At 67.2% G+C, this 226,560-nt stretch carries 205 protein-coding genes and 2 pseudogenes (2 of these 207 cut by a window edge); 116 read left to right on the forward strand and 91 right to left on the reverse strand.

Annotated elements, in window-relative coordinates:
• A protein-coding gene (locus ACFULV_RS06075; protein WP_378634743.1) for a TetR/AcrR family transcriptional regulator crosses the window boundary here: on the reverse strand, positions 1-28 show its start. It extends 590 nt beyond the left edge of the window; the window shows 28 of its 618 coding nt (coding positions 1-28); it begins with the start codon at positions 26-28; the stop codon falls past the left edge of the window.
• 83 nt (positions 29-111) lie between these two features.
• On the opposite strand from ACFULV_RS06075, the gene ACFULV_RS06080 reads away from it, so the two are divergent.
• Genes ACFULV_RS06080 through ACFULV_RS06090 form a run of 3 tightly spaced genes read left to right on the forward strand, consistent with a single transcriptional unit; the run spans position 112 to position 2,162 of the window.
• Entirely contained in the window at positions 112-891 is a 780-nt protein-coding gene (locus ACFULV_RS06080; protein ID WP_378634746.1) for a hypothetical protein, read from the forward strand.
• 30 nt (positions 892-921) lie between these two features.
• Complete coding sequence (locus ACFULV_RS06085) at positions 922-1,092, forward strand: DUF2613 domain-containing protein (protein WP_082844323.1); 171 nt, start codon at positions 922-924, stop codon at positions 1,090-1,092.
• On the forward strand, positions 1,089-2,162 hold the full coding sequence (locus ACFULV_RS06090) for a DUF3068 domain-containing protein (protein WP_378653613.1): 1,074 nt from the start codon (positions 1,089-1,091) through the stop codon (positions 2,160-2,162). Before ACFULV_RS06085 ends, ACFULV_RS06090 begins: the two co-directional genes overlap by 4 nt.
• 97 nt (positions 2,163-2,259) lie before the next feature.
• Here the strand turns inward: ACFULV_RS06090 and ACFULV_RS06095 are convergent, their stop codons facing one another.
• Positions 2,260-3,402 carry an RNA polymerase sigma factor gene (locus ACFULV_RS06095; protein ID WP_378653616.1) on the reverse strand — a complete coding sequence of 381 codons (1,143 nt, stop codon included), beginning with the start codon at positions 3,400-3,402 and terminating at the stop codon, positions 2,260-2,262.
• The gene (locus tag ACFULV_RS06100; protein WP_378634754.1) at positions 3,399-3,806 is read right to left on the reverse strand and encodes a YciI family protein; all 408 of its coding nucleotides are present in this window, start codon (positions 3,804-3,806) and stop codon (positions 3,399-3,401) included. Before ACFULV_RS06100 ends, ACFULV_RS06095 begins: the two co-directional genes overlap by 4 nt.
• A 188-nt stretch (positions 3,807-3,994) precedes the next feature.
• On the opposite strand from ACFULV_RS06100, the gene lon reads away from it, so the two are divergent.
• A complete protein-coding gene (gene lon, locus ACFULV_RS06105) occupies positions 3,995-6,481 on the forward strand; it encodes an endopeptidase La (RefSeq protein WP_378653619.1) in 2,487 nt (828 codons plus the stop codon).
• Positions 6,482-6,715: 234 nt separating this feature from the next.
• On the opposite strand, the pseudogene ACFULV_RS06110 reads toward lon, so the two are convergent.
• Positions 6,716-7,123: pseudogene (locus ACFULV_RS06110) on the reverse strand (PaaI family thioesterase); the annotation flags it as partial.
• 41 nt (positions 7,124-7,164) lie between these two features.
• Positions 7,165-7,728: a TetR/AcrR family transcriptional regulator gene (locus ACFULV_RS06115; protein ID WP_378653621.1), complete on the reverse strand. Its 564-nt coding sequence runs from the start codon at positions 7,726-7,728 to the stop codon at positions 7,165-7,167.
• A 72-nt stretch (positions 7,729-7,800) separates the two neighbouring features.
• Between ACFULV_RS06115 and ACFULV_RS06120 the strand changes: the two genes are divergently transcribed.
• Genes ACFULV_RS06120 through ACFULV_RS06130 form a run of 3 tightly spaced genes read left to right on the forward strand, consistent with a single transcriptional unit; the run spans position 7,801 to position 11,408 of the window.
• The gene (locus tag ACFULV_RS06120; RefSeq protein ID WP_378653624.1) at positions 7,801-8,868 is read left to right on the forward strand and encodes a DNA polymerase IV; all 1,068 of its coding nucleotides are present in this window, start codon (positions 7,801-7,803) and stop codon (positions 8,866-8,868) included.
• Positions 8,869-8,912: 44 nt separating this feature from the next.
• Positions 8,913-9,908, forward strand: coding sequence for an acryloyl-CoA reductase (locus ACFULV_RS06125; RefSeq protein WP_378653627.1), 996 nt, complete (start codon positions 8,913-8,915; stop codon positions 9,906-9,908).
• Between the two features lie 57 nt (positions 9,909-9,965).
• Positions 9,966-11,408 carry an amidase gene (locus ACFULV_RS06130; protein WP_378653630.1) on the forward strand — a complete coding sequence of 481 codons (1,443 nt, stop codon included), beginning with the start codon at positions 9,966-9,968 and terminating at the stop codon, positions 11,406-11,408.
• Between the two features lie 75 nt (positions 11,409-11,483).
• Here ACFULV_RS06130 and ACFULV_RS06135 read toward each other — a convergent pair.
• The 7 genes and pseudogenes from ACFULV_RS06135 to ACFULV_RS06165 all read right to left on the reverse strand — a co-directional run.
• Positions 11,484-12,932: pseudogene (locus tag ACFULV_RS06135) on the reverse strand (chlorohydrolase family protein); the annotation flags it as partial.
• A gap of 1 nt (position 12,933) precedes the next feature.
• Positions 12,934-14,187 carry an amidohydrolase family protein gene (locus ACFULV_RS06140; protein ID WP_378653633.1) on the reverse strand — a complete coding sequence of 418 codons (1,254 nt, stop codon included), beginning with the start codon at positions 14,185-14,187 and terminating at the stop codon, positions 12,934-12,936.
• Between the two features lie 4 nt (positions 14,188-14,191).
• Complete coding sequence (locus ACFULV_RS06145) at positions 14,192-15,721, reverse strand: ABC transporter substrate-binding protein (RefSeq protein WP_378653636.1); 1,530 nt, start codon at positions 15,719-15,721, stop codon at positions 14,192-14,194.
• Positions 15,722-15,728: 7 nt separating this feature from the next.
• Complete coding sequence (locus ACFULV_RS06150; protein ID WP_378653639.1) at positions 15,729-16,721, reverse strand: ABC transporter ATP-binding protein; 993 nt, start codon at positions 16,719-16,721, stop codon at positions 15,729-15,731.
• On the reverse strand, positions 16,718-17,716 hold the full coding sequence (locus ACFULV_RS06155; protein WP_378653642.1) for an ABC transporter ATP-binding protein: 999 nt from the start codon (positions 17,714-17,716) through the stop codon (positions 16,718-16,720). The genes ACFULV_RS06150 and ACFULV_RS06155 overlap by 4 nt, the downstream gene beginning before the upstream one ends.
• Positions 17,713-18,585, reverse strand: coding sequence for an ABC transporter permease (locus ACFULV_RS06160; protein ID WP_378653644.1), 873 nt, complete (start codon positions 18,583-18,585; stop codon positions 17,713-17,715). The genes ACFULV_RS06155 and ACFULV_RS06160 overlap by 4 nt, the downstream gene beginning before the upstream one ends.
• A complete protein-coding gene (locus ACFULV_RS06165) occupies positions 18,582-19,502 on the reverse strand; it encodes an ABC transporter permease (RefSeq protein ID WP_378653647.1) in 921 nt (306 codons plus the stop codon). Before ACFULV_RS06165 ends, ACFULV_RS06160 begins: the two co-directional genes overlap by 4 nt.
• A gap of 287 nt (positions 19,503-19,789) precedes the next feature.
• Between ACFULV_RS06165 and ACFULV_RS06170 the strand changes: the two genes are divergently transcribed.
• Positions 19,790-20,503, forward strand: a complete 714-nt coding sequence (locus ACFULV_RS06170; protein WP_378653650.1) for a GntR family transcriptional regulator — start codon at positions 19,790-19,792, stop codon at positions 20,501-20,503.
• Between the two features lie 65 nt (positions 20,504-20,568).
• Here the strand turns inward: ACFULV_RS06170 and ACFULV_RS06175 are convergent, their stop codons facing one another.
• A complete protein-coding gene (locus ACFULV_RS06175; RefSeq protein WP_378653652.1) occupies positions 20,569-22,452 on the reverse strand; it encodes an ABC transporter ATP-binding protein in 1,884 nt (627 codons plus the stop codon).
• Positions 22,453-22,610: 158 nt separating this feature from the next.
• Here ACFULV_RS06175 and ACFULV_RS06180 point away from each other — a divergent pair, with 158 nt between their 5' ends.
• Both ACFULV_RS06180 and ACFULV_RS06185 read left to right on the forward strand, forming a co-directional pair.
• Positions 22,611-25,424, forward strand: a complete 2,814-nt coding sequence (locus tag ACFULV_RS06180; RefSeq protein ID WP_378653655.1) for an FAD-binding and (Fe-S)-binding domain-containing protein — start codon at positions 22,611-22,613, stop codon at positions 25,422-25,424.
• A gap of 27 nt (positions 25,425-25,451) precedes the next feature.
• Complete coding sequence (locus ACFULV_RS06185; protein ID WP_378653658.1) at positions 25,452-26,399, forward strand: DNA-3-methyladenine glycosylase family protein; 948 nt, start codon at positions 25,452-25,454, stop codon at positions 26,397-26,399.
• Here ACFULV_RS06185 and ACFULV_RS06190 read toward each other — a convergent pair.
• The gene (locus ACFULV_RS06190; protein WP_101465132.1) at positions 26,396-26,602 is read right to left on the reverse strand and encodes a hypothetical protein; all 207 of its coding nucleotides are present in this window, start codon (positions 26,600-26,602) and stop codon (positions 26,396-26,398) included. The two genes, ACFULV_RS06185 and ACFULV_RS06190, sit on opposite strands and share 4 nt — an antisense overlap.
• 53 nt (positions 26,603-26,655) lie before the next feature.
• On the opposite strand from ACFULV_RS06190, the gene ACFULV_RS06195 reads away from it, so the two are divergent.
• Genes ACFULV_RS06195 through ACFULV_RS06205 form a run of 3 tightly spaced genes read left to right on the forward strand, consistent with a single transcriptional unit; the run spans position 26,656 to position 28,099 of the window.
• The gene (locus ACFULV_RS06195; protein WP_378653661.1) at positions 26,656-27,696 is read left to right on the forward strand and encodes a helix-turn-helix domain-containing protein; all 1,041 of its coding nucleotides are present in this window, start codon (positions 26,656-26,658) and stop codon (positions 27,694-27,696) included.
• Entirely contained in the window at positions 27,693-27,893 is a 201-nt protein-coding gene (locus ACFULV_RS06200) for a DUF397 domain-containing protein (protein WP_378634799.1), read from the forward strand. The genes ACFULV_RS06195 and ACFULV_RS06200 overlap by 4 nt, the downstream gene beginning before the upstream one ends.
• On the forward strand, positions 27,890-28,099 hold the full coding sequence (locus tag ACFULV_RS06205; protein ID WP_378634801.1) for a DUF397 domain-containing protein: 210 nt from the start codon (positions 27,890-27,892) through the stop codon (positions 28,097-28,099). Before ACFULV_RS06200 ends, ACFULV_RS06205 begins: the two co-directional genes overlap by 4 nt.
• 322 nt (positions 28,100-28,421) lie before the next feature.
• On the opposite strand, the gene ACFULV_RS06210 is transcribed toward ACFULV_RS06205, so the two are convergent.
• From ACFULV_RS06210 to ACFULV_RS06220, 3 genes are read right to left on the reverse strand one after another with little or no spacing between them, the layout of a single operon-like run.
• The gene (locus ACFULV_RS06210; protein ID WP_378653664.1) at positions 28,422-29,168 is read right to left on the reverse strand and encodes a succinate dehydrogenase/fumarate reductase iron-sulfur subunit; all 747 of its coding nucleotides are present in this window, start codon (positions 29,166-29,168) and stop codon (positions 28,422-28,424) included.
• Positions 29,169-29,170: 2 nt separating this feature from the next.
• Positions 29,171-31,093, reverse strand: a complete 1,923-nt coding sequence (locus ACFULV_RS06215) for a fumarate reductase/succinate dehydrogenase flavoprotein subunit (RefSeq protein WP_378653667.1) — start codon at positions 31,091-31,093, stop codon at positions 29,171-29,173.
• A 30-nt stretch (positions 31,094-31,123) separates the two neighbouring features.
• Positions 31,124-31,963 (reverse strand): hypothetical protein, encoded by an 840-nt coding sequence (locus ACFULV_RS06220; protein WP_378634809.1) that lies wholly within the window; start codon positions 31,961-31,963, stop codon positions 31,124-31,126.
• A gap of 247 nt (positions 31,964-32,210) precedes the next feature.
• Between ACFULV_RS06220 and ACFULV_RS06225 the strand changes: the two genes are divergently transcribed.
• Positions 32,211-33,389, forward strand: coding sequence for an acetyl-CoA acetyltransferase (locus ACFULV_RS06225; protein ID WP_378653670.1), 1,179 nt, complete (start codon positions 32,211-32,213; stop codon positions 33,387-33,389).
• 89 nt (positions 33,390-33,478) lie between these two features.
• Here ACFULV_RS06225 and ACFULV_RS06230 read toward each other — a convergent pair whose 3' ends face one another.
• The 3 genes from ACFULV_RS06230 to ACFULV_RS06240 form a co-directional block, all read right to left on the reverse strand.
• A complete protein-coding gene (locus tag ACFULV_RS06230) occupies positions 33,479-33,769 on the reverse strand; it encodes a hypothetical protein (protein ID WP_378653672.1) in 291 nt (96 codons plus the stop codon).
• Between the two features lie 191 nt (positions 33,770-33,960).
• Positions 33,961-34,911: an alpha/beta fold hydrolase gene (locus ACFULV_RS06235; RefSeq protein ID WP_378653674.1), complete on the reverse strand. Its 951-nt coding sequence runs from the start codon at positions 34,909-34,911 to the stop codon at positions 33,961-33,963.
• A 263-nt stretch (positions 34,912-35,174) separates the two neighbouring features.
• On the reverse strand, positions 35,175-36,356 hold the full coding sequence (locus ACFULV_RS06240) for an AAA family ATPase (RefSeq protein WP_378634816.1): 1,182 nt from the start codon (positions 36,354-36,356) through the stop codon (positions 35,175-35,177).
• 108 nt (positions 36,357-36,464) lie between these two features.
• On the opposite strand from ACFULV_RS06240, the gene ACFULV_RS06245 reads away from it, so the two are divergent.
• The 4 genes from ACFULV_RS06245 to ACFULV_RS06260 all read left to right on the forward strand — a co-directional run bounded on the left by ACFULV_RS06245 (position 36,465) and on the right by ACFULV_RS06260 (position 39,059).
• Positions 36,465-36,737, forward strand: coding sequence for a hypothetical protein (locus ACFULV_RS06245; RefSeq protein WP_378634819.1), 273 nt, complete (start codon positions 36,465-36,467; stop codon positions 36,735-36,737).
• A gap of 329 nt (positions 36,738-37,066) precedes the next feature.
• Complete coding sequence (locus ACFULV_RS06250; RefSeq protein WP_378654004.1) at positions 37,067-37,636, forward strand: C40 family peptidase; 570 nt, start codon at positions 37,067-37,069, stop codon at positions 37,634-37,636.
• Positions 37,637-37,639: 3 nt separating this feature from the next.
• Positions 37,640-38,026, forward strand: coding sequence for an RNA-binding S4 domain-containing protein (locus ACFULV_RS06255; protein WP_378634821.1), 387 nt, complete (start codon positions 37,640-37,642; stop codon positions 38,024-38,026).
• Between the two features lie 91 nt (positions 38,027-38,117).
• Positions 38,118-39,059: an MBL fold metallo-hydrolase gene (locus ACFULV_RS06260; RefSeq protein WP_378653677.1), complete on the forward strand. Its 942-nt coding sequence runs from the start codon at positions 38,118-38,120 to the stop codon at positions 39,057-39,059.
• Positions 39,060-39,074: 15 nt separating this feature from the next.
• Here ACFULV_RS06260 and ACFULV_RS06265 read toward each other — a convergent pair whose 3' ends face one another.
• Entirely contained in the window at positions 39,075-40,001 is a 927-nt protein-coding gene (locus ACFULV_RS06265; RefSeq protein WP_378653680.1) for an NAD-dependent epimerase/dehydratase family protein, read from the reverse strand.
• A 162-nt stretch (positions 40,002-40,163) separates the two neighbouring features.
• Between ACFULV_RS06265 and ACFULV_RS06270 the strand changes: the two genes are divergently transcribed.
• Positions 40,164-42,536, forward strand: a complete 2,373-nt coding sequence (locus tag ACFULV_RS06270; RefSeq protein ID WP_378634829.1) for a lysylphosphatidylglycerol synthase domain-containing protein — start codon at positions 40,164-40,166, stop codon at positions 42,534-42,536.
• A gap of 81 nt (positions 42,537-42,617) precedes the next feature.
• On the opposite strand, the gene ACFULV_RS06275 is transcribed toward ACFULV_RS06270, so the two are convergent.
• Complete coding sequence (locus ACFULV_RS06275) at positions 42,618-43,166, reverse strand: hypothetical protein (protein ID WP_378653683.1); 549 nt, start codon at positions 43,164-43,166, stop codon at positions 42,618-42,620.
• A 240-nt stretch (positions 43,167-43,406) separates the two neighbouring features.
• Here ACFULV_RS06275 and ACFULV_RS06280 point away from each other — a divergent pair, with 240 nt between their 5' ends.
• Positions 43,407-44,180, forward strand: a complete 774-nt coding sequence (locus tag ACFULV_RS06280; RefSeq protein ID WP_358185311.1) for a GntR family transcriptional regulator — start codon at positions 43,407-43,409, stop codon at positions 44,178-44,180.
• Positions 44,181-44,190: 10 nt separating this feature from the next.
• Here the strand turns inward: ACFULV_RS06280 and ACFULV_RS06285 are convergent, their stop codons facing one another.
• From ACFULV_RS06285 to ACFULV_RS06305, 5 genes are all read right to left on the reverse strand, one after another.
• On the reverse strand, positions 44,191-45,627 hold the full coding sequence (locus tag ACFULV_RS06285) for a threonine/serine exporter ThrE family protein (protein ID WP_378653686.1): 1,437 nt from the start codon (positions 45,625-45,627) through the stop codon (positions 44,191-44,193).
• Positions 45,628-45,881: 254 nt separating this feature from the next.
• Positions 45,882-47,000, reverse strand: a complete 1,119-nt coding sequence (locus ACFULV_RS06290) for a nitronate monooxygenase family protein (protein WP_301904126.1) — start codon at positions 46,998-47,000, stop codon at positions 45,882-45,884.
• Positions 47,001-47,044: 44 nt separating this feature from the next.
• Entirely contained in the window at positions 47,045-48,397 is a 1,353-nt protein-coding gene (locus ACFULV_RS06295) for a wax ester/triacylglycerol synthase family O-acyltransferase (protein ID WP_378653689.1), read from the reverse strand.
• A 216-nt stretch (positions 48,398-48,613) separates the two neighbouring features.
• Positions 48,614-49,474, reverse strand: a complete 861-nt coding sequence (locus ACFULV_RS06300) for a hypothetical protein (RefSeq protein WP_378653692.1) — start codon at positions 49,472-49,474, stop codon at positions 48,614-48,616.
• 67 nt (positions 49,475-49,541) lie between these two features.
• Positions 49,542-49,991: a MarR family transcriptional regulator gene (locus ACFULV_RS06305; protein WP_364402674.1), complete on the reverse strand. Its 450-nt coding sequence runs from the start codon at positions 49,989-49,991 to the stop codon at positions 49,542-49,544.
• Between the two features lie 106 nt (positions 49,992-50,097).
• Here ACFULV_RS06305 and ACFULV_RS06310 point away from each other — a divergent pair, with 106 nt between their 5' ends.
• Positions 50,098-51,276, forward strand: coding sequence for an MFS transporter (locus tag ACFULV_RS06310; protein WP_378653695.1), 1,179 nt, complete (start codon positions 50,098-50,100; stop codon positions 51,274-51,276).
• 63 nt (positions 51,277-51,339) lie between these two features.
• Here ACFULV_RS06310 and ACFULV_RS06315 read toward each other — a convergent pair whose 3' ends face one another.
• Together ACFULV_RS06315 and ACFULV_RS06320 are read right to left on the reverse strand one after the other, a co-directional pair.
• The gene (locus ACFULV_RS06315) at positions 51,340-53,037 is read right to left on the reverse strand and encodes a cutinase family protein (RefSeq protein ID WP_378653698.1); all 1,698 of its coding nucleotides are present in this window, start codon (positions 53,035-53,037) and stop codon (positions 51,340-51,342) included.
• Between the two features lie 88 nt (positions 53,038-53,125).
• On the reverse strand, positions 53,126-54,106 hold the full coding sequence (locus ACFULV_RS06320) for a LysR family transcriptional regulator (RefSeq protein WP_378653700.1): 981 nt from the start codon (positions 54,104-54,106) through the stop codon (positions 53,126-53,128).
• Between the two features lie 112 nt (positions 54,107-54,218).
• Between ACFULV_RS06320 and ACFULV_RS06325 the strand changes: the two genes are divergently transcribed.
• Positions 54,219-55,100 carry an NAD(P)H-binding protein gene (locus ACFULV_RS06325; protein WP_378653703.1) on the forward strand — a complete coding sequence of 294 codons (882 nt, stop codon included), beginning with the start codon at positions 54,219-54,221 and terminating at the stop codon, positions 55,098-55,100.
• Between the two features lie 44 nt (positions 55,101-55,144).
• Positions 55,145-55,510 carry a darcynin family protein gene (locus ACFULV_RS06330; protein ID WP_378653706.1) on the forward strand — a complete coding sequence of 122 codons (366 nt, stop codon included), beginning with the start codon at positions 55,145-55,147 and terminating at the stop codon, positions 55,508-55,510.
• A gap of 81 nt (positions 55,511-55,591) precedes the next feature.
• On the opposite strand, the gene ACFULV_RS06335 is transcribed toward ACFULV_RS06330, so the two are convergent.
• Complete coding sequence (locus ACFULV_RS06335; RefSeq protein ID WP_378653708.1) at positions 55,592-56,731, reverse strand: cation:proton antiporter; 1,140 nt, start codon at positions 56,729-56,731, stop codon at positions 55,592-55,594.
• The gene (locus ACFULV_RS06340) at positions 56,728-57,105 is read right to left on the reverse strand and encodes a hypothetical protein (protein WP_378635257.1); all 378 of its coding nucleotides are present in this window, start codon (positions 57,103-57,105) and stop codon (positions 56,728-56,730) included. The genes ACFULV_RS06335 and ACFULV_RS06340 overlap by 4 nt, the downstream gene beginning before the upstream one ends.
• Positions 57,106-57,414: 309 nt before the next feature.
• On the opposite strand from ACFULV_RS06340, the gene ACFULV_RS06345 reads away from it, so the two are divergent.
• Entirely contained in the window at positions 57,415-57,864 is a 450-nt protein-coding gene (locus ACFULV_RS06345; protein ID WP_378653711.1) for an SgcJ/EcaC family oxidoreductase, read from the forward strand.
• A 23-nt stretch (positions 57,865-57,887) separates the two neighbouring features.
• Here ACFULV_RS06345 and ACFULV_RS06350 read toward each other — a convergent pair whose 3' ends face one another.
• The 5 genes from ACFULV_RS06350 to rpsF form a co-directional block, all read right to left on the reverse strand.
• On the reverse strand, positions 57,888-60,899 hold the full coding sequence (locus ACFULV_RS06350; RefSeq protein ID WP_378654006.1) for a replicative DNA helicase: 3,012 nt from the start codon (positions 60,897-60,899) through the stop codon (positions 57,888-57,890).
• A 667-nt stretch (positions 60,900-61,566) separates the two neighbouring features.
• Positions 61,567-62,019 (reverse strand): 50S ribosomal protein L9, encoded by a 453-nt coding sequence (gene rplI / locus ACFULV_RS06355; RefSeq protein WP_378634861.1) that lies wholly within the window; start codon positions 62,017-62,019, stop codon positions 61,567-61,569.
• A 17-nt stretch (positions 62,020-62,036) separates the two neighbouring features.
• Entirely contained in the window at positions 62,037-62,288 is a 252-nt protein-coding gene (gene rpsR / locus ACFULV_RS06360) for a 30S ribosomal protein S18 (RefSeq protein ID WP_056823934.1), read from the reverse strand.
• A 32-nt stretch (positions 62,289-62,320) separates the two neighbouring features.
• On the reverse strand, positions 62,321-62,896 hold the full coding sequence (locus tag ACFULV_RS06365; protein WP_056823931.1) for a single-stranded DNA-binding protein: 576 nt from the start codon (positions 62,894-62,896) through the stop codon (positions 62,321-62,323).
• A 94-nt stretch (positions 62,897-62,990) separates the two neighbouring features.
• Complete coding sequence (gene rpsF / locus ACFULV_RS06370) at positions 62,991-63,278, reverse strand: 30S ribosomal protein S6 (RefSeq protein WP_056823926.1); 288 nt, start codon at positions 63,276-63,278, stop codon at positions 62,991-62,993.
• A 170-nt stretch (positions 63,279-63,448) separates the two neighbouring features.
• Between rpsF and ACFULV_RS06375 the strand changes: the two genes are divergently transcribed.
• Positions 63,449-64,825, forward strand: a complete 1,377-nt coding sequence (locus ACFULV_RS06375) for a hypothetical protein (RefSeq protein WP_378653714.1) — start codon at positions 63,449-63,451, stop codon at positions 64,823-64,825.
• Between the two features lie 60 nt (positions 64,826-64,885).
• Here ACFULV_RS06375 and ACFULV_RS06380 read toward each other — a convergent pair whose 3' ends face one another.
• Complete coding sequence (locus ACFULV_RS06380) at positions 64,886-65,995, reverse strand: DUF475 domain-containing protein (RefSeq protein ID WP_378653717.1); 1,110 nt, start codon at positions 65,993-65,995, stop codon at positions 64,886-64,888.
• Between the two features lie 69 nt (positions 65,996-66,064).
• Positions 66,065-66,640, reverse strand: a complete 576-nt coding sequence (locus tag ACFULV_RS06385; protein ID WP_062990541.1) for a TerD family protein — start codon at positions 66,638-66,640, stop codon at positions 66,065-66,067.
• Positions 66,641-66,927: 287 nt separating this feature from the next.
• On the opposite strand from ACFULV_RS06385, the gene ACFULV_RS06390 reads away from it, so the two are divergent.
• From ACFULV_RS06390 to ACFULV_RS06405, 4 genes are read left to right on the forward strand one after another with little or no spacing between them, the layout of a single operon-like run.
• The gene (locus ACFULV_RS06390; RefSeq protein ID WP_378653720.1) at positions 66,928-68,046 is read left to right on the forward strand and encodes a hypothetical protein; all 1,119 of its coding nucleotides are present in this window, start codon (positions 66,928-66,930) and stop codon (positions 68,044-68,046) included.
• 33 nt (positions 68,047-68,079) lie between these two features.
• Positions 68,080-69,291 carry an HpcH/HpaI aldolase/citrate lyase family protein gene (locus tag ACFULV_RS06395; protein ID WP_378653723.1) on the forward strand — a complete coding sequence of 404 codons (1,212 nt, stop codon included), beginning with the start codon at positions 68,080-68,082 and terminating at the stop codon, positions 69,289-69,291.
• On the forward strand, positions 69,288-71,996 hold the full coding sequence (locus tag ACFULV_RS06400; protein WP_378653726.1) for a phosphoribosyltransferase: 2,709 nt from the start codon (positions 69,288-69,290) through the stop codon (positions 71,994-71,996). Before ACFULV_RS06395 ends, ACFULV_RS06400 begins: the two co-directional genes overlap by 4 nt.
• 38 nt (positions 71,997-72,034) lie before the next feature.
• Positions 72,035-72,829, forward strand: a complete 795-nt coding sequence (locus ACFULV_RS06405) for an HAD family hydrolase (protein WP_378654009.1) — start codon at positions 72,035-72,037, stop codon at positions 72,827-72,829.
• A 46-nt stretch (positions 72,830-72,875) separates the two neighbouring features.
• Here the strand turns inward: ACFULV_RS06405 and ACFULV_RS06410 are convergent, their stop codons facing one another.
• The 3 genes from ACFULV_RS06410 to ACFULV_RS06420 are packed head-to-tail and all read right to left on the reverse strand — an operon-like array spanning position 72,876 to position 74,979.
• A complete protein-coding gene (locus ACFULV_RS06410; protein ID WP_062990545.1) occupies positions 72,876-73,640 on the reverse strand; it encodes an AIM24 family protein in 765 nt (254 codons plus the stop codon).
• A 4-nt stretch (positions 73,641-73,644) separates the two neighbouring features.
• Positions 73,645-74,346 carry an AIM24 family protein gene (locus ACFULV_RS06415; protein WP_378634877.1) on the reverse strand — a complete coding sequence of 234 codons (702 nt, stop codon included), beginning with the start codon at positions 74,344-74,346 and terminating at the stop codon, positions 73,645-73,647.
• A gap of 9 nt (positions 74,347-74,355) precedes the next feature.
• On the reverse strand, positions 74,356-74,979 hold the full coding sequence (locus ACFULV_RS06420; protein ID WP_358066918.1) for an AIM24 family protein: 624 nt from the start codon (positions 74,977-74,979) through the stop codon (positions 74,356-74,358).
• 184 nt (positions 74,980-75,163) lie between these two features.
• Between ACFULV_RS06420 and ACFULV_RS06425 the strand changes: the two genes are divergently transcribed.
• The 4 genes from ACFULV_RS06425 to ACFULV_RS06440 all read left to right on the forward strand — a co-directional run bounded on the left by ACFULV_RS06425 (position 75,164) and on the right by ACFULV_RS06440 (position 81,827).
• Positions 75,164-76,519 (forward strand): TerD family protein, encoded by a 1,356-nt coding sequence (locus ACFULV_RS06425; RefSeq protein WP_378653730.1) that lies wholly within the window; start codon positions 75,164-75,166, stop codon positions 76,517-76,519.
• Positions 76,520-76,546: 27 nt separating this feature from the next.
• On the forward strand, positions 76,547-78,100 hold the full coding sequence (locus ACFULV_RS06430) for a TerD family protein (protein ID WP_378653733.1): 1,554 nt from the start codon (positions 76,547-76,549) through the stop codon (positions 78,098-78,100).
• Between the two features lie 1,223 nt (positions 78,101-79,323).
• Entirely contained in the window at positions 79,324-81,183 is a 1,860-nt protein-coding gene (locus ACFULV_RS06435) for a polymorphic toxin type 15 domain-containing protein (protein ID WP_378653736.1), read from the forward strand.
• Positions 81,180-81,827 carry a GAD-like domain-containing protein gene (locus tag ACFULV_RS06440; RefSeq protein ID WP_378653739.1) on the forward strand — a complete coding sequence of 216 codons (648 nt, stop codon included), beginning with the start codon at positions 81,180-81,182 and terminating at the stop codon, positions 81,825-81,827. Before ACFULV_RS06435 ends, ACFULV_RS06440 begins: the two co-directional genes overlap by 4 nt.
• 14 nt (positions 81,828-81,841) lie before the next feature.
• On the opposite strand, the gene ACFULV_RS06445 is transcribed toward ACFULV_RS06440, so the two are convergent.
• Positions 81,842-82,582, reverse strand: a complete 741-nt coding sequence (locus ACFULV_RS06445; protein WP_378653742.1) for a multiprotein-bridging factor 1 family protein — start codon at positions 82,580-82,582, stop codon at positions 81,842-81,844.
• Positions 82,583-83,024: 442 nt separating this feature from the next.
• Here ACFULV_RS06445 and ACFULV_RS06450 point away from each other — a divergent pair, with 442 nt between their 5' ends.
• Entirely contained in the window at positions 83,025-83,162 is a 138-nt protein-coding gene (locus ACFULV_RS06450; RefSeq protein ID WP_378653744.1) for a hypothetical protein, read from the forward strand.
• A 49-nt stretch (positions 83,163-83,211) separates the two neighbouring features.
• Here ACFULV_RS06450 and ACFULV_RS06455 read toward each other — a convergent pair whose 3' ends face one another.
• The 3 genes from ACFULV_RS06455 to ACFULV_RS06465 all read right to left on the reverse strand — a co-directional run bounded on the left by ACFULV_RS06455 (position 83,212) and on the right by ACFULV_RS06465 (position 88,509).
• On the reverse strand, positions 83,212-84,951 hold the full coding sequence (locus tag ACFULV_RS06455) for a glycosyltransferase family 87 protein (protein ID WP_378653747.1): 1,740 nt from the start codon (positions 84,949-84,951) through the stop codon (positions 83,212-83,214).
• A gap of 21 nt (positions 84,952-84,972) precedes the next feature.
• Positions 84,973-87,177: a transglycosylase domain-containing protein gene (locus ACFULV_RS06460; protein ID WP_378654012.1), complete on the reverse strand. Its 2,205-nt coding sequence runs from the start codon at positions 87,175-87,177 to the stop codon at positions 84,973-84,975.
• Between the two features lie 915 nt (positions 87,178-88,092).
• On the reverse strand, positions 88,093-88,509 hold the full coding sequence (locus ACFULV_RS06465) for a DUF5318 domain-containing protein (RefSeq protein WP_170112103.1): 417 nt from the start codon (positions 88,507-88,509) through the stop codon (positions 88,093-88,095).
• 123 nt (positions 88,510-88,632) lie between these two features.
• Between ACFULV_RS06465 and ACFULV_RS06470 the strand changes: the two genes are divergently transcribed.
• The 4 genes from ACFULV_RS06470 (at position 88,633) to ACFULV_RS06485 (ending at position 92,315) form a co-directional block, all read left to right on the forward strand.
• A complete protein-coding gene (locus tag ACFULV_RS06470; RefSeq protein ID WP_378653750.1) occupies positions 88,633-89,703 on the forward strand; it encodes a DUF1707 domain-containing protein in 1,071 nt (356 codons plus the stop codon).
• Between the two features lie 7 nt (positions 89,704-89,710).
• The gene (locus ACFULV_RS06475; RefSeq protein WP_378653752.1) at positions 89,711-90,508 is read left to right on the forward strand and encodes a DUF1707 domain-containing protein; all 798 of its coding nucleotides are present in this window, start codon (positions 89,711-89,713) and stop codon (positions 90,506-90,508) included.
• Between the two features lie 147 nt (positions 90,509-90,655).
• A complete protein-coding gene (locus ACFULV_RS06480) occupies positions 90,656-91,213 on the forward strand; it encodes a PadR family transcriptional regulator (RefSeq protein ID WP_056823890.1) in 558 nt (185 codons plus the stop codon).
• Positions 91,206-92,315, forward strand: a complete 1,110-nt coding sequence (locus tag ACFULV_RS06485) for an inositol-3-phosphate synthase (RefSeq protein ID WP_358066934.1) — start codon at positions 91,206-91,208, stop codon at positions 92,313-92,315. The genes ACFULV_RS06480 and ACFULV_RS06485 overlap by 8 nt, the downstream gene beginning before the upstream one ends.
• Positions 92,316-92,374: 59 nt before the next feature.
• Here ACFULV_RS06485 and ACFULV_RS06490 read toward each other — a convergent pair whose 3' ends face one another.
• From ACFULV_RS06490 to ACFULV_RS06515, 6 genes are all read right to left on the reverse strand, one after another.
• Complete coding sequence (locus ACFULV_RS06490) at positions 92,375-92,806, reverse strand: GyrI-like domain-containing protein (RefSeq protein ID WP_378634896.1); 432 nt, start codon at positions 92,804-92,806, stop codon at positions 92,375-92,377.
• The gene (locus tag ACFULV_RS06495) at positions 92,806-93,261 is read right to left on the reverse strand and encodes a GyrI-like domain-containing protein (protein WP_358066940.1); all 456 of its coding nucleotides are present in this window, start codon (positions 93,259-93,261) and stop codon (positions 92,806-92,808) included. Before ACFULV_RS06495 ends, ACFULV_RS06490 begins: the two co-directional genes overlap by 1 nt.
• 177 nt (positions 93,262-93,438) lie before the next feature.
• Positions 93,439-95,712 carry a transglycosylase domain-containing protein gene (locus tag ACFULV_RS06500; protein WP_378653755.1) on the reverse strand — a complete coding sequence of 758 codons (2,274 nt, stop codon included), beginning with the start codon at positions 95,710-95,712 and terminating at the stop codon, positions 93,439-93,441.
• A 97-nt stretch (positions 95,713-95,809) separates the two neighbouring features.
• Positions 95,810-96,697, reverse strand: coding sequence for a carbohydrate ABC transporter permease (locus tag ACFULV_RS06505; RefSeq protein WP_378634901.1), 888 nt, complete (start codon positions 96,695-96,697; stop codon positions 95,810-95,812).
• An 11-nt stretch (positions 96,698-96,708) separates the two neighbouring features.
• Positions 96,709-97,686 carry a carbohydrate ABC transporter permease gene (locus tag ACFULV_RS06510; protein WP_378634904.1) on the reverse strand — a complete coding sequence of 326 codons (978 nt, stop codon included), beginning with the start codon at positions 97,684-97,686 and terminating at the stop codon, positions 96,709-96,711.
• 45 nt (positions 97,687-97,731) lie between these two features.
• Positions 97,732-99,009 carry an ABC transporter substrate-binding protein gene (locus ACFULV_RS06515; RefSeq protein ID WP_056823877.1) on the reverse strand — a complete coding sequence of 426 codons (1,278 nt, stop codon included), beginning with the start codon at positions 99,007-99,009 and terminating at the stop codon, positions 97,732-97,734.
• 271 nt (positions 99,010-99,280) lie between these two features.
• On the opposite strand from ACFULV_RS06515, the gene ACFULV_RS06520 reads away from it, so the two are divergent.
• A complete protein-coding gene (locus ACFULV_RS06520; protein ID WP_378654015.1) occupies positions 99,281-100,081 on the forward strand; it encodes a DUF2786 domain-containing protein in 801 nt (266 codons plus the stop codon).
• A gap of 84 nt (positions 100,082-100,165) precedes the next feature.
• Positions 100,166-100,696 carry a TIGR04338 family metallohydrolase gene (locus ACFULV_RS06525; protein WP_378653758.1) on the forward strand — a complete coding sequence of 177 codons (531 nt, stop codon included), beginning with the start codon at positions 100,166-100,168 and terminating at the stop codon, positions 100,694-100,696.
• An 11-nt stretch (positions 100,697-100,707) separates the two neighbouring features.
• Here ACFULV_RS06525 and ACFULV_RS06530 read toward each other — a convergent pair whose 3' ends face one another.
• Both ACFULV_RS06530 and ACFULV_RS06535 read right to left on the reverse strand, forming a co-directional pair.
• Positions 100,708-101,673: an o-succinylbenzoate synthase gene (locus ACFULV_RS06530; protein WP_378653761.1), complete on the reverse strand. Its 966-nt coding sequence runs from the start codon at positions 101,671-101,673 to the stop codon at positions 100,708-100,710.
• Between the two features lie 73 nt (positions 101,674-101,746).
• On the reverse strand, positions 101,747-102,916 hold the full coding sequence (locus ACFULV_RS06535) for a thiolase family protein (protein WP_378634910.1): 1,170 nt from the start codon (positions 102,914-102,916) through the stop codon (positions 101,747-101,749).
• An 83-nt stretch (positions 102,917-102,999) separates the two neighbouring features.
• Between ACFULV_RS06535 and ACFULV_RS06540 the strand changes: the two genes are divergently transcribed.
• Positions 103,000-103,530: a winged helix-turn-helix transcriptional regulator gene (locus ACFULV_RS06540; RefSeq protein ID WP_378653764.1), complete on the forward strand. Its 531-nt coding sequence runs from the start codon at positions 103,000-103,002 to the stop codon at positions 103,528-103,530.
• Here ACFULV_RS06540 and ACFULV_RS06545 read toward each other — a convergent pair.
• Complete coding sequence (locus ACFULV_RS06545) at positions 103,527-104,174, reverse strand: NADPH-dependent F420 reductase (RefSeq protein WP_378653766.1); 648 nt, start codon at positions 104,172-104,174, stop codon at positions 103,527-103,529. The two genes, ACFULV_RS06540 and ACFULV_RS06545, sit on opposite strands and share 4 nt — an antisense overlap.
• A gap of 146 nt (positions 104,175-104,320) precedes the next feature.
• The gene (locus ACFULV_RS06550) at positions 104,321-105,400 is read right to left on the reverse strand and encodes an ABC transporter ATP-binding protein (protein ID WP_378653769.1); all 1,080 of its coding nucleotides are present in this window, start codon (positions 105,398-105,400) and stop codon (positions 104,321-104,323) included.
• Positions 105,401-105,536: 136 nt separating this feature from the next.
• Between ACFULV_RS06550 and ACFULV_RS06555 the strand changes: the two genes are divergently transcribed.
• The 5 genes from ACFULV_RS06555 to ACFULV_RS06575 all read left to right on the forward strand — a co-directional run bounded on the left by ACFULV_RS06555 (position 105,537) and on the right by ACFULV_RS06575 (position 110,586).
• On the forward strand, positions 105,537-106,331 hold the full coding sequence (locus ACFULV_RS06555; protein WP_378653771.1) for an LLM class F420-dependent oxidoreductase: 795 nt from the start codon (positions 105,537-105,539) through the stop codon (positions 106,329-106,331).
• Positions 106,332-106,468: 137 nt separating this feature from the next.
• Complete coding sequence (locus tag ACFULV_RS06560) at positions 106,469-108,250, forward strand: ABC transporter substrate-binding protein/permease (RefSeq protein WP_378653774.1); 1,782 nt, start codon at positions 106,469-106,471, stop codon at positions 108,248-108,250.
• Complete coding sequence (locus tag ACFULV_RS06565) at positions 108,247-108,972, forward strand: amino acid ABC transporter ATP-binding protein (RefSeq protein ID WP_378653777.1); 726 nt, start codon at positions 108,247-108,249, stop codon at positions 108,970-108,972. Before ACFULV_RS06560 ends, ACFULV_RS06565 begins: the two co-directional genes overlap by 4 nt.
• 112 nt (positions 108,973-109,084) lie before the next feature.
• Complete coding sequence (locus ACFULV_RS06570) at positions 109,085-109,381, forward strand: hypothetical protein (RefSeq protein WP_067454945.1); 297 nt, start codon at positions 109,085-109,087, stop codon at positions 109,379-109,381.
• Between the two features lie 137 nt (positions 109,382-109,518).
• A complete protein-coding gene (locus tag ACFULV_RS06575; protein ID WP_378634929.1) occupies positions 109,519-110,586 on the forward strand; it encodes an alpha/beta hydrolase in 1,068 nt (355 codons plus the stop codon).
• Between the two features lie 4 nt (positions 110,587-110,590).
• Here the strand turns inward: ACFULV_RS06575 and ACFULV_RS06580 are convergent, their stop codons facing one another.
• The 4 genes from ACFULV_RS06580 to ACFULV_RS06595 are packed head-to-tail and all read right to left on the reverse strand — an operon-like array spanning position 110,591 to position 115,786.
• Positions 110,591-111,877: a CHAT domain-containing protein gene (locus ACFULV_RS06580; protein WP_378653780.1), complete on the reverse strand. Its 1,287-nt coding sequence runs from the start codon at positions 111,875-111,877 to the stop codon at positions 110,591-110,593.
• The gene (locus tag ACFULV_RS06585) at positions 111,874-113,388 is read right to left on the reverse strand and encodes a tetratricopeptide repeat protein (protein ID WP_378653782.1); all 1,515 of its coding nucleotides are present in this window, start codon (positions 113,386-113,388) and stop codon (positions 111,874-111,876) included. The genes ACFULV_RS06580 and ACFULV_RS06585 overlap by 4 nt, the downstream gene beginning before the upstream one ends.
• Positions 113,388-114,476, reverse strand: coding sequence for a hypothetical protein (locus ACFULV_RS06590; protein WP_378653785.1), 1,089 nt, complete (start codon positions 114,474-114,476; stop codon positions 113,388-113,390). The genes ACFULV_RS06585 and ACFULV_RS06590 overlap by 1 nt, the downstream gene beginning before the upstream one ends.
• A complete protein-coding gene (locus ACFULV_RS06595; protein WP_378654017.1) occupies positions 114,476-115,786 on the reverse strand; it encodes a hypothetical protein in 1,311 nt (436 codons plus the stop codon). The genes ACFULV_RS06590 and ACFULV_RS06595 overlap by 1 nt, the downstream gene beginning before the upstream one ends.
• A gap of 158 nt (positions 115,787-115,944) precedes the next feature.
• Here ACFULV_RS06595 and ACFULV_RS06600 point away from each other — a divergent pair, with 158 nt between their 5' ends.
• The 3 genes from ACFULV_RS06600 (at position 115,945) to ACFULV_RS06610 (ending at position 119,580) form a co-directional block, all read left to right on the forward strand.
• The gene (locus ACFULV_RS06600) at positions 115,945-116,460 is read left to right on the forward strand and encodes a lipoprotein LpqH (protein WP_378634938.1); all 516 of its coding nucleotides are present in this window, start codon (positions 115,945-115,947) and stop codon (positions 116,458-116,460) included.
• A gap of 102 nt (positions 116,461-116,562) precedes the next feature.
• Positions 116,563-117,363 carry a hypothetical protein gene (locus ACFULV_RS06605; protein ID WP_378634940.1) on the forward strand — a complete coding sequence of 267 codons (801 nt, stop codon included), beginning with the start codon at positions 116,563-116,565 and terminating at the stop codon, positions 117,361-117,363.
• Between the two features lie 156 nt (positions 117,364-117,519).
• Positions 117,520-119,580, forward strand: a complete 2,061-nt coding sequence (locus ACFULV_RS06610) for a PhoX family protein (RefSeq protein ID WP_378634943.1) — start codon at positions 117,520-117,522, stop codon at positions 119,578-119,580.
• A 67-nt stretch (positions 119,581-119,647) separates the two neighbouring features.
• On the opposite strand, the gene ACFULV_RS06615 is transcribed toward ACFULV_RS06610, so the two are convergent.
• Complete coding sequence (locus ACFULV_RS06615; protein WP_378653787.1) at positions 119,648-120,382, reverse strand: glycoside hydrolase family 25 protein; 735 nt, start codon at positions 120,380-120,382, stop codon at positions 119,648-119,650.
• Positions 120,383-120,513: 131 nt separating this feature from the next.
• Between ACFULV_RS06615 and ACFULV_RS06620 the strand changes: the two genes are divergently transcribed.
• Complete coding sequence (locus ACFULV_RS06620; RefSeq protein ID WP_378634947.1) at positions 120,514-121,200, forward strand: pentapeptide repeat-containing protein; 687 nt, start codon at positions 120,514-120,516, stop codon at positions 121,198-121,200.
• On the opposite strand, the gene ACFULV_RS06625 is transcribed toward ACFULV_RS06620, so the two are convergent.
• Both ACFULV_RS06625 and ACFULV_RS06630 read right to left on the reverse strand, forming a co-directional pair.
• Positions 121,197-122,537, reverse strand: a complete 1,341-nt coding sequence (locus tag ACFULV_RS06625) for an amylo-alpha-1,6-glucosidase (RefSeq protein WP_378634949.1) — start codon at positions 122,535-122,537, stop codon at positions 121,197-121,199. The two genes, ACFULV_RS06620 and ACFULV_RS06625, sit on opposite strands and share 4 nt — an antisense overlap.
• Positions 122,538-122,591: 54 nt before the next feature.
• The gene (locus ACFULV_RS06630) at positions 122,592-123,134 is read right to left on the reverse strand and encodes a DUF6069 family protein (protein ID WP_378653790.1); all 543 of its coding nucleotides are present in this window, start codon (positions 123,132-123,134) and stop codon (positions 122,592-122,594) included.
• Between the two features lie 85 nt (positions 123,135-123,219).
• Here ACFULV_RS06630 and ACFULV_RS06635 point away from each other — a divergent pair, with 85 nt between their 5' ends.
• Positions 123,220-123,909: an SDR family oxidoreductase gene (locus ACFULV_RS06635; protein WP_378634955.1), complete on the forward strand. Its 690-nt coding sequence runs from the start codon at positions 123,220-123,222 to the stop codon at positions 123,907-123,909.
• 194 nt (positions 123,910-124,103) lie between these two features.
• Positions 124,104-124,892 carry a polysaccharide deacetylase family protein gene (locus tag ACFULV_RS06640; RefSeq protein WP_378635271.1) on the forward strand — a complete coding sequence of 263 codons (789 nt, stop codon included), beginning with the start codon at positions 124,104-124,106 and terminating at the stop codon, positions 124,890-124,892.
• Positions 124,893-125,008: 116 nt separating this feature from the next.
• On the opposite strand, the gene leuS is transcribed toward ACFULV_RS06640, so the two are convergent.
• A complete protein-coding gene (leuS, locus tag ACFULV_RS06645) occupies positions 125,009-127,849 on the reverse strand; it encodes a leucine--tRNA ligase (RefSeq protein WP_378653793.1) in 2,841 nt (946 codons plus the stop codon).
• A 192-nt stretch (positions 127,850-128,041) separates the two neighbouring features.
• Between leuS and ACFULV_RS06650 the strand changes: the two genes are divergently transcribed.
• Together ACFULV_RS06650 and ACFULV_RS06655 are read left to right on the forward strand one after the other, a co-directional pair.
• Positions 128,042-128,449 carry an SdpI family protein gene (locus ACFULV_RS06650; protein ID WP_378634960.1) on the forward strand — a complete coding sequence of 136 codons (408 nt, stop codon included), beginning with the start codon at positions 128,042-128,044 and terminating at the stop codon, positions 128,447-128,449.
• Between the two features lie 96 nt (positions 128,450-128,545).
• Positions 128,546-128,845: a hypothetical protein gene (locus tag ACFULV_RS06655; protein WP_378653796.1), complete on the forward strand. Its 300-nt coding sequence runs from the start codon at positions 128,546-128,548 to the stop codon at positions 128,843-128,845.
• A gap of 203 nt (positions 128,846-129,048) precedes the next feature.
• Here ACFULV_RS06655 and ACFULV_RS06660 read toward each other — a convergent pair whose 3' ends face one another.
• Positions 129,049-129,351 (reverse strand): hypothetical protein, encoded by a 303-nt coding sequence (locus ACFULV_RS06660; protein ID WP_378653799.1) that lies wholly within the window; start codon positions 129,349-129,351, stop codon positions 129,049-129,051.
• 66 nt (positions 129,352-129,417) lie between these two features.
• Here ACFULV_RS06660 and ACFULV_RS06665 point away from each other — a divergent pair, with 66 nt between their 5' ends.
• The 4 genes from ACFULV_RS06665 to ACFULV_RS06680 all read left to right on the forward strand — a co-directional run bounded on the left by ACFULV_RS06665 (position 129,418) and on the right by ACFULV_RS06680 (position 130,888).
• The gene (locus tag ACFULV_RS06665; RefSeq protein ID WP_378634965.1) at positions 129,418-129,678 is read left to right on the forward strand and encodes a hypothetical protein; all 261 of its coding nucleotides are present in this window, start codon (positions 129,418-129,420) and stop codon (positions 129,676-129,678) included.
• Between the two features lie 94 nt (positions 129,679-129,772).
• Positions 129,773-130,135: a hypothetical protein gene (locus ACFULV_RS06670; RefSeq protein ID WP_378653802.1), complete on the forward strand. Its 363-nt coding sequence runs from the start codon at positions 129,773-129,775 to the stop codon at positions 130,133-130,135.
• Positions 130,136-130,155: 20 nt separating this feature from the next.
• Positions 130,156-130,425, forward strand: coding sequence for a hypothetical protein (locus ACFULV_RS06675; protein ID WP_378634967.1), 270 nt, complete (start codon positions 130,156-130,158; stop codon positions 130,423-130,425).
• A gap of 112 nt (positions 130,426-130,537) precedes the next feature.
• A complete protein-coding gene (locus ACFULV_RS06680) occupies positions 130,538-130,888 on the forward strand; it encodes a hypothetical protein (RefSeq protein ID WP_378653804.1) in 351 nt (116 codons plus the stop codon).
• Between the two features lie 90 nt (positions 130,889-130,978).
• On the opposite strand, the gene ACFULV_RS06685 is transcribed toward ACFULV_RS06680, so the two are convergent.
• The 4 genes from ACFULV_RS06685 to ACFULV_RS06700 are packed head-to-tail and all read right to left on the reverse strand — an operon-like array spanning position 130,979 to position 135,388.
• Positions 130,979-132,007: an aminotransferase class I/II-fold pyridoxal phosphate-dependent enzyme gene (locus ACFULV_RS06685; RefSeq protein WP_378653807.1), complete on the reverse strand. Its 1,029-nt coding sequence runs from the start codon at positions 132,005-132,007 to the stop codon at positions 130,979-130,981.
• Positions 132,004-133,017 (reverse strand): 3-oxoacyl-ACP synthase III family protein, encoded by a 1,014-nt coding sequence (locus ACFULV_RS06690; protein ID WP_378654019.1) that lies wholly within the window; start codon positions 133,015-133,017, stop codon positions 132,004-132,006. Before ACFULV_RS06690 ends, ACFULV_RS06685 begins: the two co-directional genes overlap by 4 nt.
• 2 nt (positions 133,018-133,019) lie before the next feature.
• Positions 133,020-133,679, reverse strand: a complete 660-nt coding sequence (locus ACFULV_RS06695; protein ID WP_378634976.1) for an SRPBCC family protein — start codon at positions 133,677-133,679, stop codon at positions 133,020-133,022.
• A complete protein-coding gene (locus tag ACFULV_RS06700; protein ID WP_378653810.1) occupies positions 133,676-135,388 on the reverse strand; it encodes a thiamine pyrophosphate-binding protein in 1,713 nt (570 codons plus the stop codon). Before ACFULV_RS06700 ends, ACFULV_RS06695 begins: the two co-directional genes overlap by 4 nt.
• 140 nt (positions 135,389-135,528) lie before the next feature.
• On the opposite strand from ACFULV_RS06700, the gene ACFULV_RS06705 reads away from it, so the two are divergent.
• The 3 genes from ACFULV_RS06705 (at position 135,529) to ACFULV_RS06715 (ending at position 137,989) form a co-directional block, all read left to right on the forward strand.
• Positions 135,529-136,056 carry an EXLDI protein gene (locus tag ACFULV_RS06705; RefSeq protein WP_378653812.1) on the forward strand — a complete coding sequence of 176 codons (528 nt, stop codon included), beginning with the start codon at positions 135,529-135,531 and terminating at the stop codon, positions 136,054-136,056.
• Between the two features lie 119 nt (positions 136,057-136,175).
• Positions 136,176-137,210, forward strand: a complete 1,035-nt coding sequence (locus ACFULV_RS06710) for an ATP-binding cassette domain-containing protein (RefSeq protein ID WP_378654021.1) — start codon at positions 136,176-136,178, stop codon at positions 137,208-137,210.
• Positions 137,207-137,989, forward strand: a complete 783-nt coding sequence (locus tag ACFULV_RS06715; protein ID WP_378634984.1) for an ABC transporter permease — start codon at positions 137,207-137,209, stop codon at positions 137,987-137,989. The genes ACFULV_RS06710 and ACFULV_RS06715 overlap by 4 nt, the downstream gene beginning before the upstream one ends.
• A gap of 52 nt (positions 137,990-138,041) precedes the next feature.
• Here the strand turns inward: ACFULV_RS06715 and ACFULV_RS06720 are convergent, their stop codons facing one another.
• From ACFULV_RS06720 to ACFULV_RS06730, 3 genes are all read right to left on the reverse strand, one after another.
• Complete coding sequence (locus tag ACFULV_RS06720) at positions 138,042-138,740, reverse strand: anti-sigma factor family protein (protein ID WP_378634987.1); 699 nt, start codon at positions 138,738-138,740, stop codon at positions 138,042-138,044.
• Positions 138,737-139,246, reverse strand: coding sequence for a sigma-70 family RNA polymerase sigma factor (locus tag ACFULV_RS06725; RefSeq protein WP_067455024.1), 510 nt, complete (start codon positions 139,244-139,246; stop codon positions 138,737-138,739). Before ACFULV_RS06725 ends, ACFULV_RS06720 begins: the two co-directional genes overlap by 4 nt.
• A 67-nt stretch (positions 139,247-139,313) precedes the next feature.
• On the reverse strand, positions 139,314-139,952 hold the full coding sequence (locus ACFULV_RS06730) for a YqgE/AlgH family protein (RefSeq protein ID WP_378634989.1): 639 nt from the start codon (positions 139,950-139,952) through the stop codon (positions 139,314-139,316).
• A gap of 105 nt (positions 139,953-140,057) precedes the next feature.
• On the opposite strand from ACFULV_RS06730, the gene ACFULV_RS06735 reads away from it, so the two are divergent.
• Positions 140,058-140,816 carry a lysophospholipid acyltransferase family protein gene (locus ACFULV_RS06735; RefSeq protein WP_378634992.1) on the forward strand — a complete coding sequence of 253 codons (759 nt, stop codon included), beginning with the start codon at positions 140,058-140,060 and terminating at the stop codon, positions 140,814-140,816.
• Here the strand turns inward: ACFULV_RS06735 and ACFULV_RS06740 are convergent.
• Complete coding sequence (locus ACFULV_RS06740; RefSeq protein ID WP_378653814.1) at positions 140,810-141,121, reverse strand: GNAT family N-acetyltransferase; 312 nt, start codon at positions 141,119-141,121, stop codon at positions 140,810-140,812. The genes ACFULV_RS06735 and ACFULV_RS06740 overlap by 7 nt on opposite strands.
• Positions 141,122-141,279: 158 nt before the next feature.
• On the opposite strand from ACFULV_RS06740, the gene ACFULV_RS06745 reads away from it, so the two are divergent.
• Positions 141,280-142,416, forward strand: a complete 1,137-nt coding sequence (locus ACFULV_RS06745) for a glycerate kinase (protein WP_378653817.1) — start codon at positions 141,280-141,282, stop codon at positions 142,414-142,416.
• Between the two features lie 3 nt (positions 142,417-142,419).
• Here ACFULV_RS06745 and ACFULV_RS06750 read toward each other — a convergent pair whose 3' ends face one another.
• Positions 142,420-142,764 (reverse strand): winged helix-turn-helix transcriptional regulator, encoded by a 345-nt coding sequence (locus ACFULV_RS06750; protein WP_378635278.1) that lies wholly within the window; start codon positions 142,762-142,764, stop codon positions 142,420-142,422.
• 176 nt (positions 142,765-142,940) lie between these two features.
• Here ACFULV_RS06750 and ACFULV_RS06755 point away from each other — a divergent pair, with 176 nt between their 5' ends.
• The 3 genes from ACFULV_RS06755 (at position 142,941) to ACFULV_RS06765 (ending at position 145,234) form a co-directional block, all read left to right on the forward strand.
• Positions 142,941-143,822: an NAD(P)-dependent oxidoreductase gene (locus ACFULV_RS06755; protein ID WP_378653820.1), complete on the forward strand. Its 882-nt coding sequence runs from the start codon at positions 142,941-142,943 to the stop codon at positions 143,820-143,822.
• The gene (locus ACFULV_RS06760) at positions 143,822-144,664 is read left to right on the forward strand and encodes an NAD(P)-dependent oxidoreductase (RefSeq protein WP_378653823.1); all 843 of its coding nucleotides are present in this window, start codon (positions 143,822-143,824) and stop codon (positions 144,662-144,664) included. The genes ACFULV_RS06755 and ACFULV_RS06760 overlap by 1 nt, the downstream gene beginning before the upstream one ends.
• Before the next feature lie 123 nt (positions 144,665-144,787).
• A complete protein-coding gene (locus tag ACFULV_RS06765; RefSeq protein WP_378653826.1) occupies positions 144,788-145,234 on the forward strand; it encodes a nitroreductase/quinone reductase family protein in 447 nt (148 codons plus the stop codon).
• Here ACFULV_RS06765 and aroQ read toward each other — a convergent pair.
• Positions 145,231-145,680, reverse strand: coding sequence for a type II 3-dehydroquinate dehydratase (gene aroQ, locus ACFULV_RS06770; RefSeq protein WP_378635007.1), 450 nt, complete (start codon positions 145,678-145,680; stop codon positions 145,231-145,233). The two genes, ACFULV_RS06765 and aroQ, sit on opposite strands and share 4 nt — an antisense overlap.
• 15 nt (positions 145,681-145,695) lie before the next feature.
• On the reverse strand, positions 145,696-146,256 hold the full coding sequence (locus ACFULV_RS06775; protein ID WP_378635010.1) for a hypothetical protein: 561 nt from the start codon (positions 146,254-146,256) through the stop codon (positions 145,696-145,698).
• A gap of 396 nt (positions 146,257-146,652) precedes the next feature.
• Here ACFULV_RS06775 and ACFULV_RS06780 point away from each other — a divergent pair, with 396 nt between their 5' ends.
• Both ACFULV_RS06780 and ACFULV_RS06785 read left to right on the forward strand, forming a co-directional pair.
• The gene (locus ACFULV_RS06780) at positions 146,653-148,332 is read left to right on the forward strand and encodes an NTF2-like N-terminal transpeptidase domain-containing protein (RefSeq protein ID WP_378653829.1); all 1,680 of its coding nucleotides are present in this window, start codon (positions 146,653-146,655) and stop codon (positions 148,330-148,332) included.
• Positions 148,333-148,404: 72 nt separating this feature from the next.
• Positions 148,405-148,761 (forward strand): DUF3054 domain-containing protein, encoded by a 357-nt coding sequence (locus ACFULV_RS06785; protein WP_378635016.1) that lies wholly within the window; start codon positions 148,405-148,407, stop codon positions 148,759-148,761.
• Between the two features lie 43 nt (positions 148,762-148,804).
• On the opposite strand, the gene ACFULV_RS06790 is transcribed toward ACFULV_RS06785, so the two are convergent.
• Both ACFULV_RS06790 and ACFULV_RS06795 read right to left on the reverse strand, forming a co-directional pair.
• Positions 148,805-149,938 (reverse strand): YbhN family protein, encoded by a 1,134-nt coding sequence (locus ACFULV_RS06790; protein ID WP_378635018.1) that lies wholly within the window; start codon positions 149,936-149,938, stop codon positions 148,805-148,807.
• 4 nt (positions 149,939-149,942) lie between these two features.
• Positions 149,943-151,463, reverse strand: coding sequence for an adenylate/guanylate cyclase domain-containing protein (locus ACFULV_RS06795; RefSeq protein WP_378635281.1), 1,521 nt, complete (start codon positions 151,461-151,463; stop codon positions 149,943-149,945).
• A gap of 521 nt (positions 151,464-151,984) precedes the next feature.
• On the opposite strand from ACFULV_RS06795, the gene ACFULV_RS06800 reads away from it, so the two are divergent.
• The 5 genes from ACFULV_RS06800 to ACFULV_RS06820 all read left to right on the forward strand — a co-directional run bounded on the left by ACFULV_RS06800 (position 151,985) and on the right by ACFULV_RS06820 (position 158,072).
• Positions 151,985-153,226 (forward strand): AI-2E family transporter, encoded by a 1,242-nt coding sequence (locus ACFULV_RS06800; RefSeq protein ID WP_378653830.1) that lies wholly within the window; start codon positions 151,985-151,987, stop codon positions 153,224-153,226.
• A complete protein-coding gene (macS, locus tag ACFULV_RS06805; protein WP_378653832.1) occupies positions 153,207-154,385 on the forward strand; it encodes a MacS family sensor histidine kinase in 1,179 nt (392 codons plus the stop codon). Before ACFULV_RS06800 ends, macS begins: the two co-directional genes overlap by 20 nt.
• 16 nt (positions 154,386-154,401) lie before the next feature.
• A complete protein-coding gene (locus tag ACFULV_RS06810) occupies positions 154,402-155,052 on the forward strand; it encodes a response regulator (protein ID WP_378653834.1) in 651 nt (216 codons plus the stop codon).
• Between the two features lie 62 nt (positions 155,053-155,114).
• Positions 155,115-155,786: a DUF1707 domain-containing protein gene (locus ACFULV_RS06815; RefSeq protein ID WP_378653837.1), complete on the forward strand. Its 672-nt coding sequence runs from the start codon at positions 155,115-155,117 to the stop codon at positions 155,784-155,786.
• 570 nt (positions 155,787-156,356) lie between these two features.
• Positions 156,357-158,072, forward strand: coding sequence for a DUF2339 domain-containing protein (locus tag ACFULV_RS06820; protein WP_378653839.1), 1,716 nt, complete (start codon positions 156,357-156,359; stop codon positions 158,070-158,072).
• Between the two features lie 58 nt (positions 158,073-158,130).
• Here ACFULV_RS06820 and ACFULV_RS06825 read toward each other — a convergent pair whose 3' ends face one another.
• The 3 genes from ACFULV_RS06825 to trmB are packed head-to-tail and all read right to left on the reverse strand — an operon-like array spanning position 158,131 to position 163,826.
• Positions 158,131-162,309 carry an MMPL family transporter gene (locus ACFULV_RS06825; protein ID WP_378653842.1) on the reverse strand — a complete coding sequence of 1,393 codons (4,179 nt, stop codon included), beginning with the start codon at positions 162,307-162,309 and terminating at the stop codon, positions 158,131-158,133.
• Positions 162,310-163,026, reverse strand: a complete 717-nt coding sequence (locus ACFULV_RS06830; protein WP_082844190.1) for an NYN domain-containing protein — start codon at positions 163,024-163,026, stop codon at positions 162,310-162,312.
• The gene (trmB, locus tag ACFULV_RS06835) at positions 163,023-163,826 is read right to left on the reverse strand and encodes a tRNA (guanosine(46)-N7)-methyltransferase TrmB (RefSeq protein WP_378635039.1); all 804 of its coding nucleotides are present in this window, start codon (positions 163,824-163,826) and stop codon (positions 163,023-163,025) included. The genes ACFULV_RS06830 and trmB overlap by 4 nt, the downstream gene beginning before the upstream one ends.
• A gap of 133 nt (positions 163,827-163,959) precedes the next feature.
• Here trmB and ACFULV_RS06840 point away from each other — a divergent pair, with 133 nt between their 5' ends.
• The 4 genes from ACFULV_RS06840 (at position 163,960) to ACFULV_RS06855 (ending at position 169,023) form a co-directional block, all read left to right on the forward strand.
• Positions 163,960-165,069 (forward strand): hypothetical protein, encoded by a 1,110-nt coding sequence (locus ACFULV_RS06840; protein ID WP_378635041.1) that lies wholly within the window; start codon positions 163,960-163,962, stop codon positions 165,067-165,069.
• The gene (locus ACFULV_RS06845) at positions 165,056-166,531 is read left to right on the forward strand and encodes a hypothetical protein (RefSeq protein ID WP_378653845.1); all 1,476 of its coding nucleotides are present in this window, start codon (positions 165,056-165,058) and stop codon (positions 166,529-166,531) included. Before ACFULV_RS06840 ends, ACFULV_RS06845 begins: the two co-directional genes overlap by 14 nt.
• A 249-nt stretch (positions 166,532-166,780) precedes the next feature.
• A complete protein-coding gene (locus ACFULV_RS06850; protein ID WP_378635046.1) occupies positions 166,781-168,610 on the forward strand; it encodes a phosphoenolpyruvate carboxykinase (GTP) in 1,830 nt (609 codons plus the stop codon).
• A 233-nt stretch (positions 168,611-168,843) separates the two neighbouring features.
• The gene (locus tag ACFULV_RS06855; RefSeq protein ID WP_378635048.1) at positions 168,844-169,023 is read left to right on the forward strand and encodes a hypothetical protein; all 180 of its coding nucleotides are present in this window, start codon (positions 168,844-168,846) and stop codon (positions 169,021-169,023) included.
• Positions 169,024-169,082: 59 nt separating this feature from the next.
• Here the strand turns inward: ACFULV_RS06855 and ACFULV_RS06860 are convergent, their stop codons facing one another.
• On the reverse strand, positions 169,083-170,531 hold the full coding sequence (locus ACFULV_RS06860) for an aldehyde dehydrogenase (RefSeq protein WP_378653847.1): 1,449 nt from the start codon (positions 170,529-170,531) through the stop codon (positions 169,083-169,085).
• Positions 170,532-170,742: 211 nt separating this feature from the next.
• Here ACFULV_RS06860 and ACFULV_RS06865 point away from each other — a divergent pair, with 211 nt between their 5' ends.
• A complete protein-coding gene (locus ACFULV_RS06865) occupies positions 170,743-171,039 on the forward strand; it encodes a hypothetical protein (protein ID WP_056823697.1) in 297 nt (98 codons plus the stop codon).
• Here ACFULV_RS06865 and ACFULV_RS06870 read toward each other — a convergent pair whose 3' ends face one another.
• Positions 171,040-171,840, reverse strand: coding sequence for a methyltransferase domain-containing protein (locus ACFULV_RS06870; protein ID WP_378653849.1), 801 nt, complete (start codon positions 171,838-171,840; stop codon positions 171,040-171,042). It abuts the gene before it with no gap.
• A 329-nt stretch (positions 171,841-172,169) separates the two neighbouring features.
• Between ACFULV_RS06870 and ACFULV_RS06875 the strand changes: the two genes are divergently transcribed.
• Positions 172,170-173,336: a glycosyltransferase family 4 protein gene (locus ACFULV_RS06875; RefSeq protein WP_378653852.1), complete on the forward strand. Its 1,167-nt coding sequence runs from the start codon at positions 172,170-172,172 to the stop codon at positions 173,334-173,336.
• On the opposite strand, the gene ACFULV_RS06880 is transcribed toward ACFULV_RS06875, so the two are convergent.
• Complete coding sequence (locus tag ACFULV_RS06880) at positions 173,333-175,177, reverse strand: hypothetical protein (RefSeq protein WP_378653855.1); 1,845 nt, start codon at positions 175,175-175,177, stop codon at positions 173,333-173,335. The two genes, ACFULV_RS06875 and ACFULV_RS06880, sit on opposite strands and share 4 nt — an antisense overlap.
• Positions 175,178-175,386: 209 nt before the next feature.
• Here ACFULV_RS06880 and ACFULV_RS06885 point away from each other — a divergent pair, with 209 nt between their 5' ends.
• Positions 175,387-176,583: a polysaccharide biosynthesis protein gene (locus ACFULV_RS06885; protein ID WP_378654024.1), complete on the forward strand. Its 1,197-nt coding sequence runs from the start codon at positions 175,387-175,389 to the stop codon at positions 176,581-176,583.
• Positions 176,584-176,667: 84 nt separating this feature from the next.
• On the opposite strand, the gene ACFULV_RS06890 is transcribed toward ACFULV_RS06885, so the two are convergent.
• Positions 176,668-177,858: a DUF3068 domain-containing protein gene (locus ACFULV_RS06890; protein WP_378635063.1), complete on the reverse strand. Its 1,191-nt coding sequence runs from the start codon at positions 177,856-177,858 to the stop codon at positions 176,668-176,670.
• A gap of 146 nt (positions 177,859-178,004) precedes the next feature.
• Here ACFULV_RS06890 and ACFULV_RS06895 point away from each other — a divergent pair, with 146 nt between their 5' ends.
• Positions 178,005-179,198, forward strand: coding sequence for an acyltransferase family protein (locus ACFULV_RS06895; RefSeq protein WP_378635066.1), 1,194 nt, complete (start codon positions 178,005-178,007; stop codon positions 179,196-179,198).
• 7 nt (positions 179,199-179,205) lie between these two features.
• On the opposite strand, the gene ACFULV_RS06900 is transcribed toward ACFULV_RS06895, so the two are convergent.
• The 4 genes from ACFULV_RS06900 to ACFULV_RS06915 all read right to left on the reverse strand — a co-directional run bounded on the left by ACFULV_RS06900 (position 179,206) and on the right by ACFULV_RS06915 (position 185,474).
• Positions 179,206-183,534: an alpha-(1->3)-arabinofuranosyltransferase family protein gene (locus tag ACFULV_RS06900; RefSeq protein ID WP_378654027.1), complete on the reverse strand. Its 4,329-nt coding sequence runs from the start codon at positions 183,532-183,534 to the stop codon at positions 179,206-179,208.
• Positions 183,515-183,685, reverse strand: a complete 171-nt coding sequence (locus tag ACFULV_RS06905; RefSeq protein WP_022566695.1) for a DUF2613 domain-containing protein — start codon at positions 183,683-183,685, stop codon at positions 183,515-183,517. Before ACFULV_RS06905 ends, ACFULV_RS06900 begins: the two co-directional genes overlap by 20 nt.
• Positions 183,686-183,752: 67 nt before the next feature.
• Positions 183,753-184,907 (reverse strand): isochorismate synthase MenF, encoded by a 1,155-nt coding sequence (locus tag ACFULV_RS06910; RefSeq protein WP_378653857.1) that lies wholly within the window; start codon positions 184,905-184,907, stop codon positions 183,753-183,755.
• Between the two features lie 99 nt (positions 184,908-185,006).
• The gene (locus ACFULV_RS06915) at positions 185,007-185,474 is read right to left on the reverse strand and encodes a universal stress protein (RefSeq protein ID WP_378635072.1); all 468 of its coding nucleotides are present in this window, start codon (positions 185,472-185,474) and stop codon (positions 185,007-185,009) included.
• Between the two features lie 115 nt (positions 185,475-185,589).
• Here ACFULV_RS06915 and ACFULV_RS06920 point away from each other — a divergent pair, with 115 nt between their 5' ends.
• From ACFULV_RS06920 to ACFULV_RS06930, 3 genes are all read left to right on the forward strand, one after another.
• Positions 185,590-186,768, forward strand: coding sequence for a glycoside hydrolase family 3 N-terminal domain-containing protein (locus tag ACFULV_RS06920; protein ID WP_378653860.1), 1,179 nt, complete (start codon positions 185,590-185,592; stop codon positions 186,766-186,768).
• 86 nt (positions 186,769-186,854) lie between these two features.
• On the forward strand, positions 186,855-187,454 hold the full coding sequence (locus tag ACFULV_RS06925; protein WP_378635078.1) for a TetR/AcrR family transcriptional regulator: 600 nt from the start codon (positions 186,855-186,857) through the stop codon (positions 187,452-187,454).
• A gap of 66 nt (positions 187,455-187,520) precedes the next feature.
• Complete coding sequence (locus ACFULV_RS06930; RefSeq protein ID WP_378653863.1) at positions 187,521-188,687, forward strand: DUF5685 family protein; 1,167 nt, start codon at positions 187,521-187,523, stop codon at positions 188,685-188,687.
• Positions 188,688-188,747: 60 nt separating this feature from the next.
• Here the strand turns inward: ACFULV_RS06930 and ACFULV_RS06935 are convergent, their stop codons facing one another.
• A complete protein-coding gene (locus tag ACFULV_RS06935) occupies positions 188,748-190,607 on the reverse strand; it encodes a VanW family protein (protein ID WP_378635084.1) in 1,860 nt (619 codons plus the stop codon).
• 302 nt (positions 190,608-190,909) lie between these two features.
• Here ACFULV_RS06935 and gnd point away from each other — a divergent pair, with 302 nt between their 5' ends.
• The 4 genes from gnd (at position 190,910) to ACFULV_RS06955 (ending at position 194,356) form a co-directional block, all read left to right on the forward strand.
• The gene (gene gnd, locus ACFULV_RS06940) at positions 190,910-191,941 is read left to right on the forward strand and encodes a phosphogluconate dehydrogenase (NAD(+)-dependent, decarboxylating) (protein ID WP_378653866.1); all 1,032 of its coding nucleotides are present in this window, start codon (positions 190,910-190,912) and stop codon (positions 191,939-191,941) included.
• 260 nt (positions 191,942-192,201) lie between these two features.
• Positions 192,202-192,903 (forward strand): hypothetical protein, encoded by a 702-nt coding sequence (locus ACFULV_RS06945; RefSeq protein ID WP_378635090.1) that lies wholly within the window; start codon positions 192,202-192,204, stop codon positions 192,901-192,903.
• Positions 192,904-192,998: 95 nt separating this feature from the next.
• Positions 192,999-193,988: an alpha/beta hydrolase gene (locus ACFULV_RS06950; protein WP_378653869.1), complete on the forward strand. Its 990-nt coding sequence runs from the start codon at positions 192,999-193,001 to the stop codon at positions 193,986-193,988.
• A 152-nt stretch (positions 193,989-194,140) separates the two neighbouring features.
• On the forward strand, positions 194,141-194,356 hold the full coding sequence (locus tag ACFULV_RS06955; protein WP_378653872.1) for a hypothetical protein: 216 nt from the start codon (positions 194,141-194,143) through the stop codon (positions 194,354-194,356).
• Positions 194,357-194,432: 76 nt separating this feature from the next.
• Here ACFULV_RS06955 and ACFULV_RS06960 read toward each other — a convergent pair whose 3' ends face one another.
• On the reverse strand, positions 194,433-195,779 hold the full coding sequence (locus tag ACFULV_RS06960; protein WP_378653874.1) for an acetyl-CoA C-acetyltransferase: 1,347 nt from the start codon (positions 195,777-195,779) through the stop codon (positions 194,433-194,435).
• Positions 195,780-195,984: 205 nt separating this feature from the next.
• Between ACFULV_RS06960 and ACFULV_RS06965 the strand changes: the two genes are divergently transcribed.
• The 4 genes from ACFULV_RS06965 (at position 195,985) to ACFULV_RS06980 (ending at position 201,155) form a co-directional block, all read left to right on the forward strand.
• On the forward strand, positions 195,985-197,340 hold the full coding sequence (locus ACFULV_RS06965) for a 3-oxoacyl-ACP reductase (protein ID WP_378653876.1): 1,356 nt from the start codon (positions 195,985-195,987) through the stop codon (positions 197,338-197,340).
• Positions 197,340-198,209, forward strand: a complete 870-nt coding sequence (locus tag ACFULV_RS06970; RefSeq protein ID WP_378653879.1) for a MaoC family dehydratase — start codon at positions 197,340-197,342, stop codon at positions 198,207-198,209. The genes ACFULV_RS06965 and ACFULV_RS06970 overlap by 1 nt, the downstream gene beginning before the upstream one ends.
• Positions 198,210-198,703: 494 nt before the next feature.
• Positions 198,704-199,231 (forward strand): hypothetical protein, encoded by a 528-nt coding sequence (locus ACFULV_RS06975; protein ID WP_378653881.1) that lies wholly within the window; start codon positions 198,704-198,706, stop codon positions 199,229-199,231.
• 532 nt (positions 199,232-199,763) lie between these two features.
• Complete coding sequence (locus ACFULV_RS06980) at positions 199,764-201,155, forward strand: acyltransferase family protein (RefSeq protein WP_378653883.1); 1,392 nt, start codon at positions 199,764-199,766, stop codon at positions 201,153-201,155.
• Between the two features lie 56 nt (positions 201,156-201,211).
• On the opposite strand, the gene ACFULV_RS06985 is transcribed toward ACFULV_RS06980, so the two are convergent.
• Positions 201,212-201,601 (reverse strand): helix-turn-helix domain-containing protein, encoded by a 390-nt coding sequence (locus ACFULV_RS06985; protein WP_378653885.1) that lies wholly within the window; start codon positions 201,599-201,601, stop codon positions 201,212-201,214.
• Between the two features lie 381 nt (positions 201,602-201,982).
• Between ACFULV_RS06985 and ACFULV_RS06990 the strand changes: the two genes are divergently transcribed.
• From ACFULV_RS06990 to ACFULV_RS07105, 24 genes are all read left to right on the forward strand, one after another.
• Positions 201,983-202,675, forward strand: coding sequence for a hypothetical protein (locus tag ACFULV_RS06990; protein WP_378635115.1), 693 nt, complete (start codon positions 201,983-201,985; stop codon positions 202,673-202,675).
• A 753-nt stretch (positions 202,676-203,428) separates the two neighbouring features.
• The gene (locus ACFULV_RS06995) at positions 203,429-203,998 is read left to right on the forward strand and encodes an ImmA/IrrE family metallo-endopeptidase (RefSeq protein WP_378635117.1); all 570 of its coding nucleotides are present in this window, start codon (positions 203,429-203,431) and stop codon (positions 203,996-203,998) included.
• A gap of 213 nt (positions 203,999-204,211) precedes the next feature.
• Entirely contained in the window at positions 204,212-204,979 is a 768-nt protein-coding gene (locus ACFULV_RS07000; RefSeq protein WP_378635118.1) for an alpha/beta fold hydrolase, read from the forward strand.
• A gap of 32 nt (positions 204,980-205,011) precedes the next feature.
• On the forward strand, positions 205,012-205,242 hold the full coding sequence (locus ACFULV_RS07005) for a hypothetical protein (protein WP_378653888.1): 231 nt from the start codon (positions 205,012-205,014) through the stop codon (positions 205,240-205,242).
• 19 nt (positions 205,243-205,261) lie between these two features.
• Entirely contained in the window at positions 205,262-205,516 is a 255-nt protein-coding gene (locus ACFULV_RS07010) for a hypothetical protein (protein ID WP_063005185.1), read from the forward strand.
• A 229-nt stretch (positions 205,517-205,745) separates the two neighbouring features.
• Positions 205,746-206,522: an N-acetylmuramoyl-L-alanine amidase gene (locus ACFULV_RS07015; RefSeq protein ID WP_378653892.1), complete on the forward strand. Its 777-nt coding sequence runs from the start codon at positions 205,746-205,748 to the stop codon at positions 206,520-206,522.
• Positions 206,523-206,689: 167 nt separating this feature from the next.
• Positions 206,690-207,301: a hypothetical protein gene (locus tag ACFULV_RS07020; RefSeq protein ID WP_378653894.1), complete on the forward strand. Its 612-nt coding sequence runs from the start codon at positions 206,690-206,692 to the stop codon at positions 207,299-207,301.
• Entirely contained in the window at positions 207,298-210,021 is a 2,724-nt protein-coding gene (locus ACFULV_RS07025) for a DUF3990 domain-containing protein (RefSeq protein WP_378653897.1), read from the forward strand. The genes ACFULV_RS07020 and ACFULV_RS07025 overlap by 4 nt, the downstream gene beginning before the upstream one ends.
• Positions 210,022-210,647: 626 nt before the next feature.
• Positions 210,648-211,085 (forward strand): hypothetical protein, encoded by a 438-nt coding sequence (locus ACFULV_RS07030; RefSeq protein WP_378653900.1) that lies wholly within the window; start codon positions 210,648-210,650, stop codon positions 211,083-211,085.
• A 71-nt stretch (positions 211,086-211,156) separates the two neighbouring features.
• Positions 211,157-211,744 (forward strand): hypothetical protein, encoded by a 588-nt coding sequence (locus ACFULV_RS07035; RefSeq protein WP_194829414.1) that lies wholly within the window; start codon positions 211,157-211,159, stop codon positions 211,742-211,744.
• Positions 211,745-211,854: 110 nt separating this feature from the next.
• Entirely contained in the window at positions 211,855-212,145 is a 291-nt protein-coding gene (locus ACFULV_RS07040; RefSeq protein ID WP_378653904.1) for a hypothetical protein, read from the forward strand.
• A gap of 74 nt (positions 212,146-212,219) precedes the next feature.
• On the forward strand, positions 212,220-212,522 hold the full coding sequence (locus tag ACFULV_RS07045) for a DUF5361 domain-containing protein (protein WP_378653907.1): 303 nt from the start codon (positions 212,220-212,222) through the stop codon (positions 212,520-212,522).
• A gap of 95 nt (positions 212,523-212,617) precedes the next feature.
• Entirely contained in the window at positions 212,618-214,777 is a 2,160-nt protein-coding gene (locus ACFULV_RS07050) for a hypothetical protein (RefSeq protein WP_378653909.1), read from the forward strand.
• Positions 214,774-215,670 (forward strand): phage tail protein, encoded by an 897-nt coding sequence (locus ACFULV_RS07055; RefSeq protein ID WP_378653912.1) that lies wholly within the window; start codon positions 214,774-214,776, stop codon positions 215,668-215,670. The genes ACFULV_RS07050 and ACFULV_RS07055 overlap by 4 nt, the downstream gene beginning before the upstream one ends.
• Positions 215,671-216,324: 654 nt before the next feature.
• Positions 216,325-218,601 (forward strand): hypothetical protein, encoded by a 2,277-nt coding sequence (locus ACFULV_RS07060; protein ID WP_378653915.1) that lies wholly within the window; start codon positions 216,325-216,327, stop codon positions 218,599-218,601.
• A 1-nt stretch (position 218,602) separates the two neighbouring features.
• Positions 218,603-219,262, forward strand: a complete 660-nt coding sequence (locus ACFULV_RS07065) for a hypothetical protein (protein ID WP_378653918.1) — start codon at positions 218,603-218,605, stop codon at positions 219,260-219,262.
• 61 nt (positions 219,263-219,323) lie between these two features.
• Positions 219,324-219,740 (forward strand): hypothetical protein, encoded by a 417-nt coding sequence (locus ACFULV_RS07070; protein ID WP_378653921.1) that lies wholly within the window; start codon positions 219,324-219,326, stop codon positions 219,738-219,740.
• A 143-nt stretch (positions 219,741-219,883) separates the two neighbouring features.
• Positions 219,884-221,437, forward strand: a complete 1,554-nt coding sequence (locus ACFULV_RS07075) for a phage tail protein (protein WP_378653923.1) — start codon at positions 219,884-219,886, stop codon at positions 221,435-221,437.
• Between the two features lie 28 nt (positions 221,438-221,465).
• Positions 221,466-222,521, forward strand: a complete 1,056-nt coding sequence (locus ACFULV_RS07080) for a hypothetical protein (RefSeq protein WP_378653926.1) — start codon at positions 221,466-221,468, stop codon at positions 222,519-222,521.
• A gap of 6 nt (positions 222,522-222,527) precedes the next feature.
• Complete coding sequence (locus tag ACFULV_RS07085) at positions 222,528-223,601, forward strand: hypothetical protein (protein WP_378653929.1); 1,074 nt, start codon at positions 222,528-222,530, stop codon at positions 223,599-223,601.
• Complete coding sequence (locus ACFULV_RS07090) at positions 223,598-224,638, forward strand: hypothetical protein (RefSeq protein WP_378653932.1); 1,041 nt, start codon at positions 223,598-223,600, stop codon at positions 224,636-224,638. Before ACFULV_RS07085 ends, ACFULV_RS07090 begins: the two co-directional genes overlap by 4 nt.
• Positions 224,639-224,679: 41 nt before the next feature.
• Positions 224,680-225,963, forward strand: a complete 1,284-nt coding sequence (locus tag ACFULV_RS07095; protein ID WP_378653934.1) for a hypothetical protein — start codon at positions 224,680-224,682, stop codon at positions 225,961-225,963.
• On the forward strand, positions 225,963-226,217 hold the full coding sequence (locus ACFULV_RS07100; protein ID WP_378653937.1) for a hypothetical protein: 255 nt from the start codon (positions 225,963-225,965) through the stop codon (positions 226,215-226,217). Before ACFULV_RS07095 ends, ACFULV_RS07100 begins: the two co-directional genes overlap by 1 nt.
• Before the next feature lie 44 nt (positions 226,218-226,261).
• Positions 226,262-226,560, forward strand: partial view of a hypothetical protein gene (locus tag ACFULV_RS07105; RefSeq protein WP_378653940.1) — the 5' portion only. Its footprint extends 94 nt past the window's final position; the window shows 299 of its 393 coding nt (coding positions 1-299); the start codon lies at positions 226,262-226,264; its stop codon lies beyond the right edge, outside the window.

Genomic DNA, 226,560 nt, shown 5'->3' on the forward strand with positions numbered 1-226,560 from the left:
CCCCATACCGCCTGTCCGCTGTAGTCACCTCTCCAAAGTATCTGAAACCCGGGATAACACTGACCTTTCCGGGTCGCTTCATCTATCCACCGAACAAAGGACGGCCGACCAGTGCTGAGCACCCGAGCATCGCGGACCGCATTGTCCGCCCTCGTACTAGCGGCGGGTGCGGCACTCGTGGCACCCACGCCCACGATGGCTGCCCCGCAGTCCGCCGCGACGCAGCCGAGCGTCCCCGCCATCGCCGAGAACGTCCCCTCCGAGACGCTCGCCGCGCTGGCTCCGACGATCGTAGGCGCGATCTCCGCCCCCGGCCCCATCGCCGACGGCGGACAGGCCGCGATCCTGGCCCAGGCGCGCGTGCTGCTGGCCACCCCCGGCATCCCGGCGCAGGTCAAGGCCACCCTCGAAAAGGTCATCACCTTCCTCGACGGCAGTGGCGGCGGCGGTCCCGAATTGCCGCCTTCGGACGGTCCGCGCATCGCGCAGTTCCTCTACCCGACCATCGGCAAGGGCTGCATCGGCCCGACGTCGGATTCCGTCGGCACCGCGCTGGCGGTCCCCGGCCCGGCGACACTGCCGCCGCCCGGACCGGCCGCGGGCCAGACCGGCTTCGTCTTCACCGCGCTCGGCACGAAGACCGCCACGGTCGTGCAGAATCCGCCGATGACGGTGCAGTGGGTCAACCTCGACAACCGTCGCACCGGTACCCAGCCGCTCACCACCGAGGCGGGCATCAACGCCGACGGCCCGGCCACTCTCACCGCTATCGCCGACACCGGTCCCGGCCGGGTCGCGGCAGTGATCACCGGCTCGCTCACCACGGCCACCGCCGATGGTGACCGCACCTGCTCGTTCGCCCCGACACTCGGTTTCTTCTCCGTCGGCTGAGTCTCGCACCACGCAATTGGAGTTCGATCTATGAAGTTTGTCGTCCCCGGCCTGGTCAGCGGCCTGGCCGGCGCGGTCATCGGGGTGATTGCCGTACTCGGCATCACCGCGGGCGCGCAACAGAATTCGATCCCCGCGCCCGAGGAGTCCGGTGACCCGGGCTCGTCGTTGCTCGGCAACGTGCAGTACGGCTCGCGATGAGCAACGTACGCAGGCTCATCGCCTGCATCCTCGTCGGTCTCGGCGCGCTGCTGCTCGCGGCCGCGGTCATGATTCCCACCTACACGGTCGGCAAGGTCGCCAAGACCCCGCTCGACCTGCGCATCACCACGGTCGCCAAGAGCGTGCCCGGCGAGGAAAGCCTCGTGCTGGACGCGAAGTCGCTCACCGCGACCGAGGGCGCTGCCAAGGTGAACACCAATGTGCCGCTCGTTTCCCAGCGCTTCCTGACGGTCGAGGAGCCCTCCGACGCCGACGAGATGACCGTCCAGGCCGGCCAGACCCTGCGTCGCGACGACCAGGATCCCAAGGACGGCCTGCTCACCGCCTCGGTCGACCGCGTCACCATCGACCGCGTCACCGGCGCGCCGATCGACGCCTCGCCCAACGGTTCGATCGCCGTGGCTCAAGACCCCAAGTCGGGCGCCGCGATCCCCACCGAGTCGCAGCGGCGCGGCCTGCAGTACCGCTTCCCGATCGGCACCGAGAAGAAGTCGTACCCGTACTTCGACCTCAACGCCCGCGCCACCTACGACATCGATTTCATCGAGGAGTCGGAGATCAACGGCGTGCCGGTCTACCACTTCCGGCAGACCATCCCGGTGACGAACATGTGGGACGTCGTCAAGCACCCGTCCCACCAGCTCGCCCTGCCCGCCGCCAAGTGGGGCCTCGAGGGCACCGAGCCGGTCACCATGACGCGCTTCTACACCAACACCCGCGACGTATGGGTGGAGCCGAGGACCGGCGCGGTTCTCAAGGGTGGCGAGAACCTCCACATGTACTACGGCCGTAGCGCCGGGCAGGTGGACGTCAACATCCTGAAGTCGCACCTCGTCTTCGACGAAGAGACCATCGAAGCCCAGATGGCCGTCACCCAGGAGAGCCTCGACAAGCTCGACCTGTACGGCAAGACCCTGCCGATCATCCTGGGCATCCTCGCCGCCATCTTCCTCATCGGTGGCGCGGTCCTCGGATTCCTGAGCTCGGGCTCCACCTCGGGCCGTCCGTTCGATCCCCCGACCGAGCGGATTCGTTCCTCGAACCTGTAAGCCACCTGTCCACAACTCGGCCTCCCCCGGTCCTCAACCCGGGGGAGGCCGAGCTGTTTTGCGGGCCGGTTTCCTCGGTGCCGCGCGGCAATCGGATTCAGGGTCGCGGTAACTGCCGAACCCGGGCCGCCTCGCGAGTGAGATGGTCGCGCTCGAGAACTGTGGTGGCCGCGCGGGCCGCCGCGGCGTACAGGGTCGCGGCCTCTTCGAGTTCGCCCGCCCGTTCGAGGAGGTAGGCCCGGGATGCGCTGTGGCGCGGTAGTTCCGGGTCGAGATCGGCGAGAGCGGCCAGGCCGGCTCGGGGGCCGTCGGCCTCGCCGACCGCGACCGCGCGATTCAGGCGCACCACCGGGCTGTCGGTGAGAAGCAGTAGTTCGTCGTACCACTCCACGATCTGTATCCAGTCCGTTTCGGCGGTGCTCGGCGCGTCCGCGTGCAGGGCCGCGATCGCGGCTTGGGCCTGGTATTCGCCGAGGCGGTCACGGGCCAGCGCGGCTTGCAGGATCGTCACGCCCTCGGCGATAAGGTGTGTGTCCCACCGGGATCGGTCCTGTTCGGCGAGCGGAATCAAGCGCCCGCCCTCGGTGCGCGACGCCCGGCGGGCGTGGTGCAGCAGCATCAGCGCGAGCAGCCCCGAGACCTCGGGTTCGCCGGTCGAGGCGGCGAGCTGACGGGTGAGGCGGATGGCTTCGGCGGCCAGGTCGATGTCGCCGCTGTAGCCCTCGTTGAAGACGAGGTAGAGCACCCGCAGCACCGTTGCCGGATCGCTGGGACGGTCGAGCGGTAAGCCCGTGATCCGCTTCTTGGCCCGGCTGATCCGTTGCGCCATAGTCGATTCCGGAACCAGGTAGGCCGTCGCGATCTGCCGGGTCGTCAGGCCGCCGACCGCACGCAAGGTCAGCGCGACGGCCGAGCCCGGCGACAACGCGGGATGCGCGCACAGGAAATACAGCCACAGCGTGTCGTCCGTGGCGGGCACCGGGCCGGCTTCCGGCTCGGCGTCGACCGCGAATTCCCGCCCACGCCTGGATGTTTCGGCGCGCGTCGCGTCGATGAATTTTCGCCAGGCGACGGCGACGAGCCAGCCTTTCGCATCGCGCGGTGGATCGTCGGGCCAGGTTTCCAGCGCCCGGATCAGCGCTTCCTGTACCGCGTCCTCGGCCGCGGCGAACTCGGCCCCGCGGCGGACGAGGATCCCGATCACCGCGGGGACGAGTTCGCGCACCAGCGCTTCGTTCATTCGGTCACCGTGGGCAATTCCGCGTAGAACGGCCGCAGTTCGAGCCACTCCTGCACCGGCTTCCCGCCCGCCCCCGGTGCCGCGGACAGCTCCCCTGCCAGTTCGAGCGCCCGGTCGTAGGTGTCGACGTCGATGATCATCCAGCCGGCGATCAGGTCCTTGGTCTCCGCGAACGGCCCGTCGGTGACCGGCGGGCGCCCCTCGCCGTCGGAGCGGACGAACGTGCCCTGCGTGGTCAGCGCCTGACTGTCGACGTACTCGCCGGTCGATTGCAGCCGTGTCGCGAAATCCTGCATGTACCGCACGTGCGCGGTCACCTCCTCGGGCGTCCACTGATCCATCGGCACGTCGTTGACGGACGCGGGAGCGCCACGGTAGTGCTTGAGCAGCAGGTACTTGGCCATGATGTTCTCCTCGGTTCGTGTGCTGTGTGGGTTGTACCCCTGGGACGGAGCCACCCACGCGTTCTCGACATCGGCCGCACAAGAATCTCGGCCGATTATTTTCGCCGTGAGTGAACGGCGCCACCTGCAGGAACAAACCGCCGGGGGTCCATGTTGAGTCAGCAAAGCTCAACTTTGGAAGGGTCGACATGACTTCAGCTCAGAACCTGCCGGTGCTGTTCCTGACCGATCCGATCGTGCTGCCGGGCATGGTCGTGCCCATCGAATTGGACGAATCCGCGCAGGCCGCCATCGACGCCGCCCAGGCGGCCAAAACCGGTTCGGTGCTGGTCGCGCCGCGCCTCGACGAGGGCTACGCGTCCTACGGCGTCGTCGCCACCATCGAACAGGTCGGCCGGATGCGCGGCGGCGCGCCCGCCGCCGTGTTGAAGGCCGAGCGCCGCGCTCGGATCGGGCACGGCGTCACCGGGCCGGGCGCCGCGCTGTGGGTGGAGGCCGAACTCGTCGAGGCGGTCGAGCCCGACGAGCGGACCACCGAGCTCGCCGCCGAGTACAAGAAGCTGGTCGTCGCCGTGCTGCAGCGGCGTGAGGCCTGGCAGATCATCGACATCGTCAACCAGCTCGACGACGTAGAGGCCATCGCCGACACCGCGGGCTACGCGCCGTACCTGTCCGATGACCAGAAGCGCGAACTGCTCGAGACCCCCGATGTCGCGGTGCGGCTGACCAAGCAGATCGACTGGATCAAGGACCACATCGCCGAGGTGGAGGTCACCGACAAGATCTCCGAGGACGTCCGCGACGGCATGGAGAAGAGTCAGCGCGAGTTCCTGCTGCGTCAGCAGCTCAACGCCATCCGCAAGGAACTCGGCGAGGACGAACCCGACGGCGCCGACGACTACCGCACCCGCGTGGAGAACGCGGACCTGCCCGAGAACGTGCGCGCCGAGGCGCTGCGCGAGGTCGGCCGGCTGGAGCGCGCCAGCGACCAGAGCCCGGAATCGGGCTGGATCCGTACCTGGCTCGACACCGTGCTCGATCTGCCGTGGACGGTGAAAACCGAGGACAGCACCGATGTCTCGGCCGCTCGTGCGGTGCTCGACGCCGATCACCACGGCCTCGACGAGGTGAAGGACCGGATGGTCGAGTACCTGGCGGTGCGAACGCGGCGGGCCGCGCGCGGTCTCGAGGTCGTGGGTGGACGCGGGTCCGGCGCGGTGCTCGTGCTGGTGGGTCCCCCCGGTGTCGGCAAGACCTCGCTGGGTGAATCGGTCGCAAAGGCTCTGGGCCGCAAGTTCGTTCGTGTCGCCCTCGGCGGCGTGCGCGACGAGGCCGAGATCCGTGGCCACCGTCGCACCTACGTCGGCGCGCTGCCGGGCCGGATCGTGCGTGCGGTGAAGGAGGCGGGTTCGATGAATCCCGTTGTCCTGCTGGACGAGATCGACAAGGTCGGCTCCGACTTCCGTGGTGATCCGGCGGCGGCCCTGCTCGAGGTCCTCGACCCCGCGCAGAACCACACCTTCCGCGACCACTACCTGGATCTGGACCTGGACCTGTCGAATGTCCTGTTCATCGCGACCGCCAACGTCATGGACACCATTCCCGGCCCCCTGCTGGACCGTATGGAGCTCATCACCGTCGACGGCTACACCGAGGCCGACAAGGTGGCGATCGCGCGCGACTTCCTGGTTCCCCGCCAGCTCGAGCGCAACGCGCTGACCGCGGAAGAGGTGTCGATCACCGACGCGGCCCTGCGCGAGATCGCGGCGAACTACACCCGGGAGGCGGGTGTGCGTCAAATGGAGCGCCTGGTGGCAAAAGCCCTGCGCAAGGCGGCGACTCGTCTGGTGACGGGCGACGCCGCGAGCGTCGGCGACGCTACCGTGGACGCCCCGCTCGTCGACAAGGGCGCGCTGGGCGAGGGCGCGGTGCTCGGGTACGACCCCGGACTCGGCTACGACAACGTCATCGACATCGCCGCCGGTCCGCAGCCGGTCGGTCAGGTGACGAGCCTGGTGGTCGACCTCGACAACCTCACCGACTACCTCGGGCGTCCCCGCTTCACCCCGGACTCGATGGAGCGCACCTCCGTCCCGGGCGTGGCGACGGGCCTCGCGGTGACCGGTGCGGGCGGCGATGTCCTCTACATCGAGGCCAACGGCGCCGAGGGCGAGCGTTCTCTCACCCTCACCGGCCAGCTCGGTGACGTGATGAAGGAATCCGCTCAGATCGCGCTCACCTACGTCCGCTCGCACCTGGAGGAGATCGGTATCGAGCCGAAGGTCCTCGACCGCAACATCCACATCCACTTCCCCGCGGGTGCGGTCCCCAAGGACGGCCCTTCGGCAGGCGTCACCATGGTCACCGCCCTGGTGTCGCTGGCCCTCGGTCGCCCGGTCCGCGGCGATGTCGGGATGACCGGCGAGGTCACCCTCAACGGCAGCGTCCTGCCGATCGGCGGCGTGAAGCAGAAGCTGCTCGCCGCTCAGCGAGCCGGCCTGAAGACCGTCTTCATCCCGGCCCGCAACGAACCGGACCTGGACGAAGTCCCGGCGGAAGTGCTGGCCGCCCTGAACGTCCGCCCCGTCGCCGACGTGGCAGACATCCTGGCCTACGCGATCGAGCCGATCGCCGAACCCGCCGCCGACGGCAAGACCTTCGCCGTCAGCGCCTGATCCCCGCCGTCAACGGGCCGTGCACAGCTGTGTACGGCCCGTTGCCGCGTCCGGCTAGCGGCTGACGGTCGGCGGCAGCATCGGGCCTGCGACGGTGACCACGGCGAGTTGGTCGGTGTCGTAGTTGTCCTGGTCGTCGAGGTCGTCGTCGAGGTCGTCGTCGAGGTCGTCGTCGTCGAAACCGTCCGCGTCTTCCTCGGTGGCGGGGGCGAGGTCCTTCTCGACGCGGCGGGTGGTGCCCTGGGCGACCGCGCAGAGGACAGGTTCCTCGCCCTCGGTCTCGGCGTACACGTCGCAGTGGGTGACGGCCTGGCGGCGGGTGGCGCCGAGGACGGTGGCGTGCACGCGCAGGCGCTCGCCCTGGGCGGGGCGCAGGTAGGTGATGGTGAAGCCGCCGGTGAGGACGTTGGGGCCCAGGACGGTGCCCGCGGCGAAGGTGAGGGCGTTGTCGGCGGCGTAGGCGAGTACCCCGCCGTGCACGAAGCCGAACTGCTGGCCGTGTTCGGGCTGGATGTCGATGATGAGAGTGGCTGCGCCATCACCGAATTCGGTGAGCTCGGTGCCGACCAGACGGGCGAACGGCTGCGCGGCTAGTACCTGGCGCGCCAGGTCGAGGTCGAGGGTGGAAGCTTCGGTCGGCATCGGGTGTTCCGTTCTTCGAGTTGCGTGGCCCTGCATGGTGACTATTCGGTGCCGTCGGCCCGCAGTGTCGCCCACGCGGCGGCGGCGAGCTCGGGGGCGACATCGGTTGGCGCGGTACGGATATTGCCACCAAGCCATTGGCGGGAGTATTCCTGTGCCGCACCGAGCCACAGCGCGTAGACGAGATCGAGTTCCAGGTCACGCACCGCGCCGTATCCCGCGTGCGTGCGCCACCACCGCCGGACGGCCGTGAGGAACTCCACATTGCGCTCGCTCTCCCGGACACCGGGCGGCCGCGAACCCATGAGAACCGTTGCGCGATATTGATATTCGTGCACCCACCGCAGGTGCGCACGCACCCCGGATTCGACGCCGGCGCGCGCGTCGGGACTGTCGGCGACGGCATTCCAGAAGTGTTGCTGGTAGTCGGTGAGCGCGGCCACCCAGACCTGTCGATAGAGGTCGGACTTGTCCGGAAAGTGGTGGTACAGCGCGCCGACGCTGGCATCGGCGGCGGCGCGGATATCGCTCAGGGTGGCATCGAGGACACCGTGTTCGGCGAACTGCCGCTCCGCGGCCAGCAGCAACCGATCTCGCATCTCCATATACAGAATTTAGTTCGGTCCGGCTGGCGTGGCAAGACTCGATGTGTCGGTGCGATGCGGTAAGACGGACCTGTGCCCCGGTGGCTCCTGCATGTGGATCTCGACCAGTTCCAGGCGGCGGTGGAATTCCGGCGTCGCCCTGAGCTGCGCGGCCGGCCGGTGATCGTCGGCGGCGAGGGTGATCCCGCGCAGCCACGCAAGGTTGTGACCTGCGCTTCTTATCCCGCGAGGGCCTACGGTGTGCGTGCGGGGATGGCGTTGAGAATGGCGCAGCGCAAGTGTCCGGAGGGTGTTTTCCTGCCGGTCGACATGGCCGCCTACGAGGTGGCCTCCGAAGAGATCATGGTGACGCTGGGCCGGGTGGCCGGCGCGGTCGAGGTCTGGGGGATGGACGAGGCGTTCGTCGCCACCGACGGCGATCCGTGGCAGCTGGCCGCCGAAATCCGTACCGCCATCATCGAACTCGGCCTCACGTGCGCGGTCGGCATCGGCGACAACAAGCTCACCGCGAAGCTCGCCACCGGTTTCGCCAAGTCCACCGGCAAGACCTCCGCCGAACCCGAGCACGACCCCGGCGCCGCCACCGGCATCTTCGAGCTCACCGCCGCCAACTGGACCGAACTCATGGGCCACCGCCCCACCGACGCGCTCTGGGGCGTCGGTGCCCGCATCGCCCACCGCCTGGCCGACCTCGACATCACCACGGTCGCCGATCTCATGTCCGCCGACCGCGCGCGCCTGGCCGCCGAGTTCGGCCCGAGCACCGGCCCCTACCTGTGGGTCCTCGGCCACGGCAAGGGTGACACCGAACTCTCCACCACCCCGCGAATCCCCGTGGGCCGCAGCAGATCCGAGACCTTCCCGCACGACCTCACCGACCCAGGGGAAATCCGCCGCGAGGTCGCCCGCATCGCCACCGAGGTCGCCGAGGAGATGCGCGAACACCACCGCGTCAGCACCCGGGTCTCGGTCACCGTCCGCACGAAAACCTTCTATACCCGCAGCAAACAGCAAAAACTCCCCACCCCCACCGACGACATCACCACCATCACCGACACCGCCCTGGCGATCATCGACCGCTTCGACCTGGACCGCCCGATCCGCCTCCTCGGCGTCCGCCTGGAACTCCTCCCACCCTGACGCGGGTCCTCCCCCGCGGGCTCGCGAACTCGTATGCTCGGGCAATGGAGTTCTCTGCGATGGTGGCCCGTGAGTCCGATGGTGGGATCGTTCTCGCCCGTGAAACGGTGGGAGATGACTTCCTCGGTAGCGGCGAGGTGACGATCAAGGTTCATTACTCGAGCGCGAACTACAAAGATCTGCTGGCGATCACGCCGCGCGGTGGGGTGGTGCGCAATTATCCGATCGTGCCGGGCATCGACCTCACCGGTGAGGTGATCGCCTCGGAGACCGATGACTTCGCCCCCGGCGACCAGGTCATCGCCCATGGCTACGACCTGGGTGTTTCCCGCAACGGCGGCTTCGCCGAGTACACCAGGGTGCCTGCCGAATGGGTGGTGAAGCTCGACGGCCTCGACACCCGCGACGCCGCCACCATCGGGACCGCGGGTTTCACCGCCGCCATGAGCGTGCAGGCCCTGCTCGACCACGGCCTGACCCCCGACGACGGCGCCGTCCTGGTCACCGGTGCGACCGGCGGTGTCGGCACCGTAGCCATCGACATTCTGTCCGGCCTCGGCTTCGAGGTGATCGCTTCCACCGGCAAGACCGACGCGAACGACCTGCTCGCCGAGCTCGGCGCCAACGAGGTGATCGGCCGGCTTCCGCTCGACCCCGACGCCAAGCCGCGCCCGCTCAACAAGGCCAACTGGGCGTCGGCGGTCGACAGCGTCGGCGGCGCCTCGCTGGCGCACGTCCTCAGCGCGATCGGTTACGGCGGGGCGGTGGCGGCCAGCGGCCTCACCGGCGGCGCCGAGCTTCCCACCACCGTGCTCCCGTTCATCCTGCGCGGCGTCAGCCTGCTCGGCATCGACTCGGTGCAGCTTCCGATCGAGAAGCGCCGCGCCCTGTGGACCGCACTGGGCAAGCAGCTTCGCCCTCAGCATCTGTCGACGATCGAGTCCTTCACGCCGATCACCGAGGTCGGCACGGTCCTGCAGTCGATCAAGGACGGCACCCACTCCGGGCGCACCGTGATCGGCGTGGCCAACGAGTTCTGAGCCCTCCAGAAGTTCGCCACACGACGACGTTACGGAGACTGTAATACTGTAACGAGCATGATGCTCCGCCCGAACGGCACCACGATCACCGACGAGTCCGCGATCGCGCTGGCCGCGTCCATTCGCGCCCGCGAGGTCAGCGTCCGCGCGGTGATCGATGCCCACATCGCTGTGCTGGAACGTTTCGCCCCCGCCACGAACGCGGTGGTGGTGGATTGCTACGACACCGCGCGGGCACAGGCCGACGCCGCCGACGCCCACCTCGCGACCGGGCCGGAGCACCTGCCACCGCTGTTCGGCGTCCCGATCACCGTCAAGGAATCCCTGGCGGTCGCCGGCTTGCCCAACACGGCGGGCGTCGTGGCTCGTCGGCACCTGCGTCCCACCGCGAATGCCACCGTGGTGCAACGAGTTCTGGACGCGGGTGCGATCGTGCTCGGGCTGACCAACACCGCCGAGGGGTGCATGTGGCTCGAGTCGACGAACCGGGTCTACGGGCGAACCAGCAACGTGCACGACCGGGCACGGACGGCGGGCGGGTCCTCGGGCGGCGAGGGCGCCGCCGTCGGCAGCGGCGGCTCCCCGCTCGGCCTGGCCACCGATACCCTCGGCTCGATCCGGGTTCCCGCCTTCTGCAACGGCGTCTTCGGACACCGCCCGTCGACCGGCCTGCTCCCCACCACCGGCGCGTGGCCACCACCGTTCGGTGTGGCCGCCCTGTGCTCCAACGGGGTCATCGCCCGCCGCGCGGCCGACCTCATGCCCCTGCTGCGGATCATGGCCGGCCCCGACGGGACCGATCCCCTGGTCCGCGCGGCCACCCTCGGCGATCCGGCGACGACCTCGATGCGAGGTGTGCCCGTCGTGCTGCTCGACGGAACCTTCGCCCCCGGCTTCGGTCGCGAGGTGCTGGCCGCGCGCGACCGCGCCGCCGCTGTTCTCATCGAGGCAGGCGCCGAGGTCACCCGGGTACCGATGCGTTCGCTGCGGACGATCGGGCTCTTCGCCACGATCGTGCTGGCCGAGGAGACCGGGATCAGCTTCGCCGAGATCATGCGCGGCGAGGGCGCCGACATCCTCGCACCCGGACAACTCACCGCCTTGCGCGGCGACCACACCCTCGCCACCCGCCTCCTCGCGCTCGGCGAGCTGATCGCGGCCCGGCTACCCACCCGGGTGGCCCGGCGCATCACCGCCGCCGCACACCGCACGGCCGCCGAGATCACCGAGATCATCGGTGACGGTTTGCTCCTGCATCCGACCCTGAGCACGGTCGCGCCGCGTCACGGCCGCACCACCGGCCGCCTGTGGCGCACGAACACGGTCGCACCGTTCAGCCTCGCCGGGCTGCCCGTCACCCAGGTGCCGCTCGGCCGCGGCACCCACGGTCTGCCACTCGGGGTACAGGTGGTCGCGGGACACAACCGCGATCACCTCTCGATCGCCGCGGCCCTCACTCTCGAGAAGGCGTTCGGCGGCTGGATCCGCCCGCGGGGCTGACCCCTCCCCCTCCGGGGTGGTCATGTGCTCGGGAGCTACGCCATCGCCGCGCGGTATCGACGGCTCGGCCGGAAAGGACGCCGGGAACAGTTCGCCGGCGGGACGGCGTAGGTAGTCGCGCTCGGTGTAGGCCGCACGCATCCGGTCGAACAGTGACTGCGCCCGCCGGGTCATCGCAGGCAGGTCGATGCCGGGAATTACCCCGTCGCGCAACGTGATCCGCCCGGCGACCATGGAGAAATCCGCCGCGCGCCCGGTGCTGTTCATGCACAGGGTGCGGATCGGATCGTCGAGGACGCCGTCGCGCGGGTCGTCGAGGCGGAAGGCGACCAGGTCGGCGGTCGCCCCCACCGCGATCGTGCCCAGGTCCGGTCGGTGCAGCGCTTCGGCACCGCCGAGCGTCGCCGCCGAGACGTAGTCGCCGTAGGTGGCCGCGTCGAGCCGCGATGCCAGCACCTTGGCCAGGGTGACGCCGATGTCGATGCCGCGCACCAGATCCGGCGGAAAAGAGTCGGTGCCGAGGGCGATGCGCACGCCCGCTGCCCGGTACCGATCGAAGCTGTCGAGCGCCGATCCGTGTCTGGCCGAGGTGAGCGGGCAGTGCACGATCGACGCTCCCGACGCCGCGAGCGTGCCGAGGTCGTCATCGGTATCGGCGTCCACGTGCGGGTTCGAGTCGATGTAGATCCCGTGGGGGATGAGCAGATTCGGCCCGAGGAGACCGGTCCGCTCGAGCACGGCCAGCGGTGACATACCGAACCGCTCGATCACGAACGCGCGTTCGTGCAGCCCTTGGAGCGCGTGCAGGCGGACCAGCGCGCCGGTCGCCGCGGCCAGCGCGGAGGTCCGGTGCAGCAGATCCTCGGACAGCGTCTCGATCCGGCACGGGAGCAGTGTCCCGTGGATCAGATCGGTGTCCTGCGCCGAGGCCCACTCCAGGAACCGCGCCGCACCCTCGAACCCGTCGAGCCCGAGTTCTTCGTTCCAGTAGATGGACCGCGAGCCGTCGTCGTCGACCACGTTGACCCCGGATCGGTACGCGGGCCCGAGGTACACCCGCAGGCCGAGACGCCGTGCGGACTCGGCCATCGCCACGGCGTCGGAGTAGGTCTCCGCCCAATCGCTGTGCACCTCCGACGCGATCGGCATCGCCGTCGTCACCCCGTGCAGCAGCAGCTGGACGAACCCGTACTCACGGATGAACGCCCGCTCCTCGGCGTCGAACACCGCGCGCCGCCGCTGCGTGGCGTACTCGCGCGACCATTGCAGACCGAGGCCGAGCTCGCGCGACTGCCACGAATCCAGGATCGTGTGGTCGATGTCGGTGAGCGCGTCGAGATCGATAAGCCCGGGCATCAAGATCGCGTCCCCGAGCTCGATCACCTCGTCGACGGTCTCCAGACCGCGCGGACCGGCGGCGACGATGCGCGAATCCTCCACCACCACTTCACCGTCGGTGAGCATCACGTGGCCACCGACGATCCCCGACGCGAGTACATGGCGTGCTCGAATACCGCGCCGCATCTCAGCTCCTCCCCCTGCCCCAACGACCGGGAATCTCGAATCCGTCCAGTGCCGTATCGACGGAAACGACACTGCCCCGGTGGATTACAGTGCGCTCGGCCGGGCGGTCCATCACAGCCGAAGTCGGGCTGGCCGCGTCGACCAGGAAGAACTCGGCTGGATCACCGACCTCGAAACCTGGATGTGGCTCGCTCCGGCCGAGCGGGCGCAGACTGCGGTCGAGCACGCTCGCTCCACCCCAACTAGCGACGGCGAGAGCGTGTTCCACGTGCTCGTCGGATCCGAACCCGTTGACGAACGCGAGTTGCCAGGCGCGGTCGAGCATGTCGCCGTTGCCGTAGGGCGACCAGTAGTCCCGCTGACCGTCCATCCCGACCCCGACGCGCACACCGGCCGCGGCCAGGTCGAGCAACGGCAACGCCCAACCCTGCGCGCCCGCCGCGTGGGTGAGGGCGATGTCGAGCTCCGCCAGCTGCTCGATCGCGGCAGGCACAGCGGGCAGCCCACCGGCCAGGCACCGGGCATGGGAGATGGTCGCCAGACCGGTCATTCCGAGCGCCCGCACCCGTTCGATGATCAGCGACAGGGTGAACAGCCCCAGCTCACCCGCTTCGTGCAGGTGGATGTCGACGCCGACCTGATGCTTGTCGGCCAGCCCGAACACCGCGTCGAGATGTCGCACCGGATCGCGGTCGAGTTCGCACGGATCCATCCCGCCGACCAGGTCGGCCCCGGCCGACAGTGCCGCGTCCATGAGGTCGACGACGCCGGGTTCGAGCAGGATTCCGACCTGCGGGAACGCCACGATCTCCACGTCGCACACGTCGTCGTAGCGTTCTCGCGCCGCGAGTTCGCCTTCGAGCTTGGTGAGCCCGGAATCGGCGTCCACCTGGGCGTGACTGCGAATCCTGGTAGCCCCGTTGGCCACTGCCACCGCGAGGGTGAACGAGGCGCGTTCGGCCACGGAACGTTCCGCCGACCGCCAGTGCTCGCGATCGTTCATGATCCGGCCCCACCGTCCCGGCATCCCGGTCTGGGCACGGAACGGCAGTCCGAGCCTGCTCGAGTCGAGATGCAGATGCACATCCGACAGTGCGGGCAGGATCAACCGGCCCGCGCCGTCGGCGAGTTCGCCGGCGGGCACCGGCGAACCGGTGGCCGCGGATACCGCGGCCACCGTGCCGTTCTCGATCAGCAGGTCCACCGGCGGGCCGCCCCAGGGGCGAACGTCGGTGATCAACAGCGAATCACCCACGCGCTCAGTCCTTGCCGAAGGTCGCGGCGTCGACGGTGATCATCCCGTCCGCCCGCGGCTTCCAGTTCAGCGCCGGGTCCACCGCGTAGCTGGCATCGGGGGTGTAGAGGCCGAGCAGCAGCGCCTTGGAATCGTTGAGGGTGAACAGATCTCGGTAGACATCGATCCTGGCCTGTCCGGCGACGGTCCGGGTCTTGGCGACCAGGGTCTGGGTTTCCGGCAGCATCGCGTAGTCGTTCCACTGCCCGCCGAACATCGAGGCGATCGGGGCGTCGCCGTCCATGGTGGACGGCGCGTAGGTGTTGAGGTAGATGCCGGTGGCGGCCTTCTTCGTGTAGATCATCTGGGAATGGCTGCTCTGGTCGGTGCCGTGCAGGGTGATGGTGATGCCGACTTCGGCAAGGTTCGCCTGGATCGACTGGGCGATCTCGGAGCTCAGCGGGATGCGTCCGTTCGTCGCGTACTGGAAGGGGATCGGCGTGCCGTTGTAGCCCGCCGCGGCCAGCAGCTGTTTGGCCTTGGCCGTATCACGCACCGGCGCAGGATATTTCGGGTCGTAGCCGCCGACGTTCTTGGCGACCAGCTGGTTGTCGACCGTCGCGCGGCCCGCGAGCAGACTCTTGACGATGGCGTCCCGGTCGATCGACAGTGCGATCGCCTCGCGTACCCGCTGGTCGGCCAGCGGACCCGCCGTGGCGTTCATGCCGAGGAAGGTGACGCCGTTGGAGACCCGCGACTCGATGTGCACACTCTTCGAACCATCTACGGCAGCAACCTGATTAGGCGCGATCAAGGCCACATCGAGACTGCCGGACTGAACACCGTTGAGCCGGGCGTCGGCGTCGGCCACCGTCTTGAAGGTCACGGTCTCCAGTGCGGCCTTGTCGCCCCAGTAGTTCGGATTGCGCTTGACGACGTATTCGACGCCGCGCGTGTAGTGGTCGAACACGAACGGCCCCGAGCCGACCGGTGCGGCCGCGAATCCCGCGGAACCGAGCTTGGTGTAAACACTTTCGGGCACGATCGAGACGCCGGTGGTGATGGTCGGCCACGCGGAGAAGGGGGCGTTGAGGCTGAACACCACGGTATTGCCGGGACCGGCGGCGGCGGAGGTGAACATCTCCATATAGGTGGCCGGATCGCCGTTGGGTGTCGCCTTGATCTGGTTGTAGGTGAACGCGACATCGGAGGCTTTCACCGGTTCGCCGTTGTGGAACTTCGCGTCCTCCCGAATCGTGAACGTCCACTGGGTGAAATCGGCGTTGTGCTCCCACGAGGTCGCGAGCTTCGGGCCGATCACGCCTTCCGCGTCGAAGCGGGCGAGCTGGTCGAAGGTCGCGAAGTAGTAGTTGTAGCCTGCCAGCGAACCGTCGCTGATCGGGTCGGGCACATCCGTCGGTTCGGTGACCGCGCCGACCACGAGGGTCTTCGTCGACGCGGTGTCGGTGCCCGCGGGTGCGCAGGCACTCAGGGTGACGGTGGAGAACGCGAGGATCGCGAGTCCGGTAGCCACACTGCGGGTGATCGGTCTCATGGGTTTCCTAATCTTTCGTGGAGCGGGGAAGTGGATGCAGGCACGCCGCGACATGCCCGGCGGGCCCGAGCGGCTCGAGTTCCGGTCTGCGCGTGGCGCATTCGCCGGTCGCCGATGGGCAGCGGGTGCGGAAGGTGCAGCCGCTCGGTGGATTCGCGGCATCGGGGAGCTCGCCGCGGATCAGCGTCGAGGTGTCTCGGCGGCGTTGATGGGGGTCGGGAACGGGAGCCGAGGCGATCAGCGCGCGCGTGTACGGATGCCGGGGGCTGGTGAACACGTCCTCGGTGGCGCCGATCTCGACGAGCTTGCCCAGATGCATCACCGCGACCCGGTCCGACAGGTGCCGCACGACCGAGAGATCGTGGGCGATGAACAGATACGACAGGCCGAGCTGTTCCTGCAGGTCTTGGAGCAGGTTGATCACCTGGGCCTGCACCGAGGCGTCGAGCGCGGACACAGGTTCGTCGAGCACCAGCACCTCCGGCCTCGGCGCGAGCGCTCTGGCGATCCCGAGCCGTTGCCGCTGTCCGCCGGAGAACTCGGCCGGGCGCCGGTCGAGCGCGTCCGGTCCGAGCCCGACCTGGTCGAGCAGTTCGAGCACGCGGGCGCGGGAGTAGCCGCCCGCGATCCGGAGCGGTTCGGCGATGATGTCGTGCGCGCTCATTCGGGGGTCGAGGGAGGAGTACGGGTCCTGGAACACCAGCTGCACCCGGTTGCGCAGCGCCCTGCGCGCGGCCGGTCGCAGGGCGGCCAGGTCGTGGCCGAGGATGCGCACCGAACCCGCGGTCGGGGTGTTGATGCCGAAGATCGTGCGGACCAGCGTGGACTTCCCGCCACCGGATTCGCCGACCAGGCCGAAGGTTTCACCGCGTACGACCCCGAAGCTCACGCCGTCGAGGGCTCGCAGTCTGCGCTTGCCGGTGAGACCGCGCCTGCTGGTGAAGCTCACCTCGAGGCCGTCGACCCGGATCACTTCCTCTGCGGTATCGAGCACGGTCATGCCGAAATGTCCTCTCGGAGAGGGGCGGCGAGCGCGGGCGGGCAGGCGAGCGCGCGACCGTCGCCGATGGCGACGAGAGGTGGTGGGGCTGTGTCGCATTCACGGCTCCTGCCCGCGAACTCGCAACGCGGGGCGAACCCGCACCCGGCCGGACGTTTCGTCGGTGACGGTGGCGAGCCAGGGATGGCGTAGGCGCGGCCCGCGCCCGCCTGCCCGAGCAGACTGCCCTGCAGGCCACGGGTGTACGGGTGGGCGGCGTGGTCGAAGATCTGCCACACCGTGCCGGTCTCGACCACCCGGCCCGCGTACATGATCGCCACCCGATCGGCGTACTGGGCGACCAACCCGAGATCATGGGTGATCAACACCATCGCCGCGCCGCTGCGGGCGCGAGCCTGTGCCAGCACCTCCATGAGCTGGGCCTGGATGGTCACGTCGAGCGCGGTGGTCGGCTCGTCGGCGATGAGCACCGCCGGATCGTTGGCCATCGCCATGGCGATCACCGCGCGCTGGCGCATACCGCCCGACCACTGGTGGGGATAGGCGCGCGCCCGCTCGGCCGGTTGTGGGATACCGACGGAGGCAAGGAGTTCGACTACGCGCTGCTTGCGTTTCCTTGCGTCGAGCCGCTGATGCACCGCCAGCGCGCGACCGATCTGCGTGCCGACCCGACGCACCGGATTGAGGGTGGTCATCGGGTCCTGGAAGACCATGCCGAGTTCGGCGCCCCGCAGGCGCCGCAGGGTTTCGTCGTCGGCGCCGACGAGTTCGTCGCCGCGGAAACGCACGCTGCCCGAGAAGATCGTCAATGCCGGGGGGAGCAGGCCGAGGGCGGCGAGCATCGTCACCGACTTGCCCGATCCGGATTCGCCGACGAGACAGAGAACTTCGCCCTCCTCCAGGCGCAGACTCACCCCGTCGACGAGCACCACACGGTCGCCCGCGGCGGTCTCGTAGCCGACGGTGAGATCGGTGATCTCCAGCAATGGGCTCATGCCACAACCTCTTTCGCGAGAGCGCCGCGACGAGCGCGTGGCGCCCGCCGAACGCGGCGCAACCCCTGGCCTTCATCGGTGAATCGCCGGCTGGCCAGCAGGGTTCCGCCGATCACCAGCAGCAGTGCCACCGCCGGAACGATCGTCAGATAGGGCGCCTGGCGCAGGTACTTCTGTCCGTCGGTGATCATCAATCCCCAACTGGGAGTTGGTGGTTGCACGCCGAGGCCGAGATAGTCGAACGACGAGATCATGATCAGCACATTGCCGAGATCGGCGGTCGCCAGAATCAGCACAGGGACCGTGACGTGCCCGACGATGTGCTTGCGCATCACCCAGCCAGAGCGCGCGCCGAGCAATTTCGGCGCGATCACGAAATCGCGACCGGACAGCCCGAGCGCCACCGAGCGCGCCACCCTGGCGTAGCCGACCCAGAAGGTGACGCCGAGGATCGTCGCCATCAGCGCGGTACTCGGCCCGCGAATCGCCGACACCGCCATGATCACCAGCGTCATCGGGACCGCGAGCTGCACATCGGCGACACCCATCAGCACGCTGTCGGTGACACCGCGGAAGTAACCCGACGCCGTGCCGATCGTCATGCCGATCACCGCGTTGACCAGCACGATCACCAGGACCAACCCGAGCGTGATCCGTCCGGCCAGCGCCAGCCTGCTCGCCAGATCGCGACCGAGCGAATCGGTTCCGAGCGGGTAGTTCCCGGTGGCGAACGGCGCGGAGAACGCGGCCGCGAGGTCCTGCCCGTAGGGGTCGTAACCGGGGAAGAGGGGATACAGCAGGGAGAACAGCACGACTGCGAGGATCATGGCGACGCCCGCGATCGTGGCGTGGTCGCGGGGACGGATCATCGGACTCTCGCTCTCGGATCGATGACGCCGTAGAGGACGTCGATCCCGAAGTTGACGATCACGAAGATGGTCGCGATCACCACCAGCCCGGACTGGACCACCGGAAAGTCCCGGTTGAACACCGCGTCGAGCATCAACGTGCCCAAACCGGGCCAGGCGAAGACGTTTTCGACGATCACCAGACCACCGAGCAGCGTGCCGAGCGTGATTCCGGAGATGGTGAGCACCGGCAGCAGCGCGTTCGGCAGCACATCGCGCAGGAGCACCGAGGATCTGCGCTCGCCGCGCGCGTACGCGGTGCGCACATAGTCCTGGGAGCTCTCGGCGACCAGCGAATTGTCCAGCAGCCGTGAGTAGACGACGAACTGCGCGGTGGCGATGGTGAGGGCGGGCATGATGATCGCGAGCGGGTCGGCACCGGCGAGCGAGGGCAGCCAGCCGAGCGTCACCGAGAACACCAGCACCAGCAGCAGCCCGAACAGGAAGTCCGGCACCGCCAGTCGCGCCGCGCCGACACCGAGCGCTATCCCGCGCAGCGACCAGCGGCCGCTCAGGTGGATGGCGAGCACCACGGCGAAGGCGAGTGCGAGACCGATCGCGAAGCCCGCGACACCGAGTTGGAGCGAAGCGGGCAGGCGTTGCAGGACGAGTGTCATCGACGAGGTGCCGGTCTGCTGGTACGAGTCACCGAAATCGCCGGACAGCACGCCGGTCACGTAGTCGAAGTACTGGGTCAGCGGCGGTTTGTCGAAGCCGAGTTCGGCTTCCAGCGCCGCGATGTCGGCCTCGCTCGCCGTTTCCGGCAGGAGTGAGGCCACGGGACTGCCGGTCGATCTGCCGAGCAGGAACGCCAGCGAGATGACGGCGAACACGGTGATCACCGCCTGGGCGAGGCGGCGGATCAGATAGACGGCCAACACTGATCCTCTCTGTGGGCCGAGAATGTCATTCGGTATACAGAATTGGATTCCCGTGTATCCCCATTGTGTTCCGGAAGTTTCGGGTCCGTGAATGATTTCGATGCTGACAACCGGCAGAAATGCCCTCGTCAAGGCTCATAGCCGACCCACGGAGCAGGCTTGGTTGCAGGTGGGCTGAGGTGGACAAAGATATATTTGGTCTACCGGATTGAATTCGGTAGGTCCGCCGCTAGACTGCGCGATCGCCGGCCGTCACCATCGGCGCGGCTTCGTAGACTGTTCGGGTGGCCCGAAACCTACGTCCGCCGGTAGAAGTCGTCGACGACACTTCGCAGACGCGACGGATATACGACGATCTGCGCCGCGCGATCATCACGGGGGAGTACCGCGAAGGCGAGAAACTGCCGGAGGCGCGCCTGGCCGCCATGCTCGGCACCTCGCGCCTGCCGGTGCGAGAAGCCCTGGCATTACTCGAATTCGACGGCATCGTCAGCGCGCTGCCGCGTCGCAGCGCGGTCGTGCGGTCCTGGGATACCACCGCGGTGGAGGAACTCTTCGATGTCCGCATCGGCTTGGAACCGCTGGCGGCCCGACTCGCCGCTGCCCGGATCAGGCAGGGGCACGACAGCTCACCCCTGCGGGCCGCGTTGCGAGAAGCGCAGGAGGCCACCGATTCTGGTGATCCGCTCCGCATCGCCGAGACGAACGCGAAGCTGCACGGCGCCATCGTGGAACTGTCCGGCAACTCGCTGCTCACTCAGCTGATGCGCACCATCCTCGCCCGGATGGCCTGGCTGTTCTTCCTCACCACCGAACGCAACACCGAGGAACAGCGCGACGAACACCAGCACCTCATCGACGCGATCTCCTCGGGCGACGAACGCCTGGCCGAATACGCCATGCTCAGCCACACCGAAGCAGGTCGCACCCCCACCCTCACGATCGTCACCGCGCTACGGCATGCCGACCATGACAACGCTCCTGGCGACGCCCGGTAGCCCAGCCCCCACGATCGGACCTCCGTCGGCCGTTCAAGGGGAGCTGGGCTGAACAGACCTTTCGCTCAGACGGTGGCAGGGGCCACCGGGTCGTCGGCGAACTGGGTTCGGTAGAGCTCGGCGTACCGGCCGTCGGCGTTGAGAAGGGTGGCGTGGGTGCCACGCTCGACGACGCGGCCGTCCTCGAGGACCAGGATCTGGTCAGCGGCGCGGATGGTGGACAGGCGGTGGGCGATGACCAGTGCGGTGCGGCCGGTCAGCGCTTCGGTGAGGGCTTCCTGAACCGCGGCCTCCGAGGTGGAGTCGAGGGACGCGGTCGCCTCGTCGAGGATGACGACCCTCGGCTGCTTGAGAAGCAGGCGGGCGATGGTGAGACGTTGGCGTTCACCGCCGGAGAGTCGGTAACCGCGTTCGCCGACCACCGTGTCCAGACCGTCGGAAAGCGACTTGACCAGGTCGCCGAGCCGGGCGCGACCGAGGGCGTCCCACAGTTCGTCCTCGGTGGCTTCCGGCCGGGCCAGCAGGAGATTCGCGCGGATGGTGTCGTGGAAGAGGTGCCCGTCCTGGGTGACCAGGCCGACGGTGCGCTGGATGGATTCGGTGGTCAGGTCGCGCACGTCGGACCCGTTGAGGCGGACCGCGCCGGAGTCGACGTCGTAGAGACGCGAAACCAGCTGGGCGATAGTCGATTTGCCCGCGCCCGAGGAGCCGACCAGCGCGATGAGCTGTCCGGGTTCGGCGCGCAGCGACACCTGGTGCAGCACCTCGACACCGCCACGCCGGTCCAGCGTCGCGACGTCTTCCAGCGAGGCGAGGGAGACCTTGTCGGCCGAGGGGTAACCGAAGTTCACCGCGTCCAGTTCCACCGCCACCGGGCCGTCGGGCACCGGGGCGGCGTGCGGGGCGTCCTCGATCAGCGGCTTCAGGTCGAGCACCTCGAAGACACGCTCGAAACTCACCAGCGCGGACATGATCTCCAGGCGGGCGCTCGCCAGGGCAGTGAGCGGGGTGTAGAGGCGGGTGAGCAGCAGCGAGAGGGCCACGACCGACCCCGCGTCGAGGCTGCCGGTCAGCGCGTACCAGCCGCCGAGGCCGTAGACCAGGGCGAGGGCGAGGGCGGAGACCAGGGTGAGCGAGGTGACGAACGTGGTCTGCAGCATGGCGGTGCGTACGCCGATGTCGCGCACGCGGGTGGCGCGCTCCGCGAACTCCGACGATTCCTGCTCCGGCCTGCCGAACAGCTTCACCAGGGTGGCGCCCGGCGCGGAGAAGCGCTCGGTCATCTGGGTGCTCATGGCGGCATTGAGCTGGGCCGCCTCACGCTGCATGGCGGCGAGTTTGTTGCCGGCGCGCCGGGCGGGGATCACGAACACGGGGAGAAGGACAAGGGCGAGCAGGGTGATCTGCCAGGAGATGCTGAGCATCACGGCGAGCGTGAGGACCAGGGTGACGAGGTTGGTGATCACCCCGGACAGGGTGTCGCTGAACGCGCGCTGCGCGCCGATCACATCGCTGTTCAGCCGGCTCACCAGCGCACCGGTGCGGGTCCGGGTGAAGAACGCGACGGGCATCTTCTGCACGTGATCGAACACGGCGGTGCGCAGATCGAGGATCAGACCCTCGCCGATCCTTGCCGACAGCCAGCGGATGGCGATGCCGAGGGCCGCGTCGAGGACGGCCAGACCCGCGATGGCGAGCGCGAGCAGCACCACGGTGCGCGGCGCCGCACCGTCGACGATCCCGTTGACAACCCGCCCCGCCAGCACCGGGGTGGCCACACCGAGCACCGCCGCCACCACGCTGAGCAGCAGGAACCCGCTGATCCGGCGCCGGTGGTGCTCGGCGAAGCGCAGGATCCGCCGTGCTGTCACCATGCTGAACGGGCGCTGTTCCTCCGGCGCGTTTACGCGCCGGTACATCTGGCTGTAGGCCACTGATTCGATACTCACTGCCACTCTCCTCGAGGCTCCCCACCCATTGAACTCCTGCCCACCGACACTAAAACCTCAACAAAGGTTGACCGCAAATACTTTCCGCGCGCACCGGGTTCAGCGCACAGCGAAACCGGCGGCCGATCACCGCCGGGTGACCGGAATAGGCTGGTCGGGTGGACGACGACCGGAGCTCGGAAAAGCTGGCCGACGCACTGCGCACGCGGACCGGCTGCCCGGTCGACGCGTCGGTGCGCAGACGCGTCGAGTACTCCGCCGACGCCTCCAACTACCGCGTCCGGCCCGCCATGGTCGTGTTTCCCCGTGGTGAGGACGACGTCGCCGCCACCGTGAACTTCGCCCGGGAAACCGGGCTGCCGGTCACCGCTCGCGGCGCGGGCACCTCGGTCGCGGGCAATGCCATCGGACCCGGCATCGTGCTGGATTTCAGCAGGCAGATGAATGCCGTGCGCGCGGTCGACCCCGAGGCACGAACAGCGATCGTGCAGCCGGGGCTGGTGCTGTCGGATCTGCAACGGCGGCTGCGGCCGCACGGGTTGCGGTTCGGGCCCGATCCGTCGACGCAGGACCGGTGCACCCTGGGCGGGATGATCGGCAACAACGCGTGCGGACCGCATGCGCTGGCCTGGGGTCGCACCTCCGATACCGTGCGTGAGCTGCGCATTCTCGACGGCACAGGGGAGCGGCGGACGCTCGGTTCCGACCTGGCGGCGGTGCCCGGCTTGGCGAAGTTCACCACCTCGAATCTCGCGGTGCTGCGCACCGAACTGGGACGGTTCGATCGTCAGGCCTCCGGCTACGGTCTGGAACACCTGCTGCCGGAACGTGGTTCGTCGGCGGCGAAGGCGTTCGTCGGTTCCGAAGGGACCTGTGGACTGCTCCTGGAAGCGGAGGTCGCGCTCACGCCTGTTCCCGCCGCGACCGTGCTCACGGTGCTCGGATACCCCGATATCGCCTCGGCGGCGGACGATATCGCCGCGGTGACCAGCTGCGCGCCGATCGCGGTCGAAGGCATCGATGCCGGACTGGTCGACGTGGTCCGCGCGCATCGGGGGACGGTGCCGGAGTTGCCGCGAGGTCGCGGCTGGCTGTTCGTCGAAACGGCGGGGGCGAGCCCGGCCGAGGCGCTGGCCGCGGCCCGGCGGCTGTGCGCGGCGAGCCACGCCGATGATCACCTGATCGTCACCGATCCGGTTGCCACAGCGGCACTCTGGCGCATTCGGGCCGACGGCGCCGGTCTGGCCGGACGAACTCCCGACGGGAAGCCCGCCTGGCCCGGGTGGGAGGACGCCGCTGTCCCGCCGGAGAATCTGGGGGCGTACCTGCGCGAATTCGCCACGCTCACCGCCGAATACGACGTGGGTGGTCTGCTGTACGGACACATCGGCGACGGTTGCATCCACGTGCGCCTCGACTTCCCGATCACCGACGCACCCCGGCGTTTTCGCACCTTCCTCTTCGACGCCGCCGAACTCGTCGTGCGCCACGGTGGATCACTCTCGGGCGAACACGGTGACGGTCGCGCCAGATCCGAACTGCTCGAAGTGATGTACTCACCGGCCGCTCGCGCGGCCTTCGCGGGCTTCAAGTCCCTGTTCGATCCCGGTGACCTCCTCAACCCCGGCGTGGTCGTCGCCCCGAGCCCCGTCGACGCCGACCTGCGGGTAGCCGGGCTCGCGCCGGTCCCCTCACGGGGGTTCGCCCTGTTCACAGACTCCGGCGATTTATCCACAGCTGTGCACAGATGTGTAGGAATCGGCAAGTGCCGCGCGGACACCGGCGGTTCCGGCGGCTTCATGTGTCCCTCGTATCTGGCCACCGCCGACGAGAAGGACACCACCCGGGCCAGGGCCAGAGTTCTCCAGGAAGTCGTCCGAGGCGAACTCGACTGGCGTGCACCGGCAGTCGAGCAATCCCTCGACCTCTGCCTCTCGTGCAAGGCCTGCGCCGCCGACTGCCCCGCGGGCGTCGACATGGCCACTTACAAATCCGAGGCGCTGTATCGGCGCTACCGCGGACGCTTACGGCCGGTGGATCACTACGTTCTCGGCCGGCTCCCGCGCTGGCTCGCCCTCGCCCAGCACTTCCCGCGCCTGGCCAATGCCATCGCGGCCCGTCCGCGCCTGCGCCGGGCCGGCCTGCGCCTGGCCGGAATCGACCCGCGGCGAGCAGCGCCGCGACTCGCCCCGAAGTCGTTTCGCCGATCGCTGGGCAGCGACGACCGCACAGGTCCCAGCGAGACCGCGGCTACCGAGGTCATGCTGTGGATCGACACCTTCACCGACACCTTCGACCCGGAAAACGCGGCAGCCGCGACGCAACTGATCGAGCAACTCGGCTACCGCGTGCGCATCCCCAGCCACCGGGTGTGCTGTGGCCTGACCTGGATCAGCACCGGCCAACTGGACGGCGCCCGCGCCCGGCTGCGCGCCACCGTGGACGCACTGGACACCCACGTAGCTGCCGGTGGCCTGATCGTCGGTCTCGAACCGTCCTGCACCGCCACCCTGCGTGCCGACCTCCCCGAACTGCTCCCCGGCGATCCACGAGCGAAACAGGTCGCCGCCTCGGTCCGCACCCTGGCCGAGTTCCTGCTGGCGCACCCCGGCTGGCAACCACCCCGCCGACCGCACGACACCGTGATCGTCCAACCGCACTGCCACCAGCACGCGGTCGGCGGCTTCGACGCCGAACGCCGAATCCTTGCCGCGATGGGCGTCACCGTCGGGGAACTGGCGGGCTGCTGCGGCCTGGCCGGCAACTTCGGCATGCAACGCGGCCACTACGACATCTCGGTCGCGGTCGCCGAGAACGCCCTGCTCCCGGCGCTGAGAAGCGCCCCGGCGAACGCCGTCTTCCTGGCCGACGGCTTCTCCTGCCGCACCCAGGCCGACCAACTCGCCCATACCCCCGGCGTGCATCTGGCCAGGTACCTGCTCGAAAGTTCGAGCGCACCGGCTGCCGGTTGACGCCGATCACAGGCGCACAATGGTCGGATGCGTGACCAGACCCTGGACCCGGAGCCGGCCTCGGCCTGCCTGTCCAGGACCGTCCGGTCGAGCAGGCCCTTCGACGTCGGCATCACCGTGTCGCCGCTGCGCCGCGGCGGCGGCGATCCCTGCCACCACGTCGACCCCGACGGCAGCCACTGGCACGCTTCGCGAATGCCGACCGGCGTGGTCACCTACCGGCTGACCCAGCACGGCCGTGACGGCGCCGCCGCCCGCGCCTGGGGGCCGGGAGCCGAGGAATTCCTGGCGGGTCTCGACCGCATGCTCTGCCTCGAGGAAGACCTCGACGACTTCGCCCCCGCACACCCCAAGCTGATCGAAGCCCACCGCACGGTCCCCGGTCTGCGCATGCTGAAGACCGGCCTGGTGATGGAGTCGCTCATCCCGGCCATCCTCGAACAGAAGGTGCACACGAAGTCGTCGTTCGCCGCCTGGCGCACCCTGGTCCGCGAGTTCGGGACCAGAGCCCCCGGCCCGGCGCCGACCGGCCTGATGGTGGCGCCGGAGGCCGAGACCTGGCGGTTGATCCCGTCGTGGAAGTACCACCGGGCCAATGTCGGGCCGCAGCGCGCACAGACCATCGTGCGCGCGGCCAGAGTCGCCGACTCGATCGAACGTACCGCCACGCTCGACCCGGCCGAGGCCGCGCGACGTCTGCGCAGCCTGCCCGGTATCGGGGTGTGGACGGTGGCCGAGACCGCGCAACGCGCGTTCGGCGACGCTGATGCCCTCTCGGTCGGCGACTACCACCTCGCCGCCGTGGTCGGCTGGAGTCTGCTCGGCCACCCGATCGACGACGACGCGATGATCGAATACCTGCGACCGCTACAACCCCACCGCTACCGCGCGGTGCGACTGCTGGGGCTCAGCGGGCAGGCGCGCAAACCGAAGTTCGGCCCGCGCGACCCGATCACCGACCATCGCCATCACTAGCGGGTCGCGCGGGCGTCCAGGACGCAGCGGCCCGCTTCGACGAGGGTGTTGCGCGCCCGTCGGCGCACCCGGCACTCTTCGACTGTGCAGTCGAGGTGTAGTTGCATTGCGGCGTGGGCTTGTTCGGGCTCCATCGGGCCCGGATCGATGGAGCAACTCAGCAGTGCTGTGGCGACGCGCATGTTCACTTCGCTCAATTGCATGAAAACAGCACAGCACGCAAACCCCCGGCTAACGGTGAGTACACGCGCGAAAGATGGGATTTACCGCGAATTCCCAGCACGACATCCAACGGGGAGTGCAGGATTCCCCAGACTGGACGAATCCACCACCGCAGCGGGGCATGGCGGGGGTGACGGTATGCGACAGAAGGAGTGGGGCTGTGGCAGCGAACGCATCGAACGGAACAGAGGGGCAGGCGGGCGTCTCCTCGACGCTGCCGCGCCGCCAGCTCGGTCGCTACCTGCGTGACTGGCGCACCCAGGCCGGGCTCACCATCGCCGAGGCGGCACGGCTGATGGAGTGGGGCGCCAGCACCCTCCAGCGACTGGAAAAGGGTCAGGCCGATCGCATTCGCACCATCGACATCCACGAGCTGTGCCGGATCTACGGCATTCCCGACGATCTCGCCGAAGGCTTCGCCGGTCTGGCGCAGCAGGCCGCCGTCAAGAGCTGGTGGCACGCCTACGGCGATTTGATTCCCGAAAACTTCGATATCTATGTGGGTTTGGAGGCATCGGCGCAACGGCTACGCGCCTACCAGTCCGAGCTGGTCCCCGGTCTGCTGCAGACCGCGGAATACGCTCGCGCGCTGAATCATCTGGGCTTCCCGCAGGATTCGGTCGACGAGCTCGACCGGCGAGTCGCATTGCGGCTGCAACGCCAGGCGTTGATCACCCGCAAGCATTCGCCCGCCGAGATCGACGTGGTTCTGCACGAATCGGTATTGCGTAGCGTCGTCGGTGATGCAAAGGTGATGGCTGCGCAGTTGCGACACCTCGCCGACGCGAGTACCCGAAGTAATGTGGCATTGCGCATCCTGCCGTTTGCCGCCGGTGTTCCACTCGGAGTCTCTACCGGACCTTTCACGGTTCTCGAGTTCGGTACCGACAGCAAAGGGCAACCGGTCGAACCACCAGTGGTGTACGCCGAAGGCTTTACCGGTGACCTCTACCTGGAACGACGCGCGGATGTTCGAAGGTACGACCGGGCTCACGAATGCCTCCAGCGTCATGCGCTGGATATCCAACCGAGTAGACACCTGCTGCGGCAGGTCGCGAAGGAGTATGTGGCATGAGTTTCGATCTCGTCGACGCACACTGGTTCAAGAGCACCCGCAGTGGTGCGGGCAAGGATTGCGTCGAAGTTGCTTTCCTGTTCGGCGGGCACGTCGGGGTGCGCGACAGCAAGAATCCCGCCGGTCCCGCCCTGGTCTTCGACGGCGCGAGCTGGGACGCCTTCACCCGCGGCATCGACACCGGCGCGTTCGCGTGAACACCAAGCGCGACATCGACACCTCCGGTGCCACCTGGCTGCGCGCGGGCACCGACGACGGCAGCGTGGAGGTCGCCATGCTGGCAGACGGGTACGTCGCGCTACGCGACAGCAAGAATCCCGGCGGTCCGGTGCTGATCTTCACCCCGAGTGAATGGACCGCCTTCACCGCGGGCGTACACGACGGCGAGTTCGATCGTCCTTGATCACGCTAGATCACAGAACGATAGATATTCGGCATAGGCCGAGGTTTGGTGCGGCGTCGAGTCGGGTAACCCGGGTATATGGACCGAGGGTTGAAGAAAATGCCACCCCGGTACCGGAGGCTAGCGCCTGAGGACGGTGTGGAGCGCCTGATCGTGGTACTGCTGTTCGCGGTATCGGCGATCGGAATCTACGTACTCACCGCCTCTTTGCTGTCGGCGCTGTTCATCGGATTACTGGTCGGATTAGTCGCTGTAGGGACTGTCGCTGTCTTGTAGGCAGCCGTCGCTGCGGGGTTTCGCACCCCGCAGCGACAACAGTTTCCTACCGCCGGAACAATTTATTGCCGAGCCAGACAATCGGGTCATATCGCCGATCCACCACCCGTTCTTTCAACGGAATCAACGCGTTGTCGGTGATCTTGATGTGCTCGGGGCACACATCGGTGCAGCACTTGGTGATATTGCAATAGCCCAAACCTGCTTCCTCCTGGGCCATTTCGCGTCGGTCACGGGTGTCGAGCGGGTGCATCTCCAACTCTGCGATACGCATCAGATAGCGCGGACCCGCGAAGGAAGTCTTGTTCTCCTCGTGATCACGCACCACATGGCAGGTGTCCTGACACAGGAAGCACTCGATGCACTTGCGGAACTCCTGTGAACGCTCGACGTCGACCTGCTTCATTCGGTACTCGCCCGGAGCGAGACCCGGCGGCGGCGCGAAAGACGGTATCTCCCTGGCCTTCTCGTAGTTGAACGAGACGTCGGTGACCAGATCCTTGATGATCGGGAACGTCCGCATCGGGGTGACGGTGATGACCTCGTCCGGGGTGAACGTCGACATCCGCGTCATACACAGCAGGCGCGGGCGCCCGTTCACCTCCGCCGAACACGAACCACACTTGCCCGCTTTGCAATTCCAGCGCACAGCGAGATCGGGGGTCTGGGTGGCCTGGAGCCGGTGGATGATGTCGAGCACCACTTCGCCCTCGTTCACCGCCACCGTGTAGTCCTCGAGGCTCCCGCCGTCGATGTCGCCGCGCCAGACCCGGAACCGGGCGTCGTATCCCATGGTTACGCCTTTCCCTCGGCTGCCGGGTGCGCAGCCAATTCTTGCTCGGTGTAGTACTTTTCGAGCTCGCTCAGTTCGAACAGGGCGAGTAGGTCATCACGCATCGGCGTCTGATCGGCCGGGGTGACGGTGACGGCGGGGATCTGCGCGTCCGAAGCCGGATCGACGGCGCAGACCAGCAGTGTGTTGCGCCAGTCCGGGTTCATGCCGGGATGATCGTCGCGGGTGTGGCCGCCGCGGCTCTCGGTACGCAACAGCGCTGCCCGCGCGACACATTCGCTCACGATCAGCATGTTGGCCAGGTCCAGCGCCAGGTGCCAGCCGGGGTTGAACGGTCGCTTGCCCTCCACCGCCACATTGGCGTAGCGGGCACGCAGCTCGGCGAGTTTGTCGATCGCCGCACGGACCTCGTGTTCCTTGCGGATGATGCCGACCAGGTCGTTCATCGTCTGCTGGAGTTCGGCGTGCAGGGTGTACGGGTTCTCTCCGAGGCCGTCCGCGCGCGAATCGAACGGTGCCAACGCGGTTTTCGCGGCTTCTTCGATATCGGTTTCGGAGGGGGTCGGTTTGTCGGTGAGCTGCTGCACGTAGGCCGACGCGCCGAGCCCGGCCCGGCGACCGAACACCAGCAGATCCGACAGCGAGTTGCCGCCGAGCCGGTTCGAGCCGTGCATGCCACCGGAACACTCACCGGCAGCGAACAATCCGGGCACGACCGCCGCACCGGAATCGGGGTCCACCTCGATCCCGCCCATCACGTAGTGGCAGGTGGGGCCGACTTCCATCGGCTCGGCCGTGATGTCGACATCGGCCAGTTCCTTGAACTGATGGTGCATCGAGGGCAGCCTGCGCACGATCTCGTCGGCCGGCATGCGGGAGGCGATGTCGAGATACACGCCGCCGTGCTCGGTGCCGCGGCCCGCCTTCACCTCCTCGTTGATCGCCCGCGCGACCTCGTCGCGGGGGAGTAGATCGGGAGTGCGGCGCGCGGAATCGTTGTCGCGCAACCACTGATCGGCTTCTTCCTCGGTTTCCGCGTACTGGCCCTTGAAGACCGGCGGGATGTAGTCGAACATGAACCGCTTGCCGTCGGAGTTCTTCAGCACGCCGCCGTCGCCGCGCACGCCCTCGGTGACGAGGATGCCCTTCACGCTCGGTGGCCAGACCATGCCCGTGGGGTGGAACTGGAGGAACTCCATATTGATCAGCGTCGCGCCGGAGCGCAGCGCCAGCGCGTGGCCGTCGCCGGTGTACTCCCAGGAGTTCGATGTCACCGTGTAGGACTTGCCGATTCCGCCGGTGGCCAGCACGATGGCCGGTGCCTTGAACAGCACGAAGCGGCCGGATTCGCGCCAGTAGCCGAACGCGCCCGCGACAGCGCCCGCGTCGGTGAGCAATTCGGTGATCGTGCACTCGGCGAAGACCTTGATCCTGGCCTCGTAGTCGCCCGTCGCCGCGTAGTCCTCCTGCTGCAACGAGACGATCTTCTGCTGCATCGTGCGGATCAGCTCGAGGCCGGTCCGGTCGCCGACATGGGCGAGGCGCGGGTAGGTGTGGCCACCGAAGTTGCGCTGGCTGATCCGGCCGTCGGGCGTCCGATCGAACAGCGCGCCATAGGTTTCCAGTTCCCACACCCGGTCGGCGGCCTCCTGGGCATGCAGTTCGGCCATGCGCCAGTTGTTGAGGAACTTGCCGCCGCGCATGGTGTCCTTGAAGTGCGTCTGCCAGTTGTCCTTCTCGTTGGCATTGCCCATCGAGGCCGCGCAGCCGCCCTCGGCCATCACGGTATGCGCCTTGCCGAACAGCGACTTACACACCACCGCCACCGAAAGCCCTTGTTCGCGTGCCTCGATCACGGCTCGCAGACCCGCGCCGCCCGCACCGATCACCACGACGTCGTAGTCGTGCCGTTCCACGTCTGGCATTGAAATTCAAGCTCCTCGCGTTGTCGCAGCTCAGTTGACGAACCGCAGGTCCGAAATGGTGTGGCTCGCAACCAACATCACGTAGAAGTCGGTGAGCACGAGGGTGCCGAGGGTGGTCCAGGCCAGCGCCATGTGGCGGGTGTTGAGCTTGGAGATCTGGGTCCAGTACCAGTACCGCACCGGATGGGCGGAGAAGTTCTTGAGCCGCCCGCCCGCGATGTGCCTGCACGAATGACACGACAGGGTGTAGGCCCACAGCAGGATCACGTTCACCAGCAGCACGATGTTGCCGAGGCCGAAGCCGAAACCGCCACTGCTGCCGTGGAACGCGGTGATCGCGTCGTAGGTGTTGACCAGCGAGACCACCAGCGCCACGTAGAAGAAGTAGCGGTGCGCGTTCTGGATGATCAACGGCAGCCGCGACTCTCCGGTGTAGCGCGCGTGCGGTTCGGCCACCGCGCAGGCCGGGGGCGAGAACCACACCGAGCGGTAGTAGGCCTTGCGGTAGTAGTAGCAGGTCAGCCGGAAGCCGAGCAGGAACGGCAGCACCACGAAACCCAGTGGAATCCACATCGGCAGCTCGGGGAACGGGGTACCGAAGTGCGCCGATCCCGGTGCGCACGAGTCGCTCAGGCACGGCGAGTAGAACGGCGTCAGATAGTGGAACTCGGGGACCCAGTAGGCCGTCCGCACAAAGGATCTGATCGTCGCGTAGATGACGAACGCGGCGAGCCCGAGCGCGGTGAACAGCGGTGGTAGCCACCAGCGATCGGTGCGGAGGGTGCGCGCGGAAATGCGGGCACGCGTTCTGCTGAAGACGCCGGTGCCCGCGGAGTGTGACGCGGGGGAGGCGGTCGGTGCGGCACTCACGGTGGATGCCTCGCTGATCCTCGGGTCTGCGGCAGTGATCATTACCCACCGCGATGGATTGTGATGTGGAGCACCATACGCCTGTGTTCGCGCCGCTCGCGGTGGGTCTCACCCACTCGGTTGTCACACATGCCGGTGATCTCGATCACAGCCGTGACGTCCGTGACGACCCGTCATGCCCGTGCAACAAACCTGTGGTGCCCTGTGACAGGTATTCCCCGCACCGGGGAGAGGAGCGTGACGCGTAATGAGAAGAGCCGCGATCGTGGCACCCGTCCGCACGCCCAGTGGCGTCGAGGGTGGCGCGCTGTCGGGTATGCCCGCCGAGTGGCTGGCGACCACGGTGTTGTCCGCCGTGATCGAACGCTCGGGCATCGACCCGCTACGCATCGACGATGTGGCCATGGCCTGTATCGACGGCGGCCTCTCCGACGTACCCGCGGTGGGCTCGCTCGCCGCGCGCGGTGCCGGATTACCTTTCGCAGTACCCGGTTTCGTGACCGACAAACACGGCGGCAGCGGCCTGCAGGCGGTGATCACCGCGGCGATGATGGTGCAGACCGGCGCCGCCGACGCGGTGGTCGCGGGCGGGGTGGAATGCGCGGCGACACCGGCCGGGCTGCCCGGCGGGACCGCGGGATTGCACAATGCCGAGCGGTTGGCGCATTACTACGGGATCGACCGCGGTGCCGCCGACGAGTTCGCCGTGGCCAGTCATCGCAAGGCTGCCCGCGCCTGGCGGCAGGGTGCGTTCGCGGCCGAGGTCGTCGGGGTGGCCGCCGGTTACGGCGATCACCAGATCACCCGGGACGAGGGTGTGCGCGACGACCTGTCGACCCACACGCTGGCCGGTTTGCGCCCGCTGCTGCGCGAGGGCGTGGTGACGGTCGGGAACATGAGTTCGCATCGGCTCGGGGCGTCGGCGTGCCTGGTCGTGGCCGAGGATCGGCTCGGCGAGCTCGGGCTGACGCCGATGGCGTTTCTCGCGGGCTGGGCCGCGGCCGGGTGTGACAACGCGGGGCCGGGACTCGGGGCGGCGCCGGCGGTGTCGAAGCTGCTCGGGCGTACCGGCTGCTCGCTGGACGAGATCGATCTGCTCGAGATCAACGAGGGCTACGCGGTGGAGGTGCTCGCGCTGGCCACCGAGTGGGAACTCGACCCACTCGACCGGCTCAACGTGAACGGCTCCGACATCGCACTCGGGCACCCGGTCGGCGCCACGGGCCTGCGAATCATGACCACGATGCTGCACGAACTGGGCCGCACCGGCGGCCGCTACGGCGTGGAGGCCATCGCCCTCGGCCACGACCACGGCATCGCCGCCCTGTTCGAATCCGCCGAAATCGACGAACCGGCCGAAGTCCCCCGAGGCGCCCGCTTCCACGGCTCCCGAACCCGCAAACTGGGCCGACACCGAGCCGGGTAATCCCCCGTATGTCCCGCGCACCAGCGCTCCAAAAACACAGGTCGGCGCGACGACCCTGTTCGCAGGGCCGTCGCGCCGGTGATCAGGTCTTACTTTGTCCTGGGGCGCGAGTGGAACCCGAGGCCTTCGTCCTGGGCGCCCATCCATGCCGCTTCGTCGGACTTGCTGTCGGGGACGTAGATCGGCTCCGACCTGCGAGGGACGGTGAGTTCCGGCGGTGGTGCCTGCTCGAAGTCCTCGGCGTCGATGACGAGCCGCTCGAGGTCGTTCTCCAGACGACGGATGGTGGCCGCGTCGCCGTAGTTGGAGCGCAGTGCGCCTATCGATTGCCGGAGTTGGCCGACCGCGTAGCGCAGTTCCGCGATATCGCTGCGTGTCATCGTTACCTCCTGTGTATATGGCGGGCATACCGACTCGCCGGATCACGGGCACGCCCGAAAAGCCTCGGGCCGCACTGCACCGAGTTGTGTGACTCACCACACAACGTGATCTCCACCACAATAACGGATCTTTTCGGTTTACGCCCGACGTTGTCGGGGATCACAGGATTGCCATCCGATAACTGTTGCGTTCACCCGGCGACGGCGTAGCGCGTACGGGCGTCGATGCTCGCCCGTTCGACCAACGCGATGATCGACCGGGCGACCTCCTCCGCCCGATCGAGGATGACGCTGTGACCCGCGCCCTCGATCCGCACCAGTTCGGCGCCCGACAGCTGCGAGGCCAGCACCACCGAGTGCGCGAACGGCACCATGAGGTCGGCCGAGCCCGACAGTACGAGGGCGGGCAGATCGCCGAAGTGGGGCAGGGTGTGGGCCTCGTCGAAGTCGAGCAGCGAGCTCAGGAAGCCGGACATGGTCAGCAGCGCGGTCTCGTTGAGCACCGCCGTGGCGATGGCCGCGACGCGCGGATTCACCCGCCGGGTACCCGTGCTCGCCTCGCGGATCAGAGGTGCGAAGATCCAGCGGGACAAGCGCTTCGACGCCTGCATCACCCGCGGCGCGTGCACGACGGCGCGCTGCAGCGAGGCGACGGCGTGCCGGTTGAGCAGCCTGCCGAGGCCGGCCTCGGTGATGCCGCCCGCGGCGCCGGCGATCAGGCCGATCCCGGCGACCCGGTGACCGATGGCCGCCGGATAGAGGCGGGCGTAGGCGAGCACCACCATCGCGCCCATCGAATGACCGACGAGCACCAGGGGTCCGGTCGGGGCGACCGCGCGCAGCACCGCGTCGAGATCGGTGGCGAGCTGGTCGATCGTGTAGGTGGTGTGGTGGGCGTGCCCGGACTCGCCGTGGCCGCGGTGGTCGTAGAAGACCATGCGGGCGTCGGCGTCCCACTCCCGCAGCAGATGTTCGCGCAGGAACGACCAGGATTCGGTGTGCAGGCAGTGGCCGTGCACGAAAACCACGGTCAGGGCCGCGTCCGTGGCGCCGAAGCTGCGGACCGCGATCGGCACACCGTCATCGGCGACGACGGTGCAGCGACGGCCGTCGGTGTCGGTGATAGGGAAGGTCTTCGACATTGGAGCCTCCTCCGCCTCCGGCGGGACGCACCTTCTGCGGCGGGTCCTGCTGGTGTTTCGGAGAAGGTTTCCAGCGTGTTAGCCGGTCAACCCTCGCGTTATCCACCCGATGCGCAACCGATCCCGGGCGGGCTCATACCGTTACCCAGGAAAATCTTCGGATATCTAGTGGTTGAACTAGAAAAATGTAGATAGTCGTCGAGTAGTCGTTCGGCAGAGCTTTCTTCGACTCTCTAGGTGATTCCCTAGAAGCCCGAAGATTCTCATACGCTCCGGAGGTAGCGGCCGAAGTGGGGAACGGTGAAGCCGATGGTGCCGCGTTCGGCCGAGTAGATGAGGCCCTTCTTGATCAGGCCGTCGCGCGCGGGGGACACCGAGGCGGGTTTGCGGCCGAGCTCGGCGGCCACCGCCGACGTGGCGACCGGGGCGTCGTCGCCCGCGAGGTCGGCCATCGCGCGCATGTACTCGCGTTCGGCGGGGGTCGCGCGTTCGTAGCGGGAGCCGAAGAAGCCGACCGCGAGTTCCTCCTCGGCGGCCGGGGAGGCAACTGCGACGTCCTCGGCGGTGATCGGGCTCTCGGGTGCCTGATCCCAGGCTGCCTTGCCGTAGGCCTGCACGAAATACGGGTAGCCGTCGGCTCTTTGGTAGAGCGAATCGAGTGCGGTTTCGGTGAACTTCACGTCTTCGCGTTCGGCGGGCGCGATGAGCGCGAGGTCGGCCGATTCGCGGTCGAGGCGATCGATGCGGTGGTAGCTGAACAGTCGCTCCGAGTAGCTTTTCGAGGCCGAGAGCACCGCGGGGAGGTGGGGCAGGCCCGCGCCGACGACGATCAGCGGGGCGCCGTCCTGGCTCAGTTCGTGGCAGGCGCCGCAGATCGCGGACACGTCGGCGGGTCCGAGGTCTTGCATTTCGTCGATGAAGATGGCAATGCCGACGCCGATGTCGGAGGCAAGGGCCGCGGCCTCTTTGAACAGTTCGATCAGATCGATCTCGATATCGCCCGAGTCGGCGCGGCCGGTCACGGCGGGCACGTCGATGCCGGGCTGCCACCGTTCGCGCATGCCCTTGTCCGCGGTGGCGCGCAACGCGAAGGCTTTGAGAATGCCGAGGAAATCGTCGACCTGTTCGGCATTGCGGGCCGACATCGCGATCGCGCGCACCGCCATGTGCAGCGCCGAGGACAGCGGTCTGCGCAGATCCTGGTCGGGTCTGGCTTCGATCTTGCCGGTGCCCCAGCCGCGCGAGATGGCGGCCGAGCGGAGCTGGTTGAGCAGCACGGTCTTCCCGACTCCGCGCAGGCCGGTGAGCATCACGCTGCGTTCCGGCCGACCGCGGGCGATGCGCTCGAGCACGATGTCGAACGCCGCGAGTTGTTTGTCGCGCCCGGCCAATTCGGGCGGACGCTGGCCGGCGCCGGGTGCATACGGATTGCGCACGGGGTCCATGCCGGATAACCGTAGCGCGTGCGCACGGGAGAATCTCGGTAACTCTGGGCTGTGTCCTAGATACTGCTAGCGAACACGAGACTGTCCTTGGGTCCGAGATGGAGGGTGATGTCCGAGCAACCTGTGTCCGCCGCCGAAATGGTCGCCGCATGGCCGCTGCCGCCGGAAGCGCACCTGGCCGACGCGGTCCGGCGCAACCTGCTGGCGACGCTCGAGGCAACGCTGGAGGGGGGCTACGGCGAACTGCCGCCGGAGTCGCTCGCCCACTTGGCGCTCGGACCGATGATGATCATGCTGGGCAGGCTCGAGGTCGACCTGGCCGACGCCCGAACGCGCATCGACGAACTCGAGCGCGCCCTGCGCGAGCGGCGCACGGGGTAACGCGCCGCGCGGCGCGGACGATGAAATCGTTACTCGCGCCGACACGCCGGTGCCGTGGTCTCTGTTCTGGGCTTTTCCGGTCGCAGGAAAACAACTTGCGTGCTTCGCTGGACAGCGCTCATCACAGGCCGTAATCTTCTCGTGACTTAGTGGAGTCTGTCGGTTCGTCAGAGAAGCGGCGCCATTGGGTCACCGCCGAAAAGTCGTTGTCGCCAAGCGATTCGCGACCAGCGGCGGGAGAGTAGCAAGATCGGAGACTCGTCTCGGTGGGTAAACACAGCTTGCAGCGGGATTCTCGACTGCCGAATTCCGTCAAGGGTGCCCTCGTCATGGGCGCGGTGGCCGCTACAACCGGTGCGATGCCCGCGATTTCGCAGGCCGCCACGATCAACATTCCCGGTCTCGGTAACTTCGATCTGCCGCCAGAGCTCGAGCAGCCGGCGCAGCAGGTCGAGAAGCAGCTCCAGGCGATGGTCGCCCCGCAGGGCCAGGCCGCACCGCAGCTCCCGAGTGTCCAGTTCGACAACCCGTTCCAGCAGCAGCAGCAGCAGCAGACCGCGGGCAACATCGCCCTCGATGCCGCCCGTGGCAAGCTGGGTGCCCAGTACAACTGGGGTGCCGCAGGCCCGCAGAGCTTCGACTGCTCCGGCCTCGTGCAGTGGGCATACCGCCAGGCCGGTGTCGAACTGCCGCGCACCAGCTTCGAGCAGTCGCACGTCGGCGCTCCCGTCTCGTTCGACAACCTGCAGGCCGGTGACATCGTCATCACCAACGGTGGTGGCCACGTCGGTATCTACGCGGGCAACGGTCAGCTCCTCAACGCCGTGCAGTCGGGCACCCCGGTGTCCTACACCCACCTCAGCGCAGACGACGTCGTCACGGCTCGCCGTATCGTCTAAGGGGTGACCCCCCAGCACTCCGATACCCAGGCCCGCGTCGACGCGTGGACCTGGTCGGTGCGCCTGTTCAAAACACGCTCGGCCGCGGCAGAAGCCTGTCGCGCCGGGCATGTGCGCGTTAATGGGGTTACCGCGAAACCGGCGCTGACCGTCCGCCCCGGTGACGAGATCAGGATCCGCCACGCAGGGCTCGAACGCATCGTCGTGGTCGAGCGGATCATTCACAAGCGAGTCGGCCCGCCCGTCGCCGCCCAGTGCCTGATCGATCGCAGCCCCCCGCCGCCGCCGAAGGAAGTCCTCGCCACGCTGCCGCAGCGCGAGCGTGGTGCCGGGCGGCCTACGAAACGTGAACGGCGCGAAACGGATCGGCTCATGGGCCGCACCGACTAGGCGCTGGATGTAATCGGGCGTTAGCGATGAACAGCGGCGGCTCGACCGGGTCTGGTGGTCGCGGTGTGGGCGATCGCCTACGGTGGCACGTATGGGTGAGCGCACGACGATGTTATCGACTGTTCTCGCCTGCTGTATCGCCGTCGCCACCACGGGGCCGCGGCTGCTCTGGCCGCGCGGCGCCGATACCGCATTTCTCGACGAACTGGAGTGCGCTCCTGTTCCTCCCGCGCACAACACCGTCGCGCTGACCGCGCTCACGCAGGCGGAGCTGTCCGCGCCGACGACGATCGTCGCCGAGGGCGTGCGGACCCTGCGGTCGACGCCGCTGACCATGTCGACCTTCCTGATCCGCCACCCGGAAGCCACCTTCCTGGTCGACCCGGCGATCTGCGCGGGCGTGCACCAGCGGGTGCTGCCCGAGCTGCCCTTCCCGGTGCCGCTGCTGGTCGGGCCCGACAGCCCGGTGCGCGGACTGAGCGAGGTACTGGCCGCCCACAACCTCACCGGCAACGACATCGACTTTGTGCTGCCGACACATCTGCACTGGGACCACGTCGCCGGGCTGTACGAACTACCCGGCCTGGTCCCGATCCGGGTGCCCACCGTCGAATACAGCTGGGCCATGACCGGTGCGCACGCTCCGCTCGGCGTCGCCCGTGGGCCGCTGCGCGGTCGCGCGTTCGATCTCTACGAACTCGACGGCCCGCCGGTTCTGACCTTCGCCCGCAGCCACGACCTGTTCGGCGACGGATCCGTGCTGATCGTCGACCTGGCGGGGCACACCCCCGGCAGCGTCGGGATCCTGCTCGCGGTCGACGACGGCTCCCGCGTCCTGCTCGCGGGCGACGCGGTCTGGAGCACCCTGCAGATCGACCTCCTGCGCGAGAAAGCGCCGCTCCTCGGCGAACTCCTCGACACCGACCGCAACCGGGCGTTCGAGACCCTCCACCGCCTGCACGCGCTCCCCGCCGAGATCGAAGTGATCCCCGGTCACGACCGCGCCGCCGTCACCGCCCGCACCGCACCCTGATCGCCGACCGGAAGGTCAGTCCGCGAGACCGGCGGCGACATCGGCGTACCTCGGACGCCAACCCAGTTCATCGTGGGCGAGCTGGCTCGAGATCCGCATCGAGGTGTCGGACATGAGGGCGCCGATGTAGGGGACCGCCCACCGGATCATCCAGGCGGGCAGCCGGATCGGGCGTGGGGTCCGCTGAGCCCGGGAGACCTCCGTGAAGAACTCCCGCCAGGTGATCGGATGGTCGTCGGCGATGTTGTAGGCGCGACCGGGTGTGCCGCGCTCGAGTGCGGCCACGGTCGCGGCGGCCGCGTCGTCGACATGGACCCAGGTGTTGACCCCGCCGGAACCGAGCGGCCCGACCGGGCTGTGCTTGCGCATCATGTCCGCGAACAGGTCACTGAACGCGCCGGGACCGTAGAAGAGCCCGTACCGCAACGCGATCGCGTCGACACCGGGCGCGTCGAAGACCTGGCTCTCGCCGGCCACGCACGCGCGGACTACCTCGTCGGCCACCCCACCGTCGTACACCCCGAACTGATCGCGCTCGGTGATCAGCCGGTCGCCGTGGTCGTGGTACCCGTAGCCGAGGATCAGCGACTGGGTGACGAACCGGCCGGCGCCCACCACCGCCGCGGCGTCGAGCAGGTTGGCGGTGCCGACCGTGCGCAGCAGCCCCGTCGGATCGTCGGCCGGAATCCGGCGCTGCACCTTCGCATCGCGCAGGGCGGTGGCCTGATGGACGACGGCCTCGGCGCGCAGACCCTCGACGGCGCGCAACAGGCCGTCGCGGTCGAGCACATCGGCGGTGACCGGGGTGGCGCCGAGTTCGCGCACGAGCGGGTGCGCACCCGGATTTCGGACGAGCGCCCACACCGTATGACCGTTCGCGGCCAACGCGCGGATCAGAGGGCGGCCGATGGCGCCGGTGGCGCCCGCGAGCAGAACCTGCATGATCTTTCCTTCCGGCTGAGTGAGTGTTTCCCTGCTTCCTGGACGGGGTGACGCCAGTGTTTGTGACGGCCTGTGATCGGCTTCACGGCACGCGGGAACGGCCGTGCCGATTGGGTGATGTCACGGCGGGTCTGCGGCGTGTCGGTGTGTATCGTGCGGCTCATGCGAGTCGACGGTCGGGAGATCCCGGTCACGGGGAAACTCCTGCAGCCGATGATCCGTCGTACCAGCGACATCGTCCGGGTGGTGCTGGCGGGAATCGGCGTCGCCGTGGTGATCGCGGGCTCGCTGATCACCCGGCCGGAGTGGCTGGCGCTGGAACGCTCGGTCGCCAAGATCGTGGACTTCCTCAGCCAGGACCAGGCGACCATGGTCTACCTGATCTACGGAATGCTCATCCTGGCACTGCCGTTCGCCATCTTCATCGAACTGGTGTTGCGCAGGCAGTGGAAGCTGCTGTTCGGGTATGGCGCGGCGGGCCTGCTCGCGGTGCTGGCCCTGTCGATCACCGGGGCGGGCATCTCCACGCCGAAATGGCACATGCCGGTCCCGGACCGCTTCGATACCTTCCTCTCCCAATTCCTCGACGATCCACGCTGGATCGCGATGCTCGCGGCGATGCTCACCGTGTCGAGCCCGTGGCTGCCGGTGCGGCCGCGACGCTGGATGTGGTTCCTGCTGTTGATGTTCGCGCCGATCCACCTGGTGGTCAGCTCGGTGGTGCCCGCTCGGGCGATGCTCGGCCTGGTGGTCGGCTGGCTGGTCGGCGCGGTGATCGTCTGGGTGGTCGGCACGCCCGCGCTCGAGGTGCCGCTCGACGGCGCGGTCCGGGTGCTCGCGGGGCGCGGCCACACCGTGAAAGCCTTCCGGGTCGATCGACCGGCCGGGCGTGGACCGCTGCTGCTCGCCACCGAGGTCGACGGGCCCGAAGACGAGATCATGGTCGAGCTGTACGGCAAGAACCAGCGCAGCTTCGGCGCGATCCGGCAGGTGTGGCGCTGGATCACGTTCCGCTCCAGTGAGACCGCGCCGCTGCACGGATCGATGCACCGGGCGGTGGAACATCGCGCGCTGCTCGGCATCGCGATCGGTGACCTCGGGATGGCCGACAGCCATCAGGTGGCGGTGGCCGGCCTGAGTCGCGGCTGGATGCTGTACGCGCACACCATGCCTCGCGGTACCCAGATCGCGACGTTGTCCGCGCAGGTGCTGCCCGGGGTGTGGCGGTCGCTGCTGCGGCTGCACGAGAACCAGATCAGCCTCGGCGATCTGCAACCCGACTTCGTGCGAGTCAGCCAGGGCGACACCCTGTTCGGCGGCTTCTCGGCCGCCGAATTCGGCGCGGCCGAGGCGCAACGGCAGACCGATATCGCCCAGCTGCTGGTGACCACCACCTCGCTCTACGGCAAACACGAGGCGGTCTCGGCGGCGATCGAGGTGCTCGGCGAGGACAAGGTCGCCTACGCGGCCCGGCGGCTGACGAAATCGGCCATGTCTATCGGCATCCGGAAGTCGGTGCCGCAGTGGACCAAAGTGATGGCCACCGCCCGCGAGGAGGTGCGCAGGCAGACCGGCCACGACCGCATCCAGTCCGAACAGATCACGCGGTTCTCCCGCAACCAGATCATCCAGCTCGTCCTGCTGGTCGCGCTGGTCTATGTGGCGTATCCGTTCTTCAGCCAGGTGCCGACGTTCTTCAGTCAGCTGCGCACGCTCAACTGGTGGTGGGCGCTCGCGGGACTGGCCGTGTCGGGGCTGACCTATGTCGGCGCCGCCGCCGCGCTCGGCGCCTGCGCGGACGGGCTGGTCAAGATGCGCTATCTGCTCGTGGAGCAGCTGGCCAACACCTTCGTGGCGACGACCACCCCCGCGGGCGTCGGCGGGCTGGCGCTGAGTGTGCGGTTCCTGCAGAAGGCGGGCATGACGACCCTGCGCGCGACCGCCGCGGTGGCGATGCAGCAGTCGATGCAGGTGCTCACCCACCTGGTCCTGCTCGTGGTGTTCAGCGTGGTGGCGGGCACCTCGACCAACCTGGCCCACATCGTGCCCGACGCGACCGTGCTGTATCTGATCGCCGGCGTCGGCGTGGGGCTGATCGGCGCGTTCATGTTCGTGCCGACGCTGCGACGCTGGGTCAATCACTCGGTGCGTCCGCAGGTCACGGAAGTACTGGGTGAACTCGCCGACCTCGCCAAGGATCCGATGCGATTCGTGGTCATCGTCGGCGGCTGTGGCGCGATCACGCTCGGCCAGGCGCTGGCCCTGTGGACGAGCGTCGAGGCTTTCGGCGGCGGCACGGATTTCGTGGCCGTCACCATCGTCACCATGATCGGTGGCACGCTGGCCTCGGCCGCGCCGACACCCGGTGGCGTCGGCGCGGTCGAGGCGGCCCTGATCGGTGGTCTCGCGGCGTTCGGCGTCCCGGCCGAGATCGCGGTCCCCGCCGTCCTGCTCTACCGCGTGCTGACCTGCTGGATCCCGGTGGGTCTCGGCTGGCCGGTCATGCGCTGGCTGGACAAGAAAGACATGATCTGAATACTTGGAGCGCTGGCGCGCTCGAGTCGCGGCCCTTCGGGCCCCGAAGACAAGATTCCGGGGTGACCCTGACCGGCCGGGTCAGCTCGCTCGTAGTGCGATCACGAGGCCGTCCTTGGAGCACACCTGCGGCACCTGGGTGTCGGGCTGGGAGTTGCACTGCCAGCCCAGGACCACCACCGAATCCGACGGGGCGATCGTGGTGACGTAGGCGGTGGCGACGTTGATCGCCTCGGTGCAGCCGGGGCGGCCGTCGGCGGTGCCGACCGCGATCACGGTGCGGGTGGCGCCGCCCGCGTCGGTGACCGGGCCGCAGTTCACGTCGTCCACGACGGGCGGCGGGACCGGCGGGGCGGTGCTGGTGACCGGTCCCGGGGGCGGGGTCGGGTCAACCGTGCTGATCGGGCTCGGGGCGGGGTGCGGCGGATGCGTGGGACTCGGCGGCGGCAGCGGAGCGGCCGAACTGCCGGTCAGCTTCGTCGCGGTGGAGCTCGCGGCAGCCGTCGTCGGCGTCGCGATGGTGCTCGACGTGTGCGCCGAGTGATCTTCCTCGTCCTTGTCGCAGCCGGACAAGCCTGCGACCACGGCGAGTGCGGCAACCGCGCTCGCGGCGAGCCGAATTGTTCTCACAGTTCCTCCCGAGATGTTTAGCTGCCCCGTTGCCTGCGTATTCAATCACGGTGTCGCACAGCGCTGTCTGATCCAGCTGAACGGCACGCCAGAAGGAAAGCCCGCTGATCGGAGACCTGGCGTCGCATCGATAGCGACGCGATCGCTGAAAGTCTCGATTCGAGCGCGCCAGCGCTCCGAGGACAGAGCGCCTAAACTGTCTGGGACGTAGCCGGATCATGACCGAGAGGTGTTGTTTCGATGGGATCCCGGACGGTGGTCGCCGACGTCGCCGATGAGTTGGCGCGCCGCGTAGCCACCGGCGAGTACCGGCCCGGCGAGCTGATGCCGTCGGTGCGCCAGGTCGCCGACGAGTTCGGGATGAACCGCGCGACCGCCCAGCTCATCCTCGGCCGCCTCGAGTCCTACGGATTCGTCGAGGCCAGGCGAGGTAAGGGCTTCACCATCCGCGATGTCCGCGTCGAGGGCGGTATGGACGTCTACCGCCACCTGTTCCGGTTCTCGATCACCGCGCCCGCGGTCGCCGCCGAGATGTTCACCGACATCGTCGAGGTCGAACGCGGCATCGTGGGTGAGGCGCTGCTGGCCTACACCGCGGGGGAGAAGGTGCTCGATCCGGCCGAGCTCGCCGCCGCCGTCGACGAGCTGGAGGCGATGGCACGCCAGGCGGTGCCCGACCACGCGCGCATCATCGCCGCCGAGATCGCGCTGGTGCGTAAGCTACTCGGCGTGCTCGAGATGAGTATGCAACGCGCGGTGCTGAATTCGATCGCCGATATGGTCGTCGAGGTGCCGGAGGCGGTCGCCGCCTATTTCGCCGTCGCGCCCGATCTGCACGTGCTCGTCTGGCGCGCGCTGCTCGCGGTGTGGGATGCCGAATCCGCGCCGAGCGAGGCACAACTCGCGCTGTTCGGGGACCTGTTCGCGCTGTACCACGAGAAGGTGATCGCCCGCTTCGGTCAACTCGTCGGCGAGACTCCGGTCCACACCGTGCCGCTGAGCTCGGCCGTCTGAACCACCCCGGCTAGCTGTCTGAGTCGGATTTCTTCGTCGTCTGCGCGGTGTGCACCCACGGCAGATGGTGTGGTACCACCGTGTCGATGATGGTGCTCACGCGCGGTGCGTGCGCGGTGGCCAGACCCGAGCCGACCATCACGCCCAGCGCGATCGACATCACCGACAGCAGCGCCGAGACCAGCACCTCCAGCCCGCCGGTCGACACCCCCGACAGCGAATGCGTGACGAGGTCGGAGATCCCGGTGAGGCTGATCCCGCCGGGCACCAGCATCCAGAACGCGGGCAGGAACGCCACCTGGGTCGGTGGCGCGTGCTTGCGGCCCTGGATCAGATACGCGGCGTTCACGGCGACCAGCCCGCCGAGGAACGTGCCCGTCAGCGGACCGGACACGTGCTTGCCGAGGACCTGCGCCGCGTAGGTGATGTAGAGGACGAGCAGCAGCCAGCCCACCGTGTTCTGTGGTGCGCTCGATCGCCACGAATGCCCGTACCCGATCAGCAGCACCCCGAGTATCGGTGCCCACCACCCCAATTGAGCACTGCTCACCGGCGGATCCGACAGCGGCCCGAGCACACTGATCCCCACGTAGGACCCCAGCGCGAGCAGGAACAGCATGTTGATGCCGTAGACGACCCGGCTGGCACCGGCCACCATCGATCCGGTCGCCAACTCGATCGTGCCGTTGGTGAGCATCGCACCGGGCAGCAGCGTCGCGACCGCGGGAATCAGCAGTTGCTGCGGCTGTCCACCGGCGAGCGCGCCGGGAAAGCCGTACGCGAGCACCGCCACCACCGCCGACGCGACCACCGGCAACGCCATCGACAGCAGCCGCACCTTGTCGGCGAGCTGGGTCAGCACGCCGACGACCAGCCCGAGCACCACATAGCCGACCAGCGCCCGCGCGCCCGGGTTGAGCATCATGCCGATGCCGACGGTCAGCACGACCTGCCCGAGCAGGATCAGCCACGGCGGGCTGCCGGGCTTCTGGGTCAGGATCTTGTCGAGATCCCTCGATGCCCGGCTCGGCGGCGGCGCGTCCTGCTCGATCTGGTCGATCAGCCGGTAGAGGCCGTCGATCTGGTCGAGCGGCAGGGTGCCGACGCGGGCGTCGAGCATGTCGATGGCGGAGCTGTTGTCGGTGCGGACCCGGACGAACACGGCGGTGGGCAACACCATGAAGTGGATATTGGCGGTGCCGTAGCGCCGCGACAGCTTGTCGAGGATGACCTGCACTCGTGCGGAGGTCTCGCCGGCGCCGACCAGCGCCACACCGATGCGGCACAGCAGATTCAGCAGATCGGCGGGCACGGGCGGGTCGACGGGTTCGTGCTCGGTGGGTCGCGGCGCGGCCTTCGCGTATTGCTCGCGGATCTCGGCGATGGCCTGGGTAACTCGGGTCCTGGCCGCTTTCCAGGTCTTGCTCGCGTACTGCTCCGAAGCCATGTCACCGCCGTCCGCAACCTTTTGGCAATGGTGCGGGGCGGTGTGCTGAACACCGCCCCGCAGGTCAGATACGCCGAGTGTAGTGGTAGCCGGCACAGTGCGCGGTCCCAGCAATCGCACCGGTTCCCGCGATTTCGCAAGCGCATGGGTAACTCATCGGGCACGGGCTGACCGATTCGGCTCCCGAAGCTTGCCGCGTCGCCGGCTTTCCCCGCACCTGAGCCTGGCTGCAGTTCGCGGGGAGGCGGAAGAACTCAGCCGTTGAGTCGGGTGAGGCGGTCGTAGGCGGTGACGTATTCCTCGACGAGGCGGTTGACCACGTCGGCGCTGCGTTCGACCTTGTTCATCATGCCGACCACCTGGCCGACCGGGTTGAAGTTCACGTCCTTGGCGGCCTCGGGGTAGCGGTGCCCGCGCTTGACGCCGTCGAGGGCCACCATCATCTGCAGCGGCATCGGCAGCGGGTCGGGGGTCTCGGTGGACTCCCAGGCGTCGGTCCAGTCGTTGCGCAGCATGCGGCACGGCTTGCCGGTCCAGGAACGCGAACGGATGGTGTCGTGGCTGGTCGCCTCGAGGTAGGTGTCCATCTGTGCGGGCGGCACGTTGGCCTCCTCGACGGTGAGCCACAGCGACCCGGTCCACGCGCCCGCCGCGCCCATCGCCAGCGCCGCCGCGACCTGCGCGCCGTTGCCGATGCCACCGGCGGCCAGCACCGGCACGTCGCCGATCGCGTCGATCACCTGCGGCCACAGCACCAGCGAGGACACCTCGCCGCAGTGCCCGCCGCCCTCGGTGCCCTGGCACACCACGAAGTCGAGGCCGGCCGCCTTGTGGTTCATCGCGTGCTTGACCGAACCGCACAGCGCGCCGATCACCCGGCCGGAGTCCTGGATGCGCTTGACCACGTCGTCGGGCGGGGTGCCGAGCGCGTTGGCGACGAGCTTGGCCTTGGGGTGGTTCAGGATGACGTCGACCTGCGGTCCCGCGGTGGTCGCGGTCCAGCCGAGCAGCTCGTTGTGGTGCTCACCGTCAGGCAGTGCGGGCACGTTGTGGTCGGTGAGGATCTGCTGGGCGAAGTCGCGATGGCCCTGCGGAACCATCTGCGCCAGCTGCTTTTCCAGCTGTTCGGGGGTGAGCCCGTCGACGCCCTTGCCCTCGTATTTCGACGGAATCACCAGGTCGACGCCGTAGATCCCGGTGACGTGCTCGTCGAGCCAGGCCAGCTCCACCTCGAGCTGTTCGGCGGTGAAGCCGACCGCGCCGAGCACCCCCAATCCGCCCGCGTTGCTCACCGCCGCCACGACGTCGCGGCAGTGGGTGAAGGCGAAGATGGGGAACTCGATGCCGAGCTGTTCGCAGAATTCGGTACGCATACCGAACTGTAACACGTTCTAGTTTGGTCGAGAACGGTTAATTTCTACAGCGCGGCATCCTCGAGCGCGGCCAGTGAATCCTCGAGGTGATCGAGCAGTCGATGCAGGTCGGGCAGCGTGCGACGGCAGCCGACCAGACCGAAATCGAGGTTGTCACCGCTGGAGGTGAGCGTGATGTTCACGGCCTGCCCGTCGAGCGGGATCGACAGCGGGTAGGTGGCGTCCAGGCGCGAACCGTTCCAGTACAGCGGCTCGCGCGCACCGGGCACATTCGAGATGACGATATTGAACGGCGGCGTGGCCACCGAGGCGAACCCGGGCAGCAGCATCGCCGCCATCGGACTCAGCATCACCCCGGCCATCGCCAGCGTCTGCGCCGGGCTGAGCGAGTGGTACACCTCCTTGTTGCGACGCGTCGACTCGCTCACCACCCGCAGGCGTTCCAGCGGGTCCGCGATATCGGTGCCCAGATTGCACAGCAGCGCTGCGACTTTCACGCCCTGGCTGTCGACGTCGTCTTCCTCGCGCAACGACATCGGCACCATCGCGATCATCGGTTTGTCCGGCAAGGCGTCGCGCTCGAGCAGGTACGCCCGCAGCGCACCCGCCGACATCGCCAGCACCACATCGTTCACGGTGGCCCCGGTCGCCTTCTTCACCTGCTTGACCCGATCCATCGACCAGCTGCGCACCGCGCACTTGCGGGCACCGCCGATCGGCACGTTGAACAGCGTGCGCGGCGCCTCGAACGGCAGGGTGAGCTGCTGCTGCACCAGACCGGTGCGGGTGGCCTTCATCAACGCGGTGGTCGACGAGCGCGCCGATGTGACGGTATCGATCAGGCTGCCGAGCCGGGATTTGCCAGGGCGCGGCGGGCCGGGCTTGCGCGGCAGGTTCCACGGCCGCATGAGCTCGGTCGCGAACGGGTCGGTGGTCAGCGTGCGCCGCATGAGGCGCTGGGCCGAAACGCCGTCCACCAGTGCGTGATGCATCTTCGAGTAGAGCGCGAAGCGCCCGTCGGCCAGACCTTCGACGAAGTGCAGCTCCCACATCGGGCGGTGCCGGTCGAGCAGGGCGCTGTGCAAGGTCGACGCGTGGTCGAGCAGCTGGTCGATATGGCCGGGCCCGGGCAGGGCGCTGCGCTGCACGTGATAGTCCAGGTCGACGTCGTCGTCCTGGGTCCACGCCATCTGCGGTGCGCCCAGCCAGGTGGCGGGCCGCTTGCTGAACGTGGGCCGAACGGTCTTGTCGGCCAGCAAGGCCGCGCGGAACTCGCGCAGATAGTCGGGCCCGGCGTCCTCGGGCGGTTCGAACAATTGCAGTGAGCCGACGTGCATCGGGTGCTCGCGGGATTCCGCGAGCAAGAACAGCGCATCCAACGGCGCGATGAGATCCATGAAAGATCGCCCCCTGACGAGAGTGGATCGGTGCAAAGTCTTCAGACGATCGACCACGCTGTCGGGTTCGGCACCCCTGCGTGCCGTATATCCAAGTTACCCGTCCGTCCGGGGTCGCGTCAGCTGAACGCTCGGACCATCACGAACTCCATGGTGTTCACCGGATGTTCAGCTCGCGGAAGAGTACTGGATGCTCGAGCTGAGTGAACACGGCGGTCAGACTTTGACGGTCTGCGCTTCGCGGGTGTCGACGGCGTCGCGCGGATCATCTTCCTGCGGTGTCTCGTTCACGTGCTGCGGCTCGACCAGCTGCGGTGCCTCGGTGGGCTGTTGCGGCTCGGTGAGCGGCTCGGCCGCCTGCTCGGGCTCGATGGGCTGTTCCTCGGCGACTTCCTCGAATGCGATTTCTTCCGAAGGGGTTTCGGCGATCATCGGCTGCGGCGCCGGAACCGGATCTACACCGACCCCCTTCGAAGCGATCTCGATACCGAGCTCGATGCGCGTCGTCTCGACCAGCGCTCGCTCCTGTTCGGCGGCATGGCGCATCGCCTTCTGCCACAGCGACGCCATCTGCTCCAGCTCCTCGACCGTCGCCTCCACGTCGATGTGCAGCTTCAGCCGCTGCATCGTGATGTGCTGGGCGGCGGTGAGGGTGCGCAGCAGGTCTTCGCACTTGTTGGGAATCCGGCGATGCGCCACCACCCGAAGGCGAGTCAGCGTGCCGCCCGGGCGATCCCAGATCACCTTGTGGATCTGCGCGCTGACGCTGTCGATCTCGTCGGTGGTGACCAGATCCCATTCGCCGCAGGTGGTCAGGTCGGCGCGCACCGAGGCCGACATCTCCAGGATCGAGGCGACCGCGGCGAGCACCGTCTCGCGGCGCCACGCCTCGTGATCGCGCTGGTCACCCACCATGTTCGACAGTTCGACATTGCGCTGCGCGGCGTCGAGGGCCTGCCTGCCGCGCTCGTCGGCGGCCGCGATTCCTTCACGGTGGGTTCGGTTGTTGGCGATGACGCCGACCAGAACTGCGCCGGCGACGGGGAGCGAGCCGAGGAGTGGGAGCCACTGAGTCACCCAGCGATCATTGCACCGGTGCTCGCAACAGTCACCATGATCGGCGCGTTGGTATCGATGTCGCGTGTCAGCTCGGCGCCGGAACCCGGTGCAGAAAACCGACCAGGGGGGCGAGTTCCGGGATCTGCTCCGCGTCGGCGAGTGCCTTCTCGAGTGCTCGATCGTGGGTCGGTTTCGCCTTTTCGTAGGCGGCCCTGCCCGTTTCGGTGAGTTCGGTGTAGATGCCGCGGCGGTCGTCGGCGCACAGTACGCGCACCAGGAAGCCGCGGTCTTCCAGCCGGTTGACCAGTCGGGTGGTCGCGCTCGCCGACAGTGCGGCCGCGCGGGCCAGCTGGGAGATCCGCATGTGCCAGCCGTCCTGCCGGGCCAGTGCGTCGAGCACGGTGAACTCGACGATCGACAGCTCGTGTTCGCGCACCAGTTCGCGTTCGAGCGCGGTCTCGATGTGTCCGTGCAGCGCGGCCAGGGTGCGCCAGCCGGTCGCCCGTACCTCGATGGCGTCATCAGCTATACCCATGCGACGAGTATAGCTGGCGGTTGCAATATAGCGCGTGTGCAACTATCGTCGGTCAGCGTTAGTTGCACACGCGGGTAATCGGCCCCTGATGGAAAGAAGCGTTCACATGCCACTCGGTCTCATCGCTCTCGCGCTCGGGGGCTTCGGCATCGGACTCACCGAGTTCGTCATCGCGGGGCTGCTCTCCCCGGTGGCGGCCGACCTGGGCGTCTCGGTGCCCACCGCCGGCTACCTCATCTCCGGGTACGCGCTGGCCGTCGTCATCGGCGCGCTCGCGCTGACCCCACTGGTCAACCGGTGGCAGCCCAAGCGGGCATTGCAGCTGCTCATGGTCCTGTTCACCGCCGGCAACGCGGCCTCGGCGCTGGCTCCCGGCTACGCCGCGCTGCTCGGCGGGAGAGTGCTCGCGGCCCTCGCCCACGGCGCGTTCTTCGGCATCGGGGCGGTGCTGGCGTCCTCGCTCGTCGCGCCCGAGAAGAAGGCCGGAGCCATCTCGATCATGTTCGGCGGACTCACCGTCGCCAATGTTCTCGGCGTTCCGCTGGGCACGTTCATCGGCCAGCAGTGGGGCTGGCGGGCCACGTTCGTGGTGATCACCGTGGTCGGGCTGGTCGCGCTGGCCGGCATCACCGCGCTCGTCCCCGACGCGCCCGCCACCCGCGAACGCCCGAACCTACGGGCCGAGTTGTCGGTCTTCCGCAACACACAGGTCTGGTACTCGCTGGTCATGACCGTGCTGGTGTTCGGCGGGATGTTCGGTGCGTTCATGTACATCGAACCGCTGCTCACCCGCGTCACCGGCTTCTCCGAAGCGATGGTGCCCTGGCTGCTGGTGCTGTTCGGTGTCGGCCTGTTCTTCGGCAATCTGCTCGGCGGCCGCTGGGCCGACCGCGCACTCACCCGCACCCTGCTCGCGCTCACGCTGGCCCTCGCGCTTTCGCTGGCGGCATTCGCACTACTCGCCGACTACCGGATCGCGGCACTGCTGTTGCTGCCCGCCATGGGATTCTTCGGCTTCGGCGCCACCCCTGGTCTCCAGATGCGGGTGCTCGACAATGCCGGTGCCGCACCGACTCTCGCCTCGTCGGCCAATATCGCGGCCTTCAACGTGGGCAACTTCCTCGGCGTGTGGCTGTCCGGGCTGGCGATCAGCGCCGGGTTCGGCTGGGTGTCGCCGCTGTGGGTCGGAATGGGATTCGCGGTCACCGGGCTGCTGGTGTTGATCGCCGCGACACGCGGTGAACGCGCCGTTCGGCCTTCGGTCCCCGAACCCGTCTCGGTCTAGACAGACGAAAATCCCCGGTGCGCAGCGGATATCGCTGCCCACCGGGGATTTCGTGGTTCGTGACTAGTTGGCCGACGGGGTGGTCGTCGGGGCAACGGTGGTGGTCGGCTCGACCGTCGTGGTGGGAGCCACCGTCGTGGTCGGGGCGACCGTCGTGGTGGGGGCCACCGTGGTCGTCGGGGCCGGAGCGGCCGCCTGGTTGGTCGCCGGTTCCGGAGTGGTCGCGGGCGGGGCCACTGTCGTGGACGGTGCCGTGGTGCTGGTGCCCGTCTTGGACGTGGTGGTCGGCTTGGGGCTGGTCGTCGTCGACTTCGCGGAGGTCTTGGACGTGCTGGTCGGCGCGGTGGTGGTCGTCGCAGGCTTCGTCGGAGCCGCCAGCGCGGCGGTCACCGAGGCGTCGTCCGGCGCGGCCTTCGTGTCGATGGTCTCGCCCGCCTGCGCCTGCTTGGCCAGGTGCGTCAGCCAGGCTGCCGCGTACTCCGCCGAGGTCAGCGGCTTGCCGTTCGCGGCGTCGGAGTCACGCCAGTAGTCGAAGTGGTGACCGGTGCCGTTCGGGCCGAGAGTCAGCTGGTACGGATCGTTCATCACCACCGGGATCGTGTTCTGGTTCGTCACGATCAGCCCCACGATCTCGTTGAAGATCTTCTGCGGCAGGTACGCCAGCGGCGAGAGCTGCTCACCGGCGATCACGTCGGCCTTCGCGGGCGTGGTGGTCTGCCCCGGCTTGTAGTCCGGGTCCGACACCTTCAGCAGCACGTCGAGGAAGGTCTCGTCGCTGGCCATCCAGTTCGGGTTCGACCCGATATCGGAGAACGCGGCCATCGCGATCCGGCCCAGCGTGAACGCCATGTCCTGGCCCATCGCCGGGGTGATCGCGGTGACGCCGTTGCGCTCGAGGTCGGCGCGCTGCAGTTCGTCGATATTGATCTGACGACCCACATTGGCGGCCAGCTGCAGCAGGGAGATGTTGTCCGGCGCCGCGCAGGTGAGGTCGCCCTCGGAGCAGAAGGAGGCGATCTTGCCGTCGAGCGCGCCGAAACCAGCGCCCGTGGTAACGCCCTGGCCCGAGATCGGCGTCTTGCCGTCCTGGTACTTCTGGTCGAAGTTGTCGGGGCGCGCGAACGGGTCGTCCGCACCGAGGAAGGTGCCGTCGCCGGCCTTACGACCCGGATCGGCGAACATCACCACCCCGAGCACGTCGTCCGGGTTCACGGTCGCGTACCCGTCGGCGGGGTCGTCGTTGCCGATGCCCTCTGCCACGCGACGCACCACATCGGCGCCCTCGCTGTAGCCGACGATCGAGAACTTGGTGTCCGGGCAGGCCGCCGAGATCTCGCGCATCACCTGCTGGGTGTTCTCCACACCCCGGTTGACCGCGTCCTCGTAGCTCGCCAGATCGGCGGGGTAGGCGATGTACACCGCCGCGTAGTCGCCCTCGGCCACGTCATCACGCGGGGCGTTCACCACCGGATCCACCCACACACTGCTGTGGTCGCCCGACAGCGCGGCGGGCAGCGGATTCCCGTTGGCATCGAGCAGCATCGCCGTCGTGCCCTCGACCGGGGTGTCGTTGCGTCCGGCCACCGAGATGGTCACCATCTCGCGGCACTCCGTCACCGACGTCGTCAGCTCGTAGCTGGGTGATTCCGGCTGCGACGTCACCGCGAAGGAAGCGGCGACAATCGCCGCGACGCCCAACGCCGCAGGCGCGGCAACAGCCGAAGCAATGCGATGTTTCGCAAGAAACTCACGCAGATTCATATGTGATCCCGTTCGAATGACCTACAGGTGGGCAGGCCCCCCGACGGGCCGCATGTCACGAACAATGTCGCGCCCACCAGCAAGATCGTTACTGACGCAAACGGGAACCCCTGCCCCCATTTCCTGGGTCATGCGCGATCGCTCTCACCGAGAAGGTCCGGCGGACGGCGTCGCGAAGCCAATGGTGGGCGCCGTCGGCGGTGTGACGGGGGTGCCAGGCCATGCCGATCGTGAGGGGCGGAAGGTCCACGGGGATGTCGAGCAGCTGCAGGCCGAGGGTGGTCGCGTCGACGGTGAGGGGCGACGGGTCGGCGCCGGGGAGCGCAGCAGGGACCAGGCAGACGATGTCGGAGCGGGCGGAGAGGGTCATGGCGGCCAGGTGGCTGGGCAGGACGACGCTGACCCGCCGTCGGAGGTTCTGCTCGGCCAGCGCCGCGTCGAGCGGGCCGGTGAATCGGCCACGGCGGCTGACCGCGACGTGTTGGGCCGCAGCGAGCCGGGCCGGGGTCAAGGGTTCTTCGGTCAGGGGGTGGCCCGGCCTGACGGCCGCCACCATGCGCAGCGTCACCAATTCCTCGACCTGGGTTTCGGGATCGACGTGATCGATGGACCCGACTTCCAGATCGATCCGGCCGTCGCGCAGCGCGGATCCGGCCTCCCATTCTTCGGCCAGCAGCCGGAACGAGACCCCCGGCGCCTCCCGCTCGGCCAGCGCCAGTAATCGGGGTGCCAACGCCGCGCCGACCAGGTCGGCGGTTTGGAGGGTGAAGGTGCTGTTCAGGCCGGCCGGGTCGACCCCCGTGCCGGGACTGAGCAGCGCTCCGAGGCTGCGCACCACCGCGGCGGCTTCCTCGCGCAGAGCCTCGGCGCGCGGGGTGGGCACCATGGTCTGTCCGGCCCGGACCAGCAGGGGATCTTGGAGGATGCGGCGCAGCCGGGCGAGGGTGCGGCTCATCGCGGCGGGCGAGGTGTGCAGGCGGGCGGCGGCGCGGGTGACGCTGTTCTCGGCCAGCAGGGCGTCCAGCGCGAGAGCGAGATTGGCGTCGACGACCGGATCAGGGCTGTTCACCAGCATCATTCCATTTCAGTCAATAATTCCGTGCTGAAATTCCTATTGTGGCAATACGTGGTTCTCCGCAGGATGACGGGTGTACCGATTCACCACAACCTGCGAGGCGAACATGATCGTTATCACCGCTCCCACCGGGAACATCGGCCGTCCCCTGCTCGCCCAGCTCCTGGATTCGGAGGAGGAATTACGGGTGATCGTGCGTGATCCCGCGCGCCTGCCCGACACCCCACGCGGACGCGTCGAGGTGATCACCGGCTCGCACGCGGACGCCCACGTCCTCGATCGAGCCTTCGACGGCGCGGACGCCGTGTTCTGGCTCGTCCCTCCTGATTCCTCCCGACCCCCGCACGACGGCTGGAGCGGTTTCACCGGCCCCGCCACACGGGCGATCGCGGCCCACGGTGTCGGCCGGGTCGTCGCGGTGTCGGCACTCGGGCGCGGCACCCCGCTCGCCGACCACGCCGGCTTGGTCACCGCGTCCCTCGCCATGGACGACCTCATCGCCGAGAGCGGCGTCGCCTACCGGGCGTTGGCCAATCCGTCCTTCTTCGAGAACCTCCTGGAGGACGTCGACTCGATCCGCGACAAGGGCGTGTTCGTCGATGTCGTCGACGCCGACCGCAAGGCGCCGATGGTCGCGGTCGCCGACATCGCGGCCGTCGCCGCCGACCTGCTGCTCGACCGCTCATGGACCGGTACCGACAACGTTCCCGTCCTCGGCCCGCAGGACCTGTCACCCAACGACCTGGCCCGCATCATGACCGAACAGCTCGGCCGCCCCGTCCGTTACGAACGTCAATCCCTCGACGAACTACACACCACCCTCGTGGGCTACGGCCTCGATCCGGCGTTCGCCCAGGGTGTCGTCGACATGAAGCGAGCCAAGGACCAGGGCCTCGACGCCGGGGTCACCCGCACTCCGGAAACGGCGTCTCCCACCAGCTTCGAGCAGTGGTGCGCCACAACCCTGAAGCCCGCTGTCTTCTCCTGAACCCACTTCCGACCCGTACCACCAAGACCTTTGGAGACATCCTCATGCCCGCTGCGCACACCGAACCACCGGTCACGGCATTCATGCTCGTCAAGACCACACCCGAATGGCTCGCCCTGACCGTCCAGGAACGTGTGGACGCCTTCACCACCCAGGTCCTGCCCGCCATCGAAGCCAAGACCACCGGTGTGCGGTCACGCTTCTACGACACCGAGTTCTACTCCGCCCGTGTCACCGATGTCTGGGTATGGGAAGCGGAAAGTCACCACGCCTACCAACTGCTCATCGACGCCCTGCGCGAAACCCCGTTCTGGGATCGCTATTTCGAGGTCGTCGACCTACTCGTCGGCACCGAGAACGGTTACGCGCGAACCTACGGTCTCGATACCGTCGCCTCTGTCAGCACGTGAAACCGACGGCCCGAATTCGGGTTCGGGTGCGCGATGCCCTCGATGCGGTGTTGCGTCACCCGTCCGGGTGTTCGTCGCGGCTCACGGACTGGTCGCCGGCGCTTTCGCCGCGAGTCGTCCGGCCGCTACCGTCGCCGCCGCGATGGTGCACAGCGCCGCCAGCATGATCGCCGAGCCCTCACCCGGCACGAGCACCCCCAGCTGACTGCCGACGGTCACCGCCGCGACCGGCACCCCGATCTGGGCCGCGGCGAGTGCGCCGTAGGCGACCGGCTGGCCGAGCAGTCGCGCCGCACAGTGCACGCCGAGGGCTCCGAGGCCGAGCACCAAGCCGAGCAGGATGAACCGCGGGTGCTCCCCGAACTCGCGCAGATCGAGCCGGGCGCCGAGCCAGACGAAGAACAGCGGAGCGAGCAGCCCATCGCTGATCGCGAACACCTGCTTGGCCACCCGACGCGGTTCGCCGACCCCGGCCACCGCCAACCCCGCCGCGAACCCGCCGAGCATGATCGACACGTGCATCGCGCTGGCCACCCCGCACAGCGCGAACACCAGCACCAGACTCACCCGTAGTTCCAGCGTGAATTTCCGGTCCTCGGACACCTCGTGCACCTGACGCTGCGCACCCGTCTGCTGGAGATAGCGCAGCACGAAGAACATCACGGTCGCGCAGAGCGCCACGACCACCGCGCCGATCGCGGCTCGAACCGCGTTCGCCGGATCGATCACCAGCGGCAGCGCGACGATGCAGGCGGTGTCGGCGATGGCCACCTGCGCGGTGAGCGCGAGCACCGGCGGCCCACTCAACCGCATCGAGTCGATGATCGGCAACGCCATCGCCGCGGACGACGACGCCATCAGCACCGCGTAGACCGCCGCGTGCCCGACATCGAACGTCTGCGCCACCGCCCAGCCCGCCACCGCCGCCACCACACCCACCAGCACGGCCCGCGCCACCCCGATACCGAGCGCGGTACGGACCCGCGGATCACGCACCGGCACATGGGTCCCCGCGGCGAACATCACCAGCGCGAAGCCCATGTCGGCGAGGAAGACGAAGATCGGATCGGTGGGGTCGAGGATGCGAAGACCGGTGGTGCCGAAGATGATTCCCGCGAGGAGCTCGCCGAGCAGCACCGGCAGGTACAGCTGTCTCGGCAGGGCGAGCAGCGGCCCGATCAACCCGAGCGCCACCACCAGCGCCAGGGTCGCGAACGTCATGGCATCGCGGCGATCTTGGCGGGGATCTCGACATTCTCGTCGGCCCAGTACAGCGCGCACACACGGTGATAGCCGTCGGCGATCAGCATCGGCACATTCGCGCGGCAGTCACCCCGCACCAGCAGGATCGGCGAGAGTCTCCTACCCTCGTTCACCTTGAGCAGGTCTCTGCGCACATGCGGGTTGTCCGGGGTGAGGGCTTCGAGCTGCGACGCCCGCAGAATGTCCTTCGCCTTCTTGACCACCACCGGCGCGGCCCTGAGCTCGGCCACGATCGCGTCGACCATCGCCTTGTCGCCCAGCAGATCGAGATAGTCGGCGGCAGCGGGATAGTCGTGATCTTCCGGTGCGGACTTCCACTTCACCTGCAGAATCTGGTCAGCCATCGACCCATCATCCGCCGCACCCGACCGATTCCCCGGGAGGCAGCCGGATGTCGCCGATCGGTTTCGCGATCGGTATCGGCGTCAGCGAACTCGGGCGGGAAGGTCGGCTTCCGCATTCACCAGAGGTCGACCCAGTCCGGGCGCAGCGCCAGATCGAATCCCGCGGCCCGTTGCCGCGCGGATTCGCACCCGAGCGTATCGGCTCGGGTGCGACCGAAGTGCGTTGTGTCTCAGCCACGGTGAAGCGTTCGTGGCTCCCTTGACCTGAACCACTGTTGAGGGTCGAGAGTTTCTCTCATGAGCACGAACATGATTCAGCCCCCGGCCGTCGAAGACGACACTGTGGACCACACCGCCGACATCGCCGCGATTCGCCGGATCATCACCGACACGCAGACCGCGTACAACACCAACGACGCGGAACTCATGACCGCACAGTTCACCGCGAACGCGGTGGTCGGCAATGCCGTCGGCATGCTGATCAGCGGACACGACGCGCTGCTCGACGCGAACCGGCGCGGGCTGGCCGGATTCCTGAAGGACGAATACGTCCGATACGACGTCGTCGACGTGACCTTTCTGCGCCCGGATGTGGCCATCGCCCACAAGACCGCACGCGCCACCACCGCCGCCGGCACCCTGATCGACACCGAACCGGCGATGGTCGCGCTGTACGTACTGGTCAAGCAGGACGGACAGTGGTGGACCGCCGCCCGGCAGAACACCCTGGTCCCGTCAGCGGGGTGATCCCGCTGTGGCGCGGCGGCTGGTCAGCCGCGGGCCATATCGACGAAACGGCTGAGGTGCAGCTGGTGGGCGACGGTGATCGTGGCGGTCGGACCATTACGGTGTTTGCCGACGATGAGGTCGGCTTCACCGCCACGGGGGTCGTCGCGTTCGATGGCGTCGGGGCGGTGCAACAGGATGACCATGTCGGCGTCCTGCTCGAGGCTGTTATGGGCTGAAATACCTTGTGCCACAAAGTTATGCGTGCCCGGGACGGTTCCGTCGTAGACGTCTTGTTCGCCGAGGCTGGTGATTTCGACGATCTTGTCCCAGAACACATCGTTCGTGGCGAGCATGTCGATATCCGCGTCATCCAGCACCGCGGCGACACGAGCAAGGCGGGAACGGCTGGGGGAGCGCTTCCACATGGTGCTGCCGCAGAAGCGAGAACCCATGGCGGCGGAGAACTCTCGGTGCGTCATCTGCTTGTCGGCCAGCAGAGTTCTGACGCGGCTCCAGACCTCGGTGGGGATAGTGTCGACGTTCGTGTTGCGGGCCATCGGGGCCAGCTCGACTAGAGCGGTCTCGGCGGACTTGCCGCGGGCGCCGTGGACGCCGACGTCGCGAAGGAATGTCGTCTGGTTCTCGCCGCCGTCGATTGTCAGGTGATAGCAGTCGCGGTAGTCCGTCTTACGGACGGTTTTGATGCGACCGTGTACACCGAGGCGCAACAGCAACTGGTTCACGTCGTCGACAAGGCGTCGGCTGGTCGAGGCATAGTACACGCGAGCCTGTCGAGCTTTCGCGTCCCAGCGCACCGAGCCATCGGTTGCCCACAGGTGACGCAGGAACAGCGCGATCTGATCGTTGGGCAGCGCGAAAACCGTTTCGGGGACGAACTTTTCGTAGCTCCGCAGACCGAAAAGGCCGAGGGTGTCCAACCAGGCAGCGATCGGGTTGCGCTTGCCGTGGGTGAGTCGGTAAGGCGCAGGCAGGCGGAGAGTGGTGACGCGGGCAGCCGCGTACTCGTCACGGACCGCACTGACACCGAAGTGCTCGGCGGCGGTGGTGACGGCAGCGAGATTCTCTTCGTCGACGCTGGCATAGCGGATCGGCTGGCGCTTCACATACGAGCCGTCCCCGATCATGTGCGCGAGCATCACGATCTCGGCCTCGGGCAGCCGTGTGGTGTGTACGGGTTCCGGAACGAGTCGCGGCGTGGCGAGGCGGTCGCCGATCGCGAGCTTGTCGAGGGCGATCCAGCCGTCGACCGTCAGGAAGGGGTGGTTGCCAGTGGCTTCGACCTCGCGGCCGGAGGCTAGCTTCAGCCGGAACACTTCCTTGTGTCCGCTCGGGAACACCTTCACCATCGGGCGCGCGACCATCCGCATCCGCTCGTCGAGCGACCACACGAGCGGCTGCTCACCGCTGGCCATCAGTTCACCGAGGGTGACCTCGGCGCCGTTGTCAGCGCGCAGGATTCGCGTCGATGCGGGCATGCAGCCCGATTCGCGAAGGTCGGAGACCATCGGTCGCTTGTCGGTTCGCTGTTCCGGACCACGGTTCAGCTGGGAGATCGCGATCACGGGAACTTCGAGTTCCTTGGCGAGTAGCTTCAGATGTCGCGAGAACTCCGAGACTTCCTGCTGTCGGGATTCGACCTTCTTGCCCGAGCTCATCAGCTGGAGATAGTCCACCACAACGAGTTTCAGGTCGTGGCGCTGCTTGAGGCGTCGAGCCTTGGCGCGAATCTCCATCATGGTCAGGTTCGGCGAATCATCGACGAACAGCGGCGCCTCACTGATCTCGCTCATCCGGCGAGCCAGTTTGGTCCAGTCGTCGTCGCTCATCCGGCCGGAGCGCATGTCGCCGAGCTTGATCTTCGCCTCGGCCGAGAGCAGACGCATGACGATCTCGGTGCGGCTCATTTCGAGCGAGAAGATGACGCTGGCCATGCCGTGCTTGATCGAGCAGCTGCGCATGAAGTCCATGCCGAGCGTGGAGTTGTGTGTGGGCACCATGGTGCGGCCGGCCAGGTACATGTGATCGGCATTGTCGACCTCGACGCAGCGAACGAGTACGGGGTCGACCTTGCGGACGTCGACGATCTGACGTGCCGCCGAACGAGCGGACCGGGGCACCATGTGGGCGAAATTGTCCCTCGGTGTGCGCAGGCTGTGCGCGATCTCGCCGGTGGTCCGGACAACCGGATGCGGTGCCAGGGTCGGGGCGAGCGTAGTCCACAGGTGCTCTTCGTCAGCGGTGATCACGGTGCCATCAGAGAATTCGACCTCGTAGCAAGGACGGTCGGTCATCTCCTCGGTGGCCGCAAGCACCCTGGTGGGCCTGCCATCGGCCCCGAGCAGCTCCGCACCGACACGAACCTCACCCATGGTGGTCCAACCGCCAGGCGTCGGCAGCGGAGTGTCCAGCGCCAGCGCCTTACCCACGCCGGGTCGGGCCGCCACGATGATCATCTGCCCGGGATGCAACCCGTTGGTGAGTTCGTCGAGTTCGGTGAAGCCGGTGGGGACGCCGAGGGAGATGCCGCCTCGGGAGGCGATGGAGTCGATTTCGTCCATGGTGGGCTGGAGGAGTTCTTCCAGCGGGGTGAAGTCCTCGGTGGTGCGGCGTTCGGTGACTTCGTAGATTTCGGCCTGGGCGCGGTCGACCACTTCCGCGACGTCCTGGCCGTCGGCGCCGGCGTAGCCGAACTGGACGATGCGGGTGCCCGCCTCCACGAGGCGGCGCAGGATGGCCTTTTCGGCGACGATCTCGGCGTAGAAGCCGGCGTTGGCCGCGGTGGGGACGGTCTGGGTGAGGGTGACCAGGTAGGGCGGGCCACCGATGCGCTTGAGTTCGCCGCGGCGGTCGAGGCCTGCCGAGACGGTGACGGGGTCGGCGGGTTCGCCGCGGCCGTAGAGGTCGAGGATGGTGTCGTAGATCGCCTGGTGCGCGGGGCGGTAGAAGTCGCCGGGGCGCAGCACCTCCACCACATCGGCGATGGCGTCCTTGCTCAGCAGCATGCCGCCGAGGACGGACTGCTCAGCGGCCATATCGTGCGGAGGCTGACGACCGAAGTCCTCGCCGGGGGGTTCAGGCGTGAACTCGGTTTGCGCGCGGTCACCGGTGGTTGTCACCAGGGGAGTCCTCTCTGCCCGCAGAACCGGGGTTTCACATCGATGTTCTCGTTGTACTCCCGGACACCGACACGGATGTCAGCAATCGGTTGCCTGCGTGATTCCCGGGGTCGCGCGCAGGGCGATGCGACGAACCTAGGCGACGTTTTCGGGACTCGCCAACCCGACATGTGCACACAACTGTGGATAACTTGGGGGTAGTTCACCCGTTGTTGTGCACCGCCTGTGGAAAACATGGGGAAAACCCAGGTCAGTACGGTAAAACGCCCTGCTAGACCCCGGTTTGCCCAACTTCGTCCCTGTGGATGAAAGAAGTTCCGGCGTGTCGGTCGAGGTGAACAGCCGGGCGTGTTGGGTTAACAGCGATGGTGCAGGATATGACCGGAGTCACAAATCTGCCGGTCGGTTTCCGCAGTCATCCACAGGGTGAATAACCGGAGGTCAAGCAATTACCGACCGTGAGCCGCGCGACACCACCCATACCGGCCGCGACATCGGCTACCGATCAGTTATCGCAAAATCACCCTGAAAAAGGCAAGCAGAAACCACCCCTGTGCACGCACAGGGGTGGTTTCCGGCGAACTCAGTTCGCAGCAACCTCGAGGTTGAACTTCGCGGCCACGTCGGGGTGCAGGTGCACCACGATGCCGTGCTTGCCGGTCGCCTTGATGTGCGACTTCGGCAGCTCGATGCTGCGCTTGTCGACCACGGGGCCACCGGCCGCCTTGATGGCCGAAGCCACGTCGGTGGTGGTGACCGAACCGAACAGCTTGCCGCTGTCGGCGGTCTTCACGGTCAGCGAAACCGCGGCGAGGCCCTCGATGGCCTGCTTCAGCTCGTTGGCGTGATCCAGGTCGCGCACCTTGCGGGCGTCCTGGGCGCGACGGATACCGTCGACCTGCTTCTGGGCGCCACGGGTGGCCTGGATGGCCAGACCGCGGGGCAGCAGGAAGTTACGGCCGTAGCCGTCCTTGACCTCGACAAGGTCGCCGGGGGCGCCGAGGTTGTCGACATCAGCGGTGAGGATGAGCTTCATCTGTGTGACTCCCTTTCTCAGCGAGCGGTCGACACGTAAGGAAGCAGAGCCACCTCACGCGAGTTCTTGACGGCGACAGCGATGTCACGCTGGTGCTGCACGCAGTTGCCGGTGACGCGGCGAGCGCGGATCTTGCCGCGATCGCTGACGTACTTACGCAGCAGCGTGGTGTCCTTGTAATCGATATTGACGATTCCGGACTTTGCTTCCTTGCAGAAAGCACAGGCCTTCTTCTTCAGTACCTTTTCGCGCGCGGGCGCTTTAGGCATGGTTTTCTCTCCGTACTATGAGTGCCGTTCGATCAGAACGGCGGTTCGTCATCCATGCGGCCGCCGCCCCCGAAGGAGCCGGCCGCGGGCGCGCTACCCCACGGATCGTCTTCGCCACCGGCATTGCTGCCGCCGGCCGGACGTCCGCCGCCGTTGTTGGCGTTGTAGCCGCCTGCGCTAGATCCACCACCGGCATTGCCGGAACCACCACCACTGAAGCCGCCACCGCCGCCTCCGCCACCGCGACCGGCCTTGGAGACCTTCGCGGTCGCGTAACGCAGCGAGGGACCGACTTCGTCGACCTCGAGCTCGACCACAGTGCGCTTCTCACCCTCGCGGGTTTCGTAGGAGCGCTGCTTGAGCCGACCACTCACGATGACGCGAGCGCCTCGGGTCAGACTTTCGGCGACGTTCTCCGCTGCTTCACGCCAGATGTTGCAGCGCAGGAACAGAGCCTCGCCGTCTTTCCATTCGTTCGAATTGCGATCGAACACACGGGGAGTCGACGCGACGGTGAAATTTGCCACCGCCGCACCTGCGGGCGTGAAACGAAGCTCCGGGTCCGCCGTCAAGTTTCCGATGACGGTAATGACCGTGTCGCCTGCCATGGGGTTCCTCCTGCTCGGGGTGCAGTCCGCATCTCGGGGATTTGCGCTCGAGCCTAAAGCTAGGCTCTGACATCAAATTCGAGAAGGGTGCGGACTACTTGTCGTTGCGCAGAACCTTGGTGCGCAGCACCGTCTCGTTCAGGCCCAGCTGGCGGTCGAGTTCGCTCACGGTGGCCGGGGTCGCGGTCAGGTTGACGATCGCGTAAATGCCTTCGGCCTGCTTGGCGATTTCGTAGGCGAGCCGGCGGCGGCCCCAGATGTCGACCTTGTCGACGTTGCCGCCCTCGGTCTTGACGACCGTGAGCAGGGTATCCAGGGACTGCCCGACGATGCGCTCGTCCAGGCTCGGGTCGAGGATGACCATTACTTCATATTGACGCACGGACCAATCACCTCCTGTGGACTAGGAAACGGCCATGGACTCTCCATGGCAGGAGGGTTCGTTGCGTCAGCAACCCGCCAAGGCTACATGAGCGGGTAGTGACCAGCGAAATCGATGCCTGCCGTGGGTGTACCCGGGTGTTCGGGACACCGCCGCATAATGTGGTCGCCATGACCACAGTCGGCCCGCGGCAGCGCGCAGCACGACGCGGCGCGACGTGGGCCGCTGCCTTGAGCATCCTGGTGATGCTGCTGTGTGGCCTCACTCTCGCGCTGGCCTATGCCAACAAGGCCCGGTGCGCGGGCGGCGCGATCGATGAATCCGGTCGCAGTCTGGTATTCGAGGAGCGCAAGGATTCGGATGTCTGCTATTCCGACATCCAATTCCTGTGGCTCGGCCGCGATATCGACAATCACGTCTTTCCGTACGTGGACGGCGCGATCACCGAAGACGGGGCGCTGACCGGCGGTGCGGTGGAATACCCGGTGCTCAGCGGTGTGCTGATGTGGGCGGGCGCCATCGGGGTGGACAACGACGCCGACTTCCTGTGGCACTCCGCGCTGTTGCTCGCGCCGTTCGCCCTGCTCACAGCGTGGATGCTGGCCCGGCTCGCCGGCCCGGCGGCGCTGCTGTGGGCGATCGGCCCGCCGCTGGTGTTCTACGCCTTCCACAACTGGGAACTGCCGGTGGTGTGCACGGCGGTGGCGGCGGTCTACGTGATGACGATGCTGACCGGCCTGTCCGTGCGCACCCGCGGAATCATCGCCGCGGTGCTGCTCGCGCTGGGTTTCTGTCTCAAGCTCTATCCGGGAATCTTCGTGCTCCCGCTCGCAGTGTTCGTGCTCACCGAGGGCGCACCGCGCGGTCGTCGCCCGATCGGTGAGCTGGACGTGGCGGGTGCCGCGCAGACCCTGCTGGCCGCGATGGGCACGGTGGCGGCCGTGAATCTGCCGTTCGTGCTGGCCGGGGTGGAGGGCTGGCGCGCCTCGATCACGTTCCAGCAGCTGCGGCAGGCCGACATCACCACCAACTCGATCTGGTACTGGGGCCACCAGCTGATCTTCGGCCGCGCGGCGGAAACGACACAGACCTGGCACGACGCGGTGGCGATCGCCTCGCCCGCCTTGATCTTCGGCGGATTCGCGCTGGCCCTGTGGCTGGGTTGGCGGCGCTGGACCCCCACTTCGGCGTATCCGTGGGTCGGCGTGAGCGCGGCGATGCTGGCCGCTTTCATGCTGTTCCACAAGGTGCATTCACCCCAGTACACCCTGTGGATAATCCCGTTCCTGGTGTTGCTCGAGGTGCCGTGGTCGCTGGTCGCCGCCTACCTGGTGGCCGACGCGGCGGTGGGCGTCGGGGTGTTCCGGTACTTCGCCGCGCTGGGCGAGGGCGAGGGCGTCGAGTTGATGGAAGGGATCGTCCAGTTCGGCGTGTGGTTGCGCACCGCCCTGTTGATCACCCTGTTCTTCCTCTTCCTGCGGGCGAGGGTGCGCGGCCCGCGCGTCGAACCGAGCACCGCGCCCGGCCGCCGACTGCAACCCGCGTGAACGACAACGGCGGCGAATCCCCGAGGGGACTCGCAGCCGCTGTCGATCTTCGGCGGTGGATCAGCTGACCGGAGCGGACTCCTTGGCGTCCTCCACAGCGTCCGGCTCCGCCTTGCGGTTGCGCAGGACGCTGGAGATGAGCGCCGCGCCGATGAACGCCACGCCGATCAAGCCCGTGATGAGCTCGTTGACGTGCACGCCGATCGAGACGAGCAGGATCGCCGCCAGCGCACCGATGGCCCAGTGGGCGCCGTGCTCGAGGTACACGTAGTCCGACAGCGTGCCCTGGCGAACCAGGTACACCGTGATCGACCGGACGAACATCGCACCGATCAGGCCGAGGCCCAGCGCGATGATGATCGGGTCGGAGGTGATGGCGAACGCGCCGATGACACCGTCGAAGGAGAACGACGCGTCGAGCACTTCCAGGTAGAGGAACAGGAAGAACGCGGCCTTGCCGGTCGCCTTGACCAGCGTGGACGGGCCACCCTGGGGCCCCTCTTCGAACTCCTCGGTGTGGAACATCGAACCGAGTCCGTCGACCAGGATGTAGACGATCATGCCGAGCAGGCCGGAGACCAGCACGGTGGAGCGATCGTCGGCGTCGGCCAGGAACTCCGCGACCAGCACCAGACCGGTACCGGCGACGACCACCGACAGCATGTCGAGCTTGCCCGCCTTGGCCAGCGGCTTCTCGAGCCAGCTGAGCCAGGTGATGTCACGCTCTTCGAAGATGAAGTTCAGGAACAGCAGCGCCAGGAACATGCCGCCGAACGCCGCGATCTGCGGGTGCGCGTCGGTGAGCAGGGTCTCGTAGCTCGCGCTACCGTCAGGGAAGTAGGCGGCGTCGTCCGCCGGCGGGTTCAGCGCCAGGTCGAAGGCCTCGACCGGGTTCAGGCCCGCGGTGACCCACACGATGGCCAGCGGGAAGATCAGACGCATACCGAACACGGCGATCAGCACGCCGACGGTCAGGAAGATCCGCTGCCAGAATTCGCTCATCCGTTCCAGGACGGTGGCGTTGATGACGGCGTTGTCGAACGACAGCGACACCTCGAGAATGCCGAGGATGGCGCACAGTGCGAGAGCGGTCAAGCCACCGTAGAGGTAGGCCACGACCAGCGAGAACACCGTGATGACGATGGACAGGCCGAAGATGCGCGTTATCACGCGGAGGGACCTTTCTGTTTCGCACGAACAGGGGGCCCGATGTGCCGAGCCCCCTGTTCGCGAGGATGACTAGACGTTGACGCCGTAGTCGCGAGCGATACCGGACAGGCCGGAGGCGTAGCCCTGACCGACAGCGCGGAACTTCCATTCTGCACCGTTGCGGTACAGCTCGCCGAAGACCATGGCGGTCTCGGTCGAGGCGTCTTCGGACAGGTCGTAGCGGGCGAGCTCGGTGCCGTTGGCCTTGTTGACCACGCGGATGTAGGCGTTGCGTACCTGACCGAACGACTGCGAGCGAGTCTCGGCATCGTAGATCGATACCGGGAAGAAGATGCTCTCGATGGTCGGCGGGGTGTTGGCGAGGTCGACGTCGATGACCTCGTCGTCGCCTTCGCCCTCACCCGTGGTGTTGTCGCCCTTGTGCTCGATGGCGCCCTCGGGGGACTTCAGGTTGTTGAAGAAGACGAAGTGCTTGTCGGAGACGACCTTCTTGTCGGCGCCGGTCGCGATGGCGCTCGCGTCGAGGTCGAAGTCGGTGCCGGTGGTAGTGCGCACGTCCCAGCCGAGGCCGACCGAGACGGCGGTCAAGCCCGGAGCCTCTTTGCTCAGCGAAACGTTGCCGCCCTTGGACAGACTGACACCCATGCGGGAATCCCTTCGATTAGTCCGGTGTGTCGTTTCCCAGCATGTCCGAATCGCCGGGTACCGCTACGACAGTAATAGGTTTCGTGGATCTTGCGTAGGAACCGTCTGCAGCCCAGGTTAACGGGGTGAATCTCCTACCATCGACGGCAGTGAGTGGGCGAACCGCGGCCGTGGTTCGGAAAGGGGATGTGCCGGTGACACCTCGCAGACGCGGATGGTTCAGATCGGGGGCGGATCATGAGTGGATCAGCGGGGCGCGGGCCGCGGCATCGACCGCCTTTCTGGATATGGATCGCAGGCAGACGGCGGCGGAGGCGGGCGTGGTGGCCAGTGAGCAGGTCTTCCCCGACCGCCGGATCGGCGCGGTCTGGGAGCCGGTGCGCGCGCGGTGCTACGCCGCGGCGGGCGCGTATCTGAGTTTCACCGAGGAACTCGACGCCGCCGAGGCCGCGGGCACCCCGATCGCGGACGGTCAGGCCAGGGCGGACGCGTTGGTCCGGCAGCTGAACGAGGCCGCGCGGGGGGTCGACGACTTCTACAACGCGCACCGCGCCGGCCTCGCCGAAGCCGCGACCGTGCGCGCGTCGGTGCCGCAGTTGCTGACACACGTGCGGGCCGAGGCCGAACAGGTGCTGGCCGCCGTCGCGTCGTCCGGATTCACGAATTACCCCTCGATCTCCGCGGGTGTAAGGAGGCTGAATGAGGCTCTGCTCACAGCCTCTTCCAGCGATCCCGGCACCTCGGTCGCGGCCGCGCGCGAGGCGGCGAACACCGTGCAACAGGCGACGGCGGAACTGTCGAATGCGTTGGCGCAAGCCCCTTCTCGTGCCTCGGCTGCCGCGAACGCGATCGCGTCGGTGACTACCCGCCTCGCTGCCGTCGGCAACCGCGCCGGCGCGCTCGGACCGGCCTATTCCGCGCTGCTGCGTGAGTTCAGTGCTGCGAGTTCGGCGGACTTGACCAACAATGAGCGGGAAAGCCGTCGTGGCATGGACGCCGCCGACGAAGCGCTGGTCGGCGCGCGCGTCGCGGCAGCCGATCGTGATCCGGAGACCGCCCTTGATTTGACCGCCACCGCACGCGAGTACCTCGCCGAGGCCGAGCAGTTGGTCGACGCCGTCACCCGGCGCCTCGAATTGTTACGTGAGGTACGTACCGACCCCGAGGCTCAGGCCCGCACCGTACGATTCCGGCTGCGGGACGCGCAGATGCTCGCGGTCGACCGAGGACTGGTCGCCGAGTGGGGCTCGGTTCTCGATGCACAAGCAGAGCGCCTCGATCGCATCACCGCTGGACTGACGGGTCGTCATCCAGACTATTGGGCGTATGTGACCGAACTGGGTACCGTCGCAGAGTTCATCGCGGGTGTGGTCGAGCGCATCAGAAAACACGCTTCCGAAAAGTAGAAATGACATGGGTCGACAGATGAGGTGGGGGGAATGACCGCGGGCTACGCCATCGCACCGGAAGTTTGCTTGCGTAAGCAGGTACCGCTGCGCCATTTCCAGCAGTTGCAGGGTCCCCGCCGCCGGGAGTTGTTCCTGGTCGAACCGGAGCCGATTCAGGGCCACGACGACCGGGAGCTGCTGGCGACCGCGCTCGGCGCGACCCTGTATGTGCCCGCGACCCGCCCCGATCTCGCCGCGACGATTCGCCGACGGGCCGCGCGCGGGGTGTGCTCGATGGTGATCGACCTCGAGGACGCGGTCGCCGATCACCAGGTGGAGGCCGCCAAACAGCACGCGGTGGACACCCTGGATCTGCTCGCACGCGGCGAAGACGCGAACCCGATGCTGTTCATCCGGGTCCGCGACGCGGACTCGGTCGGCGAACTGGTCGCCGCGCTCGGACCGGGCGCCGACGTGCTCACCGGATTCGTCTTCCCCAAGTTCGACGCCGTCAGCGGGCCCGCTTACCTGGCCGCGCTCGACGACGCCAACCGCAGCCTCGGCCGTCCGGTCTACGCGATGCCGGTGCTCGAATCGTCGAACCTGGTGCACCGCCAGACCCGGGACGAGCAGCTCTCGCGCATCGCCGATCTGCTCGCCGGACACCGTGAGCAGCTGCTGGCGGTGCGGATCGGCGCCACCGACATGTGCTCGACCTTCGGCATCCGCCGCGACCGTGACCTCACGATCTACGACGTGCGGGTGGTCGCCGACGTGATCGCCGACATCGTCAACTACCTCGGGCGCGTCGACGGCACCGGCTTCATCATCACCGGACCGGTGTGGGAGTACTTCGCCGATCACGAGCGGATGTTCCGGCCGCAGCTGCGCAGCGCGCCGTTCGAGGAATCCGACGCGGTGAAGTTCCGCCAGTACCTGGTGAGCCGCGACCTCGACGGCCTGCTGCGCGAGATCACCCTCGACCGCGCCAACGGCATCCAGGGCAAAACGGTGATCCACCCCTCGCACGTGGCCGTGGTGCACGCGCTGTCGGTGGTGACCCACGAGGAGTACGCCGACGCGCTCGACATCATGGCGGCCGATGTCGGTGGCGTCGCGGCCTCGGAATACCGCAACAAGATGAACGAGATGCGCCCGCACCGCAGTTGGGCCCGCCAGACGCTGGTTCGGGCCCGTGCGTTCGGGGTCGCGAACAAGGGAGTGTCTTTCGTGGACTTGCTGACAGCGATGATCGCCGAATGAGTGCGTTCGAAACACCATGGGCGACAGTGAATCTCGGCATAGAGCTGCACCACGGCGAGTCCTTCGCCGCGCGCTCGGCCGAGGACGACGTGCCGGGTGAGGTGCTCGCGGCGAGGTCGGCCGAGGGCGTGGCCGGTGAGAGCGTCGATGTCGCCGCGACCTCGGCCGAGAGGTTCGTGGCGTTGTCCGCCGAGAGCGTGCAGACGGGCGAGCTCGCGATCGGTGCGCTGGTGCAGCCGGGTCTGCGCCGCAATCCGCGGCGGGCCCATCTGCTGGTTTCCACGGTGCTGGGCAAGCACCTGCCGACCGATCCGCGCATCGTGATCGGTGCGGGTAACCGCTTGGCCGATCTGGTGCGCGAGGTGCTGGGTGATCGTGAAGCCGTGGTGCTCGGATTCGCCGAAACCGCTACCGGTCTCGGTCACTGCGTGGCCGCGCGGATCGACGCGGGCTGCTACCTGCACTCCACCCGCAGGCACGAGTCACGGGCCACCACACTGACCGGCTTCGAAGAGGGTCATTCGCACGCCACCTCGCACCTGCTCCAGCCCGCCCCCGCAGCGATCTTCGCCAACGATCTGCCGCTGGTGCTCGTCGACGACGAGATCTCCACCGGCGACACCGCCATCGACGCGGTCCGCGCACTGCACGCGTTCGCTCCCCGCTCGCATTACGTCCTCGCCTCACTGGTCGACATGCGCACACCTGCTGATCGGATCAAATTCGAAGCCGCCGCAGCCGAACTCGGTGCGCGCATCGACACGGTCTGCCTGGCATCCGGTCGCACCGAGCTACCGGCCGGGCTGATCGACACGGTGACCGCACTGCCCGAACCGCGGCTGAATCCGATCGCCACCGAGCGGGGTTCGTACGGACGCATCGAATTGACCTGGCCCGCCGACGTTCCCGAGGGCGGTCGGCACGGCACCCTTCGCTCGGACAACGCCGCCTTCGACGTCGCGGTGAAATCCATCGCCGACGAGGTGAACTCCCGCCTCGACGCCGAGTTCGCCGGCCGTCCGGTCATCGTCATCGGCCACGAAGAACTCATGTACCTCCCCTTGCGCCTGGCCGCCGACCTGGCCGACGCAGGCATCCCCGCCCGCTTCCAAACCACCACCCGTTCACCGGCATACGTCCTCGACGAACCCGGCTACCCCCTGCGCCGCGGCTTCCGGTTCACCGCCCCGGAACCCGACCCCACCGCCCAGCGCTACCTCTACAACGCCCAGTGGCCCGACGCGGACCCGGTCGTGCTGGTCGTCATCGATCCGCCCGCCGATACGCCGGAACTCGTCGCCCCTGGCGGCCTGGTCGACGTCCTCACCGCGTCGGGCGCCGATGTCCTGATCGCAGTCGTGCCAGGTGCGGATCCTCGTGCGCTGCACGCGGGCCGGACCGCTGAGCGATTGGCCGGGACTGCGTCACTGTCGGTGTCGTACAACGATTCCGCCACCAGCGCGAACGCGCCGAGTCGCAAGGAATCGACCGTGGCGACCGATTCCGCGGACCGTGCGGGCCGCGCGGAACACGGTGGCGGCTCGAGCTCTGCCGCGGCCCCGAAGAAGCCGGGTGCGGGGCCGTTCCCCGAAGCCCTGCACGGCCCCGCGTTCGGTTCGTATGCGCCCGAGGATGTTTCGTGGCTGCTGAAAGATCTCTCGGACGCCGATCTGGAAGCCGATGTGACGGAACGCGAACGGCGCATCCAAGCCGGTGTGGCCCATTACGCCGAGTCGTTGCCCGTGGAGTTCCAGCCCGACGCCGAATATCGCGAGCTCTTCGATCGCGTGCTGGCCGACAGCGCCGAGCGACTGGCGCTGGCCGTCGCGACCGTGGCCGAACTCGTTGTCGCCGAACGTGGTGCGAACGTGGTCCTGGTGTCGCTGGCCAGGGCGGGCACGCCCATCGGCGTGCTCATGCGGCGTTGGCTCGTCAGCGGGATCGGCCGCGAGCCGTTGACCGTGCCGCATTACGCGGTCTCGATCGTTCGTGATCGCGGTATCGACGCCGTGGCGCTGGACTACCTCGCCCGCCATCACGATCCGTCCTCGATCGTCTTCGTCGACGGCTGGACCGGCAAGGGCGCCATCACCCACGAACTCACCGCCGCCCTGGACGACTATCACGCCGCCGGTGGCGCCCGCTTCAACGACGAGCTCGTGGTCCTGGCCGATCCCGCCAACTGTGTGCGCACCTACGGCACCCGCGACGACTTCCTCATCGCCTCGGCCTGCCTCAATTCGACGGTGTCCGGCCTGGTTTCACGGACGGTCCTCAACGACAGCCTGATCGGCCCCGGCGAGTTCCACGGTGCCAAGTTCTACCGCGATCTGATCGACGCCGATGTCTCGAATCAGCTGATCGACACCGTCACAGCGGCTTTCGACGCGATCAGCGACAAGGTTCCGGCCGCCGTCGCCGCGATCCGGGATTCCGACCGCACTCCGGACTGGTCCGGTTGGGCCTCGGTGGAGAAGGTTCGCGCCGAATACGGCATCAGCACAGTCAATTACGTGAAGCCAGGCGTCGGCGAGACCACTCGTGTGCTGTTGCGCCGGGTACCGTGGCGGGTGCTGGTCCGCGAGGCAGACGCACCGGAGCACGCCCACATCCGCCTGCTCGCCGCGGCGCGCAATGTCCCGGTGGAAGTGGTCCCCGACCTGGCCTACTCCTGCATGGGCCTGATCAAGGAGCTACCCCGGTGACCGCCGAGTCCCTCTTCGCGACCGATCTGGATCGCACGATGATCTTCTCCCGCAACGGCTTCGGTGGCGCCGAAGCCGCTGCGAAGGAATGTGTCGAGTACTACGAGGGTGAACCGCTCTCCTACATGACCAGCACCGCGATCGCGGCCTTGCGCGAGCTCGCCGCCATCGCCCCGGTGATCCCCACGACCACCCGCACGATCGAACAGTTCCAGCGCATCACCCTGCCGGGCGCCCCCTGGCGCTACGCGATCACCAGCAACGGCGGCAACATCCTCGTCGACGGCATCCCGGACCCGGCCTGGCGCGTCGCCATCGATGACCAGGTCAACGCCTCCGGCGCTACCCTCGCTGATGTGGGGGCCGAATTACGTTCCCGCATAGACGATTCCTGGGTCACCAAGTACCGCGAGGCCGACGAGCTGTTCTGCTACCTGGTGGTCCGCCCCGACGAGGTCCCCGCCGGTTTCCTCGCCGAATGGGACACCTGGTGCCGCGCCAACGGCTGGTCGGCGTCCCAGCAGGGCCGCAAGATCTACACGATGCCCGACGCCGTCTGCAAGAGTCTCGCCGTCGCCGAGGTCCGTCGCAGGCTGACGGAATCCGGCGAATTATCCGACGGGGCGACGCTGTTCACCGCGGGCGACGGCGCGCTGGACGCCGAGATGCTCACGGTGGCCGACGCCGCGATCCGCCCCCGCCACGGCGAACTGGAAGAACTGAACTTCACCGCCCCCAACCTCACGATCACCACCTCGTCGGGAATCCTGGCGGGCGAGGAAATCCTCGAATGGTTCCACGCGGCGGCAGAGCGCACCACGGTGCCGGCATAGGCAGCCGAAAACCCGGGCGCCGCAACGGCACCCGGGCTCGACGTGCTCAGTAGTGCTGCTGCTGACCGGCCAGCTGCTGGGCGATCACACCTTGAATGCGCTGGAGCCCACCCACCGTGACGCCGCTCTGGAGCTGACCCTCGATGGTGCGGACCAGGGCGTTGTCGCTCATGATCTTCTCGGTCGACTGGATCAGCACCGTGCCCGCGCCGGTGAAGTCGAACTGCCGTTCCTCGCCGGAGTTGGCGCCCATCCTGGCCGCGCCCGCCGCGAGGAAACTGCCGATCCAGCCCTGGTCGTAGTGGTGACTGGGCGACGGGCAATCAGCCCACCCCACCAGGGACTCGGGGTCGACGCGCAGCGGCGGTTCGGCGAACATCACCGGCCCGTTCGACGACGCGAGGAACTTGCCGGTGCCGATCAGCGTGAGGAACCCGGGCACGATCGACTGCTTGAGCGCCAGTCCGGGCTCGAAGGCCAGCAGGTTCGCACCACGGATGGTGAGGTTGCCTTCTTCGAGGTCATAGGAATTGATGTCGTAACCGCGGTCGCCGATGATCAGCTTGCCGTGACCCTGCGCCACCACGTAGTCGCCCGCGAACAGCGGCGCGGAGAACTGGCTGCTCACCATGTGCATCAGGCCGCCCTGCAGCCCGTGCGTGAGCATCTGGAACTCGATCTGCCCGTAGTAGGCGATCATCGCGCCCTTGCGCATGAACCAGGGTCCGGTCAGGTCGATGCAGTAGGCGTAGCTGTTGCCCGGAATGTTGTCGCTGGCACCGAGATTCATCGGCGAGAGGATTTCGCTCATCGGTTCACAACTTCTCTTCGGAGGCCTGCACGTACACCACACCCTGTCCGTGGCAATGCAGTTGCATCGCCTCGCCCGCGCCGCGACCCACCGCGTCGCGCCAGCTCATCGCCGACTTCAGCTCGGTCTGCACGTTGCCGTACGCGGCGACGAACGCCTGCGGGTCGACGACGATCGGATTCGGTCCGCCCACTTGCAGTTCCAGGAAGCCGCCGTGCGCGAGCAGCACCGCCGAACCCTGTCCGCTGAGCTGGGTGGTGAACATGCCCTGCCCGGTCGCGACGCCCGCCGCGGCACCGCGCAGCGCGCCCATCAGACCGCCGCCGCCACCACCGCTACCGCCCGAACTGGCGACCGACACCACGGAAGCCTGCAAACCGGCCGACTGCGCGAGCAGGCGTGAAGCCTCGGCCCGCAACACCGCGCCCGGCTGCATCTGCACCACGTGCACCTCGAGCCCGGCGAATCCGTAATGGACCTCACCGTTGCCCTGCGCCAGCATGGTCCGCTCGTGCTCACCGGCCATCATCTGCCCGGCCATCCGCATCAGACCGCCGCCGCCCATGCCCTGACCGGCGCCGGGAATCTGATGCGGCGCGAACGCGACCTGACCCGTGTAGAACAGCATCGCGCCGGACCGGGCGACGACGCCGCCCGCCTGGCCGACGTTGACTTTGACGACCTTGCTGTTGACCTTCTCGAACATCGCCCGCCCCTACCGTTCCGCCGGCTGGATCAGCACGACACCCTGGCCGTCGAACCGCAGCGAGAACGCCTCGCCCGCATCCTGTCCGACCATCGACCGCCAGGAAACGTCGGTGATGAACGACTGGTTGAGATTGCCGCGCGAGGCGACGAACGCGTCGGGATCCACGATCAGCGGATACTGCGGCGACACCTCGAGGTGGATCAGCGGCCCACCGGCCGACAGCAGCGCCACCTGGCCCTGCCCGCTGACCGTGGTGGTGAACAGCCCGCTGCCCGCCGACATCCCGCCGACCCCGGCGAACCGCACATCGGTGCGCAGATTGCCCGCGAAGGCCAGCAGCTGCTGCGACTCGACCTGGAGCGTCTCGTTGTTCAGGTTCACCACGGTGACGTTCTGGCCGTTTACCGCCAGGAACACGCGCCCGTTGCCGTTGCACTCCATCAGTGACAGTTTCTCGCCGGTGGCGCGGCGTTTGAGGCCGTTGAGTACACCCTCGCCGCCGCCGAATCCGGCCGATTTGAACTGGACATTGCCTTCGTAGGCCACCATCGAGCCGGAGATCGCGCGGATACTCGTCCCCGCGAGCTGCGCCTCGATCACCTTCTTCGACTGTTCGAACAATTGCGCCATGACAGGTGTGTGCCCGTCCCCTCTGCGAAGGCGGTTCTACCGCCCGTTCCGACTGCGACGTCACCCTAACCGATCAGGGGAAAGTACGCCCGGGCCACAGAGCACGGACGCGTGCGGCCGGTTTCTCGTAGAGTGACAAGCACTGCCGTGGAACACCCACTAAACGACAAGCGAAGGGTCTAACTTGTCTGCAACACTCGCCAAGGGCCAGAACGGCCCGCTGGCCGTCAGTGACGTGGTGATCTCGCTCCAGGTCACCGCACCGGCCGACCTCTCCGCGCTGCTCGTGACCGAGCAGGGCAAGGTCCGCACCGACGCTGATTTCGTCTTCTACAACCAGCCGAGTGGGCCGGGTGTCGATCTGCGCCCCGGACCGGCGGGTCAGCCTGCCTCACTTGCTGTTTCGCTGTCCGCGGTGCCCGCCGACATCGATCAGATCCGCGCGGTGATCACCCTCGACGACGCGACCAGCAATTTCGGCCGCTTCGCGCCGCCCACCGCGCTGGTCTCCGATGCTTCGGGAAACCAGCTGTTCAGCTACCAGATCGACGGCCTGAACGCCGAGTCGATCGTGATCGCGCTCGAGCTGTACCGCCGTCAGGGCAGCTGGAAGGTGCGCGCGGTCGGCCAGGGTTACGCCGGTGGTTTCGCCGCGCTGGTCACCGATCACGGTGTGCAGGTGGATGATTCACCCGCGCAGGCCGCCCCGCAGCAGGCCGCGCCCCCGCCGCCTCCGCCGCAGCAGGCCCCGCCCGCCTACCCGGCGCAGTCCGCGCCCAACTACCCGCAGCAGGCCGCACCCGCCTACGCCCCGCCCGGCGGTGGCTACCCGCCGCCCCCCGGCCCGGCCCAGCAGCCGCCCGGTGGCGGCTACCCGCCGCCGCCCGGACAGGGTTACCCGCCGCCCGCGCAGGGCGTGCCGCAGCAGCCCGCGGGCGAGATCAGTTTGAGCAAGGATCGCCCGGTCAGCCTGCAGAAGGGCCAGCGGGTCACGCTGCGCAAGGAGGGCGGCGCTGCGCTGACCTTCGTCAAGATGGGCCTCGGCTGGGACCCGGTGCGCACGCGTGGGATGTTCGGCAACCGCACCGTCGACATCGACCTCGACGCCTCGGTCTGCTTGTTCGCCGACCAGAACCTCGTCGACGTGGCCTACTACGGTCAGCTGTCGTCGAAGGACGGTTCGGTGCGCCACCAGGGTGACAACCTCACCGGTGAGGGCGACGGCGACGACGAGATGATCCTCGTCGACCTCACCAGGATCCCGGCGCACATCACCACGCTGCTGTTCATCGTCACCTCGTACAAGGGCCACTCCTTCGAGCAGGTGCAGAACGCGTTCAGCCGCCTCATCGACGGCACCACCAACGGCGAGCTGGCGCGCTACACCCTCGCGGGCGGCATGCCGTTCACCGCGATGGCGATGGCGAAGGTGTACCGCGCGGGCGGCGACTGGAAGATGCAGGCGCTCGGCGAGGGCTTCAACGCCAAGCACCCCGGTGAGGCCGTGCCGCAGTTGGGCCGATTCCTCGGCGGCAACTGAATCAAGCGACAGAGCAGGGCAGACACCGTGATTCACCTGAAAGCGGGGCAGAACACTGCTCTGACCGCTGATTCCGTGCGCTTCACCGCGCAGACCACCGGCACCGTCGAACTCGGTGCGCTGGTGGTCGGCGAGGATCTGCGGGTGCGCGACGTGCACGATCACGTGTGCGCGTCGCGGCCCGCGGCACCCGGGGTGAGCTTCGCCGGAGCGGCGATGGATCTGACGCTGTCGCAGCTCAGGTCCGATGCGCACGCGGTGCTGCTGTTCGTCGCGGGCAGGCAGACGCTCGGTGCGGTGACCGCATCGCTGTTCGAAAACGGCAGTCCCGCCGCTGAATTCGTCATCGCTCCGACAGCGGGCGAGAGCGCGCTGATCTGCCTCGAGGTGTACCGCCGCGGCGGTGGCTGGAAGTTGCGGGCGCTCGGTCAGGGTTACGCGGGCGGCTCGACACAGTTGCTCACCGCGCACGGCGTGACCGCGCCGGAGCCCGCACCCGCCCAGGCTTGGCAACCGCAACCACTCGCGCCGCCGAGCGCTCCCACCGAGACGGTCGCGAGACCCGTTCCCGCGTCGGGTATTCCACTCGAAGTCGACCACGGCCTGCAACGCATGTGGATGATCTTCGAAGACGCCGCCCGCTCGGCCGCCGCGCTGGTCTCGGCCCGCGACTACGCGACCAAACGCCTGGATCAGGAACTCTCCGAAGCGGTGTCGAACCCGGCGACCCGCAATACTCCCGCCGCCGACGCGGCCCGCGCGCAAGCACAACGTCGGCACGACGACCTGGTAGCACTCGCCGACGCCGACCACCGTCGCGACAGCGACCAACTCGGCCACGAGATCGCCGAGGCCGACGCCGCCATGCCCGCGGCTCTGGCCTCATGGCTCGCTCCCGCATGGACCGCCCGCGCCGCCCGCGCCGACGGCATCCGGCTCGGCGAGCTCTACGCACTCGATCGCGGCGGCCTACGCGTGCCGTATTGCGTTCCGGTGCCGCTGAATCGGCCGCTGTGGGTCGACACCGAATCCACCGCTGCGGCCTCGCGCGTGGTCGGCGCCCTGGTGGCCCGCCTAGTGGCCGCGATTCCCGACAAGCCGATCAAGGTCGACCTGATCGACCTCACCGGCGGCCTGCGCACCCTCGCCGCCCCCCTCGCGCCACTGTTGGCAGGCCCGGTCATCGCCGACCACGGCGACATCTCCGCCCGCCTCGCCGAACTCGCGCACGCGGCCGAACTCGCCGACATCGCGTACAACAGCGGACAAGCCGTACCCCCCACCGAACACCGCATCCTCGTCGCCGCCGACTTCCCTCACGGCTACCAGGGCAGCGACGTAGTGCGCCTGGGCCAACTGATGGTGCGCGGCGACCTGATCGGCCTGTCCCTGGTCATCGTCGGCAGTGGCAGCGGCGAATTCGGCGACGGCCCAGTAGATCTCCTCGCCCAGTCGTGCAGGCACCTCCCCACATTGCCTGGCACGCCCCTGTTCGACCCCTGGACCGGAAACGCCTGGGAACTCGACCTCGACATGCTCCCCGCCGAACCCGAACTCCAGGCCCGCTACCTACGGATGTAGAAGTGGTGTCAGTCCGCGCGGACACGGCAGCGAGTCACGTGAACGACAGGGCTTACGCCGCAAGGAGATTCAGGCGAATTGGCACCGATTTTCGGTAGCTATTCATGCCGTGAGCAGGGCTTATCGGTCTGCCATTGACGGATGTCATGCCCTGATCGATAATTGATCGGTCGGGCCGTGCTGTGGCCAATTCGCCTTTACCCCAATTGTTCTCGAAGTTGATCGGGTACCCGTCTGCCGTCGGTCGCGGACATTCGGCTCCTGGCGCAAGCGGTTCGGCCCCGCAGAGACCGTCCCTGGATCGGCATTCGACATGATGCCGTCGGCGTAGCCGGTCCTGTTCATCCCGTGTGGCGTCGGATTGACCACGCCCCACCGGACTATCGCAAGTATTCCCATCACGTTCTAAGCCCCGGCTGATCAGTCGGGGCTTTTTCGTGCCTGCATTCAGGAGTTCCCGTGCCCATAACGGACTGCCTCGCCCTTTGCCTCCATCCTCGGGCCACCGCTCAACGGCTCAGTCGATACCGCTGTCCCGCTGGGACGGTGCGATGACGACTCCGCCGGACTGGGTAGCCCGAGGCATCGCATGGCGCAACTCGTTGACGCCGGCGAGGGCCGCTGGTCCCGCCGAAAGTGACACGAAGCCAAGCGTATTCAACATCTCCGTGTCGTCACCGGCTGATGCAGCTCGGCAGTTGAATCGGATCTGGAACAGCCGAAAACTACTCGACGATGCACAGCGATCGCCTGCGCAAGCCGACGCCATCGACGCTCCGTTCGACCTACCCATACGAAGGGAGACGGATGCGGAGTCGGACCCGAATGCGAAGGCAAATCTCTCCGAGAAGAGGGAGGAGCGCCCCACTGGAACCGAAGCTCCGTCGCCGACTGTGCCATCGGCCCCGGCGACCGTCCCCCAGCCTCCGTCGCCAACTTCGCCTCCTGCCACCAGTACCCCGACGATCACTCCCTCCACTCCGACGACGTCGCCCCTTCAAGAGCTGGGGATCCTCCCTGGCGGAACGAATCCCGTTGCAGTCCCTAACTATCCGGAGATCGATCCGAAATCATCGGTTCCTTTGGTGGTTGCCACGGTGCTTCCAGAAGGAAGTTCGATTCAGCAGACGTCGAGCTCTGCCAACTGAATTCGCATCACCGAGACGACCGCGAACGTCCCTGGTCTGGCTCCGATAACCACGACGAAGATCACCGATGACTCTGTGCTCGAGGCAGTCGTCGAATGCGCGGTGCCCGTTCCCCTGGCCGAACCAGGGAGTGTCCCTCGGGCTATCACAAATCCGGAGACGATATTCCGAACTGGCTCGGGCTATTCGCAGCAGCAGCTCGAGGAGGACCTGAGGGTCTTCGATGCCGGGCGCGTCATCTGGGCAGGCCCAGGTCGTCCAGCTGACTACGAAGTGGCGCAAGCGCGGCTGACGGCAGCGATGTACACGCCTGGGGAACAGTTCAACGATCTGGTCTGGGCTCAGCACGTGCCGCGCAACCAGGCGGAGGTCGAGGAACGGTTCGCCGCAGTGCGGCGACTGAACCAAGCCGGAATCCCGTGGCTGGATCCCACGATCACGGCGTGGGTTGCCGACCAACAAAATATTCCGGTCGCCGAGAGCCCCTACAGCACGGTCGACAACACGCGCCCGTCGATGTACAGCCCCGCTGAGCTGCGTCAGCAAGCGCTCGAGGCAAGCCGCACCGCGCTCACCGCCAATGATCTGAAACAAGGAATCAATGACCTTCTCGTAGCGTCGACAGTCGGACCGGCGATCGTTCTCTGGGACGCAGCCCACGACCGTGGCGATCACAGTGGTGCGGAAATTGCTTGGGCTGCAGCAGAACTCGGTGTCAATACAGCATCGATTCTTCCCGGTCTCGGCACACTTACCGGTGCAGCGGCCAAGGCGGGCCTCCGCAGAGTCGCACCGAAAATGTGGGAGGCCATGTCGTCGGCCGACAATGCTGTCGATGCGGCCCGCATCGGTCGCGCCGCACAGGAGCGCGAACTCGCGGAGACCGTCGGCAACTACCGCCAGCGATCAGTCGCAGGGTCGGAACCCCCGAGAACGACCAGCCCTTCACCGGCCGCTGGAGTGGACAACCCCGTTGCGATCGCCCCTCGAACGCCAGACACGCCCCCGACCCGTCCTATGCCCCTTGAGGACCGGACCACCCGACTGCCCGTTCGCGACGGTAACGATGTGCCGGCGAGCAGTTTCCGACCAGACCCCGAAGTTCCGCCCTACTCACCCTTCTCCCCTTATCTGAATCCAGGCCGTTTCGACAGCCTCAAAGCGGCCGCAATCCGCTTCTCCGACCGGGTTTGGGCTTTCGGGCATCGCCTGAACCAACTCGACCTGAGCCCTGCCCCGGTCGTTGCTACCAACGGCCAGGCGACCTTCGCGACATCGGTCTCTTCCGTGTCGTCGCGGCTTCCCTCATCACCCCTGCGGCCGAATCTGATCCCCCGTCGAGCGTCGCCGCCTACGCCGCTGTACGACAGTGCCGGACAACTCCGTCCCAGAGCATCCGGGCCACCGCTGAGACTAGACTTCCACTATGGGGTGAGCCCCGGCGTGAGGGCCAAGCCGCTGGAAATGGTCGACCAGTTGACGGGACAGATTGACGGATTGAACAACCTGACCGCCGCGGAAGTGGTGCATAATCTCAACACAGTGCAGCGTGCTGGCAACGCGCAGAAGAATGCACGAAAACAGTACAAGTCTGCGGCTACCCTTCAGGAATTGGCCAAGGCCAGGCGGCTGGAAGCGCTGAATCCTGATGCTCTGAACGGTTTGAGTCCGGCTGCTTACGCGAAAAAGGTGGTCGATGATCGAATGAAAGGGATGGCCGCACTGCACGAGCCGGATATCATAGCCGGCGGTGCTGATGTAATCCGTCTTGATTCGAACGGCCTGCCAAGGCTCGGTGATATTAGTGTGAACTCATCGCTCGGAAGTCAATGGCGGGGTGTGAAGCATGACGCGATACGTGCGTATGCAGAAGACCTGGTGGCAGCCGGTAAAGGGAATGAATTGGTGAATGTCGAATGGAGGCTCAACCCTTGACAAGTATTGGTCTAGAACAAGCCATTTCAAGTCTTGGCAAACCATATATGACCGTAGCTGCTGAAAGCGATCTGATCGATCGATATGCGGGGCGAGTCCCCGGTATGTTGATTGACATATGGCGAACAGCAGGCTTCTCCGGGTATGCGGATGGACTGCTATGGCTCTGCAATCCGGAGGATTGGCAGCCCGCTGTCGATGAATGGATACATGGCCTAGAATTGCCATTTCATGATGATTGGATTCCGTTTACCCGAACGGCTTTTGGCAAGATGACGATGTGGGGGGCCAGGACCGGAAGGAGTTTGACTATTGACTCGCAAAACGGTCTTGTAATCCCAATTGATCAAACTGAAAGCATGGCCGATGAGCTGGATATTAATCTACAGATTTTGGTAGCCATCGACACTGACACGGAACTACTGGGCCTCTGGGACGAGGATGGTGAGGACGATAAGCCGATGTTTCGGCGCGTACGCAAACGGTTGGGCGGACTTGATGCGTCCACGATGTACGGGTGCGTTCCGGCGGTCGGCTTGGGTGGTTCCTTCACGCCCCGTGGAATGGGGATCGTGAACGCGGTTGATCACGTGCGGTTCCTGAGTACAGTGACGCAGCGTCAGGTGATGAACTGGAGGTTCTGAGTCGAGCAAAGGGTCTATGCCGGTGGCCGCTGGTAGGCCTCGATAGTGGCCTTGCTGGTACTCGGGTTCTGTAACACCAATTCCCAAGGGCCCGAGTTGATCTCGAAGTCTTTGCCGAACCCGAGCCACTTACCGGTCAGCCGGTTGCCGGTCGGATCGGCGAGTAGCTGAAGAGCGCCGTGGTAGCGCGCGCCGCGGTAGTAGCCCTCCACCGCGGTGCGCTCAGCCCAGGTGCCGGTGGCTACGTTGGCATCGAGGGTGAGGTCGAGCTCGATCGTCGAGGGCGATGAACCGGGCAAGCTCCGGACGGTCATGTGGCTCCCGTGCTGCAGCAGGACGGCGTAATGCGCGACGGTGAACGACGAGTCTCGCCCGCTCGAGTAGTACTCGTAACGCGACAACCACACTCCGGAGAAGTCGCCGACTGTCCGGGCTGGTGCCGACTCGGTGGGACTCGCCGGTATCGTGCTGATCGGTGACTCGACCTCGTGGCTGCGGTCGAGTGCCCCGCTGATGTCGTGCCCGGCGCGAACGGTACCGAAGCCGAGGGTTTCGATGGGAAGTCCCATGACCCGCTCTAGCGCTCGAGCATGGCTCGGTCGCGGCTGGGTGGTCTCGCCGGATTCCCACCGCTGGACGAGGCGCTTGGTCGCGCTGGTGCACCCGACTTCGCGCAAGGCGCGGGCTAAATCGTCTTGACTCATGATCCGGGCCGTACGCGCGGCGCGGAGTGCCGTATTCGGAGTGGTCCGCATACGTGTAACGGTAACCCGAATGACTCCGAAATGTCGCCCCCAATAGGTGTCGATCGACGCCCCCACTGTCGTCGCGCATACACATCGAAGAGCGGCAATGTAGGCGTTGCTCCCCGGTGTCGAACGCCGTGAGACTTCGGCACCGGGTGGAGCATCCAACCCGAACAGGAGGGCGAATGATGCGGGCGCAGAGGGCAATGAGACCGCAGATGTCGGTGTGGGATATCGCCGCACGGTTGGCGCAGGAGGCAGAGCAGCATTGTCGGCCGTCGCCGGTGCTCGATCACAACGCACCCCGTCAACTGCTCACCGACGAACAGGCGCACACGATAATGCAGACGCACCGCGAGTGTGAGCGCTGGTTGTGCCCGCGCAAGGCGGAGGCGTGGAACACGCTCGTCGATACAGGACGGATAGTCCCGCGGCCTGAGAACGGATCGATATGACCGGTGAGCAGGCTTCGCGAGAGATGGCAGAGCTAAACGCCGATGTCGAAGCGGTGCTCGCGGCCGTCGAACCTGGAATGGCGACCGATCAGGGTGCGATGATGCTGCCCGAAGTGGTGCGAAACGAGACATAGCCCGTGACCGGTGGGTCGCACACGGACGAGAGAAAACGTGGGCCCGTTATCAGTTCAGAACCGATACCGGTCTCGAGCTGACAGTGGCCTGCCTGGGTCGAAGGAATTCCGGGAGCCAGGGGAGTAGCGGGTCGAGGGCGCGGTCGAGGACGCCGCCAGCGGGGTCGTCGACGAAGTCGCGGCGGACCACGTCGTGCTGTGGGCGCAGGATCTCGTAGACGATCAGCGCGCACAAACCGAGGACTGCCAGGTCGCGCAGGACGACGGTGCCGGTGAACCACTGTTCGGGCAGGCCCTTGTTGTCCTCGCCGAGGTAGTAGTACATGCGAGGCACCCAGACGAGTGCGTCGATCGTCATCCAGGCCAGCAGGATTCGCCGGTGCGGCAGGGCGAGTACCGCCAGCGGCACCAGCCAGAGCGAATACTGCGGGCTCCACACCTTGTTCGTCAGCAGGAACGCCGCGACGACGAGGAAGCACAGCTGGGTCAGGCGCGGCCGCCGCGGCGCGGTGAGCGCGAGGTAGGCGATGCCCGCGCAGGCGGCGACGAAGGCCAGCAGCGAGACCGTGTTCAGGATGGTCGGCGGTTCACCGTGCCCGATCGGCCCGTCGAAGCCGGTCCAGCCGGTGAACGAGGTGATCACGTTGTAGATCGAATCGGGGTCGGCGTGCCGAGTGGTGTTGAGCCGGAAGAACTCTCGCCAACCCTGCGGGTACAGCGCTGCGATCGGCAGATTCACGGCCGCCCACGTGCCCACCGCGGCGAATACCGTGAGGGTGGCCGCGCCCAGTGGCCGCAAAGCGAAAAGGTGCGTCCTCGCCGGTGTTTCACGCAACCAGGTACGGGCGGAATCGAGACTGTCGACCTCGCGCAACCGCAGCCCGGCCCGCGCGGCGGGCTGACGCTGCATCGGATCCACGCGCAGACACAGCACCACGATCGGCCCGAGTAGCAACAAGGGATACAGCTTCGCCGCCCCGCCCAGTCCGAGCAGGATGCCCGCGAGCACCGGCTTACGGCGCGCCCACGCCAACAGCCCGGTGGCCGCGAAAGCGGTGGCGAGCGCATCGAAATTCGTGAACATGTGCACGATCACCAACGGCGACACCGCGACCAGCGCGGCATCCCATACCCGCCGCCCGGCTAATCGCGACGAGGCCCACACCGTGATCAGCCACCCGACCGAAAGGCCGAGTGCGACAACGTTGAAGTACACCACCACCGACATCGCACCGGGCAGCGGCAGGTGATCCCAGACATTGCCGATCTGCATCGCCGCGTACTGGTACAGGCCCGAAAGCACCGGATACTCCATGTATCTGGTCTCGGTGCCACCGTCGGGCGTCGATTCGGTCCAGGACTTCTTGTACGGGAACGCGCCCTCGTTGAGCCGTTCGGCACCGTAGAGCGGAACGGTGTCGGAGTAGCACATGGCCACGTACTGGCGGCCGTTGTTCCAGTCCAGCATCAGACCGCCGTCGCCGTCGCTGGTCTGCTGGATGCAGCCGGCCTTCGCCGACCAGCCCAGCGCCAGGAAGATCACCGTGAAGGCGAACATCACCCGCAGCGGCGTCCAGAACCGCACCCGCCCGATCAGCGCGTGATCGCCGACCGGGCCGCCGACCACGGTGGACAGCTGCGCGGTCAGCGAGTCGTTGCGGCTCGGCCGGTCACGGGCATCGATCGAGCGGAGATCGGGCGCCAGCCGGGCGGGCGCCACATACCCCGCCTCGCGGCCCGGCCGGGTACCACTCGACGCCGGCTGGTCCGCGAGTTGCTGATCGGTCACGACATCCGAGGCTACCGGTGGTTACCGGGATCGGGTCGGCGTGGTTCCCGCGCCGCTGCTCTCGTTGTCGTTGCCGTTGGCTCCGTTGGTCGGTCTGGTCGACCCGCCGTTGCCGTTCCCCGGTGTCGCGGGCGAGCTCTCCGGCCCCGCCGTCGGCTGGCCGGGCAGCGGGCCCGCACCGGTCTCGGGCGTGGCCTGCGACTGCGGCACCGCGGGCTGCTGCTGCACCCCGGGCACCGGAATCCGGATGCCGGGCAGGATCTCGACCTGCGAGGGCACGATCACCGGCGGCACGATCGCGGGCACGGTGGTCGACGGCGCGGTGTAGGGCGCCGACCACTCCGGCACACCGGCCTGGCCCTTGATCGGGGCGGGCTTGGGGAACGACTCGTTCGGCGTACCCGACAGCGCGCCGTCCATCGTCGCCTTCCAGATGTCGGAAGGCAGACCGGAACCGTAGATGCTGCCGCCGCCGTAGTTCTTCAGCGGGTCACCCTGCTCGGTACCGACCCACACCGCGGTCGACAGCGACGGGGTGTAGCCGACCATCCAGGCGTCCCGGTTGTTGCCGGTGTCGCCGAGCTGGTGGGTACCGGTCTTGGCGGCGGACTCGCGGCCACCGGCCAGGTTGTGGTTGCGCGAGTAGGCCGCGATCGGCTTCATCGCCGCGGTGACGTTATCGGCCACGGCCGCGCTCACCCGCTGCTCACCGGCGGGCTCGCCACGATCGAGCAGCACCTCACCCTTGGCGGTGACGACCTTCTGCACGAAATGCGGTGCGTGGTAGACGCCCGAGGCCGCCAAGGTGGCGTAGGCCGAGGCCATGTCGAGCGGGCGCGACTGGTACTGGCCGAGCACGATGCCGTTGTTGGGGCCGACGCCACCGGGCTCGGTCAGCGTTTCGCCGACGCCGGGCAGTTCCTTGGCGATACCGAGCTTGTGGCCCATGTCGGCGATCTTCTGCGGACCGTTCTGCATGTCCAGCTGCATGCGGTAGAAGCTGGTGTTCAGCGAACGCTTGAGCGCCTCGGCGATGGTGCACATGCCGCAGCCCTCACCCTCGACGTTGCCGATCTGGATGCCGTTGACGGTGATCGGCGAGCTGTCGTAGAGCTGCGAGAGCGGAACGCCCTGTTCGAGATTCGCGGCCAGACCGATCGCCTTGAACGAGGAGCCTGTCGGCAGACCGGCATTGGCGAAGTCGTAGCCCTGGCCGTCGCTGCCGCCGTAGTAGGCGCGCACCGCACCGGTGCGCGGGTCGACGGAGACCACCGCGGTGCGCAGGTTCTCCGGCTCTCCCTCGAGCTTGCCCTGCGCGGCCTTGATCGCGGCGTCCTGCGCCTTCTGATCGATCGTGGTGGTGATCTGCAGACCCTCGGTGTTCAGCTGCTGCTCGCTGATGCCCGCGGTCGAGAGCTCCTGGAGCACCTGGTTCTTCACCAGACCGGACGGGCCCTCGTCGTTGTTCTTGTCGCCGAGCGAAGCCAGCGTCACCACCTGTGGGTACTGCATCCCCTGACGTTCTGTCGCGGGCAGGTTGTTCTCCGCGACCATGCCGTCGAGCACGTATTCCCAGCGCGTCTTGGCGCCGGTGGGGTTCTTCTCGGGGTCCAGCATCGAGGGCAGCTGGATGGTCGCGGCGAGGACGGCGCCCTCGGCCACGGTCAGCTCCTGCACCGGCTTGCCGAAGTAGGCCTTGGCCGCGGCGTCGATGCCGTACGCGCCACGACCGAAGTAGATGGTGTTCAGGTAGGCGGCGAGGATGTCTTCCTTGCTCCACTGCCGCGCCATCTTGGCCGAGATCACCAGCTCGTGCATCTTGCGCGTCATCGACCGCTCGTCACCGACCAGCGCGTTCTTCACGTACTGCTGGGTGATCGTGGAACCACCACCGGCGCTTTCCTTGCCGAGGATGTTGTCGCGGGCGGCGCGGGCGAAGCCCGAGACCGAGAAGCCGGGGTTGGTGTAGAAGTCGCGGTCCTCGGCGGCGATCACGGCGTTGCGCACGTGCGGCGGGATCTGATCGATCGAGACCTCGGTGCGGTTGCCCTGCGGCGGAACCACCTTGCTGATCTCGGTGGTGCCGTCGCTGGCGAAGATCGTCGCCACCTGGTTGGTCTCGAGGTCGCCCGGCTTGGGCACCGACACCGCCGTGTAGGCGACCAGGAACACCGCGCTCGGCACGACGATGGCCAGGGCCATCAGGACATAGAGTGTCCGGCGCATGATCCGCCACGGCGATTTCTTCACCGCACCATCACTACCCGAGCCGTCGTCGCCCCCGCCACCGTCGCGGCGGTTGCGCGGACCGGTCGGCGGCGGGGTGCCGCCCACGCCTGCGGCGCGACGTTCACCGGTGGTGGGGCCACCCGGCGCGGTGGCGCGACGTTCACCGGAAGTGGGCCCACCGGGGCGCCGGCCCGCGCCGGCCCGTGCGGCCGCGGCGGCACCGCCCGCGCGAGCCGTCCTGGCTACGTCGTCGTTCGCGCCGCGCACGGTCCGCCCCGGCTGGTTCGCCCGCACGGTCGACTCGTCGGGGCTGCCGGGACGCGGCAACTTCTGTGTGGCGCCCGCCGCGGGCGGCACGGCACGACCCGGCTGCGGGGGCCTGCCCTGCGGCGGCCTGCCCTGACCGGGCACACCTTGGGGAGGCGGTCCACCCTGCGGACCACCGGGACGCTGGGGCGGCTGACCCGGCCTGCGCGGCGGCATCCCACCGGGCGGCGGCCCCTGCTGACGATTCGGCGGCGGTCCCTGCGGACCGCGTCCACCAGGCACCGGACCACCCTGCGGGCGCCCGCCCTGCGCGGGAGCGCCGGGCGCACCCTGCGGGCGCGGACCGGCGGGCGGCACGGGCCGGCGCGGCGGGGGACCACCGGGCCGATCACCCGACTGCGGGGGGAGACCTGATTGCGCACCCCGAGCCGGACGGCCGCCGCGCGGATCATCGCCGTGGGGGGAGGACTCGTAGGGCGAACTCACTGACCAGATCTCCATAACTTGTAAGGTTCGGGCACACGACATCCGCGCCGGAGTACCGGCGCGGAGAGGGTGCACCCCGAACAGTGGCGCATCACGCGGTGGCCACCATCACTTGTTCGGGCCGCCCGTCACTGCACAGCCGCGTCGCTCCACACGCCATCATTCGGCAGCAGAGCGCCGGGCTCGCGAACTCGTCCGTCGCCGGGCGGGGGCGGGCGCCGTGCCGAGCACGTACGACTGCACCAGGTGGTTCCAGCTGCACGAGCGACATACCTCGACGACATGCACCGAGAATTCTTCGTTCGACTCGGCCATCCGAATCAGTTCCTCGGGCGTCCGCGCCGACCCGGCCGCTTGGCCGAGCCCATCGCCGAACACCCACGAAACCAACGTCAGCTGCTCTTTCCGGCAGATCGGGCAGGTCGCCTCACTACCCCGGCCGTGAAACTTCGCGGCCCGGAGCAGATACGGATTCGCGTCGCACACCTCGGCGACGCCGACCCGCCCCGCGTAGACATCGGCCAGCAGGGACCGGCGCCGGAGCGCATAGTCCACCACCTGCCGCTGAATTCGCACGATCACCAGAGTAGCGGGGTTCGGATACGCGTGCCCACGGCATCGTTTGATCCGATCTCCCGGACTAAACTCCCGATACCGGGGTTCATCCGGGTGTTTTCGCAGGTGAGGTGACCCACGGCCATGGCTGAATCCGGGCAGCGACGGGCAGCCGTCGATTCGGTGCTGCGCGCACGTGACATCGATCGCGCACAGGCGTCGACCGTGCTTGACGCGGCCTACGCCGAGGGCCAACTCGGCGCGCAGGAGTACCACGATCGCGTGTTGTCAGCGAACGGCGCGCGCACGGTCGGTGAGCTCGCTCGCTTGGTCGCGGACCTGCAATCACCTGCGGTTTTCGGCGAGGACTCCGCTGTCGAACGTCCCCGTCGGCGCGCCCCCGATCGGTATCCCGCCCGCACGAGGGCGAGATCGGCAGACCGCGCGTCGACCGTCGCCGCACTCGACACAGCCCACGCCGACGGCCAACTCGACGCCGAGGAACACGCCGCAATGGTCGAATTGGCCGCAGAAGCACGAACACTGGGCGATTTGTCCACCTTGGTGGCCGACCTGCAACAGCGACCGGCCGCGCCGAACAAGCCGCGCGTCCGCCGCGACCGCACTCGGTTGGTGGTCATCGCACTGGCAACCGTCACCGCCGTCGCCGGATTCGTGTGGACGGTCCGCGACGACAAGCCCGAGCCCGCGGCGGCCGTGGCCGCGACAGTCGACTACGACGCGGCATCGCCGCTGGTGATTCCGACGCCGATGCTCAACACTCTCGCCGGATTCGTGCAGTTCCGTGACGACTACCGCGTCAGCTTCGGCGACACCCTTGTCGACGAGGCGGTCATGCACGACGAACACGCCTCCGCCGTGCGGCGCGCACCCGGCAACGGGAACTCCACCGTCGACTACACCTATCGCGGCGGCTTCGCCCGAACGAGTTCGCAGGTCAGCAGCCGCAAGCGCGACGCCGTCACCATCGATCTGGCACAGGTGAACGCCGAGGCGCTCGGTGTGGCACTCGCGAAGGCCGCGGCCACCGTGCGGGTACCGAACGGCGCGGTCACTCATTTCCGGATAGCGAATGACAGCTGGGCGGGAGGGCCGGGGATCACCATCTTCGTCCGGAACGAGGTCGCCCAATCGGGCCATTTCGTCCTCACGCTGTCGGGCGACGTGCTGAAGACCTACCCGTACGAAGGATGACCCAGCGATGAAGCCTCCCTCTCCGGCGCGCAACCTGCGCGCCCGCGACACCGACCGCGCCGACGTGTGCTCGGTGCTCGATGCCGCCCTCGCCGACGGCCAGCTCACCGCTGCCGAGCACGAGACCCGCACCGCGACCGCCATGCATGCCGAGAACTTCGGCGCTCTCGACCGTCTGGTCGACGATCTACAGGTCCCGGCTGACCTCGCCGCGACTCCAGTGGCACGTGGCGTTCCCCGCGCACCCCGGCGCTGGTGGGTTCCGGTCGGCGCGATCGTGCTCGCCGGACTGCTCGGCGCGGGGGTCGGCCTGCTCGGTCGCACCGTCGGCGACGCCGTCCTCGGCGCTCCGCTACCCGACCTCACCACCGGCAACGGGCTCGCCCATTTCGTCGCGGACTATCGCGCCGAATACGGCACCACCCTCGCCGACGAGCTGACCGTGTATCCGGAATACGCCCTGGTCGAACGAGATTCCGGAAAACCTGGCAAGCAAGACGAGTTGCAGTACCGCGGCGACTTCGAAAAGTGGGGTTCACAGGGCTCCCGTCCCCCCGACACTCGCTCGTTCGACCTCGCCGACATCGACCTGGCCCGCTATGCCCGCCTCATGTCCGGCGCCTCCCAGACGACCCGCGTCCCCAATGGCTGGGTCTCGCACGTTCTGGTCAGGTTCCCGCCCGGTGGCGGCAAAGACGCCGAGCTGGAAATCAGCATCTACGTCAAGAACGAGGCCGAGCAGAGCGGATACCTGAAAATCCGGCCCAACGGCGAACCGCTCGCGGTGTACCCCGCCGAGCGCTGATCGCTCCATCTCCATGACCTGCGTCGATGACGCATGCGTCACATTCGACTGTGCGTAGATGTATCGCTCCGATATAGTTGGAACTCGCATCCACGGTTAGGTCTGTTCGGCCTTTCAGGTCGTCATAGTCAGGGAGTGAGGTCGGCAGTGCTCGAATTGGCGATTCTCGGCCTGCTCCTCGACGCGCCCATGCACGGTTACGAGCTGCGCAAGCGGTTGACGGGCCTGCTCGGAGCGTTCCGGGCCTTCTCCTACGGTTCGCTCTACCCGACGCTGCGCAGAATGCAGGCCGACGGGTTGATCGCCGAGGAGCTTCCGGACGGCGCGCTCGCGCGCCGTGCGCGCCGCGTCTACCGGCTCACGCCGGTCGGCCGGGAACGGTTCTCCGAACTCCTTGCCGACACCGGTCCGCAGAACTACACCGATGACGGCTTCGGCGTTCACCTTGCCTTCTTCAGCCGCACTCCCGCCGAGGCGAGAATGCGGATTCTGGAGGGCAGACGTCGTCAGGTCGAGGAGCGCCGAGAGGGTCTGCGGGAAGCGATCAAGAAGGCCAGCGGGTCACTGGATCGCTACACCAAGCAGCTCCACCAGCTCGGATTGGAATCAAGCGAGCGCGAAGTGCGCTGGCTCAACGAGTTGATTGCGGCGGAGCAATCGACGAAGGCGGCACCACAGAAAGAGGGAAAGAGCGGCCATGAGTGATGTCAACAAGGTTGGATCCGGCGAAGTTCGCGTCGCGATCGTCGGTGTGGGCAACTGCGCATCGTCGCTGGTGCAGGGCGTGCAGTACTACAAGGATGCCGACGAGAACCAGGTCGTTCCCGGCCTCATGCACGTCAAGTTCGGCACCTACCACGTCCGTGACGTGAAGTTCGTGGCCGCGTTCGATGTCGACGCCAAGAAGGTCGGCTTCGACCTGGCCGAGGCCATCTTCGCCAGCGAGAACAACACCATCAAGATCTCCGATGTGCCGCCGACCGACGTGACGGTCCTGCGTGGCCCGACCCTCGACGGCATCGGCAAGTACTACGCCGAGACCATCGAGCAGTCCGAGGCTCCGGCCGTGGACGTCGTCAAGGCACTGAAGGACGCCAAGGTCGACGTGCTGGTCTCCTACCTCCCGGTGGGTTCGGAAGAGGCCGACAAGTTCTACGCGCAGTGTGCGATCGACGCGAATGTCGCTTTCGTCAACGCGCTGCCGGTCTTCATCGCCTCCGACCCGGTCTGGGCGCAGAAGTTCGTCGACGCCGGTGTCCCGATCGTCGGCGACGACATCAAGTCGCAGGTCGGCGCGACCATCACCCACCGCGTGATGGCCAAGCTGTTCGAAGACCGCGGCGTGGTGCTCGATCGCACCTACCAGCTCAATGTCGGCGGCAACATGGACTTCAAGAACATGCTCGAGCGTGAGCGTCTGGAGTCGAAGAAGGTCTCCAAGACCCAGGCCGTCACCTCGAACCTCACCGGCGCGCTCGCGGGCAAGGTCCACGACCGCAACGTCCACATCGGTCCCTCGGACTACGTGGAGTGGCTCGACGACCGCAAGTGGGCCTACGTCCGCCTCGAGGGTCGTGCGTTCGGCGATGCCCCGCTGAACCTGGAGTACAAGCTCGAGGTGTGGGACTCGCCGAACTCGGCGGGCATCATCATCGACGCTGTCCGCGCGGCGAAGATCGCCAAGGACCGCGGCATCGGCGGACCCGTCATCCCGGCTTCGGCCTACCTGATGAAGTCCCCGCCGGTGCAGATCGCCGACGATGTGGCGCGCACCCAGCTCGAGGCGTTCATCATCGGTGCCGATTAATCACTGAACGAAAAGAGCCGGTGCGCACGAACTTTCGTGCACACCGGCTCTTGTCGTCTTCAGTCCAGGGAGACGTACACCTCGACCGAGGTCGGACCGGTGTAGCGCTCCAGCTCGGCCGTGTGCGAGCGGGTGATGGTGCCGGCGTTCTCGGCCTTGATCACCTGCGCCCACGCGGTGCGCAGCAGATCGTAGGGCTTGTCCGAGACCACGAACTTGGCGTAGCGACCCGCGGGGATGCGGGTGAGCACGTCGCCTTCGTCGATGTCGTCCAAGCCGGCGACCTCGTAGCCGAGCACGGCCACCGCATGATCGTTCTGACCGATGTAGGCGGCCGCGCGGGGCACCGTCTTCTCCCGCGACAGGTACCGATCCCAGGTGAAGTTCACCAGGTCGAGATCACGTGCGGTCACCTCACGCCCGGCCAACGGCACGGTGAGACCCGCGATCAAACCGTCGTCGAGGGTGACGATTTCGAAATCCACGGCCATCAGCTGTCCTTCTCCTCGGTCAGCGAAACGAAGATCTCGACCGTGCGTTCGTCGGGATACTGCTCGCAATCGCCGGTGTAGGCACGCACGAATTCACCCGCGGCCTCCGCGTCCCATACCTGGCGCCAGAGCCCGACGATGGTGTCGCCGAGGTTGTCGCCGCTGGCGACGAATCGCGCGTAGCGGCCCGCCGGAATCCGGCCGAGCACGTCGCCTACCTCCAGGTCGGCGAGAGTCTTGCACTCGTAGCCGACGATGTGGGTGAGGTAGGAGTTGATCTCCGGCGCGAAATCGACATAGCCCGTCGCGACCGGCCCCGGTAACGTCCTCGCCCGCAGGTTCGCCCACGCCTCGACCACTTTGGCGCGGCGCGGCCCCTCCACGGCGAGCGCCGGACTGCGAAGCACCGTGCCCGCGATCAGCGTCTCGGGACGGTCAACGACATTGAAATCCACCTGCGTAGCCCCTATGTCTAGTGTCGTCGCATGTCGGTACCGACCGCACATCCTCCCGTATCGGTCCGACAGGTTCCGCGCCGGGATCATTCGACCCCTGGTCGGGCGGTTCGCGCTCTGGGCAACGATGTTGCCATGTCCTCAGGGTAGTCGGGTCCGGCTGCGCCAACTCGTGATCTATCGCGGCCCTTCACCACCGAGCCCGGGGAACAGTTCACCGGGGGCGGCAGGCGTCGGTGCGGGCGGGATGATGATCAGCGGCGGCGGCGCGGGGCGCGGTGAGTTCGTCGGCGGACCGAAGATGTCGAAGCCACCGCCCGGTGTCGGCGCCGGTCCGGTGCCCGGCGAGGGCACCAGCGGCGGGCTCGGCACCGGCTGCACTTCGAACTGTTCGACCGGCGTTCCGGCCAGCGCGGCGTCCATCGACTGCTTCCAGATGTCGGCGGGCAGCCCTGAACCCCAGATGGCCCCACCGCGACCGTTGCGCAGCGGTTGTGGGTTCTCGGTGCCCACCCAGACCGCGGTGGACAGTGAGGGCGTGTACCCCACCATCCACGCGTCCTTGTTGTCCTTGGTCTCGCCGAGCTGGGTGGTTCCGGTCTTGCTCGCCGACTGCCTGCCGTCGGCGAGGCCGTGGCCGTTGGAGTAGTTGGCGATCGGCAGCATCGCGGCGGTGGTGGCATCGGCGATCGCCGCGGTGATCCGCTGTTCGGGCTCTGAATGTCTCTTGCCTGTCGCGGTTTCCCAGCTGCGGTCGAGCAGCACCCGCCCGTCCCCGGTGCTCACCTTCTGCACGAAGTACGGCTGGTGATAGACCCCCGAGGCAGCCAGCGTCGCGTACGCCGACGCCATGTCGATGGGTCGCACCAGGTACTGGCCGAGCACGATCCCGTTGAGCGGGTAACCGTCCGGCTCCGACAGGCTCACGCCCTCGACGCCGGGAATGTACTCGGGGATGCCCGCCAGGTGCGCGGCCTCGGCGATCGAGCGCGGGCCGTCGGCCATCGTCATGGTGAGCCGGTAGAAGCTGGTGTTGAGCGAGCGTTTGAGCGCCTCGGCGAGCGAGCAGCGTCCGCACGAGTCGCCCTCGACGTTGGTGATCTCGGTACCGCGGTCGGTGATGGGCGAGCTGTCCATCGCCCGCGTCACCGGGATGCCTTGCCGCTGGGCGGCGACGAGCGCGAAAACCTTGAACGCGGAACCGGTTTGGAGCGGCGCCTGCGCGAAATCGAACCCCGTCCCGTCCTCGCCGCCGTAATAGGCCCGCACCGCCCCGCTGCGCGGATCGATCGACACCACGGCCGAGCGCAGCTCCGCTGGTTGCCACGACAGCCGCTCACGTACCGAATCGACCGCGCCTGCCTGCGCCGCGGCGTCGATGGTGGTGGTGATCTGCAGTGCGCCCGTGTTGATGTCGGCGTCGTCGAGGCCGGCGGCCCGCAGTTCGCGTAGCACCTGGGTGCGGATATGGCCTTCCGGTCCGAGCGCCGCCGACTCCGTCGGCACGTCGTCGAGCGGGATGATCGGCGGGAACACCGTCGCGTCCCGGTCGCCGGGCGCGAGCACTTTCATCTCGACCATCCCGTCGAGCACGTACTGCCAGCGCGCCCGCAGCTGATCGAGATGGTTCTCCGGGTCCAGCACCGAGGGCGAGCGGATCACCGCCGCCAAGACGGCCCCCTCCGCGAGAGTCAGGTCCGGCACCGGCTTGTCGAAATAGGCCTTCGACGCGGCCGCGATCCCATACGCCCCGCGCCCGAAGTAGATGGTGTTGAGGTAGGCGGACAGGATCTCGTCCTTGCTCCACTGCCGCGCCATCTTGGCCGCGATGATCAACTCCCGCATCTTGCGGGTGACAGTGCGCTCGGAGCTGAGGAAGGCGTTCTTCACGTACTGCTGGGTGATCGTCGAGCCGCCGCCCGCGTTGTCCTGACCCGTCACATTGTCGCGAGCGGCGCGCAGGAAGCCGCTCGTCGAGTACCCGGCGTTCGTGTAGAAGGTGCGGTCTTCGGCCGCCAGCACGGCGTCCCGCACCGGGAACGGCACATCGGTGAGCGGAATGGGAATCCGATTGCCCTGTGGCGGAATGAATTTGGTGAGCACGGTGGTGCCGTCGGCGGCGAGGACGGTCGCGGGCTGTTCGACCGCGACCTCGGCCGGTTCGGGGATCTCCGAACTCCAGTACACCGCGACGAACAGCAGCGCGGGCACACACACGAAGATCACGAAGAGCGCGAGCAGCAACCGCCGGATGCGCTGACCCCTGGTGCGCGGCTTGCGTTCCGGGGGTGGGTCGCCGGACCCGTCGGTGGCGGCCAGCCGTGCGGCCTGTGCCCGTCGCGCCGCGCCCTTGGCCGGCTTCTGCTCTTTCGCCAGCGGATCGCGGAACCCGGCAATCGAGGTATACGGAACGTCCCCATCGGAACGCCCGCGCCCGCGCTGGGAGGCCACACCATCTCCTTTCGGAGCGAGCAGAAGAACTCACCTGCACCGACGTCGATATCGGTGCAGGCGACTCTACCCGGCGATGGCGGCAGAACCCGGCAGGTCAGCTCTTGACGCCGCCCGCGGTGAGGCCGGAGATGATGCGACGCTGGAAAATCAGCACCATGATCACCAGCGGCACGGTGACGATCACGCCCGCCGCCATGATGGCCGCATACGGCTGTACCAGCGGGTCGTTGCCCGAGAAGCTCGCGATGGCGACCGTCACCGGCTTGGTGTCGTCGCCCGAGAGCAACCGGGCCAGCAGGTACTCGTTGATCGAGGCGATGAACGCCAGGATCGCGGTGGTGAACACCGCGGGCGCGGCCAGCGGCAGCATGATCAACCGGAAGGCCTGGAACTTGCTCGCGCCGTCGATGCGCGCGGCCTCTTCGAGCTCCCACGGCAGTTCGGCGAAGAACGAGGCCAGGATGTAGACCGTCATCGGCAGCACGAAGGAGATGTTCGGGATGATCATCGCCTGGTACTGGCCGATCCAGCCGATATCGGTGAACAGCTGGAACAGCGGCGTCACCAAGACGACGGCCGGGAACATCGACGCCGACAGGATCAGTCCCGAGACCAGGTACTTGCCCGCGAAGGTCATCCGGGCCAGCGCGTAGGCCGCGAGCACACCGAGGATCAGCGCCACGGCGGTGGTCGCCGATCCGATGATCACACTGTTGAGCAGTGCCTTGCCGAAGTTGTTGCCGCGGCTGGTGTCGAAGGCGTTGCGGAAGTTCTCCAGCGTCACGTGGGTGGGCCACGGGGTGCTGTCGAAAGTGTGGGCCGGGTCGCGGAACGCCACCACGGCCATCCAGTAGAACGGGCCGAGGCCCCACACCAGCACGATGGCGACACCGAGATAGAGCCGCACCGTGCCGAGCCGCTTGCGCCACGACACCGGCTGCACCGGCAGCGTCTTCGCTTCCGCGACAGGTTCTTTCGTCATCGACATGCTCATCAGTTCGCCTTCCGCTGGTCTTCCTGAGTGCGAACAGCGTTGGCGCCCAGCACCTTCACCAGGATGAACGCGATCGCGAAGACGAGCAGGAAGGTGATCACCGACAGCGCCGCGGCGCTGTTGGGGCCTTGGCGTACCTGCTCGACCACCAGGATCGACAGCGTGTTCGTCGACGGGTTGCCCAGCGTCATGATCGCGGGCAGGTCGTAGATGCGCAGCGTGTCCATGGTGCGGAACAGGACCGCGACCAGCAGTGCGGGCTTGAGCAGCGGCAGCGTGATGTGGACGAACCGCTGCCAGGCAGTCGCGCCGTCGACTTTGGCCGCCTCGTACACGTCGGCCGGAATCACTTGCAGCCCAGCCAGAATCAGCAAGGCCATGAACGGCGTCGTCTTCCACACATCGGCCGCGACCACCGCGAACCGCGACGCCCACATGTCCGAGGTCCACAGGATGTGCGTGCCGAGCACCCGGTTCACCACACCGTCGTACTGGAACATGAACTCCCACAGTCGCGCTGTGACCGCGGTGGGAATCGCCCACGGAATCAGCACGGCGGCGCGCAACAGCGCCCGGCCGCGGAAGGTCTTGCCCATCACCATGGCCATGCCGAGCCCGAGCAGGGCCTCGATCGACACCATCACCACGGTGAAGAACAGGGTGATCCCGACCGCCGACCAGAACTGCGAGCCGAGCGTGCCGGTGGGGCACGACACCGTGCCGTTCAGCGACCCACACTGCTGCAGCAGCCAATGCGTGTAGTTGCTGAATCCGGCGCTGCCGCCCTCGACGAACATCCCGGTGGCCGGGTCGATGCCGGAGTCCTTCGAGAAGGACATCCAGATCGCCTCGACCACCGGATATCCGATGACCACGGCCAGCGCGACAAGCACGGGCGCGACGAACAGCCACGCCTTGCCGGATTGTCGCAGTTGCAGCGCTAGCCCGCGCTGCTTGGCTCCCGAAGGATCCGACACCGTTACTACTCTCCTACGGTCTGGTCGGGTCCGCTGCGCGTACCGCTACGAACCGGCGGTCTCGATGCCCTTTTGCATGCCGGCGACCGCGTCGTCGACGGACTTCGTGCCGTTGAGGGCAGCATAGGCGTTGTCCTGGATGGCCTTCGACACCGCGGGATAGAACGGGGTCACCGGACGCGGCACGGCGCTGGCGATGGATTCCTTCAGCGTGGGCAGGTACGGCATCTTCGCGATCAGGGCCGGGTCGTCGTAGAGCGAGGAGCGCACCGAGGGCAGCGAGCCCGAGGCGATGATCTGCTGCGCCTCTTCGCTGATCAGGTAGCGAACGAAGTCGGCGGCGGTGGCCTTGTTCTTGGAGAACGCGCTGATCGCGGCGTTGTAGCCGCCCAGGGTGGAGGCGCCGACGCCGGTGTTGCCCGGCAGCGGGGCGACACCGAACTTGTCCTTCACCGCGGAGCCCTCGGCGGATGCCTGGGCGAACAGGTAGGGCCAGTTGCGCAGGAACAGCAGCTTGCCCGACTCGAACGCGCTGGCGCTCTCGCCTTCCTTGAAGGTGATGGCTTCCTTGGGGATGTCACCGTTCTTGTAGGCGTCGACGAGGACCTTCAGGCCCGCCTTCGACTCCGGGCTGTTCACGGTGGGGGTCTTGCCGTCGGCACCGACGAAGCTGCCGCCGAAGGCGTTGATGACCTCGGAGGTGTTCACGGTCAGGCCCTCGTAGGGGGCGAGCTGACCGGCGTAGCAGCCGATGTTGTTGTCGCGGGCCACCTGGCACTGGCCGAGCATCTCGGTCCAGGTCTTGGGCGGGTTGGGCACCAGGTCCTTGCGGTAGTACAGCAGGCCGCCGTTGGTGTTCTTCGGCGCCGCGTACAGCTTGCCGTTGTAGGTGGCGCTGGCCACGGTCGGCGCGAGCAGGGGCGCGGTGTCGATCGCGAAGCTGTCCTCGAGCGGCTGGATCCAGCCCTTGGCCGCGAACTCGGCGGTGTTCGGCACGTCGAGGGCGACCACGTCGTAGCCGTCCTGCTTGGCGCGGAAGTGCTCGGCTAGGTCGTCGTGCTGCTGGGTGCCGTCGGCCGACTGCTCCTTGAACGTCACCTGCTCGTTCGGGTGCGCGGCGTTCCAGCGGTCGATGAGCTGCTTGACCACACCGGTTTCGGTGGTGTCCTTGCCCTCGACGTAGGTGATCGGGCCGCGGCCCGTCAGGTTCTGGTCGAGTGCGTTGCCCCCGTCGTCACTGGAACAACCGCTGGCGAACGTCGCGGTGAGCAACGCGATCGAGGCAGCAGCCATCGTCGCTCTGGGGACAAACTTCAAGGCCATCGCAGACACTCCAGGGTCAAGACGTGAGCAGCAGCACACCGTGCGGTGCAACAGGCAACATACAGGATTCTCGGCGGCGCGGGCGCCGCGTGTTCTCGGCCTGGGAGGCCTCGATCTTCCCTTCCTGCGGGCACTCCTTCGTCGCACCCTTCGGTCGGTCCGGATCGAGGCGGCCGAGAACGGGCACAGACTTACACAGTTTTTATGTCAGTGTGGTGCCTTAGGGTCATTGCTTGTGACAAGTCCCTCGCCGGCCGCTACGCCCGATCGGATGCTCACCCGCATCGGCGGTTTGCTGCGCAAGGCCGAGTCCACCGACAACGCGCACGAGGCCGAGGCCTTCCTCGCCGCGGCTCAGCGACTGGCGACGAAATCCTCGATCGATCTCGCGGTGGCGCGCTCGCATGTGGCCTCGCGTGAGCGCAGGTCGGCGCCGGTGCAGCGGATCATCCCGATCGGCGAACCGGGCCGAAAAGGTCTGCGTACCTACGTCCAGCTGTTCGTGGCGATCGCTTCGGCCAACGACGTTCGCTGCGATGTCGCCCGTACTTCCGCCCAGGTCTACGCCTACGGCTTCGCCGCCGACATCGACACCTGCGAAGCGCTGTACGCGAGTCTGCTCGTCCAGATGGTCCGCGCGTCGGACCACTACATCAAATCCGGCGCCTACCGCGAGGCGACCGTGGTCAAGATCGTCACCGAGAAGCGCCTCGGCCGTACCGTCCGTCGCAAGGTGCGGGCGCCGGTGGCGGGAGTCACCGCGCGGCTGAACTTCCAGATGGCCTTCGCCGCCCGCATCGGTGCGCGGTTGGCCGAGGTGAAAGCCGAAGTCGTCGCCGAGGAATCGGTGGTCGAATCGACGGGGACGGCCCTGGCTTTGCGGGACAAAGAAGTAGCCCTCACAGACTTCTACACGGCTACCTCCGAGGCGCGCGGAACCTGGCGTGGGCCGCAGACCTCCACCGGGCACTCCGCCGCGGCCCGTCGCGCGGGCGACCGAGCGGGCCGTACCGCCCGCCTCGGCTCGTCACCGGAACTCCCTGCTGCACGGGGAAAGCTGTCGGGCCGATGAGATCGACCGGGATATCGGCACTCGACCGGGCCGTCGGCAACCCGCTCGGCGGTGCGTTCCCGGTGCGCAGCGGCGGGCAGGGCTGTGTCGCCGGGTAGCTCGCCGCGGCCGCAGCGCGACAGCCAGCGCGCCAAGGTCTACGACGGTGAGCAGTTGGTGCGTGGGGTATTCGATCGTGCGGAGGAGTTCGGCCATCGGACGGTCGACGTCTACGGCTCGCAACTGACGTTGCCGGTGGAGCGGCGCTTCGCCTCCGTGGAGTCGGTACAGAGCTACGCGGACAAGGTGCTGGCGCTGAATTGGGTTCGCGCGCAATGGGAGCGAGCCACAGTATCGATCAGGGTCCGGGCCAGGGGTGGTGCCGCGGCCGCTCACTACGAGCCGGAGAGCGCGGTCCTCGCCGTCCCGCTGCACACCGGCTCCACCGCTTGGGCGCTTCGCGAACTGGTGGTCCTGCACGAACTCGCCCATCACCTGGCGCCCGATTCGGCGCAGGCACCACACGGACCCGAATTCTGTAGCCGCTATGTCGAATTGGTGGACGGTGTGATCGGTCCGGAAGCCGCATTGCTGATCCGGACGACCTTCGCCGGGTGCGGTGTCCGGTTCGGCTAGAGATTTCTCGCTCAGCGGTCCTCGAGCAAGGCGCTGACTCGCTCGTAGCGTCGCAACCACCAGTCGACACGGTCGGGATCGGGGTGTCGGTATTTGTCCAGCAGTGCGGGGTCTGGCTCCGGTGGTGAGGTCGGGACCGGCAACCATCCGTCGACCGGCAGCAACGACTCTGTGGCGAGATCGCCTTCGAGCAGTGCGAGAGTGCCCAACCCGCAGGCGAACTCGAGCTCGGGCAGCGCGCCCGCCAATGCCAGCTGCGCCGACAAGCCGACGCTGGTCTCGAGCGCCGACGAGACGACGGTCGGCAGCCCGGCCGCCTCGGCAACCGCCAATGCTCGTCGGACCCCACCCAGCGGCGTGCACTTGAGTACCGCCACGTCAGCGGCGCCGGCCACCGCCACCCGCATCGGGTCCTCGGCCCGGCGAATCGACTCGTCCGCCGCGATCGGCACCGAAACCCGCCGACGCACCTCGGCCAGTTCCGCCACGGTCCGGCACGGCTGTTCTACGTATTCCAAACCCCCGGCGGCTTTGTCGATCTCTCCGATATGCCGGACGGCGGTTTCCACGTCCCACACCGCGTTCGCATCGATCCGAACGGCCCCTGATTCCCCGATCGCTTCGCGTACCGCCGCCACCCGAGCCACGTCCTCGGCCAGTGAGTCGGGGTGGTCCGCCACTTTCACTTTCGCGGTCGCACAACCGGATTCCCGAACAATCCGGCGGGCTCGCGCGGGATCCACCGCGGGCACAGTGCAATTCACCGGAATTCGATCACGCACCGGGGCCGGCCACCCCGTTGTCACCTGTTCGACAGCGGTAGCCAACCACCCGGCCGCTTCGCGATCGTCGTATTCGGGAAACGCGCAGAACTCGCCCCACCCCAGCTCGCCCCGGATCAGCATCCCCTCGCGCACAGTGATCCCCCGAAACCGTGTCCGCAACGGAATCGCATAAACAAACAGTTCGGTGCTCACCCGACCGATCGTAGATCTCGCTACGCGGGTCGAGACGAACGGCGGCGCTCACGGTGAGCGCCGCCGTCCGATGTCACAGGCGTTCGATGATCGTGGCGTTGGCCAGGCCACCCGCTTCGCACATGGTCTGCAGCCCATAGCGCGCTCCACGCTGCTGCATCGCGTGTACCAGCGTGGTCATCAACCGCGCCCCGGAAGCGCCCAGCGGATGCCCGAGCGCGATCGCCCCACCGTTGACGTTGACCCGGCTCATATCCACCCCGGTCTCTTTCGCCCACGCGAGCACGACCGGCGAGAATGCCTCGTTGATCTCGAACAGGTCGATGTCGCCGATGTCCAGACCGGCCCGGCGCAGCACCTTCTCGGTGGCCGGAATGACCGCGGTGAGCATCAGCAACGGGTCGTCGCCCGCGACCGAGAAGCTGTGCAGGCGGGCCAGCGGCCGCAGGCCGAGCTGCTCGGCGCGTTCGCCGGACATGATCAGAACGGCGGAACTCCCGTCGCTGACCTGGCTGGCGGAGGCGGCGGTGATCTCCCAGCCGATCTGCGGGAACCTCGCCGCCATCGCGGGGTCGTAGTAGGCGGGCTTCAGTTTCGCGAGGGTGTCGATGGTGCTGCCGACCCGGATTCCCTCATCCGTGGTCAGCCCGTTGATCGGTGCGAGTTCGGCGGTGAAGAGTCCGTCTTTGGTTGCCCGAGCGGCCTTTTCATGACTGCCGAGGGCGAATTCGTCGAGCTGGGTTCGCGTCAGGCCCCATTTCGCGGCGATCAGTTCGGCGCTGATTCCCTGCGGGACGAGGTCCTCGGGATAACGCTGCGAGAAGGCGATGCCCGACAGATCGGTGGCGCCGATCAGGTTGGCGCCCATGGGGACTCGCCCCATCGATTCCACTCCGGCCGCGACCACGATGTCGTACGCCCCCGCGATGACTCCCTGTGCGGCGAAGTGAATCGCCTGCTGACTGCTGCCGCACTGCCGGTCCACTGTCGTGGCAGGCACGGATTCCGGGTATCCGGCGGCCAGCGCGGCCCGCCGGGTCATATTCGATCCTTGTTCCCCGACCTGGGTGACGATGCCGCCGATCACATCGTCGATGAGCGCGGGATCGATCCCGCTGCGCTCGACCACCGCCCGCAGGCTGTGTGCCAGCAGATCGACCGGATGAACGTCGTGAAGTGCGCCGTTCGGCTTGCCCCGCCCGATCGGGGTGCGTACCGCTTCGACGATGACCGCGTCTCGCATGAAGTCCTCTTTCGCCAACGCTGGCTCTATCTGACAATAGCCAGCTTAGATCCTAACTATCATCGACTCAAGTCAGATTGGCTATGATGTCTCTCATGGCAGCCGTGATGGAAGGACCCCTGGCCGATCTCAGCAAATGGGAAACGGCAGGCTGTTCGATCGCCAGAGCCATGGACCTCATCGGCACCCGCTCCGCGATGCTCATCCTGCGCGAGGCCTACTACGGCACCCGCCGCTTCGACGGCTTCGCCCGCCGAGTGGGCATCACCGACGCCGCCGCTGCGGCCCAACTCCGCAAACTCACCGCCGCCGGCCTCCTGGAAAAACGCCCCTACCAGGAGGAAGGAAAGCGCACCCGGCACGAATACGCCCTCACCCAGATGGGCCGGGACCTGCTCCCCGCGGTCGTGGCCCTCTGGCAATGGGGCGACGCCTACCTCCAGCCGGGGCCCCCGCCGCTCCTGCGGGTGGACGCGGAAACCGGCGAACCGGTCCGCGTCGACCTGCGCACCTCCGACGGCACCGAGATCCCCCTGGAGCGCCTGGCGGTCCGAGTCAACGAGGACTACCTCCGCGACCGCGCCGAACGCCGAAAGAAGAACCTGGACAGCTAGGCGCTGAACACGCCGATCGTCACGTCCTCCGTGCCGAGGGCCTGGAACAGGCTGACCCACAGCAGGACGACCGGTTCGGTGCTGCGGGCCGTGTTGAGCGCGCCGAGGTCGATCAGCTGTTCGTCGGCCCAGCCGAAGGAGTTCAGCAGCCGCGCCACCTGGGTCTTGGCATCGGCGTCGTCACCGCTGAGGAAGACGGTGTGCTGTCCGGGAATTCGGGCCGGATCGACCATCACCTGGTTGTTGGTGGTGTTGAGCGTCTTCACCACGCGGGTGGCCGGAAAGGCCCGCTGGATTTCCTCGGCGACGCTGCCCGCTTCGGGGACAACGAGTTTCGGCGGAAAGCCCTGTGAGAAGTCGAGTGCGTTGGAGACGTCGACGATGATCTTGCCCGCCAGGTTGTCCGCCCCGGCCGCGGTGAGCGCGGCCACCGATACCGTGCCCGACGTCGCATTCACGATCAGTTCGGCCGCGGCCGCCGCCTCGGCGAAAGTGCCGTGTGTGCCGCCGGTTTCGGCTGCCCACGTGGTCGCGTCGGCATTGTCGGCGGTCCGCGACCCCATCGTCACCGTGTGCCCGACCTCGACCAGCTTGCTCGCCAGCCGTCGACCGACCTGGCCGGTGCCGAGTACCGCTATGCGCATGTCACTACCTCATGTCGACAAACCCGCCCGGCGATCACCGGGGCCGAGCATCAGCATAGGGCCGGACCAGAATCGCGCCGAGCGTCTACGCGCACAGCTCAATCACGCGCGGGCGACTCGATCCACGAGCCGCCCGCGCATCCGGATCAGCGCAGGCGCCGGCCGTCCACGCTGAAGAAGTACACGTGTTCGGGGTCGGCGGTCAGGCGGAGGCGATCGCCCTTGGACGGCGGGTTGCGCCAATCCACGCGCGCCACAATCGTTTCCCCGGTCTGGCCGCCGGCACCCGCCGCGAGGGCGCGACCGTAGACGTAGGCGTCGGAGCCCAGCTCCTCCACGACGTCGACTTCCAATTCGAGTCCGCCGTCGCCGACCTCGAGATGTTCGGGGCGGATGCCGAGGACCACGGAGCCCTCACCCGCGTCGGCCACCGCGCGCGGCACCCGTACCGGGTAGCCGCCGATGGTTACGGCGCCGTCGTTGACGGGGAGGGTGAACAGGTTCATCGCGGGCGAACCCATGAATCCGGCGACGAACATGTTCGCCGGATCGCGGTAGAGGTCGCGCGGCGAGGCGCACTGCTGGAGCAGTCCGTCCTTGAGAACCGCCACGCGGTCGCCCATCGTCATCGCCTCGACCTGGTCGTGCGTGACGTAGACGGTGGTGGTGCCGAGCCGGCGCTGCAACTGGGCGATCTGGGTACGGGTCTGCACGCGCAGCTTCGCGTCGAGGTTCGACAGCGGCTCGTCCATCAGGAACACCCGCGGCTGCCGCACGATCGCGCGCCCCATCGCCACGCGCTGGCGCTGTCCGCCCGACAGCGCCTTCGGCTTACGGTCGAGGTACTGCTCGAGGTCGAGGAGCTTGGCTGCCTCGAGCACCCGCTCGTCGCGCTCGGCCTTGGAGACCTTGGCCAGCTTCAGCGCGAAGCCCATGTTCTCCGCGACCGACATGTGCGGGTAGAGCGCGTAGTTCTGGAACACCATCGCGATATCGCGATCCTTGGGTTCGGCGTTGGTCACGTCCTTGTCGCCGATCCGGATGCACCCGGCGTTGACCTCCTCGAGGCCGGCCAGCATGCGCAGCGAGGTCGATTTGCCACACCCGGAGGGTCCGACGAGTACGAGGAATTCGCCGTCGGCGATCTCCAGGTCGAGTGCGTCGACCGCGGGTTTGGTGGCACCGGCGTAGAGCCGGGTAGCGCGGTCGAAAGTCACGGTAGCCATGCGTAGATCAACATCCCATCCCGGCAGGAACGTGCCGGACGATCCGAGTAGTGGGTCGCTGGGATCGTAGCGGCCCACAACAGCGCCGGGTAGCCTCGGTCGCGGTGCCAACCCGAGCCGTCGAGGAGCCAGCGAAATGAGTCGTCCGGTCCGTATCGGAGTCCAGCTTCAACCGCAGCACGCGCCCGATTACGGTCTGATCCGCGACGCGGTGTTGCGGGCCGAGGACGCCGGAGTCGACATCGTCTTCAACTGGGATCACTTCTTCCCGCTCACCGGCGACCCGGCGGGCGCGCATTTCGAATGCTGGACGATGCTCGGCGCGTGGGCGGAGCAGACCGAGCGGGTCGAACTCGGCGCGCTGGTCACCGGTGGCGGCTACCGCAATCCCGACCTGCTCGCGGATATGGCGCGCACGGTGGACAACATCAGCGGCGGCAGGCTGATCCTCGGCATCGGCGCGGGCTGGTTCGAGCGTGACTACGACGAATACGGCTACGAGTTCGGCACGCCGGGCAGCAGGCTGAATTTGTTGAAGGACAGTATGTCTCGCCTCACATCCCGGCTGGCGAAGCTGAACCCGCCGCCGGTGCGGGAGATTCCGATTCTCATCGGCGGTGGCGGGGAGCGCAAGACCCTGCGCTTGGTCGCCGAGTACGCCGACATCTGGCACTCCTTCGCTGACGTGTCGACATTGGCGCACAAGAACAAGGTGCTGGCAGAGCATGCGGCGGCGGCCGGCACCGACGAGTCGCGGATCGAACGCTCGGTGCAGTGGCAGGGCCGCGACAACGCGAAGGCGCTGCACGACGCGGGTGTGACTCTGTTCACCGTGGGCGTCTCCGGTCCCGCTTACGACCTGACCGAAGTGCTTCGCGCGATCGAATGGCGCGATGAGGTGAACCCCGAGGTGCTCGAAGGTCTCGCCTGAGTCCGGCGCGGCGACCCGGTGTAGCCGCCGTATTGCCACGTTGCACGGTCGCCGCCGGGTAGCCGATGCGGTCGGCAGCGGTGACGCCCCGCGTGCGTAACCCTCGGTGTGCAAGGTTGCGACTAGGGTCTATCGGCATGGCAGGTGTACGAACTCGGGCGCGGATCGCTGCCCTCTTGCTCCTCGTCGGCGTCGCGGCGACCGGTTGCGGTGGCTCCGACACCAGCAGCGCGGGCGATCTCTGTTCCCCGCCGGGGCCATCGGCTGCCGCCGCCGCGCCGACCAACTTGGCCGCGGGTGAGACTGCGGGCGCCTATCGCTATACCACCGCGACAACGGCGTCGGTCGACTCCATCGACACCACGAAACTCGGCCTGCTCAACCCGGGCACCCTGAGCGTCGGCACCCTGTCCGACGCGCCGCCCAGCATCTGCGTCAACAGCGAGGGCGCCTTCACCGGCTTCGACAACGAACTCCTCACCGCGATCGGCGCGAAACTCGGCTTGCGCGTGGAGTTCTCCGGCACCGAGTTCGCCGGTCTGCTCGCCCAGGTGTCGGGCAAGCGCTTCGACGTCGGCTCGTCCAACATCACCACCACCGATGCCCGGCGCGAACTGGTCGGCTTCACCAACGGCTACGACTTCGGCTACTTCTCCCTGGTCGTTCCGCAGGGCAGCGCGGTGAAGGGCTTCGGTGACCTGAACCAGAGCTCGCGCATCGCGGTGGTGCAGGGGACCGTGCAGGACGAATTCGTGGTGAACCAGCTGAAGCTGGATCCGGTGAAGTTCCCCGACTACAACACCGCCTACGCGAACCTGAAGTCCGGCCAGGTCGACGCCTGGGTCGCACCGTCGGCGCAGGCCGAGGGCGCGATCAAACCGGGCGACGGAATCGTGGTCTCGCAGAACACCTTCAGCCTCGACAACTTCGTCGGCTACGCGGTGGCCAAGAACAACCAGCCGCTGATCGACGCGCTCAACTCCGGCTTGGACGCGGTGATCGCGGACGGCACCTATGCCCGCCTGTACGCCGATTGGGTGCCGCGTGAACTCCCGCCGGGGTGGAAGCCGGGCTCCAAAGCGGCTCCCACACCCCAGCTCCCGGACTTCGAAGCGCTCGCGGCCGAGAACCAGCCGGGGGAGACCGAACAGGTCGCGCAGAAGTCGACGCTGCAACAGTTGAAGGACACGTTCTTCGATTGGTCGTTGTACCGCAAGGCTTTTCCCGATCTGATCAAGACCGGTCTGCCGAATACCCTGATCCTGGCGTTGGTCTCGGGTGTCCTCGGCACCGTGATCGGCATGTTGCTCGCGGTGATGGGCATTTCCCGCACCCGCTGGTTGCGCTGGCCCGCCCGCGTCTACACCGACATCTTCCGTGGCCTGCCCGCCGTGGTGATCATCCTGCTCATCGGTCTCGGCATCGGCCCGGTGGTCCGCAATATCACCGGCGGCAACCCGTACTGGCTCGGCGCGGTGGCGCTGGCTCTGCTCTCGTCGGCCTATATCGGCGAGATCTTCCGCTCCGGTATCCAGTCGGTGGAGCCCGGTCAGCTCGAAGCCGCGCGCGCGATCGGCTTCGGGTACCGGCAGTCGATGACGCTGGTGGTGATTCCGCAGGGTGTGCGCCGGGTGCTGCCCGCGCTGATGAACCAGTTCATCGCGCTGATCAAGGACTCGTCGCTGATCTATTTTCTCGGTCTGCTCGCCTCGCAGCGCGAACTGTTCGCCGTCGGCCGCGACCTCAACGCCCAGACCGGCAACCTCTCCCCACTGGTCGCGGCGGGCCTGATGTACCTGGTGCTCACCATCCCGCTCACCCACCTGGTCAACTACATCGACCAGCGCATGCGCACCGGCAAACCCACTCCCGCCGACCCGATCGAGCAGGCAGTCATCACAGAAGGGCGAGGCGCATGAGCGCATCGTTGACCGGCACCGGGCTCAATCTGACGCTCGGCAACAACCACATCCTGCGCGGTGTTGACATCCATGTCGAGGCGGGCCACGCCACCACCGTCATCGGCCCGTCCGGCTCGGGTAAGTCGACGCTGCTGCGCGTGCTCAACCGCCTGCACGAACCCGATTCCGGCGACGTACTGCTCGACGGCAAGTCGGTGCTGAAGGACAACCCCGACAAGCTACGCCAGCGCATCGGCATGGTCTTCCAGCAGTTCAACCTGTTCCCCCACAAGACCGTCGCCGACAACATCGTGCTCGGCCCCCGCAAACTGCGTGGCCTGTCCGCCGACGAGGCCCGTGCGCTGGCGATCGAACAGCTCGAGATCGTCGGCCTGGCCGACAAGGCCGACGCCCGGCCCGCCTCGCTGTCGGGCGGCCAGCAGCAGCGCGTCGCCATCGCCCGCGCGCTGGCCATGAAACCGGAGCTGATGTTCTTCGACGAGGCCACCTCGGCGCTGGACCCCGAGCTGGTGAAGGGCGTGCTGGCGCTGATGGCCGACCTCGCCTCGGGCGGTATGTCGATGATCGTGGTGACCCACGAGATGGGGTTCGCCCGCGAGGTCTCCGACAGCGTCGTGTTCATGGATCAGGGCCTCGTCGTGGAGACCGGCAGCCCCGACGCCCTGTTCGACGACGCCAAGACGCCACGCCTGCGCCGCTTCCTCGATCAGGTCCTCTGACCAGGTAAGGGGCCTCGCAGCAACGCATGCGCAACTGCTAATGTCGGAAGTGCTTGGAGCTCCATTCGATCAGTACCGGACCGAGTTCCGGGAAACCGGAAAGAGAGAGCCGATGACCACCACGCACGCCGAACACCCGCAGCACACCCATGTCCACGGCCCCACCTGCGGCCACGTCGCCGTTCCGCACGAGGATCACGTCGACTACGTCCACGACGGTCACCTGCACCGCGAACACGACGGCCATTTCGACGAGTGCGAGACCTCAGCACACGTCGAGCACACCGCCCACACCCACGAGCACGGCCCCGGTTGTGGTCATGTCGCGGTCCCGCACGGCGACCACGTCGACTACATCCACGACGGCCACCGCCACGCCGCCCACGCGGACCATTACGACGATCACTGACCACCGGGCCGACCCCGCCCCGGTGGGGTCGGCTGCCCGTATTACCTCTGGCTCGACGATCGATCGGTTCCCCGGATACTGTCTGTGCCTGCGGCCTGCGTCATGCCTGCCGATTCACGAATGGGGATTCTCGGTCGATGGGCAGAACAATCAGGCGCACAATGGCTTTCGGTGTCGTCGGCAGCGTGCTGGCAGCGTGCGTCGCCACCTTCGGCGCGGGCAACGGCCTGGCCGACGGGCGCGATCCGATCATCGAAGCCAAGAAGCTCCTCGCGACGCCGACCACCGCGAACGGCTCGAACATCATCTCGAGCAGGGTCGATGATCGAAATCTGACCATGCTGGTCTTCTCCGCCGCGATGAACAAGGGCATCACCGTGAAGGTGCAGCGTCCGAAAGACGCCTCTGTGCCGCGCCCGGCGCTCTACCTCCTCAACGGCGCCGGGGGCGGCGAGGACCGCGCGACCTGGTGGCAGAACACCGATGTCGGCGATTTCCTCGCCACCAAGGACGTCAATGTGGTGATGCCGATCGGCGGCGCCTGGGCGTACTACACCGACTGGCAGCAAGACGACCCCGCGCTCGGCCGCAACAAGTGGCGCACCTTCCTCCTCGAGGAACTCCCACCCCTGGTCGACGCGGCACTGGGCACCAACGGCGTCAACGCCATCGCCGCCAACTCGATGACCGCGACGGCCGTCCTGCAATTGGCCGAGGCCAAGCCAGGCTTCTACCAGTCCGTCGCCGGTTACAGCGGCTGCGCGCAGATCTCCGACCCGATCGGCAAGCAGTTCACCAAGCTGGTCGTGGAGACCTACGGCGGCGGTGACGTCGGCAATATGTACGGTGCCGACGACGACCCGGCCTGGGTCGCCAACGACCCGGTCGTCCACGCCGAGAAGCTGCGCGGTACCAGGCTGTTCGTCTCGGACGCCTCCGGCCTGCCGGGCCCGCACGACCGCATCGACGACCCGTACATGATGAATCCGACGCCGTTCGGCCTGGCCAACCAGCTCGTCGTCGGCGGGATCATCGAGGCCGCGGTCAACTGGTGCACCCGCAACCTCGAGTCCCGGCTCGACGAGTTGGGGATTCCCGCCACCTTCGATCGTCAAGCGAGCGGCACGCACTCCTGGGGCTATTGGCGTGATGCCTTCTATCGGTCGTGGCCGGTGCTGGCCGCGGGTCTGGGATTGCCCGAATAGCCGTTCAGTCGGTGACGGTGGCGAAGGCGGCCCAGAGCAGGGGCGAGTTCTCGGCCGCCGGAGCGTCGCGCCATGCGGACAACTGTGACCGCTGCCAGGTCAGCAGGGTGGGGACGGGTGTGGAGGAATCGTGAGCGGTGTCCACGGCGCAGATCGCGGCCTGCAGCGGGTGGCCCGTCGTGGGGGTGAGGGTGTGGAAGGCGTGGTCGGTGGGCAGCGGCCAGCGGGTGGCGGTGACGAGCTCGGCGCCCGCCGACAGGGCCGCGGTGGTGAGACCGAGGGCCTCGGTGAAACGCAGGTCGCCGCCGCTTTCACAGGCGATGAGGGCGACGCGGCTCGGCATCGGCCACCGATCGCGTCCGGGTACGGGGGTGGAGTCGAGCGTATGGGTGCCGAGGAGAAGGTCTTTCGCCGAGAGCGGGCGATGGGTGCGGTTCGTCGCCGCGAAGCCCTGGGTGTCGGCGGTGCAGCTCAGATGGAGCTCGGCGTGTTCGCTCCGGCCCGATTCCGGTGCGGGAGCGGTGACATGGCCGATGTAGACGAGTCGGCTCGCGCCCGCCCGCAGCACCTCGGACAACCAGTCGCGGTCGGTGTCGGCGCGCCGGAAGAGTTCGACCGCGTCGTCGACACGGGGAACCACGCGATCTCCGTAGCGGCCGAAGTGTTGTGCCACCAGGGTTTCCGCCGACGGCCTGCCGAGCACCGAGCCGAGTTCGGAGTCCGCGCGAAACCCGGGCACGCGCGGATCGAGCACCGCGACCACGGGTAACTCGCGAGTGTCGTTCCAGCGGTGCGCGATTCGATCCGGCGCGTGCACCACCGAGACCGGTGCGAGCAGGCTGATGTCGGCGATGTCCAGCAGCCGGATCTCCGCATCGGGGGCGAGGATCTCCCACGGCACCTGCGCCAGCCTGGGTGAAGGCTGGATTCGCAGATGCGGCCGAATCCCACGCTGCGACAGTTCGTACAGCTGCACGGCGAGCCCATAGGGCAGCAGGGTGCGTGACAATGCCTGCGCCAGCGCACTTTCCGCCTCGGGATCGACCAGTGCCCCCGTGGTCATGACCCGCCGCAGATCGTCGGGTCGCGCGGGGTCGGGTATCGCGTCGGTCAGCAGTCGCAGTGTCTCGCGCACGTGGTCTCGGGGCAGCACCGCTACGCCACGCGCCAACGCGTCGTCGGCCCATCGCCACGACACGTACACGTCACCCGCGTCGGCCAGCCTGATGAAGGCTGTCGGCACACTGCTGAGTTCGGCAGCCGAAGGCGTTCCCGTTGCCGGCTCGTTCACAGCGCGATCACCCGGCGGTCGCGGACGGGGCGTCCGTAGCGTTGCTCGGCGTGGGAGATGAAGTCCGCCAGGACGATGCGGCCGTGGTCGGTCAGCCGGGGTGGTGGCGCGACGGGGATGCCCGCGGCGGCGGCGACATCGGCGAGCGCGGCGCCGAGTTGCAGGGCCGGTGTGGTGATCTGCTCGGCGGGCTCGGGATCGAACAGCTGGAATTCGAGGGTAGGCGCCGTGACGTCGGTGTACGCGGTGGTATCGAGAGTGGTGCCAGCGCACTGCGTCTCGATCAGATCGCTCACCAGTTGACCGTTTCCGGCGAGGGCGGCGCATCGGAAGGCGACGCGCATGGCGGGTTCGGCGACGGTGCGGTGCCAGTGTTCACGCTGGTTGCCGTTGGGGAGGGTGTGGCGGACGGCATCGATGGCGAGGGCGGCGGGGACCGCCAGGGACACCGCGCGGGCCACCAGGTCCGGATCGGGTTGTGCCGCTTGCTCGATCGAGGCATGGAGGAGTTCGGCGTGCCAGTAGTCGAGCTGGGCGCAGTGCATCCCGAGTCCCTGGGCGGCGTAGGCCGCGAACGAGGTGTCCAGTAGCTGCTCGGCGCCAGCGAGATCGCCTTCCGCACAGGCGACGGTGGCCAGGCGCAGCCGCACGTCCGCCGCGTCCACCACCGCTCCGGTGGAGTCGAACCGATCCAGTGCCCGCTCGTAAAATGCACGCGCCGTGGCGAAGTCATCCCGGCGTTCGGCGAGAAAACCCATCGTCTTCGACCCGATCCCGGACCAGTGGCCCAGTTCACCGGCCTCGAAGAACTCCTGACTGGCCAGCAACGGCTCCTCGGCCTCGTCGAAATGCCCGGCCCGCACCAGCATCGTGGCCAGATTCTGCTGCGACTCCGCGACCGAGGCGGCCTCGCCCGCCGCGGCGAAAGCGGCCACCCCCTGCCGCGCGAAGTCGATAGCCAGTTCCCAGCGGCCGGTCTCGAACGAACAGGCCGCCAGGTTCATCAACGGGTGACCGGCCAGCTCCGGCGCGAAACGCTCCGTCACACCGAGAGATTCGACCGCCAGCTCACCGGCGCGCGCCCACTGCTGGCGATGCAGCGCGACCGCCGTCAGCGACAACAGGCACGCCACCCGCAGCAGCCCCTGATCGGTGCTGTCGGCGAGCAGCGCCCGCGCCTCCTCGAGCACATCCTGCGCGGCATCGAACTCGCCCAGATGCTGGAAGGCCTGCGACAGATTCACCAACGCCGCAGGTCGCTGATGTGCGGCATCGTCGGGCATTTCCGCAAGAGCCGTTCGGAACAGCACTACCGAGCGCCGATGCTCCCCGAGTTCGTCGGCCATACTCGCGGCGTTGATCAGCGCGGCACTGCGTAATCGCGGGGCCGCACCGTCGGCCGCCCGCTCGAAGATTTCCAGTGCCGCGATCACATCGCCACGCTGATAGGCCGCGTACCCCGCGGTGAGCTGGGCGTCGTCGCGATCGGATGTCCTGCCCGTGGCTGCCATCAGAAGTCCTCGTCTGTTTCAGCGGCCGCTGTTTCGGCGCTCAGGCGCTGGTCGCCGGTGTGTTCGGTAAGCCGGGCGCGGGCGAATCGGCGGATCCGGTCCCGGGCGGCCGACTCGTCTTCCGGCGGATCGGCAGGGCCGACGCCGGGCACGAAAACGGTGATCTCCGGTGAGCTTTCCGGTGTACCGAAGATTCGCGCCGAGCCGGTCCAGGCATCGCCCCGCAGGTGCAAGGGCATCTCGACATCGGGTCCCGGTGGGGCGTGCTCAGTGCCGGCGGGCAGCCGCACTCGTACGCGCGCGTGCGGGCGAAGGTGTTCGGGGACGAGTCGCCGGCAATCCGGCGCGGCGACCACGCTGACCCGCACCGTCGACACCCCGCCCGCGCGGGACACCTGCCACGACACGGCGTGCTCGCCCGCGTCGAGAATGCCGGGCGGGCAACGTCGCCAGTCCCAGCCGCCACTGCCGCGCGCCACGATCAGCCCGTCGGACGAGTCGGCGCCGCCGGCCGCCAAGGCGTAGTCCTGCGCGCGACCCCGTGATCCTGTCGACTCGCCCAGCGGCCTTCGCTCGTCGGTGGAGTCGGACAACCCGAAGTCTTCCTGCGTGCCCGGCATCGACGAGCCGGTGCCGGGCTCGTCGTCGCCGTCGACCGCCATTTCGCATTTCGCGGTGAGCAACCCGATTTCCTCGACCAGCAGCCGCGGATCCAGGGCGGGAATGCCGTCGATAGTCGACGCGGGCCACCACCGGCTCGCCCAGTGCGCGTAGGCAAGCCGCCGCAGGGCCGCCGCCGAAGCGCGTCGGGCGGGCGCGGCTGTCAGCTCTCCGGGCCGGTTGTCCGCGAGCGCCGAGGCGACCTCTTCGCCGTACACCGCCCACACCCAATCCTGTGCGGCATCGACGTCGTCGAGTACGGCGGCGGGCACCGACTCGTCGTCGAACAGGCTCCAGCTCAGATGCCCGCCCACGACCTCGAGAACCAGCACATCGAGCCCTGGCGCGGCATCGGTGACCAGTGGCGTCCGCTCCGGAGCGATCACCAGCAAGCCCGGCTCCGCGTGGCGAAGGTGGACGACTGTCATCAGCTGGCCCTCGCTTCCACATCGGCCACGGTGTCGGCGGTCAGCGCCTGTTTCACCCGGGTGCGGTGGTCCAGGATCACCGACCGGGCGACACCGTCGAGCAGATCCCACAGCTCACCGGGATCGAACACCGGCAGCTCGCGCACATCCCGGCCGTGCAAACGCACCCACAACCTGCGCGAATACGGCCGCCACGGCGCGTGTAACTCGGCGGCGACCGCCGCGAGCGGTCCCGTCTGCCCGTCGACCACGTGCACCGCGTACCGGCGCGCCTGCAGCACATACCCTTCCCGCCGCCAGCGACCGTTGACCACCTCGTGCGCACGCGACGAAGGAGCCGGGTCGACCGCCGCCGGGGTACCGAACGGGGAGAGACCCAGCGCCAGTTCGGAACCCGCCGCCGCGGCGACCCGCAGCGATTCGTCGAATAGTCCCCATGGCGAACAACTGCGCGAGATCTCCCGCGTGACCAGCTCCGGAATCTCGGGGAGGTCGGTCCGATCGATGCTGCCCTGCAACACCGTGAAGACCCGCTCGTACACGGTCCGGTCGAAGGGCAGACCGAGACTCGCGGTCGACGCGGACGCGCCGAGCTCGGGTCGCTGTGGGCTCGAGCAGATGGTGAGCCCCAGGTCGTCGGCGCCCGCGTCGGGATGCGCGAGCCACAGGGCGATGCCTCGTCGGGTGCCGGCACCGCTGTCGACGATGTCGTCGAACAGCGGCCCCGCATCGGCCGGATCCCCCGAACGAGCGAGCGTGCAGGCTTCGAGCAGCTCGGTCAGCTCGGCCGCCAGATCCCTTGCGCCGTAGGGGGCGAGCGGGCGGCGTGCCCAGGCGATGTTCAACAGCTCGGCCAGCCCGGGTGCTCGAGCCGGGTCGGTCACATGGCGTTTCAGCGCGGCGGTGGTGCGCCCGCCGGTGCTGTCGTGGACTTCGCGCAGCGTCGCCTCGGCCCTCGCGTGCGCGCGGTCGCCCTCCGGCGCACCGTCTACGGTCGCCAGCTCGAAGCAGCGCTGGAAGTACAGATCCTGGGCGTTCCCCTCGGTGATCCGCAGCCTGCGCCGCACCTGCTTCAGGACGACGAACCACGCCGCACACGCTCGCAGCGCATCGGACTGTGCGTGCAGCAGTGCCGTGAGCAGCGCGATCCCGTCCTCGTCGAGCATGCTCGACGCCAGGCCGGGATGCTGCATCGGCCGCAGTACCAGCGGATCGAGAATCAACTTCACCGTCCGCCGCAACGGTCCACCGTCGGCCCCGCTCAGCGCGTCGACGCCGTCGAGCCCCCGCCACACCTCATCGAGCACCATGGCGCGCGGTCTCCGCATCCGACCAGGTTATAGGTATTTTCGGCGGCCGGTGCGGCGGTTGTCGAGCACGAAAGTTGGGATCGGTAGGCGGGAAAAGATTTCTACCTTTCTCTCAACGGGTTACCAGCCCGGTCACACCGAGAGAAACGGAAACCACCATGAACACCAAGCTGATCGCCGCCCTCGCCGCTTCCGCCGCCGCCACCGCGCTGTTCGTCACCGGTTGCAGCGACGATGCCGGCACCACCTCCCCGAGCACCGCCGGATCGGCCGCTCCGGCCCCGGCCGCGGGCAAGTCCACCGCCACTGTCGACGGCAAGGAATTCACCGCGAAGTTCGACACCACCTGCGCCAAGCAGGCAGGCACCCTCGCGCTGGCGCTCACCGATACGGCCAACGCCACCTACGGCAGCCTCTCGGTCAGCGCGTCGGTCGAAGGCGAGAAGGTCCAGGCGGTCGCCATCGGCGGTAGCCAGGGCGGCGCCAACGGCCTGCCCTACGCCGTCGGCTACGGCAACGGCCAGCCCGGCGGTTCCGCGACCCTGGCCAAGGACGGCAACACCTACCGCATCACCGGCGAGGGCATCAGCGCCGACATGACCAACCCGCTGGCGGGCCCGTCGACGGTGAAGTTCGACATCACCTTCGCCTGCTCCACCATCGTCGGCGCCTGATCAACACAGGCGCGCAGCGCTCCTCAGCCGCGCATGGCCGGAGCGAATGCGGAGGTACGCCTGATCGTTCGCGACCCGGTCGCATCCATCCAAGGAGAAATCATGAAATCCAAGCTGCGTGCGGCCGCGGTCGCCTTCGGAATCCTCGCCATCGGCTACTACCTCTTCTACGGCCTCACCTACACCCCCGACGAATACACCGGCGCGATGCTCGGCTGGGTCGGTCCCCAGATGGCCCTGCCGATCATCGCGCTCACCATCGTCCCGATCGTCTTCGCCTTCACCGGCGACGGCATCCTCGAAGCCTTCACCGGCCGCAACAGCAGCGAGTTCCGCGACGCCGCGGTCGGGATCGGCACCATCACCTCGTTTCGGCAGACCGGCGTCTCGGTGAACGACCAACCGCAGGTCAAGATCGCTTTCCGGGTCGAGGGGTCCGACGGGAAGGTCTTCGACTCGCACGCCAAGATGATCGTGCCGCTCACCGAGCTGGCCCTGCTGCAGCCGGGCGTCGTCCTGCCGGTCCGGTATCTGCCGGGCCGCACCGACAAGGTCGAGGTCGACCGCTCCGGCGACAACGGCGCCGCCCAGCGCGCGATGAACGAATCACTCATCCGCAAGGGCATCACCACCCGCGGCAAGCTCGACATCGCCGAACGCGGGCTGGCCGCCCAGGCCGTGGTTCGCAGCCTGGACGTCCCCGGCCGCATCCGCGGCGGCTACACCGAGATCGCGCTCGGTCTGGTGGTCACCCGCCCGGACGGCACCACGTTCGAGACCCGCGCCGAGAAGTATCTGCCGCCCACCGCGGTCGGACACGTGCAGGTCGGCCGGATCGTGCAGGTGCACTATCTCCCGGGCAACGAGCAGGAAGTGGTGATCTCCCTTCCGGTCAACGCCTGATGACAACGTCCTGCGCACTCGGCGCGCGCTGTGGCTGATCCATCCGCGATCGGTCACAGCGCGCGCCGAGTTTTGGTCGTCCGTTCATCTACGCGTTCCCGATGGCTCGCTTGGGCTGCTTACGGTGCCCGGAGTCCGTTCTACTCAGGAGTCACCGTGAGTCCGAAACCGCTCGCCCTGTTCGTCAAGCATGACGGTCAGTCGGCACGCGCCGCCCTGACCTGTGAATACAAGTGCGGCAACGCCTGCTTTCACGAGCCCCCGAACACCTCGGAGGGTGCCTACTTCGGTGACATCGTCAGCGGCCTCAACCGCCGTGGCCTGATCAAGGGCGGCGCGGCCGCGGTGCTGGCCGTCGGCGCTGCGAGTGCGCTGGCCGCCTGTGGTGACGACTCCGAGGCCGCGAAGACCCCGGCCCCGACTCCGGCCGGAACCCCCGGCACCGGAACGGCGTTCACCGCGGTGGCGCCGAACAAGGAAGACGCGCTGACCATTCCGGAGGGCTACGACCAGCAGGTCGTCATCCGTTGGGGTGACCCCATCTTCGCCGACGCCCCCGCGTTCGACTTCGACAAGCAGACCGCCGCGGCGCAGCTGAAGCAGTTCGGCTACAACAACGACTTCGCCGCGCTGATGCCGATCGAGGGCCAGGCCAACAGCTACCTGCTCGTGGTCAACCACGAGTACACCACCGGCCCGATGATGTTCCGCGGGTACAACAAAGACGCGCCGACCGACGAGCAGATCGCGATCACCAAGGCCGCCCACGGCATGGCCGTGGTCGAGGTCAAGGGCGAAGCGGGCTCCGGCAAGCTCACCCCGGTCTTCGGCAAGTACAACCGCCGCATCACCGCCGACACCGAGTTCCTGCTCACCGGTCCCGCCGCGGGCAGCGCGTTCACCGTCACCGGTGCCGACCCCTCGGGCAAGAAGGTCCTCGGCACCTTCGCCAACTGCGCCGGTGGTGTGACCCCTTGGGGCACAGTGCTTTCCGGTGAGGAGAACTTCAACGGCTACTTCGCCAACGGCGACAAGGCCTCCGACCCGCAGGGGCGCGTCAAGCGCTACGGCTTCCCCAAGGGCGGCACGCCGAACCAGTGGGAGCGCACCGACAAGCGCTTCGACCTGAGCCAGGAACCCAACGAGGCCAACCGTTTCGGCTATGTCGTCGAGGTCAACCCGTGGGATGCCGCCGCCACGCCGATCAAGCACTCCGCGATGGGTCGCCTCAAGCACGAGGGCGCGTCGATCTACGTCACCGACTCCGGTGATGTCGTCTCCTACACCGGCGACGACGAGAAGTTCGACTACATGTACAAGTTCGTGTCCTCGCGCAAGATCCAGTCGGGCACCGGCGCTTCCGCGATGCGGCACAACCTGACCATCCTCGACGCGGGCACCCTCTACGTCGCCAAGCTCACCGGCGACCACGCCGACAAGATCGACGGCAGCGGCGCGGTCCCCTCCGACAAGGGCTTCACCGGCAAGGGCCAGTGGATTCCGCTGCTCGAGACCGGCGACGACGGCAAGGGCAAGTCCCTGGTCGACGGCATGTCCGCCGCCGAGGTGGCGGTGTTCACCCGCCTGGCCGCCGACAAGGTCGGCGCCACCAAGATGGACCGCCCGGAGGACTTCGAGGCCAACCCGTTCACCGGCAAGGTCTACGTGGCGCTGACCAACAACGACAACCGCGCCAAGGACGACAAGCCGGGTGTCGACGAGGCCAACCCGCGCAAGCTGAACAAGAACGGCCAGGTCCTCGAGCTCACCGACAACCACACCGGCACCGACTTCACCTGGTCGCTGCTGCTGGTCTGCGGTGACCCCGCCGCCGCCGACACCTACTTCGCCGGCTTCGACAAGACCAAGGTCAGCCCGATCTCCTGCCCGGACAACCTGGCCTTCGACCCGTACGGCAACCTGTGGATCTCCACCGACGGCAACGCCCTCAAGACCAACGACGGCCTGTTCTCAGTGATCCTCGACGGCCCCAATCGTGGTGAGACCAAGCAGTTCCTGACCGTACCCAAGGGCGCGGAGACCTGCGGCCCGATCGTCACCGAATCCCACGTCATCGTGTCGGTCCAGCACCCCGGCGAGGCCGATGACGCCACCCCCGACAACCCGCAGTCCCACTGGCCCGACGGCGGCACCTCTCAGCCGCGTCCCGCCGTGGCGGTCGTCTGGAAGAAGAACGGCGGACGAATCGGCGTTTAGCCGACCCCCGATCCGCTGACGAAACCGCTACTCGGCTGGGCGAGTGGCGGTTTTGTCATGTCTGTCCTCAGCTGCTGCCGAACATTCCCGACATGTTGGCGAAGCGGGCGAGGTCGCCTTGCGCGCCGCTGTAGACGTTGACGTCGGTGCCGCCGTGGATGCCGGGGACCGTGCCGCGGTCGGTGGTTTGCCAGAAGGTCCAGGTGGGCCAGTTGCCGGGGACCTCGGGCTGGTCGTTGCCGCTGTAGTCGGCGATCCAGAGGGGGTATCGGGTGAAGGCGCTGGTGTCGGCCATCGCGGTCTTCCAGAAGTGGGGATAGGTGTAGATGATGGGCGTGCGGCCGGTGAGGGTTTGCAGCGCGTTGAGGTAGCGGTGGGTCCAGTCGATGAGGGCGGCGGGGGCCAGGCCACCCGCGGTCTCCAGGTCGAGCACCGGGGGCAGGTCGAGGGGCCCGTTCTGGCCGAGGACCGTCGCCGCGTACATCGCGGCCTGCGGTTCGGGCGGCAGTTCGGGGCGTGCGAAATGGTAGGTGCCGCGCGCCACCCCGGCGGTGCGCATGAGAATGCTGTCCTGCACGAAGAACGGATTGATGTAGTGCAGTCCCTCGGTGGCCTTCACCATCGCGAACTGGTGTCCGGCCGCGCGCACCGCGTGCCAGTCGATCATCCGGCCGTCCACATGCTGCCAGGACGACACATCCGGCCCGCTGGGCTCCGCCTGCGCGGTAGCGGGTAGCGCGCAGGCCAGGGCGATGAGCGCAGCACAACCACGAACCGTCGAACTCCAGCGCTTGGTGTCCATGGCCGTCGACCGTAGTGACTTGTTGCCTGTGTGACCAGTGGTGTTGGTGAGTGTCTGTGAATAGTTACGGAAAGCCTGTCGGCCCGTGCCCGTATCTTGGTGCGGACATCGGCTGACAGGAAGTGGTGGGCATGGCGCGCAAGCGTGAGGTGCGGTTCGAACCGGCGGTCGCGAAGCCGGGGGCGCTGCGACCCGCGGTCTCGCCCGGCGACGACCCGATCGACGAACTGACCGTCACCGACGTGGAATATCGCGACGCGGATTTCGCCGAGCGTCACGTCTCCGGCATCAGCGTCGAGGCCTGCGTGTTCGACAGCGTTCGGTTTCCGAGCACCCTGCGGCACAGCACCATCGCCGAGTCCACGCTGCGGGTCTGCGATCTGGCCAACGTTCAGGCCGATGACTCGTCGATGATCGAATCCCTGATCGAGCACGGTCGTCTCACCGGATTGTCGTGGACCGCGGGTGTGCTCCGCGACGTCCTGATCGACTCCACGCGCGCCGACCTGTCCTCCTTCGCCCAATCCCGCCTGCGCACAGTGGTGTTCCGCGACTGCGATCTACGTCAAGCCGACTTCCAGAGCGCCGAGTTCCGCAACGTCCGCTTCGAACGCTGCAATCTCGTCGGAGCCCGCTTCGCCGGCGCCCGCATCCAGCAGAACCTGCGCTTCGAAGACTGCGACCTCACCGGCATCTACGGCATCACCGCCCTGCGCGGCGCCACCATCAACGGCGGCGACCCGGAGGGATTGGCGTCGACTCTCGCGCGCGAACTCGGCATCACCGTCGAATGGCACACCGACATCGCGGAGAGCTAGCCGAGCCAATCGAGAACCGAAGCGGCAGTCCAGGATTGCTGCATGCTCCCCAGCGGAGCGCCGGTGTACGGCTCGTAGTACTCGGCGAAGCTGCCGTCACTGGCCTGGCGCAGACCTTCGGCGCGGAGCATGTAGGAGCGCTCGGCCCAGCCACGGCGGGCGAAGGCCCAGGAGAACAGCCAGCTCATCACCGGCCAGACGGGGCCGCGCCAGTATTCGCGGGAGCGGAAGTCCTTGGAGACCGGCGAGGTGGACGGTGGCAGGGCGTAGCGCAGGTCGGGGTGGCCGCAGAAACGGGGGCCCTCGAAGGTGTTGAGGAGGGCGCGCTCGGCGTGGCGGGGCAGGCCGCCCGAGATCAGCGGGGCGAACATGGCGAGGGTCTCGGTACTGATCCAACGTTGCAGGCGGACGTCGTAGTCCTTTGCGGCGCCGGTCCGTTCGTCGGTGGTGGCGACCACGCCCTTGCGGAAACGTTCGGCCCAGCCGTGCAGTTCGCGGACGTCGGCGTGCGGTTGCTTGTACTCCTCGCCGATATCGGCCAGTACCTCGCAGGCCAGTGCGAAGATCGCCGACACGAACACGTCCTCCACGGCGAAACTCATCACCGAGGTGAGCTGGAAATCGTCGTAGTTCGCGCGGCGCATCTGCTCGACCAGCCACAGGTAGCGGTCGTACTCACGGTCGCTCGGCCGCTGGGTGGGGTCGGAGATGATCGAGGTGTCCGCGCGCCGGTACGGCGGAAGATCCGTCCCCGGAACGACATTGGCGTAGGCGCGGTCCCAGCGCGGCGAGTTGTCCATGCCGGATTCCCAGCCGTGGTACAGCGTGATGCGCCCGGTTTCCTTGGGGTCGCGGGCATGCGCGAGCCAGCGGTGCCAGCGCACCAGATCGGGCCAGCGGCGGTTCAGGAATTCCTCGGCGACCGCGCGGGTGGAGCGGCCGTGCCTGCGGGAATGGTCGAGGATCCGCTGCACGGCGATGGCGTGCACCGGCGGCTGGGTGATGCCGGAGGTGTCGGGGCCGTCCGGGGCGTTGCTCGCCAGCTTGCGACATTCCCACCGCGCGGGCCCGGGAAAGTATCCGTCGACGCCGTTGGCGAACACGATGTGCGGGATCATCCCGTTCTTCCACTGCGCCGACAGCAGCGTGTCGAGCTCGACCACCGCCCGCTCCACGCTCAACGGCGCCAGCCCCACCGCCACGAACGCCGCGTCCCAGCTCCACATGTGCGGGTAGAGACGGGGCGCGGCGCTGGTCATCGTGCCCAGGTCGTTGCCCCGCAGGAGGTAGGCGGCGCGGGCCGCGAGCTGCGTCGAGGTGAAACCTGGGTCGGTCATCTATCTATTCTGCGGTGGAGCAGGGCCTATGGCATCTCGACGGCACTGTGACGATCAGTACCCGGCTTGACGCGGCGTGTTCTGCGCCGCCGATCCGACCGAGCTGAGCATGGTGGTGATGCACAGCCCGACCAGCAGGTTGATCGCCGCGGTCGCGATCTTGGCGTCCAGGTCGGCGACCAGCGTGAACGGCAGAATCACCGCGACGGCCGTCAGGAGCAGGCAGATCCAGGTGAAGAAGGTGAGCGGGCTCGGCATCGCCAGCAACAGCACCATCAACAGTGCCGTGGCCAGCAGCGCGGCGGCCGCGGCGGCGACGGCGTAGGAGGTGGTGGAGACGGTGCCGTACGCGCCCGCGCCCTCGGGCGAGAGGATCGCGATGCCGAGCACCCCGCGGATGAGCATGATCGCGACGACCACCAGCAACGCGGCCACGACGGCCGTGCCGATACCGCCTGCCCACAGCTTGCCCACATTGACCTTGGGCTCCGGTTCGCCCTGGGGATAGTGGGGCTGGCCCTGGCCGTACTGGGGCTGGCCCTGGTGCTGGGGATACTGCGGGTCCGCTGGTCCGTAGTTGTACCGGGGATCGGTCATAGTCCGACGGTACTAGTCGGTGCTGTCATCCGCGCGCGGAAACGGCCAGGGTGTCGAGATCTGCCTGCCCGCTAGCGTGGGATGTATGACGGTGACCAGTACTCCCGCCCAGACCGCTCTCATCACCGGCGCGAGCCGTGGACTCGGTGCCGCGATCGCCCGCGAACTCGCGCCCACCCACGACCTGCTGCTCGGTGCCAGATCCGCCGACGCGCTGAAGCCGATTCTCACCGAGCTGCCCGAGGCGACGGGCTGGCCGGTCGCGCTCACCGACTACGCGGCGGTGGCAGCGGCCGCCGAGCCGATCTCGCGACTCGATGTCCTCGTGCACAACGCGGGTATCGCCGACCTCGGAACGGTCGCCGAGTCCTCGGTCGAGCAGTGGCGCGAAACCCTCGAGGTCAACCTGATCGCGGTTGTCGAGCTGACAAGGGTGTTGCTGCCCGCACTGCGCGCCGCGAACGGGCACGTGGTGCTCATCAATTCGGGCGCGGGATTGCGCGCGCATCCCGGCTGGGGCTCCTACGCGGCCAGCAAGTTCGGGCTGCGCGCCTTCGCCGACGCACTGCGTCAGGAGGAGCCCGCGCTGCGGGTGACCTCGCTGTTCCCCGGTCGCATCGACACCGATATGCAGCGGGCGATCGTCGCCGACGAGGGTCGCGAGTACCGGCCGGAGGAGTTCCTCACCGCCGAGACGGTGGCCGGTGCCGTGCGAACGGCCGTCGACACCCCTCGCGACGGACATCCGACCGAGATCGTGTTGCGGCCGCGCTGACCGCGACGAGGCGATTCGGTATGGTCGCCGATAGCTGCGTCCAGGGGGTCGGCGCTGGAATTCGCACAGAGGTATCCGCTGGTTCAGGCGCGCGATGGATTCGGTGGGTACCGTCCCGCTGATTTGATCGTGCCCTGGCTCGTGGCGAGGTGCACCCGGCTCGAGTAGGGGTTTCGTAAGTGGATAGACGTCGAATGCTGGCGATGTTGGCCGCGGGTACCGCCGTGGCGCTGACCGGCTGCGCGACCGCCGAGGGCGAGACCGTCGAGGCGGGTTCCGGCGGCGAGATCCCCACGCCGCCGCCCGTTCCGACCCCCGTCCAGCCCCTGCTCCCGCCCCCGCCGGGCGGTCCGAAGTCGATCATTCCCCCGAAGCCCATCACCGCGCTGCCGGGCCAGGGGCTCACCATGGCACTGACGGTCGACGACGGCGCCAGCGCCGAAGTCGTCGGCGCGTATGTGAAATGGGCGAAGGACACCGGCGCCCGCTTCACCTTCTTCGTCACCGGCTACTACGACTCCTGGACCATCCACCGCGACGCGCTGCGCCCGCTGGTGGAGTCGGGCCAGATCCAGCTCGGCAACCACACCTGGGACCACGCCGCCCTGACCAAGATCAGCACCACCGAGGTGGCCGACCAGCTCGGCCGCACGAAAACGTTCCTGCGCAACAACTTCGGCGTCGACGGCACCCCGTTCTATCGACCGCCGTTCGGATACCACAACGCCACCGTCGACAAAGTAGCCGCCGACCTCGGCTACACCGTCCCCACCATGTGGTACGGATCCCTGTCCGACTCGGGCCTCATCACCGAGGAATACCTGATCGAGTGCGCGCACAAATACTTCGCCGCCCAGTCGATCGTCATCGGCCACGCCAACTTCCCCCCAGTCACCCACTGCTACGGCCGGCTGGTCGACATCATCCGCGAGCGCAACCTGTCGCTGGTCACGCTGAACGACGTCCTGGAAGTACAAAGCTGATCTCGCAAGAAAATGGGTAACTCACCGGGCACGAGCTGACCCGCCCACCTCACAAAGCTTGCCGCGTACCCAACTCTCCCCGTACCCGGGTCTGGCCAAAAGACCCGGGGAGGCGGCTACGGCACGATGTTGACCATCTTCCCCGGCACCACGATGATCTTGCGGGGCGCCTGACCGTCGAGCAGGGCGATGACCTTCTCGTCGGCCAGGGCGGCGGCCTCGATCGACGCCGGGTCGGCGTCGGCGGGGACCTGGATTCGGCTGCGGACCTTGCCCTTCACCTGGATCGGGTATTCCACCGAGTCCGCCACCAGCAGTGCGGGATCGGCGGCGGGGAAGGGGCCGTGAGCCAGGGAGGTGGTGTGGCCCAGGCGTTCCCACAGTTCCTCGGCGATGTGGGGAGCCAGCGGAGCGAGCATCAGCACCAGCGGTTCCACGGCGGCGCGGGGGGCGCCGGTGGGGTAGTTCTTGGTGAGGTGGTTGGTCAGCTCGATCAGCTTGGCGCCCGCGGTGTTGTCGCGCAGCGCGGCCAAATCCTCGTCGACGCCGGCGATGGTGCGGTGCACCAGGCGCAGGGTCTCGTCCGACGGGGCGGTGTCGGTGGCCTTCACCGTGCCGGTTTCCTCGTCGACCACCAGGCGCCAGACGCGCTGCAGGAAGCGGTGCGCGCCGACGACGTCCTTGGTCGCCCACGGACGCGAGGTGTCCAGCGGACCCATCGACATCTCGTAGAAGCGGAAGGTGTCGGCGCCGTAGAGGTCGCACATCTCGTCGGGCGAGATGGCGTTCTTCAGCGACTTGCCGATCTTGCCGTACTCCTGGGAGACCTCGATCTCGACGCCGTCGGCGCCGGTCCAGAAGAACTTCGCGTCACGTTCGACGACCTCGGCGGCGGGCACGTACGCGCCACGCTCGTCGGTGTACGCGTAACCCTGCACGTAACCCTGGTTGTACAGGCGGCGGTAGGGCTCGCTGCCCGATACATCGCCCAGGTCGAAGAGCACTTTCTGCCAGAACCGCGCGTACAGCAGGTGCAGCACCGCGTGCTCCACACCGCCGACGTACAGGTCGACACCGCCCGGGTCGTTCGGGCCGTGCTCGGCCGTGCGCGGGCCCAGCCAGTACTTCTCGTTCTCCTCGGCGCAGAACGTCTCGGCGTTGGTCGGGTCGGCGTAGCGCAGCTGGTACCACGACGATCCGGCCCAGTTGGGCATGACGTTGGTGTCGCGGCGGTACTGCTTGGGCCCGTCGCCCAGATCCAGCTCCACGTTCACCCAGTCGGTGGCCTTGGCCAGCGGCGGGGACGGCTCGGAGCCGGCGTCGTCGGCGTCGAAGGTGACCGGCGCGAAGTCTTCCATCTCCGGAAGTTCCACGGGCAGCATGGATTCCGGCAGCGCGTGGGCCACGCCGTCGGCGTCGTAGACGATCGGGAACGGCTCGCCCCAGTACCGCTGACGCGCGAACAGCCAGTCGCGCAGCTTGTACTGGACGGTGCCGGTGCCGTGACCCTCGGCTTCGAGGTGACCGATCATCGTCGCCTTGGCCTCGTCGACCGAAAGCCCGTTCAGGAAGCCGGAATTCACCAGCTTGCCCTCGCCCGAGTGGACCGCTTCGGCCACGTTCCCGCCGTCGATCACCTCGATGATCGGCAGGTTCAGCGCGGTCGCGAAATCCCAGTCGCGGCTGTCGTGGCCGGGCACCGCCATGATGGCGCCGGTGCCGTAGCCGCTCAGCACGTAGTCGGCGATGAAGATCGGCACCTGCGAGCCGTCGGCCGGGTTGGTGGCGTAGGAGCCGAGGAAGACGCCGGTCTTCTCCTTGTTCTCCTGACGTTCCAGATCCGACTTCGCCGCGATCGACTTGCGGTATGCGGCAACAGCTTCCGTGGGGGTGGCGCTGTCGTTGGTCCAGCGGGCGTCGGTGCCGCCGGGCCAAGCCGCGGCGGTCAGCTTGTCGACCAGCTCGTGCTCGGGGGCCAGCACCACATACGTCGCGCCGAACAGGGTGTCGGGACGGGTGGTGAACACCTCGATGGTCTCGCCGTCCGCGTCGAACCGCACCTGGGCACCACGCGAGCGCCCGATCCAGTTGCGCTGCATGGACTTCACATTGTCGGGCCAGTCCAGGGTGTCCAGGTCGTCGACCAGGCGGTCGGAGTAGGCGGTGATGCGCATCATCCACTGCCACATGCGCTTACGGAACACGGGGAAGTTCCCACGCTCGCTGCGCCCGTCGGTGGTGACCTCTTCGTTCGACAGCACGGTGCCGAGTCCCGGGCACCAGTTGACGATCGAATCCGATTGGTACACCAGGCGATACGAGTCGATCAGCGCACCGCGCTCAGCGGCCGGCATGGTGTTCCAGTCGCCTTCGGGAACCGGACGCGCGCCGGTGGCGAACTGCTCTTCCAGCTCCGCGATCGGCCGGGCCCGACCGGCTTCCTGGTCGTACCAGGCGTTGTAGATGCGCAGGAAGATCCACTGCGTCCACCGGTAGTACTCGGGGTCGGTGGTGGCGAACGAACGCCGCGGGTCGTGGCCGAGGCCCAGCCGGTCCAGCTGACGCTGCATGGTCGCGATGTTGGCTTCGGTGGTCACCCGCGGGTGCGCGCCGGTCTGCACCGCGTACTGCTCGGCGGGCAGGCCGAAGGCGTCGTAGCCGAGCGCGTGCAGCACGTTGCGCCCACGCATGCGGTGGTAGCGGCCGAAGACGTCGGTGGCGATATAGCCCAGCGGGTGGCCGACGTGCAGGCCCGCGCCCGAGGGGAACGGGAACATGTCCTGGATGAACAGCTTGTCGGGCGGCGTCTCTCCGGCGAGCGGCCCGACCGGGTTGGGCGCGTTGAAGGTGCCGCGCTCGGTCCAGTTCTGCTGCCAGCGGCGTTCGATCCGCCCAGCCAGCTCGGCGTTGTACCGGTGCTGAGGTACGTCAGTCTCGGTTGCACGAGTGTCCTGCACGGTCCTGCCTTCTTGTTCTCGCCGATCCCCGGTAAACATCGTCTAACAGCGTAGAACGTGGACGCGAGGCGATTTCCCAAGGGCCGAGAACATGCCGCGCGGCCACGACGGCACGCACGGGCGGTGTGTGGCCGGTCACGCTCGGCGGGGAGCCCTGATTTCGGGCCTTTACGGGTGCGCTAGCCTGCATGAATGGTCGTCGTCGCTCTCCTGTTGTTCGCGCTGGCCGCGGTCGCGATTGTGACCGGCGTGCTCGGACTGCTCGGCAAACTGCCCCGCAACCGCTTCCTCGGTGTCACCACGGAAGCCGCGCTGCACAGTGACGACAATTTCCGCCTCGCCAACCGCATCGCCGCCCCCACCTCCGTCGGCGCGGGCGCCCTGCTGTTCGCCGGCGGACTGGTCGTGCTGGTCGCCGGTGGCCTCGCGAGCGTCGGCGTAGCCGCCCTCGTCGCCGTCATCGCCGTCTTCACCCTCGGCGCAGGCGCCAACGCCGCCGCCCGCACAGTAGAACCCCTCCTCCCGCCCGCCCCCGTCGGCGGCTGCGGCTCCTCCTGCGGCGGCTGCTCGCTCCGCGACACCTGCGCCCCCGCCAACTAACCCTCTAGCGGCAGGGTCCTGCGTTCCGGTACAACGGGAGCAGGACCTTGATCGGGGGGAATTGTGAAGGTTGTCGGGGCTGGGTTTGTTCTTGCGTTGATCGGGGCGATCACTACCGGCTATTCGGTGATGGCGGGGGTCGTGCTGATCGTCATCGGGGCGGTCGCTGTCGTGGTCGGGGGCGTTCTCGCCTTTCGCGATCCCGGGGGTTCGCGGAAGTCGAAGCGGTGGTGGTGGGCCGCGGGCTCGTCCGCGGGCGGGGTCAGCTGGTTCGGTGACGGTGGCGGGCAGTCACACGGCGGCGGTGGCGGAAACAGCGGCAGCGGTGGGCACGGTGGCGGCGGCTGTAGTGGTGGCTGCGGCGGTGGCGGCTGTGGGGGTGGCGGCGGCGAGTGATCGCTGAGCGCATCCTCGGCAGTGGTTGAGCCACAAGGGGATTGCAAGAACGCGCGGTTACGGTCGGCCTCGACATACCGGTCCAGGTAGGAGGGGTCCATGAGCATCAGCAATGTCGTCACCACTGTTCTCGCGATTCTTGTCGGAGTGTTCGGCGTGGTGGGAATCGTGACCGTGCCTGTCATGGCGATCCTGGCGATTGTTCAGCAGGTGTCGGATCCGGCGGGGCGACCGGAAAGGCGCGCACGGATCGCCGCGAATCGGCGGGCGCGGGAGCTGGCGCGGGCTCGGAATCGTCGACGGGCAGACAGCTCGGGGTCGAGCAGCTGGAGTTCGGCGAGCACCGGCTGGTCCAGCGGCGGAAGCAGTAGTAGCGACAGCAGCAGTTGGTCGTCCAGCTGCGACTCCGGGTCGAGCAGCAGTTGTGGCGGCGGTAGCAGTAGCAGTTGTGGCGGCGGTAGCAGTAGCGGTTGTGGAGGCGGCAGCAGCTGTTGAGCTGTAGCCATCGGGCAGATCATTCAGGCAATTCGGTGTCGACGTAATGCGGCGATGCTCATCTCGGGGGAGGAACCATGGTCTTTGTCGTGGCGTTCATCGTCGCTGTCGTCGGGCTGTTGCTCGGCGGCGGAATCGGAGCAATGCTGCTGGCGACCACGATCGTGCTGGTGCTGTTCGGGCTCGTCATGCTCGGTGCCACACCGGAAGCCAGAAACGAACGGGACGCGGCCGCGGTTCGCCGGGCGCGTCGGCGTGCGTCGTCGGGGCAGGCGCGGCAGGCGAAGAGCCGGCGAGGGTCGGCGTCGTCGAGGGGTGCTGGCGACGGGGGCTGCTGACGGGGCGGTTCTCACCGCTAGTCGGCCGCAAGGGGATTGCAAGTGCGCGCGGTTACGGTCGGTCTCGACACACCGGTCCAGGTAGGGGGTCCCCATGAACTTCATCGATGTGATCGCCACACTGCTCGCGATCGTCGTAGTCGCGGTATTTCTCGTTGTGCTCATCGGAGGTCCGGTGATGATCATCGGGATGATCATTCGGGCGACCGATACCCCGGCCGGCAGGACCAGGCGCGCGCAGCGGGCCGCGAACTTACAGCGGGCGCGCACGCACCAGCGGGCAAGGCGCTCGGGCTCGAGTGGCTGGAGCTCCACTGACAGCAGCTGGTCCAGCGGCAGCGCCTGGTCGGCGAGCAACGACTCCGGATCCAGCAGCGGCAGCAGTTGCGGCGGCGGTAGCAGCAGCTGCGGTGGGGGAAGTAGCAGTAGTTGCGGCGGCGGCAGCAGTAGCTGCTGACATCTGAACGGACAATCTTCATGATCTACGGTGCGGGAATTCTGGTAGCTCTGGTCGGGCTGATCGCCACCAGCCATTCGCTGTTGATCGGCCTCGGCCTGCTCGGCTTCGCGGTGACACTGCTGACGATCGGTGGTGTGCTGAGTTTCCGGAATTCGCGCCGCCTGCGGTCGAAATACCAGCGTCTGCGGATCGACACCGGCGGCAAGGCCGGTCGACGCGGGATCGACGACGCGGACTCGCTGAACGAAACCTACGGCGGCGGTTTCGGTGGCGGCGGCGGGGACTGAGGACTGGTCGCCGCGTCGGGCCGGCTGAAAGCGAATTGCAAGGACCAGCGATTACGGTCGGTCCAGACGTACCCGATCGCACCACGCGTTCGACATTCGCAGGAGGTTTCCGATGGCCGCTACGCGTTCTGACCTGCGGGGGAGCAGGGAATACATGGCCGGGGCGCTGGTGCTGCTGGTCGTCGGGCTGATCTCCGCCGCATACGGATGGATGTTCACGGCGGAGATCCTGTTCGGCTCGCTGGTGTTCTTCATCATGGGCGTCACCCGGATCGTGCTGCGGCCGAAGCGGGGTGCGGGCGGTGCTGCGCGCAGGTCGGGATGGCTTGCCGCGGGGAGCGCCGGTGCCGGGTTCGCCGGGACCGGTGACGGTGGCAGCGGTGACGGTGGCAGCGGGGGGAGCTGCGGTGGCGGGAGTGGCTGCGGCGGCGGGGGCGGTTGCGGCGGCGGGGGCGGGTGCTGAACCACGGATGACCGGGACCTGGTGGAGGGGGCCGGGTCCCGGTCGTGGTGACCCGGCCGGTGGCCGGGTCGGGTTCCGTTGTCGAAGGGGCTACCGCAGGTCGACGAGGGCAGCGTGGACGGCGTGCCCTGCGGCGGGGTCGCCGACCGTGATGCGAGCGCTACCGTCTGGGTAGGCCTTCGCTTTGATACCGGCGCGGCGCAGGGCGGTGGCCACGCCGGGTCCGGGTAGGTAGAGGAAGTTCGCGTGACTGGGCGGTACGTCGATTCCGCAGGCACGCAGAGTGATTCGCAGGCTGTCGCGTTCGCGGTTGATGCGCTCGACCCGGTCGCGAAGTTCCGTGCCTGCCGCGTAGGCGGCACGCACCGCGGCAACGGACGCGGTGGGTGTGCCGAAGGGCAACTGCTGGTGGCGGATTCGTTCGATCAGTTTTCCGCGCCCCACGCAGTAGCCGATTCGCAGCCCGGCCAGTCCGTACGCCTTCGAGAAGGTGCGCAGGATCAACAGATTCGGGTGACGGTGCAGCAGGCTGTGGATATCGAGACGGTCCGCCGGATCGAGGAATTCGACATAGGCCTCGTCGAGGAGCACCGGTACGCGGTGCGGGATCGCGGCGAGGAAGGAGCGCACCGCCGTCGCGTCGAGGACGGTGCCGGTGGGATTGTGCGGGCGGCACAGCACGACCAGGCAGGTGCGCCGGTTCACCGAGCGGCGCATGGCAGTCAGGTCCTGATTGCCGCCGGAATCGAGGGGGATCGGGACAAGGGTCATCCCGGCCATCTCGGCCATGATCGGGTAGCCGTCGAAAGTGGGTGTGCCGGTGACTAGTTCACCGGCGCCGAGCGTCCGCATCACCTGCATGGCGACACCGGTGGCCCCCGCGCCGACCACCACGTCGTCGGGCGAGACCCCGAGGTGATCGGCGATCACCCGCGGCAGTTCCTCCGGCAGGAACTCCGGATACCGGTTGGCCTGGGTGAGGGCGGCAGTCACCGCCGTCAGCACGGAGGGCAGTGGGGGAAAGGGGTTCTCGCTGAGACCGAGGTCGAACAGCGTGGGTGTCGCCGTGGTGTGGAACCGACGGGAGGGGATCGTCGGTTCCACCAGCCGCACAGTCATCGCGCGGCGCCCCAGCGAATAGCCGCGGCACCGGCGAAATCACCCGCGTGCGCGAACGCCGACAGGAGAACCACCGACCCGTTGCGCAACCGGCCTGCACGGTTCTCCGCATCGAGAGTGACGGGAATGCCCGCGGCGAACAGGTTTCCGCACTGGTCGAAGGTATCGGGATGACGTTCGGCGGGCAGCTCCAGCGCGTCGTGCCAGTTGCGCAGGAACAGCCGGTTCGGCTGATTGGTGACGAAGGTGTCGATATCGCTGCTCTTCACCCCGATCCGCTTGCAGACCTCCAGCGCCACCTCCGGCACCAGCCGGTTGCCACGCGCGAACACCTTGGTGATCTTGGATTCGGAGAAGGTCACGCAGCCCTGACCCTCGCCCGGCTCCCAGTACTTGCGCGGACCGTTCGTGGAGAAGTCCATGTCACCGGCGAACTCGGGGTAGGTGCGGGTTTCGATATCGAGGATCGGTCCCGAGTCATCCTTGCGCAGCAAGCCGATTCCGCACCCGTCGCCCGGCACCGGCGCCTGCGCCAGCTTCCGGATGTCGGGCTGGGTGAACACCGGGCCCGCACAATTCTGCGCGGCGACGATCAGCGCGGTCTTCGCCTCGCTGGTGGCCATCATCATCCGGGCTATCGCCATCATCTGGACGAACGCGGCGCACCCGCTGTTGTGCACGTCGAGTACCTGCGACGGACGAGCGCCCAGCCGGCGAGCCAGTTCGGGGCCCGCACCGAGCACGGGATTGTCGGGCAGCTGGGTGTGGGTGATGATGATGTCGATCTCGGACGCGAGGTCGGCGCCGTGGCGTTCACGCAGGACGGCGAACGCCTGCTCGGCCATGTCCACGGCGGTCTCGTCGCGGCCGATGTGATGACGGCCGGTCGGCGATCGGAACATCACGTTCTTCGCCATCCGCTCCGAGCGGGAGAACTGGGTGAAGTAGTCGGTCGGGACGGGGTCGCCGGGCAGATAGCTCGCGACGTCGACCAGACTCACCTGCGGCATGTTCACTGCATCCACTCCGGCTTGATCGGCAGCCCGTTGGCCGCGCGGTATTCACAAATGGCTTTGAGGTTGTCCAGCTCGAGCTGGTGTCCGGCGGAGAACATCTCCCAGAAGTCGCCGACCCAGACGGGGCGCTTCGGCGGCGCGGTTTCGGGGTAGCCGTTCTCGTCGTAGAAGGGGTGCTTGCAGTTGATCCACGTCACCACCGAGCCGGGCTTGTTGAACACCACCTGGGCGTCGACCACCCGCATCAGGTAGATCATCCAGAGGTGCTCGGACTGGTCCCACGCGCAGTGATAGTCGACGGTCATCGCGTCGGGATGGGCGACGGTGCGGGTGAAACACTTGGTCGCGTCACCGAGACGGTCATAGGACAGCCACAGGCCGGGCTCCTCGGTTTCGGTGAATCCGCGCAGGCTGTAGGTCCATTCCTCGAGCGAGCGGGTGTCGGCGAGGTATTCGTAGACCTCGCGCGGTGGGGCCGCGATGTAGGTCTGCACGGGGCAGTAGTCGCCGAAGATCTGGTCGTGCGGATACACCGACCGCAGCATGTCCATGATGATCGGCGTTGTGGTCTCCCGGTCGGAGTTCTCGATGCGGATGACGCCGGGCACCACCTCCTCGGGGATGTCGGACAGGGCCGGCAGGGCGCTGATGGTCACGGGGTGCTCCTGGATGATTCGAGGGCTGACAGAAAGGGGAGGAACGGCGGGACTTCGTCGGGGTCGCAGAGGATTTCGAGGAACGACGGCCCGGTGGCGGCGAAGCTGAGGTCAAGTGCGCCGGACAATCGGGGGGCGTCGGAGACGGTGCGGGCGGGCAGCCCGGGGAACATGGCGGCGATGCCCGCTCCCAGGTGTGACGGTTGAAAACGGTTGAAGCTGTAGCGATCCCGGTAGTAGAGCTGTTCGCGGGTGACGCACATGGCGTGCGCGTTGTTGTTGAACACCACGAAGGTGATGGGCAGGTCGTGTTCGATCGCGGTGTGGATTTCCATGCCGTGCATGAAGAACGCGCCGTCGCCGGCGATGACGACGGTGCGATGCGGGCCGTCGGGCGCGGCGCGGCGGGCGAACGCGGATCCGATACCCGCACCGAACGCGTAACCCATTCCGCCCATCCCGAGTGCGACCGTGAAACGTCCGCGCTCGGGTACCCGTAGGTAATGCACCACCGAGGCGCCGGTGTTACCCGCGTCGGCGAAAATGTCGGCGCCGTCGGGCAGCGCGCGCTGAATCGCCTCGATGACGGTGCGATAGCGCAGGCCGGGTCCCGCCGCCGCGGGAACGGGCATCGGCGTGAGCTCGGCGGAACGCTGACTTGTTGCGGCCCCCGCCCCGATGTCGGCCAGCAGCGTGGCGATGGTTTCCGCGAGGTCCGCGCTGGTGGCGTGGGTCGCCGCGAGGTACGGAGCGTGCGCGCCGATGCTGAGTACCGGCAGGTCGGCTAGGGCCGCGTCGAGCCCGGCGCGGGCAGTGACCGGCAGGCGGGTGCCGACGAGCAGGCAGGCGCTCGCCGCCGACAGGGCTTCGGCCAGCTCGGCATGACCCATGCTGCCCGCGACACCGCAGTAGCCCGGGCCGGTGTTGGAGTACACGTCCTTGGCGTCGGGGGCCACGCCGATGGCGGCATCGAGCGTGGCCACCAGTTCGGCGAGCTCAGCGCGGGCATCGTTGCGGGCGACCTGATCACCGGCGATGATCACCACCTTCCCGGTGCGCCGGGCGTTGGTGAGTTCGGTGGCGATGGTGTGCGGGGAAGTCGCTTCCGGGGAGGCGCGATCCAGCCGTACTCCGTCGGAGGGGGCCGCGACGGTGTCGAACTGTTGAGCGACGACGGCCTCCGGCATCAGTTGCTGCTGAACATCTTTCGGGATCAACAGCACCGCAGGCCCACCACTCTCCGCGGCGGTGATCGCCGCGGCGAGCTGTGCGGGCAGCTCGAGCGGATCGGTCACCCGAGCGCAGTACTTGCTGATCGTCGCGAACAACGCTGCCGCGTCGATGGATTCGGACAATCCGCTCGAATCCTGGAACGCGCCGAGACCTTCCAGGCTGGTCGGCGGCTGTCCTATCAGCGCCAGCACCGGAACCCGTGATGTGAACGATTCAGCAAGTCCGGCAACGAGATTCACCGCACCACCGCCGGACGTGGCGGCCACGACACCCAGCCCGCCGGTGCTGCGCGAATACCCGTCGGCCATGGTCGCCGCGGAGAACTCGTGCTTGGCGACGATGCCGGCCGGTGCGCCCCCCGCATCGAAGATCGCGTCGTAGAGGTCCTCGATATTGGCGCCGTCGACGCCGAAGATCTGGGTGATTCCCCGGTCGGCTACCGTTCGTACCAGGTAGTCCACCACTCTGTCCGGCATCGGCACTCCTTCTCCGCGACGAAATGTGACGCCGTTGTGCACCGCGTCTGATGGGGTTACGAGGCGCGCCAAGGGGGAGTTCAGAGGGTGGGTGAAAACCACCCCTTGTGTGTACGTACACATATACGTATAGTGGGTTCATGCCCAACAAGACGATCTACGTAGCCGATGACGATCTCCCCGTGTTCCAGCGGGCGCAGGAGCTCGTCGGCGGAAACCTCTCCAGCACCGTGGTCAGCGCGCTGCGCAGGCTCATCGAACTGGAGGAGGGTCGTGAGGCCGGCTTCGACGAGGTCGTCCTGCAGGTGGGTCGCGACGGTGTCCGGCAGGTGCGCTTCCAGGGCGTGCTGCTGGGTGAATGGCGCGAGGTCGGCGACAAGCGGGTGCTGCATCAGCAGGTCTACCGCAGCCGCAAGGGCAAGCTCGTGCTCCACACGCACTCGGCGCTGTGGTCGGAATACCCGACCGGGGACGCCGCGGGCGACATGAAGGACTGGAAATACTGGCGTCGCATGTTCGGCATCGGTGATCGGCCGTGGGACTGGGGTGACTACGAGTACGAGATCCTCGACGACCTGAAGGATCTGAAGGATCGCGTGCCCGACAAGCTCTATCGCAAGGTCGAGGACATCACCGCGCACCCGCAGATCGAGGAACTCGACATCTAGCTCCGTCCTCGGACGAACAACCACACACCGCACACACCGACCGCAGCCCCTGGGGGCTGTGTCGATAACTCATGCACATATTCGCAGCAATGAATGCAATCCTCTGGAAAGGGACGACCATGGTCAACTCGGCCATCACCGCACGCGGTCTCCACAAGGCCTACGGCGACAAAACAGTTCTCGACGGCATCGACATCACCGTCGCCGAGGGCACCGTGTTCTCGTTGCTCGGCCCCAACGGCGCGGGCAAGACCACCACCGTGCAGATCCTCACCACACTGATCGCCGCCGACGGCGGCGAATGCACCGTGGGCGGCCACGATGTGGCGACCGACCGGGGCGGGGTGCGTGAGCTGATCGGCGTCACCGGGCAGTTCGCCGCGGTCGACGAGCTACTGACCGGCCGGGAGAACCTGCACATGATGGGGGACCTCAACCATCTGCCGCGCCGCGAAACCCGCGCTCTGGCCGACGAATTGCTGGCACGGTTCGACCTGGTCGAGGCAGCCGACAAGCCCGCGAGCACCTACTCCGGCGGCATGACCCGCAGGCTCGATCTGGCGATGACGCTGGTCGGCAATCCGCGGGTGATCTTCCTCGACGAACCGACCACCGGCCTCGATCCGCGCAGCCGCCGCTCCATCTGGGAGATCATCCGCGGCCTGGTCGACGATCTCGGCGTCACCGTCTTCCTCACCACGCAGTACCTCGAGGAGGCCGACCAGCTGGCCGATCGCATCGCGGTGCTCGACAACGGCCGGATCGTCGCGGAAGGCACTGCGGCAGAACTGAAGCGCCTGATCCCCGGCGGCCACATCCGCATCGATTTCACCGATCAGCCCGATGTCGACGCAGCTCAGCGCGCGTTCGGCTCGAAGGCGAAGGTGGTCGAGGGCACCGACGGGCTGACCCTCGCCGTGCCCAGCGACGGCGGCGTGCGATCACTGCGTGCCGTCCTCGACCTCCTTGATGCCGAGAACATCGAAGCGGGCGGCATTTCCGTGCACACCCCCAACCTCGACGACGTCTTCCTCACCCTCACCGGCATGAGCGGTCAGCGGCCGGAGGCGGAAGCGGAGCGTGACCACGTAGGCCGCCCGAGCATGCCCAATGTCAACAGCCGCGCCACGATCGAGCAGGAGACTCTGCGATGACCACTCAGACCAAGTCCAAGTCCTACGCCGTCGCCGACACCATGACGATGCTGCGGCGCAACATGATTCACGTCAAGCGCTATCCCAGCATGACGTTCAGCATCATCATCATGCCGATCGTGCTGATGCTGGTGTTCAAGTACGTCTTCGGCGGAGCACTCGAGAAGTCCTCGGGCGGCAGCTATATCGACTATCTGGCGCCCGGCATGATGCTGCTGTTGCCCGCCTACCTGACGGTGTCGGTAGCGGTCTCGATCGCCACCGACGCGAGCAAGGGCATCGTGAATCGCTTTCGGGTGATGGCGATCTCGCAGTCGTCGGTGCTCACCGGGCATGTGCTCGGCGCGCTCATCCAGGCGATGGCGGGCGTTGTCGCGATGACCGCCGTCGCGATGCTGGTCGGCTTCCGGCCCAACGCGAACGTCGTGGAGTGGGTCGGCGCGTTCGGGCTGCTCGCCCTGGTGACCTTCGCCTTCACCTGGCTCGCCATCGCGCTCGGCCTGCTCTCGCCCACCCCCGAAAGTGCCAGCAACGCACCGTTTCCCATCGTGCTGCTGCCCTTCCTCGGCAGTGGCCTGGTCGCTACCGACACCATGCCGGTCGGCATGCGTCAGTTCGCCGAATACCAGCCCTTCACCCCGATCACCGAGACGCTGCGCGGACTGCTGATGGGTACCGAGATCGGCGCCAACGGCTGGGTCTCGCTGGTCTGGTGCGCGGTCATCGCTGGCGGCGGCTTCCTGTGGTCGAAGTCGATCTTCCGCAAGCAAGCGAAGTAACCTGTCGCGCACACGGTCCGGTCTCCCCCGCGGAGACCGGACCGTTTCGCGTTCAGACCTGGGCGACCAGGACCGTCCGGCCGGAATCGATGGACGTGATCTCCACTGTGCTGATCGAATCCGGCGGGGCGTCGATGGTGCGATCCACCGTCAGCTCGGTGCCGGGACCCGCGGGCCACTGGTCGAGTTCGAAGCGCTGCTCACCCGCGGTCACCACGAGCCCGTAGGTGCGGGTGTAGCCGGAGCCGTAGGCGCTCGGCGCGTAGCTGCAGGTCATCACCAGGCGCGTGCGGTCGCCGTCGCGCACCAGCTTCACCTGCGCGCTCACCGGCGTCTGCTCCACCGCCCGCATCTGCTGCTCGGCGACGATCTGCTCGGTCGGCGTCTCCGAGCGCGCCACGGTGACGGTCACCGGAATCGCGATCGCCACCGCTGCCGCGGCGGCCGCCACCGCGCTGCCGACGCCCGTCCAGCGTCGCCGCCGCCTGCGCCGTTCGGCCGCCGCGGCCAGCGACGGGAGCAGATCGGGAATCTGTGACGGAACCGGCTCGGGCGAGGCGATCATCGACAGTGCGGTGTCGCGGTCGACCAGGGCGAGCATGCCCGGCATCCCGGACAGCTCGGCGACGGCCTGCTGGCAGTGCGCGCAGCCGAGCAGATGCGCCTCGTATTCACGCCGCTCGGCGGCGCCGAGCGAACCGAGGACATAGGCCGCGTCCCAGGTGCTGTACTCGTCGGCGAGGTCGGTCATCGGTTCGTCACCCCCATCTCCTGTAGCGCCAGTCGCATGGCGCGCATGCCGTAGTGCAGGCGCGATTTCACCGTCCCCGGCGGGATGCCCAGCTCGTCGGCGATCTGGGCCATGCCGAGGCCGCGATAGTAGGCCCGCACGATCACCTCGCGATGATCCGGGCTCAGCGTGCTCAGCGCGTCGGCGACCAGCCAGCCGTCGAGCGCCCGATCCGATTGGTCGGGGCTCACCTGCTCCGGTGGGTTGTCGGTGCCGAACTCGCGGCGGTGCCTGGCACTGCGATGCTCGTCGACCGCGAGATTACGAGCCACGGTGAACAACCATGCGCGCGGTGAGGTTTCGGTCTGCTCCAGCACGGCCGGGCGTTGCCAGGCGCGCAGCAGAGTCTCCTGCACGATGTCCTCGGCCCGGCCGGGATCGCGTACCAGGCCGAGGGTGAAACGCCACAGCGCGGGTGCGTGCTCGGCGTAGAGCGCGCGCATCAGTTCGTCGCGACCATCGTTCATCGGCGGCCCTGGTCACTGCTCGTCGAAATTCATATGTCACTCCTGCTCGTGTGAAGGAGTAACGGGATCAGTTGCGTTCGAGTTCAATCGGGTGTGTCGCCAGCAGGGCCAGCGGCAACGGCTGACGGCGCAAGACCGCGGACCACAGGTCGTGGCGGTCGGTGGCGATCGGATCCGACGGCAGCGCCGAGACCACGATCCAATCGTCGTTGTCGAGTTCGCCGTCGAGCTGGCCCATCGACCAGCCCGCGTAGCCGGCGAAGATCCGGATCTTCTCGAGAAGCGGTCCGATCTCGGCGGGGTCGGCGTCCAGATCGACCAGCACCACCCGGCCGTCGACCCGGCGCAGGCCGCGGATGTCGGAGATGTCGACGCCGGCGCGCAGTACCCCCAGGCACAGCGCCGCATCGCGTTTGACCGGTCCGCCGATGTAGAGATCGGTCGGGGTGGCGGCCAGGTCCGCCCAGGCGGGCAGCACATCCACGACGGGGGTCTCACTCGGCCGGTTCAGCACCACGCCGAGGCTGCCCGCGTCGTTGTGCTCGATCACATACACGACGGTGCGCCGGAAAGTAGGTTCCACCAGGTCTGTCGCGGACACCAGCAGATTGCCCGCGCGGACGTTCACCGCCGGCTGACCGCGCCGCCGATCGTCACCGTGCCCGTCGCGAGTCCGGCGCTCGTCCGGGTCGTCTCCGCCTGCCACCGAGCCATCATCGCATTGGAGCGGCGGTGCGCGCTTCCCGCGCAGCGGATCGGAACCGGAATTTCTTCGTGCGTGGACCCCGCGATCGCCCGGTAGGGTCGCGCTATGCACTCGCCCGAAGTCCTGCTCGACGACAACGACGCTGTGTACGACTACTACCTGCGGCATCAGCAGAACAGGTGGAAGGCGCTTGCCTCGTACGCGGTGCTGGCCCGGCGGTTCCGGCCGCGCGTGACGTTCGCCGAGGGCGCGAAACAGCAGTTGAAGGCGCTGATCCGCAGCGGTCGGCCGGTGATCTACGCGATCAACCACCTCTCGACCAGCGACCCGTACACAGTCGCGGCGACAGCGTGGCGCTCACCGCTGCGCTCGAAGATCGGGCGGGTGCGGGTGCTGGCGAAGGACGAGCTCTTCCTCGACCCCGAGCAGCGGCGCAAGGTGGACATGATGGGCGGGATCCCGGTGTTCCGCGGCAAGGACCACGGCATTCGCGCGGTCAATGCCGCAGGTCAGCGGATGATGGATGTGTGCGCGCAGCGGTTGGCCGCCGGTGATCACCTCGCGATCTTCCCCGAAGGGACGTGCAATGAGGTAGATCACACCAAGGTGCAGGCGGTCGGCAGCGGAATCGGGCATATCGCGTTCCGGGCGGCCAAACTGGACGCCGCGCCCGCGCTGGTCGCCATGGGGATGAATTACGGCTCCTATGCGGCCGGTGTCGAACCGACCGCGGCGGAGGTGGTGTCGGGGAGCGCCTACTTCCGGGCGCCGATTCTCGAGTTGCCGCAGCGGCCCGCCGACATCGCCAGGCTGGTCAAAGACGAGCTGCAACTGGCTGTCGACGGGGCCGTCGCGCGCTACTGAGGTAGACCGAACAACTCTCTGGCTCGTTGCGGGACGTAGGCGATGTAGTCGGGGCGGGTGGTGATGAAATGCAGGACGACCGGGCACATCGGCAGGACGCTGAAACCTTGGTCTCTGCTGGCGTCCAGCGCGGCTTTGACCAGGGTGTTCGCCAGTCCTCGGCCTTCGAATCGGGGGTAGATCTCGGTGTGCACGAGGGCGCGTTCGTCCCCGGTGTCCTGGTATTCGATGTAGCCGGCGGGTTGACCGTCGGCGGTGAGTTCGAACCGCTCGAGCGCGGTGTTGTTGCGGACCTCGGTCGCCATAGGTCGACGCTACCGTGTTCGGGAGGACAACCCACTGAGCAAATGAGAACATGGGTCACTCCCCGACCACCTCCGAGCCGTCGCGCGCCTGATGAAAGGCCGAGAGCGAACGGTCGAGCTCGGAAACGACACTATGAATACACGGAGAGGCGGAACAGATGGCCGGCGAACCGCTTGTCGTGCTCGCTCCCGACAAGTTCAAGGGGTCGTTGACCGCGCCGGAGGTGGCCAGGGCTCTGGCCAGGGGAATCGCTCGGCGTGCGCCGAAGGCGCAGGTGCGGTGTGTGCCGGTGGCCGACGGTGGTGACGGGATGGTCGACGCTTTCGTGGCGTCGGGGTGGAAGCGGGTGGAGGTCGCCGCGCCCGGGCCGACGGGGGAGCAATCGACGGCGGTGTACGCGGTGCGGGGGGATACCGCGGTGGTGGAGCTGGCGGCTGCCGTGGGGCTGGTGAAGTTGCCCGGTGGGCGGCTGGATCCGCTGCGGGCCGATACCTTCGGGTTGGGTGTTGCCATCGTGCACGCGCTCGACGGCGGGGCGCGGGAGATCGTGCTCGGGCTCGGCGGAAGCGCTTCGACGGACGGTGGGTCGGGGTTGTTGCGGGCGCTCGGGTTGCGGTTGCTCGATCAGGAGGGACGGGAACTGGCGGGCCGCGGGGACGTGGCCGCGTTGCTCGAGCAGGTCGCCTCGGTGGATCGAGGTGGGCTGCATCCGGCGGTCGCGACGACGCTGTTCACGCTGGCCTGCGATGTGGACAATCCGTTGCTCGGGCCGGCTGGTGCGGTAGCGGTGTACGCGCCACAGAAGGGTGCCACTGCTCGGCAGATGCTGAAACTCGAAGCGGGGCTGACCAACTGGGCGGCCGTGCTGGGCAGGGGCTATGCGGAGATCGGTGGCGCGGGCGCGGCGGGCGGCACCGGGTTCGGGGCGCTCGCGGTGCTGGGTGCGCAGGTGCGCAGCGGGATCGATGTACTGCTCGAGCTGCTGGAATTCCCGGCTCTCATCGACGGGGCCAGGCTGGTCGTCACCGGTGAGGGCTCACTGGATCACCAGAGCATGCACGGGAAGGCGCCGGTCGGGGTCGCGGCGGCGGCGAAGAAGGCGGGCGTGCCGGTGATCGCGGCGGTAGGGCGAACCCTGTTGTCGTCCGGGGAGATTCGAGCCGCGGGATTCGCCGCGTGTTATCCGCTCAGCGACCTCGAGCCCGATCCCGCGCGCTCGATCATCGCGGCGGCCGACCTGCTCGAACGCATCGGCGAGCGGATCGCCATGGAGCACCTGTGCCGGATGCGCTGACGGTTACAGCGCGATCCGGGAGGGCGAGGGCTGCGGGGCAGTCGGCCGGGTAGCGGTGGCCAGCGCCTCGCGATTCTCATCGCCCCAGGTCTCGAGCGGTTCCAGCGCGAGGCGAAGGGCTTCGCCCAGCGGGGTGAGCGAGTACTCCACCCGCGGCGGGATCTCGGGATAGATCTCGCGGTGCACCACGCCGGTGCTCTCCAGGTGCCGCAGGTTCTCGGCGAGCACCTTCTCGCTCACACCCTCGAGCAGCCGCCGGATCTGACCGAATCGCTGCGGCCCGGCACCGAGCACCCACATCAGGTGCAGCTTCCATTTACCGCCGACGACGTCGATGGCCAGGCTCATACCGCACACATCGTGATCTGCGTCACTGCTCAACGTCGCCACACCCTTCTGACCGTATTTCGAACCTCTGGGTAAGCAACCACACCCGAACGTTCGGTCTTCCCGACGATACTCGCGCCGACCACCATGGAAAGCGGCGCCGAACCAACCAGTATCGAGAATCGAAGGGCCACACCATGTCCGAGCAGACCGCTCCCCGTTCCGTTTCCGTTCTCGGCCTCGGCCCGATGGGCCAGGCCATGGTCAGGGCCTTCCTCGAGGCAGGCGTCGAGGTGACGGTGTGGAATCGCAGCACCGCCAAGGTCGATGCCATGGTGGCGCTGGGTGCCAAGCGCGCAGGCACCGTCGCCGAGGCGCTCGATGCCAACGAGGTCTCCGTGCTCAGCCTCACCCATTACGACGCCATGTACGACGTGCTCGGTCAGGCGATCGACCACCTGCCCGGCAAGGTGATCGCCAACCTGTCCTCCGATTCACCGGACAAGGCGCGAGCGGGCGCGCGGTGGGTTCGTGAGCGGGGCGCCGAATTCCTCTCCGGCGGCGTGATGTCGGCGGGCGACAACATCGTCCATCCCTCGTCCTACATCTTCTACAGCGGCCCGAAGGCGGTCTTCGACGCGCACGCCGAGCTGCTGCGCCCGCTCAGCCCGCAGGAATACCTGGGTGCGGACGACGGCTTGGCCCAGATCTTCTACCAGGCCCTGCTGATCACCTTCCACCCGTGGTTGCTGGCGTTCGACCAGGCGTCGGCGATGATCGCGAACTCCGGCCACAGCATCGACCAGTTCGTACCGTTCGCCGTCCGCTCCGCCGGCGCCTACCCGTTCTTCATCGAACAGTTCGCCGAGGCGAACAAGGCAGGCGGCTTCGCGGAGCTCTCGCACCTGAAGATGATGGACGCGGGCGCCCAGCACATCATCGACGCCAGCGAAGAGGCAGGCGTCGACGCGAGCCTGTCCCACCTCGCCCAGTCGTTCTGGCGCAAGGCCGTCGCCGCGTCCGAGGCGACAGGCAGGCAGATCTCGCCGTACGCGTTGTTCCGCGGCGAGGCGTCCTGATGTCGGCTTCCGGCCGAGCGGCCGAGGCGGTCACCGTCATCGGCCTCGGCCCGATGGGGCAGCAGATCGTGCGCACCTACCGCGCCGCGGGTTTCACGGTGACGGTCTGGAACCGCACCCCCGGCAAGGCCGACGGTCTGGGTGCCCATCGCGCCGAGACGGTCGCCGACGCGGTGGCGGCGGCAAAGCTCATCGTGCTCAGCCTGACCCACTACGACGCGATGGACGAGATTCTCGGCGGCGCCGATCTGGCCGGCAAGGTTGTGGTCAACCTGTCCTCGGATTCGCCGCAGCGGACTCGGCAGGGGGCGGCGTTCGTCCGGGCTCGCGGTGGCGAATTTCTCGCCGGTGGGGTGATGGCTCAGCCGCACGAGCTGGCCGGGCCTGCGGCGTACATCTTCTACAGCGGCCGACCGGCGGTATTCGAAGCACAACGAGAGTTGTTGCGGCCCTTGGCGGCCATGGAATATCTGGGTGCGGATGACGGCGCGGCCCAGGTCTTCTACCAGGCGATGCTCGCCCTGTTCCTGCCTCTGCTGCTCGGCTACGAGCAGGCGCTGGCGATCATCGACCGGTCCGGTTCCGCGATAGCCCGGTTCATGCCCTACGCCCAGCGGTCACTGGGCAGTGTCGGCGAGCTGTACGCCGCGTGGGCGGAAATCGCCGAGGACGGGGGTCCGCCCGATCCGGCGTACCTGCGAATGATGGCGGCCGGCGCGCGACATGTGGTGGCGACCGGTGCCGAGGTCGGCGTGGACACCGTTCTGGCCGAATCGGTTTCGTCATATTGGGAGCGAGCTGCCGGTACGCCCGAATCGACGTTCCAGGTATTTCTCGGATGAAACTCTCGATTCGCTGAAATCGGACTTTTCGGAAACTGTGAGCACTGCTCTTGACTTAGGTGCGCGGATCGCGCATGCTTGTACTCAACAGAGAGCAGTGCTCACAGTTCAGGAGTGATCGACATGGACAACGCGACCCGCCACCTCCCCCCGACCGGCATCGACCCGATCGTCAACAAGATCGCCAACCTGCTGCCCAAGCTGGGAATCAGCATCATGGGGTCGCGGCTGCTGGCGGTGCGCGGCCGCAAGAGCGGGGAATGGCGCACCACCATGGTCAACGTGATGACGGCCGCCGACGGCGAGCGCTACCTGGTCGCGCCGCGTGGGCACGTCCAATGGGTGCGCAATCTGCGCGTGGCGGGCGACGGCGAACTGCGCCTCGGCCGTAAGACCGAACCGTTCACCGCCACCGAGGTCGCCGACGCCGACAAGGTGCCGCTGCTTCGGCTGTACCTGGAGAAGTGGGGCTGGGAGGTCGGCAAGTTCTTCGAGGGTCTCACCAAAGACGCGACCGATGCCGAATTGATCGCTATCGCACCGGGTTTCCCCGTCTTCCGCCTCAGCTAGGGCTTGCTCAGGTATTCGATCGCGGCGGCATAGCCCTGGATGCCGAGGCCGGCGATGACCGCGGTCGCGATCGGGGAGACGAACGAATGGTGCCGGAACTCCTCGCGCGCGTGCACATTGCTGATGTGCACCTCGACGATCGGCACCTCCGGGATCACCAGGGCGTCGCGCAGCGCCACCGACGTATGGGTGAGGCCGCCGGGGTTGATGACGATGGCCGACACCTCGCCGCGGGCCTGGTGGATCCGGTCGATCAGCGCGCCTTCGTGATTGGACTGGAACGCGATGACCTTGCGTTCGAATCGGGCGGCGGTCTGCTCGCACAGCGCGACGACATCGTCGAGGGTGTCGGCGCCGTAGATCTCGGGCTGACGGGTGCCCAGCATGTTCAGGTTCGGTCCGTTGATGACGAGGATCGGACCGGTGGCCTGCACGGAATCTCCCATGCAGGCCACTGTAAGTCACAAGCCGGTGGGGCCCTCCGAGCGCAGGTCGTCGACCTTGCGCATGGCTTCGCGGAGTTCGGCCAGCCAGGTTTCGGCGTGTTTGCCCGCGAGTTTGACCGTCCAGGCCAGGGCGTCGGCGCGGGAGCGGGCGACGCCCGCGTCGATCAGGGTGTCGAGGACCTGGCGTTCGGGCTGACGCAGACGGGTCATCACGGGGACCGCCAAGTGGGTGAACAGGATCCGTTCGCCGTCTACTCGCACGCCCCAGGCGACACTGCGGCCGTAACGCCGCTGGGCCTCGTCGGCGATCTGCATGCGGGCCGGGCGGGTCGACTCGCGGAAGCGGGCCAGCGCGCCTTCTTTCGTGGCCGCCGGGGTGCTCGCGTCGCCGGGGACGGGCAGTTCGCCGACCACGACGATCTCGTCGCGGTCGATCTCGATGTCCACCGGCCCGGTGAACCAGTCGGCGGGCAATCGTCCGGCGAACCAGTCGGGGGCGTCGGCGGGATCGGGAAGGTCGGCTTGCTGCCAACCGCCGGGTCGGCCGAATCCGCGCTCGCGTCGATCGTTCCGCATGGAAATCACCTGCTATCTGTCTTGCGCACGTTGCGTTGATTACAAGATTACGCCGATATCAGCGCGGTGAATTCCGCTCTGCGTGAACCGGTGCGTATCGACTCGGTAAAGGCGATGCCGTGCGTGTGGACGGAGACGGCCTGGGTACCCTCGCGTTGAATCGCCGGACAAATGCGAGATCCGCACCACCTGGCGCGGCTGTCGGTACGGTTGACGCAGCAGTTGTTGCCGCTTACTGGGCGAGGTTGGAAAACGGACCCTCATCAGGGCGAGATTTCCGGCACAATCGAGGTGTCGAGGTCGGGGAGTATCCCGGCTGACCGGGGCATTGGAGACGGGTCAACTTCCGGTACGGTGGATTTGTTACCGGAGTGGCAAGAGTGAAGAGTGGGCGATATGGATGTGTGGGGATCCCGCCGCTTTCGCGTCCGGGGCGCAATGGCGATCGCGGGGGTTGCGACCCTCGCCATCGCGCTGTGCTCGTGCGGAGTGGGTGGGAAGACGAGCGAGTCGGAGACGGTGGTCCAGCGGTTCACCGAGTACCTCGACGATCAGGACTACGGCAAAGCCGCCGACCTGACCTCGTACCCCGCCGCCGCTTCGGCAACCATGAAGCAAATGTTCGAGGGCCTGCAATCGGGCACCGTCGACTACGAGGCGTCGCAGGTCATCGACCTCGACAAGCAGTCCGCGATCTTCAGCATGGAAGTCGCCTGGAACTTCGGCGAGAAGAAGGACTGGACCTACACACTGCAGGGCACCGTTCGCAAGCTCGCCATCGGCTGGCGGATCTCCTGGGAGCCCGCGGTGGTCATGCCGCAGCTGACGAACAACCGCACCGTCAAGCTCGTGCGTACCACCGCGAAGCCGCCGCCCAAGGTTGTCGACCTGCCCGGCGAAACGCTGATGACCGAGCAGACGCTCAACGTCATCAAGATCGACCCGAGCCGCACCGGCGACCTCGTCGGCACCACCAACGCGCTCGCCGACGCCATCGAGCCGGTCGCGCCCCTGATCACCGGGCCGTCGCTGATGCAGCAGCTGGCAGGCTCGCAGGGCAAGCCGATCGTCGCGGTGAACCTGCGCGACGGGGATTTCGCGATCCTGGAACCACGAATGGCCAAGGTGCCGGGTGTGGTGATGGAGAAGCAGCCCAAACTGATCTCGGCCGACCGGCGCACCCGTTCGCCGATGCTCGACGCGCTGCGCGAGGTATGGCAGGACAGCCTCGAGGCCACCGCGGGCTGGGGTGTGCAGATCTTCGAGGCCGACGGCAGGTTCGTCAACCAGGTGGCCGGATACCAGGGACCGGCCGGGCCGGATATCGCCGCGACGATGGATCAGCGACTCCAGCGCGCCGCCGAAGACGCCGTGGTGAGCGCGGGGACCGCGGCGACGGTCGTGGCCATTCAGCCCTCGACCGGCGCGGTTGTCGCGGTGGCGCAGAACTCGTACGCGACGGAGAAGGGGCCGATCGCCTTCACCGGACTGTTCCCGGCGGGCGGCACGATGGAGCTGTTCCGCACCGTGGCCGCGGCGACCAAGAACAAGCCGCCGCAGGACGTCACCGTGCAGGAGGCGGCCGAGGCGGCCACCGCGCTCGGCGTCGGCGTCGACTTCAAGGTGGCCGGGCTCGACGAGGTGACCGGGCGGATCAGCACGCCCGGCCGCAGCACCGAGCAGGTGCGTCAGGGTGCGGGCGCCGATGCGGTGCAGGTGAGCCCCTTCGGGATGGCGATCGCCGCGGCGGCCATTGCGCGTGGGTCGGTGGTGCCGCCGATGATCGAGGCGGGCAAGCCGGGTACCACCGATACCCCGGTTCCCGCGCTGCCCCAGCCCGCGGTCGACCGGCTGCGCGGAATGATGAACGAGGGCATCGGCAAGCCCGAAACCGCTGCGCTGCGCGGATTCCGCGATATCACCGCCTTCGCCGCGACGGGCGGCGCCGACGGTTGGCTGCTGGCGACAATGGGCGACCTGGTCTTCGCGGTGCACATCGCCGATGTCGACAGTGGTGACGCCACTTCACGACTCGCGGCCGTGCTGCTGAAATCGCTGGCGACGCCGGAGCCGTAGAGCGAGGGTTATCACTGCTCAGTGGCTATGAACCCGGTCTCGAAGTCGATCTTGACCGGTTACGCTACGTCCGTGAAGAGATACGCGCCGTTCGGTATCGATGCTCTATTGGTGATCGTTTTCTGCGCGATCGGGAGGCGCAGTCACGACGAAGCCGTCATCGCCGGTCTGCTGAAAACGGTGTGGCCCTTCGGGTCAGGACTGATCCTCGGCTGGGTCCTCGCGGTCTACCTCGCACGGAACACGCGGTTCGACGCAACGGCGTTGTGGCCCACCGGAATCCTGATCTGGGCGAGCACCCTCGTCGGCGGAATGGTGTTGCGCGCCATCAGCGGCCAGGGCGTCGCGTTCAGTTTCATGATTGTCGCGGCTTGCGTCCTCGCGCTGTTTCTCTTGGGCTGGCGCGCCGCGATACGCGCGCTGCGGTGACACCGTTCGATAATCGGCACATGGGTAACTCACCGGGGACGGGCTAACCCGACTCCATCGTTCCGCCGGCCGCGTCCCCGGATTCCCCGCGCCTACGTCTGGCTTGAATACGCGGGGAGGCGGAATAGAACTCTTGCTCGTACTCTTCGTCGTCGGCCTGTGGTGTGCGGAACAGGAACGCGAAGACGATCCAGCCGACCACGGCGACCAGGATGAAGCTGACCAGCCGGTACACGAACGCGGCCGCGACGGCCTGTGCGGCGGGCAGTCCTGCGGCCGCGGTGAGACTGTAGATCAGCGTCGCGTCCACGTAGACGATGCCGCCCGGCGCGAACGGAATCGACCCCACCGCCTTGCCCGCCGCGAAGGCGATGAGCAGCCCGGACAACTTGGGATCGGCGCCGATCGCGTAACAGGCGGTGCCCAGACACGCCACGTCGGCGAACCGGTGCACCAGCGCCCACACCCCGACGAGCGCCGCGTCCTTCTTCCCCAGATCGACCGACTCGAGTTGCGCCCGGATCTCGGCCAGCTTGGCGATGCCGTGATCGGCGGGCTTCTTCCGCAGCCGATTGACCAGCGCGAGTACCCGCCGCAGCATGGCCTCGAGCGTGCCGGGATGGCGGGCGAGATAGTTGCCGGCGAACAGGACCAGGGCGAGGACCACCAGCGAGACGACGAATTTGAAGCCGATCCCCTGTCCGACCAGCGCGGCGCCGGCGATCCCGAGCAGCGCCAGCCCCGCGGCGGCGACCACGCCGGAGAAGACCAGCTGCCAGGAGGCGACGATCGGGCTCGCGCCCCAGCGCCGGGTCTGGCGGTAGGTGAACGCGGTGGAGAAGACCTGTCCGGCGGGCAGCGTCAGCGACATCGCGGTCGCGCCGTAGACCACCGATACCGATTTCCCCTGGCTGACGTCCACCCCACCGGCGTGCAGCAGTTGTTTCTGCACCCGCCCGAAACCGCTCATCGACATCGCCTGCAACACGATGCACAGGAACAGCCAGCCCCAGTGGATCTCGGTGAGCGTGCGCCAGGATTCGTGCAGGCGGGGCCACAGATACACGCCTTCGCCGACGAGCAGCGCGAGGATCACCGCGCCGAGCACCCACTTGACCCACCGAAAGCGGCGGCGGCGCTCGGCCGGTGCGCCTGCTAGGTCGCCGTCGGCCGTCACGGTCTCAGCCTAACGAACGCATCTGTTCTTCCTCGTCCCCGCGCGGCGCGGCGATCGCGGACTTCGGCCAGGCCAGGCGGGTTTTTCTGCGTCTGCCGCGCAATTGGACCTCGTCTCCGGTTATCCAATGTTCTTGCTCGCTTTCGTCGGCGAAGTAGAGCGCGCTGCCCGAAGCGAGAACGCGGCCGGGATGATCTTTGGCCAATTCGGTGAGCCGCGACGCCTCGTTGACGGGGTCGCCGATCACGGTGTATTCGAAACGATTTGCGGCGCCGATGTTTCCGGCCACCGCCAGGCCCGCCGAGACGCCGATGCCGATGTCGAGGCTGGTCACCTCGCGCAGGGCCTCGCGCAAGTCGCGGGCCGCGGCGAGGGCGGCGCTCGGCGCGTCGGGGCGATCCAGCGGGGCGCCGAAGATGGCGAGCGCCGCGTCGCCGACGAACTTGTTGACGAAACCGTGGTGGCTGTCGATCACGTCGACCACCACCCGGAAGAACTCGTTGAGCAGGCTCACCACCTCGGTCGGCGGGCGTTCGGCCGCGGCGGCGGTGGAACCGACCATGTCCACGAACAGCACCGCGACGAATCGGGTCTCACCACCGAGTTCGGTGCCGTAGTCCAGTGCCCGCTGCGCCACATCCTCGCCGACGTGCTGACCGAACAGTTCCTGCAGCTTGCGGCGCTTGGCCGCCTCGTCCATCATCCGGTTGAAGCCGACCTGCAACAGCCCGATCTCGCTGCCGTCGTAGACCTCCACCTGCACGTCACGCGAGCCGGCCTGCACCCTGTTGATGGCTTGGGACAACTGCCGCACCGGGTCGGAGATCGAGGAACCGGTCAGCATCGACAGCGCCAGCGCCTGCAGGATCACCACGCCACACAGCAGCAGGATCGAGATCGCGAGCGACTTCGCCGAGAACTTCACGTCCGAGGAGATCTGGGTGACGCACAGCAGCACGATCGCGATGGTGGGCGCGAAGGTGCCCATGCCCCAGGTCATCGCCATCCGGGTGCCGACGCCGGGGGTCAGCGTGTGGTCGAAAGTGCCCTCGGTCAGCGCCTCCGCGGCGACCGGGCGCAGGATGCGTTCGCCGAGCATGTAGGTGAAGCCGAACACGATGGTGGCGGCCATGCACTCGGTGACGATCACCGCACCCGCCAGCTCGGGCGATTCGGTGATGATCAGCGCGGCCAGGATCCCGCCGCCGATGATCCACAGCACCAGGTGCACGATCGACTGCCGCAGCGGCACGTGCAGGGCCGCCATCTGCTCGCGTCTGCTCGGTGGCCCGCCGCGCATCTGCCAGCGCATCACCGGCCGCAGCATGAGGGCCGCGGCGAAGATGCTCAGCACGGCGGCCACCCCGAAAACGAGCAGCGGCGCGAGCAGACCGGTCTGGCGCACCCCACCCGGATCGCCCTCCGGAACCGGCAGGCCGTATTGGATGAAGGCCCACACCAGCACCGCGCCGAAGGCGTTCGCCAGCAGCACAGACGTCAGATACAGCGGCCAGCGCGTTCGCATGGTCTGTTTGACCGCTTCCAGGGGCGCCGACACGTCTGCCAATCTATCTGACCACCTAGCCAGGTGATCAGGACAGGCGACAGGGTGGGCATTATCGCACCGACATTCGCCCATTACCGGGTGGAAACCGAGGAAATCCCGTCGCCATTCCGCAGTAATTCATTCTGGCTATGTGTGAAAGATACTGACTGACAACATAATTCGCCGAATGGTGGCCTCGCTTCCGCTGCCGATGGCACCACGACCAGCGGCTCGGCCGAGAGCATCTTCCCGGCACTGAACAGCGGTAGTGCCAAGCCCAGCGGCGCCTCCCCCGAGGCTGTCGGGCCGCCGGAAGGCACGCCGCCGAGCTACACCGTGCCCGGCTTGGCCGGACACTGACATGCGGTTCTGTCGATAAGCAGGTGAACGCCCGGTTCCGTCGACCGGGCGTTCACCCGTAGCGGGGCTGTGGTCAGAACCTCGTCCCGAGGCGTCGGCACGAGCACCGATCCGGCGTTCGGACCGATAGGCTCTCTCGAGTGACCGACCAGAAGGTAGATTCCGGGACCGCGTCAACGCCGTGGCGCTCGGACGCCGAGGCAGTTCATCCCCTGGTCCGCAAAGCCGCCGCGTGGAGTTGGCGGCTGCTGATCATCTTCGGCGCGTTGCTCGCGGTCGGAATGCTCGTGCAGAAGTTCGCCACGGTGGTGATCCCGCTGGCCATCGCGCTGCTCGCCGCCGCGCTGCTCGCGCCGATGGTCGATTGGATGCAGCGGGTGGGGATTCCACGCTCGCTCGGCGTGTTCGTCGCGTTGCTGGGGTCGATCGGTCTGCTGGCGGGGGTGCTGACCTTCGTCGTCGAACAGTTCGTCGACGGTGTGCCGGGGCTGTCCAACGAGGTCACCAACAGCGTGCACAAGGTGCAGGACTGGTTGATCAACGGTCCGCCGCATCTGAGCGATCAGCAGATCCGCAGCGCGGGCGACACCATCGTGCGCACCATTCAGGACAACCGCGAGAGCCTGACCAGCGGCGCGCTGACCACCGCCACCGCCATCGGCCACATTCTCACCGGCGCCTTCCTGATCCTGTTCATTCTCATCTTCTTCCTCTACGGCGGAGATCAGATCTGGAACTTCGTCACCCGGATCATCCCCACCGCGCACCGCGAAAAGGTCCGCACCGCCGGTGAACTGGGCTTCGGAACGCTGGTCGGGTTCGTGCGTGCCACCGTCGCGGTGGCCGCCGTCGACGCGATCGGTATAGGAGCCGGGCTGGCGATTCTGCATGTGCCGCTGGCCTTGCCGCTGGCCTCGCTGGTGTTCATCAGCGCGTTCATCCCGATCATCGGCGCGTTCTTCGCCGGGTTCGTCGCCGTGTTCATCGCCCTGGTCACCAAGGGCCTGGTCACCGCGCTGATCGTGCTCGGCATCATCATCGCGGTGATGCAGCTGGAAGGCCATGTGCTGCAACCACTGCTGCTCGGGCGGGCCGTGAGCATCCATCCGCTGGCCGTGGTGCTGGCCATCACCGCGGGCTTGGTCGTCGGCGGGATCGCGGGGGCACTGCTCGCCGTGCCGTTGATCGCGGTGGGTAACACGGCGATTCGCTATCTGCTCGCCGACAGCCCGGAGGAGGCTTTTGGTGAGCTGGTCGCCACCGAGGAGCGAAAACGGTTCACCGCCGAACCCGACAAACCGGAGCCGCCGGGCCGCTTCGACGTGGCGAAGCGGCTGCGCATGGAAGAAGCCGAGTCCGGCGATGCGGACCCACACCGCTGAGCTGAGCTCGGCCGACGCCGCGACCGCGCCGCTGTGGCGGGCCGCGCAGGCGTTTCGGCTGGTCACGCTGCTGTACGCCATCGGTCAGCAGATCGCGTCGGTGTCGTACTACGAGCATCCGCGACTGAGCTGGATGCTGATCGCGGTGATGGCGATCTGGTCGGGCAGTTCGGCGCTGCTGTTGTCGCAGTGGTACTTCCCCGAGGCGACCGGGAAGATCCGCGGCTGGGTGGTGTTCGGCGATCAGGTGGTGACGATCGCGCTGATCGCCTCGACTCGGCTTGTCGCGGACTACGATTGGTACCACGGACATCAGACCCTGCCGACGACGTTGTGGATCGCGAACTCGGTCATCTCGATGGCCATCCTGCGCGGACCGGTCGCGGGTGTTGTCGCGGGACTCGCCATGTCGGCCGTCGTGGTGACCGTACGGGGTCAGTGGGGACAGGACGTCTGGGGCGACGCGACCGCACCGGTACTCGTCTCGGTCGGGTTGGCGCTCGGGTTGGCCGCCAATACCGCTCGACGGGCGCAGGGGCAGCTCGAACGGGCCTTGCGGATCACGGCGGCGGCGCAGGAGCGGGAGCGGTTGGCTCGCGAGGTGCACGACGGGGTGTTGCAGGTGCTGGCGTTCATCAAACGCCGTGGCAGCGAGATAGGCGGGCCCGCACAGGAACTCGCGCAGCGGGCCGGGGAGCAGGAGGTGGCGTTGCGGGTGCTGCTGTCCGAGCAGGCGGAGCTTCCCGATCCGGAGTCGGGCGAAGTGGATCTGCGGCCATTGCTGACCGCGCACGCCACGCCGAAGGTATCGGTGGCCACGCCGGGCGATCCGGTGCTCGTAGGACGGATAGTCGCCCAGGAGATCGCGGCGGCGGTGAACACCGCGCTGTCGAATGTCTCGTTGCACGCGGGCGCCGACGCGAAAGCCTATGTGCTGCTGGAGGACACCGGTGACGGGTTGGTGGTGAGCGTGCGTGACGACGGCGTCGGCATCGCGACAGGACGGCTGGAGGCGGCCGAAGCCGAAGGGCGGATGGGGGTTTCGCGCTCGATCGTCGGCCGGATCGAGTCGCTGGGCGGTACTGCCGAGTTATTGACCGAGGGTGCGGACCTCGGTACCGAGTGGGAATTCCGGATTCCGCGCCATCCGGCGCGCTGAGAAGAGGAGCTGGGCGATGGCGGTGATTACGGTCATGGTGGTCGACGACCATCCGATGTGGCGTGAGGGTGTTTCTCGCGATCTCGCCGAAGCCGGTTTCGAGGTACTGGCGACCGCGGACGGCGTCGGCACGGCCTGCCGTCGGGCCGCGGCCGTGCAGCCGGACGTGGTGTTGATGGATATGCAGCTCACCGACGGGAACGGGGCCGCGGCGACCGCCGAAGTGCTGCGGGTGTCGCCGCACAGTCGGGTGCTGGTGCTGTCGGCCTCGGCCGAGCGCGACGATGTGCTCGACGCGATCAAGGCCGGGGCCAGCGGATATCTGGTGAAGAGCGCGTCCGCCGCCGAGCTGATCGACGCTGTCAAGGCCACTGCCGCTGGTCAGCCGGTGTTCACGCCCGGGCTGGCCGGGTTGGTGCTCGGCGAGTATCGGCGGATGGCGACCGCACCGGCGGCCGCCGATCAGCCGCATCGGCCGTCGTTGACCGAGCGGGAGACGGAGGTTCTGCGGATGGTGGCCAAAGGGTTGTCGGCCAAGCAGATCGCTACTCGATTGAATCTCTCGCACCGGACCGTGGAGAACCACGTGCAGGCGACGTTGCGCAAGTTGCAGCTCGCGAATCGGGTCGAGCTCACCCGCTACGCGATCGAGCAGGGGCTCGAGTAGCCACAGTGATTAGGGGTTTGCCCTGATGTGCTCGGCGGGTGTGGCTGGCTACCCTCGATGACATGGGCGGTCCTGAATCCCTCTTCGTACCCGGCGCCGCGACGGCCGGCCCCGTCGGCGACCGTGAGCTGCGTGTTTCCGATGCCGAACGTGAGCATGTCGGTCAGCTGCTGCAGCGTGCCGTCGGGCTCGGCATGTTGTCGCTCGGGGAGTTCACCGAGCGGATGGACACCGCGCTGGCCGCCAAGACCCGCGGTGAACTCAACGCCGTGCTGGTCGACCTGCCCGGTATGCGGGTGGCGGGCACACCGCAGCCCGCCGCTATGCCGCGCCCACGACACATCCCGGTTCCGGCCGGCGGGTCGAATCCGAGCGCGATCCGCAGCCGTTTGTCGGGGGTGCATCGACGCGGGCCGTGGCAGGTGCCGCCGGTGCTGCATCTCAACAACCTGATGTCGGGTGTGACCTTGGACTTCACCGAGGCGGTGATGCAGACGCAGATCGTGGAGATCCAGGTCGACGACTACTGCACGAGCCTCACGTTGCTCGTCCCCGCGGCGGCCACCGTCGACCTCAACGGTCTCGATCTGGTGGGGTCCTCGGCCAACAACAAGGTGCGTACGGGGCCGCCGATCGGACCTCTGCACCTTGTCGTGCACGGGCGTATCCGGTTCGGGTCGGTGACGGCGAAGTATCCGTTGATGGTGCAGTGGCGACGGTTTCTGGGGTCATGACCCCGGGTAGTCGGGCAGACATCGAGGGCTACCCGGGCTGATTCGGGTAGGAACCGGGGGCTGACGGGGGTTTCTACTCATGTTCGGCGGGTGTCGGGCGCCGACGATGGGGAGATGAGTACCGCTATTGATCCCGCGCTCGTAGCGCGGCTCTCGGGGGAGTTCACCGCGCTGGGCGCCCGGATGGGTCAGCTGGGGGGCGATCTGGACGTGCTTTCCGCGCAGTTGCGGGCCGAAGAAGCGCTGCGCGAGGGCGAGGTGGTGCCCCCGACGTCGAGTGCGGCTGCTGTGGGGCCTGCGCCTGTTGCGGGGCCTGCATCTGTTGCGGGGTCGCCTGCTGCGGGGCCTGTGCCCGTTGCGGGCCCGCCGACTCTCGCGAGCTTCGGGCCTGGTCACGGCGGTCCACCTCGGGGTGCTCACCTCGGTCAGGCGGGGTGGGTAGGTGGTGGCCACACAGCGACCTACGCGCCGGCGCCGGGAACGGCTGTGCCCGTGGGCGCGGGGCAGGGGCGTCAGGTCGGGTCCGGGTGGGGGCAGGGAACTCATCCGGCTGGTCGACCCTTCGCGCCGATGCCGATGCCGATGCGGGGTCCGGCGCGCGAGCCTCGGGTGCCGTGGTGGCAGCGGGAAGGGGTGATTTCGCGGGTGCTGGCGGTGGCCGGGGTCGGGGTGACCTTGGTCGGCGTGCTGATGCTGCTGGTGCTGGCCGCGCAGGCCGGATTCTTCGGTCCGGTGGCGAGAGTCGTTGCCGGGGCCGGTCTTTCGGTGGTGCTGGTCGGGCTCGGGTGGCGCGTTTTCGGGCGGCCCGGTGGGCGTGTCGGTGGAATCGCCTTGGTGGCCACCGGTATCGCTGGGTTGTATCTCGATGTTGTCGCGATGACCGGGTACTACCGATGGGTTCCGGGTGAGGTCGGGCTCGCGGCGGCGCTGGCGGTGGCGTTGATCGGGGTGGGAGTCGCGGTGCGGTGGCAGTCGCAGCCGTTGGCCGTGGGAGTGGTGGTGGGCGCCGCGGTGTTGTCTCCGGCGCTGACCACCGAGCTGATGTTGCTCGGGTTCCTGGTGGTCTTGCAGGCGGCAGGCGTTCCGGTGCAGATGCGCAGAGCTTGGCCGGTGCTGCACGTGGCGCGCACCTTGCCGGTGGTGCTCGCCGTGCTGGGGATGGCGGCGTTCAGCGGGATCGAACGGGCGATCTCCGGCTCCGCGGCCGAGCAGCGGCAGGGTCTGCTGGTTGCCGCGATCGCCTGTGCGGTGGTCGGTCTGGTCGGCGCGCTGCTCGCGGTGCGGCGCAGGCCCGATGACATCACCGCGAGCATCACGATCGCGCTGACCGCACTTCCGGTGCTCGCGGTCGCCGTACTGTTCGACCGAATGGTGAGCGCTTCGATCACTGCGGCTCTGGCCGCTGTCCTGCTCGGCCTCGCGGCCACCGCGGTGATTCCTCGCCTGAGGGGAGTGGGCCCCGCCGCGACGACTCCCCGCCCCGCGAATGCTCCCGATGCCGAGGATGTTCGGCCTGTCGCAGTGTGGCGGATCGCGCGGCACACGGCACTGGTGGCGGGACTGACCGGTGCCGTAGCTCTGTCGCAGACCTGCGTGGCGGCGACGAGCGGTCAGCCTCGACTGCTACCGACCACGCTGTTCGCGGCCGGTCTGGGGTTTCTCGCGGTGGCCGCCGTCAGTCGCACCCGGGTGGCCGCCGGACTCGGTATCGCGTTCGCGGTACTCGGTGGGCTGGTCATGCTGGCGACAGCTACGCCGGAAACACTTGCGCTGCAAGGGCTCGCGGAGCGGGAACTCGATGTCGCGACGGCAGTGGCGGCCATGGTCGGGTTGGGTGTGGCGGCGATGGTGGCGTGGACCGTGCCACGGTTGCCGCGGTGCGACGATCCGGCGCTCGTCACCGGCGTGTGGATCGCGGTGAGTATCGCGGGGCTGTACTACGTGCTGGTCGCCGCAGTGTCCCTCGGCGTATCTCTCGGCGGTGCCGATGGTTTCATCGTCGGGCACAGCCTCGCGACCATCGTGTGGATGGTGGTGGCCACCGGCGCACTGTTCTTCGGTTTGCGTCGTCTCGCCAGTTCACCCGCGGTGGCGAAAGTCTGCCTGGTGTCCGGCCTGCTGGTCGCCGCGGCCGCACTGGCGAAACTGTTCCTGTTCGATCTGGCGACACTGTCCGGCCTGGTCCGCGTCACCGCGTTCCTGGCGGTCGGAATCCTGTTGCTGCTCACCGGAACCCGTTACGCGCGTGCCTTCGCCGAGGCAGCACCACCGCGCCAGGCCTCCTAGAAACAACGAACCGGCGGGGCTCGAAAGCCCCGCCGGTCGCGTGTCAGCACTGCGAACGTCAGTCGTCCTCGCGTCGGCGCAGCAGTTCGTTCACGCTCACCGTCCGGCCCTCGTTGCCGTGGTGGCGACCCTCGTCCGCGGCCGTACCGCGGCGCGACGAGCGCAGCTGAGCCATCCAGTTCTCGATCTCGTTGCGCGTATCGGCGGGGGATTCCGCTGCGGTGGCATCGGTTTCGGCGGCGGGAGTATCCGGGGACGCATCGTCGGAAGGCTCCGCAGGCGATGCGGCCGGCGTCGGAACAGCGGTGAAACCGGAAGGCGCCTGCCACTGACCGGGGCCACCGATCTGGTCGGTCGCCGGGGCCTCGCCGGCCGGTTCCCCACTGGCGGCTGATGTTTCGCCAGTTGCCGAATCCGGCTGCCGGGGTGAAGGCGCGGTCTCGGGCCGGACCTCGGTGAATCCGGGCGGCGCGATCTGCGGACGCACCACGTCTGCCGGTCGAGCCGAAGTCGGCCGGTCGCCGGAGGAATCGACGACAGGACGATCACGGTTCGCCTCGTCGGCCGAGGACGGGGTGACCGGCGAGAAGCGAGGTCCGCTGTCCTGGTCGGACGAGGTGAAACCGCGTGGTGTGCCGGGGCCGGTCATGCCGTTGTTCCACGGGGCGCTCGGCTGCGGTTCCACGGGTACCGCGGTGCCGAAGACGCCCTGCGGCGGGATCGGCGACTCGGGTTCCGTTTCCGCACGAGCCGGACTGCCCTGGTGAGACTCGGCGCGATGCGCGCCGGGCGCCGCTGTGAAGTCAGGGCTCGCGGTATCGACTTCGTGCGGGCGCGAATCCGTCTCGCGCACAGGGGGATCGGCCTGCTCCGGCGGACGGCTCTGCTCGAATGGACGGCTCTGCTCGAACGGACGGCTCTGCTCGGTCGGACGGCTCGGCTCGAAAGGACGGCTCTGTTCGAACGGATGACTCTGCTCTGACGGACGGCTCGGCTCCGCCGGAGAGACCGAAGGGGCCGCATCGACCGGATCGGGCGCGGGGGAGTCGGGCGTGACCGGCCTGAGGTTCGACGCGGTCACCGGGCTGAACCCGTTGAAAGTTCCGCTCGACGGAGTCTCGCTCGGCGGCGCGGGGGGTGCCGCGTTCGGGGGCGTGTTCACGATCCTCGGCGCCTGCGGCGGGACGATCCCACGCGGCGGCGGTGTCGCCGTGTTCGGCCTGGCCGGGGGCACAATGCTGGGTCGCGGCGGGGAATCGGCAGGGGGGGTGCCGAATCCGGCGCTGTCGCCGGTCTCGTCGGGGGTCGACACCCGGGGCACCGGCGGAGTCTCGCCGATCACGCCGGAGGTGTTGTAGCCCGAAGGCGGCTGTACGCGTTCGGAGCCACGCGGCGCAACCCCGGTGACGATGCCGGGCAGATCGAGACCGGACCCGTTGTCGACCGGTCCGGGCCGCGAGATCGACGGGCCGGTGGGGGTTTCGGCGGTGCCGTTCGTGCGCCCGCGCCCGTTGGTCGAGCGAGCGGCGCCGCCGGGGCCGGTTCGCGGATCGCCGAGATCGGCGAGGGGGATGGGGGGTGTGCCGAAGCTCGGCCCCGAATAACCACGGTCTTCGTCCTCGGTGGTATCCGGGGTCGAATCATCAGGTCCCTGAACGGGTTTCGGAGCATCCGGCTTCACGATCGGCAGTACCTGGGTCGGCTCGCCGGAAACATACTTCGGCAGGTCGGGATCGGAGTCCTCCTGCTTCGCCGTGTCCTCCGGAGCGGCTTTCGCCGGCGTACCCGGCTTGACCACCGGCAACTCCCGGGTCGGCTCACCCGAGGACAACATCGAGGCGCGAGGACGCGTCGGATCGGGCGACATCGGCTGGCGCGAACGGGCGGGTTCGTCGGTGTCGGTGATCTTGTCGATGCGCTGGGTCGGGGCCTCGGCCTCGATCTCGGCGACCGTGCGCGGCCTGCGCGGGGTGCGGGCCAGCTTGGAGTCGGGGACCGCCGTCATCTGCATGGTCGGCGGGTCGGTGATCGGGGTGGTCTTCACCAGGTCGACCACGCCACCGTGTTCCGGGCGCTCGTCGTCGAGGATGGGTTCGCCGAGGCCGATCTTCTCCTGGATGCGCTTCATCCACTTCGGCGCCCACCAGCAGTCGTCGCCGAGCAGCTTCATGATCGCCGGGACGAGCAGCATGCGCAGGATGGTGGCGTCGATGAACAGCGCCGCGATCATGCCGTAGGCGATGTACTGCATCATCACCATGTCGGAGAACGCGAACGCGCCGGTCACCACCAGCAGAATCAGGGCGGCGGCGGTGATGATCCTGCCGGTTTGGGCGGTGCCGATCCGCACGGCTTCGGTGGTCGACGCGCCTTGGGCGCGTGCCTCCACCATGCGGGAGAGCAGGAAGACCTCGTAGTCGGTCGACAAGCCGTAGATGATCGCGATGATCAGCATCAAGACCGGCGCGCTGATCGGCTGTGGGGTGAAGTTCAGAAGGGTGGCGCCGTTGCCGTCGACGAAGATCCACGTGAGGATGCCGAGAGTCGCGCCGAGACCGAGCGCGCTCATCAACGCAGCCTTGATCGGCAGTACCAGCGAACCGAACGTCAAGAACATCAGGATCGTGGTGGTGACCAAGACGAGCAAGATCATCCACGGCATCAGGTTCAGCAGCGTATCGATACTGTCGGCCATCAGTGCGGGCTGACCGGTGACATACATCGTGACGCCGTCGGGTACCGCGATCGAGCGCAGGTAGTCGATCGTCGGCTCGGCGTTGTTTGTGGGATCGAGCAGGGTCGCCGAGGTGCGGAACACCTCGGGGTTGGTCGGCGACTTTGTCGGTACCTCGAAGGGGCCGACCAGCCCGGGCGCTTGGTTGGCTTCCTTCCAGACCTTGCCGATCGCGTTGGTGTTGTCCGAGACGAAGACCAGCTGGATCGGGTCGGTCTTCTTCTGCGGGAAGACTTCGTAGAAGTGCTCGAGTGCGGACCGGGTCGGATTGTCCGGCGGGAGGTACTTCTCGTTGATACCGCCGAACGACAGATCCTTGACCGGGATGATCAGCAGGAGCAGGCCGATCGTGATCGGGATGGCGATCTTGAGTGGATGCCGCATGACCCAGCGGGTCATATTGCCCCAGAAGCCGTTCTCGACCTGCTCGGCGGTCTTGGTCTTGCGGAAGCGCTTGAGACCGAGCATGTCGACGCGCGGGCCGAGCACGGCCAGCATCGCGGGCAGGATCGTCACCGCCGTCAGTGCCGCGAGGGAGACGGTGGCGATGGTGCCGTAGGCGACGGACCGCAGGAAGCCCTGCGGGAAGATCAGGATGCCGCCGAGGCTGGCGATGATCATCGTCGCGGAGAACACGACTGTTCGCCCAGCGGTCATCACCGATCGCCGAACGGCGGCGCGCGTGCTGTAGCCCTCGGCTATTTCTTCACGGAAACGGCTGACGATGAACAGGCCGTAGTCGATCGCGAGACCGAGACCGATCATCGAGACGACACCGGTGACAAAGGAGTTGACCTCGGTGAAGTTGGTCAGCACCATGACGAGGCCGGTTGCGCCGAGGATGGTCAGACCACCGATGATCAGTGGCAGGGCGGCCGCGACGATGCCGCCGAAGATGAAGAACAGCAGGATCGCCACCGCGGGAATGGCCAGCACTTCCATCCGCTTGGAGTCGTGCGTGATGGTGTCGTTGAGCGTGACCGCGATGGCCTGCAGGCCCGAGACCTCCACGTCGACGCCGGGGATGTAGAAGACGTCCGCCACGGTGCGGTAATTGGCCATCATGGTGGTGTCGTTGTCACCGGCGATGGCGATCGACGCGAACGCGTGCTTCTTGTCCTTGGACCCGAACGCAGAGGGCACGGCCTGCGCGTCGCCCACCTTCCAATAGGTGGCGTTGATCTTGGCGATCTGATCGGGATATTTGGCGACGACCCCGGCCAGGCTGTCGACAACCTTCTTCGAGAACTCCGGATCATCGATCGTCTTGCCCTCAGGAGCGTTGTACATGACGATCACGTCCGCCAAGTGGTCGCGCCCGTATGACCCGTCGGCGATCTGCGCGCCCTGCACCGACTCCGAGCCAGGATCGAACCAGCCACTCTGGCTCAGTCGAGGGCCGAGCCCCATGCCGTAGGCGCCCAGCGCCAACATCGCCGCACCGACGACAACGATGACGGCGAAGCGGAAACGGTAGACCAGATCGCCCCAGCGGGTGAACACTTAAGCGACTCCTTGACCAGGGCGAGAAGTGAGTAGCGCAGACAGCGGCCGGAACGGCTGCAGCCAAGCGCCCTCGTCGGGCAGCGACTCGAGACTCACCCGCGGTAGCGGTTCGCGGAACACGCCGGGGATGTCCTCGAGGTCGACGAACCCGAGGGTATCCGAAGTGACCGCCCAACTCGCGTGCTCACGGAATCCGAGCACCTGAGCTGGGATTCCCTTGGCCGCGATGGCTTCCAGGGGTTCACGGAAGGCTTGGCCGTCGGCCGAGGCGACCATGATGCCGGCTAGACCACCGTCGCGTTGCCGGGTCGCGATGTGCGCGAGCATGTCGGCGTCGACATCGGAGTCTTCGTCGATCTTGGGCTTGGCGAACACCGCGAAACCGACATTGCGCAGCGCTTCCACCCACGGGCGGACCACGTCGGCGGTGCCGGGCGCGATATTGGTGAAGACGGTGGCCTCGGCCTCGATGCGCCCCTTGGAGGCGACCGAGATCTCGGCGGTGCGGGCCAGCAACCAGCGGCCGAGGGCGTCGAAGCGGGGGCGATAAGCGGCGGTGGGACGTCCACCGAGGATGGCGCCGAGCCCCATGTCGAGGTTCGGCGCGTCCCAGACCAGCAGGACGCGTCGAACATCGGAACCGCTCAACGCCTCGGAACCGGAGCCTGCCTGGGCGGGCACCGGCATCTCGGGGGCGATCTCACTCACGCTCATCTGTCGATCTTCCCCCATATGAACTCGTTGATGGCGCTACCGGCACGCAGGCCTTTGCCTTCGAACTTGGTGACGGGCCGTTCGAAACCGATCGGCGCGGTAGTGCGGTTGGCGGCGCTGTCGCCGCCGGTGGTGTCGTTCAGGCCGGTGAACAGCGGTTCCTTGGAGCCTACTTCGAGAATATGCTCGGCGTAATCCGCGTGGTCGGTGGCCACGTGCAGCACGCCGCCGGGCTTGAGTCTGCTGGCGATCAGGGCGAAGGTCGGCGCCTGGAGCAGCCTGCGCTTGTGGTGGCGGGCCTTCGGCCACGGGTCGGGGAAGAACACCCGAACACCGATCAGCGACTCCGGGGCAACCATGTTCTCCAGGACATCCACGGCGTCGCCGCGCAGCAACCGGATGTTCTCGATCTCCTCGCGCTCGATCTGCTGGACCAGCTGGGCAAGTCCGGGCTGATACACCTCGATGCCGATGAGATTCAGGTGCGGTTCGGCCTTCGCCATGGCCGCTGTCGCCGTGCCGGTGCCGGTACCGATCTCGATCACCAGCGGCGCCTCGCGCCCGAACCAGGCGTCGGCTTCGACCGGATCGTTGGACACATCGCGCCCGATCACCGGCCAGGTGCGGTCCCATGAGGTCTGCTGATTCGGCGTCAGCGCGCCTCGCCGCGAGCGGAAGCTCGTGACGCGCGGGTACAGCCGGGAGCCGGTGAGCGAGCGCCTGCCCGCGTCGTTCGGCATCTCCGACAGCTTGTGGCTGGTCGGCTCGGCGTGGTTGGCGGCGTCGTTCACGTCGTCCATTGTCCAGCATGCGCGCAGCTGCGTCGCAGGCGAGTTCGGGGGACCGCTGATCCGCCCAGGTCGGCAGAAGGTTCGCCCCGCCCCGGCTCGGCGCGGATCTGACACAATGCCCTGCGAAAAGGGGGTGCGCGCAATGCCGACAGCCACTGAATTCGCACAGACACGACCCGCGGACCAGCTCGACGCGCTGATCGCGGTTCTAGGTGCAGGTCGCGGGGGTGATCCGGGGATCGCCGAACAGCTCGCCGCGGCGGCTGCGCGCCGTCGTCGTCCGCTGCACATCCAGATCACCGGGCGTGCGCTGAGCGGGCGGACCACCGTGATGGCCGCGCTGGCCTTGTTGTCGGCGCAGGAGACCGCGCCGGTCGATCAGCCCGAGCTGCCCGACCCGGTCCTCGACGGCGATCTGGTCATCTACGTGCTGGCCGGCGCGCCGCAGGCCGCCGACTATCGTCTGCTCGCGACCGTGCCGCAGGGTCGCGGCGTGGTGGTGCTCAACAAGGCCGACGCGGTGGGCGCGCGCTGGGGTGAGGCCGTGGCCGCGGCACAGCGGCACGCGCAGGAACTCGGCCTGCCGATCGTGCCGATCGTCGCCTCGGTCGCCGCCAGGACCAGGTCGGGGGCGGTGAGCGCCGAGGATCTGAGCGATCTGCGCAGGCTCGCGGTCGGCCCCGATGTGCCGTCGGTGCTCGCCGCCGATCTGTTCATCGGCGTCGGCTCCGACCAGGAAGCGCGCAGGCGGTTGATCGCCAACTGGGATCTCTACGGCGTGGACTGCGCGCTGTCGGCCCTGCGCGCCGATCCCGATCTGCCCGCGTCGGCGATCATCCAGATCCTGCACTCCGCGAGCGGGATCGATCCGCTGCACAAGCTGGTCCACCGCCGGTACGAGCAGGTGGAAGCAGTGCGCGGCGGCGAACTGCTCGACGAGCTGACCCGCCTGGCCGCCCGCGCGGTCCCCGGCGACGGTGGCCGCGCGCGAGAACTGATCGAGCAGTATCTCACCGGAGACGAGGCGCTCTGGGCCGGTCTGTGCGCCGGATTGGCCTGTCCGCAGGTCTCCCACCTGGCCGCGGGCTACCCGTCACCCGCGCCCGGCGACGCCGACGAGGCGCTCGCCCGCGCCACCCGCTGGCGTGCCGTCGTGTCCAGCGACATGCCCCCCGCTGCCAGGCGAGCCGCGCTGCGCGTTCACAACGGCTATGTCAGAGCCTGGGAGCGGATGTCCAGTGCAGGCCTCTGAGGTCCCGCCCGGCCAACGCTCGGCCGTCGACGACCCCGGTGTCCTACCCGAGGCGGTGGACGCGGTGATCGACCGGTGGAATCCGCAGGGTGGCGCCCTGCTCCGGGCGATGGCCGCCGCGGGGGAGGGCAGCAGCGTCGACTTCTACGCCCCCGACGACGCCAACACCACCCTGCTGCGCACCGAACTCGCCCGCTTCGAACCCCATATCGACCTGGCCGATCCGACCGTGGGCAACGACCCGGCCGCGGCGCTCATCCTGTTCGACGCGGGCAGTGTCCTCGGCGCCGACATGTTCGCCCTGATCGACCGTCTGCGCGCCGCCGATCAGCGAATCCTGCTCGCCATGAACGGCTTTCACGCCTATCAGGACTGGCGCGCGACCCGCGACCGCAACCTGGAACTGCTCGCCGCGCGTGGCATCACCGACCTCGACATCGTCGCCGTCTCGGCCCGGCTGGCCGCCGCCGCCCGCGCCACCGACGATTCGGCCCTGCTCGATCGCTCCGGCGTGGCCGGACTGCACGCCACCCTGGCCGCGGCCACCGCGAAGGGACCGGCCGACGGTGCCCAGCGCCGCGCCGTCGTCCGCACCCGGGTACTCGCCGACACCAGGGCGAGAATCGACGAACAGATCACCGCACTGCGCTCCGGCACGGACACCGCACGGATCAGGGAGGAACGCATCGGACTGGTCGCCGAGCGCGACGGCGGCCGCCAGACCGGCCTCGCCGCCGTGCGCAGCCAGGTGCAGCTCGCCCGCGTCGACCTGACCACCGAGCTCGGCGCGATGGTGCGCGCGCTACACACCCGATCGCGCGCCGAACTCGACCGCTGCGACCGCGCCGAACTGCGCGCCTACCCACAGCGTTTGCAGCAGGCGGCCGGTGAACTATCGGTCTCGGTCGACGCCGTCATCGACGCACGGGTCAGCGAGGCGGCGCGCCGGATCGGTACCGCCGCGCCGACCACCCGGCGCCGCGATCCGGCGCCGCGAGTCGGTCCGGATCCCGGTAAGAGACACCGAGGTGTCGAAGATCACCTCATGATCGCCCTCGGCGCGTCGGCCGGCGTCGGCCTCGGCCGATTGATCGTGGCGCCGCTGTCGCTGGTCCCGACACTCGACGTGGCGAGCGTTCCGGTGACGCTGCTGCTCGGCGCGGGCGCGGCCTACTGGGTCGTGCGCGCCCGCGGCCAGCTCGCCGAACGCAACCACATGGCCCAGTGGGTCTCCGAGGCATTGGTGAACGTCAAAGCCCAGCTCGAACAGCGTGTCGCGGGAGTGCTCGTGGACATCGAGGCCGAACTGGCCGAGCACGTGGTGCGGGAATCGACCGCGCGGGCCGTGGCCGTGGATCGGCGTGTCACCGAGCTCGACGCGCTCGCGCGCAGGCTCGTCGCCGAGCGTCCCGCACAGCTGACGGCCTGTGAGCGTGACATCGCCACGCTCGATCGACTGTGAGCGTGGGATTGACCGATACACCTGTGGGTACCTGTTAGGGAGCCCGATGCCATATCGGTCGTCATATCGCGTTAACCTTGAGGCAGGAACCTGGGCGTCCGCTCTTGCCAGTCGATGCGCGGCCACCGTCCGTGTACGGCCTTCCTAGCCGTCTATCGGGGTTGTGCGACGGTTGGTCACTGCGGACGCCTTACCCGCCCATGGTGGCGATCGATGGATCGAACAACCGCCCATCTCAGGAGAGTTTTCATGACCTCAGCGACCATTCCTGGTCTTCGTGGATCCGACGGCACGGCGCCGACCGAGCACAGTGAACTGCTCGCCTGGGTACAGGAAGTCGCAGAGCTCACTCAGCCCGATCGCGTGGTCTGGGCCGACGGCTCCGACGCGGAATGGGATCGCCTGACCACTCAGCTGGTCGAGGCAGGCACCTTCAAGCAGCTCGACGAGAAGAAGAAGCCCAACTCCTTCCTCGCGCTGTCCGATCCTTCCGATGTGGCCCGTGTCGAATCGCGCACCTACATCTGTTCCGCCACCGAGGCCGACGCCGGTCCGACCAACAACTGGGTCGACCCCGCCGAGATGCGCGCCACCATGACCGAGCTGTACCGCGGCTCGATGAAGGGCCGCACCATGTACGTGGTGCCGTTCTGCATGGGCCCGCTCGGCGCCGAGGACCCCAAGCTGGGCGTGGAGATCACCGACTCCGAGTACGTGGTCGTCTCGATGCGCGTGATGACCCGCATGGGCCAGGCCGCGCTCGACAAGCTGGGCGCCGACAAGCCGTTCGTGAAGGCGCTGCACTCCGTGGGCGCGCCGCTGGCCGAGGGCCAGGCCGACGTGCCGTGGCCGTGCAGCGACACCAAGTACATCACCCACTTCCCCGAGGACCGTGAGATCTGGTCCTTCGGTTCGGGCTACGGCGGCAACGCGCTGCTGGGCAAGAAGTGCTACTCGCTGCGCATCGCCTCGGCGATGGCCCACGACGAGGGCTGGCTGGCCGAGCACATGCTGATCCTCAAGCTGATCTCGCCCGAGAACAAGAACTACTACGTCGCCGCCGCGTTCCCGAGCGCCTGTGGCAAGACCAACCTCGCGATGATCCAGCCGACCATCCCCGGCTGGCGCGCGGAGACCCTGGGTGACGACATCGCCTGGATGCGTTTCGGCAAGGACGGTCAGCTCTACGCGGTGAACCCGGAGTTCGGCTTCTTCGGCGTCGCGCCGGGCACCAACCACAGCTCCAACCCCAACGCGATGGCCACCATCGACGCGGGCAACACCGTGTACACCAACGTCGCCCAGACCGACGACAACGATGTGTGGTGGGAGGGTCTCGAAGGCGACCCGCAGCACCTGATCGACTGGAAGGGCAACGACTGGACCCCCGAGTCGGAGGGCCACGCCGCGCACCCGAACTCGCGCTACTGCACCCCGATGTCGCAGTGCCCGACCCTCGCGCCGGAGTGGGACGACCCGCAGGGCGTGCCGATCTCGGCCATCCTGTTCGGCGGTCGCCGCAAGACCACCGTTCCGCTGGTGACCGAGTCGTTCGGCTGGGAGCACGGCGTGTTCATGGGCGCCACCATGGGCTCGGAGCAGACCGCCGCCGCCGAGGGCAAGGTCGGCACCGTCCGTCGCGACCCGATGGCGATGCTGCCGTTCCTCGGCTACCACGTGGGCGACTACCTCAACCACTGGATCGACCTCGGCAAGAACGCCGACGCGAACAAGCTGCCGAAGATCTTCTACGTGAACTGGTTCCGTCGTGGCGACGACGGCCGCTTCCTGTGGCCCGGATTCGGTGAGAACTCCCGCGTGCTGGAGTGGATCGTCGGCCGTATCGAGGGCCGCTCGGGCGCCACGGCCACCGCGGTCGGCAACGTGCCCTCCGCCGCCGATCTCGACCTGGACGGCCTCGACGTGGTCGCCGCCGATGTCGACGAGGCACTCGCGGTGAACGCCGACGAGTGGCGCAAGGAGATCCCGTCGATCGAGGAATGGTTCGAGTTCGTCGGCGACAAGCTGCCTTCGGGCGTGCGTGACGAGTTCGAGGCACTCAAGGAGCGCCTGGGCTGACCCCCCGAACACAAAAACCGCCCGTACCGTTTCGGTACGGGCGGTTTTGCTTGTCCACAGTTCGTCCGACGATTCCCGCGAACTCTTTATGGGTACATCTGTCTGTGATCAGAGCGTCGCTGGTGGTGTCAGCGCAACTGTCGCTTATATTCCTCTCGAGCTGAAACCCCTGCGAGACTCCTGCACCGCCACGCGGTCAACGACGAGATCGACGCTGAGAGGTGGTTTGACGCATGACCGATCTGGTGACCGGATTCGAGTCCGACACCTATTCGAGCACGCCCATGCAGCGCGTGGCGGGCCGACTGGAGCGGGTCCTGCCCCCGGGCTGGCGGGTCGAGGTCGTCGACCTACCTGCCCGGGGTGATGTGGCCGCGCAGCCGGTTCTCCGGGTCCATATGCCGGAAAACTAGGAGGCTGAGTCGGTCCAGCGGAGTGATGCGCACGCGTTGGTGTGAGTGCGCATGTCGGACTACTCGGCGGTCCAGCCCATGGGCATCAGGACCGACTTCTGCTCACAGAACGCGTCGAGGCCCTCGGGGCCGTTCTCGCGGCCGATGCCCGAGTTCTTGTAGCCACCGAACGGTGCGGTCGGGTCGAAGGCGTACCAGTTGATCGCGAAGGTACCGGTGCGGATCCGGGCCGCGACCTCGGCGCCGTGCTCGATATCGGTGGTCCACACCGAACCGGCCAGGCCGTAGTCGGAGTCGTTGGCGATGGCGATGGCCTCGTCCTCGGTCTCGTACGGGATCACCGAGAGCACCGGGCCGAAGATCTCCTCCTGGGCGATGGTGCTGGAGTTGTCGACGTCGGCGAAGATCGTCGGCTCGACGAACCAGCCGCGGTCCACGCCCGCCGGCCTGCCGCCGCCGAGCACCAGCCGCGCGCCCTCGGCCTTGCCCTTGGCGATGTAGCCCTCCACGCGGTCACGCTGCTTTTCGCTGATCAGCGGGCCGAGCTGGGTGGCGGGATCGGTCGGATCACCGGTCTGCATGGTCTTGACGTGCGCGACCAGCGCCTCGACGATCTCGTCATAGCGACTGCGCGGCGCGAGGATTCGGGTCTGCGCGACGCAGCCCTGTCCGCTGTTCATCAGCCCGGAGAACGCGAGCACGGGAATGCTCGCGGCGAGGTCGACGTCGGGCAGCACGATGGCGGCCGACTTGCCGCCGAGCTCCAGCGACACGGTCTTGAGCTGCGCACCGGCCAGCGCGGCCAGCTTCCTGCCGACCGGGGTGCTGCCGGTGAAGGTCACCTTGTCGACGCCGGGGTGGCCCGCGAGGTATTCACTGGCCTCGGCGTCGGCGGGCAGCACCGAGAGCACGCCGTCGGGCAGGCCCGCCTCGGTGAAGAGGTCGGCGAGGATGTTCGCGGTCAGCGGAGTCAGTGGCGACGGCTTGAGCACCACAGTGCAGCCGGCCAGCAACGCGGGTCCGAGTTTGTTCGCGGCGAGGAACAACGGGACATTCCAGGCGGTGATCGCGGCGACGACACCGCGGGGTTCCCGTGAGACACGCGAGGTTCCGAACAGGCCGACTCGAGTCTCGTTCCAGGCGAACGTCTTCGCGAGCTCGGTGAGTGCGTCGAGTGCCGCGACGGCGGGAATCTGGTTGAGTGTCAAGGCCGCTAACGTCGGCGCGCCCATCTCCGCGGTGAGCGCGGCGAGCAATTCCGGCGAACGCTGCTCGATCAGGCGCGCAACCTTGGTGAGTACCTCCGCTCGTTCCAGTGGAGGTGTGGATGGCCACGGCCCGCTGTCGAACGCGTCGCGCGCCGCGGCGACCGCGGCGTCGACATCGGCGTTCGTTACCGCCGGCACGCTGCCGACGGTCTCCTCCGTTGCAGGGGAGACCACCGAAATGCGGTCACTACCGGCCGGGGTGGTCCACTTCCCGCCGATGAACAGACTGTCGTAGTGCATGAGAACACGTTACAGTTTTGCGGGCGAATTGTCTGCAACCTGTTCTAATTCGCTGCGGCGCAACGACTGTGAAGATTGCGAATTCCAACCTGTCGGTTCGCTTTTCGGGGAAACGCACTATTGCGTTCCGGTGGTGAAAAGGGGATGCTTTAGCTACTGATCAGCTCGCTCGATTCATCGGACATTAACAGCGAATTGGGGAGACCGACTCATGGCTGTGCAAGTGATCGGCCGATCGTTGATGACCAGCGACCAGACCGACCATCAAGCGAAAAGTGTGGGCAGTGGCGGATGGGTTGTCTCATTCCTGCCGGGCCGCACACTCACGATCGAGCAGGCGACTGCCGCTATCCAGGCCGCTGAGGCGGTCGCGATGGTCGGCGCGCTGGCCGATCAGGTCGGCCTGACCACGTTGGAGACCGTAGGCCTGGCGATTCAGGAATCGCCGTGGGTCAGGGTGTTGCCCGAGCCGATGCGGAGGTCGCGGCGCTTGAGCTGGCTGGCGTGATCATGCTTTGGTAGCCACCACGACCAGATTGCTGACCAGTAGCTCGCGAATGACCGGAACTCGGACGAGCCACCAGGCCCAGTGTGGGTGATAACGCGGGAAAATAGTCCGCACGTCGGCTGAAGTCGTTGCTGCCCAGTGCAACCCATCGGCCGCGGTCACCGCGAACAGTGATCGGCCGAACCTGTTCTTCGGTTCGTGTCCGTTCTTGCGCCGGTACCGGCGGGCCGCGTACTCGCCACCGAGGTAGTGCCAGAGACCGGTCTCGTGCCCACCGAACGGTCCGTGCCACACCGTGTACGAGTACACGATGAGGCCGCCGGGCTTGGTCACCCGCACCATCTCGTCCGCCATCAGCCACGGCTGCGGCACGTGTTCGGCGACGTTGGAGGAGAAGCAGACGTCGAAGGAGTTGTCGAGGAACGGCAGTGCCATCCCCGATCCGCGTACCGAACCCGACACCCGCAGCCCGGCCGCGTGCATCTCCGACGGGTCGGGCTCCACCGAGACGTAGCGCGCGCCCACCGCGGTGAACTCGTCGGCGAAGTAGCCGGGGCCGCCGCCCACGTCGAGGACGACGGTGCCGGTGAGATCGCGGCCGGTGATGTCGGCGTAGAAGTCGCCGATCAGCTCCGCGCTGTCGGTGGCGATGCCGCCGTAGAAGCGGGCCGGGTCGGACTGCTCGAAGCGGAAGCTGGTGAGCAGGCGCAGCGAGCGGCGCAGAGTGGCCCGGCGCGCGAACCTCGATCGGTCGCGTCGATGGACGGGCTGCTCGGTTGTCGGCTGGGTGGCGATCGGCACGGGCAGGAGTTTATGGGCAGACCCTTCGGTCGCGGCTGGTGGTGGGGGCGTTGGGTGGTGGGGGTGGAGATTGGTGGGGGTGGAGATCGGTGGGGGTGGAGATCGGTGGGGTCTTGGCGCAATCACCTGTTTCGGCGTTGTGGAGTCGGAAGAACTGACTGGACGGGGTTCGATTGGGTGATTGCGCCGGGTTCGTCTTCACGGGGTCAGCTCGGGTGCGACGGGCTGATCTGGGCGGGCGGGGTCGATACAGCCGTGTTGCGTGGAGCACACCCGCTAGTGTGGGGGCCGACGTTTGTCTGCCACCGAACCGAATGCGAGCCCCGACCGTGCGTGAAGTCCTCCTACTCTGCTGGCGTGACACCGGGCACCCACAGGGTGGCGGCAGCGAACGGTATCTGGAGCAGGTAGGCGCCCAGCTGGCCGCGCGTGGCATCAAGGTCACCCTGCGGACGGCGGGTTACCCGGGTGCCCCCAAACGTGAGCGGATCGACGGCATCGACATCAGTCGCGCGGGCGGCCGATTCACCGTCTATCCCCGCGCGCTCGCCGCCATCGTGGCCGGTCGGCTCGGTATCGGCCCGCTGCGCGGCCTGCGCCCCGACGTCGTGATCGACACCCAGAACGGCATTCCCTTCTTCGCCACCACGACGGGTGTGCCCTCGGTGGTGCTGGTGCACCACGGGCACCGTGAGCAGTGGCCGGTCGCCGGTCGCCTGGTCGGGCGGATCGGCTGGTGGATCGAATCCACGCTGTCCCCGCGCGTGCACCGCGACAACCAGTACCTCACCGTGTCGCTGCCGTCGGCCGAGGAGCTGTCGGCGCTCGGTGTGGACCGTGAGCGCATCGCCGTGGTCCGCAACGGTGCCGAACCGGTCCCCGCCGCGGTCGTCCCCGGCGACGACGCCACCCGCGCCACCCACCCGCGAATCGCGGTCCTGTCGCGCCTCGTCCCGCACAAGCAGATCGAAGACGCCCTCACCGCGGTCGCCCACCTGCGCGAACGCTTCCCCGACGTGCACCTCGACGTCATCGGCGACGGCTGGTGGGCCCCCAACCTGCGCGCCTGCGCCGACGCACTCGGCATCGCCGACGCCGTCACCTTCCACGGCCACGTCGACGAACGCCGCAAGCACGAGATCCTCTCGACGGCCTGGGTCCACGTGATGCCCTCGCGCAAGGAAGGCTGGGGCCTGGCCGTCATCGAAGCCGCCCAGCACGGCGTCCCCACCATCGGCTACCGCAGTTCCCGAGGTCTCACCGACTCCATCGTCGACGGCGTCACCGGCCTGCTGGTCGACGACGCCTCCGCCCTGGCCGCGGCCGCCGGCGACCTCCTGGCCGACCCGGATACCCGCCTGGTGATGGGCGAGAAGGCCAGAGCCCGTGCCAACGAGTTCTCCTGGGAACAGACGGGCGCCGGTGTCTTCGAGGTCCTCGCCGCCGCCGCGCGCGGCCGCACCGTCAGCGGATTGGTCTCCCCGGCCCGGGTCTAGTCGACTCGGTGACCCGCTGCCTCTCGATCTGCTCGCCGGGCGCCCGTCCGGTCCGGGCGCACGGCCGCGGCGATCAGTCCGGTGAGTAGCAGGGCCGCCCAGAGCAGGTGGGCCGCGGCGGAGGTTCGGCGCTGGGCCGGGGTGGCGATGTCGAGAAGGGTGGGGGAAGGCACGCGGTAGAGGGCCAGGTCTTTGTCCTGGTACTTCAATTCGGCCGTGGTGAGAGTTTTCTCGGCGGCACCGAGCGGGCCGGGGGTGGTGCGTTCGATCAGAATCCAGCCGACGCCGAGGGCCGCTAGTTCGGTGGCCGGGGCACCTTCGAGGAGCGCTTGCTCGACGGTGCGGGCGCGGTTGCCCTCGCCGGTCACCGCGTAGCCGCGGACTCGGAGTTCGCCGGTCTGCAGGACATCGTTGGGGAGGATGCGGGGAGCCGGGTCGAGGACGGGAGCTGTTCCGCTGTAGGGGAATCGGCGGAACATCCCGGCGGGAAGTACCGCTATGTCGCCGGGAGCGTCGATGTGGTCGACCACCTGTTGCCAGCCCGCGGGGTAGTGGACGGGGCGCACGGCGCCACCGACTCCCCAGGCGAGGTCGGCCAGCGGGAGGGTGACCAGAAGAATGAAAAGGATTGCGGCGGGGCGAAATCCGGTCCGGCCCTCGCGAATTTCCGGGTGTCCTTCGGCGGCAGAAGCTTCCGGGTCGTTGGCCAGTACTCGGCGGACTGCCACGGTGACGGTTCGGCACGCGGCCGCCGCGCACAGCGCGTAGGCGGGCATGGCCAACGCCACGTACTTCTGCGTATCCCGCAGCAGCCCGGCCCCGGGAACGTGCACCACCAGCCATTCTCCGGCGGCCAGCCCCCAGCTGGTCGCGCCGAGGGCGGGCAGCACGATCGCCACCGCCGCGATCACCAGCAGCGCTCGCCCGTCACGTCCGAGCGCCCATACCGCCCGCACCCCGCACGCGACGATGCCGAGCAGCAAGAGTGTGCCGAGCAGGGCGAGCGGGGTCGTGCGGCTCGCGGGGACCGCTTCGCCGTTCCAGATCCCGCCGAGCCCGGCGAGGCTGCCGAGCGTGCCGAGCCACGGTTCGGCTCGTGCCGCGAACGCCGAGACGCCGGCCGGGTCCGACGGCTCGGCCCCCGATCCGAGCGCGGTCGCGGTCAGCCAGGGCGCGCAGGTCACGATCCACAGCGCGACGGCGGGGAGGAAGGCCCGCCGCCCGACCAGTGCGAGCCCGATCACCGCGGCCAGCAACGAGCCGGTCGGCGTCAGCCCGGCAGCGGCGAAACTCGCGGTCAGTGCCGCCCATCCACCGAGAGACGCGGCGAATCCGAATCGGCTGCCCGCCCCCGCGTCTTCGCCGGATTCTGTACTGCTGGTGGCTGTTCGGATGCGTGCGGCGGCGAGCGCGGTCCACGGGAGGGCGGCGTAACCGGCGAGCAGGCTCCAGTGGCCTTGGAGAAGTCGTTCCGCGACATAGGGATTCCACAGCGCGAGGGTCGCGGCGACCAATTGCGCTCCGGTAGAAGCGGAGACCAAGCGTCGCGCGAGTACCGCCGCGCCGTATCCGGCCGACCACAGCGCGACGATCAGGATCGCCTTCACGAGAATTCCGCCGTCGATCACCGGCGAGAGCACGGCGAGCACGGCGTCCTGCGGAACGGCGCGGGGTGCGGCCGCGCCCACGCCGAGTGCCGAATCGGTGAGGAAGGAGCGGGGCGTGCTCACTGCGTCGCGCAGCAGCAGGTAGCCCGATCCGGCGAGCGGTCCGACGATGATCATCGTGAGCAGAGCGCAGTATCCGGCCACCAAGGCCCTTGCTCGCCCGCTACTCGTCACGTCCACGCACCTTACGTCCCGTCGGGCTTCGCCGTGGCCGGGGTCGAATAGGCGCTGTTCGGGGCCGAATCGCTCGAAGGTGAGTCCGCCTGGACTCACATTTTCGGGGTAGGCGTGATGGCGAACACAGTGAAGTGCGACCATGAGGCGTGTCCTCAGTCCGCCGCCCGCCTGTCGTTGCCGATCTGACCTGGGTGACGGCCGGCGCCATGACCGCCAACGTCGCCGGGTACCTGCTGCAATTGCTGGCCGCGAGCTGGTTGGGAGTCGAGGGATACAGCGAGTTCGCGAGTCTGCTCGCAGTGCAGTTGCTGTGCGCGGTCCCCGCCCTTGCCATGCAGAACGTGGTGGCGAGGGAGGTGGTGCGCGGGGCGTCGTTACGCGCGGTGCGAGCGATGATGTGGCGGTGTGCCGCGTTGGTCGCCGCCGTCGCGGTGGTGCTGATTCCGGTGGTGGCCGTGGTGCTCGACGTCGGCGTGTGGGCCGCTGCCGCCGCCCTCGGCGCGGCGCCCGCGTTGGTGATCCTCTCGGGTGAGCAGGGAATCCTGCAGGGCGGCAATCACTTCCGCGCGCTCGCCACGGTGCTCGCGATGGCGGGTACGGCGCGGGTGGCGCCCGCGCTGCTCGCGCTGGCCTTGGGCGGCGGTGCTGCCGGTGCGTTGTGGGCGGGGGCGGGGGGCATCGTCGGCGCGGCGATCGTCGCCGGTCGCATCGCCCGCTCGACGACCGGGTCGGCGGATCCACCGACCGATGGCAGCGGCGATGCCGGAAACAGCCGGGAACCGATGACCAAGACCGTCGGCGTCCTTCCCGTGTTGCGTGCCGTGCAGGTGCAGGCGGCGCTGATGGCGCTGTCCTCGGTCGACCTGATCGTGGTTCGCATCGTCCTCGACGAGGTCGACGCGAGCCGCTACTCGCTGGGCACCATCGCCACCAAGATCGCGTTCTGGCTGCCGCAGGCGGTCGGCGTCGTGCTGTATCCCCGGATGGCCCAGCCCACCCATTCCGCCCGTGCGATTCGCGACGCCCTCTCGGTGCTCTCGGTGATCGGCGTCGTCGCGGTGCTGGGCGCCGCGCTGGCTGCCCCGTTGGCCCCCCTGTTCGCCGGTGCCGACTACGCCCCCATTCAGGGCATGCTGTGGCTGTTCGCCCTGCACGGTGCGATCCTGGCGGTCCTCCAGGGCGCTCTGCTCTCGGCCATCGCGGTCGAACGCACCGCCTTGGCCGCCGTTACCTGGCTCGGCCTGGCCGTCGAGGTGACCCTGATGCTCGCCTTCGCCCGCACGATCGAATCCCTGATCGGCACGGCTGTCTCCGTAGCCGCGGTCACCACCACGATCGTCGCCGTCGTCGTTCTTCGCGCGGCCCGCACCCACCTGGCTCCGGCCGACCCGGTCCTGCACTGACCGAACCGGCCGGTTTCGCCCGAGGTGTCCCCGGAAACACAACAGCCCCGGCCGAAGACCGGGGCTGTTGTAGAGCGTGTCCGTCTAGGGACGCTTGTCGATGTCGATCTGCTCGGTAGGCGCGTCGTAGTCCCCACGGGGGAACTGCGTTGTCGGCGCGTCGTCGCCGTCCCACCGAGTAGCCGTGGTGTCATCCGGCGCGGCCGTGGGGGCGGGCGTCGGACGCGATCCTCGCGGACTCGCATGAGCCGCAGTGCCACCGCCGCGCAGTCCGAGGAACAACCCCGCCAGCAGCGCCAGCACGCCCAGCACGCCGAACACGATCGGCACCACACGCCCGAACAGCGAGAGCTTGTCAGTGTTCTCCTTGGCGATGGCGATCTGCGACTCGACGGTCGCCTCGTCGAACACCAGGTGCGACTTCAGCGCGGTGACCTCGGGCTTGTCCCCGGACCGCGCGTAGAACAGGTGGATCGATTCCCCACCCTTGATCACGGTGCCGGTCTGCGGCTCGACCCACAGGTCACGCACGTTGGTGTAGTAGCGCGTCATGGTGACGGGGGTGTCGCCACCCTCCACGCCCCACTTGGCGGCCGGGAGGGTAAGCCGGTTGGTCGGCGACTGCACGACGTCCCAGGTGCTGGTGACCGGCGCCTCCATCTGGAAGTGGTACACCTTCATGTTGTTGATCTCGGTCTCTTCGATGAAGTTCGCGTCGAAGGACTTTCGCACGTTGATGTCGAAGTACGGGTAGGTCTTCTTCTCGGTGCCGATCGGGAAGCGGTAGCCGATGCCGGTGTGCTGCACCGGCTCCATGACGCTGCCGTCCTTGTTCACGGTCACCGCGATCGACCCGTTGGGGTCGGTGTCCACCGGCATGCCGGTGGTGCGCGAGATGGTGACGCGGTCGATGGCGGCGGTGAGCAGGCCGGTATCGCCCTGCACGTCGGTGCGCCGCAGTGTCTGACCTGCCTGCAGCGTCATCTCGTCGGCGTCGGAGGGCTCCTCGACGGTGACGAAACGCTGGGAGATCAGCGGCACATCCTTGTTCACCACGGCGGCACCGTCACCGGAGGTCAACGACTTGGAGTCGAGGACGAGGCTCTCCTCGCCCTTCTGATTCTCCGCGATCGTCGTGATCTCGAGATCGAGTGGAGTCTTGGCGACTTTGCTCACCGTGTAGGTGGGGATCATCAGCGCGGCGACGAGTAACGCCGCGCCCAGACCCACGAGCACGCAGGCGACCGTTCTTCTGGTACCGGCACTCAGTGCCATGCAAACTCTCCTCGTCGTTCGAACACGGATGGCCCGGTGGTCTGGTATTGCACCACAGGCACTCGTGAGCCCCGACACTAACAGCCCAGGCCGCGAAGGTGCGGTGCTGTGCCGTGGAAATCGCCGACACGGCAGACTGGACCCCGATGACGACCGCCACCGCTCCCGTTTCGCGCCCGCGCGCCTTCATTCCCGCCCTCGAAGGGATGCGCGGGATGGCGGCGCTCGGTGTGCTGGTCACCCACGTCGCGTTCCAGACCGGAACGACCGGGATGCCGGTCCTCGGCCCGATCCTGGAACGCTTCGATATGGCGGTCGCGGTGTTCTTCGCGCTGTCGGGTTTCCTGCTGTGGCGCCCACACGCGGCGGCCGCGCACGGGCTCGGCCGCGCACCGCGGACCTCTCGCTACCTGTTGCACCGGGTGGCCAGGGTGATGCCCGCGTACTGGGTCGTCGTGGTGTTCGTGCTGCTGTTGCTGCCCGGCGCGGCGCATTCGGCGAACCTGCGGGTGTGGGTGTCGAATCTGTTCCTGCTGCAGGTGTTCGTGCCGTTGACATTGACCGATGGGCTCACCCAGATGTGGAGCCTGTCGGTGGAGATGGCTTTCTACCTGGTGCTGCCGGTGCTGGCCTGGCTGGTCGTGCGACTGCGCGGCGCTGCGGCGCGGTGGCGGGTGCCGGTGCTGTGCGGGCTGGTCGCGGTGTGTCTGACCTGGAATCTGTGGCCGATCCCGACGCCGGACGCGATCCACGCCGACAACTGGCTGCCCGCCTACCTGCCGTGGTTCGCGGCGGGGATGCTCCTGGCGGAACTGATCCACCTCGTGCGACCCGAGGTCCGGTGGGCACGAGTGCTGTCGAGTCAGCCGCTGATGTGGGCGGTGGCGCTCGCCGCGTTCCTGCTCTCGGCGACCGAGTTCGGCGGTCCGGCCGGTCTGGAACGCGCGCAACCGTGGCAGTACGCGATGAAGATGGCGCTGGGCATGATCTTCGGGTTCTGTCTGCTCGCACCCCTGGTGCTGCGGCAATCCGGCGCCCCGCACCGCTGGCTGGAATCGCGCACCGCCGCGATGCTCGGCCGCTGGTCCTACGGCATCTTCCTGTGGCACCTGGTGGTGCTCACCGTGGTCTTCCCGGTCTTCGGCATCGTGCCCTTCAACGGTGACTTCCTCTACGTGATCACCCTGACCACCGCGCTCACGCTCCCGTTGGCCGCCGCGAGCTTCGCCCTGATCGAGGAACCGGCCCGCCGCTGGGCGGCCCGGTGGGATCGGCGGGCCGGGTCCGCGCGCGTCGACGAACACCGGCCGGAATCGGCGCAGCGTCCGGCGGTGCGCTGAGTCGCGCTCAGCGACGGCGGGGGAGCGCCGCCACCCCGACTGCGACGACCGCGATGACGGCCGGCGCCTGGGCCAACAGCGAGCCGCCCATGTATTCGGTGCCGGAGCGCCAGGTCCCGGTCGACAGGGCCGCGGCCGAGGCCAGCGTCCCGAGGCCCGCGAGCCAGGGCAGGGTCCGCTCCGTCAGTGCGGGACGGAAATAGTTGCAGCCCAAGGTGATCAGTGTGAACGCCGCACCGAACGGCCCGGAGATCACCGCGATCACGCCGGTCAGCCCGATCGCCGCGACCCAACCGACACCCCAGGTGCTCGGTGCGGGCCCGGCGTCGGGCACCGCACGTCGGCGCGGAACGGCGAGCAGCACCAGGGGGATCAGCAGCAACAGCCCGCCGAAGATCGCCAGCCGATACCAGCGGTCGGCCGGGAACGACACCGTGATCTCACCGCTGGTACCCGGCGGAACCAGCCAAGCCTGCTGCCAGCCGTCGACCACAAGTGGTGACAGTTCCCGTCCGTCGGCGGTGTGCGCCTGCCAGCCGACGTTGGTGCTCAGCGGAAGGACCAGCAGCTGAGTGCCGGTCTCCGGCGCTTTCGGATCGGCGGGGTTGTTCCCGGCGTCAGTAGGTGTGGAGCCGACAGTCTCGCCGGTTTCGGTGGGGTCCGACGGAGCGCCGGTTTCGCTGGTTTCGCCGGGGTTGCCCGTAGGCGCGCTGGGTGCGCCGGGGTAGGGGTCGGTGCGGGGGAGACGGAGGCGGTCGACGGTGAAGAGTTCCGTGGGGGCCACGGTGAGGTCGGGATGGCCGGGGAGCAGCTCGATATCCGCTGCGTCCTCGGGGCAGGCGCGCGCGGAAACCGGCGCGCCCGAACGGAGTTCGTCGGCGGTGGCGGTGATCGTGGTGTGCACGGCACGTCCACCGATGGCGATCACCGGACCCGCTTCGCAGCCGATGGTGATGAGCCGGTCGCCGGGAGCGTGGGCGGGATACTCGGGACCGAGCACGTCGACCTCGGCCAGGCCGGCGGGCTGGGTGAGGACGAAGCCGAGTGCGGTGCGGTCGAGCACCTCGTTCCAGCTCTGGATGCTGATCTCGATGCGATCGGTTTCGGTGGGGTACAGCGAGATTCGGGCCGGTTCGCCGTGGTCGCGTTCGGGCAGTTCGCGGATCTGCGGGCCGTTGCCCAGGTTCACCGCGACGGAGGTCGCCGTCGCGGGCAAGCCGCCGAGCGCGGTGGTGATGTCGAGTCCGGTCACCAGCGTCGGTTCCGGAAGTTCCAGTACCAGAGTGGGTTTGCCGCCCGCTGGTTCACGCACGGTGGACTCGGGTGCGGTCCAGGTGGTCTTCGGATCGCCGTCGGTAGCGGCGAAGGCGGCGCCGCGCAGGTCGGCGACATCGGCCTGACCGCGTGCCACCGGCCGGGTCGGGTCGGTGAGCAGGGCCTCCAGCGCGGGCCCCGGCCGGGTGCGCACGGTGAGGTCGGTGCCGACGGTGAGTGGTTCCGGCACCGACAGCGTGCGCCCGAAAATGCCCGGCTCCTCGGCGGGCAGCCCGAGCCCCTTGCTGCAGTGCACGCGGTCGGGGCCGTCGAAACAGTTACCGCGGCCGGGGAATTCCTGTCCGAGATCCCACCCGCTGACGATGGTTCCGGCAGCCACATCGGGCAGCACCACCCGGTGCCGGATATCCACGCGCTCCGGCGCTTCCCGGTTGGAGTAATCGTCGAGCGTGAGTTCGCTGATCCCGAATTGACCACCACGAGTGCCGGTTTCGGTGCGGGCGGCGCTGATCATCACCCAGTCGGATTTGCCCGCGGGCAGCGCGACGGACACGGGCTCTCCGGGTTCGGTGATCCGCGCCGACACCGTTCCGCGTGAGGTGCGGACCTCGACCCACTTCACCGGATCACCCAGCGCCGCCGCCGTGGTGGTGAAGCGCAGCGAGCCGTTGGCGATCGGCTTGTCGAGATCGAGTCGAATCCATTGCCCGAGAGCGGATTCGGAACCGTTGCTGATCCACGCGGTGCTCGGATCGCCGTCCACGGCGGCCGCGGTGGAGCTGCCGGGCGCCGCTCCGCCGATCTGGGTGGCATCGGCGGCCGAGCTGGACGCGGTGACCTTCGCGCCCGACCATTCGCCCTGCACGAGTTCGGCGCCTTCGACCGGGTAGTCGGGGACCAGGTTGTGGGTGCGCCGGGCGTCGTCGGCGGCGCGGACCGCGGAGTTGTGGTTGTCGACCCGGCCGAAATCGGACTCGCGATCCATCGGGGTGTCGGTCAGCAGCACGGGCCGCGGAGGTAATCCGGCGCGTCGCGCGTCGGCATCGAGAAGCACTGGCGCCGTGGGGTTCCCCCCGTCGCGGCGCACACGCTCCAGCACCTCGGGGCCACCCTGGACAACCGGGGTCGACTCCAGCGGGACGGTGTACGCGCCGGGGAACCCGGGCGGCGCGCCGGTGCCGCTGCGTACGTAGACGGGGGTGCCGGGCGGTGGGACGTCGACCCGGTAGATCTCGACGGCCGGGTAGGCGGGCTGGAGATCGTTGTCGACCACCAGTCCCGCATCCGCCGCGCGCGGCCCGATGTTCGCGCCGAACGAGGTCACCCTGGTGAGGCCCGGCGAGCCCTCGATCGCGCGGTGCGCCAGCATCGGGCGCGTCGAACGCGAGGTCTCGGGGTCGAGATCGTTGCGCAACACCAGGATTCCGATGCCCTGGTCGGCGAGGGTGGCGGCGAGGCCGGTCGACGGCCTGCCGTCGGCGATCAGCCGCTGCACCGAGTCCATCGCGCGAATCGTGCCCGGCGGGTTCAGGGGAACCGAATCGCGCACGGCCCAGGGGGTACTCGCCAGGGCTTGCAGCGGTTCGTCGCGGGTGAGTCCCCAGATCTGGCTGCCGAACGGCGCACCGGGTACCACCAGCGCGCGGGTGTCGGCGGCGTTGTCGGCCAGCCAGTCGGCGGTGTCGGTCCAGTAGGCGGGCACCCGGTCGTAGGCGCCGCGCGGGGCCAGCCGCCCGGTCCACGCCAGTGAGGTCGCGAGGGTGAGCGCGGCCAGGACCAGCGCGGCGACCGCGACGAGGCGGTCGCGCTCGGGATGGGCGAAAGAGCTGCGCCACACCGGCATCGGCACGGAGGCGGGCAGCGCCACCCGGCCGAGCAGATGCGCCAGTCCCACCACCAGCGGCAGCCGGATCAGCGGTTCGAGCTTGTGCACATTCCGCAGCGGCGCACCGCCCGAGTCGAGGAAGATCCGCACCGATTCGGCGAACGGCCCTCCGAGTGTCCCGACATATCCCGCGCAGATCCCCGCGAGTCCCACGCACAGGATCAAGGCGAACCTGCCCCGACAGGGCATCGTCGACCGCGCGAGTCCGGCCATCCCCGCCGCCGCGAGCAGGCCGGTGGCGAGCACCGCGGCAGGCTGGGTCACCAGCACCGCGCCGGCGATTCGTTCGGGTGAGACGAACGGCGTCCAGCTATCGGTCCCGCGCAGCACCTCGCTCAACGCTGCCCACTGCGTCGTCACCCCGGACGACTCGATGAAGTCGAGGAACGGCGGACTCACCTTGCCGAGCAGCAGCAGCGGCACCACCCACCAGAACGTGGCGAGGACCAGCAGCGGAATCCACGCCCGGGTGAACCGCCACCACTGCCGATTCGGCCGATAGGTTGCCCACCACAGTGCCGCGGGCAGGAACGCCGCCACGGTCGCGACAGCGTTCACCGAACCCATCAACGCCAGCGCCAGCGCGCTTCCCGCCGGTGAGAGCGGGCCGCCGCGCCGTCGTTCGATCGCGGTGCCCAGTGCCGCGGGCGCGAGCAGCACCCACGGAGCCAGCATCATCGGCAGGGTTTCCGAGGAGATCGAGCCGAGCGTGGTCAGTACACGCGGCGACAACGCGAACGCGATGCCCGCGATCACCCGTGACCCGCGCGAGCCGATGCCGAGCGTTTCGCACAGCTTGACGATTCCCCAGAACCCGGCGAGCAGCAGCAGCGCCCACCAGACGCGCTGGGTGACCCACGCGGGCAGGTTCAGCAGGTGCCCCGCGGAGAAGAACGCGCCGTGCGGGAAGAAGTAGCCGTAGGCCTGGTTCTGGACCTGGCCCATCGGGGCCTGGCTGCTCCACAGGTGCGACGCTCGCGCGAGGAAACCGAGGGGGTTCTGCGCGAGGTCGTATTTGGTGTCGGCGACGGTGAGGCCGGGCGCCTGCGCGAAGGTCAGTACGAAGGCGGCTACTACCGAGCCGACGAGCCAGCGCCAGCCCAGTGGCGCCTTGTCCGGTTGCCCCGATGCGGGGCGCGACGCGCGGGCGTCGGCCTCAGCGGCTGCCGTATTCAGGGGCGTTGAGCAGCGACGAGTCTTTGTCACCGCTGCGGTCGATCGAGGGCGCCGTGTTCTGCTGCACCGCCGCCGTGATGGCGAAGACGGCGATCGCGCTCAGCAGGGCGCCGCCGACCGCGCTGGCAACAGCCGGAACAGCAAACTTCATCGCGCACTCCAATACGCTCGACGACGGGGCCTGTCTCCGGTCAACCTAGCAGGTGTACCGGGCTCGGTCAGTCGTTGGGCAGCTCGCAACGCAGGGCGCTCAGCAGGGTGCGAAGTTTGACGGTCGTCTCGGCCAGCTCGGCGCGCGGATCCGACGCCGCGACGATCCCGCCGCCCGCGCTCGCCCGCAGCGTCCGCCGATCGGCGGAGAGCTCGCCGCCGCGAATCGCCACGACCCATTCGCCGTCGCCGTCGTCGCCGCACCAGCCCACCGCGCCGCCGTAGAAGCCGCGTCGCGGTTCGTCGGTCGCGATCGCGTCCAGGGACGCGGTGAACGGGGTGCCGTTGACGGCGGGGGTCGGGTGCAGCAGCAGGGCCAGGTCGAGGGCGGTGGTCGACGCGTCACGCAGCACGCCGTGAATGGGAGTGGCCAGGTGCCAGACCTGTTCGGTGCTGAGGAGCTCGGGCGCGTCGGGGATGCGCAGTTCCGTGCAGACGGGAGTCAGTCGCTGCCGGATCCAGTCGATCACGAAGGCGTGCTCGTCGTGGTTCTTCGTGCTGGACAGCAGCTCGCGTGCCTGGGCCGCGTCATCGGCCGGATCGGCGCGGCGAGGCAGGGTTCCCGCCAGCGGATTCAGGCTGACGCGGTCGCCGTGCCGCGCGACCAGTACCTCGGGTGTCGCCCCGATCAGCGTCTCGCCGGATCGACCCGCCGCGGACAGGTCGACCGCGTACACCGCGGCATTCGGATGCCTGGTCAGCAGGTGTGCCGCGAGTACCTCGGGGTCCAGTGGCGCGTCGGCCTCCAGCACGATCGACCGTGCGGCCACTACCTTGCGCAGCTCGTTCGCCGGGTCACCCAGTTGCTCGACCAGCTTCGTCACACGCGCGACATGCTCTGCCGTACTGGGTATTTCGGCCACCACGCGCACGCCGGGCAATTCCGGGAGGGCCGCGGGTCGCCACGGTCCCGCAGTGTGCAGCACCGTCTCCGGTTGCCAGAGCGCCGCGGCTTCGCGCGGATCGAAGGGGAGCGCGCCGACGATCAATGTCGGTGCCGCGCCGGGCGAGTCCTGCTGTTTCCCGGCCGAATCGGTGACGTGGCCGGGCCGTTTCCGCCATGCACGCAGCGCCGCCACTGCCTGCCGAGGGTCGGAGTACGCCTGGCGCACCCCTGACGTCCGCAACACCGCGTCGGGTCGAGCGAGCAGGAATTCGTTCATGGTGCTTCGACCATAACGCCGCCGATGTGGCGCCGATCCGGGAGAGCGACGGAACTCTCACCGCGCGACGGCGCCACGAAGTTCCGGCGTGGCGAACCGCTACTGCTCCGGTGGCACCAGGAAGACCGGCCGGTGCCCGTGCTTGAGAACGGCCTCGGCGACGCTGCTGTGCAACAGCGCGCGCAACCCCGTGGCACCGCGCGTACCGGCCACGATGATGTCGACGTCGAGCTCATCGGCGCAGTCCACGATGGCGTTCCAGATCGTAGTGGTGCACTCGGCGGTGCGTGGTTCGGCGTCGATTCCGGCCAGTTTCGCCAGGTGCACGCCCTCGGCGTTGATCTTGCGGGCGTCGGAGTAGGCGATGTCCTCCACCTCTTCGTCGGGCACCCAGTCCGGCTGCATCACCCCGGCGAGCCCGGAGATGCGCGCGGCCTGGCGCACCATCGGTTCCCATGCGGTGAGCAGAATCGCGCGGTCGGCGGTCAGGAATCGTCCCGCGTACTCGATGGCGCGTTTGGCGTGTTCGGAACCGTCGTAGGCGATGAGCATCCGATCGCATGCCATGACGACCTCCTGCGCTGGTCGGAGCGGCTTTTCCCTCAGATTACCCCGCGGATGTGTGTATCAATCCGAACCACCGTGGTGGGGTTCGAGCCGGAGGCGGGCTACCGTGGAGCGCATGCGGAAATCGCCTGTGGTCGTGTTCGCAGTCCTCGCCGCCGTTGCCACCGCCTGCTCGGGAGGTTCGTCGAACGAGACGACGCCCGCGGCGAGTAGCAGCGGAGTGGCCGCGCCCTCCGCCGCCGGAGAGTCGAGTTCGCCCGCGTCGGCGACTCCGATCCAAAGCAATTGCGGCGCAGACTATCTCGCCAAGCTCTCCCAGCGGGAGAAGCTGGCCCAGCTGCTGACCGTCGGCATCACCGGTTCGGCGGACGCGTCGAACGTGGTGAGTTCGGAGCAGGTGGGCGGCATCTTCGTCGGCAGCTGGACCGATCCGAGCCTGCTGGACAAGTCGGCGCTCGACGCGGTGAAAGCGCAGGCCAAGGTCCCGCTGATGGTGACCATCGACGAAGAGGGCGGGCGGGTCTCGCGCGCGAAGAACGTGATCGGCGCCGCGCCGTCGGCCCGTGAGATCGCGCAGACCCAGACCCCTGAGCAGTACTACCAGTTCACGCTGACCAGGTCGAAGGCGCTGAAGGATCTGGGCATCACCGTCGATTTCGCTCCCGATGTCGATGTGAGCAGCCAGCCCGACGACAGCGTGATCGGCGACCGCTCCTACAGCGACGACCCGAAGGTCGTCACCGAATTCGCGGGCGCCTACATCCGCGCGGCCAACGAGGTGGGCCTCGGTTCGGTGATCAAGCACTTCCCCGGCCACGGCTCCGGTTCCGGTGACTCGCACACCGGCGCCGTCACCACCCCGCCGCTGGACCAGATGCAGAACACCGACCTGGTGCCGTTCCGCGAGCTGGTGAACTCCGGAGCGGCGGTGATGGTCGGCCACCTCGACGTGCCCGGCCTGACCGAGCCCGACGTACCCGCCAGCATCAGCCCGGCCGCGATGACGCTGCTGCGCGAGGGCAAGGGCTACGGCGCCGCCCCCTACGACGGCCCGATCTTCACCGACGATCTCAGCGGCATGGCCGCCATCACCGCCCGGATGTCCATCGCCGACGCGGTCGAGGCCACGCTCGTCGCGGGCGCCGACAACGCGCTGTGGATCAGCAGCGATGCGGTGCCGCAGGTACTCGACCGTTTGGAACAGTCGGTCTCGAGTGGCAAACTGCCCGCCGACCGGGTCGACACTTCCGTACTGCGGATGGCGCGCTACAAGGGCGTAGCGCTGGGCTGCTGATCGCACCCGGCGACTGTGCGGCAAATGAGCGCGGGCGAACTTACCTTGGAGTAAGATAGGTGGTTCACCCTGCGGTAGGAGAGTGGATGGCAGGCGGGACCAAGCGACTTCCCCGGGCAGTTCGCGAGCAACAGATGCTCGATGCCGCCGTCGAGGTATTCGCACGCAAGGGCTTCCACGACACGTCGATGGATGCCATCGCCGCCGAGGCGAAGATCTCCAAACCCATGCTCTACCTGTACTACGGCTCCAAGGACGAGCTGTTCCGTGCCTGCATCCAGCGCGAGGGTCTACGTTTCATCGAGGCCGTCGCGCCCGCGGGTAACCCGCAGCTGACCCCGCACGAACAGGTCCGCACCGCGCTGGAGGGTTTCCTCGATTTCGTCGACCGCAACCGGCAGTCCTGGCAGGTTCTCTACCGCCAGGCTATCGGTCAGCAAACATTTGCCGCCGAAATCGACAATGCCCGTGAGCGGGTCATCGAGCTCACCGCGAAACTGCTGGAATCCAGCGCCAAGAACGCCGACCCCGGCACCAACTTCGAGGTCGTCGCGGCGGCGGTGATCGGTGCGGGTGAGGCCATCGCCGACCGGGTCGCCAGCGGGCGGATCGAAGTGGCAGAGGCGGTCGACCTGCTCGACGACCTCGCCTGGCGCGGCCTGGCCGGCCGGAAGAAGATCGAGTAGCGGTTGCGCCCGGCCCCGTCGGCTGCGATCGTGCACGGTTGACGTTTCACGACAGACGGGGTGGCAGTGTTCGGTGTGTTGAAGCCGTGTGCGCACGGCGCGGCGAAATATGGCATCGATCCGGGGCAATGGCAGGCACACATGTGCGGGCTGTGTCTGGGTCTGCGAGACGGGCACGGTCAGCTGGCCCGCGCCGCGACCAACACCGACGCGATCGTGCTCAGTGTGCTCACCGAGGCGCAGTCGGGGGCGGGTGCGCACACGAGCGCCGGTCCGTGTCCGCTGCGCGGGATGAAGCGCGCGTCGGTGGTCGCCGCGAACGCGCCGGGTGTGCGGTTGGCCGCCACGGCGTCACTGCTGCTGGGCGCGGCCAAGATCGGCGATCACGTCGAGGACGGGGACGCCTCCGTCCTCGCCCGCCGGCCGATGCGGCGGGTGTCGAACGCCTGGGCCGCACGAGCACAGCAGCAGGCTGATCTGATCGGGCTCGATGTGCGGCCCATGCTGAACGCGATCGCCACCCAGTCCTCGATGGAGTCCCGCGCGGCGGTCGAGGTGATCACGCTCGAGGAACTCACCGGGCCGACTCAGCTCTGTGCCGCGACCCTTTTCGGTCACACCGCGACCCTGGCCGGGCGCCCGGAAAACGTTGCGGCCCTGCAGGAGATCGGTCGGCACGTCGGCCGCATCGCACACCTGGCCGACGCCATCGAAGACCTCGAGCGCGACCGCGCCCGTGGCCGTTTCAATCCGCTGGAGGCCACCGGCACGGATATGCCCCGCGCCTACGATCTGTTGCGCGAGAGTGAATCCCGCATCCGGCAGGCCGCGTCCGAGGCCGAACTCGACCAGCTGCCGACGGTCCGCTGGGCGCTGCTCGATCCGCTGGCGAGCCTGCTGCGGAGCCTCGGTCGAGGGCTCGGCATCGCCGTCGGCCACGCCTGCCGCACTCCCGTTACGGCGCAGCAGCATTCGCCGTACGAGTTCCCGTCCCCGCCCGGACGGCGCCCGAGCAGGCCGGGGCCGTTCAAGGCGAGCGGACTCGTGCTCGGCGTCTACTGCACCGGCATGGCCTGCTGTGTCGACCACACCAGTCCCTGCACCGGCGAGCAGAAGGACGCCTGGGCCAAGAACTGTGACTGCGGCAGTTGCTGCGATTGCGGTGAGTGCTGCGGCAACTGCTGCGGCGAGGACTGCTGCTGCGGCGACTGCGGCTGCGATTGCGGCTGCTGACGAAAAAGGCTCGCGCGGTGGCGAATCCGCCTACCGCGCGAGCCTTCCGCTATCGAACCCCTACTCGCACTTGACGATCGGGATGGGGTCATACTTCACGGTCCGCGTGTGCCGCGACACCTGCGCGCCGGACTTGGCGTCGGTGATCACCCGGGTGTCGGAGATGGTGAAGCCGGGCGCGCCCTCGGAGGCGATGCAGTCCTTGCCCTTGGGCAGCACCACCTCATTGGGTTCGGTCGGCTTCGACTTCTCACCCGTAATCGATTCCACGTTCACGGTTTTGGTGCCCCACAGCCGCACGGTGATATCGGAGCCGGTGGCGACCGCCTGAATGTAGACACCGGTCGTGCCGGTATTGCGGAACGCCAGGTCGATCGCACCGTCGAACACCGTCGCCTCGCGCGCAGCCGGGTAGCGCGAGATGTAGTAGCTGTGCTCGGTGTGTCCGCCGTCTTCCATCCCGGCGAAGTAGGCCGCGTTGTAGAGCGTGGTGGCGAACTGGCTGATGCCGCCGCCGACCGCGGTGCTCGGCCTGCCCTTGTCGATGATGCCGGACTCCACATAGCCCTCCGCCGCGGTGCGCGGGCCGGTGAACTCGTTGAGCGAGAACGTATCTCCCGGTTTGACCACCGCGCCGTCGACCTTGGCGGCGACCGTGCGGATATTCACCCCGGAGGGGCCGCTGAATCCGCCGGTGGTGAACTGGCCGATCGTCTCGTTGATCCCGAGCGCGTTCGCGGCCTCGGTGGTGAGCTTGGGCTCGATGCGCTGATAGACCACCGGGCTGGTGCGCGGACCCGGCTGCGTGAGCAGGGCGGGCAGCTTCTCCAGCGTCTTGGGCCAGTCCACCTTCTCGCCGACCACGGCGGGCACCACGGTCGGTTTGCCCGCGCCGACGGTGAAGGTGGCGTCCTTGGGTTCCACCTCGGACTTCGCCAATTGTGGTGCGAGCAAGGCGATGACGGCGTCGCTGTTGAACTGGGGTGCCAGCCCGCCGTTGCCGTCCGGCACGAAACCGAGCACGTCGGCGATCTGGCCCGTGGTCAGCGTGGCCTGAACATCCTTGCCGGACACAGTGATCGGTGACGCGACGGCCGGTGTGGCGATGTCGCGCACCGCCGCCTGCACGGCGTCGGCGCGCACGGCGACCGGCGCGGCCACCACGGGCAGGTCCAGTTGGCTGGTCGCCGCCCAGCGGTCGGTGATCGTGGTGCGCGCGGCCTCGGTGTCGAGCACCCGGCCCGGCACCGGCGCGACCGCGACCGGCCTGCCGTTCTCGAACCGCACCGTACCTTCGACGGTCGGATTGTCGTGGACGCGGAAGGTCTCGAGCTGTGCGTCGAGGGCCGCGGTGTCGACGGTGCTCGACACCGGAACCTCGCGGGTGCCGAAGAGTGAGATCAGCCGGCTCACCGGGTTCAGCGGCTGGCTGCCGACGGCGTCCCAGGTGCGGTCGTAGTCCACCGACAGACCGGCTGTGGCGGGCACCATGCTGGCCTGCACATCGCCGATCCGCACGGGCAGGGGTCGCTCGGCTTTGGGGCCGAGTTCGGTGTGCAGCAGCGCGTCGGCTTCGGCCTGGTCCATCCCGCCGATGTCGATACCGGCGACGACGACGCCGCGCGCCACCTCACCCGTGCTCAACGCGAGGTCGGCCAGGTAGGCGGCGGTCCCGACGGCCAGCACGGCGCCGACCGCGATCCCGATCCGCTTGACCAGCTGCTGGTTGCCCGGCGGGGCCGGCGGGGGCGGGCCTGCCGGGCCGGGGGTGGGTGACCAGCGATCGCGGGTCACGGTGTTCAAGGGCTGCGTAAGGGCGGTGGTGTCCGGATCGAAAGTGCGATTTGATTCGAGCAGCTTGCGTAATCCGACCTCGCCCCTTCGGTCGGCCGGTTGTCCGGCGGTCGACTCGCTGGGCACGGAGGTCCTTCCGTTAGGTTGGCCCCGAATGTTTGCGGGGTCCGGCCCGAGGGTAACGCGCTTCGGCGCGCTCGGCAGCTCGGCAACCGGGTGGGGGCAGCAGAAAGGCTCCGCGTAGTTGCCGGGTCGGGGGTCTGGCAACTACACGGAGCCGATCTGTTTATCGGGGCTCGGAGCGGGGCGTTACAGCCCATTCGGAAGAATTTCGGCGCGCGGGCCGACGCCGCCACGAGCGACGACGCGGCGGCGCGAGACAATCGGGGTGAGACTCGACACCACGGACCGGACAACGAGGAGAACTGATGCAGCTGGGAATGATCGGCCTCGGCCGGATGGGTGCCAACATCGTGCGCCGGATCGTGCGCGACGGGCATACCGCCGTCGGTTACGAGCGCCACCCAGGGCCGATCGCCGAGATGGAGTCCGAGCTCGGCGGCAAGTTCCGCGGCACGACCGACCTGGCCGAGTTCATCGGCATGCTCGAGGTGCCTCGCGTGGTGTGGGTGATGATTCCCGCCGGTGCTACCGGCAAGGTGATCGAGGACGTCGCCGAGCTGCTCGAGCCGGGCGACATCATCATCGACGGCGGCAACAGCCGCTACCACGAGGACATCAAGCGTGCGAAGGCGTTGGAGCCCAAGGGTATTCACTATCTGGACATCGGCACCTCGGGCGGCGTGTTCGGCCTACAGCGCGGCTACTGCCTGATGATCGGCGGAAACGCGGCGCAGGTCGATTACCTGGAGCCGCTGCTGGCGACCATCGCCCCCGGCTACGAGTCGGCCCCGCGCACCCCTGGTCGCACCGGTGAGCCGTCGCAGGCCGAGAAGGGCTACCTGCTGTGCGGTCCGCACGGTGCGGGTCACTTCGTGAAGATGGTGCACAACGGCATCGAATACGGCGCGATGGGCGCTTACGCCGAGGGTCTCAACATCCTGAAGCACGCCAACGCGGGCTCGGAGTACCTGCACGGTGAGCACTCCGCCGAGGAGACGCCGATGGAGCACCCCGAGTACTACATGTACGACCTGGACATCCCGGCCATCACCGAGGTGTGGCGTCGCGGCTCGGTCGTGGCCTCCTGGCTCCTCGATCTCACCGCGTCGGCCCTGGTCAGCGACCCCGACCTGGACTCCTACAGCGGCCGCGTCTCCGACTCCGGCGAAGGCCGCTGGACCATCGACGCCGCCATCGACACCGCGGTCCCCGTGCCGGTCCTCTCGGCCGCCCTCTACCAGCGCTTCTCCTCCCGCGGCCAGGCCCTCTACGCCGACAAGATGCTCTCGGCGATGAGAAAGGCGTTCGGCGGCCACAACGAGCTGCCGCAAAAATAGCCCCCTAGACGCCCACAACCGGCCTTTCGTCGCCAGACGGAGGTCGGTTGTCGCGTTTTCGGGTCGGATCGGTAGAGCGAAAATCCTCGGATGCTACCCGGACCAGAGAGTAAAACAACGATGTTCCACAAAATAAGAACACGTTCTTCTTTTCCAGGACAAGCGTCCAGTCGGACCTATACCTTGTGGTCAGAGGGGGGAAAGCCCACCTGATGAGGAATTCGCCCCGGTCGTCTCGCCCGGGGCTTTGGAGGAAAAGCATGTTCCGGACTTCGCGTATCGCCGCGGGCGTCGCCACCACCGCCCTGGTCGTCGCCGGTGTCGGTGTCGGCCTTGGATCCGGCGTCGCCGCCGCCGACGCCACCTGCGCGGTGAGCAGTCACGCGCAGAAGAAAGACGCGAGCACCGTGGGCGTCACCCACGTCTACGACAAGATCGCGAGCGCCGAGCAGATCGGCGTCGGCACCTCGGTCACCTACAAGGTGATCGTCGGAACCACCGGGATCGGCAACCCGTACGTCAACACCATCACCGACTTCCCGCCGGTCGGCTTCGGCGCACCGACCAAGACCACCATCACCGCCTATCACGCGATCGGCGGCCAGGTCACCGAGGACGTCACCGCCGAGCCCAACGCGGGCGGCTGGAAGGTCACGAGCACCGGCTGGTTCGTCAACTCGGGCAACCCGGTCACCCTGACCATCACCTACCCGGTGCCGAGCAGCGTCAAGACGGGTCAGATGGTCACCAGCGGTGGTGTCGGGGTCGCGGGCACCGTGGGCGTCAGCAATGAGATGCCCGGTCTCACCGCCTGTTTCACCGCGCGCGGCGCCAACGCCGGCGAGACGGTGATCGGCAGCCTTGGTGACAACGGACTGGGTTCCGATGATGGCCAGCTGAGCTCCACCGGCTCGCTGAGCGACATCATCTCCGACGTGCTGGGCGATCTGATCGGTAGCTGATCGTCTGGCACCTGGTCGCCGGGACGGTCTCGCGCTGCCGTCCCGGCGAACCATTCTCTGTGTGGCGCACTCTTTTTCGAATTCTGTGAGGAATCGTGTTCCCCTGTAAGCGGACGGCGCTGACCGCGCTCGCCGTCATCGCGCTGTCGGTCGTCGCCATCGGGACCGCCGGTGCGGACGGATCGCGGCTGGATCGGATCGAGCGGCCCGGCCAGCGGCAGCAGACGCTGCACGTGTACTCCGCGTCCATGGACCGGGTGATTCCGCTGCAGGTCATCACGCCGCACGACACCAGCGCGCCACGTCTGACGCTGTATCTGCTCAACGGCGCGGGCGGCGGCGAGGATATCGCGAACTGGTACAACCAGACCGACATCGTGCAGTTCTTCGCCGACAAGAACGTCAACGTCGTCACGCCGGCGGCGGGCGCGTTCTCGTACTACACCGATTGGCAGCGCGACGATCCGAAGCTCGGCCGCAACAAGTGGCAGACGTTCCTCACCGAGGAACTCCCGCCGATCGTCGACGCCACCTTGAACACCACGGGCGTGAATGCCATCGCGGGCCTGTCGATGTCGGCCACCGCGGTGCTCAACCTGGCGATCGCCGCCCCCGACCGCTACCGCGCCGTCGGCTCCTACAGCGGCTGCGCTTCGGTCGACGACCCCGTCAGCCGCGCCTACATCGATTTCGTGCTCGCCCGCGGTGGTGCCGACCCCGCCAACATGTGGGGCCCACCCGGTGACCCCGCCTGGCGGGCGAACGACGCCTATCTCAACGCGGAACGCCTGCGCGGCAAAGCGATCTACCTGTCCAGCGCGAACGGACTCCCCGGCGCCGCCGAAACTCTCCCGCCCGGCGCGACGCCAGGAAAGGTGATCGGCATGACCGACCAGATCCTGCTCGGCGGCGCCATCGAAGCCGCCGCCAACCAGTGCACGCAGCGCCTCGCCGCTCGCCTCGCGGAACTGAACATCCCCGCCCATACCGAATTCCGCGCCGCCGGCACCCATACCTGGCGGTACTGGGAACAAGACCTGCACAACTCCTGGCCACTTCTCGCCGCCGCTATCGAAGCGAGCTGACAGCGCGTCGCGCAAACTGAATGTCTTGTAGCACTGGGCAATTCAAGTCGTCAAGCCCCTGGAAGTTATGGATAACACTCGTATAGGGGCACCCGATGTGGTTATTAGCTTCGCTCAGTTTGTCCCTTGAAAGGCTTGTCATGCATCGTCGAATGATCCGAGTCCTTGTTGCCACCGCGGCTGTCGCCGGAATCGCCGCAGGCGCGCCCACCGCGCTCGCCGCCCCCGCGCAACCGGCTGTGGTAGCCGAATCAGGTTCCGCCGGAACCGGTTCCGCCGTGATCGACATTCCACTCGGCTTCCTCAAGCTCATCCTCTGCGGGCCGTGGGCGTCCACGGAGCCGCATCCGAACCCGACGTGCCGCTGAGGTCTGACAACGAAACGGCGGGTGGTCTCCGAAGAATCGGAGACCACCCGCCGTCGCTGTGTGTGATCAGCGCGGACTAGCGCTCGATGATCGCCACCACGCCCTGGCCGCCCGCGGCGCAGATGGAGACCAGCGCACGGCCGGATCCCTTCTCCGCCAGCATCTTCGCGGTCGAGGCGACGATGCGGCCGCCGGTCGCGGCGAACGGGTGGCCCGCGGCGAGCGAGGAGCCGTTGACGTTGAGCTTGCTGCGGTCGATGGAGCCGAGCGCGCCGTCGAGGCCGAGGCGCTCCTTGCAGTAGGCGTCGGACTCCCACGCGGCCAGGGTGGCCAGCACCACCGAGGCGAACGCCTCGTGGATCTCGTAGTAGTCGAAGTCCTGCAAGGTGAGGCCGTTGCGGGCCAGCAGGCGCGCGACCGCGTAGGTGGGCGCCATCAGCAGGCCGTCGGGGCCGTGGATGTAGTCCACCGCGGCGACCTCGGAGTCGACCAGGTGGGCCAGCACCGGGAGGTTGCGCTCGGCGGCCCACTCGTCGGTGGACAGCAGCACCGCGGATGCGCCGTCGGTGAGCGGGGTCGAGTTGCCCGCGGTCATGGTGGCATCGCCCGCCTTGACGCCGAAGACCGGCTTCAGGGTCGACAGCTTCTCCACGGTGGAGCCGGGACGCAGGTTGTCGTCGCGGGTCAGCCCGAGGAACGGGGTGATCAGGTCGTCGAAGAAGCCACGGTCGTAGGCGGCCGCCATGTTCTTGTGCGAGAGGTAGGCCAGCTCGTCCTGCGCTTCGCGGGCGACGCCGAATTCCTTCGCGGTGATGGCGGCGTGCTCACCCATCGACAGGCCGGTGCGCGGCTCGGCGTTGCGCGGGATCTCGATGCCGAGCATCGAGGGGCGCAGCTGGCCGACCAGCTTGACCTTATCCTTGGTGGTCCGGGCGCGGTTGGCGGTGAGCATCCACTCGCGCATGTCCTCGCTCACGCCGATCGGCGCGTCGGAGGTGGTGTCGGCGCCGCCGCCGATGCCGGACTCGATGCGACCCAGCGCGATCGCGTCACCGACGGTGACGATCGACTGCAGGCCGGTGCCACAGGCGAGCTGCAGGTCGTGGGCCGGCGTGTAGGGCGAGAGCTTCGAGCCGAGCACGCTCTCGCGGATCAGGCTGTGCTCGCCGACCTTCTTGAGCACTGCACCGCCGACCACCATGCCCAGGCGCTCGCCCTGCAGGCCGAACCGGCTGATCAGCCCGTCGAGCGCGGCGGTGAACATGTCCTGGTTGGACGCCTTGGCGTAGGCCTTGTCGGAGCGCGCGAACGGGATGCGGTTGCCGCCAACGATGGCGACCGGGCGCTGGGTCTTGGCGGCGTGGGCAGTGCTGGTCTTAGCAGTGCTGGCCTTGGCCGTCGCCGAGCGGGCTTTGCTGGTCACTCGAGTTCTCCATGGTCTCGTCGGTTCCGGGTAACGCCGGCCGGTGGAATTGGCCCCCGTGCGGTCGCGGCGTCGTATCGGTTTACATTAAACTTACTCCGGAGTAAGTTCGTTGTCGACACCGTACCCGCAAGTGTGCGCTCACACGGGGGACACTGGGCGGAGCACGGTCACACACTCGTCGAGCACAGAGAAGGTAGGAACAGTGGCAGCCAAGAGCAAGGGTGCACCGAACCTCTACGGATCTTTCATCCACTCCGCCCCCGGCGCGTTCCTCGCGAGCAAGCTGGGCCTCCCGCAGCCGGCCGAACTGCGCCGCTACAAGGCAGGCGAGCCCGCGCTGCCCGGCCCGGTGCTGCTCGGCGGCAAGGGTCGCCTGGCCGAGCCGGTCCGCGCGCTGCTGTCGGACTACACCGTCGCGGACTCGCCCGACTCGGGCACCAAGTACGGCGCGCTGGTCTTCGACGCCACCGGCATCGATTCGATCGACAAGCTCGCGCAGCTGTTCGAGTTCTTCCAGCCCGCCATGCGCAGCCTCGCGCCGTCGGGCCGTGTCGTGGTTCTCGGCACGACCCCCGAGCTGGCCGGCTCGGTCGACGAGCAGATCGCCCAGCGCGCGCTCGAGGGCTTCACCCGTTCGGTCGCCAAGGAGCTGCTGCGCGGCGCGACCGGTCAGCTCGTCTACGTGCACCCCGAGGCGGGCGCCGCCGCGACCGGCCTCGAGTCGACCCTGCGCTTCCTGCTCTCGGGCAAGTCGGCCTTCGTCGACGGTCAGGTCATCCGGGTCGGTTCCGCCGACTCGGTCGCCCCGGCTTCGTGGGACTCCCCGCTCGCGGGCAAGGTCGCTGTCGTGACCGGCGCCGCGCGCGGTATCGGCGCCACCATCGCCGAGGTGTTCGCCCGTGACGGCGCCACCGTGATCGTCGCCGACATCCCCGCCGCGGGCGAGGCGCTGTCCGACACCGCGAACAAGATCGGCGCCACCGCGCTGGCCCTCGACGTCACCGCGCCCGACGCCGCCGAGCGGCTGGCCGACTTCGCCACCGAGCGTTTCGGCGGCATCGACATCGTCGTCCACAACGCCGGCATCACCCGCGACAAGCTGCTCGCCAACATGGACGAGGGCCGCTGGAACTCGGTGATCAACGTCAACCTCGCTGCCCCGCACCGCATCACCTCCGGCCTCGTCGCCAAGGGCGTGCTCAAGGAAGGCGGACGCGTGATCGACGTGTCCTCCATCGCGGGCATCGCGGGCAACCGCGGCCAGACCAACTACGGCGCGTCCAAGGCGGGCGTCATCGGCATGGTCGACGCCGAGTCCCCGCTGCTGGCCGAGAAGGGCATCACCATCAACGCGGTGGCGCCCGGTTTCATCGAGACCGCGATGACCGCCGCCATCCCCGTCGGCACCCGTGAGGCCGGTCGCCTGATGAGCTCGCTGCTGCAGGGTGGCCAGACCGTCGACGTCGCCGAGACCATCGCCTACTTCGCGAGCCCCGCGTCGAACGCGGTGAGCGGCAACGTGGTTCGCGTCTGCGGTCAGAGCCTGATCGGCGCCTGATGACTCAGACGATCACCCTCACCGAGGTTCCCAAGAACGGCGGCCTGTACGCCAAGGCGGCGCTGGGCGCCATCCCGCTGCCCGCTCCGCTGTCGGCGCGCAAGCCGACCCTGCCCGACCGTCGAGTAGTCCTCGAGGGCGTGCGGGTCGACCCCGACCATCTCGCGGCGTACTGCCATGCCACCGGCCTGCGTTTCAGCGACACCCTGCCGCTGACGTACCCGTTCATCCTCAGCTTCCCGCTGGCGATGCAACTCGTCGTCGCACGGGACTTCCCGTTCAGCGCGGTCGGTGCGGTGCACTTCGAGAACGTCATCGAACGCACCCGCGAGATCTCGGTCGCCGAGCCCCTCGATTTCTCCACCCATATCGAGAACCTCCGCGAACACCCGAAAGGTCTTCTGGTGGACGCGATCACGGAGATCAGCGTCGGTCGTGAACTCGTCTGGCGGCAGGTGACCACCTTCCTGCACCAGCAGCGCACGTCCCTGTCGGGCGGCCCCAAGCCGGCGCCTCCCGCCGACGAGGTGCCCCCGCCCCCGCTGCGCGTGCAGCGCGTGGATCAGAAGATGATCAACCGCTACGCCGCCGCGTCCGGCGACCACAACCCGATCCACGTCTCCGGGATCGGTGCCAAGGCCATGGGTTTCCCGCAGACCATCGCCCACGGCATGTGGTCGGCCGCCGCGATCCTCAGCACCGTCGAGGGCCGTGTCCCCGAAAAGGCCACTTACGCGGTCAAGTTCGGCAAGCCGATCTTCCTTCCGTCCTCGGTGAACATCTACGCCGACCAGGTCGGATCCGGCTGGGATCTCTCCATCCTGCATCCCAAAAAGGGGTACCCACACCTCACCGCAACCTTGCGCTGAGTCTCCACCGGCAAGGGCCGCACACTCCAGGGGGGTGTGCGGCCCTTGCCGGCTTCAGGGCACGGAGAATCGGTCGTCACGGGGGATTGTGTTCGGGGCCTTACGCTTTCGTAAGGTTGGTCGATCGTCATCCCGATAGTCGTCGTTACGGGTAATTGCTGTGACTTTACTCATCGGCCCGACTTGGTTCGCTACACAATTGCCGTAGAGCGCGTTTTCGCCCGTTCTGGTCTACCGTCCGGTGTTTTCTTCTGCGTGCTAAGAAATTGCCCAGTGCGCGGTGGGCGGCCTTTGCAGTGTTGCCGGGCCGCCAATATCGCGTGCTAGCACCACCGGGCAACTATTCGGCATCTGAACACTGTGGTGGCCGAATTTCGAGCATTTCGATTCCTCTGAAACGCGGGTAGAACTTCTCTTGCCCAGCGATCGTTCGGTCGCGTCGGCGGGTTCACCAGATCCAGATCCGTGGCGAGAAGTGTTGTGGAGGAAGCGTTGTGAACAAGATCAGTCTTTCGAATCGGGGGATTCTGCGGGCGGTTGCCGTCGCGGGGGCAGCGCTGTCGCTGGTCGCGACCGCCGGGGCGGCGGGCGCGGACACCGGCAGCGGTGAAACCGGGAGCGGGGTGATCGACACGGGCAGTGGGATTCTGGGAGATCTGCTCGATACCGGCAGTGGAATCCTCGGCGGTAGCTCGAGCGGCGGGTCGTCCGAGAGCGTGCAGCCGTGCAACCGCTCGACCAAGTCCGGCGGGGCCGGCGTCACCAACACGACGCATCAGCTCGGCGTCACCGGACCGACCTCGTTCGTCCTGACCTACGAAACCCTCAACATCCCCGACCGCATCCAGGTCTTCTACGAAGGCGGGCAGGTGCTCGACACCGGCTACGTCGGCGACAATGCCAACCAGGGCACCGGATCTCGGGTCGTGTCGTTGCCCGCGGGCTCGTCCTCGACGGTGAGTGTTCGGGTCACAGGACCGAATGACACCCAGTGGGAGTACACGGTCAACTGCCCGTCGTAGCGAGACCGGTCCATCCCGGTCGATATCGCACGTGTGGGGGCCGCATGCCCGAAAAGGCATGCGGCCCTGAGTAAACAGCTATCCGGCAGGAAACTGGCAGCACATATTCCGGTCAGCGCAGCGCGCGGCGGGGAAACATGAATATGGCTGCGTGCCAATCGGTTGGACACCAGAACCTGTTACAGGTTTTCGGGGTGATATCAATCATGGACTAAGCCGAGCATTAACTGGGTATATAGCAAGGTTCGGCACAAGCGTGATGCGCTGCCTCGATCCTTCGCTGCGGGGATCTTGCCGCCGTTCGCGCGATTGATCGATCGTCCAGCGGTAATGATCTTGTTCGAGTTCCCGTTCGTGATGCCGAACGGTGGTCTTCGAGCAATCGATATGAGATCCCCGAAACGAGCCCTGCTGCCGGGCGCCCGTCGGGCAAACGCACAGCAATGGTTCGGCGAATGCCCCGAATGTCGCGGGCTAGGGAGGGGTCGCCGACCGTGTTAGAAATTTTCAGTCGGCAACAAAGTTGGCAATCATGGTAGCTCCGGTAGCTCAGAGTTGTCCGGTCGCCACTAAGATCGCGACCTATGGGTCGAGTTGGCCTTGTTCGAACTATTTGCGGTGTGGTGTGACGAAATCTGATGAAGCAGTGATCGATCCGGTAGTGCGGGTCGAAGAGAAAGTACGCACCCGTGGTGGCCGGTTCGAGTTTCTGGATGCGCTTCGAGGTTTGGCGGCCTCGGCGGTAGTGATCGGTCATTGTGGGGAGCGACTGTGGCCTGAATACGCACGGTTCTCGTCGTCGCATTTCGGGGCCGGCATGTTCGGGGTCTTCGTCTTCTTTATCGTCAGCGGCTTCATCATCCCTGCGTCATTGGAGCGCGGGCGATCGCTTGCCGCCTTCTGGGTAGGCCGGTTCTTCCGGCTGTTCCCGTTGTTCTGGGGGTGTCTGATCGCGGCGATGATCCTCCATTCAGTCGGCCGGTTCAGTCTGCAATCGGGCTTTCTGGCCGATCCCGCATGGCACATGATCACGAACGCCACAATGGTGCAGTTCTTCCTCGGCGCGCCGAACACTCAGGTGATCGGGGCCGCGTGGACGCTCTCCTACGAGTTGGTGTTCTACCTGTTCGTGTCGCTGTTGTTTCTCGGTGGGCTCAACCGGCGATCGGTGCCGCTGGCCGTCCTTGCGATCGGCTCGATTGTCGCCGCACTGTTCCTGCCGGTTGCGATGGTCAACGGCCCCGACGCGAACCTTGTCAGTCGCCTGATGGTCGTGGTCGTGACAGTGGCGGTCGCGGTGTTCTTCGCTCGTCGTGCGGCCACCAGGCGCTCGGCCGGCGCAGCGGTTCTACTCGCATCGATCGCCGTCCCGCTGGTCCTCAACCAACCCGGTCCGTCGGCATACTCCGCCACGATCTTCGCGACGATGCTCGTCGGCACGGTGCTCTACCGGATGACGGCGGGCGAGATCGGCACCATGCTCGGCTGGGGGATGTTCGGGTTCGCCGCATGCGTGATCCTCGGGTTCAAGTTCGTCGTCGAGCAGCCCCACCTGGACCCGGCGACCGGCGTGTGGGTCCCCTGGTGGAAAGAAGCGGTCACCATGGTCTGCGCCTACCTGCTGTTCGGTGCCGCGCTGCTACTGCGCCGGTATTCCTTCCCGCGCCCCTTGCTGTTCCTCGGGCGGATCAGTTTCTCGCTATATCTCATGCACGCCCTCGTATTGGGCGCCATAAACCCCTGGACAACATCAGTTCTCGGGATATCCGCGGCCTGGCTCACCTGGTGCACCTGGGTGATCGGCTCGATCGCTCTCGCGACCCTGACCTACCACACGATCGAGAAGCCCTTCCACAACCTCGGTCGCCGTCTGATGGACAAGATGGACGCGGGAGCCCGCCCGGCACCGACCCCGGTCGCCTGATCGACTAGCCAGCAAAAACGAATGCCCCGCCATGAGCGGGGCATTCGTCGTCGGGCTCAGCTGTGCCTGGCTGCCCGAAGCCCGTTGACGTAAGCGGCGACAATCCGCAGATCACCTTCGGACAACCCGGAGAGATCGACGATTCCCTCGGTGGATTGCGGTCGAACGTGCTCCGTCTCGATCGGGTCCAGCCCCGCTTGGGTCAGCAGCGGTTCGGCATCGAGCCCGACCGCCGCCGCCATGGCCTGCAAGGTCTCGGCCGTGGTGCTGGCGGGGACCTTCTGTCCGCGCTTGTACTGGGTCCCGTTCTCGACCTGCGTCCACAGGCTCGTACTGATCCGTGCTGCTTTCGCGGCGCGGTCCATCGACATCTCGCGCTCCTTGCGAGCAAGTCGCAGGGTGGCGCTGACCTCGGCGGGGACCACCGCGCTCCGTTGTCTCACCATGCATCGAGGGTAGCAGATTGTTTGCACTGATGCATGAAGTGTATGTAGTCATCGGCTGCGAATTTGCGAATCGAAATCCTGCACCGAATGTAGACCGTAACAGCGAACGGCGAGATTGTTTGTGGTGGTACGTGACTGGGTACAGCACTCTGCCGCTTCGGCTTGACAGACGCGTTGCAACAACGTTGCATACAACGAGTGTCCGATTGTGGGTCCCAGTAGGAGCCACTCCTGGACACAGCCCGGGGGCGCGCCACTCGATTTCGGCCGCGTAGCAGGGTACGACCGGGGCTCCGGCCCGCTATCGACCGAAGGAGCAAGTACATGGGCCCATACGATGCCGTCACGGCGTCGAACCGCATTCGTGAGGACTCATGCGGCGTGACCCCACTGGACAGGTGGGCCGATGACAACCACCTGTACCTGGATCGGGAAGCCGCGCGGGATCTGGCCCGGATGCTCGGGGATATCCCCGACCTGGCCGAGGATCTGTCGGACGCGCGCACGCGCCAGACCCGCTTCGGCGCGGTGGACTACCGCACGCGCAATGGCTCACGGGAACAACGACTTCCGTTCAATCCCGTCGCCGCTCGCGCGGCCGACCATCTCCAGTCGGTCTTGGTGGCCTGGGTTCGGTTGGTCTGCGAACAGCGCGGCGTCGACTACACCGGGGTCGCGACCATCAGCGGAATGGCGGAGTGGTTGCAGCGCAACATCATCGCGCTGGCGATGACGGAAGGTGTGGAGGCCGCGCCCGCTGAGTTCGCGGCGGCGATCGAGGCCGCGGAAGCGGTGGTGTGTCCGCCGGTCGATCTCGCTCCCGCCGATGCGGCTCTGGTTCTGCGCGCCAGGGCGGTTCGCCTTCATGCGGCCGCGATCGGCAAACTCGCCGAAGAGCTGGGTGACGGTTTCCGGAACCTCACCGCTCGGCGGGTGCGCACACTGCGCAAGGCCGGTCTGATCAGCCCGGTCCCGGGGCCCTGGTCGCCGGACTGGCCGGAGCTCTTCATCGTGGGTGAGGTTTTGGATGCGCACCGTGCCCTTCCGGCGCGGCACCGGGCGAAAGATGCATAGCGAACAGAGTGACCCAGCGGGGCGTCGGCAGATTGTTGCCGGCGCCCCGCTGGCGTTGTGGGGCCTCTGCACGGCCGGATTCAGAGGCCCGAAGTGCTTAGGCCGCAACAAGTTCAGCCCGATCGCGCCACCGCTTCATATCGGAATACCTGCTTCTACCTGGGATTTAGCTTCTTGTGAAAGTCGGTGTTGACAAGTTGTGGCCGATGGCGCAAACTAGTGCCAGCGGGATTTGTCGTGCCCAAAATCATTTCGGCACACTGCAATTCGATGCCGGCGAGCGCTGTCCCCGCAGATCCTGACCGGGACTCGGTTCACGTCACCGCTAGAATGGGACCGTGCTCTCGACCGAGAGTCTCGACATTTCGGCTGCTGGGTGAGGTTCTACTTGTGTCAGGTGCATTCGATGCATTTACTCCCGATGAATCCGGTAAGCCGACCGGTGAGAGACCTACTCGCGAAGGCGGCGAGCCCCTCTATCGAGTAGACGACTCGATACCAGGCCGAAGGAACCGTGTCGGCCATGTCGACCTCTCCGACATCTGCGTAGAAGACCTCCAAGTCGTCGCTGGTGCGGTGGATCGTTGGCGCTCGCTCCGGGCGCCGACCACGGTGACGCGTACCACCTCTCGGTGACCTGACACACGGCATCTGGCACCGTCTCCGGTGGTGATGATGCGACGGGTCGTGGTCAGTTCCGAGTTGTGAGAGTTGTGTATTGCCATGGGTGATGAAGGTGAGTCGGATGCTTCGATGCCGGACCGACAAGATATCGCGGTGCAGCGCAATGGGTTCAACGCCCAAGAATCTGCGTTCAACCAGGGAATCCGGGTCGATTCGGCCGTGGTCTTCGACTTCGTGTCGTATTGGTCGGTAGTCGACCGCGCAGTCCTCATCCAGGCCGACCTGTCCGGTCATGTACGAAACGAAGTCATCGCACACGCTGTTGCTCACATCGAGATGGCCGAATCACGCGAACTGGCAGCCGCACTCGACGGCGAGCGATGGCGCGGCCGGATCGAAATGCAGGTGCACGATGTGGTGGCACAACGCCTCATCCCCGTCTCCCACCTGCGTGACGCGCTGGAGGTGGGCGACAACCTCACCGATGTCTCCGCGCTCCTCGGGGTCACCGAGTTCCTGCTCGGTTGGCGATTGCAACACCTGGCCAACGAGGAGTTCGCGGTGATACCGGTGCATCTGCTGAACCGCCTGGGCTGGCTGCCCGGGATGCCCTCCGAATACCCCTATCGGTGCTTGTGGCCGACATCCAGCTCGGGCGAGATGCTTCGCCAGCTGGCACCCGGCCGACACCACCGATAACCACAGTCCTACTCAGCCCTCGTTCCGTGAAAACGGCACGGGGGCTTTGTCGTTGGCGCATGCCGCCGCCGCATGCCCGCCCCTGACGCGCCCGTCTCCCGCAGCTCGCTGTGGTCGAAAGGCGTTGTCGCAGCGCAGGGGCGCATCGGTCCCGCTCCGGCGGAGCACTCCGTCGGAGCGGGACCTCCACTCACGTCCCAGAGAGGTAGGAACATGTCACTGTGGTCTCCGAAAGGATCGCCCCGCACGATCGATGTACTCGTGGTCGGCGGAACCTGGAATCCTGGCGGCGACGGCGTCACCGGTGCCTTCACCGACGCGCTGAACAAGTCGATGTTCACCCCTCGGATGGTCCCCTATCCCGCCGACTACGGGTCGCAGGTGAGCTACGCCGAGAGCGTCGCCGAAGGTAAGCGGGCGCTCCTGGCCGCTGTCGATCGATCGCCGAACCCTGTCGTGCTGGCCGGATATTCGCAGGGTGCGGCGGTTGCCGGTGACCTCGCGGCGGAGATCGGCCGCGGTGAACATCCGGGCCGTGAGGTGATCGCCTGCGCGTTGATCGCCGATCCGCGCAGACCGGCGGGCAAGTATCTCGGCGACACCGACCCCGGCGGATACGGCGTGGTCGGCGAGCGGCCCATCGACGGTATCCCCGCCTATTGGGCTGCGGCGCCCGGCGATCCCATCACCGCACTGCCCGCGGGCAACCCCTTGCGGACCATCGCGGATCTGAGCGCCTTCTTCAGCTTCGCCAGCGCGAACTCGGCGGTGCGCTGGGCACAGCGAATGCTCGACACCGCCACCCGAAATCAACTGCAGCGGTGGTGGTCGCCATCCAACTGGAGTCATTGGACCGGCGCTATCGCCTACGCCCGCGGCTACCTGTTCGACGGCAGGCACACCAGTGACTACGTCCGCTACGGCCACGCCCGCGCTCTCGCCCAGGCACTGAACCGCGATGTCGCCGAAGGGCGCATCTGAGACCCGCGAAACCCTGTGGGAAGGAACACATCATGAGAATCAGCAGAACCCCAGAGCCCGCGCTGGTCCGGTCGGTACTCGTCGCTGTGACGGGAGTCCTCGCCTATCTTCTCGGTCGCGAGATCGATACGGCATGGATCGAAACACTGCTCACCCTGTACGGATTGGCGACGCCGCTGATCGCGGGCGTGCTCATCAGGCCCGCCGTTACCCCGATGACCGGATCGGTGGGTGAACCGGATGGCATCGTGGTTGAGCCCTGAACTCGTACAAGCTGCAGGTATGGCCCTTGCGACAGTCATCGGCGCGGTGACAGCATGGCAGGCCCGTGAAGTCGCCAAGCTGCGTGAGCGGGTAGTCGCGCTCGAGGAGCAGGCCGCCGACGATCACCTCCGATTCCGCGACGCGATCCGGCTGATCCGCGCACTGCAGCGACACATCGACGAACTGCTCGGCTTCCTGCGCCTGCATGTCCCTGGCATGGAGCCCCCGGTGGCGGACTACAAGATCCCCGCCACCCTCCAAGAAGAAATCTGACGGCGGCTGCGCCGTTCCTGAACTGCATGCGGTCGGCCCCCGGAGAACACTCGATACGGTGCGGGATTCGAGCCCGCCGCATGCCGCGCTCCTGAAGCGCGGAGTCTCCCGCAGGTGGTCTGCGGTCGTAGACGTCGCCGCTGCATCAGGAGTGACGGTCCCGCCCTCGGCGCTTCCCCTCGTCCACGAGGGCGGGACCCCGAACCTTCACTCACACAAGGAGATACCTATGGGATGGACAGGAGACCCGGTATGGCTGGCCGACGTGCTGCGCGCTGCCGGGCTGGACGTCATCGAACACGAGGGCTGGCGCGACCGAGGCCACGGCGACTTCCGTGACCTGCGCGGCGTGCTCTGCCACCACACCGCGGGCGGCGGCAAGAACGACTGGCGCATCGTCCAGGACGGCCGCGCCGACCTCCCCGGCCCGCTGGCCCAGCTGGTCCTCGAACGCGACGGCACCTTCCGCGTGATCGCCGCCGGCGTGTGCTGGCACGCGGGCCGCGGTTCCTGGCCCGGCTGGCCCACCGACAACGCCAACTACCACGTGATCGGCATCGAAGCCGTCTCCCGCGGCGACGGAACCGACTGGACCCCAGCGCAACTCGACGCCTACAAGCGCGGCTGCGCGGCCATCCTGGCCCGCATCGGCCGCGACGCCGAAGACTGCGTGGCCCACCGCGAGTACTCCCACGAAGGAAAAATCGACCCCGCCGGCATCGACATGGACGAGTTCCGTCGCGACGTACAGGCATTCATCGACGGAGAGGACGCTCCGATGAGCGCATCCGAAGTAACCCAGATCCAGGATTTCATCACCGCGTTCTGCGGCCCGATCGGCACCGATGTCAAAGACATCCGCGAGCAGCTGTGCGGTAGCCAGCAGCGGGATGCGGGCATGTTCGCCGGCTGGGACCAGCTCGACGGCATGACCGTGGTCGACGCCCTGGCCGACATCCTGGACCGCCTCAAGGCCCTCGAAACCCTGGCACCTGAGAGGAGGTGAATTCCATGCTTCCCGTCCTGCTCGAACTGCTCGAACTGGCCGTGCTGCTCGCCCCGGTGATCCTGCCGCTGCTCGGCCTGTCCTAACTCCACACCCGCAACCACGCAAAGGCCCGGCCAGCAGGCGCGGGCCCTTTTCATGCCCAAAAGCTCGGGAGGCTCCACCACATGTCCGGCAAGGAAATCATCGGCTCGGTCGACTTCGGCACCAACGAAGCGTCGCCTCCGGAATACGTCCAGACCGAATCCGGACAGCTGGTCACTCCCGAGTTTCTGGCGTTCCTCCAGCAGACCCTGTCCGGCAAGCTCGCCGAACCAGACCACAACGACGAGCTCGACCCGCAGGTTCGCGCACTGGCAGAAGAACTCTCGGTCATCCACCTCCCCGAATGGACCAGCCCAGTCGGCCGCAAGCTGGCCGAACCGACTGTCACCTCGATCAAGCAGGCAACCCGGGTCGCCGAGTATCTCATCAAGCGCGGTGTACGCGTGCACGCCGAACTCGAGGAGATCAGGTGGGTTCCGACCCCAGCCGGTGCACCGGGTGCGTTCGACACTGGCGCTCACATCACCCCTGATGCCGAGGGCAACTGGCCGACCCCTGATGCCGAGGAGTTCTACGACTTCGACGAGATCTCAGTGAAGCAGGTCGAGGGAAGCGCTTGGTACGCGACGCATCCCCGAGGGATCGCGTGCGAAGGGAAGACGAAGTCGGAGGCGTATGCGGCGATGGTCGCCGAGCTGCGCCGCCGAATCGATGATGCGGAGCCTCCGCGATGAACGCGCTTGAGCCGGATCCGACGGGTGATGGTCGCTGGTTGCAGAGCCTGTCTCCGATCGGTGCCGGGTCGCGTGAGCGTGATCGTCAACCGCGGGTGTTCAACCACTCCGGAATGACGCCGGCTGCTGCTGCGCGGGCGTACAACAGGGTTCTGTCGGGTCGAGCACTCGATTCTGCTGGGGAGAACCTCAGCGATGTGCAGTTCGTCAACGATAAGGGCCCCACTCAGCCGGGGGTGAATCTGGGCTGGGTACCGCCGACCGATAAGAAGCCGCCGGAGCAGCCGGGTGTGAGTGCGGGGTGGACGCCACCAGCTGATACGAAGCCGCTTGAACAGCCAGTTGCACCTATGCCCCCGCAGACACCAACCACCTCCCCGACTGCGCCGAATGCGGTACCCAACCAGGAAAACTCGAACCCGCCCGCACCGCAGACGGTAACGCAACCGCCCATTCCGGGCTTGCTGGGGGCCATGACCGGAACAGATCCTGCGACGGCTGCTGTGCTGGCGGGGGCTACGCCGGATCCGGGCAATTTGCCGGCGCCATTGGTTGTCGGGGATTTAGCAAACTTGCAGCCCGGCGAATCGACCCGGTTTGATGGCGCGACGGTCACCGCTACGCCCGATGGCGGTCGCACGACAAATGCGGTCGACCCGACGACGGGGACGATCAATACGACCGTGTGGAATATGCACAGTTCGGTGGTGTTGACTAGTCAGTCGACACCGGTGCCCGGTACGAACGGAAATTCGTGGGAAACGACTGCTACCCACGCGGATGGCTCGGTATCCGAGATATTTTCCGTCTCTGGCCCCGGCGGGATTACCACGTGGACCGCGAACCCAGATGGTTCCCGTTCAGTGCAGTACCCGGATGGGTCGATCATCAATGAGCCGCCGTCAGGTTCCTCGCTGCCTGTGATCGTGACACAGCTTGATCCGGATGGATCCAGCGGTCACACCGTGGCCTATTTCCCGGACGGTCGGGTCGTGGAATCGGCCTTCAGGCCGAGCGCGGTGTTGGGCACTCCGGTGACAGATGTGTTCGGGTCTGACGGTGAACATGTGAATGTGTTGACGGTTCCCGGCCGGGCAAACGGCGCCCCGTTCAGTATTGTCACTGGCAACGATGGTAACCGCACTGTGGTGGGCCCCGATAATTCCGTGACTCCGATCGATCGCTACAACAATGCGATCGGCGGCCCGAACACCTGGGATCATTTCGATCCGTTCACGGCATCGTGGAATTCGGACAAAATATCTCACCGCGGACCGATGAGCTACGCGCCGGATGGCACCGCCACCCAGCCGTGGTACTACGTCGGCAAAGGTGGTGAATTGCGTACGGTTATCGCGCAGTTCGATAAGAACAACCAGCTGGCGATGCTCACCGATTCCGACTACAAGGGAATAACGTGGTCGGCGTTCGAAACTATCGACGGTATATCAGTGCCGAAGCAGTCCGGAGCTCTGGATGCCGGAAACGTCGAAGACAATGCCATCCTGGTGTTCGAACTGGCAACTCTAGTCGATCTACCATTCGCCGCAGTGGGGTGGGGCGCTCGTATCGGCGCGCGTTGGTACGGCAGCCAACTGGCCGGACATGGAGCATCCCTGACCGCCAGGGAACTGGCCGTCTCTCAGCTCAGTTCGCGGGGGTTGACGGGGGTGACAACCGGGGCGTCTATCACAGCTCTCGAGCGGTTGCGCGCCGCCATCGGATCCCGGAACTCAAAACCCGACTACATTGCATCAAGCCCGCGGGCGGCATTGCCGACCAAAGCCAAACCCATCCCCGCGCAAACAATAGCAACACCCGAAGTCTATTCCGTTCCCATCCAGTCGGGGTCGACTGCCGGGAGCAGACTACCTGCGTCGCAAACAGGTATCCTCAGTTCGGCCCACCAGCGCCTCGGCGCTGGCCGACCTCTCAGCGAAGTACTCACCGCCGAGACCGTCACCGCGCGGGCTGCGCACAACCTCGTGGCGGAGATCGAGCACTTTTCCCTCCTCCAAGCCGAAGCAGCCAGACTGGCATCTGCCAGCGCCCGAACCCCAGCGGCGCGTCAGGCATTGCGGAACAACGCCGACAATGCGGGCAGGACAGGCAGCAGGCATGACAGAGGAACGGCAGTTCCTGGTCCCGCTGGCAGCTCCATTAGCGAACCTCGACGTTCGGCCGGCGGTGGTACCGGAAGGCCGCCTCGATTGTCAGGCTGGCACACGCGATGGCCATTTGGGGGGCGAGGTCGAGGCACAGACCCCGAGATTGTTTTCTATCACGGAACAACTGAGGAGTCCGCGACGATTATCAGAAATTCTGGTATTAGTCTCGGTCTAACCGGACTCGGGAAACTCGATTTCGGACCTGGGTTTTATACGTCACGGGACGTTAATCAGGCTCTCAAGTACGCGCAAAGTGCGATAAATCGAAATCCTGGATCTTTGCCAGGGCTGGTTGAGTTCCGCGTTCCGCAATCGGAGCTTTCTAATCTGACGCGATTGAACTTTTCATCGGCGGACGGAGAATGGGTTGAGTTTATCTCGCGATTTAGACGCGCCGAACCTCCTCGGGGTCATTCCTTCGATATTGTGGAGGGGCCGATTCTAGCGAATCTCCCCAAATATCTGCGTGGAGCAGATCCCACTGGCAGCGGCACGCAGACGAGTTGGCACACGAACGCTGCGATTGACGTCCTGAACCGGTATATTGTATGAAGGCGGTCGATACGGGAAAGGATCTTAAATATGCCGAGGTTCAATATTTGGAAAGACCAAGAATCTGAGGAATACTTCCGTCTGATCGCTTTGGAGATAGCGAAGTCTTACGATATTGGATATTCCGAGGCTGTGGCGCGGGTTAGCGACCGATTCGTAGGCGTGCGGGTAGTCGGCGACGACCATTTCATATATTGGGATCAACCAGAGGACTGGGCGAGGAGCATTGTATTTGGAATCCCTCTTGATCAAGTTGATTCATCGGGCTGTGCTCAGCTGCCTGCGCCTAGTCGGCTACGCGCTTTCCTGAGTTCCTTCTTTATTTGGCAATGGATCTGGTGGATGAGGCGGTGGTGGATGATCGCTAAGATGTCGATCCGCGCCGGGAAATTTCCTCTCATGTGGCCACGGCAGTTATGGCGCCGAATTGCGAATGTTGTAAATTCGCGCGTGCCAGGCTCCCGAGGACGTTGATTAGGGTCGCAATGTGGTCACGGCACTGTCCGCTGCGTGAAGGTGTCGCTTAGCGAAGGCGTGGCCGATTTAGGATTGTCCCGATCGGTTGACCGGTCGGGATTCTTCATGCCTAGGCCATGGTTTCAAATCAATCTTTTCAAGGACTTGACATGAATGAAAGAATACTGTTTTCTGATATCGAACAAACTTTGGTCGATTATCTGACGGTGGAACTCGCTGCGGTATCCGATATCGCGACTGTGGTCAGCCGGGTCCCGGATCCGCATCCTGCCCGCATGGTGCGAGTAACCAGAAACGACCGAAAAGCCCGAGTCGATGTCGAGGATCGCGAGGGGCGCCGTAGCGCCCAACTGATTCTTGATCGTCCTCGTGTTGTTCTCGAATGCACCGATGACGCCGGCGCGGCGGCAAACCTTGCCGCGCTTGTGCGTTCGATCCTGAGTGCGGCCGCTCCCGGCTACCTGGGCACCGTGTGGTGCGACCAGGTGGAGGATGCCGGCATGGAGAACGACACCGATCCGGTGACAGCCGCTCCGCGGTACACACTTGTCGCCGACCTGATTGTGCGAGGCACTGTCCTCGCCTGACTCCGATCCGGAGTCGAACTGAAGTACCCATCCCGAGGGCCTGCGCAACAATCCCAAGGGAGATAACAACAATGGCTCTGCCTTCCAGTAATTTCATCGGCGCCGGTACCCCCAACCTGGCCGTTTCCGGCGGTGTCCTGGTGGCGCCGCTCAACACCACCCTGCCGACCACCGCGGCCGGCACCATCGCCCCCGCCTTCAAGGCCCTGGGCTATGTCTCCGAAGACGGCATCGAGTCGCTCGGTGAGCGCAAGGTCGAGACGGTCAAGGACTGGAACGCCGACATCATCGCCCAGCTGCAGACCGAGCACTCGGTTCGCTTCGGCCTCACCCTGTACGCGGTGTGGGACCAGGATGTGCTCAGCGAGATCTTCGGTGAGAACAATGTGACCGCCACTGCGGCGACCTCCACCTCGGGCAAGCTGATCAACGTCCGGGAGACCGGCGTGGTTCTGCCGCGTCGCTCGTGGGTTTTCGACATGAAGACCGAGGACAAGAAGCTCCGCATCGTGCTGCCGAACGCCAAGATCTCCTCGATCACCGAGAAGAAGTTCGTTTCCAACGAACTGGCCGGCTTCACGATCAATGTCGAGGCATTCAAGGACGATTCCGGCATCAAGGCGTACCGCTACCTCGATGACGGTCTCAAGACTGCCTGATTAAAAGCCCCCAATGGCGGCGGGTAAAACACCTATGCGCAGGCCCGCCCGCCGCCGTTGGGCCCTTCCTATTTTCAAAACTCAGATTCAAGCGAAAGGGTCTGCTACCCATGACTTCTCCTGCTGCTCCCATCAAGATCGCCCAGCCCGCAGTCGTGAAAACCGACTTCACCTACACCGTCGACGGCGCGGAAATCGTGTTGCCGTCGCTGTCCTACCTCAAGCCCGGCCTCGTGCGCCGGATCCGTCGCCTCGGCGATGTCGACGCGATGTACACCCTGCTCGAGCTGAGCCTGACCCCCGAGGCGCTGGCCACGCTCGACGAGATGGATCCCGACGCCTACCACCAGCTGCTCGAGGCGTGGCGCGCGCACTCGGGGCTGAGCCTGGGGGAATCCTAAGCCTCGATGCTCTTCTCGAAGAGTACAGCGAGGCAATCGAATACGACCTGATCGTCCTGGGGCTCCGGTTACGGATGCTCGGCACCGACGCACTCGATTGGGCCGACCTGCGATCGATCGTGAAGCACCTGCCGCTCGAGTCGGCGTTGCTTCGGGTGATGCACCCGGAGGGAAGTCGATGGCAGACCGCCGAGCACCTGCTGGCGGATGTCGCCGACAGCCTGCGGTGGTTGGCGTGGGCGCGGACCGATGACGGCAGGCGCGGGCGCAATATGCCCGAGCCGATCGCGCGTCCGGGTCGGAAGTCGAATCGTGAACGAGTCGGCACGGCAACGGAACTCGATCAGATGAACGACTTCCTCGGCTGGCACGACTAGGTGGCTGTGGCCCCGGAGCGGTCGAACGCAGAAAGTGGATACCAATTGTGAAGAAGAAACGCCCAACGGCGATGACATTGCCGGACGTTCTTGCGATGACCACGAGCGGCACACCGGCTCCGGGAAAGCGGATCAGGCTGCCGAGCGGGGCCGTCTGGGAAGGCGGCTCCGGCGGCGGGACCGCCACGATCACCCTGCCGGAGGAAGGGCCGGTCACCCTCGGTGAGGATGGCCGGATTCCGCCGAACAGCCTGATCGGAGCCAGCCTGCTCGGTGTGCTGTCCGATGTGCTCGGCACCCAGCCCGGCGCGATCGCCGAGCGTGTGGCCGGGCAGGCGATGGATCTGCTCCGCCCGGATACGGACGCGACCGATACCAAGACCCGGCTGATCAAGTTCTCGTCGAAGACGACGCTGCTCAACCCAGCGAAGCCCGAGGCCGGGATCAACAATGTAGTAGTTGAAAATACCAGCGCCACAGCTGGTTACGCGGGCGGCGGTTCGGTCCGCGGTCCCGGTACCGGCAGCAGCGATTCGATCCTGGCGCGCCTGTCGAACGGTGAGTTCGTGGTCAACGCTGCCGCGACCGCCGGTGCGCTGCCGCTGCTGGAAGCGATCAATGCCGGCTGGGTTCCCTCCGCCGGATACCTGGCCGACATGTTCCCCGGCTTCGCCGGTGGCGGTTTGGTCGGCGACACGGGCATGGGCGATCCGGAGAAGTGGCGCGATCTGCTCGGGACCGGACTGATCGCGGACGTGATCGGCGGTATAGGCGGCGCCGCGATCAATGCCGCGGGTACCGCGGGTGCGGCGCTCGGCGGCGCTCTGGCCCCTGTGCTGGGTGCGGGTGGGCTGTTCGGCCGTCGCACACCTGAACCGATGAAGGTCGACCTGGGCGCCAACTCGCCGTTCACCGGCGAAGGGCCGCCGATCTCGGCTGCGCTCAACGTTGAGCCGCAGGGGCTGATGGGCGCGATGCCCGCGTTCGCCCAGGAGTCGACTTCGTCGGCACAGGGTTCTACGGCACCGCTTTCCGCGCTGTCGGAGGCGTTGTCCGCGGGGATTGTCGCCTCGGCGACCGAAGCGGGTGGTCGGGTCGGTGCGGCGTTGGGTGCGGCTATCGCGCCAGCGCTCGGACCGGCTGGGCAGTTGGCGCCGGAGATCGGCGAGCAGCTCGGGCAGACGATCGGGTCTCGGTTCGGTGGTGGGTTCGCGGCGTCTATGTCGTTGAAGTCCGCGATCGGTGAGATGCCGTCGGAGAGCTCGGGGTTGTCGTCGGGCGGTGCCGGTGGTTCGGTTGCGCCGGGCGGTGCTTCGCCGATGACGCCGACTGGGTTCGGTAGTGACGGTGGATCTGGCGGTGGTTCTAACAGTGTTGTTGTCACCGGTGGGTCCGGCGGCGGTTCCAGCAGCGTCATGTATGTGCCCAACGGCGCTGGTGGGTATTCGGCAGTTGGGCCGTCCACGACACCGCGCACGCCGAGTCTGAGTGAGGGTCTCAACGGGACGAGCCTGGCTGAACCAACACACTTCACCACCTACGGTGGCGCCGACTACATCGATCGCGGGCACCTCGTCGGCAGCGAGCTGGCGCGGAACTTCGGCACATCGCTCGGTCTGAGCGACACCACGGCCCTCGGGCAGGTCGGCTCCACGCTCGGAGCTCTAGCGGGTTCGCTTGGCATTCCTGCGATCTCGGACGCACTCTCGGTCAATGGCGACCTGGCCAAACAACTCGGAATCACCGCTGACACAGAATTCTTCGCTCCGGGTGATCAACAGGAGGCGTTCGACAACAACGAAGCATCGAACCTGTCATCGGCCATTTCAGGCTTCACGTCCGGCAACGCCTCGGGCGGTCTGGTCAAGGGCATCACCGGAGCTGCAAAGGGCCTGGCGCAAGATGCGGCGGGCCAGGTCGGCCAATTCATCGGCGCCAGTTTGGGTACCGCGATCGCGGGGCCGGCCGGTGCGGCGATCGGCGGCGTGCTCGGATCCGTCGCAGGCTCGGTCGTCGCGGGCAAAGCCGTCGACCTCGTCGCGAAGCCTGTCGAGTGGTTGGCGAGTACGGCAAAGGAAGTCGTCGGCACCGGTTTCGGTCTGACCGACCTGGCCGAGGGCGTCGGCGGACACACCGCCCGCGGCGACATTTACAACTTCAACGGCATGGACCCCAAGAGCGTGCAGATGTCCATCGCCCGAGTTCAACGCCGCCAGACGTTTGTGGCACAACGAGGAGGAGGACTCGGTCGATGATCCACCAAATGCTCAACACGCAGGACACCAAGATCGTGGTGTGGGACAACAACGGCCGGGTCTGGCACCTGGCAGGTCCGAATGCCGGCCGCGAAGGCGTAAGGCTTTCGGCACAAACAGGTTTCATGTTCGCACCGGTCCAGCTCCTCGCCACCGAAGGTGCCCGCCAAGATGGCGCCACCTTCGCCCGATCGGTCCGCTGGAAGAAGGAATGGGACTTCCTCGCCATCATCTCCACCGCGAGCGGCGCGCAGGAATCCAATCCGGTCCGCGAGTTCCTCGCCGTGCACGACGCATGGTTCCGCGGTTGGTCCACCGACAAGCCCGTGACCGTCGGCTACTTCACCCGACACCAGGGTTGGCGGTTCCAGCAGTTCCAGCTCGACACCGCCCCTGAGCCTTCGGGCGATATCGATCCGGCGCGCAACGGTTTCGCGATGTACAAGATGTCGGCGACCGCGATGGATCCGCTTGAGCGGCACTTCGACGAGACCATGGTGTGGACCAACGCTTCCGGTGCGGGCGAAGGCATTCTGCGCCTGCGCAACGCAGCGGATCAGCCGGCCTGGCCGCGCTACACGATGAACGGCCCCGGCCGTTGGTCGATCCTCGACCCGGTCGAGGGTCTGGAACAGCCTCGGTTGGTCCAGACGCCGCGCTTGACCGCAGGCCAGACGCTGCGGATCGACACCCACCCGCGTCACCGCACGGCTCGCGTCTACACCGAGGGCAGCACTGCCAGCGTGAACGTGTGGGGTCAGCTCGCCGGCCGACGCTGGCTCGCCTCGCTCGACCCGTGGGCCAGCACCGACATTGTGGTGAAGATCGAAGACGGGACTACCGATTCGAGCATCATCGGAGCCGTGACACCGAGGTCATCGCGACCGTTCTGATCGCGCCTATCAACTGAACATCGATCGAGAGAGAGCCCAATCCCTTTGCGGGGATTGGGCTCTCTCGATTTCTAAGGAGGTATCGCGATGGTGGTACCAGTGCCTTACGTCGCATACGACCACACTCAACTCTCCGAATGGTTGGCGTCGTTGACCCCGTTGGGGGCTGGATCTGGGTCGCGTCCCGCGCGAGAACCACGGGTGCACAACCTGAATGGGGTGACGGCTACTTCGGCGGTGCGGGCTTATGAACGAATGCTCGGGGTTCGTGCGATGGACAGCCGGGCGCGCGACGGGATCCCCTCGGCTCAAGCGATTTCTGACCCGGTAACGACTACTCCGCAGCGCCCGACGCCGGCAAAGCCCACGACACCGATTCCCACGCAGACTGCACCAACTGGGCCAGTCCAACCAGGAATCAATACACCGAGCCCCACGCAGGCAGCCACTCCAAATGCTGTCCCACCACCACCCCCGCCACCAGTGGTGACAGATCCGAACGCGCCTACTGGGCCTGTCCAACCAGGCGTGACGACGCCGACACCAGTACCAGTGACGCCAGCACCAGGCCCTACGCAGCCAGGTGTCACCCCACCTCCTCCCCCCACCGACCCGCTGCTGGATGCGAACGGTCCGAACCAGGATCCACTTCCCATGCCTGTGACTGAAGGGCGTGAGCAGGGCAAGCCCTGGACGGAAGTGCGTCCGAACGGGCAAACCGTCGAGTATACGATCCCGGAGGGGAACGGCAAGAACACCGTTGACGCCATCGTCAGGGATTCGACCGGCAAGGTGGTATCCACCGCCCGCATTGTGTCGATCGAAGGCACCGCGAAGTACATCCGGTGGCAGGACGACGTCGGTGCCGGATCGTCCTATTTCGAGTCGGGCGGACCGAACGAGCTGGGCTACGGACAGCATTTCGCCCCGGGTACATCCACGTCGGGCATCCCCAACTGGATCTTCGAGACATCTCCCGATCTCTCGAAGGCGCGGACGCTGTCTATCGACTCCGATGGCCGTGTGGTCGGCGTCGATATCGGAGTCCGGAATTCGCAGGGCCTTTACGACAATATCCATGTCGATAACTTCGGCAACGCTACAGTCTCCTCTACTCGCTTGACGCCCGGTGGCCAGCTCGAGTCGAAATTCACTGGCCAAATGTTTACCAACCGTTCCGGATGGCTGATCGACGAACAGGACAACCATTGGCAGGGAGAGCCGGACAAGGACGGTAACCAGTCGTGGCTGCGAGTCGAGAACGGCCATACGTACCGGATGAATTATCTCGGTGTAATCACCGACTTCTCCCTGGGCAAGGATGGTCGGCCCCGTCTCGACACGATATTTCCTGATGGATCTCAGACGACCCAGTCTGGTCGAACCACGATTCATTTCGATGCCAATGGAAACGAAGCCTGGAGAAAGGAGATCGGTGCACCGGTACAGCCGTGGGATACACGCGCATGGAATGCAACCAAGCGCGGATTGTCCAGCTTTGGATCTCTGATTTCTGATACCGTTGGAGCCCCATTTCATATGGCTCGGGACGGCATGCAGGGGATATCATCCGTGCGAGTCGACCAATACGGAACATTCCACGTAACCTACGACGCTCCGAACAGATTCGCAAACGCCGGGACGGCAGCGGTGGGCTTGGCCAAAGGCGCCGCCATGTTCTATCTGGCGCTCCCGAAATACGCGGTCATGCAGGGTTATGACACGCTACGCGGATCAGACTTGGTTCGGGGATCCACAACCTACCAGCCGCCGGACCGCGAAGACGAATTGGTCAAAGACCTCACCGGAATTCCGCTTAAACAGTGGAAAGACGACACCGTTGGATCGGTGTTCGAATTCGGCACTGCAACGGCGGCCAGCGTTCTGCTATTCAGGGCCGCGGGTGTAGGACGTCCAGGTGGAACCAGGCCGACATCAGTCCATTCGAGGTCATCGATAGGTAACACGGCGACCCGCTATCTTGATGGACGGAAAATTTCACCGAAAGTGTTGGTGGAGGAGATTGCTTCAAAGATTGGAAATTATGGCCGCGAAAAACTGGGCCAATTGGAAAACTGGAGTAGTCGGCCGGCGAAGTCAGTCGAAGTTATCACTAGGGTATTGGCTGAGTTTCTTGAAAACACAGGACCATCGGGTCTTGTTGCGGAGGGCGGCGCCGGCCGCGTTTCTGCTAGGTCACCCGTAGAGCCGAAGGCCTTCGCGGCAACTCAGCGGGCTGATAGAGGTTCCGATGGTGCACGGCAGCCGGATACATCCGCGCCACAAATCGGTGCCCCTAACCAGAAGGGTATCGAAAGCAGTATTAGGAAGGCGCTGGCCAGTACGGCGGTCAAACCTGGCGACATCCCCAAGATTGCCAAGACTCTGGCCGAGCATCCATTAGGGTACGAAATCGCAGAATTGGTATCTTCCGGTCGCTATCACGGGATGAGGAATTTCTCAACCGTCGCATCTAGCTTGGTGCGTCCTGACATGCTCGCGGGCGCGCTGGAGCAATTGCGGTTAGCGGAGCGCCTCAGTGCCGCCGGTGTCAAAGAGGTTTCCTTTGAGGTCAAGGCTGGCGATACGATTAGGCCAGGGTTGTCTGCCGGCAAGGCGACAGATCTGGATGTCCTTGCAGTCGACAGTGCAGGTACCACTTTCGGATGGCAGTTCAAGGCCGTCCGCTCTGAGAATCCAAAGAAGGTAATCGACAATGCCTTTAAAGCTGCCCAGCAGGTGGTTGAATCGGGTGTGGATATCAAGACCGTAGTCATAGATACGAATTTGACACTCGAACTCATCGAACCTTTCCGTGCCCGGTTGGACCTTTTGTACCAGCAGAGTTCTGTCCAGGTGATGGTTCGAGCCTCTGATGGTAGTATCCTAGTTCCGAAGAATGGTCGGTTTATGCCGGGAGGTGAAAGGTAGAATGAAGGTAGATTGGCCTGTGGCCAGGTGGCAATGGGGAATGGATCTACTTGGTCGGGGAATCTCGGGATATGCGGTCATCGGCGAAAGTTGCACTATTCATGCTAGCATTCAAGATGCCTTGGTAAGGCATGGTATTTCGGTTGGCGAGTCCGTAACCAGCGTGCACGTCAGAAGTGATGATGGCGAGTTGATATCCGATGGTATGGGCGAATACCGGGCGATTGGATCACTGCTGGAATCAGACCTATTAGATTGGGTGAGTGGCAAAACTCTTGATTTGAGTAGCAAGTTTATTGTCGGATCATCTGTAACTTATTCCTGGCTCTCCAGTAGATTCGATCCGAAAGATGATTCCATTCGTGAACCTCTGGCATTTTTGTTGTCTGTAAATTGCATCGCCGATTACCTCATTGTGACCCTGGAAACCTACATAGACGCGTGGATGCCATTTGATCTTCGCGGTCGAAGTCAGCCTGAGCGCTACGAATTCAATGCGCCGCGACTGGCTTCAGCATTACTTGACATTTCGGAGATCGTTGGATCGGAGACCGATCCTTGCGAACTATCTAAGCTCGCGCGCGCCACTGAGACCGGAGTTGAGAACCTACTTGACGATGACGGCTGCGCGGAAGATGTATGGTTTAGATATTTTGGCTAAAGCTGCACTAAGGGGGTTTCTGGATTGGGAGGTATTCATCGCGGCGTGAAGAAGGTAGGACTTGAGTCGTTTCGCTGAGGTTATTGTACTAGCGCGTGATGCGTGGCCGGTTATGGAACCGTTGATGGTGCCGGATCCCGATCGCGAGTGGCATCAGTGCTTTACAGCAGTCGATGACTCCGTTTTCGAGGGGTCATGTCGCGGGTCGGGTGACTGTTACATGTGGGTTGCGCAATTTTCTCGGTTCAACTGGTGGGGACTGCTCGCATATCTGGAAGGTCTCGATTGGCCGGATCCGTACTCGGTGCAGGTCTTGATCCGCGACGAGGAGGATGATTGCTTGGGGTTGTGGGTGTTGCTCGATGGGAAGTTGCGCGAAATCCCATTGATGAGCACCGTTCGAATTCCGAGTGATGGGTTGATTACGGGTGGCGTTCTGATCCGTCCCGAGAAGGGCGAGAATACTGTAGTCGACTAGCCGAAGCGGCGTAGATGTAGGAACGAGGTCATGCCGATTGTGCGGTGACGGTCGATGGTTATTTCACGGCCGTAGATCATTGAAACCCAACCCGGTTCGGGTTGGGTTTTTTTATGCCCAAAATCAAGGAAAGGTGGTGGAGGATGGGTGTTTGGGAACCGCACGCGGAATCGCGGCGGATGGATGAGATGTTCCGGGTCGAGCAGGATGGGGCTCGGGATCAAGAGGTTCTTGTTCGGTACTGGGACAAGGATATGCAGGAGGTGGGGGAGGAGCGGAGTTACCTGTCGTTGCAGGTGAGTTTTCCGCGGAACTCGGCCGGCGGGTTGAAGATGATCTGTCCGCGCGACATGGTGCACTTCGACCATCTGTTCGGCAACCATGCGGACACCACCCTGCCGATTACCGTGAACACCAGGGGTTTTCGGTGGGACGGTTACATCACGAAGGCCTCGATCGTGCGGGATGACAACGGTGTCGAGACCGTGGACATCGAGGCGATTCATACCTGGAACCATGTGTCGACGATCTGCTGCTGGGCGAGTCCGTTCGCGCCGGTGCTCGCGCAGTTCCCGCGTCACCACATCCTGTTCGGGCCGGTCCGGACGCTGGTGACGACGTACCTGACAACGAATCTGATGCGGCTGCAAGGGAACACGACGTTTCCGATCGCGGTCGTTCCGGTCGACCCCCGAACCGACACCAGTCGGTGGAGTGCTGCCTCGGCGCGATTCGATATGGCGGACAAGCTGTTTCAGCCGATGCTCGAGGATTCGGGTGTCATGTTGACAGCTCGGTTCTTCCTGCCGGGAGAGGACGAGCAGCCGGCGCCCGAATGGTTCTACCTCGACAAGCCGACCGTGGTATTGGAGACGGTGGACAAGTCGGGCGTTACGGGACCGACCGGGTCGCTGCTCGACGGAATCATCTCGTGGTTCGAGGAATTCGCCGATGACGGCACCACACCGATGCGGTATCCGAAGTTCGATTCGACCAACGAGTACGAAGCCGTGTACGGGACGCCGGGCAAGTTCGGCACCATGCGGAATCTGCCCTGGGTGTGGTACTTCGAGGGCGAGTATTCCGGGATCGGCGCCTCCGAGATCGCCCTGCACAAACCGACTGCGACCGACATCATCGTCGGTGGTCGTTCGCCGGGCTGGGTGAACGCGGGCATCGAGATGGCGATCAAGGGGCTGCTGTCGCTGATCGGGCTGGACTGGCTCTATCGCGGCCAGCTCGACGATGTGTTCCTCGCCTGGATGGTCTACCGGGATATGGAGCGGGTCAACAAGGCCGGCCCGTACGCGTTCCGCGAGGTGTTCATCACCGGTAGCGACAAGGCCTTCACGCTCGACGGGTTCGTCGCGGCGCGGCAGGGCCTGCATCTTTCTCGTGGCTACACCAGCCACAAGGTGACCATCCAGGACAACGCGCCCTACCTGATCGGCCGTGACTTCGGTCTGGGTGACCAGATCGGATTCGCCATGGGCGAGAAGGTGTTCACCGACTTCGTCACCGAGCTGACGTTCACCGACGACCGCGAAACCGCGGCGTCGTGGCAGATCACCGTGGGTGACGGGTCCGACGAAGAGGACTCGGTCGTCAAGGCGTGGCAGCGGCTCGGCCGGGTCGCCTCGGCGATCAAGGACCTGTCCACCGACGTGGGGGCCGACATGGACCTGCTCATTTTCTGAGCGGCCCGCCAACCGAAAGGAGAGATCTATGGCAGACATCAGTTTCGCCGCGCGGCTGCGCGCGGATCGTCAGACCGATATCGACGGGTTGCCGCTGCTGACCGCGCGGGTCGAGCTGGCACCAGAGGTGGCGGACTTGCCGCTGCCCGGCGGGCCGGCCGGAATCGCGGGTGCGCGTGGACGTCCGCGGACGTCGTTTCGCAAGATGGGCGTGCTGGCCGACAGTGCCGCGCGACCCACGGGTCTCGGTCCGCAGGACCGGGGCAAGTGGTGGCACCGGCTCGACGACAACGGCATGGACGTGTGGACCGAAGCGGGGTGGGTGCACTCGGTCGACGCGGTGGGACCGGCGGGTCCGGTGGCCGAGGCCAACAGCATCACGGTCACCGACACCGTCAATGAACCTGCGTTGATCGAACCGGCGTTGGAGGTTGTCGGCCGTGGCGCTGACCAGCAGCTTCGGGCCACGGTTCCCGCGGGTCTGCGTGGCCCGGCCGGTCCGCCCGGTGACTCAGGGACGATCACCGAAGCCGAAGACTACGAGACCACCAACGGGCCGAGCCACGGCGGCGTTTTCGCCTACGACCGTGCCAGCCGTCGATTCCGTTCGACGCCGGCGCCGTTGGGCTCGGGGCCGTGGGGGTGGTACCACGAGGACTTCCTCGGCGAAAACGTCGCCGCGACCAGCCGGGTCGACGGTGGCACCTTCACCATCCCCGCGCAGCCGTTCCGGTGGCGACCGGTCGTGTACGGCCATATGGCCGCGTACTCGAAAACGGTCAGCCAGTCCGCCGAGCTGACGGTCCGGCTCGGTAGCGCGCAGGGCCCGATCGTCGCGACCGGCACCGCGTTCGGGATCGGCGCGCCGGGCGCCTGGATGTACGTGGCGCTGTTCCCGTGCCTGCGCGACGGCACCACCGCCAAGGCGCTCTCGCCGAGCTCCGACTTCGCGACAGTTCCGGCTGGTCAGCCGGGACACCTCGTGGTGTCGGTCGAGCGGATCGGGACCGGCCCCGACTCCGACCAGATCGGGTTCACCCCGGTAGGAGCCTCGCTCGTCGCCTTCGCCGAGCCTACGGAATGAGATGACATGAACTCGGTAGGAAACTATTTCGACGCAACACTGATCCGGGGATTGGACGAGGGACTCGGTACGCCCGGACTCGTGCAGGCTCTGCACGGCACACCACGTGACGGCAGCCTGGAACTGACAACGGGCGCGACCGGGCCGCAGGGACCAGACGGTGAGCCCGCGCGTCCGTTTCGCTGGGAAGGCGATATCGCCGACCACGCCGCCCTGAGCGCTCTCACCGCGAAATTGGGCAGCGCCCAGGCAGGCAAAGCCTGGCGTGTCGTTTCATCCGGCGCACTCGCGTATTGGAACGGCACCGGCATGGACACCTTCACCGATGCCTTCGGCGCACTGGGGTCGGACGGTGAGTCGTGTTCGGTCACGATCGGAAGCGTCACCACCGGACCGGCGAACTCCGGCCTACAGGTGACAGTCAGCGGCACCGCGCCGAACCTCGTACTGGATATCGTCGTGCCCCGCGGCGTCAAAGGGCTCGAGGGGCCGGTCGGCCCCCCGGGGCCCATTCGTCAGGCCGCGGACTACGCCGACGGTTCGCACTCCGACAAGACGGTGCCCGTCTGGAACGCGACAACGAACAAATGGTCGGGACGACCCTATCCAGGCCTGCGGGGACCGTGGACCATTCGCGAGGATCGGGCGTGGGACGGTGGTCCCGGGTTCGCGCCGTCACAGTTCACGGTCACGACCACGACGATGGTGATCGCAACGCTGCAGGTCCCCGCGCAAGACACCGCGTGGCTTCCGATGATCACCGGTGGCGTGGTTGTTCGCCCGCACGGAACTGCGAGCGAATTCGGAACCCGCGTCGACGCCGCCGTTCATATCGGCTCGGCGGCGGGGCAGACCGTCGCGCTCGGCACCGGGTACACCACCGGCCTGCAGACGAGAGCGCGGTTTCAGCCGCACTTCGGCGCGCGCAACATCACCCCAGCGAGCACAGTGGGTGTCATTCCAGCAGGTCAGGCGACGACGCTCGTCGTGGTCCTGCATCGCACCGGTTCGGCGAATTTCGAGTATCAGATGGCCGGCGCGGAAATCGTGTGCACGGCCCGACCCGTGGGGGTGTTGTGAACGACGACGAGCCGACAACCGTCTTCGACCAGGGCGTCACGATCACCATGCGTGGAGTGGCCGACTCGGTCGGTCTGCCCTACACCGTGAATCCGGTCGAGATCGTCGACCGGGAAGTCCTGATCGAACTGCGCGAAGGACCGGCCGGTGTCGCAGGCGCAGAAGGCGCCGCGGCGTGGCCTTGGGCCTGGCAGGGTGACATCGCCGATGTCGCCGCGCTGTCAGCACTGGGGCTGACCACTGCCGATGCGCGCAAGGCCTGGCGCGTGGTGTCGGAGAACGCGATCTACTACTGGACCGGCACCGAGTTCGTCGCCTTCGATGACGCCTTCCGGCAGCCGGGGCGCCGGGGCCCGGTGAACGTGCTCACCGGTGTCGGACTGGCGGGTGCGGTCGGATCGGCCGCCTCGGCCCGAATTCTCGGTACGGCACCGAATCAGCAGTTGGAGATCACTTTTCCCCGTGGTGAGCAGGGTGCGCCGGGCGCCCCTGGCACCGCAGGACGAATCGCCGATGCTTCCGACGTCCTGGTGACCGAAGAGAATCCACTCGGCCAGGGCTATGTGCTCGGATTCGACAGCGCCACCGAGAAGTTCCGGCCGATTCCCTCGCCTCGCCTGCGCGGCCCATGGACGATCGGCAACAACCAATTCCTCAGCGCGCAGAATCTCAAGGAAGACTCGAAGGTACTGGCAGCCATCACGATTCCGGCGCAGCCGACCGCGTGGCGGCCCTGGATCGAGGGTGCGGTCGGGCTTTCCTCCGCGGCGCCGACCCGGTGCGATGCGACGGTTCGGATCGGTGCGCCGGACGGCGAAGTGGTCGCCCGGGGCTGGGGCCACTGGGAAGCGAGATCAGGCCACGTGCTGATTTCTCCAGGATTCGACTTCCCGGTCGAGCCGGGAGCTCAGATCGGAATTGTGCCTGCCAATCAAACCGCCACCCTCTACGTGGTCGCGACTCGTGCCGCGGGCAGCGGCACGTACTCGGTCTACGGCAACTTCTCCCACCTCCAGGTTCGTGCGCTGCCCGTCTGATGCGGCGCACCCTCGCACACCATCTCGAAAGGTATTGAGCCATGGCTGATCTGCCTCCGCTCGAGTACGGCAAGGTCGTCGGGCGATTTCTCGCCAACGTGATCGACGGCCCCGACCTCGGCGACTTGCCCGAGTTCCCGCCCATGAGCGGCACCATCACCTTCATCGCCGACGCGCCGAAGATCCTCGTTCGCAACGCGCAGCCGGCGCCGGCGACCTATGTCCAGCTTCCGCAGCACTATGAGTGCCAACTCGACGAGTTCGGCTATCTGACCTGGCGCGGAAAGCGCGGTGTGCGCCTGGTCGCGCCCGGGCCCGCGACCAATCCGTCCGAGTGGACTTGGCGCGTCTCGTTCGATCTTTCCTACGACGGCGAGCAAATTCCGTTGGAACCGTTCAGTTTCCAGGTTCCCAAATATGTCTCCGGGCCGAACCCGGAAAGCCCCGATACGGGGTCTACCGGCCTGGTCGACCTGACTCTCGCGGCTCCCGTGCCCGCTTCGTCGGGCAACGCCGTCGTCGTCGGACCGGCAGGTCACGGCATCCAGATCGACGGACAGGCTGAAACCTATCCGCAACTCCCTGTCACGCCGCCGGACGGTAGCCAGTACATCGTCAAATCCGATGGGCTGCTGTACATCTATCGGACTGTCGGCGGTTGGACACCGAACGGTCAAGGCATTGTCGTGCGCGGGCCGGCGGGTACCACGGTGTGGAGCGGGATCTCGGGCAAGCCCGTCACGTTTCCGCCGGTTATCGGTGATACCGCCGCGACCGCGGTCGCCGGTGATGACCCGCGGCTGACGAACCCTCGAACACCGACGCCACACACCCATCCGATCGGCCAGCTGACCGGGGCGAGTCCGCTGGGCACCGCCCTGCTCACCGCCGCGGATGACGCGGCCGTTCGCAGCGCGATCCATGCCGTGGCCGACTCGGACCCGCGGTTGACGAATGCGCGTACTCCTACCTCGGCGGGACAGGCGTATGACATCGCCATCAAGTCGCACGGGGGTATCCGGGCTGTCGGTGCGGGAACTACTGTGCCGGAGGGGATTCGGGTCGAGCGGGCGCTGACGGTGTCGAAGGTGACCTACCGTGGCGAGACGGCGGGTACCGGCAATCTGATGGTCGAACTGCGCAAGAACGGCGTGGTTGTCGCGGGGACCTCGGCGACTATCGGTGCGGCCAACCACGCGCTCGACACCAGTCTGACCGGGGCGTGGACTTTTGCTGCCGGTGATCGGATCACGGTGCAGATCACCACTGTCGACAGTCCGGCGGGGCGTGGTCTGCAGGCGAGTCTGGCGGGGGTGACCGTCTGATGGCGACTATGTTCCTCGGGGGACCCGTGTTGAAGTGGGAGGCACTCGAAACTCGTCCGGAACCGGAAAGTCCCGACGGTACGCCCTACTGGAAGAGCGCGGAGGCCGGTTACCCCGGTGCGATCGTCGAGCGGGAGCCGGAGCCGGAGCCTGAACCCGAGCCGGAGCCGGAGCCGGAGCCTGAACCCGAGCCGCAGCCTGGGCCGCCGATGGACGACGAGGTCCCGGTGGAAACGGCGGAGGTGAGCAACTGATGCCGCATATCTTTGTTGGTGGGAACTCGTTCAGTCCGTCTGCGATGACGAAGAACGGCAACGTGGTGACAGGTGCGCCCAACGTGTGGACCGTGGTCGGTGGATGGACCGCTGACACCGTCGGCTATCCGGGCTCTGTGGTTTCCGGTAACGGGCTACAGGCGCAGGGTGGTGCAGCAGCTGTGCCGTTGACTGCCAATGTCGTGTTCTCAGGCGCTGGAATGGCCGGTACTTTCCAGGCCAGGTTGCTGGTCGGCACCACAGTCGTCGCTACGAGTGCCGCCATTTCGGGGACGAGCGGTACGTTGGTGGTGAACACGACGGCGCCGATCGCCGCGGGCGA

Origin of the sequence: Nocardia sp. NPDC057272 (genome assembly GCF_042668615.1) — a bacterium.
Lineage (GTDB): Bacteria > Actinomycetota > Actinomycetes > Mycobacteriales > Mycobacteriaceae > Nocardia.

What these genes read in the sequence shown, in the direction of transcription:
- ACFULV_RS07085 (WP_378653929.1), top strand. Translation starts at nt 222,528, where the DNA reads ATGAACTCGGTAGGAAACTATTTCGACGCAACACTGATCCGGGGATTG.
- ACFULV_RS06490 (WP_378634896.1), bottom strand. Translation starts at nt 92,806, where the DNA reads ATGGCCGTGGATTTCGAAATCGTCACCCTCGACGACGGTTTGATCGCG.
- ACFULV_RS06260 (WP_378653677.1), top strand. Translation starts at nt 38,118, where the DNA reads ATGGGTGAGCGCACGACGATGTTATCGACTGTTCTCGCCTGCTGTATC.
- ACFULV_RS06895 (WP_378635066.1), top strand. Translation starts at nt 178,005, where the DNA reads ATGACGACCGCCACCGCTCCCGTTTCGCGCCCGCGCGCCTTCATTCCC.
- ACFULV_RS06185 (WP_378653658.1), top strand. Translation starts at nt 25,452, where the DNA reads ATGCGTGACCAGACCCTGGACCCGGAGCCGGCCTCGGCCTGCCTGTCC.
- ACFULV_RS07015 (WP_378653892.1), top strand. Translation starts at nt 205,746, where the DNA reads ATGGGATGGACAGGAGACCCGGTATGGCTGGCCGACGTGCTGCGCGCT.
- ACFULV_RS06925 (WP_378635078.1), top strand. Translation starts at nt 186,855, where the DNA reads ATGGCAGGCGGGACCAAGCGACTTCCCCGGGCAGTTCGCGAGCAACAG.
- ACFULV_RS06420 (WP_358066918.1), bottom strand. Translation starts at nt 74,979, where the DNA reads ATGGCGCAATTGTTCGAACAGTCGAAGAAGGTGATCGAGGCGCAGCTC.
- ACFULV_RS06915 (WP_378635072.1), bottom strand. Translation starts at nt 185,474, where the DNA reads ATGGCATGCGATCGGATGCTCATCGCCTACGACGGTTCCGAACACGCC.
- ACFULV_RS06090 (WP_378653613.1), top strand. Translation starts at nt 1,089, where the DNA reads ATGAGCAACGTACGCAGGCTCATCGCCTGCATCCTCGTCGGTCTCGGC.
- ACFULV_RS07075 (WP_378653923.1), top strand. Translation starts at nt 219,884, where the DNA reads ATGGGTGTTTGGGAACCGCACGCGGAATCGCGGCGGATGGATGAGATG.
- ACFULV_RS06810 (WP_378653834.1), top strand. Translation starts at nt 154,402, where the DNA reads ATGGCGGTGATTACGGTCATGGTGGTCGACGACCATCCGATGTGGCGT.
- ACFULV_RS06190 (WP_101465132.1), bottom strand. Translation starts at nt 26,602, where the DNA reads ATGCAATTGAGCGAAGTGAACATGCGCGTCGCCACAGCACTGCTGAGT.
- rplI (WP_378634861.1), bottom strand. Translation starts at nt 62,019, where the DNA reads ATGAAGCTCATCCTCACCGCTGATGTCGACAACCTCGGCGCCCCCGGC.
- ACFULV_RS06240 (WP_378634816.1), bottom strand. Translation starts at nt 36,356, where the DNA reads ATGGACCCCGTGCGCAATCCGTATGCACCCGGCGCCGGCCAGCGTCCG.
- ACFULV_RS06555 (WP_378653771.1), top strand. Translation starts at nt 105,537, where the DNA reads ATGAGTCGTCCGGTCCGTATCGGAGTCCAGCTTCAACCGCAGCACGCG.
- ACFULV_RS06640 (WP_378635271.1), top strand. Translation starts at nt 124,104, where the DNA reads ATGCTGGCGATGTTGGCCGCGGGTACCGCCGTGGCGCTGACCGGCTGC.
- ACFULV_RS07045 (WP_378653907.1), top strand. Translation starts at nt 212,220, where the DNA reads ATGCTCGGCACCGACGCACTCGATTGGGCCGACCTGCGATCGATCGTG.
- ACFULV_RS07020 (WP_378653894.1), top strand. Translation starts at nt 206,690, where the DNA reads ATGTCCGGCAAGGAAATCATCGGCTCGGTCGACTTCGGCACCAACGAA.
- ACFULV_RS06600 (WP_378634938.1), top strand. Translation starts at nt 115,945, where the DNA reads ATGAACACCAAGCTGATCGCCGCCCTCGCCGCTTCCGCCGCCGCCACC.
- ACFULV_RS06705 (WP_378653812.1), top strand. Translation starts at nt 135,529, where the DNA reads ATGCCCAACAAGACGATCTACGTAGCCGATGACGATCTCCCCGTGTTC.
- ACFULV_RS06290 (WP_301904126.1), bottom strand. Translation starts at nt 47,000, where the DNA reads ATGCGTACCGAATTCTGCGAACAGCTCGGCATCGAGTTCCCCATCTTC.
- ACFULV_RS06955 (WP_378653872.1), top strand. Translation starts at nt 194,141, where the DNA reads ATGATCCGAGTCCTTGTTGCCACCGCGGCTGTCGCCGGAATCGCCGCA.
- ACFULV_RS06795 (WP_378635281.1), bottom strand. Translation starts at nt 151,463, where the DNA reads ATGCGAACGCGCTGGCCGCTGTATCTGACGTCTGTGCTGCTGGCGAAC.
- ACFULV_RS06540 (WP_378653764.1), top strand. Translation starts at nt 103,000, where the DNA reads ATGATGTCTCTCATGGCAGCCGTGATGGAAGGACCCCTGGCCGATCTC.
- ACFULV_RS06485 (WP_358066934.1), top strand. Translation starts at nt 91,206, where the DNA reads ATGAGTGATGTCAACAAGGTTGGATCCGGCGAAGTTCGCGTCGCGATC.
- ACFULV_RS07095 (WP_378653934.1), top strand. Translation starts at nt 224,680, where the DNA reads ATGGCTGATCTGCCTCCGCTCGAGTACGGCAAGGTCGTCGGGCGATTT.
- ACFULV_RS06245 (WP_378634819.1), top strand. Translation starts at nt 36,465, where the DNA reads ATGTCCGAGCAACCTGTGTCCGCCGCCGAAATGGTCGCCGCATGGCCG.
- ACFULV_RS06710 (WP_378654021.1), top strand. Translation starts at nt 136,176, where the DNA reads ATGGTCAACTCGGCCATCACCGCACGCGGTCTCCACAAGGCCTACGGC.
- ACFULV_RS06445 (WP_378653742.1), bottom strand. Translation starts at nt 82,582, where the DNA reads ATGCGGACCACTCCGAATACGGCACTCCGCGCCGCGCGTACGGCCCGG.
- ACFULV_RS06125 (WP_378653627.1), top strand. Translation starts at nt 8,913, where the DNA reads ATGGAGTTCTCTGCGATGGTGGCCCGTGAGTCCGATGGTGGGATCGTT.
- ACFULV_RS06620 (WP_378634947.1), top strand. Translation starts at nt 120,514, where the DNA reads ATGGCGCGCAAGCGTGAGGTGCGGTTCGAACCGGCGGTCGCGAAGCCG.
- ACFULV_RS06715 (WP_378634984.1), top strand. Translation starts at nt 137,207, where the DNA reads ATGACCACTCAGACCAAGTCCAAGTCCTACGCCGTCGCCGACACCATG.
- ACFULV_RS06560 (WP_378653774.1), top strand. Translation starts at nt 106,469, where the DNA reads ATGGCAGGTGTACGAACTCGGGCGCGGATCGCTGCCCTCTTGCTCCTC.
- ACFULV_RS06325 (WP_378653703.1), top strand. Translation starts at nt 54,219, where the DNA reads ATGATCGTTATCACCGCTCCCACCGGGAACATCGGCCGTCCCCTGCTC.
- ACFULV_RS06815 (WP_378653837.1), top strand. Translation starts at nt 155,115, where the DNA reads ATGGGCGGTCCTGAATCCCTCTTCGTACCCGGCGCCGCGACGGCCGGC.
- aroQ (WP_378635007.1), bottom strand. Translation starts at nt 145,680, where the DNA reads ATGGGAGATTCCGTGCAGGCCACCGGTCCGATCCTCGTCATCAACGGA.
- ACFULV_RS06720 (WP_378634987.1), bottom strand. Translation starts at nt 138,740, where the DNA reads ATGACCGACCTCGCCGACGAGTACAGCACCTGGGACGCGGCCTATGTC.
- ACFULV_RS06145 (WP_378653636.1), bottom strand. Translation starts at nt 15,721, where the DNA reads ATGAGACCGATCACCCGCAGTGTGGCTACCGGACTCGCGATCCTCGCG.
- ACFULV_RS06670 (WP_378653802.1), top strand. Translation starts at nt 129,773, where the DNA reads ATGAACTTCATCGATGTGATCGCCACACTGCTCGCGATCGTCGTAGTC.
- ACFULV_RS06155 (WP_378653642.1), bottom strand. Translation starts at nt 17,716, where the DNA reads ATGAGCCCATTGCTGGAGATCACCGATCTCACCGTCGGCTACGAGACC.
- ACFULV_RS06630 (WP_378653790.1), bottom strand. Translation starts at nt 123,134, where the DNA reads ATGACCGATCCCCGGTACAACTACGGACCAGCGGACCCGCAGTATCCC.
- ACFULV_RS06765 (WP_378653826.1), top strand. Translation starts at nt 144,788, where the DNA reads ATGGACAACGCGACCCGCCACCTCCCCCCGACCGGCATCGACCCGATC.
- ACFULV_RS06860 (WP_378653847.1), bottom strand. Translation starts at nt 170,531, where the DNA reads ATGCACTACGACAGTCTGTTCATCGGCGGGAAGTGGACCACCCCGGCC.
- ACFULV_RS06405 (WP_378654009.1), top strand. Translation starts at nt 72,035, where the DNA reads ATGATCTTCTCCCGCAACGGCTTCGGTGGCGCCGAAGCCGCTGCGAAG.
- ACFULV_RS06565 (WP_378653777.1), top strand. Translation starts at nt 108,247, where the DNA reads ATGAGCGCATCGTTGACCGGCACCGGGCTCAATCTGACGCTCGGCAAC.
- ACFULV_RS06570 (WP_067454945.1), top strand. Translation starts at nt 109,085, where the DNA reads ATGACCACCACGCACGCCGAACACCCGCAGCACACCCATGTCCACGGC.
- ACFULV_RS06460 (WP_378654012.1), bottom strand. Translation starts at nt 87,177, where the DNA reads ATGCGCCGGACACTCTATGTCCTGATGGCCCTGGCCATCGTCGTGCCG.
- ACFULV_RS07035 (WP_194829414.1), top strand. Translation starts at nt 211,157, where the DNA reads ATGGCTCTGCCTTCCAGTAATTTCATCGGCGCCGGTACCCCCAACCTG.
- ACFULV_RS06400 (WP_378653726.1), top strand. Translation starts at nt 69,288, where the DNA reads ATGAGTGCGTTCGAAACACCATGGGCGACAGTGAATCTCGGCATAGAG.
- ACFULV_RS06910 (WP_378653857.1), bottom strand. Translation starts at nt 184,907, where the DNA reads ATGAACGAATTCCTGCTCGCTCGACCCGACGCGGTGTTGCGGACGTCA.
- ACFULV_RS06625 (WP_378634949.1), bottom strand. Translation starts at nt 122,537, where the DNA reads ATGACCGACCCAGGTTTCACCTCGACGCAGCTCGCGGCCCGCGCCGCC.
- ACFULV_RS06890 (WP_378635063.1), bottom strand. Translation starts at nt 177,858, where the DNA reads ATGGCACTGAGTGCCGGTACCAGAAGAACGGTCGCCTGCGTGCTCGTG.
- ACFULV_RS06920 (WP_378653860.1), top strand. Translation starts at nt 185,590, where the DNA reads ATGCGGAAATCGCCTGTGGTCGTGTTCGCAGTCCTCGCCGCCGTTGCC.
- ACFULV_RS07065 (WP_378653918.1), top strand. Translation starts at nt 218,603, where the DNA reads ATGAAGGTAGATTGGCCTGTGGCCAGGTGGCAATGGGGAATGGATCTA.
- ACFULV_RS07010 (WP_063005185.1), top strand. Translation starts at nt 205,262, where the DNA reads ATGGCCCTTGCGACAGTCATCGGCGCGGTGACAGCATGGCAGGCCCGT.
- ACFULV_RS06615 (WP_378653787.1), bottom strand. Translation starts at nt 120,382, where the DNA reads ATGGACACCAAGCGCTGGAGTTCGACGGTTCGTGGTTGTGCTGCGCTC.
- ACFULV_RS06270 (WP_378634829.1), top strand. Translation starts at nt 40,164, where the DNA reads ATGCGAGTCGACGGTCGGGAGATCCCGGTCACGGGGAAACTCCTGCAG.
- ACFULV_RS06280 (WP_358185311.1), top strand. Translation starts at nt 43,407, where the DNA reads ATGGGATCCCGGACGGTGGTCGCCGACGTCGCCGATGAGTTGGCGCGC.
- ACFULV_RS06685 (WP_378653807.1), bottom strand. Translation starts at nt 132,007, where the DNA reads ATGACTGTGCGGCTGGTGGAACCGACGATCCCCTCCCGTCGGTTCCAC.
- ACFULV_RS06195 (WP_378653661.1), top strand. Translation starts at nt 26,656, where the DNA reads ATGGGATTTACCGCGAATTCCCAGCACGACATCCAACGGGGAGTGCAG.
- ACFULV_RS06585 (WP_378653782.1), bottom strand. Translation starts at nt 113,388, where the DNA reads ATGGCAGCCACGGGCAGGACATCCGATCGCGACGACGCCCAGCTCACC.
- ACFULV_RS07040 (WP_378653904.1), top strand. Translation starts at nt 211,855, where the DNA reads ATGACTTCTCCTGCTGCTCCCATCAAGATCGCCCAGCCCGCAGTCGTG.
- ACFULV_RS06210 (WP_378653664.1), bottom strand. Translation starts at nt 29,168, where the DNA reads ATGGGATACGACGCCCGGTTCCGGGTCTGGCGCGGCGACATCGACGGC.
- ACFULV_RS06995 (WP_378635117.1), top strand. Translation starts at nt 203,429, where the DNA reads ATGCCGGACCGACAAGATATCGCGGTGCAGCGCAATGGGTTCAACGCC.
- ACFULV_RS06590 (WP_378653785.1), bottom strand. Translation starts at nt 114,476, where the DNA reads ATGACAGTCGTCCACCTTCGCCACGCGGAGCCGGGCTTGCTGGTGATC.
- ACFULV_RS06305 (WP_364402674.1), bottom strand. Translation starts at nt 49,991, where the DNA reads ATGGGTATAGCTGATGACGCCATCGAGGTACGGGCGACCGGCTGGCGC.
- ACFULV_RS06750 (WP_378635278.1), bottom strand. Translation starts at nt 142,764, where the DNA reads ATGAGCCTGGCCATCGACGTCGTCGGCGGTAAATGGAAGCTGCACCTG.
- ACFULV_RS06160 (WP_378653644.1), bottom strand. Translation starts at nt 18,585, where the DNA reads ATGATCCGTCCCCGCGACCACGCCACGATCGCGGGCGTCGCCATGATC.
- ACFULV_RS06725 (WP_067455024.1), bottom strand. Translation starts at nt 139,246, where the DNA reads ATGAACGATGGTCGCGACGAACTGATGCGCGCGCTCTACGCCGAGCAC.
- ACFULV_RS06885 (WP_378654024.1), top strand. Translation starts at nt 175,387, where the DNA reads ATGACCGCCAACGTCGCCGGGTACCTGCTGCAATTGCTGGCCGCGAGC.
- ACFULV_RS06905 (WP_022566695.1), bottom strand. Translation starts at nt 183,685, where the DNA reads ATGAAGTTTGCTGTTCCGGCTGTTGCCAGCGCGGTCGGCGGCGCCCTG.
- ACFULV_RS06660 (WP_378653799.1), bottom strand. Translation starts at nt 129,351, where the DNA reads ATGGCTACAGCTCAACAGCTGCTGCCGCCTCCACAACCGCTACTGCTA.
- ACFULV_RS06700 (WP_378653810.1), bottom strand. Translation starts at nt 135,388, where the DNA reads ATGCCGGACAGAGTGGTGGACTACCTGGTACGAACGGTAGCCGACCGG.
- ACFULV_RS07100 (WP_378653937.1), top strand. Translation starts at nt 225,963, where the DNA reads ATGGCGACTATGTTCCTCGGGGGACCCGTGTTGAAGTGGGAGGCACTC.
- ACFULV_RS06755 (WP_378653820.1), top strand. Translation starts at nt 142,941, where the DNA reads ATGTCCGAGCAGACCGCTCCCCGTTCCGTTTCCGTTCTCGGCCTCGGC.
- ACFULV_RS06985 (WP_378653885.1), bottom strand. Translation starts at nt 201,601, where the DNA reads ATGGTGAGACAACGGAGCGCGGTGGTCCCCGCCGAGGTCAGCGCCACC.
- ACFULV_RS06130 (WP_378653630.1), top strand. Translation starts at nt 9,966, where the DNA reads ATGATGCTCCGCCCGAACGGCACCACGATCACCGACGAGTCCGCGATC.
- ACFULV_RS06575 (WP_378634929.1), top strand. Translation starts at nt 109,519, where the DNA reads ATGGGCAGAACAATCAGGCGCACAATGGCTTTCGGTGTCGTCGGCAGC.
- ACFULV_RS06295 (WP_378653689.1), bottom strand. Translation starts at nt 48,397, where the DNA reads ATGGATCTCATCGCGCCGTTGGATGCGCTGTTCTTGCTCGCGGAATCC.
- ACFULV_RS06780 (WP_378653829.1), top strand. Translation starts at nt 146,653, where the DNA reads ATGGATGTGTGGGGATCCCGCCGCTTTCGCGTCCGGGGCGCAATGGCG.
- ACFULV_RS06545 (WP_378653766.1), bottom strand. Translation starts at nt 104,174, where the DNA reads ATGCGCATAGCGGTACTCGGCACCGGCCAGGTCGGTCGACGGCTGGCG.
- ACFULV_RS06285 (WP_378653686.1), bottom strand. Translation starts at nt 45,627, where the DNA reads ATGGCTTCGGAGCAGTACGCGAGCAAGACCTGGAAAGCGGCCAGGACC.
- lon (WP_378653619.1), top strand. Translation starts at nt 3,995, where the DNA reads ATGACTTCAGCTCAGAACCTGCCGGTGCTGTTCCTGACCGATCCGATC.
- ACFULV_RS06225 (WP_378653670.1), top strand. Translation starts at nt 32,211, where the DNA reads ATGAGAAGAGCCGCGATCGTGGCACCCGTCCGCACGCCCAGTGGCGTC.
- ACFULV_RS07080 (WP_378653926.1), top strand. Translation starts at nt 221,466, where the DNA reads ATGGCAGACATCAGTTTCGCCGCGCGGCTGCGCGCGGATCGTCAGACC.
- ACFULV_RS06675 (WP_378634967.1), top strand. Translation starts at nt 130,156, where the DNA reads ATGATCTACGGTGCGGGAATTCTGGTAGCTCTGGTCGGGCTGATCGCC.
- ACFULV_RS06150 (WP_378653639.1), bottom strand. Translation starts at nt 16,721, where the DNA reads ATGACCGTGCTCGATACCGCAGAGGAAGTGATCCGGGTCGACGGCCTC.
- ACFULV_RS06830 (WP_082844190.1), bottom strand. Translation starts at nt 163,026, where the DNA reads ATGAGCGTGAGTGAGATCGCCCCCGAGATGCCGGTGCCCGCCCAGGCA.
- ACFULV_RS06330 (WP_378653706.1), top strand. Translation starts at nt 55,145, where the DNA reads ATGCCCGCTGCGCACACCGAACCACCGGTCACGGCATTCATGCTCGTC.
- ACFULV_RS06550 (WP_378653769.1), bottom strand. Translation starts at nt 105,400, where the DNA reads ATGGCTACCGTGACTTTCGACCGCGCTACCCGGCTCTACGCCGGTGCC.
- ACFULV_RS06315 (WP_378653698.1), bottom strand. Translation starts at nt 53,037, where the DNA reads ATGAATCTGCGTGAGTTTCTTGCGAAACATCGCATTGCTTCGGCTGTT.
- ACFULV_RS06200 (WP_378634799.1), top strand. Translation starts at nt 27,693, where the DNA reads ATGAGTTTCGATCTCGTCGACGCACACTGGTTCAAGAGCACCCGCAGT.
- ACFULV_RS06115 (WP_378653621.1), bottom strand. Translation starts at nt 7,728, where the DNA reads ATGGAGATGCGAGATCGGTTGCTGCTGGCCGCGGAGCGGCAGTTCGCC.
- ACFULV_RS07005 (WP_378653888.1), top strand. Translation starts at nt 205,012, where the DNA reads ATGAGAATCAGCAGAACCCCAGAGCCCGCGCTGGTCCGGTCGGTACTC.
- ACFULV_RS06310 (WP_378653695.1), top strand. Translation starts at nt 50,098, where the DNA reads ATGCCACTCGGTCTCATCGCTCTCGCGCTCGGGGGCTTCGGCATCGGA.
- ACFULV_RS06735 (WP_378634992.1), top strand. Translation starts at nt 140,058, where the DNA reads ATGCACTCGCCCGAAGTCCTGCTCGACGACAACGACGCTGTGTACGAC.
- ACFULV_RS06865 (WP_056823697.1), top strand. Translation starts at nt 170,743, where the DNA reads ATGGCTGTGCAAGTGATCGGCCGATCGTTGATGACCAGCGACCAGACC.
- ACFULV_RS06595 (WP_378654017.1), bottom strand. Translation starts at nt 115,786, where the DNA reads ATGGTGCTCGATGAGGTGTGGCGGGGGCTCGACGGCGTCGACGCGCTG.
- ACFULV_RS06850 (WP_378635046.1), top strand. Translation starts at nt 166,781, where the DNA reads ATGACCTCAGCGACCATTCCTGGTCTTCGTGGATCCGACGGCACGGCG.
- ACFULV_RS06680 (WP_378653804.1), top strand. Translation starts at nt 130,538, where the DNA reads ATGGCCGCTACGCGTTCTGACCTGCGGGGGAGCAGGGAATACATGGCC.
- ACFULV_RS06390 (WP_378653720.1), top strand. Translation starts at nt 66,928, where the DNA reads ATGGATCGCAGGCAGACGGCGGCGGAGGCGGGCGTGGTGGCCAGTGAG.
- ACFULV_RS06760 (WP_378653823.1), top strand. Translation starts at nt 143,822, where the DNA reads ATGTCGGCTTCCGGCCGAGCGGCCGAGGCGGTCACCGTCATCGGCCTC.
- ACFULV_RS06970 (WP_378653879.1), top strand. Translation starts at nt 197,340, where the DNA reads ATGACTCAGACGATCACCCTCACCGAGGTTCCCAAGAACGGCGGCCTG.
- ACFULV_RS06235 (WP_378653674.1), bottom strand. Translation starts at nt 34,911, where the DNA reads ATGTCGAAGACCTTCCCTATCACCGACACCGACGGCCGTCGCTGCACC.
- ACFULV_RS06385 (WP_062990541.1), bottom strand. Translation starts at nt 66,640, where the DNA reads ATGGGTGTCAGTCTGTCCAAGGGCGGCAACGTTTCGCTGAGCAAAGAG.
- ACFULV_RS07000 (WP_378635118.1), top strand. Translation starts at nt 204,212, where the DNA reads ATGTCACTGTGGTCTCCGAAAGGATCGCCCCGCACGATCGATGTACTC.
- ACFULV_RS06450 (WP_378653744.1), top strand. Translation starts at nt 83,025, where the DNA reads ATGACCGGTGAGCAGGCTTCGCGAGAGATGGCAGAGCTAAACGCCGAT.
- ACFULV_RS06745 (WP_378653817.1), top strand. Translation starts at nt 141,280, where the DNA reads ATGGCCGGCGAACCGCTTGTCGTGCTCGCTCCCGACAAGTTCAAGGGG.
- gnd (WP_378653866.1), top strand. Translation starts at nt 190,910, where the DNA reads ATGCAGCTGGGAATGATCGGCCTCGGCCGGATGGGTGCCAACATCGTG.
- ACFULV_RS06100 (WP_378634754.1), bottom strand. Translation starts at nt 3,806, where the DNA reads ATGGCCAAGTACCTGCTGCTCAAGCACTACCGTGGCGCTCCCGCGTCC.
- ACFULV_RS07025 (WP_378653897.1), top strand. Translation starts at nt 207,298, where the DNA reads ATGAACGCGCTTGAGCCGGATCCGACGGGTGATGGTCGCTGGTTGCAG.
- ACFULV_RS06350 (WP_378654006.1), bottom strand. Translation starts at nt 60,899, where the DNA reads ATGGCCGCTGAGCAGTCCGTCCTCGGCGGCATGCTGCTGAGCAAGGAC.
- ACFULV_RS06375 (WP_378653714.1), top strand. Translation starts at nt 63,449, where the DNA reads ATGACCACAGTCGGCCCGCGGCAGCGCGCAGCACGACGCGGCGCGACG.
- ACFULV_RS06365 (WP_056823931.1), bottom strand. Translation starts at nt 62,896, where the DNA reads ATGGCAGGCGACACGGTCATTACCGTCATCGGAAACTTGACGGCGGAC.
- ACFULV_RS06535 (WP_378634910.1), bottom strand. Translation starts at nt 102,916, where the DNA reads ATGCGAGACGCGGTCATCGTCGAAGCGGTACGCACCCCGATCGGGCGG.
- ACFULV_RS06820 (WP_378653839.1), top strand. Translation starts at nt 156,357, where the DNA reads ATGCCGATGCCGATGCGGGGTCCGGCGCGCGAGCCTCGGGTGCCGTGG.
- ACFULV_RS06085 (WP_082844323.1), top strand. Translation starts at nt 922, where the DNA reads ATGAAGTTTGTCGTCCCCGGCCTGGTCAGCGGCCTGGCCGGCGCGGTC.
- ACFULV_RS06740 (WP_378653814.1), bottom strand. Translation starts at nt 141,121, where the DNA reads ATGGCGACCGAGGTCCGCAACAACACCGCGCTCGAGCGGTTCGAACTC.
- ACFULV_RS06515 (WP_056823877.1), bottom strand. Translation starts at nt 99,009, where the DNA reads ATGGCCTTGAAGTTTGTCCCCAGAGCGACGATGGCTGCTGCCTCGATC.
- ACFULV_RS06520 (WP_378654015.1), top strand. Translation starts at nt 99,281, where the DNA reads ATGCTCACCCGCATCGGCGGTTTGCTGCGCAAGGCCGAGTCCACCGAC.
- ACFULV_RS06505 (WP_378634901.1), bottom strand. Translation starts at nt 96,697, where the DNA reads ATGACGAAAGAACCTGTCGCGGAAGCGAAGACGCTGCCGGTGCAGCCG.
- macS (WP_378653832.1), top strand. Translation starts at nt 153,207, where the DNA reads ATGCGGACCCACACCGCTGAGCTGAGCTCGGCCGACGCCGCGACCGCG.
- ACFULV_RS06945 (WP_378635090.1), top strand. Translation starts at nt 192,202, where the DNA reads ATGTTCCGGACTTCGCGTATCGCCGCGGGCGTCGCCACCACCGCCCTG.
- ACFULV_RS07050 (WP_378653909.1), top strand. Translation starts at nt 212,618, where the DNA reads ATGACCACGAGCGGCACACCGGCTCCGGGAAAGCGGATCAGGCTGCCG.
- ACFULV_RS06605 (WP_378634940.1), top strand. Translation starts at nt 116,563, where the DNA reads ATGAAATCCAAGCTGCGTGCGGCCGCGGTCGCCTTCGGAATCCTCGCC.
- ACFULV_RS06410 (WP_062990545.1), bottom strand. Translation starts at nt 73,640, where the DNA reads ATGAGCGAAATCCTCTCGCCGATGAATCTCGGTGCCAGCGACAACATT.
- ACFULV_RS06395 (WP_378653723.1), top strand. Translation starts at nt 68,080, where the DNA reads ATGACCGCGGGCTACGCCATCGCACCGGAAGTTTGCTTGCGTAAGCAG.
- rpsR (WP_056823934.1), bottom strand. Translation starts at nt 62,288, where the DNA reads ATGCCTAAAGCGCCCGCGCGCGAAAAGGTACTGAAGAAGAAGGCCTGT.
- ACFULV_RS06265 (WP_378653680.1), bottom strand. Translation starts at nt 40,001, where the DNA reads ATGCAGGTTCTGCTCGCGGGCGCCACCGGCGCCATCGGCCGCCCTCTG.
- ACFULV_RS06475 (WP_378653752.1), top strand. Translation starts at nt 89,711, where the DNA reads ATGAAGCCTCCCTCTCCGGCGCGCAACCTGCGCGCCCGCGACACCGAC.
- ACFULV_RS06775 (WP_378635010.1), bottom strand. Translation starts at nt 146,256, where the DNA reads ATGCGGAACGATCGACGCGAGCGCGGATTCGGCCGACCCGGCGGTTGG.
- ACFULV_RS06690 (WP_378654019.1), bottom strand. Translation starts at nt 133,017, where the DNA reads ATGCCGCAGGTGAGTCTGGTCGACGTCGCGAGCTATCTGCCCGGCGAC.
- ACFULV_RS06335 (WP_378653708.1), bottom strand. Translation starts at nt 56,731, where the DNA reads ATGACGTTCGCGACCCTGGCGCTGGTGGTGGCGCTCGGGTTGATCGGG.
- ACFULV_RS06635 (WP_378634955.1), top strand. Translation starts at nt 123,220, where the DNA reads ATGACGGTGACCAGTACTCCCGCCCAGACCGCTCTCATCACCGGCGCG.
- ACFULV_RS06980 (WP_378653883.1), top strand. Translation starts at nt 199,764, where the DNA reads ATGGTAGCTCCGGTAGCTCAGAGTTGTCCGGTCGCCACTAAGATCGCG.
- ACFULV_RS07055 (WP_378653912.1), top strand. Translation starts at nt 214,774, where the DNA reads ATGATCCACCAAATGCTCAACACGCAGGACACCAAGATCGTGGTGTGG.
- ACFULV_RS06230 (WP_378653672.1), bottom strand. Translation starts at nt 33,769, where the DNA reads ATGACACGCAGCGATATCGCGGAACTGCGCTACGCGGTCGGCCAACTC.
- ACFULV_RS06250 (WP_378654004.1), top strand. Translation starts at nt 37,067, where the DNA reads ATGGGCGCGGTGGCCGCTACAACCGGTGCGATGCCCGCGATTTCGCAG.
- ACFULV_RS07060 (WP_378653915.1), top strand. Translation starts at nt 216,325, where the DNA reads ATGCCTGTGACTGAAGGGCGTGAGCAGGGCAAGCCCTGGACGGAAGTG.
- ACFULV_RS06095 (WP_378653616.1), bottom strand. Translation starts at nt 3,402, where the DNA reads ATGAACGAAGCGCTGGTGCGCGAACTCGTCCCCGCGGTGATCGGGATC.
- ACFULV_RS06215 (WP_378653667.1), bottom strand. Translation starts at nt 31,093, where the DNA reads ATGCCAGACGTGGAACGGCACGACTACGACGTCGTGGTGATCGGTGCG.
- ACFULV_RS06470 (WP_378653750.1), top strand. Translation starts at nt 88,633, where the DNA reads ATGGCTGAATCCGGGCAGCGACGGGCAGCCGTCGATTCGGTGCTGCGC.
- ACFULV_RS06840 (WP_378635041.1), top strand. Translation starts at nt 163,960, where the DNA reads ATGCCGACAGCCACTGAATTCGCACAGACACGACCCGCGGACCAGCTC.
- ACFULV_RS06855 (WP_378635048.1), top strand. Translation starts at nt 168,844, where the DNA reads ATGACCGATCTGGTGACCGGATTCGAGTCCGACACCTATTCGAGCACG.
- ACFULV_RS06650 (WP_378634960.1), top strand. Translation starts at nt 128,042, where the DNA reads ATGGTCGTCGTCGCTCTCCTGTTGTTCGCGCTGGCCGCGGTCGCGATT.
- ACFULV_RS07030 (WP_378653900.1), top strand. Translation starts at nt 210,648, where the DNA reads ATGAATGAAAGAATACTGTTTTCTGATATCGAACAAACTTTGGTCGAT.
- ACFULV_RS06345 (WP_378653711.1), top strand. Translation starts at nt 57,415, where the DNA reads ATGAGCACGAACATGATTCAGCCCCCGGCCGTCGAAGACGACACTGTG.
- ACFULV_RS06665 (WP_378634965.1), top strand. Translation starts at nt 129,418, where the DNA reads ATGGTCTTTGTCGTGGCGTTCATCGTCGCTGTCGTCGGGCTGTTGCTC.
- trmB (WP_378635039.1), bottom strand. Translation starts at nt 163,826, where the DNA reads ATGGACGACGTGAACGACGCCGCCAACCACGCCGAGCCGACCAGCCAC.
- ACFULV_RS06415 (WP_378634877.1), bottom strand. Translation starts at nt 74,346, where the DNA reads ATGTTCGAGAAGGTCAACAGCAAGGTCGTCAAAGTCAACGTCGGCCAG.